The following is a 213870-nucleotide window of genomic DNA, read 5'->3' as shown; positions in this document are numbered from 1 at the left end:
TACTATGAAATCCGTGTATATGACCGCTATCGTAATTACATCACGTCATATTACACCACTACAAGCAATTGGACGTACTCATATTCAATGAATACCAGTGATGGCCTAAGCCGTTACCGTGTGTTTGGGATCATCGCTCATGGTTGGGGTACTGGTATCTATAGTGAAGAAGTTCAGATTGAAGTTAGTAACCCACAGCATCCACAGTTGTTTGGTATCAATTTGAAGAGTGGTTATGATTCCGTGTTCATTGACTGGACAGAATCAAACGTACCTGATTATGCGGGGGTAGTTCTTCAAATCGCACTTGATGAGGGCTTTAGCTCAGGTTCTAAGTACTTTAGCAGTGCTAACCGCTATTCAGCATCGTTTGGTATTGAAGATGGCTCATGGTTCGCACGTGTGGCAGCCTATGACGTGTTCGGACAGGATGAATTGGTATGGTCGCCTACTATCGGTTTTAACCAAAACACGAAAGTACCGTACAGTAAATTGAACGAAGACGTTATTGATAGCCTACTTAACAGTGATACGGCTACTGGCATTGTTGAGAAACAGATCGTAGACGAACTTGGTTCACGCTGGCAGCTACAGGTATCAAACAACGGTAACGTAACGGGCATTGCCTTAGCAGCAGATGAAAAAACATCGGTGTTTACCGTCATGGCGGATCGCTTTAGCATCATCAGTACAGACAGTGCCAAGCTATCAGACAGGGTATATCCGTTTGTGGTTCAGGGTGGTAAGACTTATATCAACTCAGCGGTGATAGCATCAGCGAGCATCAATGAGGCTATGATAAATAACCTTTCCGTTTCCCGTGCGAAAATTCAGGATGCCGCAATAGACAATACGAAAATCGCCAATGCCGCAATCCGTAACGCCCACATTATGGACGGCGTGATCGACTCAGCGAAGATTAGCCAGCAGATACAATCCAGTAATTGGGATGGTGTGAATGGTTGGGCTATCAATAAAAATGGTAATGCCTGGTTTGGTAACGTATCTGTACGTGGAAATATACAGGCAACATCTGGTGTACTGAATAACGTTACTATCAATGAAAACTGTAACATTCTTGGTACTCTAAGTGCCGCACGTATCGTTGGTGATATTTGCCGTCCACAATCAACTGGTATCAACCCTGTACCGTTTATCTTTGGCTCTAAGACTGTATCAGGTGGGCAGGCCGCATTAAATCCAGTAGCTAACCAACACTATATAGCATTGCGTATACGTGGTGAAGATTTTCCACGTTATTTTGATAGTGATTTATCAATTGGTTTAACCTCATATGAACGTCAATACTTCTATATTCGTATGGGTGGTGATGGAATCGGTTTAACTAATCTCTATTATTATGATGCTGGTAACGGTGGTAGTTCTACATCTTTCAGATTGAATTCTATATATGTTCCGCCTGTAGGTCGTGGAAACTGGAATTATATCTATGTGATGTGTACAACTTCACGTAGTGGTATTGCTTCACTTAATGTTCCTGCTAACTGGTCATCATTCTTATATCGTGCTGGTGATCAGCCTTTATATAATGCGTAATAAATACTATTACCAAAATATAAAATAGGGAAGTACTAAATGGGTATGGGAACAATTCTTGCTTTGGTTATTAGTGGTTTAGTGCTGATATATACTATTTTCCGTGACAATACAAAAGATACTAATGACTTACTAAGTCGTGTATCTGATATTGAAACTACCATTGCGGTACAAGATAGTAACATTACACGTCTAAGCGACGAACAAGACAAGATGAAAGAAACCTTGCGAAATCTTGAAATTCAAATTCACGAATTGGATATCAAACTTGAAAGGATTATTACTATTCTTGAACAATCAAAGCAGTAACAAAAAAAAGGGATAGTATCAATTACGGTACTATCCCTTTTTCTTATTTGTTGGTTAATTGTGCGATCATCGCATTAACTCTATTTGGTGTCTGACGATACCATAAACTATCTTTCGCTTGTTTAATTGCTTCGGGGTAGTTGGCATCACGTAGTGCCTCAATCATCTTTTTAAACTTCATCGTTCCAGATAGGCCAAGTTGAAAAATCATGATGATCATGAAGTCTTGCCAATCTTTAGGCATGGTTAGGTTTAGTTTACTTAGCTGGCTTGTTGCTATGGCTATATCTTTATCAAGTAGTCGAAGTGCTTCAATCTCAGTAATACCGTTAGTGAAGTTTTCATTTGGTAGTACTTTATGCCCGAATCCTACAGTTAAGAATCCTTCTGTATCTTTATACGGGTAGTACTTGTCATTGCGAAAGTATCCCATACGTGTTTGATATGCTCGTGAACCCTCATATTCTATTAATCGTGTTTTTAAATCCATCTTCATAAATACCTTTAGTTAATTTTAAAAAGGTATTTACTAATGGCAGGACGCATTAATAAGAATTGGGAAATGTTCGATAAAGACCAATGGAATATTTCAGACGTAACAGACGGCAACTATACATCTTTTGTTTACATCATAGAGTTTCCAGAAACAGGTGAATTCTATTATGGAAAGAAAATGATTTATCAAAAAGTTAAAAGCATAGATAAACTAAAAGTTAATTCTGTAGAATCTAACTGGAAAAACTACACAGGTAGTAGTAAGACAGTGAATGCTATGATTGATGCTGGCATGGATTATACAAAGAAGATTTTGTATTGTGTTAAATCAGACGCAGAAGCAAGCATTATTGAAACGGCGTTGATTTCGTACTTTGGTTTACATCCAGACAACCTAAACAAAGCAATTCTATGCAAAGCACGTTTACCAAAGAACAGACGTGATTTATTCAATGTATTACAAGATTTAGTAGCGATGTTGGGGAATAGGTAATATGGCATGGAAGGGTGGCAATAGTCCTAATGATATGAAGCGATTCATAAACAAGAACAGCCCAAAGATAGGACAAGAATTTAAAAAAGAATTAAGTAGCCGTATGCGTATAGTTACACAGCACATTCAAAGAAAAATTGATAATGATGTAGCGGGTGGTGGTGTCGCGTTTACTGGAAAGAGTATGTACTTTAACTTTAGAAAGATAAGTGAGTTCAAGTCAGTTAACCAGATCATCCTACTACCTAATCAAGCATCATATCTAAAGTACGTTCTTGATCCGGCATATAAGAATGTTAATGAAGGGAAGATCATACCGTATCAGAATGCTAAGTTAACTAAGCAAGGTAACATTACACAACTACGTTCAAGAACCAAGAGTGATAAATACAAAAAGGTGAAGAGTAGGAACGGTAACACGTACTTAATCGACACTACCAAGAAATCCTCTAAACGTAATCCTAAACTGGCACGTGAACAAAGGGTGATTGGTTATTATGGTTCCGTTGGTAGAAAACCATTGTTTGATTTCTATGATGAAACCGAGAAGCAAGTAATAGAACAATTAAGAACATTACGCGGTACGTTTGATTACCGTTGGAGGAAGTAAGATGGATAACTTAGAAAATTTCCCATGTTATGATCATTCTGTACTAACAGATTTTTCTTTTCAGACAATCCAACCAGTAAGTGTAACATTACCATATGATAAAGCACTATCTGGTAGTAAGCTCATAAAAAAGAAAGTAGATAAAACAAAAGGTGATTTAGTCGTATATAGTTTTCATCATCATACAACACCTAAAGTAAATGAGGATGATGTATTGATGGTTGAACTAATGAAAGAACAAGTAGAAGTAAAGGTACTATTATCTTACAACCACATCTTTAAAGGTCATCGCGTAGTTTCTTGTGTTTGCCAAATACAAGGATAACATATGTTAAGTATTATCATTGACCTTATCAAAAGCGGTATAAGTCTTATCAGTAAGAACAAAACCGAAGTTGCTAAGTCAAAAGACGAACTTGAAACAGAAAAAACAAGTGAAGCACAGGAAACAAACCGTGAAGAGATCAAGGCTGGAAAAGGCTGGAGATCATTTTTAGGTTATGCGTGTACTGGTATTCTTGTTTATAACTATATCTTAGTACCTATCTTAGATTACTTTGGTATCGTTTTATTCTCATTCCCACTATCTGACATTATCAGAATCATCATTTTGTTACTTAGTGGTAACTAATTAGAAAGCCCTTTATGGGGCTTTTTTTTAAATTAAGTGGAGTAAAATTCATAATGATTACAATCTAATTATTAAACATTGATAGTCGGTAATGCTTTTGATATGTATATTGCCATTTTTCAGTATGTCTCTTGATAACACATAGACTATGCTGATAATCTAAAAAAGTACAAATGAGCTTCGAGGCTATTATGAAAAATGAAAATGATGTATCCAAAGAAGAGATATTAAGTACAATAGTGGCACAAGCAAAAGAGTACGCAGCGATCGACTTTGAACAACTTGAAAGAGATGGTGTCATTAAAAAAGTTAGGGGAGGTTATCTGGTTGTCAAGCATAGTAAACTACCTGATGCGGCTAGAAAGTTAATGAAATCACTTAAGTCTACGAAAGATGGTGTACAAATGATTATCAGTAAGCCTCCAAAGTCTTTTCTTGATTTAGGGAAGTGATTATGTAGGCCTCTTAACCGAGGCCATTTTCATTTGGGAGTATTTATATTAATCATGACGTTTTGCTGATTAGCATAAAGTTTTATATCGTTATCATGAAAAGCTATCGTCAATTCTAAACTTTCTGTTTCTTTTAAATTTAATGACTGCCTGATTTCTTTCTGATTGGTTTGGACTATCTCAGAGTAATAGTCTACCATTCTTTGAATATACATTAATCTACTTACGTCATGGAAACTATCACCATTAGTCATAGTTCCAAATAGTTGATAAACAGTTCCATCTTCCATTTGCATAGCATAGTTACAATGAGCATTTCGTAATGCCATGCGTTGTTTAGTATCTAAATTATGTCCTGTGATACCTTTCACTCTAAAGTGCTCTATAGATTCAGGAAGATACTTATGAATTTTTTTTATCAGATTTTCATTTACCCAAACATCAGAATATCCTCTTCCATGAGGCATAATGTCTATGAAAATGACGGCGTTTTCAAAAAACATACAAAATAAAACAGGACCTGTTCGCTTAAAGAATCCATTTTTAAAAGGTTCTTCAAAAAAATGTATGTGATGAATATTCCAAGAGTTTAATAGTAGGTCGTTGTAAATATATTTTGTTGTACTCAATGAAAGATGCGGATTTATTGTTAACCCAAGGGTAAGTTTCCTCTTGATGGATTCATATGCCTTTTCTGTTCCTTCAGGTACTTGAATTCCTGGTAGTTCGATTACTAATCTTCTTTTATCGCTTGGTATTCTTCTTTGTAAGGCGAAAACAGCTTTTAAATTTTCAATTGTTGTTAAGCTATCATCATATTGAAAACTAAACTGAGCTAACTGTTCATCAATATAAGTTCTCATTCCATTTTCAGGTGTGAATTTTATCATATCGAACATCTCTGTTTCAGTTTCACGCTGTAATTTTTTCTACTGAAAAGTACTGGTTTACTACATCAGCAATTCCATTTTCCGTATTGTTACCTATTACTAAATCAGCACACGCTTTCACTTCATCAACAGCGTTACCCATAGCAACACCCAAGCCAGCAGTCTCCAACATACTTAGATCGTTGAAATTATCGCCAAAGGCTATTACCTGGCTCATAGATAAACCTTGTGATTCTACCCATTGTGCCAGGCGTTTACCCTTACTGTTTCCGGCTTGTGCTATGTCTACTTGGTCGTGCCAAGACCATTCACAAGCAAGGCCAAGCTCACGCTCTACGATCTGACCAAAGCGATGTAGTTTTTCAGTATCAGAATCAGTAAGGGCGAATTTCCATATAGCATCAACATTTTGAGAGGCTTCACTCAGAGAGGGTACTTGTTTGAATACTGGACGTTGTGACTCTGGAAGAGATTTAGCCCAATTTTCTGTACGGATAATATGCCCCGTTGGATTTTGATAAAACATGGCATCATCGGCATACATCAGACTATGAACATTGTAACTATCAAGTAGGTTTACTAATTGAGTAGCTTGTTCTGGTTGTAATGGGTCTGAGGCAATAACTCTTTTTTCGGCGTAATCGTACAATAAAGCACCGTTACAACATATAGCTGGTGTATTCAGTGCTAATGCCTGATAAAAAGGATGGATGGCTACAAAGTGCCGTCCGGTAACTATGACAACCTTTGCCCCTGATTTACGGGCATTCTGTAGGGCAGTTAATGAGGCTGGTAAAATAGTTTTTTCTGGCGTCAATAAAGTGCCGTCCAGATCAAGGGCGATTACCTGATAGTCCATGTAGTGATTCACCTGATTTTGGTATGTAGTTTTTCCGATAGTACACCGCTTTGCGGCTACGACGAAACAAGGTGAAGAGAGTCTTGTTGAGCACTGGAACAACGTTGGATACTGGCGTATTGCCCTGGATTGGTGAAAATGTTGTAATAAGCGTCACACACTCAAATAAGTGCCATTACAACAAATTGCAGGTGTATCTAACGCCAGTGCCTGATAAAAAGGGTGAATGGCTACGTGATGTCGACCCGTTACGATAAGGAGTTGATATCCCGCTTCCTGCGCGCGTTTAAGCGCTTCAAGGGAGGAGGGGAGAAGGGTTTTTTGCGGCGTCAGTAAGGTACCGTCTAAATCCAGAGCAATCACACGCGAGGTCATCTGTTTTCCCGGGTTAATATTGAATTTACGTTTTGATGGGATGGTACACCGAGAGGCGAATGCTTCAAAATTCCTGTCGACAATTCAGCATTCACCGTCAAAAGTTAATTACTTTCATGCGCAGTGAGGAGTGAATATTCATGAAACAAACCGTTTATACCGCCAGTCCTGAAAGCCAGCAGATCCACGTCTGGCGCTTAAATACCGAAGGGACACTCACGCTGGTTCAGGTTGTTGATGTGCCAGGCCAGGTACAGCCGATGGTCATCAGCCCGGATAAACGTTTCTTGTACGTGGGTGTGCGCCCGGAGTTTCGCGTGCTGGCCTATCGCATCTCTCCGGACGACGGCGCGCTGACTTACACTGCCGAAGCGCCGCTGCCGGGCAGTCCAACCCATATCTCAACCGATCGTAAAGGCAACTTTGTCTTCAGCGGCTCGTATAATGCGGGCTGCGTCAGCGTAACGCGTCTGGAAGATGGCATTCCGGTCGAAACCGTGGATGTGGTGGAAGGGCTGGAAGGCTGCCACTCGGCGAATATCTCTCCGGATAACCGCACGCTGTGGGTGCCTGCCCTGAAGCAGGATCGTATCTGCCTGTTCACCCTGAGCGACGATGGTCACCTCGTGGCGCAGAATCCAGCTGAAGTCACGACGGTAGAAGGCGCGGGCCCGCGTCATATGGTCTTCCATCCGAACCAGCAGTACGCCTATGTGGTCAACGAACTGAACAGCTCCGTGGACGTATGGGAGCTGAAAGATCCAAACGGTCAGATTGAGTGCGTGCAGACGCTGGACATGATGCCGTCTGATTTCTCCGACACCCGCTGGGCGGCGGATATTCACATTACGCCAAATGGCCGTCATCTGTACGCCTGTGACCGCACCTCCAGCCTGATCACCGTGTTTAGCGTTTCCGAAGACGGCAGCGTGCTGGCGATTGAAGGCTTCCAGCCGACGGAAACCCAGCCGCGCGGCTTTAATATCGATCACAGCGGCAAATACCTGATTGCGGCGGGGCAGAAATCCCACCACATCGCGCTGTATGAAATTAAAGGCGAGCAGGGGCTGCTGGAAGAGAAAGGGCGCTACGCCGTAGGCCAGGGGCCGATGTGGGTGGTGGTTAACGCTCACTAAGCGGCTTAAAACAAAAAACCTCGCGAATGCGAGGTTTTTTTATGCCCGTTGGCAGTGCGTTTACCGGGCTTACATAACCTGTAGGCCGGGTAAGGCAAAGCCGCCACCCGGCAAAAGGACAGCTTACTGCTTCGGCTCAGCAACCACTTTGCTACCCAGACCGCGGTTGTTGTACTCCCACATGCGGTTGAAGTTAGCGTCGTTCAGGTTGCGCTGCACGTTCCCTTTATCGTCCACCGCACCGGTATTGCCGGAGAACGGACGTTTAGAGATCGCCGCATCCGCCCACGGCTTCGCCATGTTGAAGCCTTCGTTGATCACGCTGTCGCGGATCACCACCTGACCGTTGGTCGCTGCGTCCACGTCCAGGGAGCGTCCCAGCTGCGCCACGCCGTCACCGGCAGCGTTAAAGCGGCTGTTCACGGCCAGGAAGCCGAAGAAGAGGTTCGACGGGGTTGCCGGAGCAAACACGTAACCTTCCTGCTGGGTACGTGAGTTCACCACGCGGAAATCGGTGTTATCAAATACCACCGCGCCGCGGCCGGAGACCAGATCCACGTCACCTTCAACGTAGCTGTTGGTTACCAGCGTACGGGTCAGACGGTTATTCTGCAGGGTGTTCTGCACGCCGCTGTTGGTCACGAAGAAGGTGTTCTGACGACCCAGAATGTTCACGTTGTTAATCTGAACCTTATCGCCATCGCTGCGCAGCGCGACCGCCTGGTGGTTACCGGCGTCAACGCTGTCGCCCAGGGTATTCTGGATGGTCAGGTTCTGCAGCTGCAGACCGTTATTCTGAGACCAGAATACCGCTGAGCACATCACGCCAACGGTGGCGGAATGCTTGCTCTGGCAGTTATCAAACATGTACCACGCCGGTTTGCCCGGCATATATTTACCGGCCGGGTTCACCAGGTGACGCCAGGTGTTGCTGTCGATTTCAGAATCAATCGCCAGGCCAATTTTTACGTCGATTGCTTTTTCGCCCAGACCGTAAAGCGTAATGCTGCCCGGTGCCGCCGGAACATAGACGGTGCCTTCATATTCGCCTGGCAGGATCGCGATGTACTGGCGAGACGCGCTGTGTTTAGTGATGGCAGCATCTACCGCAGCCTGAATAGAGGTATGTGTTACGCCCTGCGCACCTGCCGGGCCAACCACGAAGTCAGGCTGTTTCGGCAGGTTAATCGAAGACGGGGTCCACGGCGCAGCGTTAGGATCCATCGACGAGAAGTAGTGCGCACGGTCGAAGTTCTTCGCTTCATCAGCGGACAAAATCGGGCGGGAGGCGGTACCGGGCGCGACCTGCTCAGAAGGGCGCTGATCCGGTGGGGTTGAACTGCATGCGGATAAGGTCACGCCAAAGGCGAGCGCTAACGCCAGACGGGAAATCCTGGAAATGTTCAAGGTGAAGCTCCTGGGTATGCAAGTCTTTACGGGATAGACGAAATAGCCTGCTTTTTTATACTAAGTTGAGCGAAACGGGAAGATAAAAAGGGTAAAAGTTGCATTTTTAGCCCTGGAGCGGCGGGTAAGTGATCACAAATAAATAACATTTTCCGCAAAGTCGGTTGACAGCAGACAACAGATGAAAATAAATGTCTATACAACCCATGACAAGTGGAAAGCCCATGCAGCAGATTCATCCTGACGATGTGATATGGCGAAATGCGCGACTGGCTACGATGGCGCCGGACGTCCGTGCGCCCTATGGACTGAAAGATCAACACGCCCTGGTTATACGGGGTCAAACTATCCTGGCCGTGATACCTGAATCTGACATTCCGGCCGGACACACTCACTGTGTCGATCTTCAGGGTCGTCTGGTCACCCCGGGCCTGATTGACTGCCATACCCACCTGGTGTTTGGCGGCGATCGCGCGGCGGAGTGGGAGAAGCGTCTGAACGGTGTCTCTTATCAAACCATCAGCGCCCAAGGGGGCGGGATTAACGCGACCGTGACGGCGACGCGCAGCAGTTCACCCGAAACCCTGCTTAATCTGGCACAGCAGCGGCTTCAGCGTCTGATAAATGAAGGCGTCACCACGGTTGAAATCAAATCGGGATACGGCCTCAACGCCGAGGCCGAAGAGAAAATGCTGCAGGTCGCACGCCAGCTGAGCCTCAATAATCCGATCGATATCAGCCCAACGCTGCTGGCGGCCCATGCCGTTCCGCCGGAATACCGACAGGATCCGGATGCCTACCTCACGCTGGTCTGCGAGCAAATATTGCCCACGCTGTGGCAAAAAGAGTTGTTTGAAGCGGTCGACGTGTTCTGTGAAAACGTCGGCTTTACCCCGTCGCAAACCGAGCGCCTCTTCAAGGCGGCGACCGCGCTCGGTATTCCGGTGAAAGGGCACGTCGAGCAGCTGTCGAATCAGGGCGGTGCGGCGCTGGTCAGCCGGTATAAAGGACTCTCCGCCGATCATATCGAATATCTTGACGACGCAGGCGTTCAGGCGATGGCGCAAAGCGGCACGGTTGCGGTCCTGTTGCCGGGCGCGTTCTATTTTCTGCAGGAGCGCCAGCGTCCACCGGTTGAACAGCTCAGAAAACACGGCGTGCCAATGGCGGTCGCCACCGACTATAACCCCGGCACCAGCCCGTTTGCCAGCCTGCACCTGGCGATGAACATGGCCTGCGTCCAGTTTGGCCTGACGCCCGAGGAAGCCTGGGCTGGCGTCACGCGCCATGCCGCGCAGGCGCTGGGCCGCGGGGAAACCCACGGACAGCTACGAGCCGGGTTTGTCGCTGATTTTATCGTCTGGGATGCGCACCATCCGGTAGAGATGGTCTACGAGCCGGGACGCAATCCGCTGTATCAACGTATTTTCCGTGGGGAGGCAGTATGAGGTTATGGCGGCCCGTCGCCGAAACGGTCTGGCAGGGGCGCGACGACAGCGCCGAGGCCAGCAACGCAACGCGCATTTTCCAGACGATACGGCAGCAGGGGACGTTCACGCCGCTGGCATCCGGCATTGCGCTGATAGGCTTTGAATGTGATGCAGGGGTAAAACGTAATCAGGGCAGGCCCGGCGCCGTGCAGGCGCCTGATGTGCTGCGTAAGGCGCTGGCAAATATGGCAAGCCATCCGGGACACGAGCGGCTGGCGGATATGGGGTCGGTTTACGTTGAAGGTGACGACCTGGAAGCGGCACAGCAGGCGTTAAGCGGTGCCGTGACAGCCTGCCAGCGCTCCGGGATGCGCACGCTGGTCTTTGGCGGCGGACACGAAACCGCGTGGGCGCACGGTCGCGGCGTGCTGGACGCCTTCCCGAACGAGCGGGTAGTCATTATCAACCTGGATGCCCATCTCGATCTGCGCAAGGCCGACCGGGCGACGTCCGGCACGCCGTTTCGCCAGCTGGCGCACTACTGCGATGAGCGCGGGCGGGCATTTCAGTACGCCTGCTTTGGCATGAGCCGGGCGGCGAACACGCAGGCGCTGTGGGATGAGGCTGAACGCCTGAACGTCACGCTGGTGGAGGATCTCCATTTCAGGCGCGATGCGCTATCCGCGCTGGAAAAGGTGCTGGTCCAGGCCGATCGCGTCTACCTTACAATCGATCTGGACGTCCTGCCCGCCAGCGAAATGCCTGCCGTTTCCGCTCCGGCTGCGTTAGGCATACCGGCTCTGGATCTCCTCCCCGTCATCGAACAAATCTGCCGTAGCGGTAAGCTACAGGCCGCCGATCTGGTAGAGTTTAACCCGCAGTTCGATCGGGACGGGCAGGGCGCAAAGCTTGCCGCCCGTCTGGCCTGGCAAATTGCTCACTGGTGGGCATAACACTATTCAAGGAGTCACGATGTTTTCACGCTCACCCCTGCCGCCGTCGAGCCCTCCCGCGCCTTTCTACGAAAAGGTGAAGCAGGCGATCAGCGAAAAAATCGCCACCGGCGTCTGGCGGCCGCACGACCGCATTCCCTCGGAGGCCGATCTGGTGGCGCAGTTTGGCTTTAGCCGGATGACCGTCAACCGGGCGCTGCGCGAGCTGACCGACGAAGGGCTTCTGGTGCGCCTGCAGGGCGTCGGGACGTTTGTGGCGGAGCCGAAAGGGCAGTCCGCCCTGTTTGAAATCCGCAGTATTGCGGACGAGATTGCCGCGCGTAATCATCAGCACCGCTGTGAGGTGCTGGTGCTCGAAGAGACCCAGGCCAGCGCCGAGCAGGCGGTAGAGCTGAACGTCAAAGAAGGCAGCCGCATCTTCCACTCCGTGATGGTGCATTTCGAAAACGACGTTCCGGTGCAGATTGAGGATCGCTGCGTGAACGCCGAACGGATACCGGACTATCTGAACCAGGATTACACCCAGACCACGCCGCATGCCTATCTCTCGCTCGTCGCACCGCTGACGGAAGGGGAGCACATTGTGGAAGCCGTGCGCGCCACGCCGCAGGAGTGCGAACGGCTGCGCATTAAAGAGCACGACCCGTGCCTGCTGATCCGCCGTCGAACCTGGTCCTCGTCGCACATCGTGTCACATGCCCGGCTGCTTTTCCCGGGGAACCGTTACCGGCTGCAGGGCCACTTTATGTCATAAGTTTTATAAGCGTGATCGCTAACGCAATATAACAAAATTGTATCTTTTTTGTTAAATCTGACCTTGTGTGTGCTTGTCTATACAAGTATATCTAAATGCATCATCTGTCCCGTATAGGAGCACACAATGTCGTCAGGTAAATACCGCCAGCAGGACGTCCGCGCCGCGCGCGGCACCACCCTTACTGCCAAAAGCTGGCTCACCGAAGCCCCGCTGCGCATGTTGATGAACAACCTTGATCCTGAGGTGGCGGAAAACCCCCACGAGCTGGTGGTCTACGGCGGCATTGGCCGCGCCGCGCGCAACTGGGAATGCTATGACGCCATTGTTAAGGCACTGACCGAACTCGAAAACGACGAAACCCTGCTGGTGCAGTCCGGCAAGCCGGTTGGCGTGTTTAAAACCCACAAAAATGCCCCGCGCGTGCTGATCGCCAACTCTAACCTCGTGCCGCACTGGGCCACCTGGGAACACTTCAACGAACTCGACGCGAAAGGGCTGGCGATGTATGGCCAGATGACCGCCGGGAGCTGGATCTACATCGGCAGTCAGGGGATCGTGCAGGGCACCTACGAAACCTTCGTGGAGGCCGGTCGCCAGCACTACAACGGCTCGCTGAAAGGCCGCTGGGTATTGACCGCCGGTCTTGGCGGGATGGGCGGCGCGCAGCCGCTGGCCGCCACGCTGGCCGGCGCGTGCTCGCTGAACATTGAGTGCCAGCAGAGCCGCATTGATTTCCGACTGCGCACCCGTTACGTCGACGAACAGGCCGAGAATCTCGATGACGCGCTGGCGCGCATTAAAAAGTACACGTCCGAAGGCAAAGCGGTGTCGATTGCCCTGTGCGGCAACGCGGCGGACATTCTTCCTGAACTCGTCGCCCGCGGCGTGCGACCGGATCTGGTCACCGACCAGACCAGCGCCCACGATCCGCTGCACGGCTACCTGCCAAAAGGCTGGTCGTGGGAAGACTATCAGCAAAAAGCGGAGGCCGACCCGGAAGGCACGGTGCTTGCCGCGAAACGCTCCATGGCGGAACACGTCTCTGCGATGCTGGCCTTCAGCCAGATGGGCATTCCGACCTTTGACTACGGCAACAACATTCGCCAGATGGCGAAAGAGATGGGCGTGAGTAACGCCTTCGACTTCCCCGGCTTCGTCCCGGCCTATATCCGCCCGCTGTTCTGCCGCGGCATCGGACCGTTCCGCTGGGTTGCCCTGTCCGGCGACCCGGAGGACATCTACAAGACCGACGCCAAAGTGAAGGAGATCGTCGCCGATGACGAACACCTGCACCACTGGCTGGACATGGCCCGCGAGCGCATTAACTTCCAGGGCCTGCCGGCGCGTATCTGCTGGGTAGGGCTGGAGTGGCGTCAAAAACTGGGCCTCGCCTTCAACGAAATGGTGCGCAGCGGTGAAGTTTCCGCGCCGATCGTCATCGGCCGAGACCACCTGGACTCCGGCTCCGTCGCCAGCCCGAACCGCGAAACCGAAGCCATGCGCGACGGCTCGGACGCGGTCTCCGACTGGCCATTGCTGAACGCCCTGCTCAACACTGCCAGCGGCGCGACCTGGGTGTCGCTGCACCACGGCGGCGGCGTGGGAATGGGCTTCTCCCAGCATTCCGGGATGGTCATCGTCTGCGACGGTACCGATGAAGCCGCCGCGCGTATCGCTCGCGTGCTCCACAACGACCCGGCCACCGGCGTGATGCGTCACGCGGATGCGGGTTACGAGATTGCCATTGACTGTGCCAAAGAGCAGGGACTTAACCTGCCGATGATCCCTGCCACACAAGGAAAGCATGAATGAACGCGTTAACACTCACTCCCGGCTCACTGACGCTCAAGCAGCTGCGTAACGTCTGGCGTCAGCCGGTCACCCTGTCGCTTGATGAAAGCGCCCACGCCGCCATTAACGACAGCGTGGCCTGCGTTGAAGCCATCGTTGCCGAAGGGCGCACGGCTTACGGGATTAATACCGGCTTTGGGCTGCTGGCGCAGACCCGCATCGCGACGCACGATCTGGAAAACCTGCAGCGTTCGCTGGTGCTGTCGCACGCGGCGGGCGTGGGTCAGCCGCTTGACGATGAGATTGTCCGTCTGATGATGGTGCTCAAAATCAACAGCCTGGCGCGCGGTTTCTCCGGCATTCGCCTGAGCGTGATTCAGGCGCTGATGGCGCTGGTTAATGCGGAGGTCTATCCGTGGATCCCGGCGAAGGGCTCCGTCGGTGCCTCCGGCGATCTCGCGCCGCTGGCGCACATGTCGCTGCTGCTGCTGGGCGAAGGCAAAGCGCGCTGGCAGGGCGAGTGGCTGCCTGCGAAAGAGGCGCTGAAAAAAGCCGGCTTAACGCCGATCACGCTGGCGGCGAAAGAGGGGCTGGCGTTGCTGAACGGTACCCAGGCATCGACCGCCTTCGCGCTGCGCGGCCTGTTTGAAGCGGAAGATCTGTTTGCCTCGGCGGTGGTGTGCGGTGCGCTGACCACCGAAGCGGTGCTGGGCTCGCGTCGCCCGTTCGATGCCCGCATCCACGAGGTGCGCGGTCAGCGGGGACAGATTGATGCCGCCGCGATGTACCGTCACGTGCTTACCGACACCAGCGAGATCGCGGAGTCACACCACAACTGTGAGAAGGTGCAGGATCCGTATTCCCTGCGCTGCCAGCCGCAGGTGATGGGCGCGTGCCTGACGCAGCTGCGCCAGGCGGCGGAGGTGCTGCTGGTGGAGGCCAACGCGGTGTCCGATAACCCGCTGGTGTTCGCCCAGGAAAACGAGGTGGTCTCCGGCGGTAATTTCCACGCCGAGCCGGTGGCAATGGCGGCGGATAATATCGCGCTGGCGATTGCCGAAGTCGGCGCGTTGTCCGAGCGCCGCATCGCGCTGATGATGGATAAACACATGTCCCAGCTGCCACCGTTCCTGGTGCGTAACGGCGGGGTCAACTCGGGCTTTATGATTGCTCAGGTGACGGCCGCAGCGCTGGCAAGCGAGAACAAAGCCCTGTCGCACCCGCACAGCGTGGACAGCCTGCCAACGTCTGCAAACCAGGAAGATCACGTTTCGATGGCACCAGCTGCCGGGCGTCGTCTCTGGGAAATGGCCTCCAACACCCGCGGCGTGCTGGCGGTGGAATGGCTGGCGGCAAGTCAGGGTATCGATCTGCGTGAAGGGCTTAAATCCAGCCCGCTGCTGGAGCAGGCGCGTCATGCGCTGCGCGAGCACGTCACGCATTACGATGATGACCGCTTCTTTGCCCCGGATATTGATAAGGCGATGCAGCTTCTGGAAGAAGGGCGGCTGGTGGGGCTGCTACCTTCGGTGCTGTGATTTTTTTGCCCGGTGGCGCTGCGCTTACCGGGCCTACGAGTGCGAAATCCAGGCCGGGTAAGGCGTAGCCGCCACCCGGCTTTTTTTACGAATACATCGCCGTTATCGACGCGCTCCCCAGGGAATGGAAATGCACGTTAAACCCGACCATCGCGCCGCTCGCCCCTTCATCAACCTCAATCTTCTCCACGTCCAGCGCGTGCACCGTGAAGATATAGCGGTGGGTTTCCCCTTTTGGTGGCGCCGCGCCGCCGTAGCCCGCTTTACCGAAGTCAGTACGCGTCTGAATGGCACCTTCAGGCAGGGCAACCAGGCCTGAACCGGAACCCTGCGGCAGCACGCGCGTGTCGGCAGGCAGGTTCGCCACGATCCAGTGCCACCATCCGGAACCGGTTGGCGCATCCGGGTCATAGCATGTCACGACAAAGCTTTTGGTGCCTGCCGGAACCTCGTCCCACGCCAGGTGCGGGGAGATGTTATCGCCCTGATACCCCATGCCGTTGAAAACGTGCCGTTCCGGCAGCTTTTCGCCGTCGCGCAGATCTTTACTGATGATTTTCATACGGTTTACCCTCGTTGATCGCTCGTTCAGCAAGTGTAATGCATTGGGTTAAATCGTGAAATGCGCGGGAATGTTAACGGCTGTTACAACCGCGTCGGTTAATTTTCGAAGCTGCTCTGGCGTGATGCTGTACGGCGGCATCAGATAGATAAGCTTGCCGAAAGGCCGGACCCACACGCCCTGGTCCACGAAGAAGCGCTGCAGCGCGGCCATATTCACCGGATGGGTGGTTTCAATCACCCCGATGGCGCCCAGCACGCGCACGTCCGCCACGAAATTCGCGCCCGAGGCGGCGCTCAGCTCCGATTTCAGCTGCGCTTCTATCGCCGCAACCTGCGTCTGCCACTCGCCGCTCTCCAGAATCGCAAGGCTTTCACTCGCCACGGCGCAGGCCAGCGGGTTACCCATAAACGTCGGGCCGTGCATAAAGCAGCCGGCTTCACCGTCGCTGATGGTGTCGGCCACTTGGCGGGTCGTGAGCGTGGCGGAGAGCGTCATGGTGCCGCCCGTCAGCGCTTTACCGAGGCACAGAATATCCGGCGCAATGCCCGCATGTTCGCAGGCAAACAGCTTGCCGGTGCGGCCAAAGCCGGTGGCGATCTCATCGGCAATCAGCAGAATGCCCTCGCGGTCGCACATCCTGCGAATACGCTTCAGCCATTCCGGGTGGTACATCCGCATCCCGCCCGCGCCCTGCACGATCGGTTCAAGAATGACGGCGGCAATCTCATGACGATGTGCCGCCATCAGTCGGGCGAAGCCGACCATGTCCATCTCGTTCCACTCGCCGTCGAAGCGGCTCTGCGGCGCAGGGGCGAACAGGTTTTCCGGCAGATACCCCTTCCACAGGCTGTGCATGGAGTTGTCCGGATCGCACACCGACATCGCCCCGAAGGTATCCCCGTGATAGCCGTTGCGGAAGGTGAGGAACCGCTGGCGCGTTTCGCCCTTTGCATGCCAGTACTGCAGCGCCATTTTCATCGCCACTTCCACCGCCACGGAGCCGGAATCCGCCAGGAACACGCACTCCAGCGAGTCAGGCGTCATCGCCACCAGACGGCGGCATAAATCCACCGCGGGCTGGTGGGTGATCCCGCCAAACATCACGTGCGACATCTGGTCAATCTGCGCCTTCATCGCCGCGTTCAGGCGCGGGTGGTTATACCCGTGAATCGCCGCCCACCAGGAGGACATCCCGTCAACCAGCCGCTCGCCGCTGGCGAGGTGCAGCTCGCAGCCGTGGGCGGAGGCCACCGGATAGACGGGAAGGGGGCGGGTGGTGGAGGTGTAAGGGTGCCAGATATGCTGCTTGTCGAAGGCGAGATCGTCCTGGGTCATAATCGACTTGTAAACCATTTTGAAAAGTTTTAGGTTTACGAGTATAAACCGAACCGAAAATTAACAAAACCCTTTGGAGAAGCCCGATGGCTCACCACGCACGCTGGACGATGTCGCAAGTTACTGAATTATTTAACAAACCTTTCCTTGAGCTGATGTTCGAAGCCCAACAGGTGCATCGTCAGCACTTCGATCCCCGCCATGTTCAGGTCAGCACGCTGCTGTCGATCAAGACCGGCGCCTGCCCCGAAGACTGCAAATACTGCCCGCAGAGCGCGCGCTACAAAACCGGTCTGGAGTCAGAGCGCCTGATGGAGGTCGAGCAGGTTCTCGACTCCGCGCGCAAGGCCAAAAATGCCGGTTCAACCCGCTTCTGCATGGGCGCGGCGTGGAAGAACCCGCACGATCGCGACATGCCGTATCTGGAGCAGATGGTGAAGGGCGTGAAGGAGATGGGCCTCGAAGCTTGCATGACCCTCGGCACGCTCAACGAAGAGCAGGCGCAGCGCCTCTCGGCCGCGGGGCTGGATTACTACAACCACAACCTCGACACCTCGCCGGAATTTTACGGCAATATCATCACCACGCGTACCTACCAGGAGCGTCTGGATACGCTGGATAAAGTGCGTGACGCGGGGATCAAGGTCTGCTCCGGCGGCATCGTGGGCTTAGGCGAAACGGTGAAAGACCGCGCGGGCCTGCTGCTGCAGCTGGCGAACCTGCCGACCCCGCCGGAAAGCGTGCCGATCAACATGCTGGTGAAGGTCAAGGGCACGCCGCTGGCGGATAACGAGGACGTGGATGCGTTTGATTTTATCCGCACCATCGCGGTGGCGCGCATCATGATGCCAACGTCTTACGTTCGCCTCTCAGCGGGCCGCGAGCAGATGAACGAGCAGACCCAGGCGATGTGCTTTATGGCCGGCGCCAACTCCATCTTCTACGGCTGCAAGCTGCTGACCACGCCGAACCCGGAAGAGGACAAAGATGTTCAGCTGTTCCGCAAGCTGGGGCTGAACCCGCACCAGACCGAGGTGCTGACGGGCGATAACGAGCAACAGCAGCAGCTGGAGCAGCAGATTTTCAACGCCGACACCGACCAGTTCTACAACGCGGCAGCCGTATGACCTGGCAGGCACGTATCAACTCTGCGCTCGACGACCGTCGGGCGGCAGAGGCATTCCGCGTTCGCAAGGTGGTGGAAAACGGCGCGGGCCGTTTTCTTACCCGTGAAGGCCAGCAGTTCTGCAATTTCTCCAGCAACGACTATCTCGGGCTGAGCCAGCATCCGGCCATTATCCGCGCCTGGCAGCAGGGCGCGGAGCGGTTTGGCGTGGGCAGCGGCGGATCGGGACACGTCAGCGGATACACCACGGCGCATCAGGCGCTGGAAGAGGCGCTTGCCGACTGGCTGGGCTACCCGGGCGCGCTGCTGTTTATCTCCGGCTTTGCCGCCAACCAGGCGGTCATCACGGCCTTGATGGGCAAGGACGATCGCATTGTCGCCGATCGCTTAAGCCACGCCTCCCTGCTGGAGGCGGCAAATTTAAGCCCGGCGCAGCTGCGGCGTTTTGCCCATAACGATGCGGGGCAGCTTGCTGCGCTGCTGGATAAACCCTGCGACGGACAACAGCTGGCGGTCACGGAAGGGGTGTTCAGCATGGACGGCGACAGCGCGCCGCTTGCCGCGCTGCACGAGGCCGCAAAGCGGCAAAACGCCTGGCTGCTGGTGGACGATGCCCACGGCACTGGCGTGATGGGCGACGAAGGGCGCGGGAGCGCATACCAGCAAAACGTGAAGCCGGAACTGCTGATTGTCACCTTCGGCAAAGGCTTTGGCGTCAGCGGCGCCGCCGTGCTGTGCAGCGAATCCGTCGCCGACTATCTGCTGCAGTTTGCCCGCCACCTGATTTACAGCACCAGCATGCCTCCGGCGCAGGCCGTAGCGCTGTCAGCGTCGCTGGCGGTGATACGCAGCGCAGAAGGAGATGAGCGTCGCCAGCGGCTGGCAGAGCATATTGCGCGCTTCCGTCAGGGACTCGCGGCGCTGCCTTTCCACAGTCCCGATTCGCAGAGCGCTATCCAGCCGGTGATTGTCGGTGAAAACGGCCGCGCGCTGGCACTGGCACAGGCGCTGCGCCAGCGGGGCATGTGGGTCACGGCCATCCGCCCGCCCACCGTCCCACCGGGCACGGCGCGGCTGCGCTTAACCCTGACGGCGGCGCATGAAGCACAGGATATTGAGACGTTGCTGGAGGCGCTCCATGATGCCGGTGAATAAGCAGGCCATCGCGGCCGCATTTGGCCGCGCCGCGCAGAGCTATTCGCAGCATGATGAGCTGCAGCGTTTGAGCGCGCAGGGGCTTCTGGCCGCCCTTGGCGAGAACGTTTTTCCACAGGTGCTGGACGCTGGCTGTGGTCCCGGCAGCAACAGCCGCTACTGGCGCGGGGCGGGAAGCCAGGTGACGGCTATCGATCTCTCAGCCCGGATGCTGGAAGAGGCACGCCAGCGGCAGGCGGCAGATCGTTATCTGCTGGCCGATATCGAGGCGATCCCGCTGGCGGACGCGCAGTTCGATCTGGTCTGGAGCCATCTGGCGGTTCAGTGGTGCAGCAGCCTGCCGCAGGCTCTGCGCGAGCTTTATCGCGTGGCGCGGCCTGGCGGGAAGGTGGCCTTTACCACCTTGCTGGAAAGTTCGCTGCCGGAGCTGAATCAGGCCTGGAAAGCGGTGGATGAACAGCCGCACGCTAACCGGTTTTTATCGCATGAGCAGGTGACGCAGGCGCTGGCAGGCTGGCGCTATCGCAGCACGGTGCAGACCATCACGCTCAATTTTAGCGATGCGTTCAGCGCCATGCGTTCGCTGAAGGGCATCGGCGCCACGCACCTGCATACCGGACGCGAGAAAAAACCGCTTACCCGGGGGCAGCTGCAGCGCCTTGAGCTGGCCTGGCCGCAGCAGCGGGGGCATTTCCCGCTCTCCTATCAACTTTTTCATGGGGTTATCGAACGTGACTGAACGTTATTTTGTCACCGGCACGGACACAGAAGTGGGCAAAACGGTTGCCAGCACGGCATTGCTGCAGGCGGCACGGCTGCTCGGGAAAAACACCGCCGGGTATAAGCCCGTGGCGTCCGGCAGCGAGATGACGGCGGAAGGGTTACGCAACACCGACGCGCTCGCGCTCCAGCGTAACAGCACGCGTGAACTCGCCTATTCTGCAGTGAATCCGTACACCTTTGCCGAACCGACCTCGCCGCACATTGTCAGCGCTGATGAAGGCCGTCCGATTGATTTCGCCGTGCTGTCCGCCGGATTGCGGACGCTGGAAAGACAGGCCGACTGGGTGCTGGTGGAAGGGGCCGGCGGCTGGTTTACGCCGCTTTCAGACACGCAGACGTTTGCTGACTGGGTGCAGGCCGAGCAGCTTCCGGTCATTCTTGTCGTCGGCGTCAAGCTGGGCTGCATCAATCACGCCATGTTGACCGCACAGGCCGTACAGCAGGCCGGGCTGCGTCTTGCGGGCTGGATAGCCAACGACGTGGTTGCGCCGGGTAAACGCCATCAGGCGTATCTGGCGACGCTCAGGCGCGTCCTTCCCGCGCCGTGCCTCGGGGAAATTCCCTGGCTGGCTGACGGCGCGGAAAATGCCGAAATCGGACGTTATCTCGATCTCAGCGTTTTGCTTCCCGCGACATCCAGTGAGCGATAAGCTCGTCATCCAGTTCGTTAACGTGGCCCTGCGCCACGTTACGCCCGCGATAGAGCAGACAGAAACGGTCCGCCACCCGGCGGATAAACGACAGCTGCTGCTCCGCTAACAGCACCGTCATCCCTAACTCCCGGTTTAAGCGCCCCAGCAGCTGCACCAGCTTCTGGGCAACGCTGTGCCCCGCGCCGTGCAGCGGTTCATCCAGGATCAGCAGGTGAGGGCGGTTCACCAGCGCATTAGCCAGCGCCAGCTGATACTGGTCGTCCGGAGAGAGCGCGTTGGCGCGGGTTCGTCGCAAGGCATAGAGCGCCGGGAACAGGTCGTAAACGTCATTTTTCGCCTCCGGGTTCGGTTTCCCCGTCGCCCGCATGGCGATATGCAGGTTCTCCTCAATCGTGAGCTGGGAGAAGATCCGCCTGTCCTGCGAGACATAGCCTATTCCCGGCCCGGAACGCTGTTCTGGCGGCGGGTTGAGCAAATCGCGCGGCGGCGCGCCTGCCTCATACCAGATGATGCTGCCGCTTTCGACGGGCACTTTCCCGGCGATGCAATTCATGAGGGTGGTTTTCCCCATCCCCGGCAGGCCAACGACGCCTGTACACATCCCTTGCGGAAAATCTAAATCCACATTCCATAGCGTATGTTGACTTCCGTAAAACTGATTCACTGCACGCAGGCTCAACATCTTTCTCTCCTTAAAAATGTGTGTAGGTGTGGCTCGTTGTTAAACTGCAAAACCCCTGCCATAAAGCGGAAAGTGATTAAAAAAGCGTCTTTTTTAGGAATAAGTCACAGAAGCGCGGGGGATAAAAAGGGGGATTGCACATCGACGGTGCCGACGGTGTTGAGTTGTGGTGCAGAGCCAGAAATGATGGAAATGTGAGCAAGATCTCGTCAGTTGGTTATGAATGACGCGACTGTTAATCAGCAAAAAAGAGCTATAAAAATTTTTTGCTGCCGCCTCGTGGGAAAATCCGGGAATTTGCAGAGCGCCAGTCTGTATGGGCTGGAAGCAGTTATCCACTATTCCTGTGGATAACCATGTGCATTAGAGTTAGAAAACACGCGATAAGCGAGAGAAGACGCGGCTTACGCCCAAATTGACGCGAAACGCGGCTTTAGAAAATATCGTTTATTTTTTAATTGGTTAGATAAAATCAATTCCCGTCATGAAAGTGTCACCCGTTGCCATAAAACTATCATTACCTGGCTTGACAAATGTTAAAAAAGAAAAAGTTCTGGGGATAACCTGACCTGACTGGTGTTTTATGTTGCCACTGTCCAAATTTTGGCCGCTATCGCGCTAATCATTCAGGCGCTATGCTAAATATCCTGACATGCTACTGGTTTTTCATCCAGTGTTTTTTACTGGCATTCCTGGCAACAAGGAGTAAAATTATTCACCTGCCGCTTATAACGTCATCAGGTTGTCGCCCATGAGTAAACCGTTCAAATTGAATTCTGCTTTCCGTCCGTCTGGCGATCAGCCTGAAGCGATCCGTCGTCTGGAAGAGGGGCTGGAAGATGGGCTGGCGCACCAGACGCTGCTCGGGGTTACCGGCTCGGGTAAAACCTTTACCATTGCCAACGTGATTGCGGATCTCCAGCGCCCTACGATGGTGCTGGCGCCCAACAAAACCCTGGCGGCGCAGCTTTACGGCGAGATGAAAGAGTTCTTCCCGGAAAACGCCGTTGAGTATTTCGTCTCCTACTACGATTACTACCAGCCAGAAGCCTATGTGCCGAGCTCTGATACCTTCATCGAGAAAGATGCGTCGGTGAACGAACACATTGAGCAGATGCGACTGTCGGCCACTAAGGCGCTGCTGGAGCGTCGCGATGTGGTTGTGGTGGCCTCTGTTTCGGCGATTTACGGCCTGGGCGACCCGGATCTCTATCTCAAGATGATGCTGCACCTGACGCAGGGGATGATCATCGACCAGCGCGCGATTTTGCGTCGTCTGGCGGAGCTGCAGTACACCCGCAACGACCAGGCCTTCCAGCGTGGTACGTTCCGCGTGCGCGGCGAAGTGATCGACATCTTCCCGGCGGAATCGGACGATATGGCGCTGCGCGTTGAGCTGTTTGACGAGGAGGTCGAACGCCTGTCGCTCTTCGACCCGCTGACAGGACACGTTGAGTCGGTGATCCAGCGCTTCACCATCTACCCGAAAACGCACTACGTGACGCCGCGCGAGCGTATCGTGCAGGCGATGGAAGAGATCAAAGTGGAGCTGGCCGAGCGCCGCAAAGTGCTGCTGGCGAACAATAAGCTGCTGGAAGAGCAGCGCCTCAGCCAGCGTACTCAGTTCGACCTGGAGATGATGAACGAGCTGGGCTACTGCTCCGGCATCGAAAACTACTCCCGCTTCCTCTCCGGGCGCGGGCCGGGCGAGCCGCCGCCGACGCTGTTTGATTACCTTCCGGCCGACGGTTTGCTGGTGATCGACGAATCCCACGTCACGATCCCGCAGATCGGCGGGATGTACCGCGGCGACCGGGCGCGTAAAGAGACGCTGGTGGAGTACGGATTCCGCCTGCCGTCAGCGCTGGATAACCGTCCGATGAAGTTTGAAGAGTTTGAGGCGCTGGCGCCGCAAACCATCTACGTCTCTGCCACGCCGGGCAACTACGAGCTGGAAAAATCGGGCGATGAGGTGGTTGACCAGGTAGTGCGTCCGACCGGGCTTCTGGACCCGATTATCGAGGTGCGTCCGGTGGCGACGCAGGTAGACGACCTGCTCTCTGAGATCCGCGCCCGTTCCGCCATTAACGAGCGCGTGCTGGTGACCACGCTCACCAAGCGTATGGCGGAAGACCTGACCGAGTATCTCGAAGAGCACGGCGAGAAGGTGCGTTATCTGCACTCGGATATCGATACCGTGGAGCGCATGGAGATTATCCGCGACCTGCGTCTGGGCGAGTTTGACGTGCTGGTAGGGATTAACCTGCTGCGGGAAGGTCTGGATATGCCGGAAGTCTCGCTGGTGGCGATTCTGGACGCGGATAAAGAGGGCTTCCTGCGCTCTGAACGCTCCCTGATCCAGACCATTGGCCGCGCCGCGCGTAACGTCAACGGGAAAGCGATTCTGTACGGCGACAAAATCACCCCGTCAATGGCGAAAGCGATCGGTGAGACGGAGCGCCGCCGCGAGAAGCAGCAGCGCTACAACGAAGAGCACGGCATTACCCCGCAGGGGCTGAACAAGAAGGTGGTGGATATTCTGGCGCTGGGCCAGAACATTGCCAAAACCAAAGCGAAAGGCCGCGGCAAGGCGCGTTCAGTGGTGGAAGAAGATACCGTCGTGCTGACGCCGAAGGCGCTGCAGCAGAAGATCCACGAGCTGGAAGGGCAGATGATGCAGCACGCGCAGAACCTGGAGTTCGAAGAGGCGGCGCAGATCCGCGACCAGCTTCATCAGCTGCGGGATCTGTTTATCGCGGCATCGTGAGTTTTTTGCCCGGTGGCGCTGCGCTTACCGGGCCTACAGGTTTAGCGTCTTTTGTCACCCCGGTAAGCGCAGCGCCACCGGGGTTTTTGTTAACCCAACGCCTGAATCGCTTTCTCCAGCGCCTCGCGCAGCAGGTGGCGGTCGTGACGATATTTAATATCGCTGGCTTCCAGCGGCTCCTGCACCACCACGCGATCGCCAATCCCTGTCACATCCACTTTTGGCCCAACCACGACACCGTCGATAATTTTCTTACCGACGTACTGCTCCATCAGGTCCAGCTTGTCCGCCAGCGACAGGCTCGCCGCTGCCGGGCTCAGCTCACGGCCCAGGTTACCGATATAGACCATCGGCGCCGGGGTGCGGCGCAGCGCCTGCGCCAGCTCTTTCACCAGCAGGATCGGCATCAGGCTGGTGTAAAAGCTGCCCGGGCCGATCAGAATTAAATCCGCATCGCCAATTGCTTCTACGGCTTCACGCGTCGCCGGCACGCTCGGGTAAGTCATCAGCTCTTTGGGCGGCAGCAGAAGCTGGTCAATGTTCACTTCGCCGTATACTTCATGCCCTTCGGCGTCGATGGCCATCAAATCGACCGGTTGTTCAGACATCGGGATCAGAAATGCGTCCACTTTGAGCAGGTTACGGATCAGATTGATGGCTTCAAGAGGCCTTACGCTCAGGTGATCCAGCGCCTTTAACATCAGATTTCCGAGGTTATGTCCGGAAAGTTCGCCATTGCCGCCAAAACGGTACTCAAACATCGCCGATGCGACGCTCGGCTCGGTAATTAACTGGTTCAGGCAGTTGCGCATATCGCCCCAGGCAATACCGCCTTCGGCACGTCTGATCCGCCCGGTTGAGCCGCCGTTATCGGTGGTGGTCACTATCCCTGTCAGCCTTGAGCCGAGTGACGACAAAGAGGACATAACGCGGCCCAGGCCGTGGCCTCCGCCAAGAGCGACCACTCGGTCAAGATCCGCAAAAGTGCGATTGCGCATACGTATTCCTTATCACGTTCGATCGCGTAACAGTAACCTAACTACCCCTAAAAGACGATGCCTCACCCGAAGCAAAATGACGTATATCAATGTGAAAGTGCAGTTTTTAGGTATTCTGTAGCGAAAATGCAGGATTGATTCGCTATATACGCAATTATATAGCGAAAAGCGATAATGGCGCTGTCAGACTTTCCGCGCTACTATCGCCTTAACCACGTTTTCAACACTGAAAACATACACTCTAGCCCTTGTGCCTGTGTCGAAAGATATGGCGCTCTGGCCGTGGCGAATTTGCCACCAGGGTACAGAAAGAAATGACTGTGCCTCCCGTATCTGGAAAGGTGTACATGGCTTCACAACTTACTGATGCTTTCGCGCGTAAGTTTTATTACTTACGTCTGTCGATTACCGATGTGTGCAACTTCCGTTGCACCTACTGCCTGCCCGACGGCTACAAACCGGGCAGCGTCACCAATAACGGCTTTCTCTCCGTGGATGAAGTGCGCCGCGTCACGCGCGCCTTCTCTGAGCTCGGCACCGAAAAAGTGCGTCTGACCGGCGGTGAACCCTCTCTGCGCCGTGATTTCCCGGACATCATTGCTGCCGTGCGTGAAAACGACCGCATTCGCCAGATTGCCGTGACCACCAACGGTTACCGCATGGCGCGCGACGTGGCCACCTGGCGCGATGCGGGCTTAACCGCCATTAACGTCAGCGTGGACAGTCTCGACGCCCGCCAGTTTCACGCCATTACCGGCCAGGATAAATTCCGCCAGGTGATGGACGGCATCGACGCGGCGTTCAGCGCCGGGTTCGAGAAGGTCAAAGTCAATACGGTGCTGATGCGCGACGTCAACCACCATCAGCTGGACACCTTCCTCGCCTGGATCAAATCCCGCCCCATTCAGCTGCGCTTTATCGAGCTGATGGAAACCGGCGAGGGCAGCGAGCTGTTCCGTCGTCATCACATCTCCGGCATGGTCCTACGCGACGCGCTGCTGAAACGCGGCTGGATCCACCAGATCCGCCAGCGCAGCGACGGTCCGGCGCAGGTCTTCTGCCATCCTGATTACGAAGGCGAAATTGGGCTTATCATGCCTTACGAGAAAGACTTCTGCGCCAGCTGCAACCGCCTGCGCGTCTCTTCCGTCGGCAAGCTGCACCTGTGCCTGTTCGGGGACGGCGGCGTGGATCTTCGCGATCTGCTGGCAGACGATGCCCAGCAGGAGGCGCTTGAAGCGCGCATTTCTGAAGCGCTGACGCATAAAAAACAGACCCACTTCCTGCATCAGGGCAATACCGGCATTACTCAGAACCTGTCTTACATCGGCGGGTAATCAGGCTTAAGAAGGAATCAGAAGATGAGTCAGGTAAGCGCAGAATTTATCCCGACACGCATTGCTATCCTTACCGTTTCCGATCGCCGTGGCGAAGAGGATGATACCTCCGGCCACTGGCTGCGCGAGGCGGCCCATGACGCGGGACATCACATCGTCGATAAAGCGATCGTGAAGGAGAACCGCTACGCCATTCGCGCGCAGGTCTCTCAGTGGATCGCCAGCGATGAGGTGCAGGTGGTGCTGATCACCGGCGGCACCGGCTTTACCGCAGGCGATCAGGCCCCCGAAGCGCTGATCCCGCTGTTCGATCGCGAGGTGGAAGGCTTCGGCGAGGTGTTCCGCATGCTCTCCTTTGAAGAGATTGGCACCTCCACGCTCCAGTCGCGCGCCGTTGCCGGGGTGGCGAACAACACCCTGATTTTCGCCATGCCGGGCTCGACCAAAGCCTGCCGCACCGCGTGGGAAAACATCATCGCCCCGCAGCTGGATGCCCGTACCCGTCCGTGTAATTTCCATCCCCATTTAAAGAAATAAGCTATGTCACAACTGACCCACATTAACGCCGCTGGCGAAGCGCATATGGTGGACGTCTCTGCCAAAGCGGAAACGGTGCGCGAAGCGCGCGCCGAAGCGTTCGTCACCATGCTGCCGGAAACGCTGGCGATGATCATCGACGGCAGCCATCACAAGGGTGATGTCTTTGCCACCGCCCGCATCGCCGGTATTCAGGCCGCCAAGCGCACCTGGGACTTAATTCCGCTGTGCCATCCGCTGATGCTGAGCAAGGTGGAGGTAAACCTGCAGGCGCAGCCGGAGCAGAGCCGCGTGCGCATTGAATCGCTGTGCCGCTTAACCGGCAAAACCGGCGTGGAGATGGAGGCGCTGACGGCAGCGTCCGTGGCCGCGCTGACCATCTACGACATGTGCAAAGCGGTGCAGAAAGACATGGTGATTGGCCCGGTTCGCCTGCTGGCAAAAAGCGGCGGCAAATCCGGAGATTTTAAGGTGGACAGCCATGATTAAGGTGCTCTTTTTTGCGCAGGTGCGCGAGCTGGTGAATACCGACAGCCTGACGCTGGATGCGTCTTTTGACAACGTTGCGGCCCTGCGCGCGCATCTGGCGGCACAGAGCGACCGCTGGGCGCTGGCGCTCGACGAAGGCAAGCTGCTGGCCGCCGTTAACCAGACGCTGGTGGAGTTCACTCATCCGCTGAAGGAAGGCGATGAAGTGGCCTTCTTCCCGCCGGTCACAGGGGGCTAATATGAGTGAAACCCGCATTCTGGTTGGCCCTGAGCGCTTTAACGTAGGGACAGAATACAGCTGGCTGGCGGAACGCGACGAAGACGGTGCCGTCGTGACCTTTACCGGCAAAGTGCGCAATCACAACCTCGGTGACAGCGTGAAGGCGCTGACGCTGGAGCACTATCCCGGCATGACGGAGAAATCGCTGGCGGAGATAGTGGACGAGGCGCGAGGCCGCTGGCCGCTCGGACGCGTCACGGTGATTCACCGCATCGGCGAGATGTGGCCCGGCGAGGAGATTGTCTTTGTCGGGGTGACCAGCGCGCACCGCGGCAGCGCGTTTGCGGCAGGGGAGTTCATTATGGATTACCTCAAAACCAAAGCGCCGTTCTGGAAGCGCGAAGCCACGCCGGAAGGGGACCGCTGGGTGGAATCTCGCGACAGCGATAAACAGGCCGCCAGCCGTTGGTAGTCGGTTTACGTGGATGTGTTACTCTTAACGAGTGTGTCTACTTAATCTTAATCAGGAGTGAATCATGGACCGATTTCCGCGTTCCGATTCAATAGTGCAGCAGACCCGTAGCGGCCTGCAGACGTATATGGCTCAGGTGTACGGCTGGATGACGGTTGGCCTGCTGCTTACCGCGTTTATCGCGTGGTATGCGGCGAATACGCCGGAGCTGATGATGTTTATTTTCTCCAGCAAAATCACCTTCTTTGGGCTGATTATTGCGCAGCTGGCGCTGGTGTTTGTGCTTTCGGGTCTGGTGCACAAGCTAAGTGCCGGCATGGCAACGACCCTGTTTATGCTCTATTCGGCGCTAACGGGGCTGACGCTTTCCAGTATTTTCATCGTTTACACCTACTCATCCATCGCCAGCACCTTCGTGGTCACCGGCGGGATGTTTGGTGCGATGAGCCTGTACGGCTACACCACGAAGCGCGATCTGAGCGGTTTCGGCAGCATGCTGTTTATGGGGCTGATCGGGATTGTGCTGGCGTCACTGGTGAACCTGTGGCTGAAGAGCGACGCGCTGATGTGGGCCGTGACCTACATCGGGGTGGTGGTCTTTGTTGGCTTGACCGCCTACGACACCCAGAAGCTGAAAAACATCGGCGAGCAGATCGACGTGCGCGACAGTTCAAACCTGCGCAAATACGCGATTCTGGGCGCGCTGACGCTCTATCTGGACTTCATCAACCTGTTCCTGATGCTGCTGCGGATTTTAGGCAACCGTCGCTAAGGTTGCTTTGCCGGGTGGCGGCTTCGCCTTACCCGTCCTGCGAATCGCGAACCGTAGGTCGGGTAAGGCGAAGCCGCCACCCGACTTATTCACTTCGCCAGCATCCTCTCATTCTTCGCCCGCAGCTTTTTCGCCCGACTTTCCAGCACCAGATAGCAGATCGTTGCCAGCGCCAGCGGCAGGAAGTAATACAGCATCCTGTACGCCAGCAGGGCGGCGATAATCGTTCCCTGAGAAACATGCTCCCCGGCCAGCAGGGCAATAAACACCGCCTCCAGCACGCCGATCCCCGCCGGAATGTGCACAATCACCCCGGCAATGCTGCTCACCAGCAGCACGCCCAGCACGAAGAAGTAATTGACGTCCTCGCCAATCAGCAGCCAGATAATCGCCCCCATGGCCATCCAGTTGGCGCTGGAGACCGCCATCTGCAGCACCGCAAACTTCCACGAGGGCAGGACCAGCTTTTGCCCTTTGATGGTCATATGGCGGCGCTTTGCAAACGCGCAGGCCCAGAGATAAACGGCGATAATCAGCAGCAGCACGATGCCCAGAATGCGCAGCGTGGCCTCGTCGATATACCAGTGCGCGGGCAGCTGCACGACGCCGATGGTGAAGATCACCCCGCCGAGCAGGATATAGCCCAGCCAGTTGGTGGTAATGCTCAGGGAAAAAATGCGCGTGATGGTCCCGCCCGGCAGGCCGAGCCGCGAGTAGAGGCGATAGCGCATGCCAATCCCCCCGACCCAGGTGCTCAGCGTCAGGTTAAAGGCGTAGCAGATAAACGACACCAGCATCACCTGACGTTTGGCCAGCTTGTGGCCGCAGTAGGCCCGACCCAGCAGATCATAGCAGCCGTACATCAGGTAGCTCACGATAACCAGCCCCGTCGCGCCCAGCAGCACCATCCGGTTATAGTTGCGGATGACCTTCCACACCTCTTCCCAGTCCACTTTCTGCGCGTAGACCACCAGCAGCACCGCGACGGCAATAAAGAATACCCAGGTGAGGATCTTTTTTGCCAGACGCCAGCGTGGATGCGATTTTGACATCAGGGTTTGCCTCCGTCTTCCGCTTCAATGCGGTCCTGGGTTTCCATTTCGGGTTGTACCGGCGGGTCCACCTGCGCCAGCTTCGGCGTATGCGCCGGCAGCCAGCCGACCATCGCCGGGAAATGCCGCAGGAAGTGGAACACCACCACGCTGATGCCCAGGTTCCACCAGGTGCGTTTGGGAACCATAGACTCATCCACGCGCACGCAGTCGTTAACGATCAACGCCTGCAGGTTATCCCGCAGGGTCTGGTTAAACTGGCGGTCGTGAATGATCAGGTTGGCTTCAAGGTTAAGCGACAGGCTCAGCGGATCGAGGTTGCTGGAGCCTACGGTGGCCCAGTGATCGTCCATCAGCGCGACTTTGCCGTGCAGCGGCCGACGGCGGTATTCGTAGATCTGGACGCCGCCCTTCACCAGGTAGTTGTACAGCAGCCGCGCCCCGACTTTGACGATCGGCATATCCGGCTCGCCCTGCACAATCAGCTTCACGCGCACGCCGCGTCGGGCGGCATTGCGCATGGCATGCAGCAGGCGATAGCCCGGGAAGAAGTAGGCGTTGGCGATGATCACTTCGCGCTTCGCGTTAGCGAGCATCTTGAGATAGTGACGTTCAATGTCGTCCCGGTGCTCGCCGTTGTCGCGCCAGACGAAAAGCGCCTGCGCTTCGCCAGGCATCCGGTTCTCTTCCGGGCGATGGCGGCGTCGCCACCAGCGGCGTACGGCCTCTTTCCCCGGCAGGTTCTCCAGCTCAAACAGCAAGATGTCCTGCACCACCGGGCCTTCAATGCGAATGGCGTAATCCTGCTTCGCTTCCGGGCCGTAGTCGGACATATGTTCCGCCGAGTAGTTAATGCCGCCGACAAACGCTACCGTCTCATCCACCACCACAATTTTGCGGTGCATTCGGCGGAAAAGGTTGGTCCGCATGCCGAACAGGCGAGGGCCGGGATCGTAGTAGCGGAATACCACGCCTGCGGCGGTCAGTTCATTGACGAACGCATCGCTGAGGTCCGGCGAGCCGTAGCCATCCAGCAGAACTTCAATTTTGACGCCGCGCTGTGCGGCGCGCAGGAGCACGCTGTGCAGCTGCTTGCCGACGTTGTCTTCGAACCAGATAAAGGTTTCGAGGATCACTTTCTGCTGGGCGTTATCAATTGCCTTAAACACGGCCGGGTAATACTCGTCCCCGTTGACCAGCAGCGTGATCCGGTTGCCTTCCTGCCAGGAACATTTCATAAGTGGATCTCCGCGCTGAGCGGGGCATGGTCGGAAAGATGCCGCCAGTTGAGAAGCGCCAGGGCGGTCGGGCTGCTGGCGTGGGCATTTTTAACGTAGATGCGGTCAAGCCGCAGCAGCGGGAAACGGACCGGGAACGTGCGCGCAGGCCTGCCGTTCGCCCGGGTGAAGATCTCCTCCAGCCCGGCATCCACCTTCAACGGATGGTTTGCCCGCTGGCGCCAGTCGTTGAAATCGCCTGCCACGACAACAGGTTCACCGTCAGGCAGCGCGTTGGCCCATTCGGCCAGCATTTTCAGCTGCGCCTGACGATGGGCTTCGCGCAGGCCCAGATGAACGCAGCCGACGTGGATGGGCAGCTCAAGGTCGGGCGGGGTAATGCGGCAGTAGAGCAGGCCGCGTTTTTCGCTCTCCCCGACGGAAACGTCGCGGTTTTCATAATGTTCAATGGGATAACGCGACAGCACCGCGTTGCCGTGATGACCTTCAGGATAGACCGCGTTGCGGCCGTAGGCGTAATCGCTCCACATGGTGTCGGCCAGAAATTCATAGTGCGGCGTGTCGGGCCAGTTCTCAAAGTGAAGCGGATGTACTTCGTGTGCGCCCATCACCTCCTGCAGGCAGACAATATCCGCGCTGACGGTGCGCACCGCGTCGCGCAGCTCCGGTAAAATGAAGCGGCGGTTAAATGCTGTGAAGCCCTTATGAATGTTTATCGTCAGCACTTTAAGCGAGAAATGCTGCATTTTTTTCGTCATAAGCTCCTTCCTGAGTGACTATCCCGATGAAAATAAAGTGTAGTCGTCGTCACAAAAAGATGCGGCGTTACGGAATTTTCCGTAAAGTGCGATAGTCTGATTAAGCAGAGAAAAATCCTTCAGGAGAGAAGCCATGAAGTGGCAACAACGTGTTCGTGTCGCAACTGGCCTGAGTTGCTGGCAGATAATGTTGCATTTACTGGTCGTGGCCGTACTGGTTATGGGCTGGATGAGCGGCACGCTGGTACGTGTTGGCCTGGGGCTATGCGTCCTTTACGGCGTCACCGTGCTGTCGATGCTGTTCTTGCAGCGCCACCATGACGCGCGCTGGCGCGAGGTGGGTGACGTGCTCGAAGAGCTCACCACCACCTGGTACTTTGGTGCGGCGATGATTGTTCTGTGGCTGCTGTCACGCGTGCTGCAAAACAACCTGCTGCTGGCCCTGGCGGGTCTGGCAATCCTCGCAGGGCCTGCGGTGGTCTCGTTGCTGACCAAAGAGAAAAAGCTACGCGATGTTGCGTCTAAACATCGCATAGGCCACTGAGCCTGTCGTGGCCGCGATGACCAGTAGCGGCCACAAACTTCCCCAGACAATATCCAGACTCGCATCCTTCAGATAGATTTGCTTGGTGATATCCGTAAAGTGCCTTATCGGGTTTATCCACGTCAGATCCTGGAGCCACACCGGCATATTCTCAACCGGCGAGACGTACCCGGAGAGCAGGATCGCGGGCATCATAAAGACGAATACCCCGATAAACGCCTGCTGCTGCGTCGAGCAGAGTGCGGAAATCAGCAGCCCAAACCCCACCAGCGACAGCCCGTAAATCACCATCGTGAAGTAAAACAGCGCCAGCGATCCGGCGAACGGGATCTGGTAAGCCCATATTCCCACGCCCAGCACGATGGTGGCCTGAAAGGTCGCGACAATCAGCGCCGGCACCGCTTTGCCGACGAAAATTTGCCAGGTGGCGAGCGGAGAGACCAGCAGCTGATCCAGCGTGCCCTGTTCGCGCTCGCGGGCGACGGAGAGAGAGGTCACAATCATCACCCCGATGGTGGTGATCATGGCGATCAGCGACGGCACCACAAACCACTTGTAGTCCAGATTCGGGTTATACCAGTTGCGCACCACCAGTTCGCTGTTGTTGGGCTTCGGTTTGCCGTCCATCAGCTCCTGCTGGTAATCCTTCACCACCTGCTGGAGGTAGTTGGCTGCGATCTGGGCGCTGTTGGAGTTACGCCCGTCGAGGATCAGCTGCATCGGCGCGGTCTGGAAGGTATCCAGATTGCGGGAGAAATCCGCCGGGAAGCGCACCAGCAGCAGCGCTTTTTGCGTGTCGATGGTGGGCTGAATGTCCTGCGGGCTTTTCAGCAGCAGGATGTGGGTAAAGGCCTTCGCACGCGCAAAGCGCTGCGTTAGCTCGACGGAATGTTTGCCGTTGTCTTCGTTGTAAATAGCAATGGTGGCGTTGGTCACCTCAAGGGTGGCGGCAAACGGGAACAGTAAAACCTGGATCAGCACCGGCAACACCAGAATGGCGCGGGTTTGCGGCTCGCGCAGCAGGGATTGCAGCTCTTTGCGGATCAGTGTCCATAAACGGTGAAACATGCGCGCTCCTTAATCTAACCGCCGTTTGGTTTTCATCCACGTCAACCCGATAAACATCACCGCCGACGCCATTAAAAACAGCGTGTTGATAATCAGCACTACCGGAATATTCCCCGCCAGGAACAGGCTTTGCAGCGTGCTCACGAAGTAGCGCGCCGGAATCATGTAGGTCACGGCGCGGATGACGGCAGGCATGCTGTCTATCTGGAAGATAAACCCTGAGAGCATTATCGACGGCAGGAAAGCGGCGTTCAGCGCCACCTGCGCGGCGTTAAACTGGTTGCGGGTGATGGTGGAGATGAGCAGCCCCATCCCCAGCGTGCTGAGTAAAAACAGGCTGGTGATAAAGAACAGCACGATCAGCGAGCCGCGATACGGCACGCCGAGGATAAAGACGGACACCAGCATGCAGAGCAGCATCGCCAGCATGCCTAGGAAGTAGTAGGGAATAAGCTTGCACAGCAGCAGCTCGACGCGCGTCACTTCGGTGGAAAGCAGCGCCTCCATGGTGCCGCGCTCCCACTCGCGGGCGATGACCAGCGAGGTCAGAATCGCGCCGATCACCGTCATAATAATCGTTACCGCGCCCGGAATAATAAAGTGCTGGCTGATGGCGGCGGGGTTAAACCAGTAGCGCGTCTGCACGTCGATAAGCGGCTTAAATTCTTCACCCCGGTCTTCGGCGCGCTGCATCTGCCAGAGCTGCCAGATCCCCTCCGCGTAGCCCTGCACGAAGTTCGCGGTGTTTGGCTCGCTGCCGTCGGTGATGACCTGGATCGGCGCATCGGTATTTGCCCGCGCCATGTTGGCGGCAAAATCCACCGGAATGACGATAAGACCGCGAATCTTCCCGGCCTGCATCTTCTGGATCAGCTCCTGGCGGTTGTCGCTGATGGTGGCATCAATGTAGGGCGAACCGGTCATGGCGTGGGTAAAGTCCAGCGCCTCTTCGCTCTGCTGTTCGAGTAAAATCCCGACCCGCAGCTTGCTGGAGTCCAGGTTAATGCCGTAGCCAAAGATAAACAGCAGCAGCAGGGGGATCACCACCGCAATCAGCCAGCTGCTGGGATCGCGCACGATCTGCCGCGTCTCTTTAACGCACAGCGCGCGCACCCGGCGCCAGGAAAGGGCGTTACTGCGCATGGGCATTCTCCTTATCCCAGTCGTGGATGAGGGTGATAAACGCCTGCTCCATGGTCGGGTCCGGCACCGCGTCGTCGGCGGCCTGGTTTTTCAGGTCGTCCGGCGTGCCGTGGGCAATCAGCTTGCCGCGATACACCAGCCCGATGCGGTCGCAGTACTCCGCCTCGTCCATAAAGTGGGTGGTCACCATGACGGTTACCCCTTTTTCCACCATGCTGTTGATATGCAGCCAGAACTCGCGACGGGTGAGAGGATCAACGCCGGAGGTCGGCTCGTCCAGAAACAGAATATCCGGCTCGTGCATCAGCGAGCAGGCCAGCGCCAGCCGCTGCTTAAAGCCGAGCGGCAGTTCGTCGGTGGCGTGGGAAGCAATCGTCGTTAACCCGAAGGCGTCGCTCATGCGGCGAATTTTCTCGTTCTGCGCACGCCCGCGCAGGCCGTACACACCGGAGAAAAAGCGCAGATTCTGCTCGACCGTCAGGTTGCCGTACAGGGAGAATTTCTGCGCCATATAGCCCAGGTGCTGGCGCGCCTTGCCGGAGCTGACCTTCAGATCCATATCCAACACCAGCGCTTTGCCGGACGTCGGCACCAGCAGGCCGCACATCATCTTAAAGGTGGTGGATTTTCCCGCGCCGTTTGGTCCGAGCAGGCCAAAAATCTCGCCGCGCTTCACGGCAAAATTCACGTTGTCAGTGGCGGCGAAATCCCCGAACTTTTTGGTGAGGGATTTGGCTTCGATCACCGTTTCGCCTGGCGTACCTTCCACCGTGTGCAGGATCGCCCCAAGCGGCGACTCGGAGGTCCCCGCGCCGCCCAGCAGGTCGATGAACGCATCTTCAAAACGCGGCGCCGTCTCTTCTATCTCAATCGTCGGCATCCCAGGCGCCCGGCGAATATCGTCGACGGTGGCCTCTTTTTTGAGGATGACCCGCACCGAGCGGCCCTGAATCATCCCGTCGCTGACCTGCGGCAGCCTGAGCACCCGCTGCAGCAGCGAGCGGTTGGACGCCTGCGGGCTGTGCAGCAGGAAGCTGCGCCCGGCCATGCTCTGCGTCAGCGTCGTCGGCTCGCCCTGATAGAGCAGCTCGCCTTCGTTCATCAGCAGCACGTCCCGGCACTGCTCCGCTTCGTCGAGGTAGGAGGTGCTCCAGAGGATTAGCATCCCGTCGCCCGCCAGCTCGTGCACCATCTGCCACAGTTCTCGTCGCGATATCGGGTCGACGCCGACGCCGGGCTCGTCCAGCAGCAGCACCTTCGGCTCGCCCACCAGCGTGCAGGCCAGCCCCAGCTTCTGCTTCATCCCGCCGGAGAGCTTGCCCGCCAGCCGGTCGGTGAACGGGCCGAGCGAGGTAAATTCCAGCAGGCGGGCGAAGGTTTTCTCCCGGGTTTCTCCGGTGACGCTGCGCAGGTCGGCGTACAGGTTCAGGTTTTCCATCACCGTCAGGTCTTCATACAGGCCAAACTTCTGCGGCATATAGCCGAGCATGGCGTGGAGCGGGCCGTCGTCTTTTATCGGATCCAGGCCCAGCACGCGGGCCGATCCTTCATCCGGCTTCAGCAACCCCGCCAGCATCCGCATCAGCGTGGTTTTCCCCGCGCCGTCCGGACCGACCAGCCCGGTCACGTAGCCTTTCCGTATGGTGCAGTTCAGCGGCGCGACCGCAGGCTTATCCATCCCCTTAAAGCGTTTAACCAGACTGTTGAGCTGAATAACCGCGTCATTCATGTCGTTCCCCGCTGTTCACTTTTACGGTGACGGGCATGCCCTGGCGCAGGGCGTCGTCCGCATCGGTCACGATGATGCGCAGGCGATACACCAGGTCGGTACGCAGGTCCGGCGTTTCAACCGTTTTCGGCGTGAATTCGGCGGTAGGGGAGACAAAGCCCACCTTGCCGTGATACGGCTTGTCCGGGCGACCGTCGGTATAGAGCAGCAGCTCGCGGCCCGGCTGCATCTGGCCGAGATTGGGCTCATCAATGTAGGCGCGCACCCACACCGGACGGGTGAGCGACAGGGTTAAAACGGTGCTTCCGGCGCTGAGCATGCTGCCTGGCTCGACGGCGCGGGTCATCAGCGTGCCGTCAGACGGTGCGATGAGCGTGGTGTCGTGCAGATCCAGCTCTGCCTGCGCCAGCTGCGCCTGCGCCTGTTCAAGGCTGGCTTTTGCCTGGGCGATATCCTGCGGACGGTTACCGGTGTGGTACTGGCTTAATTTATCCTGCGCGGACTTCAGGGTTGCCTGCGCCTGGTCGCGGGACGAGCGCGCATTTTCCAGGTCATTCGCGGAAATGGTGCGGCTTTTCCACAGCCCCTGCTGGCGAGCGTAGAAGTTCTGCGCGTAGTCATAGGCCGCCTGTGCCTGTTTGACGGCGGCAGCGGCCTGGGCGATCTCTTCGTCGCGATAGCCGGCCAGCATCAGGTCATACTGCGCCTGCGCAACGGAGACGCCCGCTTTGGCCTGCAGCAGCGCGTTCTCATAGGGCGCTTTGTCCAGCATCCCCAGCGTCTGCCCGCTTTTAATGGCATCGCCTTCGTCCACGTTCAGCGAGGCGAGACGTCCGCCTACGCGGAAGCTCATGTTCACCGTGCGAATATCCACGTTACCGTACAGCGTCAGGCCTTTATCCTGATGGCTCTGATACCACAGCCATCCACCGACGCCCGCGGCAAGCAACACAACGACCACCAGAATGATGGCGACAGGTTTTTTCATGACTTCAGGCTCCTTTGCGTTAAGCCTTGCAGGATCAGATCGAGATGACAGGCGATCACCTCACCGATCTGCGCGGCTTTATCCTCATCAAATTGTGTCCAGCCGGTGCGTAACAGGATGGTTTCCCGGCCCAGACGGAAGGCAAGGATTTCACCCAGCAGGGCGTGGGTATGCAAAATTGTCTCGGTATCGTTGGCATCCCGCCCGGTATAGGCGGCGATCAGCCGGGTCAGGTGGGTATGCATCGGGGCAATGACCCGATCGTGTACCCGCTGATAGGCGGCAGTGGGGGAGAGCTGCTCGCGGGAGATAAACTTGCTCAGGTTAAGCGTATCGTCGTGCGTCAGCACGCGGATCATGTTGTGGCAGGCACTCAGGATCAGCTGGCGGATGGCCTCGCGATCGGGCGACGGCTGACCGAGCAGCGCGGTGGCCTCCTCGACGTGCGGGTGAAACTGCGTGCCGATAAAATCGGCGATCCACTCGGCGCAGGCGAGATATAAATCCTCTTTTGAGCCAAAATAGTAGGTAATCGCCGCAATGTTCTGCCCCGCCAGCGCGGCGATATCTCGGGTGGTCGCGTGCAGCCCGTACTCACCAAACTGCGCCAGCGCGGCGGCAATAAGCTGGTTTCTGGCCTGTTCACCTTTGGTTGTTGTGGGTGTTGTATTCATGGCGGCATTAAAAATTAATCAATCGATTGATTAAGATTATGCCTGATTCGCATCCCCGTCGAGGGAACGCGGAGGGATATTTTATGCGCCACGTCACAAAAGCTGCTACACTCCGCCCCTTCGCGACATTGTGGTTTTTGTCCTCTCAATTGTTATATCTCCCTGAAAACTACACCTGTGATGGTCGGGGCGGTTCGGAGTTTTTATGTCTTTTGATTCCCTTGGCCTGAACCCGGAAATTCTGCGCGCGATCGCAGAGCAGGGCTACGTTGAGCCAACCCCAATCCAGCAACAGGCTATTCCTGCCGTTCTTCAGGGCCGTGACCTGATGGCCAGCGCCCAGACCGGCACCGGTAAAACCGCGGGCTTTACGCTGCCGCTGTTAGAACTGCTGGTAAAAAATCAGCCGCACGCCAAAGGCCGTCGTCCGGTTCGTGCGCTGATCCTCACCCCAACCCGCGAGCTGGCCGCGCAGATTGGCGAGAACGTGCGTGACTACAGCCGCTATCTCAACATTCGCTCGCTGGTGGTGTTCGGCGGGGTCAGCATCAACCCGCAGATGATGAAGCTGCGCGGCGGCGTGGACGTGCTGGTGGCAACGCCGGGCCGTCTGCTGGATCTGGAACACCAGAACGCGGTGAAGCTGGATAACATCGAAATTCTGGTACTGGACGAAGCCGACCGCATGCTCGACATGGGCTTTATTCACGACATTCGTCGCGTGCTGGCCAAGCTGCCGCCGCGTCGTCAGAATCTGCTCTTCTCCGCGACCTTCTCCGACGAGATCAAGGCGCTGGCGGAAAAGCTGCTGCATAACCCGCTGGAAGTGGAAGTGGCGCGCCGCAACACCGCCTCTGAGCAGGTGACGCAGCACGTTCACTTTGTGGATAAAAAGCGCAAGCGGGAACTGCTCTCCCAGATGATCGGCCAGGGTAACTGGCAGCAGGTGCTGGTCTTTACCCGCACCAAGCACGGCGCGAACCACCTGGCGGAACAGCTGAACAAAGACGGCATCCGCAGTGCGGCGATCCACGGCAACAAGAGCCAGGGGGCGCGTACCCGTGCGCTGGCGGACTTCAAGTCTGGCGACATCCGCGTGCTGGTGGCGACCGACATCGCCGCCCGTGGCCTCGACATTGAAGAGCTGCCGCACGTGGTGAACTACGAGCTGCCAAACGTGCCGGAAGACTACGTGCACCGTATCGGCCGTACCGGTCGTGCGGCGGCCACCGGTGAAGCGCTCTCTCTGGTGTGCGTGGACGAGCACAAGCTCCTGCGCGACATCGAACGCCTGCTGAAGAAAGAGATCCCGCGCATCGAAACCCCGGGCTATGAAGTGGATCCGTCGATCAAAGCCGAGCCGATTCAGAACGGTCGTCAGGGCGGTCGCGGTCAGGGCGGCGGTGGTCGCGGCCAGCAGCCGCGTCGTGCCGAAGGTGGCGCGCCGAAGACAGCGGGCAAACCGCCGCGTCGTAGCAACGACAGCAAACCGGCCGGTGACAATCCGTGGCGCAGCGGCGAAGGCAAGCCGGCAGGGGAAGGGCAGCGCCGACGCCGCCCGCGCAAGCCTGCTAACCCGCAGTAATCTGGAAGCCCGGTCGTAAAGCCGGGCTTTTCTTTTTGCGGCAGCGAAGAGAAAGTGCCACAATAGTGGCTGTTTATACAGTATTTCAGGTTTTCCAATGGCTTTAACCGCGGCGCTGAAAGCGCAAATAGGCGCCTGGTATAAGGCGCTACAGCAGCAGATCCCCGATTTTATCCCCCGAGCGCCGCAGCGGCAGATGATTGCCGACGTGGCAAAAACGCTCGCCGGGGACGACGGGCGACATCTGGCGATTGAAGCCCCGACCGGCGTCGGGAAAACCCTGTCGTATCTCATTCCCGGCATCGCCATCGCGCGGGAGGAGGACAAAACGCTGGTGGTCAGCACCGCCAACGTGGCCTTGCAGGACCAGATCTTCAGCAAAGATTTGCCCCTGCTGCGCAAAATCATCCCCGACCTGCGGTTTACGGCCGCCTTTGGCCGCGGGCGCTACGTCTGCCCGCGTAACCTGGCAGGGCTTGCCAGCAGCGAGGCGTCGCAACAGGATCTGCTGGCGTTCCTCGACGACGATCTCACGCCCAACAACAAAGCCGAGCAGGAGCTCTGCGCAACGCTGAAAGGCGATCTTGATGGCTATAAATGGGACGGCCTGCGCGATCACACCGATAAAGCCATCAGCGACGATCTGTGGCGCAGGCTCAGCACCGACAAGGCCAGCTGTCTGAACCGCAACTGTCACTACTACCGCGAATGCCCGTTCTTCGTCGCGCGGCGCGAAATTCAGGAAGCCGAAGTGGTGGTGGCTAACCACGCGCTGGTGATGGCGGCGCTGGAGAGCGAAGCGGTGCTGCCGGAGCCGAAAAACCTGCTGCTGGTGCTCGACGAAGGCCACCATCTGCCCGACGTGGCGCGCGACGCGCTGGAGATGAGCGCAGAAATTACCGCGCCCTGGTTCCGCCTGCAGCTGGATCTCTTCTGCAAGCTTGTCGCCACCTGCATGGAGCAGTTCCGGCCGAAAACCACGCCGCCGCTGGCGGTGCCGGAGCGTCTAAGCGATCACTGCGAAGAGGTTTACAGCCTTATCTCGTCTCTGAACAACATCCTGAATCTTTATCTTCCCGCAGCCCAGGAGGCGGAACACCGCTTTGCGATGGGCGAACTGCCGGACGAGGTGATGGAGATTTGCCAGCAGCTGGCGAAGCATCTTGAAAAGCTGCGCGGGCTGGCGGAGATGTTCTTAAACGATCTCAGCGAGAAAACCGGCACCCATGACGTTGTTCGCCTGCACCGCATTCTGCTGCAAATGAACCGTGCGCTCGGCATGTTCGAAGCCCAGAGCAAGCTCTGGCGGCTGGCCTCGATGGCGCAGGCGTCGGGCGCGCCGGTCACCAAATGGGCCACGCGTGAAGTGCGCGACGGCCAGGTCCACCTGTTTTTCCACTGCGTGGGCATCCGCGTGGCCGATCAGCTGGAAAAGCTCATCTGGCGCAGCGTGCCGCACGTGGTCGTGACCTCCGCCACGCTGCGCTCCCTGAACAGCTTCTCGCGGCTGCAGGAGATGAGCGGCCTGAAAGAGAAAGCGGGCGATCGTTTTGTCGCGCTGGATTCGCCGTTTAACCACTGCGAGCAGGGGAAGCTGGTGATCCCGCGCATGAAGTATGAGCCGCTGATCGACAACGAAGAGCAGCACATTGCTGAAATGGCGGCCTACTTCCGCGAACAGGTTGAGAGCAGAAAGTACCCCGGTATGCTGGTGCTGTTTGCCAGCGGACGGGCGATGCAGCGTTTTCTGGAACATGTGACCGACCTGCGCCTGCTTCTGCTGGTCCAGGGCGACCAGCCCCGTTACCGGCTGGTGGAAACCCATCGAAAGCGCATCGATAACGGCGAGCGCAGCGTGCTGGTGGGATTGCAGTCCTTCGCGGAAGGTCTGGATTTGAAGGGCGATTACCTGACGCAGGTGCATATTCATAAAATTGCCTTCCCGCCCATCGACAGCCCGGTCGTTATCACCGAGGGCGAGTGGCTGAAGAGCCTCAACCGTTATCCGTTTGAGGTGCAGAGTTTACCTGCGGCGTCGTTTAATCTTATTCAGCAGGTCGGGCGTCTGATCCGTAGCCACGGCTGCTGGGGGGAGGTGGTGATTTATGACAAGCGTCTGCTCACTAAAAATTACGGCCAACGGTTGTTAAACGCGCTGCCGATCTTTCCGATTGAACAGCCAGAGGTCCCCGAGGTAAAAAAACGCCCGGCAACACTGACCGCCGGGCGCAGGAAAAGCATCCGTGCTAAGGGGCGCGGTCCTACTGGTAAGTGAAGGTCACCTGCACCACGCTGCTGAACGTCCCCGCGCTCACCGGCATGGAGGTGGCGTAGTAGCGTGCGGCGAGTGGGAAGGTGGCCGTGTGATCGTTTTGATTAATCACCGCGTTAAAGCTCGCCTGCGGAGCGATGAGAATATTGTCCTGCCGGTCTGCCAGCTCCAGCGCCAGCCCCTTTGCGCTGCCGATATTGGCGAATTTAGTGGGGTGCGTGCTGTCCGCCTGACCGTAGAAATAGGCGGTGGCAAGCGCGAGGCTTGGCGGGCAGTGGGATACTGACAGGGAAAAGTCTTTCCACTCGCCGGTATCGCCCACGTCTTTAAAATCACCGGATGCCGCCTGACCTAAATCCACCGTCAGGTTCCGGCTGGCGCTGTCGATGATGCAGGTATTGGCGTAAATGTTGCCCGTCATCTGGATCTGAATATCCTCGGCGTGTGCCTGGGCGATCAGCCCCAGCGCCAGAAACGCAATTATCTTCTTCATGTCAGTTACTTATAAGCAAGCGTGATGGTGGCAACGGTGTTGGCCGGACCGGGAGTGACCACGTCGCTGACCTGCTCGTAGCGCACCTCAAACGGTATGGTCAGCGTTTCGTTGGCAATGGCTTCGCTTCGGGTGTTAACGTAGGTATCAAAGGTGGCGATATTGTCGTCGAACAGCATTCGGACACCGACGCCCGTCGCGACGCCGGTCTGCTGCGTGAGTTTCAGCACCCCTTCGAAGGCCGTTTCATAGCCGTTTGAGCTGGTAATTTTCACTTCAGGCTGTACGGTGCTGTTGCAGTTCACCGTGACGTCAAAGTTTCGTGCCGGGGAAGAGAGCATCCCCACGCTGATAAAATCGCTGACCGGGAAATCCCCCAGATTGACCGTCAGGTTTTTTGGCAGGACGGAGCAGGTGACCTCTTTCAGAATAACGTTGCCAGCATAGGAGATGGTGTTGGGATCGCCCAGCCCTTCGTGGTGATAAACCCCGATCCCAAAACGGGTCTGACTTTGATTCAGAGTGCCTGACGCTACGGTATCGCTGGTTTTGACCAACTCCAGCGTAACGTCGAAATTAAAGGTCTGTTTGCCATCGCTGGAAACATAACCCAACGGCGTTCCTGTGGAAATGCAGTTAACGCCTCCGGCTCCGCTGATGCGCTGCCCCTGATCGTTCATCAGCGCCACACCGATCCCAGGAACGCCCGAATCGTAGACACCTTTCAGGCCTGGAATCTCAGACCCTGTGCCGTAGTAACAAGAGACAATTTCCAGCCCCTTATCTTCCGCATTGTCACAATTACCGGCGATATGGGCGATTTGCTCTGTACCCGGGATCGTTTCGCCAACGGCCAGCGTCGTGGGAACGGAGATAGAGGCCACGTTGATCATTTTCGGCAGATCTGGCGTAGTACAGGTCGCCTTCGCATGTGGCATAAATAACGCGGCGGTTCCCAGAACCAGTAAGAAAAAGCACTGTTTAATCATTTGCATAATCGTTAGCCTGAACGGTGGATCAGTGACACTGCGCGGCAGCGTTAATGATGCTGGTTTTCTCTTTCTCATCCGTTAGCGCATAGTCAGCGACGCAGTGCTCGTTCGCCCCCTGTCCCCAGGAAACGTAGAGATGCCCTTGCTGCGGCAGACCAGAGAGGTAGGTCTGGCCGTCATTCCCGACAATAAATTCGCTGTCCTTATCCTCGGTGGTGACCGTTGCGCCGAAGGGCAGCGGTTTACCCTTTTGCGTAAGCGTCATCAGGACGCGGTTACCCACGCGGGTGTTAAAGCTGGCGCGCACCACGGCCCCGCGGGTTGGCGTCACGATCTGCGCCGCGTGGGTGACGTCGGCGTTGTCCGGTAGCGTTTCGGTATCCAGCGCGATGGTGTTGTGGCGATACGCGGTAACAAACGGCACGACGGTGTAGCCGCGGAAGTCGGTCTCGACGCCCGTCTGGTTCGTGATATGGGTTCCGTGCGTGCCCGGCGCTTTCACCAGCGCGATGGTGTCACCGAGCGGCTGGCTCAGGGTTATTCCGTTCGCATGGGCAACCACGCCGCCCTGCAAACCGACGTTCACGGTCTGCTGATATTTATCCTGACTGACGCCTGCGCTCACTTCACCATAGGTCGCTTTATAATCGGCGTTGATGCTGGTGGAGTTACCGCTGCCGGTGCTGCTCAGCCCTTCCTGGATGTTCCAGTTCAGGTTGTCCTCTTTCAGCGCCGTGCCGTTCAGGCCGATGTTCTGCGTCGTGCCGTCTTTGGTGTTGTTCAGGTTGTAGGTGGCCCAGGTGTTATGCATCCAGCGGTCCAGCGGCACCGAGACGCTCAGCGAGAACTGGTTGTCGTTTGTCACCTCGTTACCGTCTTCATCGCTGTCCTGGGTGTTTTTGTTCATGCTGTAGCTGAGGCTGTAGCTCACCCCGTGCCAGCTATTGTTGTAGCTGACGCTCATCGAGGTCATGTTCTGACTCTGACTCCAGTACGTCTCTTTCACCATGCTCAGGGTGACGGATCCCCAGCCTTCCGGCAGCGTCTGGTCGATGGTGGCTTCGGTGCGGGCGCGGCGCTGCTGCGGTGCAGACCAGTCGTCGGAGCGGGTATATGACTCCATGGTGTCTTCAAGGGTGTAAAACCCTTTGCTGTTGTAGCGGTAGCCGGCCAGGGAGAAGTTGGTGCCTGACCGGGCGATGTCTTTGCTATAGCGCACGCGCCACGACTGGCCTTTGCTGGCCTGCTGTTTTTTCAACAGAGCCTTCGCGCGGGTCACGTCAATGGAGAAGGCGCCTAAATCGCCCATGTTTTTCCCGACGCCAGCCGCCTGAGACTGGTAATGGCTGCTCTGCTGCACGCCACCGTAGGCGGTGAAACCGTAGGGTAAACCGTAGATGGCGCTGCCCTGGGCAAACGGGGTCTTCTCGACGTCGTTGTCATAAGAACGGTAGCGTCCGGCAGTCACGCTGTAGCGCAGATTTTTTTCACGCTGCAATACCGGCACGGAGGCAAACGGCACGACGAAATGGCTTTCGCTGCCATCGGTCTCTTTCACGGTGACCTGAAGATCGCCGCTGCTGCCGGTGGGGTAGAGATCGTTAATTTCGAACGCGCCGGGGGCGACCGTGTTCTGATAAATGATGTAACCGTTCTGGCGTACCACCACCTGCGCGTTACTGTGGGCGGTGCCGCGAATAATGGGGGCGTAGCCTTTTTCACTGTCCGGCAGCATGTCGTTATCGGATTTCAGCTCCACGCCGGTGTAGGGTACGCTGTCAAAAACGTCGGAAGGCGAGGAACTCTGGCCGACGGTGAGGTCGCTTTTCATCGCCACAATATCGCGTTGCGCGTAGGTATATACGGAGGTGAATTTTTGGTCCTCCTCGTTACCCGTGGTGCTGCGATTCCAGGTGGAATAGTTGCGAATGCGCCATGCGCCAATGTTCAAACCCGGACGCAGGTTAACGTACTGGCTGCTGTTATCCTGTTCACCCGGCTGGCGCGCATGGCTTTGGCTGGCATTTGCACTGTAGTTAAGCAGGCCCGCGTTAATTCCTTCGTCAAACTCTTTTGGGTCAATGTAGCCGCGAGGCACCTGACCGAGCGCCGACTGGGGAATGCTCAGCAGCAGTTGCTGGTTGCGAACGCGGAAGGTCGCGGATGCCGCAGGGATGGCGTGTAAATCGGCGCACTGGCCTTTGGCTTTCAGCTGCGGATATTTTTGGGTTTTGATCCCGAGGCTTTTTAAATCGTCCACGGTAAAGCAAGGTTGCAGCGTGCTGTTGCCCTGATCGTCTTTCTGCAGCGTAAAGGTGACATCGCGGGTATCAATTTTATTATTATTGATAAACACCGTAACCTGATATTTACCCGGCGCCTGGCCTGGGCCTTTTTCATAGACGGATAAATCGGTTTTTCCCTGCTGGGGATTATCAATATCCAGCAGGGCAGGGTTAAAATAATCATCAGCCATAACCTGATGCGCAAAGATCGCCATTACCAGGCCAAAAAGAATGACCAGCAATGACGAAAATCGGCAGGTGAACGGCTTTTTATGGCTGTACATGATTATTTTATTACCGGGGAAAAGTATTAATGAACGGATTTCGACCAGGTATGGCTGATGCTGCCGTAATCAGTAATAATGGAATACGTCACGTTCGAGCCTCTGACATTACCCGGTATGGCAAAATGCGTTTCTGTTTTTGGAACGGCCCAGGTCGCTTTCGTCACTTTCTGACCATTCAGGGTGACCGCCTGGAAATTCATATAAAACGGCGTGGGGTTATTCACCACCAGCTCGTTACCTTCGCGACGCCATTCAAGCTTATCGGCCACGTCTTCTGGTCTGCCTTTTACCGCAGACGGGCGATACAGCAATTTAATACGGGTGTTAATCGCAATTTGCAGCGTATTCACGCCTTCCACCTGCTTTGAGGAAGGGATCGCTTTAATATTCAACCAGTACAGGGATTCCCTGTCTTCAGGCAAATTTCCGCCCGTACGTACCACGCGCAGAACGTTATCTTCTTTCGCATCCAGACGGAAAAGCGGCGGGGTGATGAGGAACGGGGCTTTGGCCAGGTTTTTACCGCCGGAATCAACCCAGGACTGCACCAGATAATCCGTCGCATCTGGATTTGAAAGACCAAGAGATGATTCCTTTTTATCTCCCTGGTAGACCAGACGGGTGCCATTAATAATGACGCCCGCATGTGCAGTGGCGGCTACCAGTAAAAGCGTGCTCAGTAAATAACCGTGGCGCATACAGATTTCTCAATAAATAGATGAGATATTAATGCCCGCAAAAGCATTAATATCTCAGGATTGATAAGATCAGTTATAAATAACGGTGAAGGTCGATACAGAGTTAGCAGGGCCTGCGGTGATCGCAGCGCCGGTTTGGATATAACGGGCACCAAATTCCAGATCGTTAACCGCCGTACCGGAGGTTAATTGATACTGCTGCGATGGCGTATACAGGCTGACAGGCTGCTCTGAGGCATCAACCAGCTGAATTGCCACACCGGTCGCCGCATCGCTATCTGGCGTTAAGGCCAGCGTAGCGTTGTTATTCGCATCTGGCGTACCGCCGAAATTAATGGCTGCGGAGGTGACCGTGTCAGGACAATTCGTTAACTGAATATCAAACTTCGTTAATGTGCTGGTAGAGCCAGCACCGGTAAATACCGTTTTAGACACTTTTCCCAGCTGAACATTTAATGGATTACTTAATCCATTCACGACCTGACAAGCAGAATCGATAATTTCACCGGTGAAATTGATCTGACCTTCACCGTTTGTTGCCGCAAACGTGGATGCAGAACATCCCACCGCTGCGGCGATGATTAAACCTAAAGCAACCTTGTTCATAACAAATCCTGATATGTTTCTGGTGAGAGCGTTGCCTGGACGTTTTCACCGTTGACCCTTAATGACTTTCCGCTGGTTATTTAAACAAATAATGATGCATTAAGAATCTTCTGCAGGAATCACAAATAATTGAAATAATGCTTGAGTTTCATTTTTATCCTTAAAAACAGAACGTTGATGATGTAGAAAAAAACTAACGTCCGAACGTTTAACAGGGCTATATTGTTACCAGAAGGATATTTTCAGGAGAGATGTCGTGGATTATCGCAAGATTATCAAAGAGGTAGGCAGGGGCAAAAACCACGCCCGCGATCTGGACCATGAAACTGCTCGCGCCCTGTATACCCGAATGCTCGATGGCGAGGTACCTGACCTGGAGATGGGCGGCATCCTGATTGCGCTGCGTATCAAAGGCGAAGGCGAAGCGGAGATGCGCGGTTTTTACGAGGCGATGCAGGCGCAAACGCTGCGCCTGACGCCGCCGGTGGCAAAACCGATGCCGATTGTCATCCCGAGCTATAACGGCGCGCGCAAGCAGGCAAACCTCACTCCGCTGCTGGCGATCTTATTGCATAAGCTGGGGTTCCCGGTGGTGGTTCACGGGGTCAGCGAAGATCCCACCCGCGTGTTGACGGAGACCATTTTCGGCATGTTGGGGATTGAGCCAACGCGTCATGCAGGACAGGCGCAGGCGAAGCTGGATGGCCATCAGCCGGTTTACATCCCCGTCGGAGCCCTGTGCCCGCCGCTGGAAAAGCAGCTGGATATGCGCTGGCGGATGGGCGTGCGCAACAGCGCCCACACCCTGGCGAAGCTGGCGACGCCGTTTGCAGAAGATGCCGCATTGCGCCTTTCCAGCGTATCGCACCCGGAATACGTGGGGCGTGTCGGGAAATTTTTTGAGGAGATTGGCGGCAGGGCGCTGCTGATGCACGGTACAGAAGGTGAGGTGTATGCCAATCCACTCCGCTGCCCTCAGCTGATGCTGATCGATTCTGCCGGTACGCGCGCTGTTCTGGCGCGCGGGGAAGAGAATACGGACGTCATTCTCCCTGAAGCGAAAGACCCGCACACCACCGCGCACTGGATTGAACAGTGCCTCGCCGGAAACGTGCCTGTGCCGCAGTCCATTAAGCTGCAGATGGCCTGCTGCCTGCTGGCAACCGGGGAAGTTGATACGGTCGAGGCCGGTCTCAAACGCGTGGACGCGGCGTTTTAGGCAAAAAAAAGCCCGTCCAGTGGCGGACGGGCAAGCAAGGGTAACAAACAACAGGGTCAATGAGGGTTGGAGCAGCTCACCAGAGGGTTTGGCGAGGGGACAGCATTCATTCAGGCGATTATTTGTAGATAACCGCGGTACCGCTCAGCTTGTTATTGCCGTTAGCGGAGGTAATGGTGTATCCGCTTGCACCGGCAGCAGCCGCTTTCTCAGCCAGTTTGGCTTCCAGACCGTCCAGGGTGGTCGCGCCATCAGCACTCACCACACCGACTTTGTTCATGTTCTTTGCCTGAGCAGAAGAGACTGGCTCTACGGCGAAAGCGCCGAAAGACAGAGCGGACAGGGCAACAGCAGCTACAGCATATTTGATGGTTTTCATAAGTAATCTCTCGCAGGTGTTTCTGTTAAGGGGACGATGTTCCGTCGATGTGATGAGTATCACGTTTTTTCTTGAGAGATAAAATCGAAGAGAATTGACGTGGTCAATCAAAAAAATTGAATGACAAATAACTTATTGATTACTAATAAATTCAAAGTGGCGCTTTACACTTCTTGTGGATGCGCTTTACAGAACAAAAATGAAGGGCACATTTTGCTACGCGGTTCGCTAAAAATCGTGAGCGTAAAGGTAAGCGCCCCGGCGGTTAACTTAGGTAAAGGAAAGTCAACGTAACTGGCTGTCTTTCGAACCTCTGCGATTATAACCTGAATGTGAAGCATTTTTTGAATCTTTATTCTGCTGGCAGGTAATGCATAACCTTACCCCTGGAATGGCTTTTCGCCGCGCCTCCGGGATCGGTTCTCCACACTCTTCGCACTCCTCCAGGCTTTCGCCGCGCGGGATTTCACCGCGAGCGCGCGCAACCGCATCTTCAATCGTACTGTTGATCTGTTCGTTTACGGCGTCATCATTCGCCCAACCGGAAGCCATAGCATCCTCCTGAAATGGTGTTATGCCCTGCTTTTAATATGGGGTTAAAAAATGAACAATCAAGGCGAGGAAGAGAGCAAACTGCATCTGGCAGGCAGATGCAGTCATGGGGTGGGGCAGATTATTTATAGATGGTCGCTGTGCCGTACATATGGTTATCTCCGCCAGCGGAATTCACCACGAAGCCTTTTGCACCTTCCTGGCGGGCTTTTTCCGCCAGTTTATTCTGCAGATCGTCCAGGTTACTTGCGCGGCTTACGGAGACGGTGCCTGCAGGCTGAAGCTGGCTGGTGTCGGTACTCTGGGTCAGCGACTGAACGGCCATCGCAGAAAATGACGCGGTCGTCAGGGCGGCGGCGATAACAACAAGGGTCAGGTACTTTTTCATAATCACATCCTCATGAGGAAACAACAGGTGATTCTCCTTAAGTTTAGAAGCCTGACGAGTGTGACTTAGCGCAAATATTTGATGATGATCTGCTTATTTTTTGAACGATAAAAATTGACATTGCGCTGACAGATCATAGACATAAAGGTGTTTGATTTATGGCGCCTTTTTAAGCGCCGCAGAGAAAGATTTACCGTTGGGCCAGCAAAGGGTATCTTACGCCGCTGTTTAAAGGAGAACGCCATGACTTCCCAAAAGCCGGGATTGCACCCACGAAACCGCCACCGCAGCCGCTACGACATGAATGCGTTATGCCTGAGCTGCCCGCCGTTAAAGGACTACATTGTCCAGACCCCCGCGGGTGAACCTTCGGTCAACTTTGCTGATCCCCAGGCGGTTAAAATGTTGAACAAAGCGCTGCTCGCACATTACTACGGTGTGGCGAACTGGGATATTCCGGAAGGCTTTCTCTGCCCACCCGTTCCGGGCCGCGCGGATTACCTTCATCACCTTGCCGATCTTCTGGCTGAAGACCGTGATGGCATTATTCCTCACCAGGCGACCGTGCTGGATATCGGCACCGGGGCGAACCTGATTTACCCGCTGATCGGCGCGCATGAGTATCACTGGCGCTTTACCGGAAGCGAAATCGGTGCCGAGGCCTTCGCCAGCGCCCAGGCGATTATCAACGCGAACCCGGGATTAAGCCGCGCCATTCGCCTGCGTCGTCAGAAAGAGGCCGCCTCAATCTTCAACGGCATTATTCATAAAAATGAAACCTATGACGCCACGATGTGCAACCCGCCGTTCCACGATTCGGCGGCAGCGGCCCGCGCGGGCAGCGAGCGCAAGCGCCGCAACCTGGGTCAGGCTGAAGACGCCGCGCTGAACTTCGGCGGTCAGCAGCAGGAGCTGTGGTGTGAAGGCGGCGAGGTGGCCTTTATCCTGCGCATGATTGCGGAAAGCAAACAGTTTGGCCGTCAGGTGAAGTGGTTTACGACGCTGGTTTCCCGCGGAGATAACCTGCCGCCACTTTACCGCGCGCTCACCGAAGCGGGCGCGGTGAAAGTAGTGAAAAAAGAGATGGCGCAGGGCCAGAAGCAAAGCCGCTTTATCGCCTGGTCATTTATGGACGATAACAAACGCCGCAAATAGCGCTGCGTCGCAGGCCGGGTCAGGCGAAGCCGCCACCCGGCAATCCGGCTACAGCGTCGGCTCCTGCGGAGGGAGCGGCGCTGCGGGCGGCGGCAGGACCTGATACGTCTGTACCGGCATCCGCACGTTCGCCAGATCGAAGTGCTTTTTCACCATGCTGTCGAGCGCAAAGCGCACCGTCCACTGCTTCAGCGGCTGGGTGGTGAACGACACGCGCAGGGTAAAGGCCGTGTTCGTCAGTCCGACGATACCGGCAAATGACGGCTCGCCAATCACCAGCCCGCGAATATCTTCCATCTGCATCAGCTCTTCTACCGCATCACGCAGCGCCTGCTTCGCTTTATCGGCATCCTCATGACGATCCACATCGTAGTTCGCCACCACGGAACCAATGCCGCGCACAAAGTTGGCAAAGGTGGTGATCGAAGACCAGGGAATGATGTGGTACGCCCCGGTATCCTGACGCACGCCCACCGAGCGAATCGACATCCGCTCCACCGTGCCGGTCAGCGGCCCGATGGTCACCAGATCGCCCGTGTTCATCCCGTTCTCAAACTGGATAAAGATGCCGGTAATAATATCCTTCACCAGCGTTTGCGACCCGAAGGAGATCGCCAGCCCCAGGGCACCTGCACCGGCCAGCAGCGGGGCGATATTCACCCCGATTTCTGACAGCACAATCATGATGGTGATGGTACTGATGATGACCGCCAGCGCGTTGCGGAACAGCGTCAGCAATGTGCGGGCCCGCGCGCTGGGCAGGGGCCTGCCGTGTATATCCGACACCAGACGGTTCTCGATGAGGCTCGCCAGCAGCGTCCAGCCGACGGCAGAGAAGAACAAAATCAGCGCGATGCGAATCAGAATGTCGACCGTTTTTTCACCTGCGCCGTTGTGCAGCCAGTTCCAGAAATCAAACAGGCTCCACGCGTTAAGGAGCAGCATGATCGCCACGCAGACGGTGAGAATGCGCGCCACCTTGAGGGATACCGACATCCAGCCGTTCACCCGTTTTTGCAGTTCCGGGTAGTTACGCTGTACCTGCGGCGACAGGGTGATGGTTTTCGAGATCCAGCGCGACAGCAGCCCCGAGACAAATGCCGCGATGCCGATAATGGCCAGGCTTTTGAATGTTGCCCCCATCATAAATTTCAGGCTGTTTCCCGGGTCGAACAGCGAGAAGAAGCACAATACGATGAAGTAGGCGCTTGCCAGCCAGTGCCACACCAGGGCGAATGCGCGAATAAACAGGCTGAAGAACGAGAGGGAACGATCGGCCAGATGCAGCAGGCTCTCGGTAATGGTCTTTTTATTGTGGAAGATAAGGTACAGCGACCAGACGGTAATGCAGAGCATGATAATGACGTTTGCCAGCGCGCCAAACTGGACGTTCACCTGGTTGGAGATGATCGGCACGGCAACCAGCAGACCGTAGCCAATCAGCCCGCTGAGCACGCTCAGGCGCAGCGCCCAGTATGTCGCGCTCTCGTCCCGAATGGAGAAGGGACGCAGCGCCGGCACGTGAGGGCAAAAGAGTAACCGCAGCAGCGCCTTGAAGAACTCAATCAGGGCAAAGGCATTCAGGAAAAGCGACTGCTGGAAGGCGATGGTTTTGTTGCCCGCGTTCAGCCTGTCGGCCAGCATCTGGCCTAAGAACAGCGTCAGCGCCAGCAGCAGTAAATCGATGATAAAGGCTGAGGCGATCATCAGCGGCAGGTGCAGCCAGCTGCTTTTCTGCTGATTCTTTCTGCGTCCCCATTGCCCCATTTTGCGGTACAGCGGCCACGCGCACAGGCGCACCAGCCAGTAAAAAAGGAAGACTGCACCGGCCAGCATCAGGAACTGCATGGCGGCGGCGGTAAACGTTTGTGGGTTAAACGGCTTATGCGGTGAGCCAATCAGGTTGCGGTAGAGCTGAGCAAAGCGCGAGGAGAGCGCTTCCCCATAGTGGCGGCTCACGTCGGTGACATTTTCCAGCACCGTTTTTTGCTCCTCCACCTGCGGAGGGGTGAGTGTCGGAACGGTTTCCTGGGGCGGCGTGGCGGCGGCTTTGCGCAACTGCTCGATTAATTCCTTTCGGGAGGTGTCGTTCTCAAGAACGTCGGCAAGCGCGCCGTAAGCCGCTTTCTTCTGTTCAACATCCGGTTCCGGAGGGGGCGTACTTTGCTGGCTGGCGGTTGTTCCGGTGGTCACACCGGGGATCGCGACGGCGAACGATGGCGCACTAAACAGGCTAATCAACAGCAACAGGATCCACGGCACGGCGTCCTCCGGTGAAAATGTCGAACAAAATGATAAGTATAGAAGTCGGGACGCGGAGGGGGATTTTTGGGAACAATCTGGCGTAAAAAAGCCGGGCAGGCCCGGCTTAGCGTAACGCGAGGGATCAGGAGACGTGCTGCAGGAACTCCTGCAAACGCGGGCTCGGCGGGTTCGCAATCAATTCCTGCGGGTTACCGTCTTCCGCGATACGGCCTTTATCAATAAAGATCAGGCGGGATGCCACTTTCTCCGCGAAGCCGATTTCGTGGGTCACGATAACCATCGTCATCCCTTCTTCCGCCAGATCCTGCATGACCTTCAGCACCTCGTGACGCAGCTCCGGGTCGAGTGCGGACGTAGGCTCATCAAACAGCATCAGCTTCGGCTTGACCGCCAGCGCACGGGCAATCGCCACGCGCTGCTGTTGACCACCGGACAGCTCGGAAGGGTAATGATGGGCGCGTTCTGCGAGGCCGACTTTCGCCAGCAGATCTTTGGCCAGCGCTTCTGCCGCCGCTTTGTTGGCACCGCGCACGCGCAGCGGGCCAAACATCACGTTCTCCAGCGCCGTCAGGTGCGGGAACAGGTAGAACTGCTGGAACACCATGCCCGCTTCCTGACGAATCAGACGGTCATCCACTTTCGGGTCATTCACCTTCAGACCGTCGACAATCAGGTCGCCGCTGGTGATCTCTTCCAGCTTGTTGATGCAGCGCAGCAGGGTCGACTTACCGGAGCCGGATGGCCCGATAATGACCACCACTTCGCCCTGCTGGATGTTCAGATCGATATTGTGCAGCACCTGGGTTGGGCCAAAGTGCTTGGAAACGTTTTTAAATTCAATCACAGGATTTTCATCCTTCTTTCAAGACGACGCAGAACGAAGCTCAGAACCAGAGTAATGATCAGGTAGACAACGGCCACCGCACTCCAGATTTCCAGCGCGCGGAAGTTGCCAGCAATGATCTCCTGCCCCTGACGGGTCAGTTCGGCCACGCCGATAACAATGAACAGCGACGTATCTTTAATGCTGATGATCCACTGGTTGCCCAGCGGTGGCAGCATGCGACGCAGCGCCAGCGGCAGAATAACGTGGCGGATCGTTTCGCGACGTGAAAGGCCTAATGCCAGACCGGCTTCACTGAACCCTTTATGAATCGACAGCACCGCACCGCGGGTAATTTCCGCAATGTAGGCGCCCGAGTTGATCATAATGGTGACGACGGCGGCGCTGAACGGGTCGATACGCAGGTCGGTGAATGCCATAGGCAGGGCGAAGTAGATGAACATGACCTGCACGACAATGGGGGTGCCGCGGATCACTTCGATGAAAACCAGTGCGATGTGGTTTGCAATCCAGCCACCGTAGGTGCGGGCGAAACCGGCGACAAGACCGATAATCAACCCGCCAACCAGACCCAGGACCGAAATCCACAGGGTCATTTTAGCGCCTTCAAGCAAGAGTGGAATGGCAGGCCAGATGGCGCTCCAGTCAAACTGCATGATGTATTCCTGTATACCGTGGTGAAAAACGAAAAACGTAGGCCCGGTAAGCGGCAGCGCCACCGGGCGTTACAAACCTGAATTCAGGTGAAATTATTTAGGCTCGGTACCGAACCATTTTTTGTAGATTTCGTTATAGGTGCCGTTCTCTTTCAGCGTTTTCAGCGCGCCGTTAACTTTCGTGCGCAGGTCGTCGCTGCCTTTCGGGAAGGCGATACCGTACTGCTGAGCTTCCAGAGATTCGCCCACAGATTTGAACTTGCCGTTGCCCGCGGTTTTGATGAAATACAGGATGTTTGGCGTGTCGTGCAGCACTGCGTCAGCGCGGCCGGTACCCAGTTCCATGTACGCATTGTCGATGTTCGGGAACTGGCGCAGGTCTTTGGTTTTGATATTCGCTTTCGCGTAATCAACTGACCCGGTGCCGCTCTTCACTGCCACCACTTTGCCGTCGAGATCTTTCACGCTTTTTACGTCGTTATTATCGGCTTTGACCATCACCAGCAGGCCGCTTTTGTAGTAGCCGTCAGAGAAGTCGATCGCTTTTTTACGCTCGTCGGTAATGGTGATACCCGCCAGCGCCAGATCAACGTTCTTGGTTTGCAGTGCCGGGATGATGCCGCTGAAGTCCATCGGCTTCAGGGTGTAATCCAGCTTGAGTTCTTTTGCGACTGCGGCCCACAGATCCACATCAAAACCAACGTATTTATCACCCTGTTTGAATTCAAACGGAACGAACGCCGTGTCGGTCGCCACAACCAGTTTGTCGGCAGCCTGAGAGGACACCGCAAAAGCGAGGGTAAGTGCAGCCAGTGAAACTTTTAATACAGACTTCATAGCATTTCCTTTTATATCCACGGGGCGATCCCCTGCGAGAACAGGTGGCACAATGAAAAAATCGTGCCAACTTTACAAGCTGTTGTTTTGCAAAGGGGATGATGTCATGCATTGCACAATAAATGGGGCAATGAGGTTTTATTGCACCAAAGTGGAGCACTGTTTTGGTGCGCCTCGTTTGGCTCAACTGACGGGGAGATATTTAGCGTAAATTCTGACGAAAAAACAATCTTCCGTTAACGGTTGTGTGAGGTGATTATTACAATTTCTTCACTTTTGCACGTTCTCAGGCAAAAAACGTGCACCATAGATGTGCAAAACCCTCACCGGCAGGCGAGGGTTTGATAGAAAATTCGTATGAATTATTCGATGTTAGATTCGATGAACCACAGGAACTGATCCAGATCGCGGGACGCGGCGGTGAAGATATCTGCGGTATCTTCGTCTTTCGCTTCGCTAATCGCTTTGCGCACATCGTTCGCCACAATCGCGTAGCGGTCCGCCAGCTCTTTCAGGTGATCCTGAACGGTATGGATATCCAGCGGATAGCTTTTCAGCGGGGTTTTGCTGTTGATCACCTGTGTGGTACCCAGCGCCACGCCGCCTAACTGAACGGCACGTTCAGCCATCGTATCGAGGTGGGTAACCAGTGCTGTGCGGAAGCCATCCAGCATTTCATGAACGGCAATAAAGTTTGCACCGCGCATATTCCAGTGGGCCTGTTTGGTGATCAGCGAAAGATCGATGAACTGGATCACCTGGCGATTCAGCAACTCAATGGTCGCTTTTTTGTCGCTGTCCGATACATCGTTACGGGTATAAAGCAGATTAGACGCTTTCGTTTTCACCAGTTTAGCGGTACTCATAATCTCATATCCTCTTGATGTTTATGTCCCAGGTAATTACGGAACTAAGTATAGCACCGGATTTTTTCTCTGCGGTTTGGCTGTGCCTATCGGTTTAATAGCGAGAAGGAGGTTGAGAATTTAATCTATTGAAAATGTTGAGTAATTTTTAAATTGATACAGATCAATCTTAATTGCTGAATGAGGAAGTCAGCGCAGAGGGATATTTAGCTGGCAGAAATCAGAGTGTAAGAAATTATAACGACTGTCTTTTTGGCCTTTATTCTGCATGGCGTGGAAGCCATGCAGAATATATGGCCTTAGTTGATATCCACTTTCTCAACTTTAGGTTCGGGGCGCATGGTGAGCGTCGATCCCATTGATGCCGCGATAATCGAGCAGAGCGCCAGCGTCTGGGTCAATGTCAGGGTTTCACCGAGAAACACCATCCCGGAAATGGCTGCAAGCGCAGGCTCCATGCTCATCAGGGTGCCAAATATGCGCGTCGGCAGACGCGTAAGGGCAATCATCTCCAGAGAGTAGGGGAGTGCGGTAGAGAGAATCGCAACCGCCAGCCCGATGGGCATGACGGACCATTGCCAGATCGATTCTGTCGCCTGCGCCATGCCGATGGGCACAAACACGATGGCCGCAATCAGGGAACCCAGCGCCACCGTTGCCGGTCCGTGCTCTTCCCCTGCGCGCTGGCCGGTGAGGATATAGACAGCCCAGCAGGCACCTGCGCCCAGCGCCAGCGCTGCGCCCGTCAGGTCAATCTCAGAAACACTCTGGCCCAGCGGCAGCAGGAACCATAAGCCCAGTACGGCCAACACAACCCAGATAAAATCGACCGGACGTCGGGAGGAGAACAGCGCCACCGCCAGCGGGCCGGTAAACTCCAGCGCGACGGCAATACCCAGCGGTATCGTCTGGATGGAGAGGTAGAACAGGTAGTTCATCGCCCCCAGGGAGAGTCCATAAAACAGCAGCGGTAAACGCTGCTCCTTTTTAAAGCGCAGTCGCCACGGTTTAAAAATGACCACCAGTATCGCCGTGCCCAGAACAATACGCAGGGCGGTCACCCCGGGCGCGCCAACCAGTGGAAAAAGCGATTTTGCCAGCGAGGCGCCGCTTTGAATGGACAACATGGCAATGAGTATGACTGCAACCGGCAACCAGACCGACGACGTGCGGGATAACCCAGGCATCCTTTCTCCTGTCAGCTTATGTCAAATGAGGTAAAGGTTGCAGTGTAAAGGAAATATGCGGCGACGGTTGAGGCGCTGTTGAAAAAAAAGCAGGTGAAATCCGTAAAATGGATAAGCGCTGGTGGATTTATCGCCTGTCAGATTAGGAATAATCTGGATGAATGTAACGGCGCAGACGCGCACTATGCGCATTTAGTAGTGAAAATTGCATGTGATTTGAAAGAGATAGCTTACGCTGGAAACGTTCTGTTACAGGAAAGGTTTCATTAGACATCACGAATCACAAAGAGTTTCGCAAATTTTTTTGATATATTTAAAACTTACGGACTTACTTGGATCACATTTGAGGTGGTTATGAAAAAAATTGCATGTCTTTCAGCACTGGCCGCTGTACTGGCTGTTTCCGCAGGTACCGCTGTAGCTGCTACTTCTACTGTTACTGGTGGTTACGCTCAGAGCGACTATCAGGGCGTGATGAACAAAGCTAACGGTTTCAACCTGAAGTATCGTTACGAGCAGGATAACAACCCACTGGGCGTGATCGGTTCTTTCACCTACACCGAGAAAGATCGTTCTGAAAACGGCGCATACAACAAAGGCCAGTACTACGGTATCACTGCTGGTCCAGCTTACCGTCTGAACGACTGGGCAAGCATCTACGGTGTTGTAGGTGTTGGCTACGGTAAATTCCAGCAGACCGAAAACGAAGGTCTGAACCGCACTGCAAGCAACAGCGACTACGGCTTCTCCTATGGCGCAGGCCTGCAGTTCAACCCAATCCAGGACGTTGCTCTGGACTTCTCCTATGAGCAGAGCCGTATCCGCAACGTTGACGTTGGCACCTGGATCGCGGGCGTAGGTTACCGCTTCTAATCACTTCGGTGATTAAATAAAAAATCCGCCCACTGTGGCGGATTTTTTTTGTCGAAGATAAAAGCAAAACGGCAACCTGAGGTTGCCGTTTTTAGTGTTTGCTCCCTCTCCCCGTGGGAGAGGGCCAGGGTGAGGGCATCGGTCCGCACGAGACGGCAATTACTTATTCTTAATATCAAAAATATCCGTACCCAGATGGTTGTAGTCAACTTTCTGTAACTTGAAGTTGGTAACGTACACTGGGGGAGCTTTCTTGTTAGAGACAAACGGGTAAGCGTTTTTTATCTGCCCGGCGGTAATCCCCGTCCACTGCGAGAAAAACTGCAGGAAATCATTTGCTGAACGGCGTGCTTTAATGACGCGATGCGTTTTATCGTCACTCGACAGCACCATAAACGGCACCTGGAAGTTCTGCTGGAACTTGTCATCGTGCGCCAGATACTGCACCTCTTTACCGCGCTCTTTAAACGCCAGCCCGTGATCCGAGAAATAGACCATGGAGAAGCTGTCGCCCGTATTGCGCAGCTGATCGTACAGCTTGCTCAGCAGGTCGTCGGTTTGCGTCATGGTGTAGAGATAGCAGGAGGTCTCTTTGGACTGCACAAACTCCGCGTACTTTCCGCCTGTCCGATCGCAGGCCTGTGGGTGCGACCCCATGAGGTGCAGGACGATCAGCTGCGGCTGGGTGCGCGGGGTGGCGAAGACCTGCGCCGTCATTTTCAGCAGCGCTTCGTCTTTAGTGTTTTTGTCAGCTTCAAAGTCGCCATTTTTCAGGAACTGCACTTCGTCAGCCCGTTTGGCGATGCTGGCAATCGCCGTATCGTATTCGCCAATTTGCCCCTGATTAGAGAACCACCACGTCTGAAAACCCGCGCGGTTTGCCAGGGTGACGAAGTTATCCTGATACTGCGGTTTGCCATCCACCACCCGGTTAAGGGTCAGACCGAGTGATTTCTGCGTCGAGCCGCTGGCCGCGACATAATCGGTAAACAGGGTGCCTTTGACCGAACTGGCAAACGGGGTGTTATCCCAGTGGCCGCCAAACGCGCCCATTGCATCGCGACGCGCGCTTTCACCAATCACCACCACATAGGTGTGATATTTCGGCTTCACGGCCAGCACGTTCCAGGTATCTTTCATATTGGAAAGCTCAGCCATGCGGGCCTGTTCGTCGAGAACCTCTTTGTTATTTACAACGACGTCTTTCACGAAGCGGAAAACCGGGTAGCCGATATTGGTGAGCCTTAGCTTACCGTCCCAGGGAATGTTCTGGATGGGGGCGACAAACGCCACGGCAATGCTGAACACCAGACAGAGTATTTCGATCTTACCCCAGGATTTTTTCTCGCCCGGCTGACGACGAATGGCGATAACGCCCAATGCGAAGATAAAGAGCCCGACCACGTAGCTGTACCACGGGAAGATCGTCAGGATCTCCGTCGACTCTTCCATATTGGTCGAGTGCAGCGCCAGAAGGGTATTAAAGTTTGGTGAGCCGTACGCCTGACCAAACGGGAAATAGAGTGCCGCAACCAGCGAACAGATGCCGATTAACGCTTTTTGCGCGCGCGGGGCGGCGCGCCATAGCACATGCAGAATGCAGGTGAAGGCCACCGCGTAGAGCAGACTAAAGGGATAACCCAGCGCAAAGTTAATCAGTAATGACTGCAAAAAGTAAAAACCCGTCCACGGGCTTAAGGCCCGGCTGCGGGTCACAACGGTATCTATCAGGGTTACATTCATAGGTCACTATCATGGATGAAAACGCCATGTGCTCACCCTGGCGTCAAGGGTCATAACCTGCCTGACAGTGCGTGGAGAGGGAATGAGGGTCCGCTTCAGCGAGCCGCAAATTGTGCAGGGCTGCAAGAAGATAGTGCGAGCGCTAAATAATATCAACAGTTGCTAAGCAGATGTTTTGCGAAGGGGATTGCAAATCCGTAAAAAAGATCGGGAATAAGGCGGCTGGGAGCAAGTTTAGAGCGAGATTGTGACGGGAAAATGAAGCGGCGTACCGCAACGCCGCTTAGTGGGAAGGTTTATCATCCTGATGCGGTTTGCCGTTAAACATATCGCACAGCATGTTCAGCAGCATTAAGCGCACTTTAAAGGGGGAGTGGGTAAACACGGTCATGCACCTCTTGAATTCGTTCATAAGACCTCCTGATTTTTGATCCCTTCGATCCGTGAAGGGTGACTGCATTACATACAGATATAGCACAGGCTATATTGTATAGCTATGGCTATTTCGTTAATTTTTTGTGCTTGTGGAGGGATGGTTTACAATGTGCGCTCTCGATACCGGGCGCTGGAAGCGTCACCCCACTGAGGAAGTACAATGAACCGTCGCGCAGGTAAGCCAACCATTAAAAAAACGACGCAACTGGTGAATGTTGAAGAGCATGTCGAAGGTTTTCGCCAGGTCCGTGAAGCGCACCGGCGTGAACTGATTGATGATTATGTTGAACTCATTTCCGATCTGATTCGTGAGGTCGGGGAAGCGCGTCAGGTCGATATGGCCGCCAGGCTGGGGGTGTCGCAGCCAACTGTCGCAAAAATGTTAAAACGTCTCGCCTCCGTGGGCCTAATTGAAATGATCCCCTGGCGCGGGGTCTTTCTGACGCCGGAAGGGGAGAAACTCGCGCAGGAGAGCCGCGAGCGCCACCAGCTTGTCGAGAATTTTTTACTGGTGCTGGGCGTCAGCCCGGAGATTGCCCGCCGGGATGCGGAAGGCATGGAACACCACGTCAGCGAAGAGACGCTGGTGAAGTTTCGCGAATTTACCCTTAAATATGGTCCCTCCGCTGAATGAAAATCCCTGGACTGCAGCCCCTGGCACGCGATCGTTTCTTCCATCTCTTATTACTCATTGGCGCAGGGTTAAGCCTCTTTGTGCCGTTTGCGCCGCAGGCCTGGCCCGCTGCCATTGACTGGCGCACCATCATTACCTTGAGCGGCCTGATGATGCTCACCAAAGGGGTTGAGCTGAGCGGCTATTTTGACGTTCTGGGCCGTAAAATGGTGCGCCGCTTTGCCACCGAGCGCAGGTTGTCCCTGTTTATGGTGTTTTCCGCCGCGGTGCTGTCGACGTTTCTGACCAACGACGTGGCGCTGTTTATCATCGTGCCCCTCACCCTCACGCTGCGTAAGCTTTGCGAGATCCCGGTCAGCAGGCTGATCATCTTCGAAGCGCTCGCCGTTAACGCCGGTTCTCTGTTAACGCCCATCGGTAACCCGCAAAATATCCTCCTCTGGGGCCGTTCCGGGCTGTCGTTCGCCGCTTTTACCTGGCAGATGGCGCCGCTGGCGCTGGTGATGATGCTGTCGCTGCTGGCGGTCTGCTGGTTTGCGTTTCCGGATAAAAAACTGCAGTACCACAGCGGCACCACGGGCCCGCAGTGGCAGCCGCGTCTGGTCTGGAGCTGTCTCGGGTTATATATCGTCTTTCTGTTCGCGCTGGAGCTGAAGTATGAGGTGGCGGGCGTGTTGCTTGTCGCCGCGGGCTTTGTCGTCCTCGCGCGACGCGTGCTGGTCAGCGTGGACTGGACGCTGCTGCTGGTCTTTATGGTGATGTTTATTGATGTGCATCTGCTTATTCAGCTTCCGGTGCTGCAAAACGTGCTCCACAGCGTCAGCACGCTGTCTCAGCCGGGACTGTGGCTGACGGCGATTGGCCTGTCGCAGTTTATCAGCAACGTGCCTTCCACCATTCTGCTGCTCAACTATGTTCCGCCGGACACGCTGCTGGCCTGGGCGGTGAATATCGGCGGGTTTGGGCTGCTGCCCGGCTCGCTGGCCAACCTGATTGCCCTGCGCATGGCCAACGATCGCCGCATCTGGTGGCGCTTCCATCTCTGGTCAATCCCGATGCTGGTTTGGGCCGCGGCGATCGGTTTCGGAATATTCCTTCTCATATAGTGCGCAATTTGTCAGTTTTTCCTGGCAAACGTATAGCAACGTCCTAGCTTTAGTGAACGGCATAGTGTGATGCCGCTCACTGACAGGACCGTTGCTGAACTATGGCTGAAGATCAAACTCCACCTGCTGACGAGCAGGAAAAAAATAATAATGAGCGTAAGCGCCCGGGCAAAAAACCGTTAATTATCCTCGGCATTGTCGTGGTGGTGATGGTCGTCGTGGCGCTGGTCTGGTGGTTTTTAACCCGTAACGAAGAGACGACCGACGACGCCTTTACCGACGGCGACGTGGTGACGATTGCCCCGAAAACGGCAGGCTACGTCACCGAGCTGCGGGTGCGCGATAACCAGCGCGTGAAAAAGGGCGATCTGCTGGTGGTTATCGATCCGCGTGATACCACCGCGCAGCGCGATCAGGCCCAGGCCCAGCTTGGGCTGGCCATCGCGCAGCTGCATCAGGCTCAGGCGCAGCTCGCACTCTCCAAAGTGCAGTATCCCGCCCAGCGTGACGAAGCCAAAGCGCAGGTGTTAAAAGCGCAGGCCGATCTGGCGAACGCGCAGGCGGAGTACCGTCGCCAGCGCGGCGTCGACCCGCGGGCAACCACCCAGCAAAGCATTGATTCCGCGAATGCGCAACTGCGCAGCGCCCAGGCGGGGCTGGCCAGCGCCCAGGCGCAGCTGGAAGTGGCAGAGCAGGTACAGCTGCAAATCCGCCAGCAGGAAACCAACGTTGAAGCGCGCGAGCGTCAGGTCGAACAGGCCAAAGCGCAGCTGGAAACGGCCAATCTGAACCTCTCTTACACCGAAGTCCGCGCCCCGTTCGACGGTTTTGTCACCAAACGCAACGTGCAGCCCGGTACGCTGGTGCAGGCGGGAACGGCGCTGTTCTCGCTGGTTTCGCCGAACGTGTGGGTGGTGGCGAACTTCAAAGAGTCCCAGCTTGAGCGCATGAAGCCCGGCGATAAGGTCACCGTGTCGGTCGACGCGTGGCCGGATATGGCGCTTGAGGGCCACGTTGACAGTATCCAGCAGGGCAGCGGCTCGCGCTTCTCCGCCTTCCCGGCTGAAAATGCCACCGGTAACTTTGTCAAAATTGTGCAGCGCGTGCCGGTGAAAATCGTGATTGATAAGGGGCTCGATCCGAACAAACCGCTGCCGCTGGGGCTGTCGGTCGCGCCGAAGGTGACGGTGGAATGACGGATCACAGCCACGACAGCTGGAAGCCCGCCAGCAATCCGTGGGCGGTGGCGATTGTCGTCACCCTGGCGGTGTTTATGGAAATTCTGGACACCACCATCGTGAACGTGGCGCTGCCCCACGTTGCAGGTTCGCTCTCGTCCAGCTATGACGAATCCACCTGGGTGTTAACCAGCTACCTGGTCGCGAACGGCATCGTGCTGCCCATCTCGGCGTTTCTGAGCCGGGTGTTTGGCCGCAAGCAGTTCTTCCTGATCTGCATCGTCATGTTCACCGTCTGCTCGTTCCTCTGCGGCATCGCCACCGAGCTGTGGCAGATCATCCTGTTCCGCGTGATGCAGGGCTTTTTTGGCGGCGGGCTGCAGCCCACGCAGCAGTCGGTACTGCTCGACTACTTCAAGCCGGAGGACAGGGGCAAAGCGTTCGGCCTTTCCTCCATCGCGATTATCGTTGCACCGGTCCTCGGCCCGACGCTGGGGGGCTGGATCACCGACAACTACTCCTGGCGCTGGGTGTTCTTCATCAATATCCCGGTGGGGATTGTGACGGTGCTGGCGATCTACCAGTTGCTGGAAGATCCGCCGTGGGAGAGCAAGTCTAAAGAGAAGCTGACCATCGACTGGACGGGGATCGGCCTGATCGCCTTAGGGCTTGGCTGCCTGCAGGTGATGCTTGACCGGGGAGAAGATGAGGACTGGTTCTACTCGAACTTTATCCGTACCTTCGCGGTGTTAACGCTAATCGGCATTATCGGTGCCATTTACTGGCTGGTGTATGCCAAAAAACCGGTGGTGGATCTGCACTGCATGAAGGACCGCAACTTTGCGATTTCCAGCCTGCTGATGGCGGGGATGGCGATGATTTTGTACGGCAGTTCCGTGGTGATCCCCCAGCTGGCGCAGCAGGATTTAGGCTATACCGCCACCTGGTCCGGGCTGGTGCTGTCGCCGGGGGCGGTGCTGATTGTATTAACGATCCCGCTGGTGCTGAAGCTGATGCCGGTGGTGCAGACGCGCTGGATTATCGCCTTTGGCTTTACCTGCCTGGCGGTGTCGTTCTTCTGGTCGCGCACGCTGACCCCGGATATCGACTTTGAAACCCTGGTGCTGTTCCGCAGCGCCCAGTCGCTGGGGCTGGGGTTCCTGTTTGTGCCCCTGACCACCATTGCCTTTATTTCGATTCCAAGACGGCTGAATGCCGACGCGGCGGCGCTGTTCACTATGTTCCGTAACGTCGCGGGCTCGGTCGGGATCTCGCTGTCGACGGCGGCCATCACCGAACGGTCTCAGGCGCATAGCGCGCACCTTGCGTACCACGCCTCGCCGTTTAACGAACAGTTTCAGCAGGCAATACGCGAAAGCGCCCAGGCGATCCAGAACTTCACGACCCAGGTGGGCGATCCCACCGGGATTGCCACCGGACGCCTGTACCAGACCATGATCGAGCAGTCGCGCTTTTTGGCCTACATCGACGTCTTCACCCTTCTGAGCGCGGTGGCCTTGTTACTGATTCCGTTTTGTTTGTTGCTCTCGCCGGTTAAGAGCGAGGGGAGTGCAGGAGCACATTGATGATACACAGACGTTTACACCCCCTGATGATAATGATGCTGCTGGCAGGCTGCGCCGTCGGGCCGGACTATCAGCCGCCCGCGCCGCCTGCCGTGACGCACTGGAACGATAAGGGCGACAGCGGGGTAAAATCGCAGACGACCTCCGCCGCGACCAATCCGCGCTGGTGGAAGACCTTCGGCTCGCCGCAGCTCGACAGCCTGGTTGAGCGCGCCATCGCCGGAAACCTGACGCTGCAGCAGACGGTGCTGCGCATCGCCGGCGCGCGCGAGCAGATTAACCAGGCGGGCGGGGCGTTTTACCCGTCGGTGAACGGCAATCTGCAGGCGACGCGCCAGCAGCTCGGGCTGGAAGGGGAGCTGAAATCCCACGGCGTGTATGACCAGCTGGATAATGTCGATCCTGAGCTGCGGGGTGCGTTAGGCCCCCTGACGCAGCCGATCAACCTCTACCAGGGCAGCTTCGACGCCCAGTGGGAAATTGACCTCTGGGGCAAGGTGCGCCGACAGGTGGAAGCCGCCGAAGCGCAGCAGAAAGCGGCTATCGAGCAGCGTAACGACGCGCTGGTGTCGCTGGAGGCGGAAGTGGCGCGCGCGTGGCTCCAGCTGCGCGGGGCGCAGAGTATTATCGCCACGCTGAACACCCAGATTAAAAGCGCGCAGCAGACGCTGGATCTGACCGAGAGCCGCCAGCGCGGCGGGCTGTCGCCGCAGATGGACGTGGAGAATGCGCGGGCACAGCTGGGTAACCTGGAGGCGCAGCTGCCGCAGTACCAGGCGCAGGCGCGGCAGGCGATGAATGGCCTGGCGATCCTCCTTGGCAAGCCGCCGGGTGCGCTCGATGCGGAGTTACAAAGCGTGCAGCCGATGCCCGCATTGCCGGATATCGTACAAACCGGCATTCCGTCTACGCTCGCGCGACGCCGTCCGGACGTGCGCGAAGCGGAGGCGAATCTTCATGCCGCCACGGCGCAGATTGGCGTGTCGGTGGCCCAGCTGTTCCCGAGTTTTACCCTCTCCGGGCAGTTTGGCCTGCGCAACAGTGAAACCAACTGGCTGACCGACTGGAGCAGCCACTTCTACAGCTTTGGTCCGCAGGTCTCCATTCCGATTTTCCAGGGCGGTCGACTGGTTTCCAGCGTGAAGGTGGCGCGCGCGCAGCAGGGGGCCGCGGTGCTGGACTATCGGCAGACGGTGCTCACCGCGCTCGGCGATGTCGAAAATGCGCTGGTGAGCTATCGCACCGACCAGCAGCGTGAAGCGGGCCTGGCGAAAACCATTGATGCCCTGCAAAACGCCTTTGACCTGGCGAGCGACAGCTATCGGCAGGGGATCGCCAGCTTTATCGACGTGCTGGACGCCCAGCGGCAGCTGGCGCAGGCCGAGCAGCAGCGTGCGCAGGCGCAGGTGCAAAGCGCGCTCGATCTGGTGGCGCTCTACAAGGCGCTCGGCGGCGGCTGGGAACCGTATCAGCAGGTGCAGCTGCCGGACTACAGCGTCTTTGGCGACGCCCCGCGCGGATAAATTTTCAGAGGATTGGGCAAGAAACGGACAGGAACGCCACATTCGCGATGGCAGAGGGGCGGGTATAACTAACAGACACCCAATCGACATGCGAGGAAAGCGTTATGCGTTATCAAAAACTGGGCAATACCGGACTGTTCGTTTCTGAACTCTGCCTCGGCACCATGACCTTCGGCGGTGAAGGCGGCATGTGGGGCAAGATTGGTCAGCTCCAGCAAAGCGAAGCAGAACAGCTGGTGGGCCGCGCGCTGGATGCCGGGATAAACTTTATCGACACCGCGGATGTTTATTCGGAAGGGCGTTCGGAGGCGATCCTCGGCCAGGCGCTGAAAAACCTGAACGTTCCGCGCGAGAACGTGGTCGTCGCCACCAAAGTGTTCGGCGAAACCGGAACGGCAGGAGTGAACTCGCGCGGCAGCTCGCGCTATCACATCATCAGCAGCGTGAAGGAGAGCCTGCGCCGCCTGCAGCTCGATCATATCGATCTCTATCAGCTGCACGGCTTCGACCCGGCTACGCCGATTGAAGAGACGCTGTATGCGCTGGATAACCTGGTGCAGCACGGCCACGTGCGCTATATCGGCGTCTCGAACTGGGCGGCGTGGCAGATTGCCAAAGCGCTGGGCATTTCCGAGCGCCTCGGGCTGGCGCGCTTCGCATCCCTTCAGGCGTATTACACCATCGCCGGACGCGATCTTGAGCGCGAGCTGGTCCCCATGATGCAGAGCGAAGGCGTCGGGCTGATGGTCTGGAGCCCGCTGGCGGGCGGCCTGCTGAGCGGAAAATATGGCCGCGACGGGCAGAGCGAAGCCGGTAGCCGCCGTCTGGAGTTTGACTTCCCGCCGGTGAACAAAGAGCGCGCCTTTGACTGCGTGGACGTGATGCGCGTGATTGCCGAAAGCAAGGGCGTCTCCGTCGCGCAAATCGCGCTGGCGTGGCTGCTGCACCAGAAGGCGGTGACCAGCGTCATCATTGGCGCGAAGCGCGTTGAGCAGCTGGACGACAACATTGCCGCCACCGGGATCCGCTTAAGCGAAGACGAGCTCAAACAGCTGGATGCGGTGAGCGCGCTGCCGCGCGAGTATCCGGGCTGGATGCTGGAGCGGCAGGGGGAGTATCGCCGTAATCAGCTCGCGCAACAGTAACTCTCCGCATCAGGTAATTTTTAAATTTGTTTGCCCATCGGTACAGAAATCGGCAAAAGCGGCTTATTTCACTGAGCACGCTTTTGCCGATTCAACGATGGGCTGTGGCGGGAATCAGCAACCGTCTTTGCAGGTTGCCGCTGGGTTTTGCTCAAGGATTCTTACCAGCAGGGCTCGGGGTTCTCTCACGACATCTGTTCCAACTGACAGTACTTTGCCGTCCCGCTCTGCTGAATACTTCGCGACAACATCACCGAATGCATTTCGCTGCAGGGCGACCTCTTGTCCTGCTTTGACCGTGTCGCCGGGTTTAACGAAAACTTCCGCAAACCCACCCGTGGTTGCTCGTATTGAACTGATCGCATTACCAATATACGTTTTATTGCTGCTGGCGGTTGCGCCGATTTTGCCTTCAATCACCTTGTAATGAATCAGTACATTGAGGGCACCCTCTACACCCCTGGCAATCATATCCTGCTGGTAAATCCTCGGCTCTCCCGTCTCGGCCGTTATCGCCGGGATACCATTTTGAATAAAGGTGGTTTCCATTGAGCCGGCTTCGCCGGGATCTTTCTTAATTTGATCGGCCGGAAAAAGTTCTGCAATCGTCCGGGCATCCGCATTGCGGTAGTCGGCATAAATGAACAGCGGATAAGCCGTTCCGGTAGACTGGGTGTGATAGTCAATCGCCAGGTCGACATTTCCCTTGTAAACCTTATTCCACATCATCCATGCCTGACGCTCGGCAGGGTTACCCGTTTCTTTTCCTGGATGCACGCGGTTGTAGTCGATCGTCTCGCCCCCATCGGTTGAAACGGACCATGTCCGGGAGACCCTTTCAAGTCCAGAACGGTTTGGACCTATAATGCCAATAACGCTGCCGTTCATTTTTGCGGGGTCCAGTTGTTCCATCACTTTTTGTACGATGCGCACTCCGTTTAGCTCATCCCCGTGGACGCCCGCCTGCAGCAGAACGTTCTTCCCGTCCGTTTTCCCTTTTGCCACCATGATGGGGACATACCAGCGCTGTCCTGTTCCTGTCTCAACCCCCTCGAACATGAAGCGATGTTGTCCTGCTGTCAGGTCTGATACATCCAGAGTCGAGATAACCGGCACTCCTTGCACCTTATCACCCGTATACACCGTTGCCGCGTGAGTCATTGAGCATGGCAACGCTAAGCTGAGAGCGAATGCGATACGGCTAGTAGATATCTTCATGAGCGTCATTTTCCATTTGATAGGGTTGAGATTTTTATTTTTCGGCCTGGGCCGTGGTTCGTGCTCATTAAGTTAATAGTGATTTTATGAGGCCAGCCAGCGGCACGATCGGGAAATGTGATTTTGCATAGGCTAACGCACCGGCCTCAATAACAGGGTTTGCGCGATTCATTTTTCCTGCCCGGCGTCTTCTTTCCAACCTACCTCACAAAAAACGATCCTCCGCTTTGATCGACATGCCATCTTCGCCTATATGACTAGTCATGAAATTTTAAATGACTAGTCATATAGGGAGGAAACATGAGCAATCAGCTGACGGCCAACTTTTTATGGGGCAACTCGGTATCGAGCATGCAGACGGAAGGGGCCTGGAACGAGGGCGGGAAGGGGATGTCGGTGTACGACATTCGCGAAGCTGGGGAGAACATCTCCGACTGGAAAGTCGCGACCGACTCCTACCATCGCTACCGGGAAGATTTCGACCTGATGCAGGATCTGGGCATGAGCTGCTATCGCTTCCAGATCTCCTGGAGCCGCGTCTGTCCGCAGGGTGACGGCGCGTTCAACGACGAGGGCATCGCGTTTTACGACCGCTTTATTGACGATCTCATCGCCCGCGGTATTGAGCCGATGATCTGCCTTTACCACTTCGATATGCCGCTGGCGCTGGCGCAGGAGTACAACGGCTTCAATGACCGCCGCGTAATGGACGCCTTTATCCGCTACGGTAAAAAGATGATCGACTGCTTTGGCGACCGCGTGAAGTACTGGCTGACCTTCAACGAGCAGAACATCTTCCATATGCCGGAAGCATTCCGCATTTCTGGCTACATGAAAGGCGATCAAACCCTGCGCGAGCTGTACGAGCTGCAGCACCATACCATGGTGGCGCACATGGCGCTGACCGAGTATCTGCACCAGACGAAACCGGGCCAGCTGATGGGCGGCATGCTGGCGCACCAGCTGGTTTACCCGGCCACCTGCAAACCGCGCGATATCTTCTGCGCCCAGCAGTATGACGAGTTCCTCAACCAGAACCTGCTGCGCGTCTTTGCCGGGCAGGGCTACAGCCCGGCGGTGATGGCGGTGGTTGAGCAGGAAGGCTTTGGTGATATCTACCGTGCCGAAGATTTAGCGCTGCTGGCGCGCACCAGAAACGACTATATGGCCTTCAGCTACTACGCCAGCAAAACGCTGGACAGCGATGCGATCCCGGAAGGCACGCCGGTCAACTATTACCTGCTGCACGGCGAGAAAAATAACCCCTACCTGAAAGCCACCGAGTGGAACTGGCAGATCGACCCGCTCGGTTTTCGCACCATCATTACCCGCTACGCCAACGACTGGCGCATGCCGGTGTTCCCGATTGAAAACGGCATTGGCGTGATTGAGTCCTGGGATGGCGTCAACCCCATCGAGGATACCTACCGCATCGACTATCACCGGGCGCACATCGAGGCGATGAAAGCGGCGATCTTCGAGGATGGGGCAGAGGTCATGGGCTACCTCGGCTGGGGGTTAATCGACATTCTCAGCTCCCAGGGCGACATGCGTAAGCGCTACGGCGTGGTCTACGTCAACCGGGAAAACCACGACCTGAAAGACCTCAGGCGCGTGCCGAAGAAGAGCTACGCGTGGTTAAAACAGGTTATCCATACCAACGGACGCGAGATGTAAGCCGTACGCTGCCGGGCCGTTTTTGTGACTGATTGATGGGAACACTCCGCTATGTCTGAAACAAAAATCACACCGCACATGCAGTCCTTTGTCGATAAGTTTGTCGAGTTCTCGGCGCGCCTGGCAAACCAAGTGCACCTGCGCTCCCTGCGCGACGCCTTCGCCACGGTGATGCCGATTTTCATCCTCGCCGGCCTGGCGGTGCTGGTGAACAACGTGGTGTTCCCGTGGATTTTTCACGGCGATACGCTGGCACACTTCAAAGTGTGGGGCGAGGCGATTATCAACGGCACGCTTAACATCGCCGCGCTGCTGCTGGCCCCGATGATCGCCTGGTCACTGGCGCGCAACAAAGATTTCGACAACCCGGTTTCGGCAGTGGTTATCGCCGTCAGCAGTTTTATCATCATGATGCCGATGCGCTTACAGGTTACGCCCGTTGGCAGCGACGCCGCGGTGAACGTCACGCAGGTGCTGACCTTCGCCAATATCGGCTCCACCGGGATTTTCGCCGGGGTGCTGATTGGGCTGCTCTCAACGGAAGTGTTTATCGCGATTTCGCGCCTGAAGGCGCTGCACATATCGCTCGGGGAAAATGTGCCCCCAGCGGTCAGCAAATCCTTTACCGCGCTGATCCCGACGATCCTCACGCTCTCCCTGTTCGCGGTGCTGGCGGCCGTGCTGGCAAACGTGCTGCACACGGATCTGATCCATCTCATTACGACCTTTATCCAGCAGCCGCTGCGGCTGATCAACACCAGCCTGCCGGGGACGATTTTCATCTACAGCTTCGGCAACTTTCTGTTCACGCTCGGTATCCATCAGTCGGTGGTCAACAGCGTGGTGCTGGAGCCGTTTCTGCTGATCAACACCAACGAGAACATGCTGGCCTTCGCCAACGGCCAGCCCATTCCGCACATCATCAACAACATCTTCGTGCCGACGTTTGGCATGGTGGGCGGAACCGGCAGCACGATCTCGCTGCTGATCGCCATCTTTATCTTCTCCCGACAGCAGTCGGCGAAGCAGGTAGCGCGTCTGTCGCTGGCGCCGGGCTTATTCAACATCAACGAGCCGGTGATCTTCGGCCTGCCGATTGTCTTTAACCTGCCGCTAATGATCCCGTTTGTGCTGTTGCCCGCCATCGGCATTTACTTCGCCTGGCTTTGTACCACGCTGGGATTCATGTCGCGCTGCGTGGTGATGATCCCGTGGACCACGCCGCCGATTCTCAGCGCCTGGCTGGCGACGGCAGGGGACTGGCGGGCGGTGGTGGTGCAGTTGGCAATCATTGTATTTGGTGTATTCTTCTACCTGCCTTTCCTCAAGATTGCCGAGCGAGTGGCGTTGAAAAACAGCGGGATAGAAAACTAACTGTAAGGAAGGACGATGGCGGCGAAGTACATCACCATAGCGCGGGAAATCAAGAAACGCATTATCAGCCAGCAGTACGCCGCCAATGAACCGCTCCCGGACCAGTTTGCGCTGGCGGCGGAGTTCTGCACCAGCCGGATGACCATCCAGCAGGCGATGCGCCAGCTGATCGTCGAAGGGCTGGTCTACACCCGTCAGGGGCAAGGGACGTTCATCCGCAAAAACTTCCTCCAGCTCTCGCAGTGGGATCTCTCCGGCAGCGACTATTTCGGTGCCACCAAAACCTGGGAACATCTGGGCACGGTTACCAGCCAGGTGGTGCATTTTGAACTGCGCTTCCCGAACGAAAAAGAGCAGGCGTCGCTGATGATTAACGCCGATGCGCCCGTCTATGACTTTATTCGTCTGCGTTTATTAAACGGCGAACCCATGTCGCTGGATTCCACGGTGATGCCGATGAATCTGGTGCCGGGCCTGACGAAAAGCCATCTTGAAGGTTCGGTGTTCCAGTACGTGCAGGAGACCCTGGGGCTGAAAATTATGGGGTCATATCGGGTGGTGCGGGCGCTTAAGCCCAGCGCGCTGGACAGGGAGCATCTGGTCTGCGAGCAGACCGATCCGGTGCTGGAAGTGGAGCAGGTGATTTATCTGGAGGACGGCACCGCGCTGGAGTATGCCCACTGCCACTATCGGTACGACCACGGCGGGATTGTTATCGTGAATAACGGATAAAAAAAGCGGGCCTTGAAGCCCGCTTTTTTAATGCGCGTGATTAATTCAGACGCACCGGCATACCAGAACGGTTCTGAATCGCCTGGTCGACGATGGTGGTTTCCACGTCAGGCTGAGAGGTCACGGACTGCACCGCGCTGTTCAGCGTAATCGGCACGATCTCGTTGTTGTTGATCTGATCTTCGCTGGTGGACAGCGGGTTGTGCACTTCGATGTAGCGGCTGCCGTCTGGCTCAGACGTTGCTTTCACCGGTTCGTTGATGAACTGCACGCGCGTACCGACCGGCACGTTTTCGAACAGGAACTTGATGTCGTCGTTACGCAGACGCACGCAGCCGTGGCTTACGCGCAGACCGATACCGAAGTTGGCGTTGGTGCCGTGAATCGCATACAGACGACCAATGTACAGAGCATACAGACCCATCGGGTTATCCGGGCCGGCTGGCACAACGGCTGGCAGCGGTTCGCCCGCAGCGATGTATTCCGCGTGCATTTTGGCGGTAGGGGTCCAGGTTGGGCCCGCTTTCTTACGTTCAACTTTGGTGGTCCAGTTCAGCGGGGTGTCTTTGCCCAGCTGGCCGATACCGATTGGCAGCACGATAACGGTGTTGGTGCCTTTCGGGTAGTAATACAGACGCATTTCGGCGCTGTTGATCACGATACCTTCATGAACGGTATCCGGCAGGATCAGCTGCTGAGGAATATTCAGCACGGTACCTGCTTTTGGCAGATACGGGTCAACGCCCGGGTTCGCTTCCAGCATGTTAGACAGGCCCAGCTGGTACTGTGCGGCGAAATACTCCAGCGGCTGAGAGTTACCCTCAGGCACCGTCACCACCTGGTTTTGACCCACCAGACGGCTTCCGTCGGTCGGCAGGGGATACGTCACCGCAGACGCGGTCTTACAAAAACCTACTACGGCTAACGCCGCCGCAAAAAGCGTTGTTAATTTCATGTTCATGTTGTGCGAGGTATCTAAGCCATTCTGGCGATGAGTTGATAAGTCTGAATCTGTGATGGGAGCGCATTATATGTGCATTCCCGCTAACAGGGAATTCAGATGTGTACGAAATCACATTTTTTTCGATTTTGTCAAAGTTTAGTGGATTGCCGCAACACGGGATCTCAATTCGGAATTGTGGCATAATGCCGTGTTTATCACACTTTTCGCAGGAATCTCCCCGTGTTAGTTACCAGCAACGTCACTATGCAGTTTGGCAGTAAGCCGCTGTTCGAAAACATTTCCGTCAAATTTGGCGGCGGCAACCGTTACGGCCTGATTGGCGCCAACGGTAGCGGAAAATCCACCTTCATGAAGATCCTCGGCGGCGATCTGGAGCCGACCCTCGGCAACGTCTCGCTCGATCCGAACGAGCGTATCGGTAAGCTGCGTCAGGATCAGTTCGCCTTCGAAGAGTTCACCGTGCTGGACACCGTGATCATGGGGCACGCGGAGCTGTGGGAAGTGAAGCAGGAGCGCGATCGCATCTACGCGCTGGCCGAAATGAGCGAAGAAGACGGCTATAAAGTGGCCGATCTGGAAACGCAGTACGGCGAGATGGACGGTTACTCTGCGGAAGCGCGTGCGGGCGAGCTGCTGCTGGGCGTCGGCATTCCGGTCGAACAGCATTACGGCCCGATGAGCGAAGTTGCGCCAGGCTGGAAGCTGCGTGTGCTGCTGGCTCAGGCGCTGTTCTCTAACCCGGACATCCTGCTGCTCGACGAACCAACGAACAACCTGGACATCGACACCATCCGCTGGCTGGAGCAGACGCTCAACGACCGCGACAGCACCATGATCATCATCTCGCACGACCGTCACTTCCTGAACATGGTCTGTACGCACATGGCGGATCTGGACTACGGCGAGCTGCGCGTCTATCCGGGCAACTATGACGAGTACATGACCGCCGCCACCCAGGCGCGCGAGCGTCTGCTGGCGGACAACGCCAAGAAGAAAGCGCAGATTGCGGACCTGCAGTCCTTCGTTAGCCGCTTCAGCGCTAACGCCTCTAAGTCGCGTCAGGCGACCTCGCGCGCGCGTCAGATCGACAAAATCAAGCTGGAAGAGGTTAAAGCCTCGAGCCGTCAGAACCCGTTCATCCGCTTCGAGCAGGACAAGAAGCTGTTCCGTAACGCGCTGGAAGTGGAGGCCCTTACCAAAGGCTTCGATGAAGGCCCGCTGTTTAAAAACTTCAACCTGCTGCTGGAAGTGGGCGAGAAGATTGCCATTCTGGGCGCCAACGGCGTGGGTAAATCCACCATGCTGAAAACCCTGGTCGGCGAACTGCAGCCGGACAACGGCACCGTGAAATGGTCCGAGAACGCGCAGATTGGCTACTACGCGCAGGATCATGAGTATGAATTCGAAAATGACCTGACCGTCTTCGACTGGATGAGCCAGTGGAAGCAGGAAGGCGACGACGAGCAGGCGGTGCGCAGCATCCTGGGCCGTCTGCTGTTCAGCCAGGACGACATCAAAAAGCCGGCTAAAGTGCTCTCCGGTGGCGAGAAAGGCCGCATGCTGTTCGGCAAGCTGATGATGGAAAAACCAAACATCCTGGTGATGGACGAACCGACTAACCACCTGGACATGGAATCGATCGAATCCCTGAACATGGCGCTGGAGATGTATCAGGGCACCCTGATCTTCGTCTCTCACGACCGTGAGTTCGTCAGCTCGCTGGCAACCCGCGTGATCGAGATTACGCCAGAGCGCGTGGTGGACTTCACCGGTAACTACGAAGATTACCTGCGCAGCAAAGGTATCGACGGCTAAAAAAAAGCCCGGTGGCGCTTCGCTTACCGGGCCTACGGGTGACTTTGTAGGCCGGGTAAGGCGAAGCCGCCACCCGGCAATGTTCAGAGCACCCACTCACTCCTTTCAACCCCGTTCACCCGCAGCGTACGTTTTTCCCCCGCCGGTAATGACACCTTCAGCGCCTTCCACGCCGGACGATAATCCCCCCGCGCGTTCACCTTCAGGTTGATGGTTGCGCCATCGCACACCATCTCCCATTCCACCCACAGCGCATTGCCGTTCAGGTAGCCCCAGCTTTCACCGTCGTCTTCAAACAGCAGCCCCGAGGTTGTGCCCACGCCTTTCACCGGGAACAGCTTCAGCTCGCGGGTCGTATCTTTTTCGGCACTCACATGCGTGATGCGCTCGCTGAGCGGCAGAGCGGCCCCGGCGCGCACCAGCAGCGGCAGTTTTTCCAGCGGCGCATCGAGGACGATGGATTGCCCGCCTGCATACCACGCGTGGGTGTAAAAATCGTACCAGCCCGTTTCGTTATCCGGCAGCCAGACGCGGCGCTCGCGCTGCCCGGCTTCGACGACGCTGGCGACCAGCAGGTCGCGGCCCAGCAGGAAGTCGTCGCACTCTTTGAAGGTTTGCGCATCGTGCTCGTGGTCGAGGAAGGTCGGGCGCAGCATCGGCTCGTCGTCGGCGTGCGCCTGCCAGAGCAGGGTGTAGAGATACGGCAGCAGGCGGTAGCGCAGCTCAATCGCGCCGCGAATGGCAGGCGTGACGCCCGGATACATCCACGGCTCGTTCACCGTGTGGTCATCGTTCCACGAGTGAATGGTAAAGCGCGGGTGCATCACGCCGTTCTGCACCCAGCGCACGAACAGCTCGGCGTCCGGCTTGTCGCCGGAGAAACCGCCGACGTCGTGCCCGACGTTGAACAGCCCGGACAGGCTCATGCCCAGCCCCATGCGGATGTTATAGCGCAGGGTGTCCCAGTTGGTGCGGTTGTCGCCGCTCCAGGTCTGGACGTAGCGCTGCATCCCGGCGCAGCCGGAGCGGGAGATCAGATACGGACGCTTTTCCGGCGCATAGCGCTGCTGCGCTTCCAGCGAGGCGCGCATCATCAGCAGCGGCATCACCGGGCGAATATGCTTGATGGCGATCTCCTTGCCGAAGCCAAAGCAGCGGGCTTCCCCGTCCCACACTTCATATTCGTTATTGTCGTTCCAGGTGGAGTCGATGCCCATCTCCAGCAGCTGCGTGGTGACGCCGTTCTGCCACCACTGCACCGTTTGCGGGTTGGTAAAGTCGAGGTGTGAGCCTTCGTCATCCCAGAAGCTGGAACGTTCGGGTGCATCGGTTTCTGAATCGCGAATGAACAGACCGCGTTCCGCCACTTCGCTGTAGCGCGGATGGTCCTGCAACAGGCACGGCTTGATGTTTGCCGCAAGCTTCAGTCCCGCGTCGTGGAAGGCCTGGCTCATCACCTTCGGCTGCGGCACCTTGTCATAGTTCCAGTTGAAGACGTAGCGCTTGCCGTTGATGGAGGTATAGCCGGAGGAGAGCTGGAACGAGTCGCACGGAATGGCGTGCTCTTCGCACAGGCGAATAAAGTTCATCAGCTGATTCTGCGCGTCCGGCGCGTCGGTGTAGTGCATGGTTGAGCCGCTGTAGCCCAGGCTCCATTTCGGTCCGAACAGCGTTCTTCCGGTCAGGCGAACAAAGGCTTTAGTGACGTCCAGCACGCGTCTGCCGGTAAAGAGGTAGTAATCGATATCGCCCGCTTCCGCCTGCCAGCGGCGATAGGCGGTGTGGTAGTTATCGATCTCGTTACCCAGATCCAGCCAGCAGCTGCTCAGGTTGTCGTAGAACAGGCCGTAGCTCACGTCGTCGCGGCGGGTGAGGGTGAACGGAATGTGCTTGTACAGCGGATCGGTGCTGGCGGCGTTGTATCCCATCGCGTCGAGGTTACGCATCTCGTAGCGTTTACCGTTGCGCTGCAGATCGCCCGCTTTCTCGCCCAGGCCGTAGAAACGCTCGTCCTTGCGGCGGCTGAGGTAGTGCGCCACGCCGTCGCCGTGGGCGTTCAGCAGGTAGGCGCTGGTGGGACGGTCGTTGACCAGCGGCTGCCACTCGCCCGCGTCATTGCGGTAGTGCCACTCCAGCCACAGCGGCTGGTGGACCGTCACGCGCAGCTGCTCGGTTGCTACCGTTAACGTGTCCTCCTGCTGCGTCAGCGTCCAGGCGGGGCAGGAGAAGCCGCTGATATCGTCGCGACGGCGACCTTCCCACGGCACGTCTTTTTCCGGTGCGATGCTCCAGGTGCGGTCCAGCGCCAGCTCGCCCTTGCGTTTGATCAGCACGCGGAACAGGTTCTCTTCCAGCACATACAGGCACAGGCGGTGCTGGCTATCGACCAGCAGTTCCAGATGGTTTGCCGACTGCGTATCAAGGGTCCAGTTTTTCAGGGTTTTCATATGCAATACATCCACTATCAGGCGCGCTTCGCGCGACGTTCAGCAATAAATGCTACCAGGAAGAGAGCGCCAATCAGGTCAAAGAAGCCCATGGCGATAAAGAGCGGGTTAAAGCCGATTTTGTCGGCGGTCACACCGATTAACAGCGAGAACAGGAAGCTGGCGATCCACGCCGCCGAGCCGCGCATGCCGTTGACGGTCGCCATCTGGCCTTTGTCGAACGACTCCACGACCAGGGCGCTGAGCATGCAGGAGATGATCTGGTGCCCGAAGCCGCCGATGGAGATCAGCACGATGGTGATATACGGGTCGCGGGTAATGGCCACGATGGCCAGCGAGATCATCAGGAACGCGCCGGTGACGGAGCTGGCGACAACCGAGTTCACGCGGGAGCAGCCGAACAGGCGGGTGTACAGACGCGTCAGGTAGCCGCTTGCCACGCTGCCGAGGTCGGCGGCGAGGAACGGCAGCCAGGCAAACATCGCAATCTGCTTCAGGTCCATGCCGTGCTCTTTGGCAAGGTACAGCGGCACCCAGAAGCTCAGCACCGCCCAGGCGGGTTCTGCCATAAAGGCCGGAATGGCGATACCGTAGAAACGTTTGTTTTTTGAAACGGTTTTCAGCGCGGTCAGGAAAGGCAGTTTGACCGGCGCCGGTTCGTTATCCTGCTTGATAAACGCCAGCTCGTCCTTGCTCAGGTTCGGGTGCTGCTCGGGGTTGTGGTAGAACGCCCACCAGAGGATCACCCACAGCAGCGCCAGCACGCCGGTAAACATAAACGCCCCCTGCCAGCCGAACGAGGCGTGAGCAAAGTAGATGATAGGGGGAGCCAGCATTGCGCCGATGGAGAAGCCCACGCCCGCCCAGCCGGCGGCAACGGGACGCTCTGATTTCGGGAACCATTCGCCGATTGTTTTGGCGTTCGCCGGGGTGGCGGCGGCCTCAGAAGCCCCCATAAAGAAGCGCAGTATGGCCAGGTGCAGCCAGCTTCCGGCGCCCGCGTGGAAAATACACATCAGCGCCCAGATCCCGGCGCAGACCATAAAGCCAATCTTCAGGCCGATAACGTCAATCAGCCAGCCGCACAGGGGCTGGAAAATGGTGTAGGCGATCTGAAACGCGCCGACGATCCAGGAGTATTGCTCGGTGGTGATCCCGAGGCTCTCTTTAAGCTCCGGAGCGAGAATACCTAAGGAATTTCGGGTGATGTAGTTAACGGTGACGCCCAGCAAAAACAGCACCAGCACGTACCAGCGCAGGTTCTTGATGACGCGACGGGTTTTGCTTGTCGCAATGGTGTTATTGATGTCCTGACTCATTTTACTCTCCACAAGACGGACGGTAAGGGGACGGAGGTTCAGGTGTCACACAGATTGTTATGCCTTTGATTTCTATCCGCTTATAATGCTTAAGTTGCTATACAACTAGTATGGAAGCTGTGTGACAAGTTCACCTTAAGGAAGAAAATGAGTGGGCAAAAGTGGATTTTGTGCAAAATTTCTCATAACCGACGAAAACACTCTGGCATGATGGCATTCATGCCAGTTATTTCCTGACAAACACGCTATGAAAATTTTTTCATTTCGCAAATGGAGCCAGATCACAAAATGGACAAAAGGCTAAAAATCACCGAAATCGCGGCCCGCACGCAGCTCTCCATCAGCACCGTGTCGCGGGTGCTGGCGGGGAAAGCGAATACCAGCGAAAAAGCGCGTGCAAAGGTGCTGGCGTGCGCGCGCGAGCTGGGGGTAATGGACGGCATGGCGGCAGGGCGTCTGCTGCTTAACAGCCTGGTGGTTTTTGCCCCGCAGCGCGCCTTCGACGAGCGGTCCGACATCTTTTACTACCGCGTGATCCAGAGCGTGAGCAAAGGGCTTGCCTCCCACGAGGTCCGGTTGCGCTACTGCGCGCTGGAGGAGAACGACAGCGACGCCCAGCTGTTTCTGGCGCGGATGAACGAGCCGGATACGCAGGCGGCCATTCTTCTCGGTATTGACGATCCGCATATCCACGATCTGGCAGTGGACGTGGGCAAACCCTGCATGCTGATTAACTGCCGCGACCGGCACATGCGCCTGCCTGCCGTTGCGCCGGATCACCGCGCCATCGGCGAGCGGGCGGCGGAGTACCTGTTCGAGATGGGACACCGCGAGGTGATGAACGTGCTGTGCCTGCGTCGCTACACGATGGAGCTGCGCCTGTCGGGGATCCGCGACGCGTGGCAGTCCCACAACCTGGCGTTCAACGACAAGCGCGATCTGCTGGTGGTGCCGAGCTTCAGCGCCAGAGAGACGGAGCAGCTGGTGAGCGATTGGCTAAATCAGCAGCAGGGAAAAGACCTGCCGACGGCGTTCCTGGTTGGCGGCGACTTTATGGCGGCGGGCACCATCAGCGCATTACAAAACCACGGCCTGCGCGTGCCGCAGGACGTTTCTGTGATGAGCATCGACGGCTTTAACCTGGCGGCGATTCAGGATGTTCCATTAACGGCCGTGCATGTTCCCCGCGATGAGCTGGGAACGGAAGCGGTACACATGCTCCAGCAGCGGCTCATGCGCCTGGACGCGCCGGTAGGCACATTGCTGCTGAACGGCACGCTGGCCGTGCGAGAATCGGTACGGCGGATACGTCAGGGGAAACGACGCACCGCCGTGGAGCGGGAAGGGCTGTACGACAGCTAGACCATGCCCAGCGCGCGTTTGCCGTGGATGTTGAGATCGTTCACGGTAAAGCGGTCCTGCCAGGTTTTTTCATAATCCTCGCGCGGGAAGTCTCCCGGCGACGCGCCGGTCTCCAGCGCTTCCTTGACCTTCTTCGCGTAGGCGAGGTTCTTCTCGCACATCGGTGCGGCGGGGATGTACATCACGTTGCCCCAGCCCTGCTGATCTTCCACCGGCGCGACGGAGTGGATCACATCGCAGTGCCACCACACCGAATCACCCGCCTCCAGCGCAGGAATGCTGGTCAGCGCCTCGATAAGCAGCGGGTGCCACTTCTCGGAAACCGGCAGCACGCGCCCCGGCGCCACGCCGCACAACTCGTCCTCCGGCACGTCGTCCAGCAGCGGACGCAGCAGAATGTACGCCATTGCTTCCGGGATCGGCACCACGTGCAGCAGCCCCTGGCCGGGGATCATGTCCGACAGCGCCGTCCAGCCCTGGAAGGTGCGGAACACCGAGCATTTGGTGGTGTTATCGACGGTATACTCTTCCACTTCGGTACGGTGCGCGGCGTTCCACGGATCGTATTTCTCGACGTTGCCGTCAAACACGCGGGCGAAAACCTGCTGGTAAGCCGGCAGCAGCCAGCGCTCCAGCGCGCCGGAGTCGGTATGCGCGCCCAGCCCTTTCGAGGTGGTTCCCGGCGGACGGCGGCGGATACGATCCGGGTAAATCACGCTCACGTCCGGGTCGAACCACTGCTTGCCGTTGCTCTCGAACGTCCATAAGCGGTTCAGGAACGACTGCACCTGCGCCATTTCTTCGCTCTGGCGCGCCTGCATTTGCGCCTGCGACCAGTAGATCGGGTAAATCTCCGGACGGGAGGCGGTCAGGGTGCCGAAGAAGTTATCGCCTGGCCCTTTGTACACCTCGTCAAACTTGTTCAGATCGAGGTAGTCGAGCATCGACTGATCCCACGCCAGCGCCTGCTCGCGCGGGAAGTGACCTTTAATCACCGCGCAGCCGCGACGCTTAACGGCCTCGCGCTGTGCGTCGGTAATCGTGCTGTTTTTCACATCGTTAAACGGAATCACCGGCCAGACGGATTCACCTTTATTTTTAAGGGCGTTAATTTCCGCCACGCGGGTGGCAATGCTGTCGCTGAGCTTGTCGAACACCGCCTGCACGTCGCCGATCTGCGCGCGTAACTCACGTTTCAACTGACGGATTGCCGCTTTGTGATCCGCCGGCAAGGTTTCACTGGTAAAGGTCATAACTGCCTCGCATCTTTCATTCGAAAGTAAAAGTGTCTACAAGTGATACTTTAAGTTAAAAATAAGTTAATGCAAGTTTAAAAACTTGACCTGCGCCACAGGACGGGAAAATGAGTGAGGGTGCCGGAGCAGGGCTCCGGCGAGAAGAGGATCAGGCGTCGAACGGGGAATGGTTGTCGAGCACGGCCTGAATGACGTTCAGCGCGCCGTGATGGTTGTTGTCATCGGTGCTGTAGCGGCTGATTTCTTTGATGCTCTCTGCCGCGTTGCCCATCGCAAAGGAATATTTCACCAGCTTCAGCATCTCGGCATCGTTTCCGCTGTCGCCAATCGCCACGCACTCTTGCGGAGAAATTTTCCAGCGCTTCAGCAGACGGCTGATGCCGTTCGCTTTGTGCAGGCCGGGGATAATCAAATCGACAAAGCCAAAGCCGCTGGTGACCGGCTTCATGATGCCGTCCAGGGAGACGTGGAGTTTATCCACCAGATTAGGAATGTCGCTGTCCGGCAGGTTCAGGGAGAACTTAAACAGCACGTCGTCAATGTCGCGGTAATCGCTGATGCGCTTTAAGCGGTGGTAGTGCTTTGACATTAGCGCCACGAACGCGTCCGGCGCTTTATCGCTGACGTAGGCGCTCTCCAGCCCGCAGGCCACGAAGTTCAGCCCTTTGTCTTTCAGCAGTTCGCCAATCACGATCTGCGACTCATGGCGGGTCAGCTCGCCGTGAAAAATCTGCTCGCCGCGATCGAACACCAGCGCGCCGTTTTCCGCCACGAAAGAGATCCGATCTTTAAGCTCCGGAAAGAAGGAGATGAGCTGGTAATACTGGTTGCCGCTGGCGACAACAAATTCAATGTCGCGGGCTTTAAGCTGTTCAAACTGTGCCTGGAAGCGGTCACGATCGTACTGCTTGGCATCATCAAGGAAAGTTCCGTCCATATCGGTGACGATAACTTTAACGGTCATACTGTGCTCCTGGGTCACTGCGTTTTGAAACATTCTAATAACAAGGTGACGAGGAGCACAAATTTAATTTCGAATGAAAGTCAGAAAGCCGGGTGGCGGCTTCGCCTTACCCGGCCTACGGGGAGACTCTGTAGGCCCGGTAAGCGCAGCGCCACCGGGCGTTTTCTTACAGCGTATGCTCAGTACGGGCGATAATATCGTCCTGCGCATCCGGCGACAGGGCGGTGAAGAACGCCGAGTAACCCGCGACGCGCACTACCAGGTCGCGGTACTGGTCCGGGTGTTTCTTCGCCTCCAGCAGCGTTTCGCGCGAGACGATGTTGTACTGAATATGCCAGCCCTTATGCACCTCGAAGAAGGTGCGCAGCAGCACCATCAGCTTCTGGCGATCGCTGTCGTTTTCCAGCGTCGACGAGTTCAGCTTCTGGTTCAGCAGCACGCCGCCGAGAATCGCTTCCGTCGGCAGTTTGCCCACCGAGCCAATTACCGCCGTCGGGCCGAGGTGGTCCGTACCCGAAGCCGGGCTGGCCCCTTCCGCCAGAGGGGTATGCGCCTTACGTCCGTCCGGTGTCGCCATCGTCGCCGCGCCAAACGGCACGTTCGCGGAGATGGAAGAGGTGCCCGCGTAATAGTTACCGCCAATCGGGCCGCGGCCGTAGCGCGGGTTATGGTACTGCTTCAGCTCCTCAATATAGGTCTGATAGGCGCGGGTCAGCAGCATATCCACGCTGTCGTCGTCGTTGCCGTACTTCGGCGCGCCGTTGATCAGGCGCTGACGCAGCTGCTCGTGGGTCAGGCCATCGAAATCATCGGCCAGCGCCGCCGCCAGCTGCTGCTGACCGATAGTGCCCTGTTCGAACACCAGCTTCTTCACCGCCGCCAGGCTGTTGCCGAGGTTGGCGATGCCCACCTGCAGGCCGGACACCCAGTCATACTTCGCGCCGCCCTGCTTGATGCTTTTCGCGCGCTCGATGCAGTCGTCCACCAGCGCCGAGCAGAGAATATCGTGGACGTTCTCCTCCAGCATAGTGTCCACGACGTACTCAATCTCGATGGATTTGCGGGTGTAGTAGCGGATCTGGCTATCCCAGGCTGCCATCACTTCGTCGAAGTTGTCGAAGTTACCGGCGGAGAGGGCTTTTTCCTGCGGCAGGAACACCTTGCCGCTGGTGGCGTCGCGGCCGCCTTCCAGCGCGGCGAGCATCACGCGGGCGAAGTTGATAAAGCTCATGCCGGTGCAGCGGTAGCCCCACTTGCCGCCCACCGCGGTTTCGATGCAGCCGATGGCCGCGTAGTCGTAGGCGTCGTCACGCTCAACGCCGAGCTTGATGAATTCCGGAATGACGATTTCATCGTTGTTGAACGCTGGCATCCCGAAGCCGCAGCGGATCACCTGCACGCAGGCGTCGAGGAAGTCGTTGCTCATGCCCGCGTGATAGCGCACGCTCAGGTTCGGCTGGGTGGAGCGCAGGCGACCGCAGGATTCCAGAATCGCGTACGAGAGCGGGTTCACCGCGTCCATCGGCTCACCGTTAACCAGCTTCTGGCCGCCGATGGTGACGTTCTGGTACAGCGGGCTACCGGCGGAAGCCTTCGAGTGCGAGCCGGAGCGGATCTTGTTCACTTCCAGCAGTTTCAGCCAGCAGCTGTGCAGCAGCTCGATGGCGTGCTCGCGGTCCAGGCTCTGATTCAGCTCCACGTCGCGGCGGTAGTACGGATAGAGATACTGGTCCATACGCGCGAAGGAGACGGAGTGGCCGTTGGACTCAATCTGCAGGATCAGCTGAATGAAGTAGCACAGCTGCAGCGCCTGCCAGAAGGTTTTTGGCGGCTCGTGGGCGATTACGTCACAGTTTTCCGCCATTGCCAGCAGCTCGTCGCGGCGGCTTACGCGGGTTTCGGTCGCGGCCATTTCGCGCGCCAGGTCGGCAAAGCGTTTGATGTGCAGGCTCACCGCTTCCAGCACGATATCGATCGCCTTCAGGAACTGGTCGCCGTGCAGGTCTTCCAGCACCGTCAGGTTGATGCGCGAGCGGCGCTCGGCCACTTTGGCGCGCAGGCCGTCAAGACCTTTCTCCAGCACCAGAGGGAAGTTCACCGCCAGGTGCGCGTCGCCGGAGGTCATGTTACCTTCGGCTTTGATGATGCCGGTTTCCAGCAGGCCTTTCTGCTCGTCGGTGAACATGCCGTAGCAGCGGTCCTGCACCGTCTGGCCGCGCCACCACGGGCAGATTTCATGCAGCACGCGCTTGTTCTCTTCACTCACCGCAAAGCCCGCGCCCGGACGGTCCGCCAGGTCGTCAATCTCTTTCTCAATCCAGGAGACGGTGTATTCCGGGAAGATCGGCGCGGCGCGCACTTCGCTGGCCTGGTTCCCGATGATCAGCTCGTCGTGCTTGATCCAGATGGTACGCTTGGCCAGGTGATGCGCCAGCGCCAGAGCGCGGCGCACCGGGATCGGCTTGTCCATGTGCTGCTGGTACATTTCGGTGTAATGCTGGGCGCGCTCGGTACAGACCGGCGGCTTCACGATATGCACCAGGGCCGTTTTGTGCGCCTTAATGCGCTCGCTGAGGGTGTTGAGATTCAGGGTGGTCATAGGTTTATCCTCGTAAGGTCGCGGTTAACCCTTTCTGGCAGGCGTACTGCTGCGCGAAGTCCAGCAGGGCAGGGTTATCCAGCGGTTTGTCAGGGGCAGAGTAGGGTTGGCCGAGCAGGGTGTATTTGTTCATGCCCAGCGTGTGATACGGCAGAAAATGAATATCGTCGACGCCGAGTTCATCGGCAGCGAAGTTGGTAATGGCGGTGATGGAGGCTTCATCCGCGTTAAAGCCCTGGATCAGCGGCACGCGGATGGTGATCGTTTTCCCGGCGGCGGCCAGGCGTTTCAGGTTGTCCAGGATGCGCTTAGCCGAACCGTCCGTCCACTGCTTGAAAACGTCACCGTCGACATGCTTCAGGTCGGCGAGGAACAGATCGACGTACGGTAATGACGGCTCGATATAGTGCCACGGCACGTGAAGGCAGGTTTCGACGGCGGTGTGGATACCCTGGTCGTGGCTGGCTTTAAACAGCGCGTGCGCCAGCTCCGGGTTCATAAACGGTTCGCCGCCGGAGAGGGTGATCCCGCCGCCGCTGCGGTCGTAAAAGGGTTTATCGCGCAGTACGGTCGCCATGATCTCCTCGACCTGCTTTTCTTCGCCGCAAACGGTCAGCGCCTGCGTCGGGCAGCAGTCGGTGAGGGCATCAAGCGTCTCTTCACTCAGCTTTTCGCGGTGGATGACCAAGCCATTCAGCGCGCGTTCGATACAGCCCGGTGCCGCCTGCTGGCACAGGTCGCAGCCGTCCAGGCACAAACGCGCATCAAACAGCACGTCCCGGCTGCGGGAGCGGCTTTCCGGGTTCTGGCACCAGCGACAGCCCAGCGAGCAGCCTTTCAGGAACACCACGGTACGAATTCCGGGGCCGTCGTGGGTAGAGTAACGCTGAATATTGAAGATCATGTTTTTCGCCTCTCATCTTGCATATGAAGATTAAATTACTTTCGAATGAAAGTTATCTTGATGCAGGTCAACTCTTGAGCAGGTTTTGTCGTGATAGGGTAAGTGCAGGCTAATTTTGAGGGTGACATCATGGAACTTTATCTCGACACATCTGACGTTGCGGCAGTCAAAAAGCTGGCGCGTATCTTCCCGCTGGCGGGCGTGACCACCAACCCAAGCATCGTTGCGGCCGGTAAAACGCCGCTCGACGAACTGCTGCCCGCGCTGCACGACGCGCTGGGCGGCAAGGGCCGTCTGTTCGCACAGGTGATGGCGACCACCGCCGAAGGGATGGTGGAAGACGCGCGTAAGCTGCGCGCCATCATTAACGATCTGGTGGTGAAAGTGCCGGTGACCGCAGAAGGGCTTGCGGCGATCAAGATGCTGAAGGCGGAAGGGATCCCTACCCTGGGCACGGCGGTCTACGGTGCCGCGCAGGGGATGCTCTCCGCGTTGGCGGGGGCGGAGTATGTGGCCCCTTACGTTAACCGCGTGGACGCGCAGGGCGGGGACGGGATTCAGACCGTAATTGAGCTGCAACAGCTGCTGACGCTGCACGCGCCGCAGTCAAAGGTGCTGGCCGCGAGCTTTAAAACCCCGCGTCAGGCGCTGGACTGCCTGCTGGCAGGCTGCGAGTCCATCACGCTGCCGCTGGACGTGGCGCAGCAGTTTATTACCTCTCCGGCGGTAGACGCAGCGATTGTGAAGTTTGAGCAGGACTGGCAGGGGGCGTTTGGACGGACGTCCATCTGACGCGGCTGCCGGGTGGCGCTGACGCTTACCCGGCCTACGTTCGAGCCGTTGTAGGTCGGGTAAGGCGACGCCGCCGCCCGACTTTTTACTGACTACACACCTCACACCCCGGGTTACGCATCAGCTTCATCTCGCGGAACTGGCAGGTCATCGCGTCATACATCACGATTTTCCCCGCGGCGGGCGTGCCGTAATTCGTCAGCACCTTGATCGCTTCCATTGCCTGCAGTGAACCAATCACGCCGACGAGCGGCGCCATCACGCCCGCCTCAACGCAGGTCAGCGCATTCTCGCCAAACAGACGGCTCAGGCAGCGGTAGCAGGGTTCACCCTCGGCGTACGTGAAGACGCTGATTTGCCCCTCCATGCGGATCGCCGCGCCTGAGACCAGCGGGGTTTTGTGAGCAAAACAGCCCGCGTTGAGCTGATTACGGACGGTGACGTTATCAGTGCAGTCCAGGACCAGATCGTGCCGGGCAATCTGCGCGGAGAGCGCGTCGTCATCCAGCATTGCGTCAATCAGCGTGAACTGAACGTGGGGGTTGATGCGCGCCAGCGCCGCTCTGGCGGATTCCACTTTCGGCTGGCCCACCGTCGCGTCGCTGTGCAGCGTCTGGCGCTGCAGGTTGGACACCGACACGGTATCGAAATCCAGCAGCGTCATGCTTCCTACGCCCGCCGCGGCAAGGTACTGCGCGGCGGCGCAGCCCAGCCCGCCCAGCCCGACGACCAGCACGCTGGCCGCCTTGAGCGCTTCCTGACCTTCGAAATCAAACCCGCGCAGCACAATCTGGCGGTTGTAGCGCATCATCTCCTGATCGCTCAGCTCCACCGTCATGTCAGCCTCCGAACAGGTGGTTAAAGCGCTCGACCTCAACCCATTCGCCGGCTTCCACGTTGCCGCGCTCGCGCTCCAGCACGATGAAGCAGTTGCCCAGACTGAAGGAGCTGAAAATGTGCGAACCCTGATGTCCGGTGGTGCTCACTTCGAGCTCGCCGTCCGCGCCGCGCGCCAGAATGCCGCGCTGGAAATCGAGACGGCCCGGTGATTTTTTTAACCGCGTGGCGGCACGCACGCGCACGCGTTCCGGCAGCGGGCTGGCCTTGTTGCCGGAAAGCTTCGCCAGCAGCGGGATCGCCAGCTGGTAGAAGGTCAGCGCGGCGGAGACCGGGTTGCCCGGCAGGCCGCAGAACCAGCTGTGTGGAAGCTTGCCAAACGCGAACGGCTTGCCCGGCTTGATCGCCAGCTTCCAGAAGGCGATTTCGCCCAGCTCTTCAAGCAGGGTTTTGGTGTAATCCGCTTCGCCCACGGAGACGCCGCCGGAGCTGATGACCACGTCGGCGGATTTATCCGCCTCGATAAACGCCGCGCGCAGTTTTTCCGGATCGTCTGGAATAATGCCGAGGTTAATCACCTCGCAGCCCAGCTGCTCCAGCATCAGGTGTACCGCCAGGCGGTTGGTGTCGTAAATCTGGCCGTCCTGCAGCGGCTGGCCCGGAAGCTGCAGTTCGTCGCCGGTGGAGAAAACGGCGACGCGCACTTTGCGGATAACGTCAACTTCCGCGATGCCGAGCGAGGCCAGCACCGGCAGCTCCGCCACCGTCAGCCTTTGCCCGGCGGCAAAAACGGTCGCGCCGAGGGTGATGTCTTCGCCCGTGCGGCGGATGTTCTGGCCCGCTTTGACGCTGGCGGTAAAACGCACGCCGTCGTCGGTCTGTTCGGTCTCTTCCTGCATGACGACAGCGTCGCAGCCAGCCGGAACCGGCGCACCGGTCATGATGCGCACGCAGGTGCCCGCAGGCCATTCCCCGCTAAACGGCTGACCCGCAAAGGCTTTACCCGCCACCGGCAGGGCGTTACCCGTCTGGAGATCCGCCAGGCGTACCGCGTAACCGTCCATCGCGGAGTTATCAAACCCCGGCACGTTGAGCGGGGAGACGATATCGCGTGCGGCAATACGGCCAAAACAGCGCACGAGGGGCAGCGTCTCAACGTCATGCAGCGGGGAAACTCGGTCAAGCATCTGCGTGAGTGCCGTCTCAAGCGGCATCAGTCCGGCGGTAAAATCCATGGTGGGCTCCTGCGGAGTAACAACGAAAGCGTCCATTATGGCAGAAAAGTGCGGCTAACTGTATGACCGGAGGGTGTACGCTTTACATCACTGTTACGTCTTTCTATATTCAAAAATCATCTGAAGTTTCGTCGACGATAATGATATTTATAGAAAAAGCCGCAAAACAGGCTAACGGGTGATGCGAATGGTTAAGGCGGTAATCGCAATTCATGGCGGGGCCGGGGCAATCACCCGTGCACAGCTCACTCCTGAGCAGGAAAAGCGCTACATCGACGCGCTGTACGCCATTGTCGAAACGGGCCAGAAAATGCTGGAAGCGGGCGAGAGCGCGCTGGACGTGGTCACCGAGGCGGTACGCCTGCTGGAGGAGTGCCCGTTATTTAATGCGGGGATAGGTTCGGTCTTTACCCGGGATGAAACCCACGAGCTGGATGCCTGCGTCATGGACGGTATCTCCCTGAAAGCGGGGGCCGTGGCAGGCGTCAGCCACCTGCGTAACCCGGTGCTGGCCGCGCGTCTGGTGATGGAAGAGAGCCCGCACGTGCTGCTGACGGGCGCGGGGGCGGAGAGGTTTGCCTTCGAACACGGAATGGCGCCGGTATCGCCCGATCTGTTTTCCACAGAGGCGCGCTATCAGCAGCTGCTGGACGCCCGTTCGGCGGGTATGACGCAGCTTGACCATACTGCGCCGCTGGATGAGCGCAGCAAAATGGGCACGGTCGGCGCGGTGGCGCTCGACAAAGCGGGCAACCTCGCGGCGGCAACCTCCACGGGCGGGATGACCAACAAGCTCCCCGGACGCGTGGGCGACAGCCCGCTGCCGGGCGCCGGCTGCTATGCCAATAACGCGACGGCGGCGGTGTCGTGTACCGGCACCGGGGAAGTCTTTATTCGCGCCCTCGCGGCCTACGACATTACCGCGCTGATGGATTACGGCGGCTTAAGCCTCAGCGAAGCCTGCGAGCGCGTAGTGATGGAGAAATTACCTGCCCTGGGCGGCGTCGGCGGGCTGATTGCGGTGGATCGCGAGGGCAACGTGGCCCTGCCGTTCAACAGCGAAGGCATGTACCGCGCCTGGGGCTATGCCGGTGATGAGCCGAGCACGGGGATCTATCGTGAATAAGGGGGCAGCGCGTGCCGCACAGTGAAGAGCTGGACAACCGCGAAGTGCTGGCTGTCCATCAGCTGAATATTGCGTTTCAGGAAGAGCGGCAGTTCATCCCCGCAGTACAGAATTTATCGTTCACGCTCAGGCGCGGCGAGACGCTGGCGATTGTTGGCGAATCCGGCTCCGGGAAATCGGTCACCGCGCTGGCGCTGATGCGCCTGCTGGAACAGACGGGCGGGCAAATCAGCAGCGAGAAAATGCTGCTGCGCCGCCGTAACCGTCAGGTCATTGATTTAAACGAGCTGAGCGGCGCGCAGATGCAGGGCGTGCGCGGGGCGGATATCGCGATGATCTTCCAGGAGCCAATGACCTCGCTCAACCCGGTTTTCCCGATCGGGGAGCAAATTGCCGAGTCCATCCGGCTGCATCAGGGTCTGAGCGGCGATGAGGCGCTGAAAGAGGCCCGACGGATGCTGGAGCTGGTGCGCATTCCGGAGGCGCAGGCCATCCTGAGCCGCTATCCGCATCAGCTTTCCGGCGGCATGCGACAGCGGGTGATGATTGCCATGGCGCTCTCCTGCCGTCCGGCGGTACTGATCGCCGATGAACCGACGACGGCGCTGGACGTGACGATTCAGGCGCAGATCCTGCAGCTCATCAAGGTGTTGCAGCAGGAGATGGAGATGGGGGTGATTTTCATCACCCACGATATGGGCGTGGTCGCCGATATCGCCGATCGGGTGCTGGTGATGCACAAGGGCAGCGCGGTGGAAACCGGCCCGGTCGAGCAGATTTTTCACGCGCCCGCGCATCCTTACACCAAAGCGCTGCTGGCGGCGGTTCCGCGCCTGGGGGCGATGAACGGCAGCGATCTGCCGCGTCGTTTTCCGTTGATTTCCCTGGAGGCGTCTGAGCCGCAGGAGGAGGAACGCGAGCAGGACACCGTGGTGCCGGGCAAGCCCATTCTGGAAGTGCGCAATCTGGTCACGCGTTTTCCGCTGCGCAGCGGCGTACTGAACCGCGTAAAGCGCGAAGTGCACGCGGTGGAAAACGTCAGCTTCGACCTCTGGCCGGGCGAAACGCTGGCGCTGGTAGGGGAGTCCGGCTGCGGTAAATCGACGACCGGGCGCGCGTTGCTCCGTCTGGTGGATGCGCAGGAGGGCAGCATTACCTTTAACGGCGAGCGCATTGATACCCTTCCGGACAGCAGGCTGCAGGCGGTGCGGCGGGATATTCAGTTTATTTTTCAGGATCCGTATGCCTCTCTCGATCCGCGACATACGGTGGGGTATTCGATCATGGAGCCGCTGCGGGTGCATGACCTGCTTGACGGCGAGGCGGCGCAGCGTCGCGTGGCCTGGCTGCTGGAGCGCGTTGGCCTGAAGCCTGAACACGCCTGGCGTTATCCGCACGAGTTTTCCGGCGGGCAGCGGCAGCGTATCTGCATCGCCCGCGCGCTGGCGCTGAACCCAAAAGTGGTGATTGCGGATGAATCCGTCTCGGCGCTGGATGTCTCTATTCGGGCGCAAATCATCAATCTGCTGCTGGATTTACAGCGGGATATGGGGATCGCTTTCCTGTTTATCTCGCACGACATGGCGGTGGTTGAGCGCATCAGCCATCGCGTGGCGGTGATGTTTATGGGGCAAATCGTGGAAATCGGGCCGCGAAGGGCGGTATTTGAGAACCCGCAGCACCCGTACACCCGCAAGCTCATCGCGGCGGTCCCGGTCGCCGATCCGGCGCATCGTCACGGCCAGCGCGTGCTGCTGCAGGATGAGATGCCGAGCAACATTCGTAAACGCGGCGAGGCCGTGGAGCGCGTGACGCTGCGTGAGGTCGGTCCGGGTCATTTCGTGGCTCCCCCGCGTCAGGACAATGCCTTTTCGCGGTTATAACTTTCAACAGGCAGGAGAACATAATGGTTACATTTGTAGCGCGTAGATGGTTGTTAGCCGCGAGCGTGACGGCAGCCCTGGCCGCTGCCCCCGCGTTCGCTGCCAAAGATGTGGTGGTCGCCGTCGGCTCTAACTTCACCACGTTGGATCCGTATGACGCTAACGACACGCTCTCCCAGGCGGTGGCGAAATCGTTCTACCAGGGCCTGTTTGGCCTGGATAAAGAGATGAAGCTTAAAAACGTGCTGGCGGAGGGGTACACCGTTTCGGATGACGGGCTGGTGTACACCATTAAGCTCAAAACCGGGGTGAAGTTCCAGGACGGCACCGACTTTAATGCCGACGCGGTGAAGGTAAACCTCGATCGCGCCAGCAATCCTGAGAACAGCCTCAAGCGTTACAACCTCTATAAAAACATCGCCAAAACCGAGGTGGTCGACCCGGCGACGGTAAAAATCACCCTGAAAGAGCCGTTCTCCGCGTTTATCAATATTCTGGCGCATCCGGCGACGGCGATGATTTCCCCTGCCGCGCTGAAGAAATACGGCAAGGAGATCGGCTTCCACCCGGTGGGTACCGGTCCGTACGAGCTGGTCACCTGGAATCAGACCGATTTTGTGAAGGTGAAGAAATACGCGGGATACTGGCAGAAAGGGCTGCCGAAGCTGGACACCATCACCTGGCGTCCGGTAGTGGATAACAACACCCGTGCGGCGATGCTGCAAACCGGCGAGGCGCAGTTTGCCTTCCCGGTCCCGTACGAGCAGGCCGCCATTCTGGAGAAAAACAGCAAGCTGGAGCTGGTCGCCAGCCCGTCGATCATGCAGCGCTACATCAGCATGAACGTCACGCAAAAGCCGTTCGATAATCCGAAGGTGCGCGAAGCCATTAACTATGCCATTAACCGCCAGGCGCTGGTGAAGGTCGCTTTTGCGGGCTATGCCACCCCGGCCACCGGCGTGCTGCCGCCGGCTATCGCGTATGCGCAAAGCTATCAGCCGTGGCCGTACGATCCGGCCAAAGCGCGCGAGCTGCTGAAGGAGGCGGGCTATCCGAACGGCTTTAGCACCACGCTGTGGTCGTCGCATAACCACAGTACCGCCCAGAAGGTGCTGCAGTTTACCCAGCAGCAGCTGGCGCAGGTGGGGATTAAGGCGCAGGTTACCGCCATGGATGCCGGACAGCGTGCGGCAGAGGTCGAGGGGAAAGGGCAGAAAGAGAGCGGGGTGAGGATGTTCTACACCGGCTGGTCGGCCTCGACCGGTGAAGCCGACTGGGCGCTGTCGCCGCTGTTTGCCTCGCAGAACTGGCCGCCAACCCTGTTCAATACCGCGTTCTACAGCAACCCGCAGGTGGACAAAGACCTGGCCGACGCGCTGAAAACCACCAAACCGGAGGAGAAGGCACGTCTCTACAAGGATGCGCAGGACATCATCTGGAAAGAGTCGCCGTGGGTGCCGCTGGTGGTGGAGAAACTGGTGTCAGCCCATAACAAAGCGTTGACCGGGTTCTATATCATGCCGGATACGGGCTTTAGCTTTGACGATGCGGATTTAAAATAACGCCCATGCTGAACTATGTTTGTAAACGCCTGCTGGGGCTTATCCCGACGCTGCTGATTGTGGCGGTGCTGGTGTTTTTGTTTGTCCATATGCTGCCGGGCGATCCGGCGCGTCTGGTTGCCGGGCCCGAAGCGGATGCCACGGTCATTGAGCTGGTGCGTAAACAGCTTGGTCTTGACCAGCCGCTGTATATGCAGTTTCTGCACTATATTGGCAACGTTCTGCAGGGTGACTTTGGTATCTCGATGGTGTCGCGTCGTCCGGTGTCGGAGGAGATCGCCAGCCGCTTTATGCCCACGTTCTGGTTAACGATAGCCAGCATGAGCTGGGCGGTGGTGTTCGGACTTGGCGCCGGGATTGTGGCGGCCGTCTGGCGCAACCGCTGGCCGGACAAGCTCGGCATGGCGCTGGCGGTGACCGGCATCTCCTTCCCGGCGTTCGCGCTGGGGATGCTGCTGATGCAGATCTTCTCCGTTGAGCTGGGCTGGCTGCCCACCGTCGGGGCCGATACCTGGAAGCATTACATTCTGCCCTCGATGACGCTGGGGGCTGCCGTGTCGGCGGTGATGGCCCGCTTTACCCGCGCCTCGTTCGTTGACGTGCTGAGCGAAGATTATATTCGCACCGCGCGGGCGAAAGGGGTCAGCGAGAAGTGGGTCATTCTCAAGCACGGGTTCCGCAATGCGATGATCCCGGTCGTGACGATGATGGGGCTGCAGTTTGGCTTCCTGCTGGGCGGCTCTATCGTGGTGGAAAAGGTCTTCAACTGGCCCGGGCTGGGACGTCTGCTGGTCGATTCCGTCGAGATGCGCGACTATCCGGTGATTCAGGCGGAAGTCCTGCTTTTCTCGCTGGAGTTTATTCTTATCAACCTCGTGGTGGACGTGCTCTACGCCGCCATTAACCCGTCCATCAGGTATAAGTAAGATGCGATTGTTGAACTGGCGGCGTCAGGCCGTATTAAACGCCATGCCGGGGCTAAAACCGGACCACATCCGCACCCCGTGGTCTGAATTCTGGCGGCGTTTCCGCCGCCAGCCGGTCGCGATGACCGCGGGGCTGTTCGTGCTGCTGCTGATTGTGGTGGCGATCGTGGCGCCGTGGGTGGCGCCGTTTGATGCGGAAAACTATTTTGACTACGACCGCCTGAACGACGGGCCCTCAATGCTCCACTGGTTCGGCGTGGACTCTCTCGGGCGGGATATCTTTAGCCGGGTGCTGGTGGGGGCGCAGATTTCGCTCGCCGCCGGGGTGTTTGCGGTGCTGATCGGCGCGACCATTGGGATCGTGCTGGGGCTGGTCGCCGGCTATTACGAAGGCTGGTGGGACCGCATCATCATGCGCATCTGCGACGTGCTGTTTGCCTTCCCCGGCATTCTGCTGGCGATTGCCGTGGTGGCGATCATGGGCAGCGGCATGGCCAACGTCATCATTGCGGTCGCGGTGTTTTCGATTCCGGCCTTTGCCCGCCTGGTGCGCGGCAACACGCTGGTGCTGAAACAGCAGACCTTTATCGAGTCGGCCCGCAGTATGGGGGCCAGCGACGCCACCATTCTCTTCAGCCATATTCTGCCGGGGACGGTGTCGTCCATCGTGGTCTACTTCACCATGCGTATCGGCGTGTCGATTATCTCGGCGGCCAGCCTGTCGTTTCTGGGGCTGGGGGCACAGCCTCCGACGCCGGAGTGGGGCGCGATGCTGAACGAGGCGAGGGCCGATATGGTGATTGCGCCGCACGTGGCGATCTTCCCGAGTCTGGCGATTTTCCTGACCGTGCTGGCGTTTAACCTGCTGGGGGATGGGCTGCGCGACGCGCTCGATCCGAGGATAAAGGGGTAGTGCAGTGAAATGTGCCGGGTGGCGGCTACGCCTTACCCGGCCTACAAAAGCGGAGTGGGGAGATTAAACCCGGCTACCCCACAGGTCATACTCATCCGCGTTTTCAACCTTCACGCGAATAATATCACCCGGCTTAACGTTGGTTTCGCCATTCAGGTACACCGCACCGTCGATTTCAGGGGCGTCCGCCATGCTGCGGCCAATCGCGCCTTCTTCGTCCACCTCGTCGATGATAACCATGATCTCGCGGCCCACTTTTTCCTGCAGACGCTCGGCAGAAATCTGCTGCTGAAGCTGCATGAAGCGGTTCCAGCGCTCCTCTTTCACCTCTTCCGGCACCTGGTCCGCCAGCTCGTTGGCGGTTGCGCCTTCTACCGGGCTGTACTTGAAGCAGCCGACGCGGTCCAGACGCGCTTCTTTCAGGAAGTCGAGCAGCATCTGGAAATCTTCTTCGGTTTCACCCGGGAAGCCAACGATAAAGGTGGAGCGCAGGGTCAGATCCGGGCAGATCTCACGCCACTGCTTGATGCGCGCCAGCTGACGGTCAACGGAGCCAGGACGTTTCATCAGCTTCAGGATACGCGGGCTGGCATGCTGCAGCGGGATGTCCAGGTACGGCAGAATTTTGCCTTCCGCCATCAGTGGGATCACGTCGTCAACGTGCGGGTACGGGTAAACGTAGTGCAGACGCGTCCAGATACCGAGTTTGGACAGCTGCTCGCACAGGCCGACCATGCTGGTTTTCACCGGCTCGCCGTTGTGGAAGCCGGAGCGGTGCTTCACGTCCACGCCATAGGCAGAGGTATCCTGGGAGATGACCAGCAGCTCCTTCACGCCAGCATCGGCCAGACGTTTGGCTTCCGCCAGCACTTCGCCGATTGGACGGCTCACCAGATCGCCACGCATGGACGGGATGATGCAGAAGGTGCAGCGGTGGTTGCAGCCTTCGGAAATTTTCAGGTACGCGTAGTGGCGCGGCGTCAGCTTCACGCCCTGTTCCGGCACCAGGCTCAGGAACGGGTTGTGCTTGGGTTTTGGCACGTAGTGATGAACATGTTGCAGCACCTGCTCGTAGCTGTGCGGGCCGGTAATCTCCAGCACCTTCGGGTGCACTTCGCGGATCTGGTCTTCTTTCGCGCCCAGACAGCCGGTCACGATCACTTTGCCGTTTTCGGTCAGCGCTTCACCGATGGCTTCCAGTGACTCCTGGACCGCGCTGTCGATAAACCCGCAGGTGTTAACGATCACCATATCGGCGTTGTCGTAGCTTGGCACCACGTCATAGCCCTCGGTGCGCAGTTCGGTCAGGATGCGTTCTGAATCCACCAGGTTTTTCGGGCAGCCCAGGGAGACGAAGCCGATTTTCGGCTGGTGCGTAACATTGCTCATAGGTTAAAAATTCATCAATTATGGAGTTATCAGGGCGGGATTTTACAGCGTATCGCGGGGGATTTATACACTCTTTGCAAGGCGGATGCGCCGGGCAGAGGTTGTAACATTGTAAATAATGTTAATCAGTTAATAAAAATTGATCCCAGGCATTAAACTGTACAAAAAATGTACTTATCCTGACTATGCACAATGGCTGACAGAGGAGGAAAGAGCATGACCGTTGACAGACTAAAACGCGATCTGCTGAACAAGCTGATCAACGCCCGAATCGACCTGGCCGCGTACCTGCAGTTGAGGAAGGCAAAAGGGTATATGTCAGTCAGCGAAAGCGAACATCTGCGTGATAACCTGTTTGAACTTTGCAATTTCATGCGTGAAAAAGCACCGGCCCTGCAGGCGAACTACGGCGAAAGTGAAGAAGTCGCGCTGCGCCGCGCCGCCGAGGTGCTCTCCATTGCAGGGGTGTGTCTGATGAACGGACGCCACGACTGCCCGAATTTTATCGCCGTAAACGCGGAGAAGCTTGAAAACTGCCTGACAACGCTCTCTCTATGCATCATGTGCCTGAACGAGCACAAACAGCTTGAACAGCACTGATCCCGGGGGAGGCAACTCCCCCTTCTGCTTAAGCTTTTGTAAAAGTGGTAACGCGCCCGGACGCAGTGGCTAATCTTTAAGCCATATGCCGATAAAGGAGCGCGTTATGCCTCGATCCTCGCTGATTTCCCTGCCTGCGTTATTTATTCCGTTTTCACTTCTAGCTGCGCCAGAGGCGGTGAAGGTCGAGGTGCTGCAAAACAGACTCGATCACCCCTGGTCCCTGGCGTTCCTGCCGGATAATAACGGGTTGCTGGTGACCCTGAAGGGCGGCCAGCTCAAACGCTGGCAGGCCGGAAAAGGGCTCTCCGATCCGATTGTCGGCGTACCGAAGGTCTGGGCAAACGGCCAGGGAGGATTGCTGGATGTGGTGCTGGCGCCGGATTTTGAAACGTCGCGCCGCGTCTGGCTGAGCTACGCCGAGGCCGGGCATGACGGCAAAGCCGGAACGGCGGTGGGCTTTGGTCGCCTGAGCGACGACTATTCCCGCATCGAGGGACTCCAGGTGGCGTTCCGCCAGATGCCGAAACTCTCAACCGGTAACCATTTCGGCGGACGGCTGGTGTTCGACGGCAAAGGCTCCCTCTTTATCGGACTCGGCGAGAATAACCAGCGTCCCACGGCGCAGGATCTGAATAAATTGCAGGGCAAAGTGGTGCGCCTCACCGAAGACGGAAAAGTCCCGCCGGATAACCCCTTTGTGAATACCCCCGGTGCGCGACCTGAAATCTGGTCTTACGGCATCCGCAACCCGCAGGGGATGGCGATGAACCCCTGGAGCGACACGCTGTGGCTGAACGAGCACGGCCCGCGCGGCGGGGATGAGATCAATATCCCGGAGAAGGGTAAGAACTACGGCTGGCCGCTGGCAACGCACGGCATTAACTACAGCGGTCTGAAAATCCCGGAAGCCAAAGGCGAGCACGTTGAGGGCACCGAGAAGCCGCTGTTCGTCTGGAAAGTCTCACCCGCGGTAAGCGGCATGGCGTTCTACAACAGCGACGTCTTCCCGCAGTGGAAAAACAAGCTGTTTATCGGCGCGCTGAAGGAGAAGGACGTGATCGTGCTGAGCGTGGAGGGTAACAAGGTGACAGAGGACGGGCGCATTCTGGGCGACCGGGATCAGCGTATTCGCGATGTGAGGGTGGGCCCGGATGGGTATCTGTATGTCCTGACCGACGAGACGGACGGGCAGCTGTTGAAAGTCAGCCCGTCCGGCGCGTAATCAGGTAACCGGGATCATCACGACGTTACGGTACGCCGGGCGATCGCTCAGCTGTTTAAGCCAGCGCTCCAGGTGCGGGCGCGGCGTCCACTTCAGGCCCATGTTGGTCAGGTTCCAGACGAATGGCGCCACGGCGATATCGCCGATGCCGAACGCCTCGCCGGAGAACCAGGCGTGCTTCGCCAGCTCGTCATCCATCATCGCAAACAGATTTTCGCAGGCATCCTGCGCAGCGTGAATCGCGGGATAATCGCGTTCCGCTTCCGGCGTGCGGATAAGCCCCATCAGGATCACGCGGTGGGTCGGGGACAGCGTCTGGTTCGCCCAGTCCATCCATTTTTCGCCCTGGGCGCGGCGGGCCGGGTTTTCTACCCACAGGCGGCCCTGACCGTACTGGGCGGCGAGGTAACGCACAATCGTGTTGGACTCCCAAAGCGTCGCGTCCGTTTCATCATCGCGCAGCAGCGGCACCAGGCCATTCGGGTTCATGGCCAGATAGTCGGCCTCCTTGTTCACGCCGAACGCCATGCCTGCCATGATTTGATTGAACGGTAAATCCAGCTCTTCCAGCGTCCAGAGCACTTTCTTAACGTTGGTCGAATTATTCCTGCCCCACAGCGTAATCATATTTACTCCCGATGAGATGTGAATCCGAATCAGCTTTTCGCCATGGTGAGATAAACCTAACAATTACGCAACAGAAGACAAAAAAATCGCCTTAATCAAAGCGTATCTGAATGTTATTGCATAAACTTTAATAACTTTACCCTCGTTGGGTTTCTTTAACGGTTTTAGTGCGCTATTACTCATCGCTTCTTGCGACACGGTGATGTGACGTAATTTTTGAATGGACACTCGGGTGGCATTTATGACGCGTAAAATGACTTCTCTGCGCAGCCTGGCGGCAGGCTCTGCGCTCCTTTTCCTGTTTGCACCAACGCTCTACGCAGCTGAACAGGCTGCGCCCGAAGCGCCGCCTGTGGATGCGCGCGCCTGGATCCTGATGGACTACGCCAGCGGTAAAGTGCTGGCGGAAGGGAATGCGGATGAGAAACTCGATCCGGCAAGCCTGACCAAAATCATGACCAGCTATGTGGTAGGCCAGGCGCTGAAAGCGGGCAAGATCAAGCTGGACGATATGGTGACCATCGGGAAAGACGCCTGGGCGACCGGCAACCCGGCCCTGCGCGGATCTTCCGTGATGTTCCTGAAGCCAGGGGATCAGGTCTCCGTTTCCGATCTGAATAAAGGGGTGATTATTCAGTCGGGAAATGATGCGTGCATCGCGCTGGCCGACTACGTTGCCGGCAGCCAGGATTCTTTCATTGGCTTGATGAATGGTTACGCGCAGAAGCTGGGCTTAACCAACACCACGTTCAAAACGGTTCACGGCCTGGATGCGCCGGGCCAGTTCAGCACCGCGCGCGACATGGCGCTGCTGGGGAAAGCGCTGATCCACGACGTACCGGATGAATACGCCATCCACAAAGAGAAAGAGTTTACCTTCAACAAAATTCGCCAGCAGAACCGCAACCGCCTGCTGTGGAGCAGCAACGTCAACGTGGACGGGATGAAAACCGGCACCACGGCGGGTGCAGGCTATAACCTGGTGGCCTCCGCGACCCAGGGCGACATGCGCCTGATTTCGGTAGTGCTGGGCACCAAAACCGACCGCATTCGTTTTAACGAATCAGAAAAACTGCTGACCTGGGGCTTCCGCTTTTATGAAACCGTGACGCCGATTAAACCGGATGCCACGTTCGTCAGCCAGCGCGTCTGGTTTGGTGACAAGAGCGAGGTAAACCTGGGCGCCGGTGAGGCGGGCTCGGTAACCATTCCGCGCGGCCAGCTGAAGAACCTGAAGGCCAGCTACACTCTGACCGACCCGCAGCTCACCGCCCCGCTGAAAAAAGGCCAGGTGGTTGGGACGATTGATTTCCAGCTTAACGGTAAGTCGATTGAACAGCGTCCGCTGATTGTGATGGAAGCAGTGGAAGAGGGCGGCTTCTTCAGCCGGATGTGGGATTTCGTGATGATGGAATTCCACGGGTGGTTTGGCAGCTGGTTTAGCTAAGTTTTTTGCCGGGTGGCGCTGCGCTTACCCGGCCTACGTTCGAGCCGTTGTAGGCCGGGTAAGGCGAAGCCGCCACCCGGCATAACCTCAATACATCAACTTCACCTGCTGCGCTTTCGCGTGGGCCACAATCTCGTCGTCCGGGCGGCAATCGCTGACGATGGCATCGAACTGCGCCAGCTCGCCCATTCTTGCCGGACGCACCTTACCAAACTTACTGTGATCGACCACCAGCACATGGTACTGCGCGGCGCTCAACGCCCAGTGCTTGACCGGTAATTCTTCCAGATTAAAGCAGGTTGCCCCCTGACGCACATTGACGCCCGCGGCAGAATAAAACGCGATATCCGGACAGAGATTGCTGAGCGTGTCCTGCAGGTTGAGCGGCTTAAAGATCGCGTTGCTGGCGTGAAACTCACCGCCGCAGAGGATCACCCGGCACTCGGGTTTCTCCTGAAGCGCCAGAAAGGTGTTCAGGGAATAACAGACGGCGGTAAACGGAATGCTGCTGTCGATGGCTTCGATAATCCACGGCGTGGTGGTACCGCAGTCAAAAAACAGCGTCTGGTGCGGCTGTACCAGGGAAGCCGCAAGCCGCGCGGCTTTGCGTTTCTCTTCCACCAGGCGCGTCTTCTGGTCGCTGATCAGATAATGGCTGGCGCTACGCGGCTCAAGCACAATGTATCCGCCCAGCAGCACGACGGGCGCGCTCTCGCTGTTCAGATCCCGACGAATGGTCATCTCCGAGACGCCGAGGAGGTTGGCGGCTTCCTTAAGATGCAGCTTATCGCTGCGCTTCAGCGCCTGTAGCAGCTGAGCAATGCGGTCATCGCGACGTGTTTCCATAGTTCCTCGGCATAAAAAAATGAACCCCCGCAGGGCGGGGGTTCAAGTGTAACCTGTCAGGTCGGGGTTAGTCACGTATCCAGCCTTTGCGGATCGGGATGGCGAAAATGGCGCGATAGAGTGAAGAAAGCGCACGGTAGAGCGCTTCCCCGATGAGGCTCCACAGGATAGCCGCGCTCACGCAGCCAATCAGCCCCACAAGGAAGCCACCCACCATATCCAGCGGCCAGTGGACGCCCAGATACACGCGAGACCAGGCGATGGCCACCGCGACCACCATCAGCACCGCACCCGACCACAGGCGATGCCAGAACAGGAAGGCCAGTGCGAAGGTGAAGATCACCGTACCGTGATCGCTCGGGAAAGAGTCATCCGGCGCATGGTGCAGGAAGGTATAGCCGACGTGATCGACAAACGGACGATCGTGCGGGAACGCATGGCCCAGAATGTAACTCGCCAGGACGCTTACGCCGAGAGCCATCGCCACTTTGATTACAAGCTTGCGCTGCGCTTTCACCTGGCTACGAGGTCCCCACAGCCAGAGGATGGCTGCCAGCGCGGGCACGATACTGATCAGATCTTTTGCCAAAAAGGTGGCGAAGTCGATCATCCACTCGGGCGAGGCCGGGGTGGCGTTGATCAGATAAAACAGCTGATAATTCAGATTCTCTAGCATAGCGTTATCACTCTTTAGCAAACCGGGTGGAAACCAGCCCGTAGACTGCCACCTGGGAAAACCAGACCCACCACCCGGCCCACAGGTTGTGAGAGAAAAAATGCGCCCCGCGCATGACCTGACCGAAGCCCATCGCCAGACCAAGCAAAATGCCGAGAACGACAAAGCTCCAGGCCAGACGCGGCCGCTCGCGCCAGAAGGCAAAAAACAGTCCCATCACCATAAAGCCGCTGGAAGAATGGCCGCCGGGGAAGCAGCGCCCCGGGCCGCTGTCCGCCGGGACGGCGCTGAACAGGGGATAGGACATCGCCTTACCGCCATATTCCACCAGGTCCCACGGGCAGCTGTGATGGCTCATGCTTTTCAGCACGCCCACGACCAGCGCGCCAAGCCCCATCAGCAGCGCCGCCGTAACCAGCCTCGCGTTACGCTTGTACGCGCCGTAAAACAGCGCCACGGCGCCTAAAGCGATGGCAATGTACTTCGCCAGACGATGGTTGAGCAGATCCAGCAGGTGGTCTTTCTGCAGCGGGAAGCTCTGCGTCGCCGCGTCATACCAGAAGCCGGTGATCCATCTGTCGAGCGCTTCATTGCGCGATAGCCACGTAAACACCACGGCAAGGACTATCAGTATGAAAAGCTGATAACCATAAAAGCGGGACGGTAAGCGGTAAAGGCGTTTTGTCTTATTTTTCTGTAACTTAGACAATTCTGAACGGCTGGAGGTGAGTGACATAATTTGGGGTCGTTGACGAGTAATGGGGCTATCATAAATCTGTCAAATTAAGGAAACCTTAAACGAAGACGATATGTGCTTTATTTCTGTTTATCCTCGATAAATCACTATCTCGGGCTGCGGCATTTCATTACACTCGTCGCGATTTTGTCATTATAAAGAGATTGCATGTTAAACCGTTCTTCTTCAGGTTCACGTCTGGGTCGTCAGGCGTTGCTTTTCCCCCTGTGTCTGGTGCTCTACGAATTTTCTACCTATATCGGCAACGATATGATCCAGCCCGGTATGCTGGCCGTGGTGGCGCAGTACAACGCCGGAATTGAGTGGGTACCGACCTCCATGACCGCCTATCTGGCCGGCGGCATGTTTTTGCAGTGGCTGTTAGGCCCGCTGTCGGATCGTATTGGCCGTCGCCCGGTGATGCTGACGGGCGTGGTGTGGTTCATCGTCACCTGCCTTGCCACGCTGCTGGCGCAAAATATTGAACAATTTACTCTGCTGCGTTTCCTGCAGGGGGTGAGCCTGTGCTTTATCGGCGCCGTGGGGTATGCGGCCATTCAGGAGTCGTTTGAAGAGGCGGTGTGTATCAAAATCACCGCGCTGATGGCGAACGTGGCGCTGATCGCTCCCTTACTCGGGCCGCTGGTGGGCGCCGCATGGGTGCATATGGCCCCCTGGGAAGGGATGTTTGTGCTGTTTGCCGTTCTCGCCGCCATCGCGTTCTTTGGCCTGCACCGTGCGATGCCGGAAACCGCCACCCGCATCGGCGAGAAGCTTTCGCTGAAAGAGCTGGGTCGGGATTACAAAGAGGTGCTGAAAAACGGCCGCTTTGTAGCGGGCGCGCTGGCGACCGGGTTCGTTAGCCTGCCGCTGCTGGCGTGGATTGCCCAGTCTCCGGTCATTATCATCAGCGGCGAAAAGCTCAGCAGCTACGAGTACGGCCTGCTGCAGGTGCCGATCTTTGGCGCGCTGATTATCGGTAACCTGGTGCTGGCGCGTCTGACGTCACGCCGCACCGTGCGTTCGCTGATTATCATGGGCGGCTGGCCGATTGCGGCAGGGCTGATTCTGGCGGCGGTGGCAACCGTCGCGTCATCTCACGCTTATTTGTGGATGACGGCGGGGCTGAGTATCTACGCCTTCGGGATTGGCGTGGCGAACGCCGGGCTGGTGCGCCTGACGCTGTTTGCCAGCGAGATGAGTAAGGGCACGGTCTCCGCGGCGATGGGGATGCTACAGATGCTGATTTTTACCGTCGGTATCGAGGTGAGCAAGCATGCCTACGCGATGGGCGGTAACGGGCTGTTCAGCCTGTTTAACCTCGCCAATGGCGTGCTGTGGGTTGGCCTGATGGTGGTATTCCTGAAAGACAAGCGCGTCGGAAACGCTCTGCAACCTTAATTCTTATGCCCTCTCCCTGTGGGAGAGGGCTAGGGTGAGGGCACCAGACCGCACGCGGTCAATTAAACGGTGCCTCCCCGTTCAACACCTTCTCAATCACATCCAGCACGCCTTCCTCGTTATTGTGCGGCGCTTCAAAGCGCGCTGCCGCTTTGATATGCGGTCTGGCATTCGCCATCGCAAAGCTGAACCCGGACTGGCGCAGCATCTCCACGTCGTTGCCGCTGTCGCCGAAGGCCACCACGTCGCTGTTCTCTATGCCCCAGCGCTGTTGCAGGATCCGCAGGCCGTTGGCCTTATGCACGCCGGGGATAATGAGGTCGATACTGCCGTGACCGGTGGTGACGGGCACCATGATGTCGCTGAGCTTTTCATGCAGCAGCGCCTGGATACGCGGAATTTCATCATCGGACACGTTGAGTCCGAACTTGAAGAAAATATCGTTCAGGTTGTCGAAATCGCTGACCATTTCCAGACGGTGATAGTACTTCGCCGCGATGGCCTTAAAGCCCTCGTCATAGCACTTGAGAGTGTAGGCGCTGCTCTTCCCGCAGGCGATAATCTCAATGCCCGGCACGTCGTTTAAGACGCTCGCGACGGTCTCGAAATGGGCTTTCGACAGTTCACCGTTAAAGACGTCTTCACCCTCACTCACGACCCAGCCGCCGTTTTCGGCGACGAATGAAATTTCATGCGCAATCTCCGGGAAAAAGGAGATGAGCTGGTAGTACTGGTTGCCGCTGGCGACCACGAAACGAATGCCTTGCGCCTTCATGCGCGCGTACTGCGCCAGAAAGCGCGGACGATTGTAGGTCTTGGCATCGCTCAGGAATGTGCCATCCATGTCGACGGCGATCAGTTTAACGCTCATATCCCTTCTCCAGTGTCGTTTGATTCGTTTCCGGCTTTGCCACCGCGCGCGCCACCAGCGCCGCGATGATGACCAACCCTAACACCACCAGCATGGCGCTGCGCAGCCCGTAGTGCTCCCCGAGGAAGCCGAGCAGCGGCGGCCCGACCAGGAAGGCGAGATAGCCCGTGGTTGCCACCACGCTGACGCGCGTCGGGGCATCCGGGCCGGTATCGCTGGCGGCAGAGATGGTCAGCGGGAAGCCGAGGGACGCGCCCAGCCCCCAGAGGATCACCGAGACGCCGGCAATCCAGTCCACATCCACAAAGATGATCATCGCGATACCCAGCCCGCCGAGCAGGGCGCTGGCGCGCACTACCGCCACGCGGCTGTAGCGGTCGATAAACCAGCCGCCGGTGAAGCGCCCGACGGTCATCCCCAGCGTAAACCCGGCGTAAATCAGCGAGCCGGAGGTCGGGCTAAAGCCGTGACCGTCCACCATCAGCAGCGGCAGCCAGTCGTTGGCGGACCCCTCCGCGAACGCCATCGCCAGCACCACCACGCCGATCAGCATCAGCTGGAAATCGCGGTAGAAGGGCAGCCCTTTTTCGGCTGAGTGCTGTTCGTCAGCGGAGTTTTTACCGGTGCCGTCCGGGATGGCCCGGATGCCGGTCAGAATGGGAATGATGCACACCAGCGCCGCCAGCAGAATATGCAGATTCGCGCTCACGCCAGTGGCCGTCAGCGCCATCCCCACGCCCGCACCGGCCAGCGTGCCGAGGCTATAGAAGCCGTGCATCATTGGCAGCACGGTTTTGTTCATCTCGCGTTCGACCGCTGCCCCTTCCACATTTATCGCCACTTCCGCCGAACCAAAGCTGCCGCCAAATACCGTCAGCCCGAGGGCAAACAGCACCGGTGAGGCAAACCACAGCGCCGCGCTCAGCACGATCATCCCGAACACCGCGAAGCACATGGTGGTGCGGATCACCGCTCGCGTACCGAAGCGCTTTACCAGCCACGCGGAGCAGAGAATGCCGCTCATGGAGCCTATCGACAGGCCGAACAGCACGATGCCCATTTCCGCGGTAGAGACGGACAAAATATCGCGAATGGCGGGGGTGCGCGTGGCCCAGGAGGCCATCAGCAGGCCGGGAATGAAGAAGAACATAAACAGCGCCCACAGGCGGAGCTGCAGGGCTTTGCGGGGAGAGGTCAGCGTCATCGGGATAGCACCAGAAGTACAACAATAGCGACAACACTAGCAAGTTTGTGTACATTTGTACACAAACCAGGTGAGGAATTGATGAGCAGACCACCCAACGATCCGCATCGCCGGGAGAAGATCCTGCAGGCGACGCTCGACACCATTGCTGAACACGGTATTCACGCCGTCACGCACCGTAAAATCGCCACCTGCGCGGGCGTGCCGCTGGGGTCGATGACCTACTATTTCGACGGCATGGAGCCGCTGCTGGAGGAGGCCTTCACGTGGTTTACCCGCCAGATGTCGCAGCAGTACCGGGATTTCTTCGCGGGCGTCACCGGGCCGGAAATGGCGTGCGAATCTATCACCACGCTGATCCACAGCTCGCAGGTGACCACGCCGCACAACATGGCGCTGATGTATCAGCTTTACGCCTTTATGCACCGCAGCGCGGCGCTGAAAACGGTGATGCAGGACTGGATGAAGATGAGCCAGACCACGCTGGAGCAGTGGTTCGACCCGGTCACCACCCGCGCGCTGGACGCGTTTATCGAAGGGATGACGCTGCACTATGTCACCGACCGGGCGCCGTTAAGCCGGGAGGAGATTCGGGCGATGGTGGGGAGGATTGCGGGCATTACACCGTTAAATAAAGAAAATTAGTTCATATTTTTCAATGTATTACGATTTTTCTCCATATTGACAATTCGGACCTAACACGTGACTATCCACCGCGGTGGTTATTTACTGTTCAGTGGTTGAGGTTGGCGTTGGGTGAAAAAGTAAGTACCTGGTTCGTGCAGGTCAGTCTGGCAAAAAAGAGAGCGTTGTTAGTACTGTTGATTTTGGTTCAGGCGAGTCTGCTGATTGGGCATCTGCTCTACCAGCGCGGCTATGTGGAGGATAACGCTGCACGTATCCTTCGCAATACGGCCATACTCCAGTCCCAGCAGTTTGAAACCAGCCTTAACGCGATGCGCTACCAGATGCGCTTTATCGGGAATGCCTTTCTGCTCAACCATACGGTCACGCCTGAAAACGCGCAGCCATTCCTGCAAGGGGAGCTCAAGCGCGCCTGGCTGGATGGCGTTGTCGTCTTTGATGAAGACGGTGATTTTCTCAGCAGCCGCGCGCTATTTCCTTTTGAGCGCGCTCTGGACGCCTCTACGCTTGCGCAGGCCAGCTTTCGGCAGCACCCTCTGTTTACTGATTTTCGCCGGGATGAAGTTACCGAAAGTTTGTTTTACTGGCAGAGCAACGGCACGGATAAAAACATGTTGGGCTTCGTGATGTTCCGTGCAGTGCGCGACGCACATGGTCGCTTTCTTGGTGGTGCGTTGGGTTTCTTCAATGGTAACACCATGAACGATATGTTTCGCAAAATGGAAGCGCAGGGCTTCGATTTAGGTCAGGGTGGGGCGATGGCGGTCCTTGATCGTGACAATGCGGTGCAGCTTGCCCGTATGGGGGCGAATGACGGTTCGCAATTGAACACCTCCGACCCGCGCCTCGCGAAGCTGCTGGAATACGCAAGCGATACCGCACAGGTCCAACGATATACCTCTCCGATTGATGGCGTTGAACGTATGGGAGTATTTCTTAACCTCAACGAACGCAAATGGGTGCTGGCCGTCGGGCTGGCCAGAAAAGACGTGCTGCACGGCTGGTATTATCAGGCTCTGTGGACGGTGCTGGCGATTCTGGTTATCTCCATTACGCAGTGGTTTCTGATGCATTACATTCACGTCAACGCCCTGCAGCGGGCGCGTTTCCAGCAGGAGGCGCGGCTCGATCCGCTCACCGGGCTGGCAAACCGTCGCCAGTTTGATGAGTGGTCTTTGCGGGCCTGCAATCTTGCCCGTCGGCATCAGCAACCCCTGTGCCTGATGAGCATGGATCTGGATTTCTTCAAGCGTATTAACGACACCTGGGGCCATGACGGCGGCGATGCGGTGCTGAAGCATATTGGCAACGCGCTTCCGGCACTGGTGAGAGGCAGCGACATTGTCGCCCGCTTCGGCGGGGAAGAGTTTGTCGTGGCAATGCCGCAGACCTCTCTGGAGACGGCCGCTGAGATCGCCGAGCGCGTACGGATGAGCCTTGCCAGCCAGAACGTCGACTTCAACGGGCAGACGATCCGCTTCACCGCCAGCATGGGGCTCGTATGCATGACGCCGGATGAACTGGAGATTGAACATGGCGTGCAGTCAGCCCTGGCGCGAGCCGATCGTGAGCTTTATCGTGCAAAACGTGAGGGGCGCAACCGGGTCTGCGTGGCGAGCTAGCGGGCGGTTGTTTTCTCCAGGCGTTCAGGGCCCGCCGGGCGCTGGCCCTGTCGTCCACCTGAGGATGGATTATTTTTTCAGGATATTCTTCCCGCTGGCGTCCACCACCGCTTCGCCATCCTCTTTCGTAAACGCCCCTTTTTGCGCGTCCGGCAGAATGTCGAGGACGACTTCAGACGGGCGGCACAGGCGGGTGCCCAGCGGCGTCACCACGATCGGACGGTTAATCAGGATCGGGTGTTGCAGCATAAAATCGATAAGCTGGTCGTCGGTGAACTTATCGTCGGCAAGGCCGAGCTGTTCATAGGGCTCCACGTTTTTACGCAGCAAATCGCGCACCGAAATGCCCATATCGGCAATCAGGGCGGTCAGCGTATCGCGCGACGGCGGGGTTTCCAGATAGAGAATAATCTCTGGCTCCGCGCCGCTGTTGCGGATCATCTCCAGCGTGTTGCGCGAGGTGCCGCAGGCGGGGTTGTGATAAATGGTGATGTGGCTCATATCAGTGGCTCATTACAGTGTAAAGGAGAGACGAAGCGCCAGTGCGGCGAGCGTCACAAACAGGACCGGCAGCGTCATGATGATGCCCGTCCGGAAATAGCCGCCCCAGGTAATCGTCATGTTTTTCTGCGCCAGCACGTGAAGCCAGAGCAGGGTGGCGAGACTACCAATAGGCGTGATTTTTGGCCCCAGATCGCAGCCAATCACGTTGGCGTAAATCATCGCGTCCTTTATCAACCCTGTTGCCGTGCTGCCGTCAATGGAGAGCGCGCCAATCAGCACCGTGGGCATATTGTTCATTATGGATGACAGGAACGCGGTGATGAACCCGGTTCCCAGCGTGGTGGCCCACAGCCCGTGTCCGGCCAGGCTATTCAGTACGCCTGTGAGAGAGTCCGTCAGCCCGGCATTACGCAGGCCATACACCACCAGATACATCCCCAGCGAGAAGATGACGATCTGCCACGGCGCGCCGCGCAGCACTTTTCCGGTATTTATCGCATGTCCGCGTTTTGCGACAGCGAATAAAATCAGCGCGCCGACGGTCGCAATGGCGCTGACCGGAATGCCGAGAGGTTCAAGTACGAAGAAACCGACGAGCAGAAGGAGGAGGACGATCCAGCCCGTTCTGAACGTCGGAAGGTCGTGAATGGCCCGCGCAGGCTCCTGGAGTTTCGCCAGGTCATATTCTGGAGGAATTTCCTTGCGAAAGAACAGGTGCAGCATGACCAGCGTTGCGGCAATCGCGGCGATATCCACCGGGATCATCACCGAAGCGTACTCGCTGAACCCCAGCGCGAAGAAGTCTGCCGAGACGATGTTGACCAGGTTGGAGACAATCAGCGGCAGGCTGGCGGTATCGGCGATAAAACCTGCCGCCATCACAAACGCCAGCGTGGCCTGTTTGCTGAACCCCAGCGCCAGCAGCATGGCGATGACGATAGGCGTGAGGATCAGCGCCGCGCCGTCATTAGCAAACAGCGCTGCGACGGCTGCGCCCAGCAGGATAATCCAGGTAAACAGCAATCGCCCTCGACCTTTCCCCCAGCGAGCGACGTGCAGCGCTGCCCACTCGAAAAAGCCGGACTCATCCAGCAGCAGACTAATAATGATAACGGCGATAAACGTTGCCGTGGCGTTCCAGACGATATTCCAGACTACCGGAATATCGTTAATGTGAATCACGCCGCTGGCCAGCGCCAGCACGGCGCCAATAGTCGCGCTCCAGCCGATACTCAGTCCTTTGGGCTGCCAGATGACCAGCACCAGCGTAAACAGAAAAATTGCCCCTGCCAGAAACATCGCTTACTCCGTTATATCTGTTTTTGTGAATGTGTTTTGATTAGCACGAACCCGGAAGCCGGTTTTTCAGCTTCATACGCGTCTCTTCCCGCAGGCAGTTCCAACTGGTGTCGATAACGGCTGCCGCCCATGCAGGCATGTTGGGAGAGAGACGGTAATGGACCCACTTACCCTCGCGACGGTCGATCACCAGCCCGGACTCGCGCAGCAGCGCCATGTGGCGGGAGACTTTAGGCTGAGATTCGGCGGTGGCGGCGCAGAGATCGCAGACGCACAGCTCGCCCGCTTCGCGGAGCAGCATGACGATGGCGAGCCGCGTTTCGTCGGAGAGGGTTTTGAAGAGGTGGAGTGGGTGGAGCATGGGTGTTCCTGCAGGTGTGATTTTTATATACGTTTAATCATATATATTTTGGTGGCGGGCGAGAAGAAAATATTAGAAGGTGGGGAATTTCAGGCAACAAAAAACCCATCAACCTTGAACCAAAACGGCGGGGTTGATGGGCTCCACAAATTGGGGACATCAAAGAAAAGCAGTGGCACTAGTTATGACTGCCCCCTGATAAAAAAGTTCTGCGCGTAACGAAAATATTTTCCGCCACGCGCATTCTTAGGAGTTATCCGAGCCCCGGCCAGATGATGATGATCAGCGTACCCGCCAGCGTGAGCAGTACGTTAGCGATAGCATAGGTGCCTGCATAGCCCAGCGCCGGAATGTTGCTGCGCGCGGTGTCGCTGATGATTTCCATAGCAGGCGCACAGGTACGCGCCCCCATCATCGCCCCGAAGAGCAGGGCGCGGTTCATGCGCAGCACGTAGGCGCCGAACAGGAAGCAGATCACCACCGGCACCAGGCTGACGATAAGTCCGGAAACCAACATCTGCCAGCCAACGGCACCCAGGCTGTGGCCAATGCCGCTGCCCGCGCTTAAGCCCACGCCCGCCATAAAGACCATCAGACCGAACTCTTTCACCATGTTCAGCGCGCCCTGCGGAATGTAACCGAAGGTCGGGTGGTTCGCTCGCAGGAAGCCCAGCATGATCCCGGCGAACAGCAGCCCGGCGGCGTTACCGATGCCGAAGCTAAAGTTGCTGAACTGGAAGGTGATCATCCCGATCATCAGGCCAACGATAAAGAAGGCGCAGAAGGCCAGCAGGTCGGTGACCTGGCTGTGAATGGAGATAAAGCCGATGCGGTCGGCCACGGTTTTCACGCGGCGGGCGTCGCCGCTGACCTGCAGCACGTCGCCTTTGTTGAGCACCACGTTGTCGTCGATCGGCATCTCAATCTGGCTGCGGATCACGCGGTTGAGGAAGCAGCCGTGGTCGGTCAGCTTCAGCTGCGCCAGGCGGCGGCCCACGGCGTTATGGTTTTTCACCACGATCTCTTCGGTGACGATGCGCATGTCGAGCAGGTCGCGGTCGAACACCTCTTTGCCGTTACGGAAGCTCGGGTCGAGACGGGCGTGGGCGTCCGGGTAACCGACCAGCGCGATGTCGTCGCCCATCTGCAGCACCGCGTCGCCGTCCGGGTTCGCCAGAATGCCGTTGCGGCGGATACGTTCGATGTAGCAGCCCGTCTGGCGGTAAATCCCCAGTTCGCGCAGGTTTTTGCCGTCAGCCCACGCCACCAGCTCCGGCCCGACGCGGTAGGCGCGGATCACCGGGAGATAAACTTTACGTTTGGAGTCGGTATCCAGACCGCGCTCGCGGGCGATTTGCTGGGCGCTGGTCTGCAAATCCTGATGCTGTAGTTTTGGCAGGTAGCGTGCGCCAACGATCAGGCTTACCAGACCAATCAGATAGGTCAGGGCATAGCCCAGGCTCAGGTGGTCGAGGGCGGTGGAGAGCTGTTCCCCGGCCATACCGGAGTGGCGCAGGGTATCACCGGCACCCACCAGCACCGGAGTGGAGGTCATCGAGCCTGCCAGCATACCGGCCGTTAGCCCGATATCCCAGCCAAACAGTTTACCCAGCCCTAACGCGATCAGCAGCGCGCTGCCGACCATCACCAGCGCCAGCATCAGATAATTTTTGCCGTCGCGGAAGAAAATAGAAAAAAAGTTCGGCCCCGCTTCCACGCCAACACAAAAAATAAACAGCATAAAACCTAAGTTGAGCGCGTCCGTGTTAATGCTGAAGTGCTGCTGCCCTAATAATAAGGAGACGACTAAAACGCCAATGGAATTACCGAGTTGAACCGAACCCAGGCGCAATTTACCCAGGCAAAGGCCCAGCGCCAGTACCACAAATAATAACAGGATGTAATTCCCATTTAACAAGTCTGCGACGTTTATATTCACGGAGGCTAACTTCTTGTTTACCAGTAAGTTGTTGAATGAAAAGACTTTTTGGGCTACTGTTTTTTGGGTCAGGGAAAAGCGTTAACGCTCCCTGTTTCCTGCTTTATTCCCTAAAACATTAGCTGGCGTGTAGTTTAATCGCATTAGCTACTGACAGCTACTGATTATCGCATCACCCTGTGCGTACTTTGGCAAGGATTGCCGCACTGCTTTATCTGACTGGGCGTCTACCCGACGAAAGTGTATTTGATAGAGATAAGTCAGGAGGATAGGTTGAATATGAAACGAAACTGGGCGGGGGTGATCAGCTGCTTTTTGCTGTTCACGGTCGTATGCATGTCGCTTGCTTTTAACGTGAAAGGGGCATTCAGGGCGTCGGGTCATCCGGAGCTCGGGTTGCTCTTTTTTACCCTGCCGGGGGCAGCTGCCAGTTTTCTCTCCCGTAAAGGGGAGGTGGTGAAGCCACTGCTGGGCGCCATGCTGGCCGCGCCGCTCTGTTTGCTGATGATGCGCTTGCTGTATATCTCTACGCGAAGTTTCTGGCAGGAGCTGGCGTGGTTGATGAGCGCTGTTTTCTGGTGCGCCCTTGGCGCGCTCTGCTACTTATTTGTGCGCAGTCTGCTTCATAACCGACGGCACCACAAATAAAAACGCCCTCTCGGTGAGGGCGTCCTTTCATTTTATTACTGGGCAGCAAACAGGCCCAGGTGCTCTTTGGCGTAAGCTTCAAAGTCGGTGCAGCCGCCAATGTGTTTCTGATCGAGGAAGATCTGCGGTACGGTTTCAACCGGCTTACCGACAGTTTTTTCCAGATCGGCTTTGGTGATGCCTTCCGCGTGGATGTCCACATAGCGGAAGTTGAAGTCATCGCGCTCTTCGGTCAGTTTCTCAGCCAGCTCTTTCGCGCGCACACAGTAAGGGCACCCTGGACGACCAAAAATAACTGCAAACATTTCTCTCTCCTCAAAAAAACAAGCCTGACGGCGAATGACACGTATAGTGCCCCATAACCTGTCGTCATTAAAGAAGGTTTCGCCTGTCGTTATAATATCTATGAGCTATGTTTCGCCAATTACACCACGCATATCATTGCCTATACTGGCTGCCATACGGTTTAAGCAAGACAAAGAGAGACAAGATGACGCCAACCATAGACCTGCTCCTTTCCCATCGTTCCATTCGCCACTTCACCGATGAGCCGATTACCGATGCGCAGCGCGAAGCGATTATTAACAGCGCAAGGGCGACCTCCAGCTCCAGCTTCCTGCAGTGCAGCTCCATTATCCGCATTACCGACCCGGCGATGCGTGAACAGCTGGTGACGCTGACCGGCGGGCAGAAGCATGTGGCTCAGGCAGCCGAGTTCTGGGTATTCTGCGCCGACTTTAACCGCCACCTGCAGATCTGCCCTGAGGCCGAGCTGGGCCTGGCCGAACAGCTGCTGCTGGGCGTGGTGGATACCGCGCTGATGGCGCAAAACGCCTTTACGGCGGCGGAGTCGCTGGGGTTAGGCGGTGTCTATATCGGCGGGCTGCGTAATAACATTCAAAGCGTGACCGACCTGCTGAAGCTGCCAAAACACGTGCTGCCGCTGTTTGGCCTGTGCCTCGGCTGGCCGGCGGACAACCCGGATCTGAAGCCGCGCATTCCTGCTGCGATGCTGGTGCATGAAAACCATTACCAGCCGGTCGATCAGGACGTCCTGAATCACTACGACGAAGAGCTGGCGAACTACTACATGACGCGCGGCAGCAATAACCGTCGCGACACCTGGACGGACCATATTCGCCGCACCATCATTAAAGAAAATCGCCCGTTTATTCTTGATTACCTGCACAAACAGGGCTGGGCGACGCGATAGTCCATTTATCCTGCGCCTGCCTGCGTATATGATACGCAGGCTTTTTCCATGTCTTCAGAGAGGTGCAGGGTGAAAATTGCCATATTGTCCCGGGATGGAACGCTCTATTCATGTAAGCGCCTGCGAGAAGCGGCGGCGAAACGCGGGCATCAGGTTGAAATCCTCGACCCGATGTCCTGCTATATGAACATCGATCCGGCCGCCTCGTCGATTCACTACAAAGGCCGCAAGCTGCCGCACTTTGATGCGGTGATCCCCCGCATCGGCTCCCAGATTACCTATTACGGCACCGCCGCGCTGCGCCAGTTCGAGATGCTGGGCAGCTACCCGCTCAACGAATCCGTCGCCATTTCCCGCGCCCGCGACAAGCTGCGCTCGCTGCAGCTTCTTGCCCGTCAGGGGATCGATCTTCCCGTCACCGGGATTGCCCATTCCCCGGACGACACCAGCGATCTGATCGACATGGTGGGCGGCGCGCCTTTGGTGATCAAGCTGGTGGAAGGCACGCAGGGCATTGGCGTGGTGCTGGCGGAGACCCGTCAGGCGGCGGAGAGCGTGATTGATGCCTTCCGGGGCCTCAATGCCCACATTCTGGTGCAGGAGTATATCGAAGAGGCGAAAGGGCGCGATATTCGCTGTTTTGTGGTGGGTAACGAGGTCGTAGCGGCTATCGAGCGGCAGGCCAAAGAGGGCGATTTCCGCTCTAACCTTCACCGCGGCGGCATTGCCAGAATCGCCGATATCAGCGATCGCGAACGGGAAATTGCCGTGAAAGCGGCGCAAACCCTGGGGCTGGACGTGGCGGGTGTAGACCTGCTGCGCGCGACGCGCGGGCCGCTGGTCATGGAGGTGAACGCCTCGCCGGGGCTGGAAGGTGTGGAAAAAACCACAGGGGTCGATATTGCGGGTAAAATGATCTTATGGATCGAGCGTCATGCGACGCCGGGCTACTGTCTGAAAACGGGTGGTTAAATGGATTACCGCGCGCTTTTTAAGTACCCTATGCGAAGTTTTTATTAAAGAGGCTGCATCGCGATGGATTTACAGGTCGTACCTACACTGGATACGTTACGTCAATGGCTTGATGATGCCGGAATTACGTTCTTCGAATGTGATTCCTGCCAGGCGCTGCATCTGCCTCATATGCAGAATTTCGACGGCATTTTCGATGCCAAAATCGATCTGATTAACGACGTGATCCTTTTCTCCGCGCTGGCCGAAGTGAAGCCCTCCGCGCTGCTGGCGCTGGCTTCCGACCTGTCGGCAATCAATGCCAGTTCTTTGACGGTGAAGGCATTTCTCGACATACAGGATGATAATCTGCCAAAACTGGTCGTTTGCCAGTCTTTATTCTCCGGGGCAGGGCTGTCGTTCAAGCAGTTCGCCTGGTTTATGCGCTTGAGCGAAGAGCAAATTTCCATGGTTATGATGGAAGCCAATGCACACCATCTGCTGTATAGCGCGGAAGATGATGCAGAGAATAATGATGCATCTCCCAATTTTCTTCACTAAGCCTGTCTGACTTTTGCGCAGTCGCTGCCATAGCGGCTGCAGAAGGCCATTTTTTCTGCTGCTTTTAACCTTTGTTTAAAGAATTATTCACCTCCCTGAAGGCCGTTTCGGCTTATCACGTAGACTTAACCTGCATAAAAAATTGATAAAAGGCGTTTTTTCGTCTGGGCTATAGCCGGGGACACGGGCTACAGTTATTCTTGCGATGCTTAAAAAAGCGAGCGGAAGCTGCCGGGTAAAGAGGTTTCTTTTTATTTTGAGCAGAGCGACAAACTATGCATGATTTTTGCATATATCCTGATTGCACAGTTTTAGTTCGTTTGTTAACGAGCTTTCAGAAGGAATAACACTATGATCGCCTTGAATAAAAAATGGTTATCGGGTCTGGTTGCGGGTGCTCTGATGGCCGTCTCTGCCGGCACGCTCGCTGCGGAACAAAAAACGCTGCACGTTTATAACTGGTCTGACTATATTGCGCCGGACACGGTGGCAAATTTTGAAAAAGAGACCGGCATTAAGGTGGTTTACGACGTTTTCGATTCCAACGAAGTGCTGGAAGGAAAGCTGATGGCGGGCAGCACCGGGTTTGACCTCGTGGTGCCTTCCGCAAGCTTCCTGGAGCGCCAGCTGACGGCAGGCGTCTTCCAGCCGCTGGATAAGAGCAAATTACCGAACTGGAAAAATCTCGATCCGGAAGTGCTGAAGCTGGTGGCTAAGCACGACCCGGACAACAAATACGCGATGCCTTACCTGTGGGCGACCACCGGTATCGGCTACAACGTGGATAAAGTCAAAGCCGCGCTGGGCCCTGACGTGAAGCTGGACAGCTGGGACGTGGTGCTGAAGCCGGAAAACCTTGAGAAGCTGAAAAGCTGCGGCGTCTCCTTCCTCGATGCCCCGGAAGAGATTTTCGCGACCGTGCTGAACTACCTGGGCAAAGATCCGAACAGCAATAAGGCCGATGATTACACCGGCCCGGCGACCGATCTGCTGCTGAAGCTGCGTCCAAACATTCGTTACTTCCACTCGTCCCAGTACATTAACGACCTGGCGAACGGCGACATCTGCGTCGCGATCGGCTGGGCAGGGGACGTATGGCAGGCGGCAAACCGCGCGAAAGAGGCGAAAAACGGCGTGAACGTCTCCTACTTCATTCCGAAAGAGGGGGCGCTGGCCTTCTTCGACGTCTTCGCGATGCCGGCTGACGCCAAAAACAAAGACGAAGCGTATCAGTTCCTCAACTACCTGATGCGTCCTGAGGTTATCGCCCACATCAGCGACCACGTTTACTACGCGAACGGTAACAAGGCCTCCGTGCCGCTGGTGAGCGAAGAGATCCGTAATAACCCGGCTATCTATCCGCCAGCGGATGTGTTCGCCAAGCTCTTCACCCTGAAAGTCCAGGATCCAAAAATTGACCGCGTGCGTACCCGCGCGTGGACCAAGGTGAAAAGCGGTAAATAACCCTTTGTCACAGGCCGGGCAAGCGAAGCGCCCCCGGCAACAGGCGCACCGTTCTGGTGCGCCTGCACCATGATTTGATCTCTACCGGAGAACACCCCGTGAATGACGCGATCCCCCGCCCGCAGGCGAAAGTCCGTAAAGCGCTGACCCCGCTGCTTGAAATTCGTAACCTCACCAAATCTTTCGATGGCCAGCATGCCGTGGACGACGTCAGCCTGACGATCTATAAAGGCGAAATTTTTGCCCTTCTGGGGGCCTCTGGCTGTGGTAAATCGACCCTGCTGCGTATGCTGGCCGGTTTTGAACAGCCCACCGCCGGGCAGATCGTGCTCGACGGCGTGGACCTCTCCAGCGTGCCGCCGTATCAGCGCCCGATCAACATGATGTTCCAGTCCTACGCGCTGTTCCCGCATATGACGGTGGAGCAGAACATCGCCTTTGGCCTGAAGCAGGATAAGCTGCCGAAGGCTGAAATTACCGCGCGCGTGGCCGAGATGCTGAGCCTGGTGCACATGCAGGAGTTCGCCAAGCGTAAGCCGCACCAGCTCTCCGGCGGCCAGCGCCAGCGCGTGGCCCTGGCCCGCAGCCTGGCAAAACGCCCGAAACTGCTGCTGCTTGATGAGCCGATGGGCGCGCTGGATAAAAAGCTGCGCGACCGTATGCAGCTTGAAGTGGTCGATATCCTCGAGCGCGTGGGCGTGACCTGCGTGATGGTCACCCACGACCAGGAAGAGGCCATGACCATGGCCGGACGTATCGCCATCATGAACCGCGGGAAGTTCGTTCAGATTGGCGAGCCGGAAGAGATTTATGAGCATCCGACCACCCGCTACAGCGCGGAGTTCATCGGCTCGGTTAACGTCTTCGAGGGGCTGCTGAAAGATCGTCAGGAAGACGGTCTGGTCATCGAATCGCCGGGGCTGCAGCATCCGCTTAAGGTCGATCCGGATAACTCGGTGGTGGATAACGTGCCGGTTTACGTCGCGCTGCGTCCGGAGAAGATCATGCTCTGTGAGGATCCGCCTGCCGATGGCTATAACTTTGCCGTGGGCGAAGTGGTGCACATTGCCTATCTGGGCGATCTCTCCATCTACCACGTGCGCCTGAAAAGCGGGCAGATGCTCAGCGCACAGTTACAAAACGAACATCGCTACCGCAAGGGGCAGCCGACCTGGGGCGACGAAGTGCGCCTGTGTTGGGATGCAGACAGTTGCGTTGTGCTGACGGTATAAGGAGCGGCCAATGAGTACACTTGAACCTCCAGCCCGCGTCGAAAAGCCGGGCGGCTTTGCCCACTGGCTGACGCGCATGCAGATGAAGCACGGCCGCAAGCTGGTGATCGCCATGCCATACGTGTGGCTGATCCTGCTGTTCCTGCTGCCGTTCCTGATTGTTTTCAAGATAAGCCTGGCGGAAATGGCGCGGGCGATCCCGCCTTACACCAACCTGTTGGACTGGGCCGACGGGCAGCTGACGCTGACCTTAAACCTGGGTAACTTCCTGCAGCTCACCGACGACCCGCTCTATTTCGAAGCCTATCTGCAGTCGCTGCAGGTGGCGGCGATCTCGACGCTCTGCTGTCTGGTGATGGGCTATCCGCTGGCGTGGGCGGTGGCGCACAGCAAGCCGTCGACGCGAAACATCCTGCTGCTGCTGGTGATCCTGCCGTCGTGGACCTCGTTCCTGATCCGCGTTTACGCGTGGATGGGGATCCTGAAAAACAACGGCGTGCTGAACAATTTTCTGATGTGGTTAGGCGTTATCGATCAGCCGCTGACGATCCTGCACACCAACCTCGCGGTCTATATTGGCATTGTGTACGCCTATCTGCCGTTTATGGTGCTGCCGATCTACACGGCGCTGACGCGTATCGACTACTCGCTGGTGGAAGCGTCGCTCGATCTCGGTGCCCGTCCGTTAAAAACCTTCTTCAGCGTCATTGTCCCGCTGACCAAAGGCGGCATTATCGCCGGGTCGATGCTGGTCTTTATCCCGGCGGTGGGGGAGTTTGTGATCCCGGAACTGCTCGGCGGGCCAGACAGCATCATGATTGGCCGCGTGCTGTGGCAGGAGTTCTTCAATAACCGCGACTGGCCGGTGGCGTCGGCGGTGGCGATTATCATGCTGCTGCTGCTGATCGTGCCGATCATGTGGTTCCACAAGCATCAGCAGAAACAGATGGGAGATCGCGGATGAACAACTTACCGGTAGTGCGCTCCCCGTGGCGAATTGCGATCCTGGTCATCGGCTTTACCTTCCTGTATGCGCCGATGCTGATGCTGGTGATCTACTCGTTTAACAGCTCCAAACTGGTGACGGTCTGGGCCGGCTGGTCGACGCGCTGGTACAGCGAGCTGTTCCACGATGATGCGATGATGAGCGCGGTGGGGCTGAGCCTGACCATTGCGGCGCTGGCGGCGACCATGGCGTCCGTGCTGGGCACGATCGCCGCGCTGGTGATGGTGCGCTTCGGGCGTTTTCGCGGTTCGAACGGCTTCGCCTTTATGATCACCGCCCCGCTGGTTATGCCGGATGTGATCACCGGTCTCGCGCTGCTGCTGCTGTTCGTGGCCCTGGCGCACGCCATCGGCTGGCCGGCGGATCGCGGGATGCTCACCATCTGGCTGGCGCACGTCACCTTCTGTACTGCCTATGTCGCGGTGGTGATCGCCTCGCGCCTGCGCGAGCTGGATCGCTCCATTGAAGAGGCGGCGATGGATCTCGGCGCGACGCCGCTGAAGGTCTTTTTCATCATCACGCTGCCGATGATTATGCCGGCGGTGATCTCTGGCTGGCTGCTGGCGTTTACCCTGTCGCTCGACGATCTGGTGATCGCCAGCTTTGTTTCCGGCCCGGGGGCGACGACGCTGCCGATGCTGGTCTTCTCCAGCGTGCGCATGGGGGTCAACCCGGAGATCAACGCCCTGGCCTCTATCATCCTCGGCGTGGTCGGAATTGTCGGATTTATCGCCTGGTATTTGATGGCGCGCGCGGAAAAACAGCGCGTGCGCGATATCCAGCGTGCAAGACGCGGCTGAAGGATTTAAAATTTCCAGTGATGTGCCGCGCATGACGCGGCACTGTTTTTCAGGGAAGTAAAACATTGGGATTATTAAAAAAATCACGTATTACGCACGCGCGTCCTAACGTACCTGCACTGGTTCAGGTGGCGGCGCTCGCCATTATTATGATCCGCTGCCTGGACGTGCTGATGATTTTAAACACCCTGGGCGTGCGCGGCATCGGTGAATTCATTCACCGCAGCGTGCAGACGTGGAATCTGACGCTGGTCTTTTTGAGCAGCCTGGTGCTGGTGTTTATCGAGATTTACTGCGCGTTTTCGCTGGTCAAAGGGCGCAACTGGGCGCGCTGGGTCTATCTGCTGACGCAGATTACCGCGGCGAGCTATCTGTGGGCCGCCTCGCTGGGCTACGGCTACCCGGAGCTGTTCAGCATTGCCGGTGAATCCAAACGTGAGATCCTGCGCGCGCTGTTTATGCAAAAGCTGCCGGATATGCTGGTGCTCTGTCTCCTCTTCGTTCCGGCCTCCAGTCGGCGGTTCTTCCGCCTGCAATAATGTGTATAATCGCAGCCCTCGTAATTCTTAAGGTTTTGATATGCAGTGCGCACTCTATGACGCCGGACGCTGCCGCTCCTGTCAGTGGATAGAACAGCCGGTCTCTCAACAACTCACCGCCAAAATGGCCGACCTGCAACAGCTGCTGGCAGCACACGCGGTGGGCGAGTGGTGCGCACCCGTCAGCGGCCCGGAACAGGGTTTTCGCAACAAAGCCAAAATGGTGGTCAGCGGCAGCGTAGAAAAACCGCTGCTGGGAATGCTGCACCGCGACGGCACGCCGGAAGACTTAACCGACTGCCCGCTGTATCCCGACTCCTTTGCACCGGTCTTTGCCGCACTCAAGCCGTTTATTGCCCGGGCAGGGTTAACGCCCTATAACGTGGCCCGCAAGCGCGGCGAGCTGAAGTACCTTCTGCTGACCGAAAGCCAGATCGACGGCGGCATGATGCTGCGCTTCGTGCTGCGCTCTGAAACCAAGCTTGAGCAGCTGCGCGCGGCCCTGCCTTGGCTGCAGGCGCAGCTTCCGCAGCTGAAGGTCATTACGGCGAACATTCAGCCGGTGCATATGGCGATTATGGAAGGGGAGGAAGAGATTTTCTTCACCGACCAGCACGCGCTGGCGGAGCGCTTCAACGGCGTGCCGCTGTGGATCCGCCCGCAAAGCTTCTTCCAGACCAATCCGGTCGTGGCAAGCCGCCTGTACGCCACCGCCCGCGACTGGGTGCGTGTGTTGAACGTTCACCACATGTGGGATCTGTTCTGCGGCGTGGGCGGGTTTGGCCTGCACTGCGCCACGCCGGAGATGCAGCTCACCGGCATTGAGATCTCTGCCGAAGCGATTGCCTGCGCGAAGCAGTCTGCCTCTGAGCTGGGGTTAACGAATCTGCGCTTCCAGGCGCTCGACTCCACGCAGTTCGCCACCGGCCAGGGCAACGTGCCGGAACTGGTGCTGGTTAACCCGCCGCGCCGCGGCATCGGGAATGCGCTGTGCGACTACCTGAGCCAGATGGCGCCGGAATACATCATCTATTCCAGCTGCAACGCGCAGACCATGGCGAAAGACATCGCTCAACTGCCGGGCTATCGCGTTGAACGTGTTCAGCTTTTTGATATGTTCCCGCATACCGCGCATTATGAAGTGCTGACGTTGTTAACCCGTAGGCCGGGTAAGGCGTAGCCGCCACCCGGCATGACCCCCGCACAATGTTCAACAAAATGTGAACTCTTCATCCCGGCGAAATCAGGTAAGCTTACGTCATAAGACATGAATATAGGCTTACCCATGAAGCAGATCCTGCTGGTAGAAGACGACCACGATATCGCGGCGCTTCTGCGACTCAATTTAGAAGACGAAGGCTACGCCATCACCCACGAGCCCGACGGGGGCAACGCCTTACAGCGTCTTGACGCCCAGACGTGGGATGCGGTGATCCTCGACCTGATGCTGCCCAACGTTGACGGTCTGGAGATTTGCCGCCGCATCCGTCAGATGACGCGCTACCTGCCGGTGATCATCATCAGCGCCCGCAGCAGCGAAACCGACCGCATTACCGGGCTGGAAACCGGCGCCGATGACTATCTGGCAAAACCGTTCTCCGTGCAGGAGCTGATTGCGCGGATCAAAGCGCTGTTTCGTCGCCAGCAGGCGATGGGGCAGGCGCAAGCTGACGGACATATTCAGGCGCACGGGCTGACCATCGATCCGCTGGCGCGCAGCGTGCTGCTTCACGGCCAGGTGGTGGACCTCACCCCGCGCGAGTTCGAGCTGCTCTACTTCTTTGCCCGTCATCCCGGCGAGGTGTTCTCCCGCCTGGCGCTGCTGGAGCAGGTCTGGGGCTACCAGCACGAAGGCTACGAGCATACCGTCAACACCCATATCAACCGCCTGCGCATCAAGATAGAGAAGGACGCCGCCGAGCCGGAGATCATTCGCACCGTCTGGGGCAAGGGCTACAAATTTGCGGAGCCGCAGCATGATGCGTCGCTTTAGCCTGAGCCAGCGCCTGACGCTGCTCTTCATCCTGCTGATGATGCTCTGCGCCGCCGTCGCCTGCGCGGTACAGCTCTACAGCAGCATGCAGTACGGTAATGCGATGGTGCAGCGGTTATCGGGCGGGCTGGCGCAGCAGATCGTCCAGCGCGAACCGATTCTGGACGCGCAGGGCAGGGTCGACCGCAGCGCGCTGAAACCGCTGTTTGGCCGGCTGATGACCTTTAATCCGAGCGTTGAGCTCTACGTTGTCTCCCCGGACGGCGATATCCTCGCCGACGCTGCCCCGCCGGGCCATATTCAGCGGCAAAAAATCGACCTGGCGCCGGTGCAGAGTTTCCTGAGCGGCACGGCCATGCCGGTATTGGGCGACGATCCGCGCAGTCAAAATCAAAAAGTCTTTAGCGCCACGCCGCTGCGGCAGGACGGCGAGCTAAAAGGCTATCTGTACATTATTTTGCAGGGCGAGGAGTCAAACGCCCTGGCGGAAATGGCCTGGCACAAGACGCTGTGGAGTACCGTCCTGTGGTCGCTGCTGTGGGTCGCGCTGTTTGGGCTGCTGGCAGGGCTGCTGGTCTGGTACTGGGTCACGCGTCCGGTCAAACAGCTGACGGTGGAGGTCGCCGGGCTGGAGCAGGACAGCATAAGCGCCATCAGGCTGCTGGCGGGACAGACGCCGGACGCGGCGGCAAAAGATGAAGTGGCGATCCTGCGCAACAGCTTTATCGAGCTGGCGCGCAAAATCACCCAACAGTGGGATCGGCTGGCCGACAGCGATCGTCAGCGTCGTGAGTTTATCGCCAATATTTCGCACGATCTCCGCACGCCGCTCACCTCGCTGCTGGGCTATCTCGAAACCCTGTCGCTCAAATCCGCCACCCTGACGCCGCAGGAGCATCAGCAGTATCTCGCCACCGCGCTGCGTCAGGGACAAAAGGTCCGTCATCTTTCGCAGCAGCTGTTTGAGCTGGCGCGCCTTGAGCACGGCGGCATCAAACCCCAGCGCGAGCGGTTCGCAATGGCGGAGCTGATTTCCGACGTGGCGCAGAAGTTTGAGCTCACCGCCCGCACGCGCGAGGTCAATCTGCATATTGACGTGCCGGGGCCGCTGCCGATGGTAAACGCCGATGTGTCGATGATTGAACGCGTGGTGACCAACCTGCTGGATAACGCGATGCGCCATACGCCTGGCGGCGGGGAAATTCGTCTGGCGGTGTGGCAGGAGAATGAACAGCTGCAGGTCGAAGTGGCTGACAGCGGAACGGGCGTGGATGCCTCGCTGCGCGACGATCTGTTCCAGCGGCCGTCGGCGTTGAATACCCAGGCGTCGAGAGAGAATCGCGGCGGGTTAGGGCTGCTGATTGTGAAACGGATGCTGGAGCTGCACGGCGGCGGGATCAGGCTGATGGAGTCGGTGAGCGGGGCGCGGTTCAGGTTCTTTGTGCCGCTGTGAGAGAGTGCCGGGTGGCGCTGCGCTTACCCGGCCTACAACTCCCCCCGTAGGCCGGGTAAGGCGAAGCCGCCACCCGGCAAAAAAATCTTACTGCGGGAACCACTGCTCGCTGATTTTCTGATACGTCCCGTCCGCTTTAATCGCTTTCAGCGCGCCGTTCAGTTTTTCCAGCAGGGCTTTGTTATCCGGACGTACCGCGATGCCGAGGCCCGTGCCGAAGTACTGCGGATCGGTCACTTTTTCCGTTGCGGTGCCCAGCTGCGGGTTGGTTTTCAGCCATTCGTTCACCACGGCGGTATCGCCGAAGACGCCGTCGATACGGCCATTTTTCAGGTCGATAATCGCATTCTGGTAGCTGTCATAGGCCACGGTCTTCACTTCAGGATGTTTGTCCTGCAGGTATTTCTGGTGCGTGGTGCCGTTTTCCATCCCGATGCGTTTGCCTTTCAGCTCGTCGAAGGATTTGTACGCCCCTTTCTTCGCAATCACCACCGCCGAGTTGGCGTAGTACGGGTCGGTGAACGCGACCTGCTTGCTGCGCTCAGGCGTGATGTCCATCCCGGAGATCACCGCGTCGTATTTTTTGAACTTCAGCGACGGGATCAGGCTGTCAAAAGCATGGTTAGTAAAGGTGCAGTCGGCCTGCATCTGTTTGCACAGCGCTTTCGCCAGATCGATATCAAAACCGACGATCTGGTTGCTGGCATCCAGCGATTCAAACGGCGGATAGGTGGCGGAGACGCCGAAATTGATTTTATCCGCAGCGGATGCGCCAGCGGCGAAGGTGGCGAGTAATGCAGCCAGAACTAACTTTTTCATTGTAATGCTCCCGTCTGTCTTATTGATGCGCCGTGTCTGCGGCCTGGATGTACAATGCCAGTTAATGAATTTATATGCAATAAAAATGATTAAGTATTGTGTTGAGCGCGAAAAAAAGCGGATAACCCATCAGGTTACCCGCTCCATGAATACCTTTTTATGCACTTGCGTGGTTAATTCCTGCGCTCAAACGCCAGCGCTTTACGCTCAATAAGGCGCATCATCAGCGTCAGCAGACCGTTCACCACCAGATAGACCACGCCCGCCGCACCGAACACCATCACGTCATAGGTGCGTCCATAGAGCAGCTGTCCGTGACCCATCACCTCCATCAGGGTGATGGTATAGGCCAGCGAGGTACTCTTGAACACCAGCACCACTTCGTTGGAGTAGGAGGAGAGCGCGCGCTTAAAGGCGTACGGCAGCAGGATCGCCAGCGTGTCCTTCTTGCTCATGCCCAGCGCCCCGCAGGACTGCCACTGGCCTTCCGGAATGGCGCGGATCGCACCAAAGAACAGCTGGGTGGTATAGGCCGCGCTGTTCAGCGAAAGGGCAATCAGGGCACACAGCCATGGCTCAGAGAGCAGATGCCAGATAACCGGATATTCCTGCAGCGACGGGAACTGGCCCGGGCCGTAGTAAATCAGGAAGATCTGCACCAGCAGCGGCGTACCGGTAAACAGGGTGATGTACCCGCGCACAATCCACACCAGCACCGGCGTTTTCAGCGTCAGGATGATGGTGAAGATGAGCGCCAGGATCAGCGCCACGATAATGGACGCCACGGTCAGCGTCAGGCTGGTGTGCAGCCCTTTCATCAACTCGGGAAAGTATTCAAGCATCAGCCTGGTCTCCGTTCAAAGCGCGTCGCTCGCAGGTCAATACGCTTGAGGATGTACTGACTGAGCAACGTGATCACCAGGTAGATTGCCGCCGCCACAATGTACCAGGTAAACGGCTCCTGGGTACGGGTGGCGATGCTTTTGGTTTGCAGCATCAAATCGTTAACGCTTATCAGGCTCACCAGCGCGGTATCTTTCAGCAGCACCAGCCACTGGTTGCCGAGGCCCGGCAGGGCATGACGCCACATCTGCGGCATCACCAGACGGAAGAAGATGGCGGATTTCGACAACCCTAACGCCTGACCTGACTCCCACTGTCCCTGCGGCACGGCCTTCAGCGCACCGCGCAGGGTTTGCGACGCGTACGCGGAGTAGAGCAGGGAGAGCGCAATGACGCCGCACAGGAACGGGCTGACGTCGAAGTTGTCGATCTGCATCTGCACCGGGATCTGCGCAAAGCCGAGATTAATCGTGAAGCCGTCCGACAGCGTGAGCAGCAGCTGCGAGGAACCGAAATAGATGAACAGGACCACCAGAATTTCCGGTAGCCCACGCAGCACGGTGACCAGCGCGGAGCCTGTCCAGGCGACGGGGAACCATTTCGCGGATTCCCACACCGCAAAGAACATCGCCAGCACCAGGCCGATAATCAGTGCGCAAACGGCAAGGCCGACGGCCATCCCGGCGGCGCTTGCTAAAGGAAAAATTTCATTCATCAGGAATTACTTCTGGAACCATTTTTTGTAGATGGTTTCGTAGGTGCCGTCTTTCTTCACTTTTTCCAGCGCAGCGTTGAATTTCTGCTGCAGCTCAGTGTTGCCCTGACGAACGGCAATCCCCAGACCGGTACCGAAGTAATCCTTATCGGTCACTTTGTCGCCCACTGGCGCCAGCTTGTCGTTGGCTTTCAGCCACTCGGTCACGACAGCGGTATCGCCAAATACGCCGTCGATACGGCCATTCTGCAGATCCAGCTTCGCGTTCTGGTAGCTGTCATACGGCACGGTGGTGATTTCCGGATGCTTATCCATGATGAATTTCTGGTGCGTGGTACCGTTCTGCACGCCGACTTTCTTACCTTTCAGCTGATCGACAGAGGTGAATTTGCCTTTCTGACCAATGAACAGGGCAGAGTTATCGTAGTAAGGGGTGGTGAACAGCACCTGCTTTTCACGCTCAGGGGTGATGTCCATACCGGCCATTACGGCGTCGATACGGCGGAACTTCAGGCTTGGGATCAGGCTGTCGAACGCCTGGTTGCTGAAGGTGCAGGTCGCATCGATCTCTTTACACAGGGCGTTAGCCAGGTCCACGTCGAAGCCAACAATTTTGTTGTTCGCATCGATGGACTCAAACGGAGGGTAAGAGGCTTCCGTGGCGAAACGAATGGTCTGAGCTGCGGTAGCGGAAAGGGTAACGCCAGCAAGCAGCACGGCAAGTAATACTTTTTTCATTATATTTCCCCTGACACAATCAATGAGATAAATAGTTTTTGAAGGCATCGGTTTGCGGGTTAGCGAAGCAGCTCGCATCACCTTGCTCAACGATATACCCGTTTTCCATGTACACCACACGGCTGGCGGTTTTACGCGCCACTTCCACTTCGTGGGTAACGATAACCTGCGTAATGTTGGTTTCCGCCAGCTCGCGAATAATGCTGACGATCTGAGCGGTGATTTCCGGGTCCAGCGCGGCCGTTGGTTCATCAAACAGCAGTACCGCAGGCTCCATCATCAGCGCACGGGCAATGGCCACGCGCTGCTGCTGACCACCGGACAGGTGCAGCGGGTAGCGGTCGCTGTAGGGCTTGAGGCGCAGACGCTCCAGCAGCTTTTCGGCACGCGCGATGGCCTGATCTTTGCTTAACCCCAGCACGCGGCACGGGGCTTCAATCAGGTTTTGCAGCACCGTCAGGTGCGGCCAGAGATTGTATTGCTGGAAGACCATGCCGACGTTTTGACGCAGCTCGCGAATCGCTTTATCAGACGGCGTCTTTGCGAAATCAAAATGGTTACCGGCAATTGCCAGCGTACCTGAACGAGGCATTTCAAGCAGATTAAGGACGCGCAGAAGGGAACTTTTGCCTGCACCGCTTGGGCCAAGCAAAACCAGCGTTTCGCCTTCCGGGCAGTTCAGCGTGATGTCAAACAGCGCCTGGTGTGCGCCGTAGAAGCAGTTAATGCCGTTTAGTTTAATACTCATCGGTGCAGTCTTTACTCATCCAGGCAATCTATAGCAATTGAGGCCGCAGATAGTACCGTTGACAGAATAGTTATGCAATATTTCTGCGTTAAAAGTTAAATATAACCCGTATTTCCTCTTAAACATAGCACAAAATAGCGAAGGGCAAAGGCGGCGAGTATAAATGTCGGCATTCCGCGAGAAATGCCGGACATTTTACGGGGGTAACATTTTTATCACTGATGAATCAGCGGTTCTCAATCGACTGGCGCAGCGTGCCGGCCGGGGCATGCACGCTGCCGCCCACGTAGCGTACGTCGTCCACCGCCCAGCACTGGCCTTCACGGATCATCAGCACTTCGTCCTGCCAGGTTTGGCTGCCCTGCGTCAGCTTCACGCGCAGCGGAATATTACGGGCATCCGTGTTCGGAATGGTGGACGCGCTGGCCACTTCTGCGCTGTCCGGCAGCGTGGTGCGGCTGGAGAACGGGTCGGATTTCAGCAGCGCGTTGTGCTGCGGATCGCGGGTGGCATCGTTAAGCAGTTTTGCCAGACCATCGCTCAGATACGGGCGCAGGCCGGTGAGGTCGTTGCTGCGGTGCTGAATGCGGTAATCATAGAACTGCTGCGCCACGGTGTCCGGGCCGCCCTCAATGCAGGGGCCGCTGCGGGTACCGATATCCTTAAAGGCTGGCGTGACCGTGGTGGTACAGGCGCTGAGCACCAGCGCGCAGGGCACGAAAAGTGTTAAAGCTGAATAGCGCATGTTGATTTCCTTATTTATTAACTATCCTTTCAATCATAGCGTAACGAACCGATAATGCTGTGCCTAAGGCATTGAACGCTAAAGAAGGAGAGAAACCATGCAGTTTTCAACAACGCCAACCCTGGAAGGACAGACAATAACCGAGTACTGCGGCGTGGTCACCGGCGAAGCGATTCTCGGCGCCAATATCTTCCGTGACTTTTTTGCCGGTATCCGCGATATCGTGGGTGGCCGCTCTGGCGCATACGAAAAAGAGCTGCGCAAAGCACGCGAAATCGCCTTTAAAGAGCTCGGCGAGCAGGCGGAAGCCCTCGGCGCGGATGCGGTCGTGGGAATCGATATTGACTACGAAACGGTCGGGAAAGACGGCAGCATGCTGATGGTGAGCGTAAGCGGTACGGCGGTGAAAACCCTGCGATGAGGCGTGCGTTTGCCACGCTCCTGCTGGCGCTGCTGCTGGCAGGGTGCGTTACGGAAAAGGGGATTATCGATAAAGGTGCCTACGAGCTGGATACACGTCATCAGGCGCAGGCGGCTTACCCGCGCATCAAGGTGCTGGTGATCCACTACACCGCGGATGATTTTGACAGCTCGCTGGCCACGCTGACGGATAAAAACGTTAGCTCTCACTATTTGATCCCCGCCAACCCCCCGGCGCCGGACGGCAAGCCGCGCATCTGGCAGCTGGTTCCCGAGAGCGAGCTGGCCTGGCATGCGGGTATCAGCTTCTGGCGCGGCACCAACCGGATTAATGATACGTCCGTGGGGATTGAGCTCGAGAACCGCGGCTGGCAAACGCGTGGCGGCGTGAAAACCTTTACCCCGTTTGCGCCTGCGCAGATTGCAGCGCTGATCCCGCTTGCCAGGGACATTATTGCCCGCTATGACATTCAGCCGCAGAACGTGGTTGCCCATGCCGACATTGCCCCGCAGCGTAAAGACGATCCCGGCCCGCTGTTTCCGTGGCAGCAGCTGGCGCAGCAGGGGATAGGAGCCTGGCCCGATCCCGCGCGCGTGGCGTTCTATCTTAACGGGCGGCCGCGCTATCAGGAGGTCGAGCGCGGTGCGCTGCTTGACGTGCTGAAACGCTATGGCTACGAGGTGCCGGACAACGCCACGGAACAGCAGCAGAAGAGGGTGATCAGCGCGTTTCAGATGCACTTCCGCCCCGCGCTGTGGAACGGCGTGGCTGACGTAGAAACTCTGGCCATCGCCGAGGCGCTTTTAGAGAAGTACGGGCAAGGGTAGTCCTCAGGGCTGCCCCTGACCAGGCCGTATTACCTTAGTTTTCTTGAGATTAATCTTAAGTACATTCTCAATTCATTTTTAGTTAATTGACTTAAAAGTACCCTCATTTAAGATAGACGTATAGCTTGCTAAGTATTTATAAAAAATAACACCTGCATAGTGATTTTTATTATCACTTCTCCTTGAAGTTTTTTATCAGGATTATACGAATAGTTTCGGTGGTTCCACCGTGGCCATTTTTTATCTAAAATTTACATCTTAATTCGGGTATAACAATGTTAAGCATTTACGGCAGAAAATTACGTCCTCATCATGAAATAGAAAAAATCATTTCCGCAACGGAAGGATTTGAAGAAAAATCGTTAAAGAAATGGCAAAAAATTTCCACCGTCGATAATGAATTTATTCATATTATCGTCAGCGGTGAAGTGGAATTCCGCCGCGAATCCGACGAGCTCTGCTTGTTCACCCTGCAGGGGCAGTGCATTTTTGGACTCTCTTCCATTTTTTATCATTCGTCCCATATGTATGGCCTGGTCCGCTCGAATACCGTGGTGCGCTCGATTCCGAAAAGCGTTTTCTCTCAACTGATGACCGAGAAAGGCTTGTGGCCTGAACTCACCAAGGTGCTGGCCTGGTATATCTGTCTCCTGAGCAAGCGCGATGACGTGCTGGTTGCCCGCAGCGCCTATTCTGTCGTGCGCGAATTTTTGCTGGAAATTAATGAACTGATTGTACATCATCAACGCGATATTAATGTTTATGATTATATTCAGGAATACACCAGCCTGGCACGCAGTACGATTATAAAAATCCTCTCCGATCTGAAAAAAGGTCAATACATTGTGGTGGAAAAGGGTCGACTCCTTAATATCACCAACCTGCCTGAAAAATATTAACTATTCCAGCCGGTCTCCCTTTTTACTTAATGGAGACCGGGCACTTTCTTTATGTAATGCGTCCGCCTGAGTATTATCCTGCGTTTCGTCAACCGGCGGTGCGGGTATTTTCCCTTGCGAATAATCCTGCTCTTGTTCTTTTAACGCCTGCTTAAACAGTTCGGTTAATGATGCGTCGTCACCCTCCGTGCGGGGGGAGACGGCATCGTCGTGCGCTTCCGTTCCGGGGAGGGTATCCCGCGAGGTATCGTGCGGCACCGTGCCGTCAGGCATCTGCTGCCAGTCGGCGTCGTCGCTGTTAATCGGCAGATCCTGCATGGCAGGAACGTCGGCCTGCACCGGGACGGGTTTCGGGTGCGGATGCGGGAACGGCTTGCTCACGTACACGTAGTGCATATCGGAAAGCTGCGTCTCGGGCTTCGCCACGTTCACTTTTTTTACCGGCTCCGGCGCAGGGTGGCGCAGTTGCCAGTATACGTGGGCGTACAGCCCCGCCATCAGCATGACGCAGAGGCTTACTATTCCTAAAAAGGCGTTAGAAGCGATTTTTCTCAGGCGGGGAATGCGGTACGAAAACCAGACCGCCTCCCCGGAAACGTAGCTGCGCTGAGCCGCAAGACAGATGGTAGACATTAGGAATGCTTCTCCTGCGTTTTCGCGTCCGGTGCGGCATGGGGGGGCTGAAGCAGCACGCTCGGCGTGGTGTTTGTGTCGCGCATCAACTGCATCAGCGTCTCTTCACCCGGGATACCGTCGACGCGCAGATGCATTTTTTGCTGGAACTCGCGGGTACGTTTCATCATCTCCGTCGTCCAGGTTTGAGCGTGGGTTTCCGGCTCGGCAAGGGCCTGGCTCAGCTGCTGATCCAGCCACCCCATGTCCTTCGCATCGCTGGCGGCGCTGATGGCGTCTTTGCCTTCCGGCGTCAGGCGGTGCAGCTGGGTATAATTGCCGGTGGCATGCTGGTTAAACCAGTGACGGCTTACCTGCCAGGTGCGGTTATTCATCAGCAGGTCGAGTGAGTTATCCCCGACGCGGGCGACCACGGCATAGTTAAGGTGGTTGCCGGTTTTCAGTTCACTCACCCACGGATACCCTTCCTGTGCCAGCGCGTCCGGTGAGGCATTTCCCTGCTTACACATCAGGTTCACCTTCGCGGCGTTCTGGCACAGGGCATCGTCCGCCGAGGCGTCATACCCCCACATCAGATAGAGCTGATGCATCGCATCAGGCTGATTAACCACCTCGTTGTCGATAGCCGGCACCACCGGCGCCTGCTCGATGGGCGTCTGCTGTTTCCAGCTCGCGGGCACCGGCAGTTGAATCGGAAGTCTTGCTCCGATCGAGGAGGTCAAATACCAGCCGCAGGCAGCGAACAGCACGGAGGCGAACAGCCCCACGGTAGCCAGGCGCATACCGTGTTTTTTCGCAGGCAGGATCTCACCGGCCGCCAGGCGCAGATGACGCGGGCTAACCTGTTCTGCACGTTCGGTCCAGGCGGCGAGCATCGACAGGTGCGCCAGCTCGTTCAGCTTGCTGATATTCCCTTTGGTCAGCGCATGCATTTTACGCACGCGCGCCGGGGTCAACGGTGAGTGCTCACACCCGTGCGTTTCACACTGCGCCTGAACGTAGCTGAGAAACTCCCGGCAGGTAAGGGGTCGCAGGGTGTGGCAGGTATGCGCATATTCACGCAGTTCAGACTGCTGCATCAGAACGGCTTCCCGATCCGCTGCACCCATCAATACGACGGACAGACGAAACTCCAGCTCCTGCGCGCGCGTCAGCAGCAGAGCCAGCACCTCCCGACAGGTCTCTTTCATGGCATCGGTATGGCTAATCACCAGCACTTTCGTCCTGCTTTTCCCCCCCTGCCACTGGTGCAGGATGGCATCCACCGCCTGAAGCCGGTTTTTGCTCTCTTTCGTTCCCGGGTTGAGTTTATACAGCAGGCTACTGGCACTCAGTTTTGGAAACGCGTTGATGGCAATAACGTCAGGGGTTGCGGATTTCAGGGCGTCGCTGAACTGGCCCAGCAGCGGGGCATCGTCTGCAAAGAGCCCAATAATCCCCGCCTGTTGGGTTTTCTCTTTCAGCAGGTTGAAAATATCCTGGTGATACGGCACGAAGAAATCGCCCGAGGCGCGGGTAATTTTTCGAAAAGGCGGGTGATTAAATTTAAAATGACTCTGATACATAACGACTTACCGTCTCTGGGCATGAATAGCAATGGTCCAGAAAAGTACGGCAAGGGTGCGTCATGGTCAATTCACGGGCAGGGTAAAAATAACCTGCCGGCTTCCTCTAACACTGGTTTTTTTGACGGTCAATCTTTTTCTTTATCAAAGTTAACGGCGAAGCAGGTGGTCGATTGTCAGGCCGCTAATTACTATTTATGTCACATATTGGCGCAGCATGACGCTGCTTATTTCCGCTTTGCTAAAGGCCAGATGAATAATGAGGCTCTCACTTTTTTCACGGTGGATAACGCCCTGTATTATGTTTGTATTGCTGATTTTTTGCGGTCAGCAAGGCTACGTCATTTTTAAAGATTATAAAAAAGTGACGAATAAACTCGCAAACGCAGCGGCGAAACCGAAAAAAAAACGTCAGGAAGAAAAGACATTTTCACTTTTCACCGCCGCCGTGCGTCAGGACAACCTGCCAGCGGCCGTGAAAGCACCGCTCGCTGCCGAAATTGAGGGGATCGTCCGCAGCGACGATGCCTGGTTGTCCTTCGCCGTGATCAAAACGCCGGGTGGTCAAAAGAGCTATCGCGAAGGCGAAGCGCTGACCGGTTTTAACGATGCCTTTATTCAGGAAATAAACAAAGACAATGTGGTGGTTAATTACGAAGGTGCTACGCAGGTACTGGCGTTAAATAAACCTGACTATTTTAAGGGCGGCGTTGACAGCGGCCCGGTAACCCAATCGACGAAAGATGCTGGTGCTGAAAGCGTGCATCTGGATGATTATCTGGTGTTAAAGCCACTTATCGAAAAGGGCCAGCTGGAAGGCTACAACATTAATCCAAGGAATGCCTCTGGCTTCTACAGTCATGCCGGTCTGGAAAAAGGTGATGTGGCGGTAAAAGTCAATTCTGTCGATATGACCGATGCAGAAAAGGCAAAAGATATTATTGCCAACTGGTCGAAAATGAAAGAAGCGGAGGTCGTCGTCAGACGTCACGCTCACCTTGAAAATATTCGGGTCAATGTTCTAAACAATTAACAAGTGTACAGACATGAAGAAATTTCCTTGGGCGTGCGTGGCGCTGACCGCATTGTCGTTATATTCCAGTTCGCTGCTCGCAGCTAACTTTAGCGCCAGCTTTAAAAACACCGATATCCGCGAATTTATTGATACGGTAGGCCGCAATCTGAACAAAACCATTCTGGTCGACCCGTCCGTTCAGGGCACGGTGTCGGTCAGAACCTATAACGTGTTGACGGAAGACGAATATTACCAGTTTTTCCTGAGCGTGCTGGACCTGTACGGCCTGTCGGTGATCCCGATGGATAACGGCATGGTTAAAGTGGTGCGCTCGAGCATTGCCCGCACCGCCGGTGCGCCGCTGGCCGACGGTAAAAATCCGGGCAAAGGCGACGAGATCATCACCCGCGTCGTGCGCATGGAAAACGTGCCTGTTCGCGAGCTGGCGCCGCTGCTGCGTCAGCTCAACGATGCCACCGGCATCGGTAACGTGGTCCACTTTGAGCCGTCCAACGTCCTGCTGCTAACCGGTAAAGCCTCGGTGGTGAACCGCCTGGTGGATCTGGTTCAGCGCGTGGACAAAGACGGTATTCAGCGTCGTGAAAGCGTGCCGCTGCGCTTTGCGTCCGCCAAAGAGCTCTCGGAGATGTTGAATAACCTCAACAACGAAGAGCAGAAAGGGCAGAACGCGCCGCAGCTGGCGACCAAAGTGGTGGCCGATGACGAAACCAACAGCCTGGTGATCAGCGGTTCGGAAGATGCGCGCGCGCGGACCCGCTCCCTGATCCATCAGCTGGATCGCGAGCAGAACAACGAGGGGAATACCCGCGTCTTCTATCTCAAGTATGCCAGCGCCACCAAGGTGGTGCCGGTACTCACCGGCATCGGCGAGCAGCTGAAGGACAAGGCCGGCGCGCCGAAGTCGAAAACCGCGCCAGCGTCCAGCGATCTGAACATTACCGCCGACGAAGCAACCAACTCGCTGGTGATTACCGCCCAGCCTAACGTGATGAACTCCCTTGAGAAGGTGATCGACAAGCTGGACATCCGTCGTCCGCAGGTGCTGGTGGAAGCCATCATCGCGGAAGTGCAGGACGGGAACGGCCTGGATCTTGGCGTGCAGTGGACCAGCAAGCACGGCGGCGTGCAGTTCGGCTCCACCGGCCTGCCAATCAGCCAGATTAAAAATGGCACCATGAAAGGGGCGAGCTTCACTGGCCTGGCGACCGGCTTCTTTAACGGTGATTTTGGTGCGCTGGTGACTGCGCTTTCCACCGACGGCAAAAATGACATCCTCTCCACGCCAAGCGTGGTCACGCTGGATAACAAAGAAGCGTCGTTCAACGTGGGCCAGGATGTGCCGGTACTTTCCGGTTCGCAAACCACCAGCGGCGACAACGTCTTTAACTCCGTTGAGCGTAAGACGGTCGGTACCAAGCTGAAAATTGTGCCGCAGATTAACGATGGCGACATGATCCATCTGAAGATTGAGCAGGAAGTCTCCAGCGTCGACAACAGCGCGACGGAAGACTCCAGCCTCGGCCCAACCTTCAATACGCGCACGATCAATAACGAAGTGATGGTCCACAGTGGCCAGACGGTGGTGCTTGGCGGTCTGATGGAAAATGTGACCAAACAGTCCGTGTCCAAAGTGCCGCTGCTCGGCGATATCCCGCTGGTCGGTCAGCTGTTCCGCTACACCTCCCAGGATACCTCCAAGCGCAACCTGATGGTGTTCATTCATACCACCGTTCTGCGTGACGACGACAACTACAGCGCGGCCTCGAAAGAGAAATATGACCAGATCCGGGTGCGCCAGATGCAGCGCGTGGAAGAGAAAAAGCTCGGTATTGTTGAGCCGAGCGACAATGCCGTCCTGCCCGCGTTTCCTTCATCAAGCCCTCACGCCGCACCGGTGAAAACCCGCGCGACACGCAATCCGTTTAAAGAGTAAGGCGGAGGGGCAACGTGGACGAACTGAGTAAAACACTGTGTAGCAGCAGCTACGCAAAAGATAACGGCGTTCTGCTTTACAACAATGACGTCTATATCCGTGAGGACACCCCGGCGTTAGCACTGCTGGAAGTGCGCCGGGTGTTGGGCCGCGCGTTCGTCCCGGTTACTGTGACGCCGGAAGCGTTTGACGAGATGCTGGCCAAAATCTGGCAGCAGAGCAGCGGCGTTTCACAGCAGCTGGTGGACGACATGGATGCGGATATCGACCTGATGGCGTTAACCGAGGAGATCCCGGATAACGAAGATCTGCTTGATAACGACGAAAACTCGCCGGTGATCCGCCTGATCAACGCCATTCTCGGCGAGGCGGTTAAGGACGGCGCGTCGGATATCCATATCGAAACCTTCGAGCGCACGCTGAGCATTCGCTTCCGCGTTGACGGCGTGCTGCGCCCGGTGCTGCAACCGGCGCGTAAGCTCGCCCCGCTGCTGGTGTCGCGTATCAAGGTGATGTCGAAACTCGACATTGCCGAAAAACGTCTGCCGCAGGATGGCCGTATCTCACTGCGCATTGGCCGCAAGGCGATCGACGTGCGCGTCTCGACCATTCCGTCCCAGTACGGCGAGCGCGTGGTCATGCGCCTGCTCGATAAAAGCAATCTCAAGCCCGACATCAACAAGCTGGGCCTGATCGATGAAGAGCTGGAGAAGTTAAAAGGGCTGATTGAGCGCCCGCACGGCATTATCCTGGTCACCGGGCCGACAGGCTCCGGTAAAAGTACCACCCTGTACGCCATTCTTTCGGCGCTGAACGGCCACGAACGCAACATCCTGACCGTGGAAGACCCGATCGAATATGAGCTGGAAGGGGTGGGGCAGACGCAGGTTAACCCGCGCGTGGACATGACCTTTGCCCGCGGGCTGCGCGCTATTCTGCGTCAGGACCCGGACGTGGTGATGATCGGGGAAATTCGTGACGGTGAAACCGCGCAAATTGCGGTACAGGCGTCGCTCACCGGTCACCTGGTCATGTCTACGCTGCACACCAACAGCGCCGCCGGGGCGATTACGCGTCTGCGGGACATGGGGCTGGAGTCCTTTTTAATCGGTTCATCGTTGCTCGGTGTCATTGCCCAGCGTCTGGTGCGTCGGCTGTGTACGCACTGCCGGACCACCAGTCCGCTGGATGCCAATGAAAAAGCGCTGTTCAGCTTTATGGACGCGCCGCCAAAAGCCATTTATCGCGCGGTGGGCTGTGAACACTGCCGCCAGAGCGGCTATCAGGGCCGTGCCGGTATTCACGAGTTCCTGGTGGTGGACAGCGCCATGCGCCGCGCCATTCATGAAGATAAAGACGAAATGTCCATCGAGACGCAGCTCTTTAAGCAGGCTTACAGCCTGCGCGAAAACGGGCTGCTGAAGGTGATTAGTGGCGTCACCTCGCTGGAAGAGGTGATGCGTGTGACCGCCGAGCGCGGGGGGGATGCGTAATGGCCTTCTACGCCTGGACGGCGACGGATGTCGCAGGTAAAACCCAGCGCGGCACGCTGCAGGCCGAGGGGCAAAAGCAGGTTCGCCAGATGTTGCGCGAGCAAAAGCTGATGCCCGTCAGCATCAGCGAAACCCGTGAAGCGGCGTCTGCCGGAAAAGCAAAAACCGGAGCTAGGCTCTCCACGCCGGTGCTGTCGATGTTTACCCGTCAGTTATCCACGCTGGTCAACGCCGCACTGCCGCTCGAGAGCGCGCTGAAGGCGATCTCGAAGCAAACGGAAGACAACAAGCTGGCGGCAATGGTGGTGGAGATCCGCGAGAAGGTGGTGGAAGGTCACACCCTGTTCGACGCCTTCAGCCAGTTCCCGCGCACCTTTGACAAGCTCTACTGCACGCTGGTGATGGCCGGTGAAAAAACCGGCCACCTGGGCGACGTGCTGGAGAAGCTGGCGGAGTACAACGAGCAGCGCCAGAAGATGAAGAGCAAGCTGACGCAGGCGATGGTCTACCCGATTACCCTCACCGTGGTCGCCATCGCGGTCATCAGCATTCTGCTGGTGGCGGTGGTGCCGCAGGTGATCGAGCAGTTCACCCACATGAAGCAGCAGCTGCCGATCACCACCCGCACGCTGATTGCGGTGAGCGATTTCCTGCAGGCGTACGGGATCTACATCGTGGGGATCCTCGGCGGCGGATTTGTTGGTTTTAAGGCCTGGCTTAGAAACGCCAAAAACCGTTTTCGCTGGCACAGCTGGCTGGTGAACGGCTCGCCGATTAAAAAGCTGGTGTGCGCGATTAACAGCGCCCGCTATATCCGCACGCTCAGCATCCTGCAGGCGAGCAGCGTGCCGCTGCTTGAAGGGATGTATATCGCGATGGACGGTATCGAAAACCTCTACGCCCGGCAGGTGCTGGAGCAGGCGGCGGATACCGTGCGTCAGGGGGCCTCGCTCTATGCCGCGCTTGAGCAGGCGAAATTATTCCCGCCCACCATGCTGTACATGATTGCCTCCGGCGAAGAGAGCGGCGAGTTAGGCAACTTAATGGACCGCGCGGCGGAAAACCAGGAGTCGGCGCTACAGCATCGTATTACGTTAACGCTCTCGGTATTTGAACCGGCGCTGGTGGTCTCCATGGCGACGATTGTTTTATTCATCGTGCTGTCAATATTACAGCCGCTTCTGCAACTTAATAATATGGTAGGTTAAATCATGGCTATAAAAACAAAACGTCTGGCTCGCCAGGCGGGGTTCACCTTGCTCGAATTAATGGTGGTGATCGTTATTCTCGGCGTTTTAGCGAGTATGGTGGTGCCCAATTTAATGGGTAACAAAGAAAAAGCGGACGCGCAAAAGGCGACCAGCGATATTGTTGCGCTCGAAGGCTCGCTGGATATGTATAAGCTTGATAACCACCGCTACCCAACGACCGAGCAGGGTCTGCAGGCGCTGGTGACCAAGCCTGAGATCGCGCCTATTCCCAACGGCTACCGCGCCGACGGCTATATTCGCCGCCTGCCGCAGGATCCGTGGGGCAACGATTATCTGCTCGTCAGCCCGGGTGAACACGGCGCCGTAGACGTCTTCTCTGCCGGTCCTGATGGCGAAGCCAACACCGCAGACGATATTACGAACTGGTCTCTGGATAAGAAAGAGAAATAATGAAGAATCAACGCGGCTTTACGTTGCTGGAAATTATTCTGGCGCTGGTGATATTTGCCAGTTGCGCCATGATGGTTGTCTCAACAATACCCTCACGCAGCGGTGCGGATATATTTGGTCAGCAATTAAAAGCCCTCGTTGATTATGGTTCAGACCGCGCGGTCATGGACGGAAATATTGTCGGGCTGGTGATCGCTACCGATAAATATCAGCTGGTCACGCTCGACGATAAAAACGGCGAACGTCACTGGGTGCCGTTATCCGCAGGCCGTATTACCACGAAAGGCGATTTCCCGGAAGAGATGCACGTGTCGCTCTCGCCTCAGCGTCTGGCGGCTAACGTCGAGGCCGACCCCCAGATCCTCTTTCTGCCGGACGGTGAGATTGGCCGTTTTACGCTGACGCTGCAAAGTTACGACAAACAGCATCACTTCCGCGTGGTGTCGCAGGGCGCGGCCCCGGTTTCGGTAGAGAACGATGACTAAAGGCAAGGTTAAGCAGAACGGGATGACGCTCCTGGAGGTGATGGTGGCGCTGGTCATTTTCTCCACCGCCGCGCTGGCGCTGATGAATTCTGTCTCCCTGAACGTGCGCTTCACCCACGGGCTGGCCGAAACGCTGCAGGCCAGCTGGGTTGCAGAAAATCAGCTGGCTGAAGCCCAGCTTAGCAAAACCGATTTTCCCGATGCCGAGGAGCAGGGGACGGAAATCATGGGGGGGCGCAGCTGGTACTGGCATAAGCAGCGGGTGAAAACCGCCAATAGCGGTTGGGCCAATGCCATCCGCGTTTACGCCGAAGGCGATAAAAGCCAGCCGGTCATTTCGCTTCAGATCATTGGGCCGGGAGAAGAGAGCAAGTGAAGACGAGCCGACGCCAGCGCGGTTTTACCCTGCTGGAGATCATGATTGCGCTGACCATTTTTGCGGTCATCAGCACCCTGGCCTGGCAAATTCTCGACGGCGCGATGCGCACCAGTTCGGCAACCGATACCCGCGCGGCGAAGCTTAATCAGCTTCAGCGTGCCTGGAGCCTGATGGAGCGCGATTTTTTCCAGCTGCAGGCGCGGGCGCCGCGCAACGCGCCGGATCTGTTTTTACAGGATGGCGATGCCGTGGAATTTACCACGCTGAACGGCGTGAGTGGCACGGTCCAGCTGGAGCGCGTGCGCTGGCGGCTGGAAGAAGGGCGTCTGTATCGCGACGTCTGGCCGGTGATTGACAGCCCGGCGGACGTCAAACCCGATGAAGTGCCTATCGTCAGCGAGGTGAAAGCGATGCAGTGGCGGTTTTATCACCAGGGCTGGCAAAAAAGCTGGGGTGACTCTGCCCATCTGCCAGACGGCGTGGAGCTTACGCTGACCATGGAAAATGGCGACACCTGGCGCTGGGTGTTTACCACGCCGGGAGAGATACCAGAAGCGGTGGCACCGGCGGCAGAAAACGCGCCTGCCCCGCAAAATGCGCCTGCGCCGGACGTGAAGCCATGAGCCGGGTCCATCAGCAACGCGGTGTTGCCCTGCTGGTTGTGCTGATCCTGCTGGTCATGATGTCGGCCCTGGCGGCCAAAATCAGCCAGCAGTTCTGCCGTAATTTGCAGAAAACCCACTATCAGGTGAGCCAGCAGCAGCTGCGCTGGGCAATGCAGGCGCAGGAAAAAGTGGTGAAAGACCGGTTGCAGAACGACGCCAGCGGCGAGAGCAAACCGCTCGACCCGGCGGGCGACTGGCACCAGCCGCTGGAGACGCAGGGTGAAGACTATACGGTGGTCAGCCAGGTCGACGACGCGCAGGACTGCTTCAACGTCAATAACCTGCTGGCCGCAGACAAAGTGGCTCAGGATCAAAATGCGTCAAACGTGCCGGAAAAGCCGCGAAAAGAGAAGATTGTCGAGCAGATCCTGACGGACGGCGGCATCAGCCAGACGGCGGCGGAAGAAATTTATCAGCAGCTGGTGGATTATCTCGACGGCGACGCCACGACGGTGAAAGAGGGCGCGGAGATGGACGCCTGGTCTGGCGTAGTGCCGGCGCGTCAGCCTGCGAATCAGATGATGCGCACCCTTGCCGAGATCAAGCTGCTGCCGGCGTTTCCTGCGGCAGCGTACCCGAAGGTGAGCAAGCTCTTATGCGCGCTGCCGGACTCGGCCAGCAAGGTGGATGTCAATACTCTGACGCCGGAGCAGGCGCCCTTACTGGCAGCCCTGTTCCCGGGAAAACTCACCGCGGACGATGCCGTACGCCTGATTGAGTCGCGGCCGGAAACCGGCTGGGAAAGTATGGACGTCTTCAGCAAGGCGCTGGAACAGGCCTTCCCGCAGTTGAAGGACGAGTTGCCGCAGGTGGCCGGGCTGCTCTCCATCAACAGCCGGTATTTTCGCGTCAACTACACCGGCAATACCGATGAGTTAACGCTTCGCGTGGTGAGCCAGCTTCAGGTGAATAACGAAGCCGGTGAAATTGTGACGTGGCAACGTCGTTACCGAATGATTGAATAAGAAAAGTAGAACGCTATGAAACAGGTCCTTTTTGTTCGTCCCGACAGCCGTGAGGACGGGAAAATCATGTGGTGTGAGTCGGGAAGCGAACAGGTTACAACCCTGGACACCCCGCAGGCGCTGCATACCCTTGCCGACCATCCTCTTGCTGCGCGCGTGTGTCTGCTGCTGCCCGCCAGTGAGATGATCTTCCGCCACTTTACGCTGCCGAAGAAAATGGCGTCGCAGGCGACCGCCTTCTCGTGGATGGCGGAGGAGACTCTGATTGGTGAGGTGGACGATCTCCACTGGACGGTGCTGAACAAAAAAGGCGCCGAGGTGGACGCCGTGGCGATAGATTCCGCCCGCCTGCAGCAGTGGCTGACCCGCTTTCACGAGGCGGGCCTGAAGGTCATTCAGGTCCTGCCTGACGCCTGGCTGCTGCCGGTCACGGCGGGTGGAAGCACGCTGGTTGCGCGGGAAGAGAACTACTGGTTGCGCTTGTCGCCGCATATCGCCTGTAACGTTGAGGTTGGCCTGTTGCCGCTGCTGATGCAAAAAGCCGGAGAGGGCGAGGTCCGCTGCTACGGGGACATCCCGCCGGGCATTGAGGTTGACGAACAGCTGGCGGCAGAACATCCGCTGGTGCTGATCCAGCCGCAGTGGCGGGCGTGCCGCGTCAACGTGCTGCACGGTGCGTTCAGCGCGAAAGCGACCAGCGCGAGGGCGGCGAAAGGGATGAAGGCCGCCGTCGCGGTGATGGGGCTTCTCTCTCTGGGCCTGCTGCTCGGCCCCCGCATCACCCTGGCGTGGATGCTGGCAGATCGGGAAAATCAGGTGCAGCAGGAGATGGTCGAGCTTTATCAACACCATTTTCCGAGTATGCGTCACCAGACCAACCTTAAGTACCATTTTGGGCAGAACATCAAGAAGCAGCCCAAAGGCATTTTTTTGCAGATGGACGAACTGGAAAAGATCCGTCAGTCCGTTCCGTCGATGGAAATTACGCTGTTTGAATATGACGACACGCAGGGAGCCCTGACATTAAGCGTGAGTGCGCAAAACGCGCAGGCATTACAGGAATTCATTCATCAGGCCAGCACGAATTTTGATTTTACGTTACAGCCTATTTCAAAGGACGCGCCGTATACGGCCATGATTACAGGGAAATATAAATGAAAGCGCGAATTGCACAGTTTACATCTCGTTATCAACAATACAGCACCAGAGAAAAATTCATTTTAAAAATAGCGGCGGGAGCTTTATGCAGCGCCGTCATCTATTACGCAGGGATAATTCCTCTGGATAACATGATAAAAAATAGCCAGGCAACGCTGGCGCGACAAATTGAAACGGTAAACTGGATGAAAACAGAAATTGATAAAAATCATCTGCCGGTGCTACAGGTGAAAACCGATAATCCACGCAGCGTGGTGGAGAATAGCGCGCATGAAATCAACCTGACGCTGACCGATATTCGTCAGGACGGTCAGACTCTGGCCTTTGTCGTGAACCGGGTCAACGTGTATGAATTAAAAAACTGGCTGCGGGAGATGAACCTCGCGTCAGGCGTCAGGCTGGAGAAAATGAACCTCACGCCCGTGGATCATCTGAGCGACGTGAAGGCCGAAATCCAGCTGACCTGGAAAAAAGTGGCATGAACGGGCTGATACTCGTCCGGGAGAGTTATCCCGTCGGGTTTGCCGCGATGAGCGGCGTGTTCGGCGCGATCCTGGGGAGCTTTCTCGGCGTTGTGGTGGATCGCGTGCCGGGGATGGTGCTAGAGGAGGAGAGCCGCAGCAACCTGCTTTTCCCGGCGTCACACTGTCCCGTCTGCCAGCATGCTCTGCGCGCATGGGAGAACATCCCGCTGCTGAGCTGGCTGGCGCTGCGGGGACGCTGTCGTTGCTGCAAGTCGCCGATTCCGCTGCGGTTATTTTTACTCGAGCTGTTGACGGCGGTGTTCTTTGGCCTCACCGCCCGCTGGATACCGGACTTAGCATCCCTTTTCTCGCTGTGGGTGCTGGCGGCCTTTCTGCTGCCGCTGGCGATGATTGACGGACAGCACCAACTGCTGCCCGACTGCCTGACGCAGCCGCTGCTCTGGGCCGGGCTGCTGTTCCACGCCTTCAGCCACGGGCTGCTCCTGCGGGATGCGCTGCTGGGCGCGGTGGCAGGCTATCTTTCGCTCTGGCTGGTGTACTGGGCGTTTCGTCTGCTTACCCGTCGGGAAGGGCTGGGCTACGGCGATTTCAAGCTGCTGGCGGCGCTGGGCGCCTGGTGCGGCTGGCAGTCACTGCCTGCGATTGAATTAATTGCCGCATTAAGTGGCATAGTGGGCTATTTGCTATTAAATAAATCGAATAAAAATAACCTAACCATCGCTTTCGGACCTTATCTGGCTTTTGCTGGAATAGCGCTCTATACCTGCCAGCTATTTGTGAATACCTATTAAATAACCGGGTCAAGTTTTTTTATCAATATTTTCGACGAGGAAAGAGAAGGACGACCTTTTATCCTCAGTGTATCGTAAAAGGCATAAGCTACACGGATTTTTAGCTTGTATCTTTTAATGGAGGAATACAACGCGTCTTTAAGGTTTGGATAACGGCTGTCTGCGTATTTAAAAACGCACTATGTGAATATCATTCCATGTTCTAAAGGAAGACATGGATCAATTTCGTTTACGAATAAATTTATCAGGAAAGAAAAATGAAATTTATTAAGCCTAAATATCTGGCGCTCTTTATTGCAGCGGCAACCGGTTCTGCATTCGCTGCTGCGCCAGGTGCACCGACCATCGGCTCCGGCAATGATAAATTTGCGCTGGTCGAGGTGGATCAGGCCGCGCAGGATTACAACAGCCTCGTCAAGGTACATAACGACGGCGTGGATGTGAAAGTCGAGTGGAACGTGTGGAGCGGCGACGCGCCAACGTCTGCCAAAGTGCTGCTGGATGGTAAAACCGTGTGGACCGGCGCAGCTGGTGCAAGCGGCTCAGCCACCTTTAAAGTGAAAAAGGGCGGACGTTATCAGGAGCAGGTGGAAGTCTGTAATGCCAGCGGCTGTACCAAAAGCGCCAGCAAGCTGATCATCGTGGCGGACACCGACGGCAGCCATCTGCTGCCGCTGAACGCGCCGCTGCAGGAGAACAACAAAACGTTCGCCAAACATACTGATAAAGTGGTTGCGGCGTATTTCCCTGAATGGGGCGTTTACGATCGTAACTTCCCGGTTGATAAAATCCCGGCAGCGAACCTTAACCACATCCTCTATGGCTTTATTCCAATCTGTGGCGGCGACGGCATCAACGATGGCCTGAAAACCGTTGAAGGCGGTAACAGCTTCTCCGTACTGCAGCGCGACTGCGCGGGCCGTCCGGACTATACCGTCGCCATTCACGATCCGTGGGCTGCGCTGCAAAAACCGCAGTCTGGCGTCTCCAACTGGGACGACCCGTACAAAGGTAACTTTGGCCAGCTGATGGCGCTGAAAAAAGCGCATCCGGACCTAAAAGTGCTGCCATCCATCGGTGGCTGGACGCTGTCCGATCCGTTCTTCCACATGGGCGACCCGGCAATCCGTGCCCGCTTCGTCTCCTCTGTGAAAGATTTCCTGCAGACCTGGAAGTTCTTTGACGGTGTGGATATCGACTGGGAATTCCCTGGCGGCGGCGGCGTGAGCGAACACCTGGGTAACCCGCAGCAGGATAAAGCGACGTATACCGCCCTGATGCATGACCTGCGCACCATGCTGAACGAGCTGTCTGCACAGACTGGCCGTACCTATGAACTGACCAGCGCCATCGGTGCGGGCCGCGATAAGATCGAAGACGTGGATTACACCGCTGCTCAGCAGTACCTCGACCACATCTTCCTGATGAGCTATGACTTCTACGGCGGCTGGAGCAACACCGAGCTGGGCCACCAGGCCGCACTGCGCGCACCGTCATGGCGTCCGGACACGAACTACACCACCGAGAACGGCGTGGACGCGCTGCTTGCTCAGGGCGTACAGCCAGGCAAGATCGTGGTGGGTGCGGGCATGTATGGCCGCGGCTGGACTGGCGTGCATGGCTACACCGGTGACAATCCATTCACGGGTACCGCAACCGGTATGGTGAAAGGTACCTGGGAACCTGGCGTGGTCGACTACCGTCAGATCGTTAACGAGTACAAAGGCAAGCCTGGCTGGGAATATGGTTACGACGCGAATGCTGAAGCGCCATATGTCTTCAATAAGTCTACCGGCGACCTGATCACCTATGAAGATGCACGCTCTACCGCCGCTAAAGGCAAGTATGTGCTGTCGAAAAACCTGGGCGGACTCTTTGCCTGGTCTATTGACTCTGATACCGGCGACATCCTGAACGCGATGAACGAAAGTCTGCTGGGCGGTTCTACCCCGGTCGATCCGGTCGTCACCAACCATGCGCCAATCGCGTCTTCTGCGGATCAGAACGTCTCTGGCCCGGCAACCGTCACGCTTGATGGTTCTGCTTCCAGCGATCCAGACGGCGATGCGATTACCTACAAATGGACCCAGGTTTCTGGCCCATCTGTAACTCTCTCCAACAGCACCAAAGCGAAAGCAACCTTCAACGTTGCGGCAGCGACCAGCGATCAGACCATGGTGTTCCGCCTGACGGTTACGGATGCTAAAGGCCTGAGCAACGCCATTGATGTGCAGGTTGTGAATAAAGCGCCAAAAGCTAACCAGGCGCCAGTCGTGAACGCAATGGAGGCAGTGACGCTGCAGGCAGGAGAAACCTATGCTCTGCACGCGCAGGCTGTGGATCCAGACGGTGATGCGATGACCTTCTCCTGGAGCGTGCCAGCGGATATGCATGCAACCGGTACCGATACCGCGAACGTGACGATTACTGCACCAGACGTTGCCACCACGTCTACCTATACGCTGAGCGTAGTTGTAGGCGACGGCAAAACCAGCGTGCAGTCTAACGTGCAGGTAACCGTGAATCCGAAACCGGCTGACGTTACACCACCGTCTGATGAGGTTACACCTCCGTCTGATGACGTAACGCCACCCTCTGATGAAGTTACGCCTCCGTCTGATGACGTGACCCCGCCATCTGACGAAGGGGCTGCAACCGGTAGCTGCGATGCGCCTGTCGATGCTAACGCCAGCAAATATGCCGCGTGGGATGCCAGCAAAATCTACAACAGTGGCGATACCGTGAGCTTCGACCATCTGGTGTGGAAAGCGAAGTACTGGACGCAAGGCAACCAGCCTGGCTTCGGTGTGGATGCCTGGGAGCTGGTCAGCAACGTGAAGATGAACTGGCGTTCTGACCTGGTTTATAACGGCGGTGAAACCACAACCTACCAGGGCAACGTTTACCGTGCCAAATGGTGGACCCGCGGTGACAACCCGGCTAACAGCGATGTATGGGTGAAAGAAGGTCCTTCAACAGACTGCAAATAACCTTCTGAACCGTGGATTGCGGGAATGATATCAACCCGCAATAGTTGGTCACACCCCACTTCGGGTGTGACCAACACTTCAGCATTATCGCTAATGATGAGCGGAAAGAGGTTCAGTATTTAAAAAGCAGGTGCTCATGAAACGCGTGATTATATTTTTACTGCTGTTTAGTCAAAGCGTATTCGCGAACTGTTGGGATAACGCCGGACATTATTATCATGTCGATCCGTGGTTATTGTATGCAATTGCCAAAGTCGAATCCGGAATGAATCCCCACGCGGTAGGCTGGAACCACGACGGCACGCGTGACGTCGGGTTGATGCAGATTAACAGCTCACACTTCAGTGAGTTAGAACGTCAGGGTATTGATGAAAATCAGCTTATTAATGAGCCCTGTACCTCCATTATGGTCGGCGCCTCCATCCTGTCCGGGATGATAAACGTGTATGGCTATAACTGGGAAGCGGTGGGCGCGTATAACGCCGGATTGAAAAAAGAAAATTATCCGCAGCGCATGCGTTATGCCCATAAAGTGTGGGCGAAGTATCAGCAAATAAAATCGGGTAAATAACCGTAGCATTATTTTTATTTTTTGAAGAATTCCTTTCGGTGTTCTTCAGAAAATGAAAAAGAACCACACTCTCTGGCTTATTTATTAAGGGAGTAATACATAAGCCGGGAATGTACTCACCCTAGTTGCTTAAATACAGGATTATTTGAAATGACGAAAAGGACATTACTGAGCGTTCTCGTGGCGGGGGCATGTATTGCACCCTTTATGGCCCAGGCTGCATCACTGCAGGCGGCCAGCAGTGAGCCGTACACCATGAAAGCCAGCGATCTGGCGAAAAAGGAAAAAGAGCTGACCAATTTCCCGCTGATGGTTTCGGTGAAGGATACCATTGCGACCCTGGACAATAGCCTCGTAGAGCAGATTGAGCCAGGTCGTGCCTCGAACCCTGACAACGTCAAGCGCGTTGAAGGGATCGTGAAGGCCAGCGACTGGGAATATCTCTTCCCGCTGCGCGCTCAGTCTTATACCTACAGTAACTTCCTGAAGGCTGTTGGTAAATTCCCGGCACTGTGTAAGACCTATAACGATGGTCGCGACAGCGACGCCATCTGCCGCAAAGAGCTGGCGACCATGTTCGCCCACTTTGCGCAGGAAACCGGCGGCCATGAGAGCTGGCGTCCGGAAGCCGAGTGGCGTCAGGCCCTGGTTCACGTCCGTGAAATGGGCTGGACCGAAGGCCAGAAAGGCGGCTATAACGGCGAATGTAACCCAGACATCTGGCAGGGGCAGACCTGGCCATGCGGTAAAGACAAAGACGGCGACTTCGTAAGCTACTTTGGCCGCGGCGCGAAGCAGCTGTCTTACAACTATAACTACGGTCCGTTCTCTGAAGCGATGTTTGGCACCGTCCGCACCCTGCTCGACAAGCCTGAGCTGGTGGCGGATACCTGGCTGAACCTGGCGAGTGCGATCTTCTTCTTCGCCTATCCGCAGCCGCCAAAACCAAGCATGCTGCAGGTTATCGACGGCACCTGGCAGCCAAACGATCACGATAAAGCCAACGGTCTGGTTCCGGGCTTCGGCGTGACCACCCAGATCATCAACGGTGGCGTAGAGTGCGGCGGCCCAACCGAGATTGCCCAGTCTGAAAACCGCATCAAGTACTACAAAGAGTTCGCGAACTACCTGAAAGTGCCTGTTCCGGCGAATGAAGTGCTGGGCTGCGCCAACATGAAGCAGTTCGATGAAGGCGGCGCCGGCGCGCTGAAGATCTACTGGGAGCAGGACTGGGGGTGGAGCCCGGATACGCCGGACGGTAAGACCTACTCCTGCCAGCTGGTGGGGTACCAGACGCCGTTCAGCGCGTTCAAAGAGGGTGACTACACCAACTGCGTTAAGAAGTTCTATAACGTGAACATCATTAACGACGACGGCTCAGCCGTGACCCCAGGGGAAGACAAAACCCCGGCTGACACCACGCCGCCAGCGGATACGACGCCAGCGGAAGATACCACCCCTGTTGAACCGGCTACCGTGAATCACGCCCCTGTGGCGCAGATTGCGGGCCCAATCGGGGCGGTTGAAGCGGGTGCGCAGGTTTCCCTGAGCGCGGAAGGCTCCACTGACGCCGACGGTAACAAGTTGACCTACACCTGGCGTTCCCAGGATGGCCAGACCGTGACCGGTCAGGACAAAGCGGTGGTGACCTTCAAGGCGCCAGAGTCGGCAACGGCTCAGCAGTACGAAATCGGCCTGACCGTCAGCGATGGTGAACTGACCAGCACCACGTCCTACCTGCTGAATGTGAAAGCGAAAGCCGAGTCTAAGGACGAAGGCACTTCCGGCTCTTACGCCGCCTGGAGCGCGAACAGCAAGTACAACGCAGGTGATATCGTGAACAACCACGGTAAACTGTTCCAGTGCAAACCGTTCCCGTACAGCGGCTGGTGTAACAATGCCCCGGCATACTACGAACCCGGCGCTGGCCTGGCGTGGGCTGATGCCTGGACGGCTCTGTAAAAGCAATCGGCAACCTTCGGGTTGCCGTTTTCGTATTTGCACCCTCTGTCTTTTACCGGGTGGCGCTGCGCTTACCCGGCCTACATGAGGCTAAGGGGCGAGGGGTCAGTACGGAGCCGTTGTAGGCCCGGTAAGGCGAAGCCGCCACCGGGCAAAAAGGCTAGCGATGCAGCTTCCCGTGATCCCGCAGCCACGCCGCCGTGCGCATAATCCCTTCATCCAGCGTCACAACCGGTTTATACCCCAGCTCATTCTCCGCCCGCGAAATATCCAGCGTGAAGTCAAAGTTGAGTTTAGAGACGCCGTAATGCGTCAGCGCAGGCTCTTTGGCTGTTTTACTGCCAAAGCGCTCCATGCTGCGGGCAATCATATCCAGCATTGGGTAGGGCACGGAACGGATACGGCAGTTGATCTGCAGCTCGTCGATCAGCCGCTGCACAATGCTGCGCAGCGTGCAGGGTTCGCCGTTAGTGATGTTGTAGGCGCGACCGGAGATCAGCTTATCGCAGTCCGGCTGGCTGGCCAGCCACATGGCGTGAACGGCGTTTTCGTAGTAGGTCATATCCACAAGGGCATCGCCGCCGCGCGGCAGCAGCACGCTGCCGTAATGGTGCATCATCTGCGCCAGACGCGGAATAAATACCTTATCGTGCGGCCCGAACAGGCTCTGCGGACGCAGGACCGTAAAGCGGGTGTGCGGGTTTGACTGCGCCAGCAGGTCGATGACCTCTTCGCTGGCCGCCTTGCTGCGGGCGAACTCGCATGCAAAGCGAGCAGGGCGGAAATCTTCCTGCACGTCACGATGGTGGTGATAGTCGAAATAGAGTGACGGGGAGGAGATATGAATAAAGTTACGCACGCCCCAGGCAACGGCCCATTCCCCCAGACGGCGGGTGGCCCGCACGTTGGCGAGATCGAAGGCTTCCTGGGTCCCCCACGGGGAGGTAAAACTGGAGCAGTGCCATAGCGTGTCGATACCGGCGAGCATCACCTTCGCCTGCGAGGAGACCAGCTCCGTCAGGTCGGCATGGACGAACTCTGCGCCCATTTTTTGCAGCAGCTTACCCATCGCTTCGTTGCGACCGGTAGCCCTGACGCTAATGCCCTTGTTGCGCAGAAATTCGACCGCATTTCGGCCTAAGCCGCTGGTCGCCCCGGTAACCAGTACCTTCATAGCTATCCACTGTGTTGAAAAGAATTTCGTGCGCATTCTTTCGTGAATTACGGCGCTATGCAATGGGAAAGGTGAAAGAAAGAGAGTTTTATTTAGATCTTTTCCGTCTTTTGTTCTGCCCGTTGCGCAATGCGTTTCGCCATTCCCCGGAAGATAAACAGGTGGGCAGGGATCATCAACAGCCAGTAGAACAGACCCGGCATTCCGTGCGGATGCCACCAGGCGCGCACGTCCAGTTCACGATGATCGCCTTTGTCTTTCAGGGTAAAGCAGAGTCGGCCCAGCCCCGGGGCTTTCATGCCGAACAACAGCGCCAGCTGTTTTTCCGGTTCGACGATGATCACCTTCCAGCTGTCGACCGCGTCGCCCACCTCAAGATACGGGCGTGCCGGGCGGCCTTTCGCCAGCCGGTGGCCCACTAGCAGGTCCATCGCCCCGCGCGTTTGCCAGAGGAGATTACCGAAGAAATACCGTTCTTTGCCGCCAATCTGGTTCACCACCTCCCAGAGCGCGGCCAGGCTCGCGGAGGTTTTCACCGTGCAGCCCGCCTGTTTCGGGTAATAACCATACTCAGGCCGCCAGCGGGCAAAGGCCTGGGCGTCGTAGCCCCAGTCGCTGGAGTTCACCAGCTGTTCTTCTTCCTTGAGCGTATTGCGCACGGCATCGTCAAAGCGGATCAGATCCTGAGGAATCAAGGCGCGCAGCGCGCGATCGTCGGCCAGCAGATCGTGCTTCAGCCCCTGGATCAGCGCTTTGGCGGTCGTCGGCGGCACCGAGGTGATGACATTCAAAAACCACACCGAAATCCAGCGCGTCGGGAAGGGAATGGGGATCAGCCAGCGGTGGCGGCCGCTGACGCGCATGAAATGTTCGAACTGCGCCTGATAGCTCAATACTTCAGGACCAGCGGCTTCCAGCACGCGGTGTTGCTCCGCCGGGTGATCCAGCAGGGCCACCAGATAATGCAGGAGGTTCTCCAGCGCAATCGGCGTGGTGCGCGAACGGACCCAGCGCGGCGGCGTGAGCACCGGCAGGTTGTAGACCATATCGCGCATCACTTCGAAGGCGGCAGAGCCGGCGCCGACGATGATCCCGGCGCGAAGTTCGGTGACGGGGATATTGGCCCCCCGCAGGATGTCCGCCGTCAGCTGGCGGGCGCGCAGGTGATCGGACTGCTCGCGTTCAGGTGCCTGAAGTGAACTGAGAAAAATCACCTGCTTCACCGGGGTTTGCAGCAGGGCATCGCGGACGTTCATCGCTACCTGGCGCTCGTGGGCGATAAAATCTCCGCCTTCACCCATGCTGTGCACCAGGTAGTAAAGCGTGTCGACCCCTTCCAGCAGCGCGGGAAGCGCCTTTGGCCAGTTGAGGTCAACGTTGTGACAGGTAACGCCCGGCAAACCGAGTTTTTGCAGGCGTTCGGTATTGCGTGCCGCAGCCAGCACCTGGTGCCCCTGCTGGCTTAACGCCGCGGTGAGATGCTGACCGATATACCCGCTGGCGCCGAGCACCAGAATGCGTTGCGGCACGTGATGCTCCTTATCGCTGTAAAAACGCCTGCCAGTGTTTTACCACGTCGGCCAGCTGCTCGCGGTTGACGTCGAGATGCATGACCAGACGCACCACAGGTGAGGCGTTGATCAGCACGCCACGTGCTTTCATGAACTCGCCAAGCGCAGCGGCGCGATCGTCGCCCACGCGGACGAACAGCATGTTGGTGTCGTGGCGCATCACGTCGGCGCCAATTTCACGCAGCTCGGCCGCCATCCACGCGGCGTTGTCGTGATCGTCCTTCAGGCGCGCCACATTGTTTTTCAGGGCATACAGCCCGGCAGCCGCCAGAATACCCGCCTGACGCATGCCGCCGCCGGTCATTTTGCGCCAGCGGTTGGCGCGCTTGATGTAGTCCGCGTTGCCGACAAGCAGGGAACCCACTGGGGTGCCCAGCCCTTTAGAGAGGCAGATGGTGAACGAGTCGCAATATTGCGTAATTTCTTTCAGCGCGCAGCCGTACGCCACCACGGCGTTGAAGATGCGCGCGCCATCCACGTGCAGACCGAGCCCGCGCTCGCGGGTAAACTCCCACGCCGCCTTCAGGTATTCGCGCGGCAGGACCTTGCCGTTGTGGGTGTTTTCGAGGCTGAGCAGACGGGTGCGGGCAAAATGAATATCATCGGCTTTGATTTTCGCCGCGACTTTATCAAGGGGCAAGGTGCCGTCCGGCGCAGCGTCGATCGGCTGCGGCTGAATGCTGCCGAGCACCGCGGCACCGCCCGCTTCGTAGAGATAGTTATGCGCGCCCTGGCCGACGATATACTCTTCACCGCGCTCGCAGTGGCTGAGCAGCGCCACCAGGTTGGCCTGCGTGCCGGTGGGCAGGAACAGGGCGGCCTCTTTTCCGCTCAGCTCTGCGGCATAGCGCTGCAGTTCGTTGACCGTCGGGTCATCGCCGTAGACGTCGTCCCCGACCGGGGCGGCCATCATCTCTTCGAGCATGGCGCGGCTCGGGCGGGTAACGGTATCACTGCGTAAATCAATCATGGCATGTCCTTATATTTAAAAAGGCGATGCCAGATGTTTTACCTGAGCCAGTTGGTTTTTGCCAGTTCGATCACCTCGTCACCGCGCCCGCTGATGATCGCGCGCAGCATGTACAGGCTAAAGCCCTTGGCCTGCTCCAGCTTGATCTGTGGCGGGATGGCCAGCTCCTCTTTGGCGACGACCACATCCACCAGCACCGGACCGTCGATGGAGAAGGCGCGCTGCAGGGCTTCATCCACCTCGGAGGCATTCTCCACGCGGATGCCGGTGATGCCGCAGGCCTCGGCGATGCGGGCAAAGTTGGTGTCGTGCAGCTCGGTGCCGTCCGTCAGATAGCCGCCTGCCTTCATCTCCATCGCCACGAAGCCCAGCACGCTGTTGTTGAAGACCACGATTTTCAGCGGAAGCTTCATCTGCACCACCGACAGGAAATCACCCATCAGCATGCTGAACCCGCCGTCGCCGCACATCGCCACCACCTGACGCTCCGGCGCTGTCGCTTTTGCGCCCAGCGCCTGCGGCATGGCGTTAGCCATCGAGCCGTGGTTGAACGAGCCGAGCAGTCGGCGTTTGCCGTTCATTTTCAGGTAGCGTGCCGCCCAGACGGTTGGCGTGCCTACGTCGCAGGTAAAAATGGCATCGTCGTCCGCGAAATGGCTGATCTGCTGCGCCAGATACTGCGGGTGAATGGCTTTGTCGCTCGGTTTGGCGAGGTCGTCCAGACCCTTGCGGGCATCGCGATAGTCGCTCAATGCTTTTTCAAGGAATTTGCGGTCCGTTTTCTCTTCCAGCAGCGGCAGCAGGGCGACAAGGGTGGATTTGATGTCGCCCACCAGCGCCATATCGACCTTGCTGTGCGCGCCGATGCTGGCCGGGTTGATATCAATCTGAATGATTTTGGCATCCGTCGGGTAAAACGCGCGGTACGGGAACTGGGTGCCGAGCAGGATCAGCGTGTCGGCGTTCATCATGGTGTGGAAGCCACTGGAAAAACCGATCAGACCGGTCATCCCCACATCGTAAGGGTTGTCGTATTCGACGTGCTCTTTGCCGCGCAGGGCGTGGACGATCGGGGCTTTCAGCTTTCCGGCAAATTCCAGCAGCTCTTTATGCGCGCCCGCACAGCCGCTGCCGCACATCAGGGCGATATTGCTGGCGTAACGCAGCAGTTGCGCCAGCTTTTTCAGCTCCTCCTCGGCTGGCGTCACCACCGGCTGGGGGGCATGGTACCAGTGGGTGCTGGCTCCTTCCGGCGCGGCCTTGAGCGCCACGTCGCCCGGGATAACGACCACGGACACGCCGCGATTCAGCACGGCCTTGCGCATGGCGATCGCCAGAACCTGCGGGATCTGCTCCGGGGATGAAACCAGTTCGCAATAGTGGCTGCATTCACGGAACAGCTCCTGCGGATGCGTCTCCTGAAAATAGCCGCTGCCGATTTCGGAAGAGGGGATGTGGGCGGCAATCGCCAGCACCGGAACGTGGTTACGGTGACAGTCGAAAAGGCCGTTGATCAGGTGCAGGTTACCCGGCCCGCAGGATCCGGCGCAGACGGCCAGCTCACCCGTAAGCTGTGCTTCAGCGCCTGCGGCGAACGCGGCAACCTCTTCATGGCGGGTCGGCATCCATTCAATGGTCTTCATCTTGTTGAGGCTGTCGCTGAGTCCGTTGAGGGAATCGCCGGTGACGCCCCAGATACGTTTTACGCCAGCCTGTTCGAGCGTTTTCGCTATATATGCAGCCACGGTTTGTTTCATGGTTGTCCGTCTCCTTTTTGTGATAACGCTTACAAGCTTAGAAGAAAGTCTCCGTATTGCCCGTCACATCCCCCCAATTAAAAGGTGCTTTTCACGCGTAACGCTTCGGCATAATCTGGTGATACCTCAGTGAAAACAGGAATCATTTCAAATGGTTAAATCATTGTTAATTGCTGTTAATGAAAAGCTATCGTGCGACGATCTTGGCAAACTCTTGTTACGACTTGCCGTCGGCGGGCTGATGCTCTTTCACGGTTTGCATAAGCTGTTTGGTGGGGTGGGCTTTATCAGCGGCATGCTGGTGGAGAAAGGGCTGCCGGGGTTTATTGCCTACGGCGTGTTGATTGGCGAAGTGGTGGCGCCGATCCTGATTATTGTCGGGCTCTTTACGCGCCCGGCCGCGCTGGTGCTGGCGTTTACGATGATCGTGGCGTGGCTGATGGTGGGATTAGATGAGACATTCGCGCTCGACAAGGTCGGGGCATGGGCGATTGAAAGCCTGGTGTACTTCTTTATCGGCTCGCTGGCGGTGGCGTTTTTAGGGGCAGGGCGGTTTGCGCTGGGGAAAGCACCTGCGTGGCGGTAGGGGTTGGAATCTGTTCCGAGGGAAGGGGTCTACGGACCCTTTTTTATTGGTAAGTTTTAAGTTGTTGATTTCAAAACGGTGAATTGTTGGTGATGAAAAAAGGGTTTACGGAGAATTTTAGGGGGATTTCTTTATATCACAAGAAGATAGGTGTAGATTGTTCCAGGTTCACTGCCGTACAGGCAGCTTAGAAAATGTTTATAAGCGCCAGAAACAGCATATGCCGGTTCACTGCCGTACAGGCAGCTTAGAAAACCGGCGCGGAGACGGCCACTACAGCAGCAGAGTTCACTGCCGTACAGGCAGCTTAGAAAGCACTTCAGCCGGGTAAGCGTCGGTGGTTAGGGTCCAATGCCGAACAGGCAGTAGGCACAACGTAGGCCGGGTAAACGCAGTGCCACCCGGCAAAAAAGCCCGGTGGCGCTGACGCTTACCGGGCCTACGAACGAACGTTTATTGTTTATGCGAGGACCAGATCGCCCTGCGGATGGCACGAGCACGCCAGCACGTAACCCTCGGCAATTTCCGCGTCGGACAGCGTCATGGTGCTGGTGACGGTGTACTCCCCGGAAACCACCTTTGTTTTACAGCAGCCGCACACCCCGGCACGGCAGGCCGCCGCCACCGGTACGTTGTTGCTTTCCAGCGCCTCCAGCAGCGTCGTGCCCACGCGGCCAAAGAAGGTCTGCGCAGGCTGCAGTTTGGTGAACTGAATCCCGCTGGTTGCCGCTTCCGCCACCGGCGTGAAGAACTGCTCTTTGAAGAAACGGGTCACGCCGAGCGCTTTCACGTCTTCTTCCACGATAGCCATGTACGGCGCCGGGCCGCAGGTCATCACGGTGCGGTTCGCGATATCCGGCACGCTTTGCAGCAGCTCGCGGCTCAGGCGACCGGGCACAAAACCGTGCGTTGCGTTGTGCTCAGCCACCAGCGTCACCGGATAATCACGCCACTCCTCGGCAAAAATGACATCGTCCGGAGAGCGCACGCTGAAGATCACCTGCACGTCGGCCTGCGGGCGGTTTTTTGCCAGCCAGCGGCGCATTGACATGATCGGCGTCACGCCACAGCCCGCCGCCAGCAGCAGGAATTTATCGTCCGCTTTGTCGTCACAGGTGAATTCACCCTGCGCGTCGGAGAGCCAGATATAATCCCCGCGCTTCACGTCACGGGTCAGCCACTGCGAGCCCGCGCCGTCATCAATGCGGCGGACGGTGAGCGTGATGTATTCGCTCACGCCCGGCGTGGAGGAGAGGGTGTAGGCGCGCAGGGTGTCTGCCGAATGGCGAACGCTAACCAGCGCATACTGACCGGCTCGGTACGGATAGTAGTCGTGGCACAGCAGCGACAGCGTCCACACATCCGGCGTCTCCTGATGGATGTGATGCACCTGCATCCGCCACGGGCAGTGTGAGGTTGGCATGGTCATGAATTACTCCTTACGCGCTCAGCAGCTGCTTCATATCGTCTTCAACGTTGGTCACGGAACGCAGGCCGAATTTCTCGTTCAGCACGGCCAGCAGGTCCGGCGTCAGGAAGCCTGGCGCTGTCGGGCCGGTCACGATGTTGGTCACGCCCAGAGAGAGCAGAGTGAGCAGGATGACAATCGCTTTCTGCTCAAACCAGGAGAGCACCAGGGAGAGCGGCAGATCGTTGACGCCGCAGCCCAGTTTTTCCGCCAGGGTAACGGCAAGAATGATGGCCGAGTAAGCATCGTTACACTGGCCCGCATCGATCAGGCGCGGCAGGCCTTCGATGTTGCCGAAGTCCAGCTTGTTGAAGCGGTATTTACCGCACGCCAGGGTCAGGATCAGGCAGTCTTCCGGCACGCGGGTGGCGAAATCGGTGAAGTAGTTACGCTCGCCGCGCGCGCCGTCGCAGCCGCCGACGAGGAAGATGTGGCGCAGCTTTTCACGGCTGACGAGATCGATCAGCGAGTCAGCGGCGCCGAGCAGGGTTTCACGACCGAAGCCGACGGTGATCAGATGCGGGATCTCGCTGTACGGGAAACCTGCCATCTGCTGCGCTTGCGCTATCACCGGTCCGAAATCGTCACCTTCAAGATGGCTCACGCCCGGCCAACCGACGATGCTGCGGGTCCAGATGCGGTCGTCATACGCGCCCACGGTCGGGTCGATGATGCAGTTAGAGGTCATCACGATAGGTCCGGGGAAGCGGGCAAATTCCACCTGCTGGTTCTGCCAGCCGCTGCCGTAGTTACCGATCAGGTGCTTGAATTTACGCAGCTCCGGATAGCCGTGCGCTGGCAGCATTTCACCGTGGGTATAGACATTAACGCCGGTGCCTTCGGTCTGCTTCAGCAGGTTGTAGAGATCTTTCAGATCATGACCGGAAATCAGGATGCATTTGCCCTCGGTCGCTTTGACGTTGACCTGCGTCGGCGTCGGGTGGCCGTAGGTGCCGGTTTCACCCGCGTCCAGAATGCTCATCACGCGGAAGTTCATCTGGCCGATTTCCATTGAGCATTCCAGCAGCGCGTTCATATCGGCAGGCCAGGTGCCCAGCCACGCCATGATTTTATGGTACTGGGCGTAGATGTCGTTATCGTACTGACCGAGCACGTGCGCGTGTTCCATATAGGCCGCAGCGCCTTTCAGGCCGTACAGGCACAGCAGGCGCAGGCCGAGAATGTTGTCGCCAATCGCTGCTTTGTCTTTGTTTGGGGTGAATTCTGCCGCCTGACGCTGTAGCTCGCCCAGATCGTCGCTCACCAGCTGAAGGTCAGACATCGGGTTTTCCACGCGGGCGTTAGCATCCGCCTTCATGCACTGCGCCTTCAGCGCTTCACGCAGGGCAATGGCTTCGCGGGCATAGCCAACAATGCGCGGAGAGTCGAAGTTAACGTTGGTCAGCGTGGAGAAGAAGGCGCGCGGGGCGAAGCTGTCGACGTAGTGGTCGATGATGCCGTATTCGCGGGCTTTGTACGCCCATGCGGAAAGGCCTTGCAGGGCGGCAATCAGCAGGTCCTGCAGGTCAGATGTTTCTGCGGTTTTGCCGCACATACCCTGTGCGTAAGAGCAGCCATTGCCTGCCGGGGTACGGATGGTTTGTTCACATTGCACACAAAACATAATCACACCTGTTAAAGTTATATTTGATATACATGTTTAAGGTTATGCCTGTGCCAGAACGGAGAAAAGGGCTTTCTGCTACAAAATAGAGGGAGATTGATTTAGCGCAATTTTGGCGGCAGGCACCCTACCGCCAAAGAGGTATCAGGCCGAGAAGACGGCCATCAGAACCGGAACCAGCAGGCTTAAAATAAAGCCGTGAACGATGGCGGCGGGCACCATCTCCAGTCCACCAGATCGTTGCAATACTGGCAGGGTAAAGTCCATCGACGTCGCGCCGCACAGGCCCAGCGCGGTAGAGCGGCTGCGGCGAACCAGCCCCGGGATCAGCATAATGGCGAGCAGCTCGCGCGCCAGATCGTTAAAGAAGGCGGCACTGCCGATGACCGGGCCAAAGGATTCGGTCAGCAGGATACCGGAGAGGGAATACCAGCCAAAGCCTGACGCCATCGCCAGACCGGTTTTCAGCGGCAGATCGAGAATAAAGGCGTTAATGACGCCCGCCACCATGGAACTGGCGACCACAATGACCGCAACCATCATTCCCCGACGGTTTAAAACAATTTGCTTCAGCGTCATGCCATTATTTCGCAGCTGGATACCGATCAGGAACAGCAGGAAAATTAGCGTATATTCACTGGCCTCTGTCGCGTGCTGTAAAAATGCCCAGCCGGTCAGCCCAAGAAGAAAACCGAGCACCACGACGCCGCACAGTTTTAATGATTCCAGCGCCATCGCAATTCGGGAAGGCAGTTTTTCCTGATGATGATGGTTTTTCCACGGAATGGTGCGCTCAAGCCAGAATAATGCGGCGATATTACACAGCAAAATAACCACCACGGTGACCACAGAATAATGCAGGATGGAAAGCAGATTCGACGCCAGATTATCCAGGAAGGCCAGGCTGATCCCCATAAAGAAAAGAATGACGTAAACAATCCAGCTGAGAAAACGGTTGATAAGCCGTAATGCGGATTCTCTGTGCAGCGGGATGAGATAGCCCGCAATCAGGGGCAGCAGAATAATGAGGAGTCCTGAAAACATGAACAGCCGGTCCTTTTGAGTATCTGTTGAGCGCCAGAGACACTACCCAATAAAGACTGTTCAGTAAAGCGGCAATAAAAAAGCCGGGTGGCGGCTGCGCCTTACCCGGCCTACAAGTGCACACTCGCGTGGGTCGGGTAAGCGTTAGCGCCACCCGACACCGCGCGCAATTAATCGCGTTTTTCCAACAGCGTGCGGTACAGCACGCCACCCAGGATACCGCCGATAATCGGCATCACCCAGAACAGCCAGAGCTGCTCAAGCGCCCAGCCGCCCTGGAAGATGGCGACGGCGGTGCTGCGTGCCGGGTTAACGGAGGTGTTGGTAACCGGAATGGAGATCAGGTGGATAAGCGTCAGTGCCAGACCAATGGCAATCGGCGCGAAACCGGCTGGCGCGTGTTTGTCGGTTGCGCCGTGGATCACCAGCAGGAAACCTGCGGTCAGCACAATTTCAATCACGATGGCAGACAGCATGGAATAACCGCCCGGAGAATGCTCGCCGAAGCCGTTAGAGGCGAAGCCGCTGGCCGCCGCGTCGAAGCCAGCTTTACCGCTGGCAATGACGTACAGAACGCCCGCTGCGATAATACCGCCCACCACCTGAGCGACAATATAACCAATTACCTCTTTCGCCGGAAAACGACCGCCGGCCCATAAACCTAATGTCACTGCCGGGTTAAAATGACCGCCGGAAATATGCCCCACGGCAAAGGCCATGGTTAATACGGTTAAACCAAATGCCAGCGCGACGCCGACAAAACCGATACCTAATTCCGGGAATGCTGCTGCCAGAACGGCGCTACCGCAGCCACCAAATACCAGCCAGAATGTACCAAAGCATTCTGCTGCCAATTTTCTAAACATAACCACCTCAAATAATTTTCCGCACGCTTTCCCGCGCGCGGGATATATCGCCATAAAGGGATGACGACTCAAAGAGTCCGTATTTTAGAAACCAATAACACCCCTTCGCCACTTAAATAAATTCGATTAATTTGATTTAAGGCAATGTGATGTCAATCCTTGTTCAAATCAGCGGTAAATAGAGCATAGACCAATTCTTGTCAGGGTGAATGTTGTGCTGTCGTGACAGGGCGCCTCCCGCTATACTGCTGATAACTTAAAGGAAAAAGTGAACATTGCGCGGGGGATTTATGCTTCTCGAACGTGTGGAAATTGTCGGGTTTCGCGGTATTAACCGCCTGTCGCTGCAGCTGGAACAGAACAACGTCCTGATCGGCGAGAACGCCTGGGGTAAGTCCAGCCTGCTGGATGCGCTGACGTTACTGCTTTCGCCCGAAGACGATCTTTATCACTTCGTTCGCGACGATTTCTGGTTCCCCCCCGGCGACGTGACGGGGCGCGAGAAGCACCTGCATATCATCCTGACGTTCCGCGAGTCCGAGCCCGGACGTCATCGCGTGCGTCGCTTCCGCCCGCTGTCACCCTGCTGGGTACCGTGCGATGACGGTTTCCACCGGATATTCTACCGGCTGGAAGGGGAGATGGCGGAAAACGAGGGCGTGTTGACCCTGCGTGATTTTCTTGATGAGAAGGCCAGCCCGATCCCGCTGGACAATATCGACGATCTGGCCCGCCACCTGATCCGCCTGACGCCGGTGCTGCGCCTGCGCGACGCGCGTTTTATGCGGCGTATCCGTAACGGTACCGTACCGAATATGCCGGAAGTGGAAGTCACCGCCCGCGAGCTGGATTTTCTGGCGAGAGAGCTGGTGTCGCGTCCGCAGAATCTGACCGACGGTCAAATTCGTCAGGGGTTGTCCGCAATGGTACAGCTGCTGGAGCACTATTTTTCCGAGCAGGGAACGTCGGAGTCGCGCCACCGCCTCATGCGCCGCCGCTCTCATGACGAACAGCGCAGCTGGCGCTACCTCGATATCATTAACCGGATGATCGACCGGCCCGGCGGTCGTACCCATCGGGTGATTTTGCTGGGGCTGTTTTCAACGCTTCTGCAGGCCAAAGGCACCGTGCGTCTTGACCGGGACGCCCGGCCGCTGCTGCTGGTGGAAGACCCGGAAACGCGCCTGCATCCCATCATGCTCTCCGTGGCATGGCATCTGCTGAACCTGCTGCCGCTCCAGCGCGTTACGACCACCAATTCCGGTGAATTATTATCGCTGACGCCGGTCGAGCACGTCTGTCGTCTGGTGCGTGAATCTTCCCGCGTCTCCGCCTTCCGCTTAGGCCCGGGGGGATTGAACGCGGAAGACGGGCGGCGCATCGCGTTTCATATTCGCTTTAACCGCGCGTCGTCGCTCTTTGCCCGCTGCTGGCTGCTGGTGGAAGGAGAGACGGAAACCTGGGTCATCAACGAACTGGCGCGCCAGTGCGGCCACCATTTTGATGCGGAAGGCATCAAGGTGATTGAATTTGCCCAGTCGGGACTCAAGCCGCTGATAAAATTTGCCCGCCGGATGGGGATCGAGTGGCACGTTCTGGTCGACGGTGATGAGGCGGGCAAAAAATATGCCTCGACCGTGCGTAGCCTGCTGAATAACGAGCGCGAGGAAGAGCGCGACCATTTAACCATGCTGCCCGCGATGGACATGGAGCACTTTATGTATCGTCAGGGGTTCGACGACGTATTCCACCGAATTGCCATGGTGCCGGTCGATGTCCCGATGAACATGCGGCGCGTGATCGCCAAAGCTATTCATCGTTCTTCAAAACCGGATTTAGCCATTGAAGTGGCGACGGAAGCGGGGAGACGGGGCGTGGAGGCGGTGCCGACCCTGCTGCGGAAGATGTTTTCCCGCGTGCTGTGGCTGGCACGCGGGAGAGCGGATTAACGTTGAGTCGCCTGGTTCACCTGCTGAATCAGGCTGTCCAGCAGCGCGTAGCGGCGGCGATATTCGGAGCGTTTTTTGCTCGCAATCTCTTCCATCGGTTTACGCGGCATGACGAGTGGCAGCATGAAGTTGCCGCTATCCTGCTTTTCGCCGCCGATGGAGATCCAGAAACTGTCGTAATCGGCCAACAGTTTCCCCTCTTTTTTCTTGCGGTAGCGCCAGCTGCGATAAATATGGGTGTCGTTACTGACGGCGACAATCTGTTCTACCGGGAAGGCGGTGCCGAGAGTCATGGCAGCTTCGACCAGCAGACGTTTTGGGAACAGACCATGGCAGGCCTTCGTCGCACCCTGGATCAGCTCATGGGGAACGTGGGCTTTTGCGCCCTGCAGGCCGCCGATAAACAGCGTCGATTTTCCCTCAAGCTGGCACAGGGTGAAGGTCATCTCGGCCAGCACCGTATTCTGATGGTCGCAGAAGGCGAGGGTGGCTTCCCCTTCTTTATCCAGAAACGCATCGGCGCACAGGCGGACGGTAAATTGCTCTTCATCTTTACCGGTTAAGGTGAGCAGCGTGAAGCCCTTTTTCGACAGATAGCCCGAGAGCAGCGATGCCGGCATATGGCGGCTCATCGTTTGATAGTGCCAGTTAAGGGACTCAAGGGCCTGCTGGCGATCCATATTCACCGTCAGCCAGGGGCGATGCAGACGGCACGGCAGTCCTGGCTGCACCTGCAGCATTTGCATCAGGCTCGGCTGTTTTGCAAGGCTCGTCAACAGGCGAGCGGTACTTACAGGCGTCGCCAGCGAACGTAGCATGAATTTACGTCGATAGGCGGGGTTTTGCCACGCCAGCCCTGGCGTGAGCTTACCGGAAGCCAGATGACTGAAGAGCTGCCAACCCGATGCAGGCTGTGGCAGGTTTGAAAAAGGTGTATCGACGATGGAAGACATGTTAGATCCTGCTTCTTGATGAAGATCTCCATTTCAGCAGGCGAACGTTCAACGTCTCGTAAACAAATTGTGACGATTTCGGAGAACAGGGGTTTCGTTGAGGAGTCGTTTAGATAGAATCAGCATTTATCATTGCCAGAACATTTATTTGGAATATTTATGAACCTCAAGGGAAAACGCAGAACGCTGTTTCTGCTGCTGGCGGTCGTGGTGTTAGCCGGCGGGTACTGGCTATGGCAGGTGCTGAATGCGCCGGTGCCGCAGTATCAGACGCTGATTGTTCGTCCGGGCGAACTGCAACAAAACGTCCTCGCGACGGGCAAACTTGATGCCCTGCGCAAGGTTGACGTCGGCGCGCAGGTCAGCGGTCAGCTGAAAACGCTGTCGGTTGAGATTGGCGATAAGGTAAAAAAAGGCCAGCTGCTCGGCGTGATCGATCCTGAACAGGCCGAGAACCAGATCCGCGAGGTGGAAGCCACGCTGATGGAGCTGCGCGCGCAGCGTGCGCAGGCGCAGGCAGAGCGTAACCTGGCCCAGGTGACGCTGACCCGTCAGCAGGCGCTGGCCAAAACCCAGGCGATCTCGAAGCAGGATTTAGATACGGCCACCACGGAACTGGCGGTGAAGCAGGCGCAGATTGGCACGATTGACGCGCAAATCAAACGCAACCAGGCCTCGCTGGATACGGCGAAAACCAACCTCGACTACACCAAAATCGTTGCGCCGATGGCCGGGGAAGTGACGCAAATTACCACGCTGCAGGGGCAGACGGTGATTGCCGCGCAGCAGGCGCCCAACATTCTGACGCTGGCGGACATGAGCACCATGCTGGTCAAAGCTCAGGTCTCGGAGGCGGACGTTATCCATCTCAGACCGGGGCAGAATGCCTGGTTTACGGTGCTGGGCGATCCGCAGACGCGCTACGAAGGCGTGCTGAAAGACATTCTCCCGACGCCGGAAAAGGTTAACGACGCCATCTTCTACTATGCCCGTTTTGAAGTGCCGAACCCGCAGGGCGTGCTGCGTCTCGACATGACCGCGCAGGTGCATATCCAGCTGACCGGCGTGAAGAACGTGCTGACCATTCCCCTCTCCGCGCTGGGTGAGTCCGCCGGTGATAGCCGCTATAAAGTGAAAGTGCTGCGCAACGGCGAAACGCGCGAGCGCGAAGTGGTGATTGGCGCGCGCAACGACACCGACGTGGTGGTGGTGAAAGGGCTGGAAGAGGGTGAGGAGGTTATCATCAGCGAAAGCCTGCCCGGAGCCGCGAAATGACGGCATTGCTTGAGCTGAAAGACATTCGCCGCAGCTATCCGTCGGGCGATGGCCCGGTGGAGGTGCTAAAAGGCATCTCCCTTCGGGTGGAGGCGGGCGAGATGGTGGCGATTGTCGGGGCATCGGGCTCCGGTAAATCGACGCTGATGAACATTCTCGGCTGCCTGGATAAACCCACCAGCGGCACGTACCGCGTGGCCGGGACGGACGTCTCAACGCTGGACGGCGACGCGCTGGCGAAGCTGCGTCGGGAGCACTTCGGCTTTATCTTCCAGCGTTACCATCTGCTTTCTCACCTCAATGCCGCGCAGAACGTGGAAGTTCCGGCGGTCTATGCGGGCGTCGAGCGGAAAAAACGCCTCGAGCGCGCGCAGATGCTGCTGACGCGCCTGGGGCTGGCGGAGCGGGTGGAGTATCAGCCCTCGCAGCTGTCCGGCGGCCAGCAGCAGCGCGTGAGTATTGCCCGTGCCCTGATGAACGGTGGGCAGGTGATCCTCGCGGATGAGCCAACCGGCGCGCTCGACAGCCATTCCGGCGAAGAGGTGATGGCGATCCTGCACCAGCTTCGCGATCAGGGGCATACGGTCATTATCGTGACCCACGATCCGCAGGTGGCGGCGCAGGCGGAGCGAATCATTGAGATCCACGACGGCGAGCTGGTCAGCAACCCGCCGCCGCGTGAGTACAGGGCTGCGGCACCGAAAGAAGTGCTTCCGGCATCAACCGGATGGGGGCAATTTTCCAGCGGCTTTCGTGAAGCATTGACCATGGCCTGGCTGGCGATGGCGGCCAATAAAATGCGTACCCTGCTGACCATGCTCGGCATTATCATCGGTATCGCCTCGGTGGTGTCGATTGTGGTGGTGGGCGATGCGGCCAAGCAGCTGGTGCTGGCCGATATCCGCGCAATCGGGACCAACACCATTGACGTCTATCCCGGCAAAGACTTTGGTGACGACGAGCCTCAGTATCAGCAGGCGCTGAAATACGACGATCTGGCGGCCATTCAGAAGCAGCCGTGGGTCAACTCCGCCACGCCTGCGGTGTCGCAAAACCTGCGCCTGCGCGTGGGCAATGTTGACGTGGCGGCCAGCGCGAACGGCGTCAGCGGGGATTATTTCAACGTCTACGGTATGACCTTCAGCGAAGGCGCTACCTTTAACGCCGAACAGCTGGCGGGCAGGGCGCAGGTGGTGGTGCTGGACGCAAACTCGCGCAGGCAGCTTTTCCCCAATAAAGCTAACGTGGTGGGCGAAGTGATCCTGGTCGGCAACATGCCTGCCACGGTCATCGGCGTGGCGGAAGAGAAGCAGTCGATGTTTGGCAGCAGCAAGATCCTGCGCGTCTGGCTGCCGTACACCACCATCTCCGGGCGGATTATGGGCCAGTCCTGGCTCAACTCCATCACCGTGCGCGTGAAGGAGGGCTACGACAGCGCCATGGCCGAACAGCAGCTTGAGCGGCTGCTCACCCTGCGCCACGGGAAGAAAGATTTCTTCACCTGGAATATGGACGGCCTCTTGAAAACGGCAGAAAAGACCACACGTACTCTTCAGCTGTTCCTCACGCTGGTGGCGGTGATTTCGCTGGTCGTCGGCGGTATCGGGGTGATGAACATCATGCTGGTGTCGGTAACCGAGCGTACCCGGGAGATTGGCATCCGCATGGCGGTCGGGGCCAGAGCCAGCGACGTGCTGCAGCAGTTTTTGATTGAAGCCGTGCTGGTGTGTCTGGTCGGCGGTGCGATGGGGATTGCGCTCTCGATGATGATCGCCTTCGCGCTCCAGCTCTTTTTACCCGGCTGGGAGATTGGCTTCTCGCCGGTGGCCATTATTACCGCATTCTTGTGTTCAACCTTTACCGGCATTTTGTTTGGCTGGTTGCCCGCCCGCAACGCGGCGCGGCTGGATCCGGTGGATGCGCTGGCTCGGGAATAACCCGAAAATAAAAATGCCAGCCGATCGGGCTGGCATTTTGACTGCGGGATGTACACAATAAAACAGAGAGCTATGCAACCGTCTCTGCTTCAATGGGGACGATAAGGCTTGCATGATTGCCTTTTGGTCCCTGGTGGACATCGAACCGGACGGACTGCCCGGCTTTGAGCGTTCTGTAACCATCCATCTGAATGGTGGAATAGTGAGCGAAGATATCCTCGCCGCCGCCTTCGGGGCAGATGAAGCCAAACCCTTTGGCGTTGTTGAACCACTTAACAGTACCCATTTCCATGCTTCGACATCCTTCGTAAATCTTATAAGTTAAGATGGAATGAACCGGTGGTGGAGTGGGGGCTGTTCAAAACCTCGCCATCTCACGCTTGTACAATTTAGAGAAACGAAAGACGTCGTCAAGCGTTTGGCACTGGAGATGGGACAATAATCAACCAAAGTTTGAAGCAGTTAACGCTATTGCAACAGTTTGTGACAGACATCGCGGATGACAGTAATAGATGATTGTTATCTAACATCTGAGGTAGATTCAAAGTGGTTATGCAAAATGGGTAAGACCAACGACTGGCTGGATTTTGACCAGCTGGCGGAAGACAAAGTGCGTGACGCGCTAAAACCGCCATCTATGTATAAAGTTATGTTAATGAACGATGATTACACGCCGATGGAATTTGTTATTGACGTGCTACAAAAGTTCTTTTCTTATGATGTAGAACGTGCAACGCAACTGATGCTTACCGTTCACTATCGTGGCAAAGCTATCTGCGGCATCTTCACAGCCGAAGTGGCGGAAACCAAAGTGGCGATGGTGAACGACTATGCGAGGGAGAACGAGCATCCGTTGCTGTGTACGCTGGAAAAGGCCTGATAAGGCATAAAATTGGGGGAGGTGCCTATGCTCAATCAAGAACTGGAACTCAGTTTAAACATGGCTTTCGCCAGAGCGCGTGAGCACCGACATGAGTTTATGACCGTCGAGCATTTACTGCTCGCACTGCTTAGCAACCCATCTGCCCGCGAAGCGCTGGAAGCCTGCTCCGTGGATCTGGTGGCGCTACGTCAGGAACTCGAAGCCTTCATCGAACAAACCACACCGGTGCTGCCTGCCAGTGAAGAAGAGCGCGACACGCAGCCGACGCTCAGCTTCCAGCGCGTGCTGCAGCGCGCGGTATTCCACGTCCAGTCTTCCGGACGTAGTGAAGTGACTGGCGCAAACGTCTTAGTCGCCATCTTCAGCGAGCAGGAGTCACAGGCTGCCTATCTGCTGCGCAAACACGAAGTCAGCCGCCTCGATGTGGTTAACTTTATCTCTCACGGAACGCGCAAAGACGAGCCTAACCAGGCATCGGATTCCAGCAATCAGGTCAATAACAATGAAGAGCAAGCAGGCGGGGAGGATCGTATGGAAAACTTCACCACCAACCTTAACCAGCTTGCTCGCGTTGGCGGTATCGACCCGCTGATTGGTCGCGATAAAGAGCTGGAGCGCGCGATCCAGGTGCTGTGCCGTCGCCGCAAGAACAACCCGCTGCTGGTGGGGGAATCTGGCGTGGGTAAAACCGCGATTGCCGAAGGCCTTGCCTGGCGCATTGTGCAGGGCGACGTACCGGAAGTGATTGCCGACTGCACCATCTACTCGCTGGACATCGGCTCGCTGCTGGCGGGCACCAAATACCGTGGTGATTTTGAAAAACGCTTCAAGGCGCTGTTAAAACAGCTGGAGCAGGACACCAACAGCATCCTGTTTATCGATGAAATCCACACCATCATCGGCGCAGGGGCGGCCTCCGGTGGCCAGGTGGATGCGGCTAACCTGATCAAACCGCTGCTCTCCAGCGGCAAGATCCGCGTGATTGGCTCCACCACCTACCAGGAGTTCAGCAACATCTTTGAGAAAGATCGCGCGCTGGCGCGCCGCTTCCAGAAGATCGACGTGACCGAACCGTCCGTCGAGGAAACGGTGCAGATCATCAACGGCCTGAAGCCGAAGTATGAAGCGCACCACGACGTGCGTTACACCGCGAAAGCGGTGCGTGCGGCGGTGGAGTTGGCGGTGAAATACATCAACGACCGTCATCTGCCGGATAAGGCGATTGACGTGATTGATGAGGCCGGGGCCCGTGCGCGCCTGATGCCGGCCAGCAAGCGTAAGAAAACCGTTAACGTGGCGGATATTGAGTCCGTGGTGGCCCGCATCGCGCGTATCCCTGAGAAGAGCGTCTCTCAGAGCGACCGCGACACGCTGCGTACCCTTGGCAATCGCCTGAAAATGCTGGTCTTTGGTCAGGATAAAGCCATTGAGGCCTTAACCGAAGCGATCAAGATGGCCCGCGCAGGACTGGGGCATGAGCACAAGCCTGTCGGTTCCTTCCTGTTTGCCGGCCCGACCGGCGTGGGGAAAACCGAGGTAACGGTTCAGCTCTCTAAAGCACTGGGCATTGAGCTGCTGCGCTTTGATATGTCCGAGTATATGGAGCGTCACACCGTCAGCCGTTTGATTGGTGCGCCTCCGGGCTACGTGGGCTTTGACCAGGGCGGCCTGCTCACCGACGCGGTGATCAAGCATCCGCACGCGGTACTGCTGCTCGATGAAATCGAGAAAGCGCACCCGGACGTGTTCAACATCCTGCTGCAGGTGATGGACAACGGGACGCTGACCGACAACAACGGGCGCAAGGCGGACTTCCGTAACGTGGTGCTGGTGATGACCACCAACGCCGGGGTACGTGAAACCGAGCGTAAATCCATCGGCCTGATCCACCAGGACAACAGCACCGATGCGATGGAGGAGATCAAGAAGATCTTCACGCCGGAGTTCCGTAACCGTCTGGACAACATTATCTGGTTCGATCACCTCTCTACCGAGGTGATCCATCAGGTCGTGGACAAGTTCATCGTCGAGTTGCAGGTTCAGCTGGATCAGAAAGGCGTGTCGCTGGAAGTAAGCCAGGAGGCCCGCAACTGGCTGGCCGAGAAAGGCTACGACCGTGCGATGGGGGCCCGTCCGATGGCGCGCGTGATTCAGGACAACCTGAAGAAACCGCTGGCGAACGAGCTGCTGTTTGGCTCGCTGGTGGACGGCGGCCAGGTGACCGTGGCGCTGGATCAGGCGAAGAACGAACTGACGTACGATTTCCAGAGTGCAGCGAAGCACAAGCCGGAAGCGGCTCACTGATTTCTTACGTAGGTCTTAAAAACCGGGCAATAGCCCGGTTTTTTTATGCCTGCCTTTCGCCCTCTCCCTGTGGAAGAGGGCTGGGATGAGGCCACCAGGTTGCCAAAAAATACATCCCCCGGCATAGCCAAATTAAAGCCACAAATAAAAAAGGCCGGGTTTAACCCGACCTTTTAAATATTCATCTGCCATTACAGGCGAAAACAATTAGCGACTACGGAAGACAATGCGGCCTTTGCTCAGGTCGTACGGGGTCAGTTCAACAGTCACTTTGTCGCCCGTCAAAATGCGGATGTAGTTTTTGCGCATTTTACCGGAGATGTGCGCAGTTACCACGTGACCGTTTTCCAGCTCTACGCGAAACATGGTATTAGGTAACGTATCAAGTACGGTACCCTGCATTTCAATATTGTCTTCTTTGGCCATCTAATCCTCTGGGGTATCACTACCAAGTTTTGAACCGGCAAGATAATGCCGAAATTCATCAATTAAGTAAAGAATTGCGCGTTTGAAACGCAGCAAAACAGTTTCGGCGCATTGCCCAAGCGTCACGGTACAACCGAACGGAAAGCGCATTCGTAAAGGGGATACAACAGGATAAACGTCAGGACGTTATCTGAAGCGAAGGTCCCAAACGGCGGCGGGGCAACAGGCAGAAGCTACTCTGCGGCGTAATTATAACACCCTCACAAAAAATATGCGGAAAACATTTAGGCATTGGGCATAAAGAGCGTTCTCGGTATCCAGAAGTCGCGCGGGAGCTTTTCCTGACGACTGGCATCCAGATGCTCGATGTACTGGCGTCGCGGTATCTCAACGGCGCCGAGGGAAGCCGTGTGCTCATTGAGCACCTGACAATCGATCAGGCGTCCGCCGCGCTGGGCAAATGCCTGGCAGAAGACCAGCAGCGCTGTTTTCGAGGCGTTAACCGCGCGGGAGAACATCGACTCACCGCAAAACAGCGTCCCCTGCGCCACGCCATACATGCCGCCGACCAGTGCTCCGCCGTCCCACACCTCAATGGAGTGCGCGTAGCCAAGCTCGTGAAGCTGGTGGTAAGCGGTAATGATATCGCGGGTTATCCATGTTCCCTCAAACCGGTCTTCGGCACAGCCTTCAATGACCTGACCAAAGGCGTGGTTCAGGGTGACGCGGTACGGTGATTTTGCATGGAAACGCTTCATGCTGCGGCTCAGGTGAAACTGCTCTGGCCACAGCACGGCACGCGGATCGGGAGACCACCATAAAATCGGGTCGCCGGGAGAAAACCAGGGGAAGATGCCGCGCTGGTACGCCATCAACAGCCGCGCAGGGCTGAGGTCACCACCAAGGGCCAGCAGCCCATTGGGTTCACGCAGCGCCCCTTCTGGAGAAGGGAACGCGATGTTATGACGAGAAAGCTGGACCAGGCGCATGACAGCAAAACTCCAGTACGCGAGTGAGGACGCTACAAATATAGTCTACAGACGCTGTTTAAACTGGAAGTAGCGACCCTGTTTCGCCAACAGCTCTGCGTGACTACCTTGCTCAATAATGTGTCCGTTGTCCATCACAATTATCCGATCAAAACTCGCCAGTCCGCGCAGGCGGTGCGTAACCATCAGGACGGTTTTACCGGTCATGACATTGGCCAGCAAATCAAGGATTTGGCTCTCGGTCGTGGCATCCAGCCCTTCGGTAGGTTCGTCAAGTAGCATCAGCGGCGCATCGTGCAGCAGCGCGCGCGCAATCGCCAGACGGCGCAGCTCTCCGCCGGAAAGCTGACGACCGCCTTCACCGAGCCAGCTGTTCAGTCCATCGCCCTCAAGCAGCTTATGCAGACCGACCTGTTCCAGCACGGCGCGAAGCACATCATCAGAGGCCTCTGGCGCAGCCAGCAGCAGGTTATCGCGCAGGGTGGCGCTAAACAGATGCACCCGCTGCGGAACGACGCTGACGGTTTTGCGCAGGGCCTGCTCGCTGAAATCGGTCAGCAACGTATTATTAAAACGAATCTGACCGCGCTGCGGGTCCCAGGCGCGGGTCAACAGCTGCAGCAGCGTCGATTTACCGCAGCCGGTACGGCCGAGGATCGCAATCCGCTGGCCGGCATTCACAGAAAGGGTGATACCGTCCAGCGCGTTCTGCGCCTGTTTGTCATAGCTGAAGGTAACATCTTCAAGCGTCAGCGCAACCTGCTCAGGGACAGCGGTCTGCCCGGCACTGAACGTGACTTCAGGCTCCTGCTCGGCAATCTGGGTGATGCGCAGGGCAGAGGCGATGACCTGCCCCAGATGCTGGAAGGCGCCCGTCACCGGAGCCAGCGCTTCAAACGCGGCCAGCGCACAGAAAACGAAAAGGGCAATAAGCGGACCCGGCTGTGTGTTTCCCCCAATATCGCCGGAAGCCAGCCACAGCATGGCAATCACCGCCACGCCGCCGATCAGCATCATCAGCGCCTGAGAGAAGGCCGTCAGTTCCGACTGACGGCGCTGGGCCTCATGCCAGTTCAACTCCGTACTTTCCATCCGCGCGCGGTAGCGCTTGCTGGCACCAAAAATGGTCAGCTCTGCCTGCCCCTGAAGCCAGGCGGTCAGCTGCTGGCGGTAGTCCCCGCGCAGGCGCGTCAGGTTTTCCCCGGTGGATTTCCCGGCGCGGTAAAACAGCGGCGGCAGAACGATAAGCGTCAGCAGCATGATCCCGCCCAGCGTCAGCGCAACGGGAACATCCAGAACAGACAGCCCCAGCGTGACCACCACAATCACCACAAACGCGCCCACGATCGGGGAAATCACGCGCAGGTAAAGGTGATCCAGCGTGTCAACGTCCGCCACCACGCGGTTAAGCAATTCGCCCTGACGAAAACGCGCCAGCCCGGCAGGGGAGAGGGGCAGCAGTTTGCTAAAGGTATAGATACGCAGGTGCTGCAGCACGCGGAAAGTGGCGTCGTGGCTGACCAGCCGTTCGAAATAGCGTCCGGCAGTACGGGTGATGGCGGTACCGCGAACCCCGGCGGCCGGAAGCATATAGTTGAAGCTGTATAATCCGGCGAACCCCGCGACGGCCGAGGCCGACAGGAACCAGCCGGAAAGCGTGAGCAGGCCGATGCTGGCGAGCAGCGTGACAATCGCCAGCACAATCCCCAGCGTCAGCATCCATTTGTGGCGTTTATAGAGCGCAAGATAAGGCAGCAGAGCGCGCATCAGATATCCTCCTGACGGTTCGCCAGCAGGGTCGCAAATGGCCCCTGGGCGGCAACGAGAGAGGCGTAGTCGCCTTGCTCAACAATACGGCCGTTTTCCATGACCCAGATCTGGTCCCAGTCGGCAATCCCTTCCAGCTGGTGGGTGACCATCAGGGTGGTTTGCTGCAGGGAGGCGGCGTTAAGCGCTTCCATTACGCGCTGCTCGCTGTGTGCGTCAAGGCTGGCTGCGGGCTCGTCCAGCAGCATAAGCTGGCATGGGTTAAGCAGCGCGCGGGCAACGGCCACACGCTGCGCCTGCCCGACCGACAGCCCGGCGGACTGGTCGCCGACTACGGTATCCACCCCTTGCGGCAGCAGCGGCAGAAATTCGCTGACCCAGGCGCGGTCGAGAACCGATTGCAGCTCATCTTCACGCGCGTCCGGGCGCGCCAGAAGCACGTTTTCGCGCAGCGTCGCGGCGGGAAGCTGCGGGTTTTGGCCTACCCAGCTGAGCTGTTTACGCCAGGCGTCAGGATCGAGGTTACGCAGTTCGGTTTTGTTGATCCGCAGTGAACCCGTGTAGGCCATAAATCCGGACAACGCGTTCAGCAGAGAACTTTTCCCGGAACCGCTGATGCCGACAAGCACCACGCGTTGTCCGGCAGGTAAGGTAAAGTTCAGCGGACCGGCGAGCACTTTGCCTTCGGGCGACAGAATGGAAAAGCCCTGCGCTTCAATGGTCACCGGATCTTTAGCATTCAGCGTGACGTCACCGCGCTCCGGGTGGGCCAGCGGCGTTTCCAGGAACGTTTTCAGGCTATCGGCGGCGCCAACCGCCTGGGCTTTGGCGTGATAGAAGGTCCCCAGATCGCGAAGCGGCTGGAAAAACTCCGGCGCCAGGATCAGCGCCAGGAAACCGGCGGAAAGGGTCACCGCCGTGCCGTAATGGCCGAAATCCAGCGCGCCGAGGTAGGAGAAGCCGAAGTAGACCGCCACGAGGGCAATCGACAGTGAGGTGAAGAATTCCAGTACGCCGGAGGACAGGAAGGCGAGGCGTAACACTTCCATGGTGCGCTGACGGAAGTCCTGCGACGCCAGGCGAATATTTTCGGTTTCTGTTTCACCGCGGCCAAAAATGCGTAACGTCTCCATGCCGCGAAGGCGATCGAGGAAATGACCGCTCAAGCGACCCAATGCCAGGAAGTTTCGGCGGTTGGCATCCGCAGCTCCCATGCCGACCAGCGCCATAAACAGCGGGATCAGCGGGGCGGTGCCCAGCAGAATCAGCGCCGCCATCCAGTTCACCGGGAAGATGGCGATCACGATCAGCAGCGGAACGAAGACGGCAAGGGCCATCTGCGGCAGATAGCGCGCGTAGTAGTCATGCATATCGTCAATCTGCTCAAGGATCAGCGTCGCCCAGCTACCGGCCGGTTTACCCTGGATCCACGCGGGCCCGGCTTCCTGAAGCCTGTCGAGCACCTGACGGCGGATCTCGTAGCGGATGTGCTGTCCGGCGTGAAAACCGACACGCTCACGTAGCCACACCACCCAGGCGCGCAGGATAAAAATCAGGATCAGGACAATAAAGGGCAGCAGGAGCGCTTCGCGTGGAATGTTCTCCATGATCATGTGATTAAGAATGCGGGCCAGCAGCCATGCCTGGGCAACAATCAACAGACCGCTGACGAAACCCAAAAGACGGGAAATCGTAAGCCAGCGGCGGGAAAGAACGCTTTGCTGTTTCAGCCAGCGTGTTAACTCTTGTTGACGGGTTTTTTCCATTGCGTACTTTGCAGGTGACGTTATTAGAAGTTGGGCAGCGCAATGTTACAACGGGGAGACAATAAAGGCGACTTATCGTCGCCTTTATTTACGTTTGTTACTGACTTGTAAAGATTATTTACCTTGTTCAGCCAGTCCATCGAGGTAGCGTTCAGCGTCCAGCGCGGCCATACAGCCGGTGCCCGCAGAGGTGATCGCCTGACGATAAATATGGTCCATCACGTCGCCAGCCGCGAATACGCCCGGGATGCTGGTTTGAGTCGCATTACCGTGAATGCCGGACTGCACTTTGATGTAGCCGTTTTCCAGCTCCAGCTGGCCTTCGAAGATCGCGGTGTTCGGGCTGTGGCCGATAGCCACGAACAGACCCGCCACTTCCAGCGTTTCGACGTTATCGGTGTTCTGGGTATCACGGATACGCAGACCGGCAACGCCCATCTGGTCGCCCGTCACCTCTTCCAGGGTGCGGTTGGTGTGCAGCACGATGTTGCCGCTTGCCACTTTATCCATCAGGCGTTTGATCAGGATCTTCTCCGCGCGGAAGGTCTCGCGACGGTGGATCAGGTGCACTTCAGAGGCAATGTTGGCCAGATACAGCGCCTCTTCCACGGCAGTGTTGCCGCCGCCGATAACCGCGACTTTCTGGTTGCGATAGAAGAAACCGTCGCAGGTGGCGCAGGCAGAAACCCCGCGGCCTTTAAACGCTTCTTCGGATGGCAGACCGAGATAACGGGCAGAGGCGCCGGTAGCGATGATCAGCGCGTCACAGGTGTATTCACCGCTGTCACCCGTCAGGCGGAACGGACGGTTCTGCAGGTCGACCTTGTTGATGTGATCGAACAGAATTTCGGTTTCGAATTTAGCGGCATGCTCGTGCATGCGCTCCATCAGCAGCGGCCCGGTCAGGTCGTTCGGGTCCCCTGGCCAGTTTTCCACTTCGGTGGTGGTGGTCAGCTGACCGCCTTTTTCCATACCGGTGATGAGTACCGGGTGCAGGTTAGCGCGTGCAGCGTAGACCGCCGCGGTATATCCCGCAGGTCCAGAACCAAGGATTAGCAGCTTACTGTGTTTGGCCGTGCCCATGAGATCCCCATTGTTGTTGGCAGACATTTGGCTGGATTGTAGGGAATTTGTTGCCGTAAAAAAAGAGCGCAGCAATTTTGATATCAATCTGTGTAATAGCCGTGGACGATGAATCGCGCGCGATAACATCACGTTTTCTTAAGAAAACCGGTCGTTTATAAGGCAATAAAATGAGGATTAATACCCTGTCGTAATGAATATCCGGCATGTTGTACTAAAAAACGATGTTTTGCTTTGACAATCCCCTGCGCTTTTGCGAAAACATTCAAGGAAGAAAAAAAACCGCGTTAACCGTATGCCGCATAGGCATGCACGTAAATGCCATTTTTACCGGGTCAGTGAAATCTACGCATGGCGTGGACAGACGCCATACGTGATGTCGGTGACAGCCTTCGGGCAACGGTCTTCTTACCAACAGAACCCGAATCCGCATCGCGTCTAATACAAAACCAGGCGATGTGATGACTAACGGGTACAGGCTCTGAACAGTGATGTGCACAGGGTCCAGGCAGGAGTAGGGAAGGAATACAGAGAGACAATAATAATGGTAGATAGCAAGAAGCGCCCTGGCAAAGATCTCGACCGTATCGATCGTAACATTCTGAATGAATTGCAAAAGGATGGGCGTATTTCCAACGTCGAGCTTTCAAAACGTGTGGGACTTTCCCCGACGCCGTGCCTTGAGCGTGTGCGCCGACTGGAAAGACAGGGTTTTATTCAGGGCTATACGGCTCTGCTGAACCCGCATTATCTGGATGCCTCACTTCTGGTATTTGTTGAGATTACTCTGAATCGTGGTGCGCCGGATGTATTTGAGCAATTTAACGCCGCTGTACAAAAACTTGAAGAAATTCAAGAGTGTCATCTGGTGTCCGGTGATTTCGACTACCTGTTGAAAACCCGTGTGCCTGATATGTCCGCCTACCGTAAGCTGCTGGGGGAAACCCTGTTGCGTCTGCCGGGCGTGAACGACACCCGTACTTATGTGGTAATGGAAGAGGTCAAACAGAGCAATCGTCTGGTTATTAAGACGCGCTAACACGGAACAGGTGCAAAATCAGCGTAGTTTGATTACACTCCTGTTAATCCATACAGCAACAGTGCCGGGGAGTCCCGGCGCTGTTGTCCGTTTTAGCAAACAGGCAGGATATGCCTGATACCTGGAGAGCCTTTCTTGAGCCAGGAATACACTGAAGACAAAGAAGTCACACTATCGAAGCTAAGCAGCGGACGTCGTCTCCTCGAGGCTTTGCTGATTGTTATTGCCCTTTTTGCCGTCTGGCTGATGGCAGCCTTACTCAGTTTCAACCCCTCTGATCCCAGCTGGTCACAAACTGCATGGCATGAGCCTATCCATAATTTAGGCGGTGTCCCCGGTGCCTGGCTTGCGGACACGCTGTTTTTCATTTTCGGTGTGATGGCCTACACCCTTCCCGTCATTATCATTGGCGGATGCTGGTTTGCGTGGCGTCATCGTCAGAACGATGATTACATCGACTATTTCGCCGTCTCGCTGCGCCTGATTGGCGCGCTGGCGCTGATTCTCACTTCCTGCGGGCTGGCAGCGATCAATGCGGATGATATCTGGTACTTCGCCTCTGGCGGGGTAATCGGCAGCTTATTAAGTTCCGCGCTTCAGCCGATGCTGCACAGCAGCGGCGGCACGCTGGCGCTGCTGTGCATCTGGGCCGCCGGGCTGACGCTGTTTACCGGCTGGTCTTGGGTGAGCATTGCCGAGAAAATTGGCAGCTTTATCCTCACCATTCTGACCTTCGCCAGTAACCGTACCCGTCGTGACGATACGTGGGTGGATGAAGACGAATACGAAGATGAAGAGGAAGACGATGCGCCTGTGCAGCGTCGCGAGTCTCGTCGTGCCCGAATTCTGCGCGGTGCGCTGGCGCGTCGCCAGCGTGTTGCTGAGAAATTTGCCAACCCGCTGGGCCGTAAAACCGATGCGGCGCTCTTCTCCGGTAAACGCATGGATGAAGACGAGCAGGTTGAGTACCGTGCCGCAGAGACCGCCGTCGATCCTGATGATGTGCTTTTTTCCGGTAGCCGTGCCACGCCGGGTGACTTCGACGAATACGATCCACTGTTGAACGGCCACTCGGTTACCGAGCCGGTTGCGGCTGCCGCCGCCGCGACGACCGCTGCGCAGGCGTATGCCGCGCCTGTCGACGCCGTGATGCCATCCGCGCCGGTCCCGCCGCCGGAATCCGTTATTCAGCAACCTCAGGTTGACTGGCAGACTGCGCCGGGTGTTCATACGCCGGAGCCCGTTATTGCGCCTGAACCTGAAAGCTACATCCCCGTGCAGCAGGAACAGTGGCAGCAGCCTTATCAGCCGCCGCAGCCTGAGTATGCACCGCAGCAATATCAGCAGCCAGTGTCCCAGCCTTATCAGGAGTACGTGCCTGAACCCGTTGAACCTGTGCAGCCTTACGTTGCACCGCAGCCTGAACCTGAGCCTGAAATCGTGGAAGAGGTGAAGCCTGCGCGTCCACCGCTGTACTATTTCGAAGAAGTCGAAGAGCGCCGTGCGCGTGAACGCGAACAGCTGGCCGCCTGGTATCAGCCTGTGCCTGAACCGGTGCAGGAGCCGGTTACGAAGGCGCCTTCTGTTCCGCCGGTCGACCCGACGCCTGCTGTAGCACCCGTAGCGGAAGGCGTTAAGCAGGCTACTGCGGCCGCAGCAGCGGCGGCACCGGTCTTTAGCCTGGCAACAGGGGGCGCACCGCGTCCTCAGGTGAAAGAGGGGATTGGTCCGCAACTGCCTCGTCCTAACCGCGTCCGCGTGCCAACCCGCCGTGAGCTTGCTTCTTATGGCATCAAGCTGCCTTCCCAGCGCATGGCTGAAGAAAAAGCGCGCGAGTCTGAGTACGACGATGATGCTGATGAAATGCAGCAGGACGAGCTGGCCCGCCAGTTCGCTGCGCAGCAGAATCAGCGCTACGGTCAAGACTATCAGCACGACGAACCTGCGCTGGAAGACGAAGATGATGCGGCAGAAGCCGAATTAGCGCGCCAGTTTGCGGCAACGCAGCAGCAGCGTTACTCCGGTGAACAGCCGGCAGGGGCAAATCCATTCTCGCTGTCGGACTTTGAATTCTCGCCGATGAAAGATCTGGTGGATGATGGCCCAAGCGAGCCTTTATTTACCCCGAGCGTGATGCCGGAAGCTGAGCCTGTGCGCCAGCCGTCACCATCGACCTACACACAGCAACCTGTTCAACAGCCGTATGTGCAACCACAGCAGCCGCAGCAACAGCAGTTCCAGCAGCCTGCGCCACAGCCGCAGGAGAGCCTGATTCACCCGCTGCTGATGCGTAACGGTGACAGCCGTCCGCTGCAGCGTCCAAGCACGCCGCTGCCGTCGCTGGATCTGCTGACGCCGCCGCCAGCTGAAGTCGAGCCGGTTGATACGTTTGCGCTGGAGCAGATGGCCCGTCTGGTTGAAGCCCGTCTGGCTGACTTCCGTATCAAGGCGGACGTGGTGAACTACTCGCCGGGTCCGGTGATCACCCGTTTTGAACTGAACCTGGCGCCGGGCGTAAAAGCCGCGCGTATTTCCAACCTGTCCCGCGACCTGGCGCGTTCGCTGTCAACCGTTGCGGTGCGCGTGGTGGAAGTGATACCGGGCAAACCGTACGTTGGTCTTGAGCTGCCGAACAAGAAACGTCAGACCGTCTACCTGCGTGAAGTGCTGGATAACACCAAGTTCCGTGATAACCCATCCCCACTGACCGTGGTGCTGGGTAAAGATATCGCTGGCGATCCGGTGGTGGCAGACCTCGCAAAAATGCCTCACCTGCTGGTCGCGGGTACCACCGGTTCCGGTAAGTCCGTCGGTGTGAACGCCATGATCCTCAGCATGCTCTATAAAGCGCAGCCGGAAGATGTGCGTTTCATCATGATCGACCCGAAAATGCTCGAACTGTCGGTCTATGAAGGTATTCCACATCTGCTGACTGAAGTGGTCACCGACATGAAAGACGCCGCCAACGCCCTGCGCTGGAGCGTGAATGAGATGGAACGCCGCTACAAGCTGATGTCTGCGCTGGGCGTGCGTAACCTGGCCGGCTATAACGAGAAAATCGCCGAAGCGGCGCGCATGGGCCGTCCGATTCCGGATCCGTACTGGAAGCCGGGTGACAGCATGGATGCCCAGCATCCGGTGCTGGAAAAACTGCCTTATATCGTGGTGCTGGTCGACGAATTCGCTGACCTGATGATGACCGTCGGTAAGAAAGTGGAAGAGCTGATTGCCCGTCTGGCGCAGAAAGCGCGTGCGGCCGGTATTCACCTTGTGCTGGCGACCCAGCGTCCTTCCGTGGACGTTATTACCGGTCTGATTAAAGCGAACATTCCGACGCGTATCGCCTTTACCGTATCCAGTAAAATTGACTCCCGTACCATTCTTGACCAGGGCGGCGCAGAGTCGCTGCTGGGAATGGGTGACATGCTCTATTCCGGGCCGAACTCCACCTCTCCGGTGCGTGTTCACGGCGCGTTCGTGCGCGACCAGGAAGTGCACGCGGTCGTGCAGGACTGGAAAGCGCGCGGTCGTCCGCAATACGTTGATGGCATCACCAGCGATACGGAAAGCGAAGGCGGCGGCGGTGGCTTTGACGGCGGTGAAGAGCTGGATCCGTTATTCGATCAGGCGGTAAATTTCGTTACCGAAAAACGTAAAGCGTCTATCTCTGGCGTACAGCGTCAGTTCCGCATCGGCTATAACCGCGCTGCGCGCATCATCGAGCAGATGGAAGCGCAGGGCATTGTGAGCGAGCAGGGGCATAACGGTAACCGCGAGGTGCTGGCTCCGCCACCGTTTGATTAACCTTCCGCGATTGCAAAGAAGGGTAAATCAGCCAAAATTAAGCATTTTCTTCTGTCGCCTGCCTCCGGGCAGGTCCAGAATAGAAGACGGAAACCCCATTTCGGGAAGACGTATTTTAAGGAATAACAATGAAAAAAATCGCCATCGCCTGTGCATTACTCACCAGTTTTGTCGCCAGCAGCGTCTGGGCTGATGCAGCCAGCGACCTTAAAAGCCGACTGGATAAAGTAAGCAGCTTCCACGCCAGCTTCACGCAGAAAGTGACGGACGGCAGCGGCAACGCGGTGCAGGAAGGTCAGGGGGACTTGTGGGTAAAACGGCCAAATCTGTTTAACTGGCACATGACCCAGCCGGATGAGAGCATCCTGGTGTCTGACGGTAAAACCTTATGGTTCTACAACCCGTTCGTTGAGCAGGCCACTGCGACCTGGCTGAAAGATGCCACCAGCAATACGCCATTTATGCTGATTGCCCGTAACCAGGCCAGCGACTGGCAGCAGTACAATATTAAACAGACGGGTGACGAGTTTGTCCTGACGCCGAAAGGCAGCAACGGCAACCTGAAGCAGTTCACCATCAATGTCAGCACCAACGGTACCATTAATCAGTTCGGCGCGGTTGAGCAGGACGATCAGCGCAGCAGCTATCAGCTCAAATCTCAGCAGAACGGCGCCGTTGATGCATCGAAGTTCACCTTTACCCCGCCGAAGGGCGTAACGGTGGACGACCAACGCAATAAGTAAGAGGCGTGAGTGGGCAATCTGTCGCTCGATTTTTCAGATAACGCGTTTCAACCTCTGGCCGCCCGTATGCGGCCAGAAAATTTAGCGCAGTACATCGGTCAGCAGCACCTGCTGGCTGCCGGGAAGCCTTTGCCGCGCGCCATTGAGGCGGGGCATTTGCACTCCATGATCCTCTGGGGCCCCCCAGGCACCGGCAAGACTACGCTTGCAGAAGTGATTGCCCGTTATGCCAACGCGGACGTTGAGCGTATCTCAGCGGTGACGTCCGGCGTGAAGGAGATCCGTGAGGCTATCGAGCGTGCGCGTCAGAACCGCAACGCCGGACGCCGCACCATTCTTTTTGTCGACGAAGTCCATCGCTTCAACAAGAGCCAGCAGGATGCCTTCCTGCCGCATATTGAAGACGGCACGATCTTCTTCATTGGGGCGACCACCGAAAACCCGTCGTTTGAGCTGAACTCGGCGCTGCTTTCCCGTGCGCGCGTTTACCTGCTCAAATCGCTGACGACCGAGGATATCGAAAAGGTTCTCACTCAGGCGATGGACGACAAATCGCGCGGCTACGGCGGACAGGATATCGTTCTGCCTGACGAGACGCGTCGTGCGATTGCCGAGTTGGTCAACGGCGATGCGCGTCGGGCGCTGAACACGCTGGAGATGATGGCCGACATGGCCGAGGTCGACGACGCCGGGAAGCGGGTGCTGAAGCCGGAACTGCTCACCGAAATTGCCGGGGAACGCAGCGCGCGGTTCGATAATAAAGGCGACCGTTTTTACGATCTCATTTCGGCCCTGCATAAGTCCGTGCGCGGCAGCGCGCCGGATGCGGCGCTGTACTGGTATGCGCGTATTATTACTGCGGGTGGCGATCCGCTATACGTCGCGCGCCGCTGTCTGGCGATTGCGTCAGAAGATGTCGGCAATGCCGACCCGCGTGCCATGCAGGTCGCGCTGTCGGCCTGGGACTGTTTCACCCGGGTTGGACCCGCAGAAGGTGAGCGCGCCATTGCGCAGGCGATTGTTTATCTGGCCTGTGCGCCGAAAAGCAATGCCGTCTATACCGCGTTTAAGGCCGCGATGTCTGACGCACGCGAACGCCCGGACTACGATGTACCGGTTCATCTGCGTAATGCGCCGACCAAACTGATGAAAGAGATGGGGTATGGGCAGGAATACCGCTACGCTCATGATGAACCCAATGCCTACGCTGCCGGGGAGGAATATTTCCCGCAGGAGATGGCACAAACGCGCTATTATCACCCCACAAACAGAGGTCTTGAAGGCAAGATTGGTGAAAAGCTCACCTGGCTCGCCGGACAGGATCAAAATAGCCCTATAAAACGCTACCGTTAGTTCAATCGTTGCGGTAATGTTGGCAATTGTATCCTTGTGGCCGCAGGCTGTGGTCACATTTCCTATTTTAATTCGATAAGCACAGGATAAGCATGCTCGATCCCAATCTGCTGCGTAATGAGCCAGACGCAGTCGCTGAAAAACTGGCACGCCGGGGCTTTAAGCTGGATGTAGATAAGCTGCGCGCTCTTGAAGAGCGTCGTAAAGTACTGCAGGTACAAACTGAAAATCTGCAGGCAGAGCGTAACTCTCGATCGAAATCCATCGGCCAGGCGAAAGCGCGCGGGGAAGATATTGAGCCATTACGCCTGGAAGTGAACAAGCTGGGTGAAGAACTGGATCAGGCGAAAGCTGAACTGGATGTTCTTCAGGCCGAAATTCGTGATATTGCCCTGGCTATCCCGAATATTCCTGACGACAGCGTGCCTGTCGGTAAAGATGAAAACGACAACGTTGAAGTGAAACGCTGGGGTACGCCTCGTGAGTTTGACTTCGAGGTGCGCGACCACGTGACGCTGGGCGAAATGCACGCGGGCCTGGATTTTGCGGCAGCGGTTAAGCTGACCGGTTCTCGCTTCGTGGTGATGAAAGGCCAGATTGCCCATCTGCACCGCGCGCTGGCGCAGTTCATGCTGGATCTGCACACCGAGCAGCATGGCTACAGCGAAACCTATGTGCCGTATCTGGTCAACCACGATACGCTGTACGGTACGGGCCAGCTGCCGAAATTTGCCGGCGACCTGTTCCATACCCGTCCGCTGGACGAGGAAGCAGACAGCAGCAACTACGCGCTGATCCCAACCGCGGAAGTGCCGCTGACTAACCTCGTGCGTGATGAGATCATCGACGAAGACGACCTGCCAATCAAACTGACGGCGCACTCTCCGTGCTTCCGTTCTGAAGCAGGATCTTACGGTCGCGACACGCGCGGTCTGATCCGTATGCACCAGTTCGACAAAGTTGAGATGGTGCAGATCGTCCGTCCTGAAGAATCCATGGACGCGCTGGAAGAGATGACCGGCCACGCTGAAAAAGTGCTGGAGCTGCTGGGTCTGCCATACCGTCGTATGGCGCTGTGCACCGGTGATATGGGCTTTGGTGCCTGCAAAACCTTCGATCTGGAAGTGTGGGTACCTGCGCAGAATACTTACCGTGAAATCTCCTCTTGCTCTAACGTCTGGGATTTCCAGGCGCGCCGCATGCAGGCACGTTGCCGCAGCAAATCTGATAAGAAAACCCGTCTGGTGCATACCCTGAACGGTTCTGGCCTGGCTGTGGGCCGTACCCTGGTTGCCGTGCTGGAAAACTATCAGCAGGCAGACGGTCGTATCGAGATCCCTGAAGTGCTGCGTCCATACATGAAAGGCCAGCAGTACATCGGCTAATAATTTGTCTTAAAACAAAAAAGCGCCTCAGGGCGCTTTTTTTATGCCTTTGGTTTGATACGACGCAATAACCTCTCCCTCTAAAGTAGTAATACTCCTTCGAATGAAAGTCAGCATAAAAAGCTGATAACGATAATATTCGTTATATATAAAACTACATAGCGGTTTGCGCCGCCTCTCTTTTCTTTGTGAGCAACCAAAGTGAGTCTCTATGAAAATCAACGCGCCTGAAGCATTAATGGCTGCCGAGGTCACTCGCCGTGGGTTGATGAAAACCACGGCAATAGGCGGCCTGGCAGTAGCCAGTAGTGCCTTCACGCTCCCTTTTACCCGACTGGCGTCGGCGGCAGATGCTCTGTCTCCGGCCACTTCGCCGGAAAAAGTGGTGTGGAGTGCCTGTACCGTTAACTGCGGTAGCCGTTGTCCGCTGCGTATGCATGTGGTGGATGGCGAAATTAAATATGTCGAAACCGACAATACCGGGGACGATAACTACGAAGGGTTACATCAGGTTCGTGCGTGTTTGCGTGGTCGCTCCATGCGTCGCCGCGTCTATAATCCGGACCGCCTGAAATATCCGATGAAGCGTGTCGGTAAGCGTGGGGAAGGTAAGTTCGAGCGGATTAGCTGGGATGAAGCCTACGATATCATCGCCACCAATATGCAGCGCCTTATTAAAGAGTACGGCAACGAATCCATCTACCTGAACTACGGTACCGGGACGCTCGGCGGCACGCTGACCCGTTCCTGGCCGCCGGGAAAAACGCTGGTGGCGCGCCTGATGAACTGCTGCGGCGGTTATCTTAATCACTATGGCGACTACTCCTCGGCGCAGATCGCGGCGGGTCTGAACTACACCTACGGCGGCTGGGCGGACGGCAACAGCCCGTCAGATATCGAAAACAGTAAGCTGGTCGTGCTGTTCGGTAACAACCCGGGTGAAACCCGCATGAGCGGTGGTGGAGTAACCTACTACCTCGAACAGGCTCGCGCCAAATCCAATGCCCGCATGATCATCATCGATCCGCGCTATACCGACACCGGTGCCGGACGTGAAGACGAGTGGATCCCCATCCGTCCCGGGACCGATGCGGCCCTGGTCTCAGCGCTGGCGTGGGTGATGATCACCGAAAACCTCGTCGATCAGCCTTTCCTGGATAAATACTGCGTCGGCTATGACGAGAAAACCCTGCCCGCCAGCGCACCTGCTAACGGTCATTACAAGGCGTATATTCTAGGACAGGGCAGCGACGGCGTGGCAAAAACGCCGGAGTGGGCCTCCACCATCACCGGCATCCCGGCAGAGCGTATCATCCAGCTGGCGCGTGAGATTGGCTCAGCCAAACCAGCCTACATTAGCCAGGGCTGGGGTCCGCAGCGTCATGCGAACGGTGAAATTGCGACCCGTGCCATTTCCATGCTCTCCATTCTGACCGGCAACGTCGGCATTCACGGCGGTAATACCGGCGCGCGTGAAGGCTCATATGAAGTGCCGTTTGAACGTATGCCAACGCTGGATAACCCGGTTCAGACCAGCATCTCCATGTTTATGTGGACCGATGCGATTGAACGTGGCCCGGAAATGACCGCCCTGCGCGACGGCGTGCGCGGTAAGGACAAGCTGGACGTGCCGATCAAGATGATCTGGAACTATGCCGGCAACTGTCTCATCAACCAGCACTCTGAAATCAACCGCACCCATGAAATCCTGCAGGACGACAAGAAGTGCGAGATGATTGTGGTGATCGACTGCCACATGACCTCCTCGGCAAAATATGCCGATATCCTGCTGCCGGACTGCACCGCCTCTGAGCAGATGGATTTCGCGCTGGACGCCTCCTGCGGCAACATGTCCTACGTGATCTTTACCGACCAGGCGATTAAACCGCGCTTCGAGTGCAAAACCATTTATGAGATGACCTCTGAGCTGGCGAAACGTCTAGGCGTTGAGCAGCATTTCACCGAGGGGCGTACTCAGGAAGGGTGGATGCGCCATCTGCATGAACTCTCCCGTAAGGCAATTCCTGACCTCCCTGACTTTGATACCTTCCGCAAGCAGGGGATGTACAAACAGCGCGATCCGGAAGGACACCACGTGGCGTACAAAGCGTTCCGTGAAGATCCGCAGGCGAACCCGCTGACCACGCCGTCGGGCAAAATCGAAATCTATTCCGAAGCGCTGGCAAACATCGCCTCCACCTGGGAGCTGCCGGAAGGGGATGTTATCGATCCGCTGCCGATCTACACGCCGGGCTTTGAAAACTATAACGATCCGCTGACGGCGAAATTCCCGCTGCAGCTGACCGGCTTCCACTATAAAGCGCGTGTTCACTCTACCTACGGTAACGTCGACGTGCTGAAGGCCGCCTGCCGCCAGGAGATGTGGATTAACCCGATGGACGCGAAAGCGCGCGGCATCAGCAATGGCGATCGCGTGCGCATCTTCAACGGTCGCGGCGAGGTGCATATTGAAGCCAAAGTCACCCCGCGCATGATGCCCGGCGTGGTGGCGTTAGGGGAAGGGGCCTGGTACAGCCCGGATGCCAACCGCATCGACCAGGCAGGCAGTATTAACGTACTGACCACACAGCGTCCGTCGCCGCTGGCGAAGGGTAACCCATCCCACACTAACCTTGTCCAGGTTGAAAAGGTTTAAGGAGTAACCGATGACAACTCAGTATGGATTTTTTATTGATTCCAGCCGTTGTACCGGGTGCAAAACCTGCGAGCTGGCCTGCAAAGATTACAAAGACCTGACGCCGGAGGTGAGCTTCCGTCGCATCTACGAATACGCCGGGGGCGACTGGCAGGAAGATAACGGCGTCTGGCATCAGAACGTCTTTGCGTATTACCTGTCAATTGCCTGTAACCACTGTGAAGATCCCGCTTGTACAAAAGTCTGCCCGAGCGGGGCGATGCACAAGCGCGAAGACGGTTTTGTGGTGGTGGATGAAGATGTCTGCATTGGCTGTCGTTACTGCCATATGGCCTGTCCGTACGGCGCGCCGCAGTACAACGCCGCTAAAGGCCACATGACCAAATGCGACGGCTGCCACACCCGCGTAGCGGATGGCAAAAAGCCGATTTGCGTCGAGTCCTGTCCGCTGCGCGCGCTGGACTTCGGCCCGATTGAAGAGCTGCGTCAAAAACACGGTCAGCTTGCCGCCGTGGCACCGCTGCCGTCTGCGCACTTCACGAAGCCGAGTATTGTGATTAAACCTAACGCCAACAGCCGTCCTACAGGTGACACCACCGGCTACCTGGCAAATCCGAAGGAGGTGTGAGATGGGAAGTGGATGGCATGAATGGCCGCTGATGATCTTCACGGTCTTTGGTCAGTGCGTAGCGGGCGGCTTCATTGTGCTCGCGCTGGCGTTATTGAAAGGTCAGCTCAATGCTGAACAGCAGCAGCGTTTAGTGTTGAGCATGTTTGGCCTGTGGGTGCTAATGGGGATCGGCTTTATCGCCTCTACGCTGCACCTGGGTTCGCCGATGCGCGCGTTTAACTCTCTGAACCGCGTGGGGGCCTCATCACTGAGTAACGAGATTGCCAGTGGCGCAATTTTCTTTGCCGTCGGTGGGCTGGGCTGGCTGCTGGCCGCTATGAAGAAGTTGCCTGCGGGTCTGCGAAGCCTGTGGCTGATTGTGACCATGGTGCTGGGCGTGGTGTTCGTGTGGATGATGGTGCGTGTCTATAACACCATCGATACCGTCCCCACCTGGTACAGCGTCTGGACGCCAATGAGCTTCTTCCTGACGATGTTTATTGGCGGGCCGCTGCTGGGCTACCTGCTGCTGCGCGTGGCGGGTGTCGACGGATGGGCAATGCGTCTGCTGCCCGCTGTTTCGCTGCTGGCGCTGGTAGTGAGTGCGATGGTCGCCCTGATGCAGGGTTCTGAACTGGCAACCATTCACAGCTCTATTCAGCAGGCCTCTGCCCTGGTGCCGGACTACGGTGCGCTGATGGCCTGGCGTATCGTTCTGCTGGTCGCCGCGCTGGTATTCTGGATTGCCCCTCAGCTCAAAGGTTATCAGCCGGCGCTGCCGCTGCTATCACTGGCTTTTGTGCTGGTACTGGCGGGTGAACTGATTGGTCGCGGCGTGTTCTACGGGTTGCATATGACCGTTGGTATGGCTGTCGCCAGTTAACGTTGCATTTGGTTATATCAAGCCGGGCCAGAGTGCCCGGCTTTTTCTTTTTTCGATCATGAAATTTTTCGACTGTCGTTTTGTTTTAATTTTGCCCATTAATAAATGAAAACAGAGACATAATTAATATCTATAGCAGGCGTGGCATTAGCAGGATAAGTTTTTTAAATCGACAGGGAACATATTGTGCGAGGCGGCTAAATCAGTGGATTGACTTTGTTTTTGCCAGTGGCATGATGCGCACGAAATCTGAACTTCCTCGCGGTTTTTAATCCATGACCACCTATACCCGGCCAGTGCTGCTGTTGCTCTGTGGCCTGCTTTTGTTGACCCTGGCGATCGCAGTGTTAAATACGCTCGTCCCGCTGTGGCTCGCCCATGAAAACTTACCGACCTGGCAGGTGGGTATGGTCAGCTCATCCTTTTTTACCGGGAACCTGCTGGGTACGCTGGTGACCGGGAGCCTGATCAAGCGCTTTGGCTTTAACCGCAGCTATTATCTGGCCTCGCTGATTTTCGCCGCCGGATGTGCGGGGCTGGGCCTGATGGTCGGCTTCTGGAGCTGGATGGCATGGCGCTTTATCGCCGGTGTAGGCTGCGCGATGATTTGGGTGGTCGTTGAAAGTGCGCTGATGTGCAGCGGCACCTCCCGCAACCGCGGACGCCTGCTGGCTGCCTACATGATGGTTTACTATGTCGGCACCGTGCTGGGACAACTGATGGTGAGCAAGCTGCCAACCGACCTGATGAGCGTTCTGCCGTGGGTAACGGGCATGGTGCTGGCCGCAATCCTGCCGCTGCTCTTTACCCGCATTGTGAACCAGAACAGTGAACACCAGGAAGCAACCCACGTCTGGCCCATGCTGAGGCTGCGTCAGGCGCGTCTGGGCGTTAACGGCTGCATTATCTCGGGGATTGTACTGGGCTCGCTTTATGGCCTGATGCCGCTTTATCTGAACCATCAGGGCGTCAGCGACTCAGGAATTGGCTTCTGGATGGCGGTGATGGTGAGTGCGGGTATTGTTGGACAATGGCCAATTGGCCGTCTGGCTGATCGCTTTGGCCGTCTGCTGGTGCTGCGCGTTCAGGTCTTCGTGGTGATCATGGGATGCCTCGCTATGCTCAGCAATGCCGCGATGGCACCCGCGCTGTTTATTCTTGGGGCGGCAGGTTTCACGCTTTATCCGGTCGCGATGGCGTGGGCCTGTGAGAAAGTTGAGCATCACCAGCTCGTGGCAATGAACCAGGCGCTTTTACTGAGCTATACCATTGGCAGCTTATTAGGGCCGACGTTTACCGCGATGCTGATGCAAAATTATTCCGACAATTTACTGTTTATCATGATCGCCAGCGTGTCGTTTATTTATCTCTTAATGCTGCTGCGTAAAGCGGGCGAACATCCAACGCCGGTGGCACACGCCTGATTAAATAAAAGCCTGTCATCGACAGGCTTTTTTGTCCCTGTCACATATAAGACTTTTACGTATTGTTTGTTTTTCCCGCCTGGCGATAATTCAAATGAGTTCTACCACAAAAAGGCAACAATCATGTCTATACGTCGTTTTTCCACTACCGCACTTGCCGTAGTGTTGTCTTTAACGTTTGCAACGGCTCCGGTCATGGCTAATCCTGGCAACGGGAACGGCGGTGGTCACGGAAACGGTGGCGGACAAGGTAATGGCGGCAATCATGGTAACGGGAATTCTGGTAACTCCGGTAACCATGGTAATAAGCAAAATAGCGGACAGGATAACCCTGGAAAATCGGATAAGAACTTCAAAAACAGCAAAGATGTCGGTAATGACGTTGATGCTCGCGTGAGCTTCGATCATGTCCGTCATCTGGCCGTGAATTACGGCTTAACGGGCTATAAGTCACTGCCCCCGGGGATCGCAAAAAACCTGGCGCGCGGTAAACCACTGCCTCCGGGTATTGCGAAGAAGGCCGTTCCGGCCTCAATGCTGGACCAGCTTCCTTCCTATCCCGGCTACGAATGGCGCGTAGTGGGTGACGACCTGGTCTTAATTGCGCTGAGTACTGCGATTGTGACTTCCGTTATTAACGGCGTCTTTAAATAGAATAAAAAAGGCCCGGTTCTCACCGGGCCTTTTCTTTAATACATCACTTTGTGACCGTACTGTTCAAGAATACCTTTGACGCGTTCCATCGTCTCTTTTTTCGGCGGCTTCACGCCATCAAGCTTGTACTCTTCACCCATGGCCACCCATTTATGTTTACCCAGCTCATGATAGGGCAGAAGCTCGATTTTCTCGACGTTGCCCATGTCGCGGGTAAATTCTCCCAGGCGGTGCGCGGAGTCGTCGTCATCTGACCAGCCAGGAACAACCACGTAGCGGATCCAGGTTTTGATGCCCTTGTCGGCAATGTATTTGGCAAACTCCAGCGTGCGGTGGTTGGAGACGCCCACCAGATTCTGGTGGATCTCATCATTCATCTGTTTGAGATCGAGCATCACCAGATCGGTCACTTCGAGCAGTTCATCAATCACCGGATCGTAGCGACGTACAAAGCCGTTGGTGTCGAGGCAGGTATGAATGCCTTCTTTATGGCAGGCGCGGAACCAGTCGCGGACAAACTCAGCCTGAAGAATGGCTTCACCGCCGGACGCGGTCACACCGCCGCCGGAGGCGTTCATAAAGTGGCGATAGGTCACCACCTCTTTCATCAGATCGTCGACGGTGACTTCTTTACCGCCGTGCGTGTCCCAGGTGTCGCGGTTATGGCAGTACAGGCAGCGCATCAGGCAGCCCTGGAAAAAGGTGATAAAGCGGATACCCGGGCCATCGACGGTGCCACAGGATTCAAAGGAGTGAATACGACCAATAGTTGACATTGCGGTGATATCTCCATCATCGGCCCGTCCGGGGCCTGTGTATGCACAGCTCAAAGCCGGCTGTGTTAAGTCTGTTTTGGCTGTTATCCATTCAGTATAGATAGCGGACAAAAGAGACTGAGGTGGAGAGGGTGCTAAAAAGGCCCCACTGACGTGGAGCCTTTATTGTACGCTTGTTAACGCGTGATTTCAGTCAATTCCACTTACATGGACTGAGTGAAAGTACGGGTGATAACGTCCTGCTGCTGTTCTTTCGTCAGGGAGTTAAAACGTACTGCGTAGCCAGATACGCGGATGGTCAGCTGAGGATATTTCTCAGGATGTTCCATCGCGTCGAGCAGCATTTCACGGTTCATGACGTTCACGTTCAGGTGCTGACCACCTTCGATGGACGCTTCGTGGTGGAAGTAACCATCCATCAGACCCGCGAGGTTAGTTTTACGCACTTCGTCGTCTTTACCCAGCGCATTTGGCACGATAGAGAAGGTATAAGAGATACCATCTTTCGCGTAAGCAAACGGCAGTTTAGCGACAGAAGTCAGAGAGGCAACCGCACCTTTCTGGTCACGACCGTGCATTGGGTTTGCACCTGGGCCGAATGGCGCGCCAGCACGACGACCGTCTGGGGTGTTACCGGTTTTCTTACCATACACAACGTTAGAGGTGATGGTCAGAACAGACTGAGTCGGGATAGCGTTACGGTAGGTAGTCAGTTTCTGAATTTTCTTCATGAAACGTTCTACCAGGTCAACCGCCATGTCATCAACGCGAGAATCGTTGTTACCAAACTGCGGATATTCGCCTTCGATTTCGAAGTCGATAGCCAGACCGTCTTCGTCACGAATTGGTTTAACTTTCGCATATTTGATTGCAGACAGGGAGTCAGCAGCAACGGACAGACCTGCGATGCCACACGCCATGGTGCGGATAACGTCACGGTCGTGCAGCGCCATCAGAGAAGCTTCGTAGCTGTACTTGTCGTGCATGTAGTGGATAACGTTCAGCGCAGTGACGTACTGTTTCGCCAGCCAGTCCATGAAGTGATCCATGCGCTCCATGACTTCGTCATAGTTCAGCACATCGCCTTTGATCGGCTCAGACTTAGGACCAACCTGCATTTTCAGTTTTTCATCAACGCCGCCGTTGATTGCGTACAGCATGGTTTTCGCCAGGTTTGCACGCGCACCGAAGAACTGCATTTGCTTACCAACAACCATTGGGCTTACGCAGCAAGCGATAGCGTAATCGTCGTTGTTGAAGTCCGGACGCATCAGGTCATCGTTCTCGTACTGCAGAGAAGAGGTGTCGATGGACACTTTAGCGGCGAATTTCTTGAAGTTCAGAGGCAGTTTTTCAGACCACAGAACGGTGATGTTCGGCTCCGGAGAAGGACCCATGGTGTACAGGGTGTTCAGGAAGCGGAAGCTGTTTTTGGTCACCAGAGTACGGCCGTCAACGCCCATACCGCCGATGGATTCAGTTGCCCAGATTGGGTCACCGGAGAACAGCTCATCGTATTCAGGGGTACGCAGGAAGCGAACCATACGCAGTTTCATGACCAGGTGGTCAATCATTTCCTGAGCGTCTTGCTCGGTGATTTTGCCTGCTTTCAGGTCACGTTCGATATAGGCATCCAGGAAGGTGGATACGCGACCGAAGGACATTGCTGCGCCGTTCTGAGATTTAACTGCGGCCAGGTAGCCGAAGTAGGTCCACTGGATAGCTTCCTGAGCGTTGGTAGCAGGACCAGAGATATCGCAGCCGTATTTAGCCGCCATCTCTTTGATCTGACCCAGCGCGCGGTGCTGTTCAGCGATTTCTTCACGCAGACGGATAGTCGCTTCCAGGTTTACGCCGTTTTCCAGATCGGACTGCAGGGAAACAAACTGCGCGTACTTGTCTTTCATCAGGAAGTCGATACCGTACAGCGCAACGCGACGGTAGTCACCGATGATACGGCCACGGCCATATGCATCTGGCAGACCAGTCAGAACGCCAGATTTACGGCAGTTCAGAATGTCTTTGGTGTAAACATCGAATACGCCCTGGTTGTGGGTTTTGCGGTATTCGGTGAAGATTTTTTTCAGCATTGGGTCCAGCTCGCGGTTATACGCTTTGCAGGAACCTTCAACCATTTTAATACCACCGAACGGGATGATTGCGCGTTTCAGTGGTGCTTCAGTCTGCAGACCAACGATTTTCTCAAGGGCTTTGTTGATATAGCCAGCATCGTGAGAAGTGATGGTGGAAGCAACGGAGGTGTCAAAATCAACTGGCGCGTGAGTGCGGTTTTCCAGTTTAACGCCTTCCATTACGCTGTCCCACAGCTTGGTGGTCGCGTCAGTTGCGCCAGCCAGGAAGGATTCGTCACCTTCATACGGGGTATAGTTTTTCTGAATGAAGTCACGTACGTTTACTTCATTCTGCCAGTCACCTTTCGCAAAACCTTCCCAGGCTGTGGCTAACTTTTCATTAAGCTCGGACATGTAACACCTACCTTCTTAAGTGGATTTTTTATTTACTGCCTGAGAAAACCATCAATGATGATCGTCGCCACGCAGGTAAATGACCCAGTATGTCAACCCAACTAACAGACCCCCACCGATAATGTTCCCGATAGTGACAGGGATCAGGTTATCAGTAATGAAATTCATAATAGTCAGGTGAGAGAAACTTTCCGGGGATGAACCAACTGCGGTCCAGAACTCCGGGCTCGCAAAGTCGCGGATAACAATGCCCATTGGGATCATGAACATATTCGCGATACTGTGCTCAAAGCCGCTGGCAACGAACATCGCAACCGGCAGAACCATAATTAAGGCTTTGTCCATCAGGCTACGACCCGAGTAGCTCATCCATACAGCCAGGCAGACCATCAGGTTAGCGAGGATGCCGAGAGCAACGGCTTCGATAAATGTGTGGTGCATTTTGTGGTCGGCAGTTTGCAGGACGTTAAGGCCCCAGCCACCGTTGGCGGTCATGTACTCGCCAGAAAGCCACATCAACAAAACAAAGAGCAGACAGCCAACCAGGTTACCCACGTAAACATTAAGCCAGTTACGTGCCAGCTGACCCCAGGTAATTCTTCCGCTCGCCTTTGCCACGACAATCAGCACCGTTGAGGTGAAGAGGTCGGCGCCGCAAATAACGCAAAGAATCAGACCCAGTGAGAAACAAATGCCGCCAATCAGTTTGGCCATGCCGAAAGGCATTCCGGCAGTACCGGTAGTGGCGGTGATGTAGAAGACGAAAGCGATAGAGATGAACACACCAGCCGTGATCGCCAGATAGAACGTCTTCATCGGGTGTTTCGTTGCTTTATAGACACCTGCTTCTTCGGCAACTTTGGCCATCGCAGCAGGGAGTAAAAGATCAAAAGGGTTGTCAGCTTTCACACTAACTCTCTCTTTATTAAGTCGGCGACGAGATACTAACAAAGCATTATAGAAGAGAAATTGATATAGATCATATCTCGCCTGGCTTATAGGCCCGCAATGTGTATGGATTTACAGCAAATGCGGAGTAAGTATTTGATTATCCGTATAAAAATAAATTTTAAAAGTTATGAAAAGAGTTGAATTTTTTCGTTCGGCCACCTCTTTATCAGTTAATTAATATGGAGTATTAACCATAAAAAGTAACAGTAAAGCCCAGATCAATATTATTATATTTACCCGTGTTTAACTTTATTATTACAATCAACAATCATTGCCGAAGGAAATAAAAAAAGGGGCAATGAAATTGCCCCGTAATATAGCCCAGACGATTGAATACGCCTACTGCTGGTAATGTTATGTGCGCTTATTTTGACCAGTAAGCGGCTTTTGCTTTCTGCAGCTTTTCGTAGGCCTTCAGCAGCGACTGATGCGCCGGGAAGGCTTTCAGATCGCTATCAACAGCCTGCAGGCCATAGAACGGCGCTTCGCCGCTCAGGGCTGCGCTGGCTGCTTCAACGGCCTCAGCGCCGTACATTCGCACGAAAGCATTCAGATATTGCAGCGGTTCGCGATCCTCTTCCTGTGCAAGCAGCAGCAGGGTTTGCAGGCAGCGGTAATAGTTGGTGCGCTCGGCAGAGAAGACCGACTGGTTGAACTCCATGGTCCACTCGGTCCAGGCCAGGGCCTGATCCAGATCGCCGCCCGCCAGGGCCAGCATCGCTTTCAACTCACCGATGCGCAGGGTGTACCAGCCGTTGTCTTTACCGGTCGCCAGGCCCAGGAGTTCGCGTACGCGGGTGAAATCATCGTGGCCTTCTTCGTCCAACTGGGCGATCAGGTTCAGATAATCTTCTTTCTCCCATTCGCTGCCCGGCAGAGCCAGCAGCGTTTCGCGCAGATGCGCGCCCATGCTGTTGTTTGCCAGCCACAGGTCTTCCGCCGGATAGATATCAGACATGCCAGGCACGATGATGCGGCACGCGTAAACGCCAAGATGCTCGTAGTCGGCAATGTACACTTCCTGGTCTTCCGCGTTAAAGATCGCCATCAGCGTCGCGAACTCTTCTTCCGTGGTACCGGCAAAGCTCCAGTCCACGAACGGATAGTCCGCGTCCTGCTTGAACATATCCCAGGAAATTAAGCCGCTGGAATCGATGAAGTGGGTTTCGAGGTTGGTATGCTCGGCCACTTCTTCATCGTCAAACGTTGGCGGCGTAAACACGTCGAGATCTTTCAGGCTACGGCCCTGCAGCAGTTCGGTAACGGTACGCTCCAGCGCCACGCCGAAGTCCGGGTGCGCGCCGAAGGAGGCGAAGCAGGTGCCGTTGGTCGGGTTAAACAGCACGACGCAGATTACCGGATACTTGCCGCCCAGCGAGCCGTCATATGCAAAGATTGGGAAACCCTCTGCTTCCAGCTTGGCGATGGATTCCACCACGCCCGGGTAGCGTGCCAGCACCTCTGCCGGAATTTCAGGCAGGCTGATGGATTCGGCAATAATGCGGTTTTTGATATGACGCTCGAAGACTTCAGACAGCCCCTGCACGCGCGCTTCATTGCGGGTGTTACCGGCGGACATGCCGTTAGACACATACAGGTTGCCGACGATGTTCATCGGAATATAGACGGTCTGCTCGTCAGACTGACGGGTAAACGGCAGGGCGCAAATACCGCGATCGTCGTTACCGGACTGCAGATCTATCAGCATGCTGGCGGTCAGTTCGTTTTCCGGATCGTAGAAGGCACGCAGGCGCGCGTCGAGAATTCCTTCCGGCAGTTCATCGTCTTCGGTCAGCGGGAACCATTTTTCGTTCGGATAGTGAACGAACGGGCCGTTGGCGATGGTTTCGCCCAGCCAGAAGTCAGCAAAGAAATAGTTGGTGGACAGACGCTCAAAATACTCACCCAGCGCGGAGGCCAGTGCCGCTTTTTTTGTCGCGCCTTTACCGTTGGTAAAGCACAGGGCACAGTCTTTATCGCGAATATGCACAGACCAGACATGCGGCACCGGATTGAGCCAGGAGGCTTCTTCGATGTTAAAACCCAGGTCGGTCAGTTTCTGCTGGAAGCGAGCGATGGAATCTTCCAGAGCGGCGTCTTTGCCGGGGATAAACGTTTGAGTCATGGTGTTCACTTTTATCGTACGTAAAGCGCGCAATGATACGGGTTTTGCGTGACGGGTGCTATCTCCGGCGAAAATAAAAGACTGGGCTATGCTTATTGTCAGTAACTCACTGTTAAGGCATAGAAAAATGAAAGCATTCGATCTCCAGCGGATGGCGTTTGATAAAGTCCCCCCTGAATTTTTAGGCGAAGTGGCGCTGCGTAGTCTGTATACCTTCGTTCTGGTCTTCCTGTTTCTTAAAATCACCGGTCGTCGCGGCGTGCGGCAGATGTCGCTTTTTGAAGTGTTGATCATCCTGACGCTGGGTTCCGCGGCGGGGGATGTCGCCTTCTATGATGATGTGCCGATGGTGCCGGTCTTCATCGTTTTTGTCTCCCTGGCGCTGCTTTATCGCCTTGTCATGTGGCTAATGTCGAAAAGTGAAAAGCTGGAAGATCTGCTTGAAGGGAAGCCGGTCGTTATCGTCGAGAACGGCCAGCTGGCCTGGGAAAACGTTCAGAGCGCCAATATGACCGAGTTTGAGTTTTTTATGGAGCTACGCCTCAACAGCGTGGAACAGCTCGGGCAGGTGCGTCTGGCGATCATGGAGACCAACGGGCAGATCAGCGTCTATTACTATTCTGACGACGAGGTGAGGCCGGGACTGTGTATCCTGCCGGATATGCTCATTGAGCGTTTCAGAACGGTACCGGAATCCGGCGAGTATGCCTGCGTGAGATGTAGCCATGTGGTCGCGATGCAGCCGGGGGATCGTCAATTATGCCCCCGCTGTGCAAATCCGGAATGGACGAAGGTTAGCCGGGCTAAACGCATCACCTGACAGCCATTTTGTCGGTTTTGTCCTGGCGAGGCGGCAGATTGTTTTGTGTGACGCGGGGCACATTTCACGGGTCATAAGTTTTAGACATTGCGGCGCGTGTCACTGAATGATAAAACCGATATCCACAGTTATAACTTATGGCTTTTAGCGTGGTGAGGGGAAATGGCTCAAGTCTTTAATTTCAGTTCAGGTCCGGCAATGTTACCGGCAGACGTGCTTAAACAGGCTCAACAGGAACTTTGTGACTGGAACGGTCTGGGAACGTCGGTGATGGAAATCAGCCACCGGGGTAAAGAGTTTATTCAGGTGGCGGAAGAGGCAGAAAAGGATTTTCGCGATCTGCTGAATATTCCCTCGAACTACAAAGTATTGTTCTGTCACGGCGGCGGGCGCGGCCAGTTTGCAGGCGTACCGCTAAACATCCTGGGCGATAAAACGACGGCAGACTACGTTGACGCAGGCTACTGGGCGGCCAGTGCGGTGAAAGAAGCGCACAAATACTGCACGCCGAATGTGATTGACGCCAAAGTGACCGTTGACGGCCTGCGCGCCGTGAAGCCAATGAGCGAATGGCAGCTTTCTGATAACGCAGCGTATTTGCACTATTGCCCGAACGAAACCATTGACGGGATTGCCATCGACGAGACGCCGAACTTCGGTAAAGACGTCGTGGTTGCCGCTGACTTCTCCTCCACCATTCTGTCTGCACCAATTGACGTCAGCCGTTATGGCGTGATCTACGCGGGCGCGCAGAAAAATATCGGCCCTGCGGGCCTGACGATTGTTATCGTGCGTGAAGACCTGCTGGGTAAAGCGCATACATCGTGCCCGTCCATTCTTGATTACACCGTGCTGAACGACAACGATTCTATGTTCAACACCCCACCGACGTTTGCCTGGTACCTCTCCGGCCTGGTCTTCAAATGGCTGAAGCAAAACGGCGGCGTGGCGCAGATGGACAAAGTGAATCAGCAGAAAGCCGAACTGCTGTATGGCGTCATCGACAAGAGCGATTTCTACCGCAACGACGTGGCGAAAGCTAACCGTTCCCGCATGAACGTGCCGTTCCAGCTGGCGGACAGCAACCTGGATAAAGTGTTCCTGGAAGAGTCCTTCGCGGCCGGCCTGCACGCGCTGAAAGGTCACCGTGTCGTGGGCGGCATGCGTGCCTCCATCTATAACGCGATGCCGCTGGAAGGCGTTAAAGCGCTGACCGATTTCATGATCGACTTCGAACGTCGCCACGGTTAATTGCGCTGTTTTCACCCCCGTAGCCCTGCTGCGGGGTTTTTATTATGTTGAGTTGAGAGTTAAGTTTTCATGGAATCCCTGACGTTACAACCTATCGCGCGGGTAGATGGCACCATTAATCTGCCTGGTTCAAAAAGTGTCTCGAACCGCGCTCTGCTGCTGGCAGCACTGGCAAACGGCACCACCGTCCTTACAAACCTGCTGGACAGCGATGACGTGCGCCATATGCTCAATGCGCTGAAAGCGTTGGGCGTTCATTACACTCTCTCCGACGATCGTACCCGCTGCGAAGTGACCGGCAACGGCGGCGCGCTGCAGACGGGTGAAGAGCTTGAGCTGTTTCTGGGCAACGCGGGTACCGCGATGCGTCCGCTGGCGGCGGCCCTGTGTCTGGGGCGCAACAACATTGTGCTGACCGGCGAGCCGCGCATGAAAGAGCGTCCGATTGGCCATCTGGTGGATGCCCTGCGTCAGGGCGGCGCGCAGGTCGAGTATCTGGAGCAGGAAAATTATCCGCCACTGCGTCTGCGCGGGGGCTTTACCGGCGGTCACGTTGAGGTTGACGGCAGCGTCTCCAGCCAGTTCCTGACCGCACTGCTGATGACCGCGCCGCTGGCGCCGCAGGATACGGTTATCACGATTAAAGGTGAGCTGGTCTCCAAACCGTATATTGATATCACGCTGCACCTGATGAAAACCTTCGGCGTTGAGGTGGAAAACCAGTCTTATCAGCGTTTTGTCGTGCGTGGGGCGCAGCAGTACCAGTCTCCGGGCAGCTATCTTGTTGAAGGCGACGCCTCGTCGGCATCTTACTTCCTGGCTGCAGGCGCGATCAAAGGCGGTACCGTGAAGGTGACCGGTATTGGTCGCAACAGCGTGCAGGGTGACATTCGTTTTGCGGACGTGCTGGAAAAAATGGGCGCGATTGTGACCTGGGGTGATGACTTCATCTCCTGTACCCACGGCGAGCTGAAGGCCATCGACATGGACATGAACCATATTCCGGATGCGGCGATGACCATTGCCACGGCGGCGCTGTTTGCAAAAGGCACCACCACGCTGCGTAACATCTACAACTGGCGCGTAAAAGAGACTGACCGTCTGTTTGCGATGGCGACCGAACTGCGTAAGGTCGGTGCTGAGGTGGAAGAGGGCGAAGACTACATTCGCGTCACGCCTCCTGCAAAACTGCAGGTTGCCGAGATCGGCACCTACAACGATCACCGTATGGCGATGTGCTTCTCGCTGGTGGCACTGTCCGACAAGCCTGTGACCATTCTCGATCCGAAATGTACGGCGAAAACGTTCCCGGACTACTTTGAACAGCTGGCACGCATTAGCACGCTGGCCTGATGACGCTTGCCGCATCACCTGATGCGGCATTTCCTTACGCTTCCTGACGAACACTTCCGTTCATTTCTTCTACACTCTGCTTCAATCAATCCGTAATTTGCACGCAAAGGTAACAGTTGCGCACGTTGACGCGTATAATGCGCGGCGTTCATGTAAACGGTATGCCTTATTTAAGGAGAAAAAGATGACGGCAATTGCCCCGGTAATCACCATTGATGGGCCGAGTGGCGCAGGGAAAGGGACTCTGTGCAAAGCGATGGCGGAAGCATTGCAATGGCATCTTTTAGATTCGGGAGCAATCTATCGCGTGCTGGCTCTGGCTGCGCTGCATCACCATGTGGACGTGGCGTCAGAAGAAGCGCTGGTTCCGCTGGCTGCGCATCTTGATGTGCGTTTCGTGTCGACCAATGGCAACCTGGAAGTCATCCTTGAAGGGGAAGACGTGAGCGGGGAAATCCGTACTCAGGAAGTGGCGAATGCGGCCTCTCAGGTAGCGGCCTTCCCGCGCGTTCGTGAGGCGCTGTTACGTCGTCAGCGCGCGTTCCGTGAAGCACCGGGTTTGATCGCGGACGGACGCGATATGGGAACCGTGGTATTCCCTGATGCACCTGTGAAAATTTTCCTTGACGCCTCTTCGGAAGAACGCGCTCAACGCCGCATGCTTCAGTTGCAGGAAAAGGGGTTTAGTGTTAACTTTGATCGCCTTTTATCCGAGATAAAAGAGCGCGATGACCGCGATCGTAACCGCGCCGTCGCCCCACTTGTTCCAGCAGAAGATGCATTAGTTCTGGATTCAACCAGTTTAACTATTGAGCAAGTGATTGAAAAAGCGCTACAATATGCGCGCCAAAAACTGGCACTCGCGTAATCGCGACCGATTTAGCAGTACCCCCGCTGCAATGGATTGACGGCGGGTATGTGAAACAACCCCATCCGGCACGGAGCCAGGTGGACGTTAATATTAACCTGAAGATTAAACATGACTGAATCTTTTGCTCAACTGTTTGAAGAATCCTTAAAAGAAATCGAAACCCGCCCGGGTTCCATCGTTCGCGGTGTTGTTGTTGCTATCGACAAAGACGTAGTACTGGTTGACGCCGGTCTGAAATCTGAGTCCGCCATTCCGGCAGAGCAGTTCAAAAACGCCCAGGGCGAGCTGGAAATCCAGGTTGGCGACGAAGTTGACGTTGCTCTGGACGCAGTAGAAGACGGCTTCGGTGAAACCCTGCTTTCTCGTGAGAAAGCGAAACGTCACGAAGCATGGATCACGCTGGAAAAAGCTTACGAAGAAGCTGAAACTGTGGTCGGTGTTATCAACGGCAAAGTTAAAGGTGGCTTCACTGTTGAGCTGAATGGTATTCGTGCGTTCCTGCCAGGTTCTCTGGTAGACGTTCGTCCAGTTCGTGACACCCTGCACCTGGAAGGCAAAGAGCTTGAGTTCAAAGTAATCAAGCTGGACCAGAAGCGTAACAACGTTGTTGTTTCCCGTCGTGCCGTTATCGAATCCGAAAACAGCGCAGAACGCGATCAGCTGCTGGAAAACCTGCAGGAAGGCATGGAAGTCAAAGGTATCGTTAAGAACCTCACTGACTACGGCGCATTCGTTGACCTGGGCGGCGTTGATGGCCTGCTGCACATCACCGACATGGCGTGGAAACGCGTTAAGCACCCAAGCGAAATCGTGAACGTGGGCGACGAAATCACTGTTAAAGTGCTGAAGTTCGACCGCGAGCGTACTCGTGTATCCCTCGGCCTGAAACAGCTGGGCGAAGATCCATGGGTAGCTATCGCTAAGCGTTACCCAGAAGGGACTAAACTGACTGGTCGCGTAACCAACCTGACTGACTACGGCTGCTTCGTTGAAATCGAAGAAGGCGTTGAAGGTCTGGTGCACGTTTCCGAAATGGACTGGACCAACAAAAACATCCACCCATCCAAAGTTGTTAACGTTGGTGATGTAGTGGAAGTGATGGTTCTGGATATCGACGAAGAACGTCGTCGTATCTCCCTGGGCCTGAAGCAGTGCAAAAACAACCCATGGCAGCAGTTCGCGGAAACCCACAACAAGGGCGACCGTGTTGAAGGTAAAATCAAGTCTATCACTGACTTCGGTATCTTCATTGGCCTGGACGGCGGCATCGATGGCCTGGTTCACCTGTCTGACATCTCCTGGAACGTTGCAGGCGAAGAAGCAGTTCGTGAATACAAAAAAGGCGACGAAATCGCTGCAGTTGTTCTGCAGGTTGACGCAGAGCGTGAGCGTATCTCCCTGGGCGTTAAACAGCTCGCAGAAGATCCGTTCAACAACTGGGTTGCACTGAACAAGAAAGGCGCAATCGTAAACGGTAAAGTCACTGCAGTTGACGCGAAAGGCGCAACCGTAGAACTGGCTGACGGCGTTGAAGGTTACCTGCGCGCTTCTGAAGCTTCCCGTGACCGCGTTGAAGATGCCACTCTGGTTCTGAACGTAGGCGACGACGTTGAAGCTAAGTTCACCGGTGTTGACCGTAAGAACCGTGCAATCAGCCTGTCTGTTCGTGCTAAAGACGAAGCTGATGAGAAAGATGCAATCGCAACTGTTAACAAACAGGAAGATGCAAACTTCTCTAACAACGCAATGGCTGAAGCTTTCAAAGCAGCTAAAGGCGAGTAATATCAGGTTCTCAGCATCATTTGCGCTGTAACGCATTTACAGCGCGAAGGATGAGGAGCAAACTTGACAGATTACAGGATTCGTCCTGTAATCAATAACAAAGGGCGGCTACGGCCGCCCTTGTTTAATGAGCTGTTCAGCTAATTGGTTTGAAAGGAACCGGAGGAATCATGACCAAGTCAGAATTGATTGAAAGACTTGCCAGTCAGCAACCGCATATCCCTGCCAAGGCAGTGGAAGATGCCGTAAAAGAGATGCTGGAGCATATGGCCTCCACTCTTGCCCAGGGCGAGCGCATTGAAATCCGCGGTTTCGGTAGTTTTTCTCTGCACTATCGTGCTCCACGTACCGGGCGTAACCCGAAAACTGGTGATAAAGTCGAGCTGGAAGGTAAGTACGTTCCACACTTTAAGCCGGGTAAAGAACTGCGCGATCGCGCCAATATTTACGGCAACTGAGTTTAGCCAGCCGGTTAAACTGGGTTCGAAAGAAAGCACCTGCGGGTGCTTTTTTTGTACCCGTCGCTTTCTTTCTGAAGGTGCCCCGCATTTTCCGTTTCGTTTTCTGCAACCCGTCAAATACCTTGCTGCGCTTGCCGTAAATCGTATTCTCCACGCCTGACGACACGCTCAACCTGCCTGCATACTGCCACCCTGAAACAGGGAGGTGGCAATGGGAATTTCTGCGCTTAGCGTCTGCGCCATTTTGGCGATCGTCCCGTTACTTTGGTTACCTGAACTGCCTTCCCCCTACACCGTGTGGGCAATGTTGGCTGGCGGGATAGTGCTAGCGGTATGGCAAAACAGTCGACTGAGGTATGCGGGTATGACGCTGTTATTTTGTGCCTGGGGCATTTTGGCCGCGCAGGAGAGCGTCTGGCCGATGCAGCATTTAACAACGGGGGCCGTGCAGGCTGAAATAGAGCTCACCGCGACCGACGGCGCCACTCAGCATCAGGGAAGCATTCTAAGCGTCAATGGCAAGCGCTGGTGGGCCTCTACCGGCGTAACGCTGTATGGCAATTATCTGCCGCAAAAGGCGTGTGCAGGGCAGCGCTGGAGCGTGACGCTCAGGCTCAGGCCTGCACACGGCGAACTCAACGACGGCGGTTATGATTCTCAGCGCAGCGCTTTTGCCCGACATCAAACGCTGAGCGGGCGCTTCACCCGTGCGGAGATCGTCGACGGGCGCTGCAGCCTGCGGGCGCAATATCTGATGTCGCTGCAAAACCGACTTTCAGCTTACCGATGGGGAGCGGTTATCCTGGGACTGGGAATGGGTGAACGTCTGGATGTGCCCCGGGAAATAAAAGATCTCATGCGGGAAACCGGCACGCTGCATCTGATGGCGATTTCGGGTCTGCATATCGCGCTGGCAGCCTCTCTCGTCTGGTTACTTGCACGTGGACTCCAGTTCTTATTATCCAGCCACCGCGTCCACTGGCAAATGCCTCTCCTTGCCGGGTTGTTCTTTGCTGCTTTCTACGCCTGGCTTACCGGTTTGCAACCGCCTGCGCTGAGGACGATCATCGCCCTTGCGGTGCTTGCTCTGTTGCGGATTACTGGCCGTCAATGGTCTCCCTGGCAGGTTTGGAGCTGCTGCATCGCGGCGATACTGATTAACGATCCCCTGGCCGTACTTTCGCAGAGTCTGGCTCTGTCAGCCTTTGCCGTCGCCGCGCTGATTTTCTGGTTTCAGTGGCTGCCTCTTCCCGACTGGAATTGGACACGACGGATGCGGCCGCTACTGAACCTGATTTATCTGCAGGTCGGGATGTTGCTGCTGCTCATGCCGTTACAGGTTCTGATTTTCCATGGCTTCAGCCTCTCATCCCTGGTCGCGAATCTCTTTGCCGTGCCCCTGGTAACGTTTGTCTCCGTCCCGCTGATCCTGCTCGGTATGCTGCTCCATTTGCTACCGCTGGCTGCGGTAGAAAGTGCCATCTGGTTTGCCGCCGATAAGTCGCTTGCGGGACTCTTCTGGCTACTGATGCGCCTGCCTGATGGCTGGCAGAATGTCGACCAGCGCTGGCAAGCCCTGGCATTACTGCCGTGGTTGAGTATTATTGCCTGGCGTTTTCGTGCCTGGAAAACCGTTCCTGCCGTTTGTCTTGCAGGCAGTGTCCTGCTGACATTTCCCCTCTGGCGAGCGGAAAAAAGCGAGAGCTGGACGCTGCATATGCTGGACGTGGGGCAGGGGCTGTCCATGGTCATTGAAAGGCAGGGAAAAGCCATTCTTTATGATACCGGGCTCGCCTGGCCGGACGGAGACAGCGCGCAGCGGTTAATTATTCCCTGGCTTCGCTGGCATCACCTACGGCCAGAAGGAGTGATTCTCAGTCATGAACACCTCGACCATGCAGGAGGCCTCGCGTCGTTGCAAAAAGCATGGCCGGATATATGGGTAAGAAGTCCGTTACGCAGGACGGGGCACCGCCCTTGTTTTCGTGGGCAAAAATGGGAATGGCAGGGATTAACCTTCACCGTCCACTGGCCTCCTGAAAATTACCCGGCCCAGGGGAATAACCATTCCTGTGTGGTAAAGGTGGACGATGGGGAGCAAAGCGTTCTGCTAACAGGGGACATTGAAGTGCAGGCGGAACAGGCTATGCTTAGCCATTACTGGCGTCATCTGAGGGCCACGCTCATACAGGTCCCCCATCATGGCAGCAATACCTCGTCTTCATTGCCGCTGGTACAGCGGGTGGAAGGACAAATCGCCCTGGATTCTGCGGCCCGCTATAACGCATGGCACTTCCCGTCGGCAAAAGTCGTTCGACGTTATCGAAAAGAGGGGTATATCTGGCACGATACCCCTCATTCAGGACAAATATCGGTGACATTCTCGCAACATCACTGGCAAATCCGGCGCTTGCGAGAGCAAATTTTACCACGTTGGTATCATCAGTGGTTTGGCGCGCCCGTCGATAACGGGTAGAATATGCGGCTATTTCAACAATGCTGGTTTTTTGAATGCATAACGACAAAGATCTCTCCACGTGGCAAACGTTCCGCCGACTCTGGCCGATGATTGCCCCTTTTAAAGCAGGCTTGATCGTGGCGGGTGTAGCGTTAATCCTCAACGCAGCCAGCGATACCTTTATGCTATCGCTTCTCAAACCGTTACTGGACGACGGTTTTGGTAAAACGGATCGCTCAGTGCTGCTATGGATGCCTCTGGTGGTTATCGGACTGATGATCTTACGCGGTATCACCAGCTATATCTCCAGCTACTGCATTTCCTGGGTATCCGGGAAAGTGGTGATGACCATGCGCCGTCGGCTGTTCAGTCACATGATGGGCATGCCGGTTGCGTTCTTTGACAAGCAGTCAACCGGGACGCTGCTGTCGCGGATCACCTACGACTCCGAGCAGGTTGCCTCTTCCTCTTCCAGCGCGCTGATTACCGTTGTGCGCGAGGGCGCGTCGATTATCGGCCTGTTCGTGATGATGTTCTACTACAGCTGGCAGCTGTCGCTCATCCTTATCGTTCTGGCACCTGTGGTTTCTATTGCTATCCGCGTGGTCTCAAAGCGCTTCCGTAATATCAGCAAGAATATGCAGAATACGATGGGGCAGGTGACTACCAGCGCAGAGCAGATGCTTAAAGGGCATAAAGAAGTGCTGATTTTTGGTGGTCAGGACGTTGAAACGAAACGCTTTGATAAAGTGAGCAACAAAATGCGTCTGCAGGGGATGAAAATGGTCTCGGCCTCTTCTATCTCCGACCCGATTATTCAGCTGATTGCCTCACTGGCGCTGGCGTTCGTTCTGTATGCGGCAAGCTTCCCGAGCGTCATGGAGACGCTGACGGCGGGTACCATCACCGTGGTCTTCTCCTCAATGATCGCCCTGATGCGTCCGCTGAAATCACTGACAAACGTCAACGCCCAGTTCCAGCGTGGGATGGCGGCCTGTCAGACCCTGTTCAGCATTCTGGATTCCGAGCAGGAAAAAGATGAAGGCAAACGCGTCATTGAGCGCGCGAACGGTGACGTTGAGTTCCGCAATGTGACCTTTACCTATCCTGGCCGCGAAACACCGGCTCTGCGCAATATCAACCTGACCATTCCGGCGGGGAAAACCGTTGCGCTGGTAGGCCGTTCCGGCTCGGGTAAATCGACCATTGCCAGCCTGATCACCCGTTTCTACGACATTGACGAAGGTGAAATTCTGTTAGACGGTCACGATCTGCGGGAGTATACCCTGCAGTCGCTCCGTAACCAGGTGGCGCTGGTCTCCCAGAACGTGCACCTGTTCAACGATACCGTGGCAAACAATATTGCTTATGCACGCACTGAAGAGTACAGCCGCGAGCAGATTGAGAACGCCGCACGTATGGCCTACGCGATGGACTTTATCAACAAGATGGATAACGGTCTGGATACCATCATCGGCGAGAACGGTGTACTGCTCTCCGGTGGGCAGCGTCAGCGTATCGCCATTGCCCGAGCGCTGCTGCGCGACAGCCCGATCCTAATCCTGGACGAAGCGACCTCTGCGCTGGATACGGAATCTGAACGCGCGATTCAGTCGGCGCTGGATGAGCTGCAAAAGAACCGCACCTCGCTGGTGATTGCGCACCGTCTGTCGACTATCGAGCAGGCTGATGAAATCGTCGTGGTTGAGGATGGGGTCATTGTTGAACGCGGAAGCCATGCTGTTCTGCTGGAACACCGCGGCGTTTACGCTCAGCTTCATAAGATGCAGTTCGGCGAATGATTGCACGCATCTGGTCCGGTGAATCCCCGCTGTGGCTGCTGCTTTTGCCGCTCTCCTGGCTCTACGGCCTGGTGAGCGGCATTATCCGTCTGCTTTATCGTCTTGGGGTGAAGCGGGCCTGGCGCGCGCCGGTGCCCGTTGTGGTCGTCGGTAATCTTACGGCGGGCGGCAACGGCAAAACGCCGGTGGTGATCTGGCTGGTGGAGCAGTTGCAAAAGCGCGGTATACGCCCGGGCGTGGTATCGCGGGGATATGGTGGTAAAGCGGCGCATTACCCGCTGTTGCTGACGGCGGAAACCACGACGGCTGAAGCGGGTGATGAACCGGTATTGATTTTCCAGCGTACTGGCGCCCCTGTTGCGGTCTCCCCGGTGCGCAGCGATGCCGTCCGGGCCCTGCTTGCCGAACATGCGGTACAGATCATTATCACTGACGATGGTCTGCAGCATTATGCCCTGGCGCGAGATAAAGAGATTGTGGTCATCGACGGGGTTCGCCGTTTTGGGAACGGCTGGTGGTTACCTGCCGGACCCATGCGCGAACGCGCTTCGCGTCTGACGTCCGTGGATGCGGTGATCGTGAACGGTGGTGAGGCGAAAACGGGTGAAATCCCGATGCACCTGCAGCCGGGTCTGGCAATCAACCTGGTGACGGGTGAACGCCGGTCGGTTTCAGAGCTTCCTTCACTGGTAGCGATGGCGGGCATTGGTCATCCGCCGCGCTTCTTCGCGACGCTGGAACAGTGTGGTGCCCGGCTGGAAAAACGCGTTCCGCTGGCCGACCATCAGGCGCTGGTGGAAGGGCAGGTCGCTGCCCTGACCGTACCCGGGCAGTCGCTGATCATGACCGAAAAAGATGCGGTGAAATGCCGTGCCTTTGCGAAAGATAACTGGTGGTATCTGCCGGTTGACGCCGAACTCAGCGGTGAGCAGCCGGAACATTTGCTCAAGGAACTGATTGCGTTGGTGCACTAAAGGCTTACGCGGTTCTGGTGGCGCTTTGACTGACAGGAAAACGCATGTCTTTACCGCAACTCTCGCTCTCAGCCGCACGTAATCTCCACCTTGCCGCGCAGGGGCTGCTCAAAAAGCCCCGCCGTCGCGCGCAGCCTGCCGATATTCTCTCTACCGTACAGCGCATGTCGCTACTCCAGATCGACACCATTAATATTGTGGCACGTAGCCCTTACCTGGTGCTGTTCAGCCGCCTGGGGAGCTATCCTTCTCAGTGGCTGGATGAGGCGCTCAGCAAGGGGGAGTTGATGGAGTACTGGGCGCACGAAGCCTGCTTCCTTCCCCGCAGCGATTTTGCCCTTGTGCGTAACCGTATGCTTGCGCCGGAAAAGATGGGCTGGAAATACCGGCAGGCGTGGATGCAGGAACATGCGGCTGAAATAGAGCAGCTCATCGCGCATATTCAGGAAAACGGTCCTGTACGCTCCGCCGATTTTGAACACCCGCGCAAAGGTACAAGCGGCTGGTGGGAGTGGAAGCCGCACAAGCGTCATCTCGAAGGCCTGTTTACCTCAGGCAAAGTCATGGTGATTGAGCGGCGTAATTTTCAGCGCGTCTACGACCTCACGCATCGCGTGATGCCCCACTGGGACGACGAGCGCGACCTGCTTACCCAGGAGGCGGCCGAGGCCATTATGTTAGAAAACAGCGCCCGTAGTCTGGGGATTTTTCGCTCGCAATGGCTGGCAGATTATTATCGCCTGCGCCAGCCCGCGCTGAAACCGCTGCTGGACATGTGGCAACGCGAACAGCGCGTCATTCCCGTTACCGTGGAAACGCTGGGCGAAATGTGGCTACATGCGGATCTCCTCCCGCTATTGCCTCAGGCCCTGGAGGGGAAACTGCAGGCGACCCACAGCGCGGTATTGTCGCCTTTCGACCCGGTCGTCTGGGACAGAAAACGCGCCGAGCAGCTCTTTGATTTCAGCTACCGGCTGGAATGTTATACCCCGGCCCCAAAGCGCCAGTATGGCTACTTTGTTTTACCGCTCCTGCATAAGGGGCAACTGGTCGGGCGCATGGATGCCAAAATGCACCGCAAGACCGGCACGCTTGAAATCATGGCGCTTTATTTGCAAGAGGGCGTCAGGGTGACGGCCAGCCTGGAAAAAGGGTTAACGTCCGCCATTAGCGAATTCGCGCGCTGGCAGGGGGCCGACGACGTGACGCTGGGCCGGGTACCTGACGGATTGTTTACATCCTGTCGAAGTGGCTGGGAAACAGGCACGCCCTGAAAAAGGAATGTGTTAAGCTTTAGCGATTACCCATACGGAGGAACTATGGATCACCGTTTACTTGAAATTATTGCCTGCCCGGTATGCAACGGCAAACTCTACTACAGCCAGGACAAACAAGAGCTCATTTGCAAGCTGGACAGCCTGGCTTTCCCGCTGCGCGACGGTATTCCTGTATTGCTGGAAAACGAAGCCCGTTCCCTGGTGGCAGAAGAGAGCAAACCATGAGTTTTGTTGTCATAATTCCTGCGCGTTATGCCTCAACGCGTCTGCCGGGTAAGCCGCTGGTGGATATCAACGGCAAGCCGATGATTGTGCATGTCCTTGAGCGTGCGCGTGAATCCGGTGCTGACCGCGTGATTGTTGCCACCGATCATCCGGATGTCGCTCGTGCGGTTGAGGCGGCAGGCGGTGAGGTATGCATGACCCGCGCCGATCACCAGTCCGGCACCGAGCGTCTGGCGGAAGTGGTTGAGAAATGCGGTTTCAGTGATGATACGGTTATCGTAAACGTGCAGGGTGACGAGCCGATGATCCCCGCTGTCATTATCCGTCAGGTGGCCGAAAACCTGGCGCAGCGTCAGGTCGGAATGGCCACGCTGGCGGTACCCATTCATCATGCAGAAGAAGCTTTCAACCCGAATGCGGTGAAGGTCGTCATGGATGCGGAAGGCTATGCGCTCTATTTCTCCCGCGCCACGATCCCGTGGGATCGCGATCGCTTTGCGCTTTCTAAAGAGACCATCGGTGATACCTTCCTGCGTCATATTGGGATCTACGGCTATCGCGCCGGCTTTATTCGCCGCTATGTGGCCTGGGCCCCGAGTCCGCTGGAGCATATCGAAATGCTGGAGCAGCTCCGCGTGCTCTGGTACGGCGAGAAAATTCACGTTGCCGTTGCTGAGGAAGTCCCCGGCACGGGCGTAGACACCCCTGAAGATCTTGAGCGCGTTCGCGCTGAATTGCGTTAATCTTACCGGCATCTCTCCGTTGGGAGAGATGCACTCTCCGGTTTATTTTTCACTTTCTTTTTCCTGATTGATCTCTTCCGGGTGACATCTTCATTAAGGACGCTCATTATAAAAGCAGTAGTCTTAATGGGGGTAATCTCATATGGAACAGCTGCGTGCCGAACTTAGCCATCTGCTGGGTGAAAAGTTAAGCCGGGTCGAATGCGTGAGTGAAAAAGCCGATACCGCGCTCTGGTCGTTGTACGACAGTGAGGGTAACCCAATGCCGCTGATGGCACGGAGTTTCACGTCACCCGGCGTTGCCAGGCAGCTTGCATGGAAAATGTCGATGCTGGCGCGGGAGGGAACCGTGCGTATGCCAACGGTGTACGGCGTGATGACCCATGAGGAACACCCCGGCCCGGACGTACTGCTGATTGAACGTTTACGTGGTGTACCCGTTGAAGCGCCCGCGCGAACGCCGGAACGCTGGGAACAGCTAAAAGACCAGATTGTCGAGGCGCTGCTGGCGTGGCACCGTCAGGATAGCCGCGGACTTGTCGGGCCGGTCGACAGCACTCAGGAAAATCTCTGGCCGCTGTGGTATCGCCAGCGGGTTGAAGTGCTGTGGGGAACGCTTAACCAGTTCAACAATACCGGTTTAACCATGCAGGACAAACGTATTCTCTTTCGCACCCGGGAGTGTTTACCGGCGCTGTTCGAAGGTTTTAACGATAACTGCGTGCTGATCCACGGTAACTTCACCCTGCGCAGTATGCTGAAAGACCCCCGCAGCGATCAGCTCCTGGCGATGGTGGGGCCGGGGATCATGCTCTGGGCTCCGCGTGAATATGAGCTGTTCAGGCTCAGCGACAGCGGGGCGGCGGAAGGTTTGCTGTGGCATTACCTTCAACGCGCCCCCGTTGCGGAAGCGTTTCTCTGGCGGCGCTGGCTCTACCTGCTCTGGGACGAAGTTGCGCAGCTGGTTAACACCGGACGCTTTAATCGCGCAAACTTCGATCTGGCGACTAAATCACTCTTGCCCTGGCTCGCCTGAGGAACCTTTCAGCCACTGCCAGAGGCGTCCGAGCGTCTCATAACCGACGCGATCGCTATGCATCAGCCACATAGGGGACGGGATTACCCGCTCCCACGGATTAAGCGGCGCGTCGATGGCCATCTGGTTCGCCGGTGCGGGAAGCGGGTGCAGGCCCTGTTTTTCAAAGAAAATCATCGCGCGCGGCAGGTGCGAGGCGGAGGTCACCAGTAAGAACGGGGCATCGCCAATCGCCTGCTTCACTGCGGCAGCTTCTTCTTCAGTATCTTTCGGGCTGTCCAGCGTGATGATTGAG

Annotated in this window: 195 protein-coding genes, 2 pseudogenes and 1 riboswitch (1 of these 198 cut by a window edge); of the genes and pseudogenes, 113 read left to right on the top strand and 84 right to left on the bottom strand. The window is 56.8% G+C overall.

Annotated features, from left to right (window positions below; translation table 11 throughout):
- Together N6P30_RS06050 and N6P30_RS06045 are read left to right on the top strand one after the other, a co-directional pair.
- Positions 1 to 1557, top strand: a 1557-nt coding sequence (locus N6P30_RS06050) for a phage tail tip protein (RefSeq protein ID WP_260629933.1), incomplete at its 5' end; no start/stop codon positions are given.
- A gap of 39 nt (positions 1558 to 1596) precedes the next feature.
- Positions 1597 to 1866 (top strand): hypothetical protein, encoded by a 270-nt coding sequence (locus tag N6P30_RS06045; RefSeq protein WP_023292983.1) that lies wholly within the window; start codon positions 1597 to 1599, stop codon positions 1864 to 1866.
- 43 nt (positions 1867 to 1909) lie between these two features.
- Here N6P30_RS06045 and N6P30_RS06040 read toward each other — a convergent pair whose 3' ends face one another.
- Entirely contained in the window at positions 1910 to 2362 is a 453-nt protein-coding gene (locus N6P30_RS06040; RefSeq protein ID WP_023292982.1) for a glycoside hydrolase family protein, read from the bottom strand.
- Positions 2363 to 2398: 36 nt separating this feature from the next.
- Between N6P30_RS06040 and N6P30_RS06035 the strand changes: the two genes are divergently transcribed.
- From N6P30_RS06035 to N6P30_RS06015, 5 genes are all read left to right on the top strand, one after another.
- Positions 2399 to 2854 (top strand): hypothetical protein, encoded by a 456-nt coding sequence (locus N6P30_RS06035; protein WP_023292981.1) that lies wholly within the window; start codon positions 2399 to 2401, stop codon positions 2852 to 2854.
- A gap of 1 nt (position 2855) precedes the next feature.
- On the top strand, positions 2856 to 3464 hold the full coding sequence (locus tag N6P30_RS06030; RefSeq protein ID WP_023292980.1) for a hypothetical protein: 609 nt from the start codon (positions 2856 to 2858) through the stop codon (positions 3462 to 3464).
- A 1-nt stretch (position 3465) separates the two neighbouring features.
- Positions 3466 to 3789 carry a hypothetical protein gene (locus N6P30_RS06025; RefSeq protein WP_049222753.1) on the top strand — a complete coding sequence of 108 codons (324 nt, stop codon included), beginning with the start codon at positions 3466 to 3468 and terminating at the stop codon, positions 3787 to 3789.
- Positions 3790 to 3792: 3 nt separating this feature from the next.
- A complete protein-coding gene (locus tag N6P30_RS06020; protein ID WP_023292979.1) occupies positions 3793 to 4095 on the top strand; it encodes a hypothetical protein in 303 nt (100 codons plus the stop codon).
- A 191-nt stretch (positions 4096 to 4286) separates the two neighbouring features.
- Positions 4287 to 4547, top strand: a complete 261-nt coding sequence (locus tag N6P30_RS06015; protein ID WP_023292978.1) for a hypothetical protein — start codon at positions 4287 to 4289, stop codon at positions 4545 to 4547.
- A 29-nt stretch (positions 4548 to 4576) separates the two neighbouring features.
- Here the strand turns inward: N6P30_RS06015 and N6P30_RS06010 are convergent, their stop codons facing one another.
- The 3 genes and pseudogenes from N6P30_RS06010 to N6P30_RS06000 form a co-directional block, all read right to left on the bottom strand.
- Positions 4577 to 5437, bottom strand: coding sequence for a hypothetical protein (locus N6P30_RS06010; protein WP_154827287.1), 861 nt, complete (start codon positions 5435 to 5437; stop codon positions 4577 to 4579).
- 22 nt (positions 5438 to 5459) lie between these two features.
- Positions 5460 to 6296, bottom strand: coding sequence for a pyridoxal phosphatase (locus N6P30_RS06005; protein ID WP_023292976.1), 837 nt, complete (start codon positions 6294 to 6296; stop codon positions 5460 to 5462).
- A gap of 162 nt (positions 6297 to 6458) precedes the next feature.
- Positions 6459 to 6671, bottom strand: a pseudogene (locus N6P30_RS06000) (HAD-IIB family hydrolase); the annotation flags it as partial.
- A gap of 140 nt (positions 6672 to 6811) precedes the next feature.
- On the opposite strand from N6P30_RS06000, the gene pgl reads away from it, so the two are divergent.
- A complete protein-coding gene (gene pgl / locus N6P30_RS05995) occupies positions 6812 to 7807 on the top strand; it encodes a 6-phosphogluconolactonase (protein WP_023292974.1) in 996 nt (331 codons plus the stop codon).
- 123 nt (positions 7808 to 7930) lie between these two features.
- Here pgl and N6P30_RS05990 read toward each other — a convergent pair whose 3' ends face one another.
- Positions 7931 to 9214: a putative acyl-CoA thioester hydrolase gene (locus tag N6P30_RS05990; RefSeq protein ID WP_023292973.1), complete on the bottom strand. Its 1284-nt coding sequence runs from the start codon at positions 9212 to 9214 to the stop codon at positions 7931 to 7933.
- 224 nt (positions 9215 to 9438) lie between these two features.
- Here N6P30_RS05990 and hutI point away from each other — a divergent pair, with 224 nt between their 5' ends.
- From hutI to hutH, 5 genes are all read left to right on the top strand, one after another.
- Positions 9439 to 10662 (top strand): imidazolonepropionase, encoded by a 1224-nt coding sequence (hutI, locus tag N6P30_RS05985; protein ID WP_023292972.1) that lies wholly within the window; start codon positions 9439 to 9441, stop codon positions 10660 to 10662.
- Complete coding sequence (hutG, locus tag N6P30_RS05980; RefSeq protein ID WP_023292971.1) at positions 10659 to 11597, top strand: formimidoylglutamase; 939 nt, start codon at positions 10659 to 10661, stop codon at positions 11595 to 11597. The genes hutI and hutG overlap by 4 nt, the downstream gene beginning before the upstream one ends.
- Positions 11598 to 11616: 19 nt before the next feature.
- Complete coding sequence (locus tag N6P30_RS05975; RefSeq protein WP_023292970.1) at positions 11617 to 12351, top strand: histidine utilization repressor; 735 nt, start codon at positions 11617 to 11619, stop codon at positions 12349 to 12351.
- Positions 12352 to 12477: 126 nt separating this feature from the next.
- Complete coding sequence (gene hutU / locus N6P30_RS05970) at positions 12478 to 14166, top strand: urocanate hydratase (protein WP_023292969.1); 1689 nt, start codon at positions 12478 to 12480, stop codon at positions 14164 to 14166.
- Positions 14163 to 15683, top strand: a complete 1521-nt coding sequence (gene hutH / locus N6P30_RS05965; protein WP_008501129.1) for a histidine ammonia-lyase — start codon at positions 14163 to 14165, stop codon at positions 15681 to 15683. The genes hutU and hutH overlap by 4 nt, the downstream gene beginning before the upstream one ends.
- Positions 15684 to 15768: 85 nt before the next feature.
- Here the strand turns inward: hutH and N6P30_RS05960 are convergent, their stop codons facing one another.
- The gene (locus tag N6P30_RS05960) at positions 15769 to 16245 is read right to left on the bottom strand and encodes a kinase inhibitor (RefSeq protein WP_010428810.1); all 477 of its coding nucleotides are present in this window, start codon (positions 16243 to 16245) and stop codon (positions 15769 to 15771) included.
- 48 nt (positions 16246 to 16293) lie between these two features.
- On the bottom strand, positions 16294 to 17583 hold the full coding sequence (bioA, locus tag N6P30_RS05955) for an adenosylmethionine--8-amino-7-oxononanoate transaminase (RefSeq protein WP_072207089.1): 1290 nt from the start codon (positions 17581 to 17583) through the stop codon (positions 16294 to 16296).
- Positions 17584 to 17669: 86 nt separating this feature from the next.
- Between bioA and bioB the strand changes: the two genes are divergently transcribed.
- The 4 genes from bioB to bioD are packed head-to-tail and all read left to right on the top strand — an operon-like array spanning position 17670 to position 21297.
- On the top strand, positions 17670 to 18710 hold the full coding sequence (gene bioB / locus N6P30_RS05950; protein ID WP_008501133.1) for a biotin synthase BioB: 1041 nt from the start codon (positions 17670 to 17672) through the stop codon (positions 18708 to 18710).
- A complete protein-coding gene (gene bioF / locus N6P30_RS05945; protein ID WP_023292967.1) occupies positions 18707 to 19864 on the top strand; it encodes an 8-amino-7-oxononanoate synthase in 1158 nt (385 codons plus the stop codon). Before bioB ends, bioF begins: the two co-directional genes overlap by 4 nt.
- Positions 19848 to 20603: a malonyl-ACP O-methyltransferase BioC gene (bioC, locus tag N6P30_RS05940; protein ID WP_023292966.1), complete on the top strand. Its 756-nt coding sequence runs from the start codon at positions 19848 to 19850 to the stop codon at positions 20601 to 20603. The genes bioF and bioC overlap by 17 nt, the downstream gene beginning before the upstream one ends.
- Positions 20596 to 21297 carry a dethiobiotin synthase gene (gene bioD / locus N6P30_RS05935; protein ID WP_072207090.1) on the top strand — a complete coding sequence of 234 codons (702 nt, stop codon included), beginning with the start codon at positions 20596 to 20598 and terminating at the stop codon, positions 21295 to 21297. The genes bioC and bioD overlap by 8 nt, the downstream gene beginning before the upstream one ends.
- Here the strand turns inward: bioD and N6P30_RS05930 are convergent.
- A complete protein-coding gene (locus N6P30_RS05930; RefSeq protein ID WP_023292964.1) occupies positions 21260 to 21982 on the bottom strand; it encodes an ABC transporter ATP-binding protein in 723 nt (240 codons plus the stop codon). The genes bioD and N6P30_RS05930 overlap by 38 nt on opposite strands.
- Before the next feature lie 751 nt (positions 21983 to 22733).
- On the opposite strand from N6P30_RS05930, the gene uvrB reads away from it, so the two are divergent.
- Positions 22734 to 24749, top strand: coding sequence for an excinuclease ABC subunit UvrB (gene uvrB, locus N6P30_RS05925; RefSeq protein ID WP_008501138.1), 2016 nt, complete (start codon positions 22734 to 22736; stop codon positions 24747 to 24749).
- Positions 24750 to 24838: 89 nt separating this feature from the next.
- On the opposite strand, the gene yvcK is transcribed toward uvrB, so the two are convergent.
- Positions 24839 to 25747, bottom strand: a complete 909-nt coding sequence (yvcK, locus tag N6P30_RS05920; RefSeq protein ID WP_008501139.1) for a uridine diphosphate-N-acetylglucosamine-binding protein YvcK — start codon at positions 25745 to 25747, stop codon at positions 24839 to 24841.
- 225 nt (positions 25748 to 25972) lie between these two features.
- Positions 25973 to 26107, top strand: a riboswitch (molybdenum cofactor riboswitch).
- Here yvcK and moaA point away from each other — a divergent pair.
- From moaA to N6P30_RS05890, 6 genes are all read left to right on the top strand, one after another.
- Entirely contained in the window at positions 26095 to 27084 is a 990-nt protein-coding gene (gene moaA / locus N6P30_RS05915) for a GTP 3',8-cyclase MoaA (RefSeq protein WP_008501140.1), read from the top strand. (Overlaps the previous riboswitch by 13 nt.)
- 24 nt (positions 27085 to 27108) lie before the next feature.
- Positions 27109 to 27621, top strand: coding sequence for a molybdenum cofactor biosynthesis protein B (gene moaB / locus N6P30_RS05910; protein ID WP_023292963.1), 513 nt, complete (start codon positions 27109 to 27111; stop codon positions 27619 to 27621).
- Positions 27622 to 27624: 3 nt separating this feature from the next.
- Positions 27625 to 28110 (top strand): cyclic pyranopterin monophosphate synthase MoaC, encoded by a 486-nt coding sequence (gene moaC, locus N6P30_RS05905; protein WP_023292962.1) that lies wholly within the window; start codon positions 27625 to 27627, stop codon positions 28108 to 28110.
- On the top strand, positions 28103 to 28348 hold the full coding sequence (gene moaD, locus N6P30_RS05900) for a molybdopterin synthase sulfur carrier subunit (RefSeq protein WP_023292961.1): 246 nt from the start codon (positions 28103 to 28105) through the stop codon (positions 28346 to 28348). The genes moaC and moaD overlap by 8 nt, the downstream gene beginning before the upstream one ends.
- A 1-nt stretch (position 28349) precedes the next feature.
- Positions 28350 to 28802: a molybdopterin synthase catalytic subunit MoaE gene (gene moaE, locus N6P30_RS05895; protein ID WP_021240989.1), complete on the top strand. Its 453-nt coding sequence runs from the start codon at positions 28350 to 28352 to the stop codon at positions 28800 to 28802.
- Positions 28803 to 28866: 64 nt separating this feature from the next.
- Positions 28867 to 29574: a Bax inhibitor-1 family protein gene (locus tag N6P30_RS05890; RefSeq protein WP_023292959.1), complete on the top strand. Its 708-nt coding sequence runs from the start codon at positions 28867 to 28869 to the stop codon at positions 29572 to 29574.
- An 89-nt stretch (positions 29575 to 29663) separates the two neighbouring features.
- Here N6P30_RS05890 and N6P30_RS05885 read toward each other — a convergent pair whose 3' ends face one another.
- Genes N6P30_RS05885 through N6P30_RS05875 form a run of 3 tightly spaced genes read right to left on the bottom strand, consistent with a single transcriptional unit; the run spans position 29664 to position 32622 of the window.
- Positions 29664 to 30626: a YbhN family protein gene (locus N6P30_RS05885; protein ID WP_023292958.1), complete on the bottom strand. Its 963-nt coding sequence runs from the start codon at positions 30624 to 30626 to the stop codon at positions 29664 to 29666.
- The gene (gene clsB, locus N6P30_RS05880; RefSeq protein ID WP_023292957.1) at positions 30626 to 31864 is read right to left on the bottom strand and encodes a cardiolipin synthase ClsB; all 1239 of its coding nucleotides are present in this window, start codon (positions 31862 to 31864) and stop codon (positions 30626 to 30628) included. Before clsB ends, N6P30_RS05885 begins: the two co-directional genes overlap by 1 nt.
- Entirely contained in the window at positions 31861 to 32622 is a 762-nt protein-coding gene (locus N6P30_RS05875) for an endonuclease/exonuclease/phosphatase family protein (protein ID WP_008501148.1), read from the bottom strand. The genes clsB and N6P30_RS05875 overlap by 4 nt, the downstream gene beginning before the upstream one ends.
- Positions 32623 to 32755: 133 nt before the next feature.
- On the opposite strand from N6P30_RS05875, the gene N6P30_RS05870 reads away from it, so the two are divergent.
- Positions 32756 to 33166, top strand: a complete 411-nt coding sequence (locus tag N6P30_RS05870) for a YbhQ family protein (protein ID WP_008501149.1) — start codon at positions 32756 to 32758, stop codon at positions 33164 to 33166.
- Here the strand turns inward: N6P30_RS05870 and N6P30_RS05865 are convergent.
- Genes N6P30_RS05865 through cecR form a run of 5 tightly spaced genes read right to left on the bottom strand, consistent with a single transcriptional unit; the run spans position 33128 to position 38768 of the window.
- Complete coding sequence (locus N6P30_RS05865) at positions 33128 to 34234, bottom strand: ABC transporter permease (RefSeq protein ID WP_008501150.1); 1107 nt, start codon at positions 34232 to 34234, stop codon at positions 33128 to 33130. The two genes, N6P30_RS05870 and N6P30_RS05865, sit on opposite strands and share 39 nt — an antisense overlap.
- A 9-nt stretch (positions 34235 to 34243) precedes the next feature.
- A complete protein-coding gene (locus tag N6P30_RS05860; protein WP_023292956.1) occupies positions 34244 to 35377 on the bottom strand; it encodes an ABC transporter permease in 1134 nt (377 codons plus the stop codon).
- A complete protein-coding gene (locus N6P30_RS05855) occupies positions 35367 to 37106 on the bottom strand; it encodes an ATP-binding cassette domain-containing protein (RefSeq protein ID WP_008501152.1) in 1740 nt (579 codons plus the stop codon). The genes N6P30_RS05860 and N6P30_RS05855 overlap by 11 nt, the downstream gene beginning before the upstream one ends.
- Positions 37099 to 38094: a secretion protein HlyD gene (gene hlyD / locus N6P30_RS05850; RefSeq protein ID WP_008501153.1), complete on the bottom strand. Its 996-nt coding sequence runs from the start codon at positions 38092 to 38094 to the stop codon at positions 37099 to 37101. The genes N6P30_RS05855 and hlyD overlap by 8 nt, the downstream gene beginning before the upstream one ends.
- Positions 38091 to 38768 (bottom strand): transcriptional regulator CecR, encoded by a 678-nt coding sequence (cecR, locus tag N6P30_RS05845; protein WP_023292955.1) that lies wholly within the window; start codon positions 38766 to 38768, stop codon positions 38091 to 38093. The genes hlyD and cecR overlap by 4 nt, the downstream gene beginning before the upstream one ends.
- Before the next feature lie 205 nt (positions 38769 to 38973).
- Between cecR and rhlE the strand changes: the two genes are divergently transcribed.
- Positions 38974 to 40353 carry an ATP-dependent RNA helicase RhlE gene (gene rhlE / locus N6P30_RS05840; RefSeq protein WP_023292954.1) on the top strand — a complete coding sequence of 460 codons (1380 nt, stop codon included), beginning with the start codon at positions 38974 to 38976 and terminating at the stop codon, positions 40351 to 40353.
- A 97-nt stretch (positions 40354 to 40450) separates the two neighbouring features.
- Positions 40451 to 42628 carry an ATP-dependent DNA helicase DinG gene (dinG, locus tag N6P30_RS05835; protein ID WP_023292953.1) on the top strand — a complete coding sequence of 726 codons (2178 nt, stop codon included), beginning with the start codon at positions 40451 to 40453 and terminating at the stop codon, positions 42626 to 42628.
- Here the strand turns inward: dinG and N6P30_RS05830 are convergent.
- From N6P30_RS05830 to N6P30_RS05810, 5 genes are all read right to left on the bottom strand, one after another.
- Entirely contained in the window at positions 42615 to 43118 is a 504-nt protein-coding gene (locus tag N6P30_RS05830; RefSeq protein WP_008501157.1) for a fimbrial protein, read from the bottom strand. The two genes, dinG and N6P30_RS05830, sit on opposite strands and share 14 nt — an antisense overlap.
- Before the next feature lie 5 nt (positions 43119 to 43123).
- Positions 43124 to 44113 carry a fimbrial protein gene (locus tag N6P30_RS05825; protein ID WP_023292952.1) on the bottom strand — a complete coding sequence of 330 codons (990 nt, stop codon included), beginning with the start codon at positions 44111 to 44113 and terminating at the stop codon, positions 43124 to 43126.
- A gap of 22 nt (positions 44114 to 44135) precedes the next feature.
- Positions 44136 to 46679 carry a fimbria/pilus outer membrane usher protein gene (locus tag N6P30_RS05820; protein WP_023292951.1) on the bottom strand — a complete coding sequence of 848 codons (2544 nt, stop codon included), beginning with the start codon at positions 46677 to 46679 and terminating at the stop codon, positions 44136 to 44138.
- A 26-nt stretch (positions 46680 to 46705) separates the two neighbouring features.
- Positions 46706 to 47380 carry a molecular chaperone gene (locus tag N6P30_RS05815; RefSeq protein ID WP_008501161.1) on the bottom strand — a complete coding sequence of 225 codons (675 nt, stop codon included), beginning with the start codon at positions 47378 to 47380 and terminating at the stop codon, positions 46706 to 46708.
- Between the two features lie 69 nt (positions 47381 to 47449).
- Positions 47450 to 47986 (bottom strand): fimbrial protein, encoded by a 537-nt coding sequence (locus N6P30_RS05810; RefSeq protein WP_021240980.1) that lies wholly within the window; start codon positions 47984 to 47986, stop codon positions 47450 to 47452.
- Between the two features lie 256 nt (positions 47987 to 48242).
- Between N6P30_RS05810 and ybiB the strand changes: the two genes are divergently transcribed.
- Positions 48243 to 49205, top strand: a complete 963-nt coding sequence (gene ybiB, locus N6P30_RS05805; RefSeq protein WP_008501163.1) for a DNA-binding protein YbiB — start codon at positions 48243 to 48245, stop codon at positions 49203 to 49205.
- A 118-nt stretch (positions 49206 to 49323) separates the two neighbouring features.
- Here ybiB and ybiJ read toward each other — a convergent pair whose 3' ends face one another.
- The 3 genes from ybiJ to mcbA all read right to left on the bottom strand — a co-directional run bounded on the left by ybiJ (position 49324) and on the right by mcbA (position 50524).
- Positions 49324 to 49584, bottom strand: coding sequence for a DUF1471 family protein YbiJ (ybiJ, locus tag N6P30_RS05800; RefSeq protein WP_023292950.1), 261 nt, complete (start codon positions 49582 to 49584; stop codon positions 49324 to 49326).
- Positions 49585 to 49869: 285 nt separating this feature from the next.
- Positions 49870 to 50136: a DksA/TraR family C4-type zinc finger protein gene (locus tag N6P30_RS05795; RefSeq protein ID WP_023292949.1), complete on the bottom strand. Its 267-nt coding sequence runs from the start codon at positions 50134 to 50136 to the stop codon at positions 49870 to 49872.
- Between the two features lie 121 nt (positions 50137 to 50257).
- Positions 50258 to 50524: a DUF1471 family periplasmic protein McbA gene (mcbA, locus tag N6P30_RS05790; protein WP_021240977.1), complete on the bottom strand. Its 267-nt coding sequence runs from the start codon at positions 50522 to 50524 to the stop codon at positions 50258 to 50260.
- Between the two features lie 243 nt (positions 50525 to 50767).
- Between mcbA and rlmF the strand changes: the two genes are divergently transcribed.
- Positions 50768 to 51679, top strand: a complete 912-nt coding sequence (gene rlmF / locus N6P30_RS05785; protein ID WP_023292947.1) for a 23S rRNA (adenine(1618)-N(6))-methyltransferase RlmF — start codon at positions 50768 to 50770, stop codon at positions 51677 to 51679.
- Positions 51680 to 51727: 48 nt separating this feature from the next.
- On the opposite strand, the gene ybiO is transcribed toward rlmF, so the two are convergent.
- The 6 genes from ybiO to rhtA form a co-directional block, all read right to left on the bottom strand.
- Positions 51728 to 53941, bottom strand: coding sequence for a mechanosensitive channel protein (gene ybiO, locus N6P30_RS05780; protein WP_023292946.1), 2214 nt, complete (start codon positions 53939 to 53941; stop codon positions 51728 to 51730).
- A gap of 124 nt (positions 53942 to 54065) precedes the next feature.
- Positions 54066 to 54788, bottom strand: coding sequence for a glutamine ABC transporter ATP-binding protein GlnQ (gene glnQ / locus N6P30_RS05775; protein WP_023292945.1), 723 nt, complete (start codon positions 54786 to 54788; stop codon positions 54066 to 54068).
- Positions 54785 to 55444, bottom strand: a complete 660-nt coding sequence (gene glnP / locus N6P30_RS05770) for a glutamine ABC transporter permease GlnP (protein WP_003858462.1) — start codon at positions 55442 to 55444, stop codon at positions 54785 to 54787. Before glnP ends, glnQ begins: the two co-directional genes overlap by 4 nt.
- A gap of 93 nt (positions 55445 to 55537) precedes the next feature.
- Positions 55538 to 56281 (bottom strand): glutamine ABC transporter substrate-binding protein GlnH, encoded by a 744-nt coding sequence (glnH, locus tag N6P30_RS05765; protein WP_008501170.1) that lies wholly within the window; start codon positions 56279 to 56281, stop codon positions 55538 to 55540.
- Positions 56282 to 56643: 362 nt separating this feature from the next.
- A complete protein-coding gene (gene dps, locus N6P30_RS05760; RefSeq protein WP_008501171.1) occupies positions 56644 to 57147 on the bottom strand; it encodes a DNA starvation/stationary phase protection protein Dps in 504 nt (167 codons plus the stop codon).
- 299 nt (positions 57148 to 57446) lie between these two features.
- Complete coding sequence (gene rhtA, locus N6P30_RS05755; protein WP_008501172.1) at positions 57447 to 58334, bottom strand: threonine/homoserine exporter RhtA; 888 nt, start codon at positions 58332 to 58334, stop codon at positions 57447 to 57449.
- A 354-nt stretch (positions 58335 to 58688) separates the two neighbouring features.
- On the opposite strand from rhtA, the gene ompX reads away from it, so the two are divergent.
- Positions 58689 to 59207, top strand: a complete 519-nt coding sequence (ompX, locus tag N6P30_RS05750; protein ID WP_008501173.1) for an outer membrane protein OmpX — start codon at positions 58689 to 58691, stop codon at positions 59205 to 59207.
- 159 nt (positions 59208 to 59366) lie between these two features.
- On the opposite strand, the gene N6P30_RS05745 is transcribed toward ompX, so the two are convergent.
- Together N6P30_RS05745 and mntS are read right to left on the bottom strand one after the other, a co-directional pair.
- A complete protein-coding gene (locus N6P30_RS05745) occupies positions 59367 to 60950 on the bottom strand; it encodes a phosphoethanolamine transferase (RefSeq protein ID WP_023292944.1) in 1584 nt (527 codons plus the stop codon).
- Between the two features lie 283 nt (positions 60951 to 61233).
- A complete protein-coding gene (gene mntS / locus N6P30_RS05740; RefSeq protein WP_008501175.1) occupies positions 61234 to 61362 on the bottom strand; it encodes a manganase accumulation protein MntS in 129 nt (42 codons plus the stop codon).
- 183 nt (positions 61363 to 61545) lie between these two features.
- Between mntS and mntR the strand changes: the two genes are divergently transcribed.
- From mntR to N6P30_RS05710, 6 genes are all read left to right on the top strand, one after another.
- A complete protein-coding gene (gene mntR / locus N6P30_RS05735; RefSeq protein WP_008501176.1) occupies positions 61546 to 62019 on the top strand; it encodes a manganese-binding transcriptional regulator MntR in 474 nt (157 codons plus the stop codon).
- Positions 62016 to 63125: an anion transporter gene (locus N6P30_RS05730; protein WP_023292943.1), complete on the top strand. Its 1110-nt coding sequence runs from the start codon at positions 62016 to 62018 to the stop codon at positions 63123 to 63125. The genes mntR and N6P30_RS05730 overlap by 4 nt, the downstream gene beginning before the upstream one ends.
- Positions 63126 to 63226: 101 nt before the next feature.
- Positions 63227 to 64321 carry an HlyD family secretion protein gene (locus N6P30_RS05725; RefSeq protein ID WP_023292942.1) on the top strand — a complete coding sequence of 365 codons (1095 nt, stop codon included), beginning with the start codon at positions 63227 to 63229 and terminating at the stop codon, positions 64319 to 64321.
- Positions 64318 to 65889, top strand: coding sequence for a DHA2 family efflux MFS transporter permease subunit (locus N6P30_RS05720; protein WP_008501179.1), 1572 nt, complete (start codon positions 64318 to 64320; stop codon positions 65887 to 65889). Before N6P30_RS05725 ends, N6P30_RS05720 begins: the two co-directional genes overlap by 4 nt.
- A complete protein-coding gene (locus N6P30_RS05715; protein ID WP_023292941.1) occupies positions 65889 to 67412 on the top strand; it encodes an efflux transporter outer membrane subunit in 1524 nt (507 codons plus the stop codon). Before N6P30_RS05720 ends, N6P30_RS05715 begins: the two co-directional genes overlap by 1 nt.
- Before the next feature lie 104 nt (positions 67413 to 67516).
- The gene (locus N6P30_RS05710) at positions 67517 to 68557 is read left to right on the top strand and encodes an aldo/keto reductase (protein WP_023292940.1); all 1041 of its coding nucleotides are present in this window, start codon (positions 67517 to 67519) and stop codon (positions 68555 to 68557) included.
- 114 nt (positions 68558 to 68671) lie between these two features.
- Here N6P30_RS05710 and N6P30_RS05705 read toward each other — a convergent pair whose 3' ends face one another.
- Positions 68672 to 69775: a succinylglutamate desuccinylase/aspartoacylase family protein gene (locus N6P30_RS05705; RefSeq protein ID WP_008501182.1), complete on the bottom strand. Its 1104-nt coding sequence runs from the start codon at positions 69773 to 69775 to the stop codon at positions 68672 to 68674.
- A gap of 300 nt (positions 69776 to 70075) precedes the next feature.
- On the opposite strand from N6P30_RS05705, the gene N6P30_RS05700 reads away from it, so the two are divergent.
- Genes N6P30_RS05700 through N6P30_RS05690 form a run of 3 tightly spaced genes read left to right on the top strand, consistent with a single transcriptional unit; the run spans position 70076 to position 73558 of the window.
- Positions 70076 to 71452, top strand: a complete 1377-nt coding sequence (locus N6P30_RS05700) for a glycoside hydrolase family 1 protein (RefSeq protein ID WP_023292938.1) — start codon at positions 70076 to 70078, stop codon at positions 71450 to 71452.
- Between the two features lie 51 nt (positions 71453 to 71503).
- Positions 71504 to 72826, top strand: coding sequence for a PTS sugar transporter subunit IIC (locus tag N6P30_RS05695; RefSeq protein ID WP_023292937.1), 1323 nt, complete (start codon positions 71504 to 71506; stop codon positions 72824 to 72826).
- A gap of 15 nt (positions 72827 to 72841) precedes the next feature.
- The gene (locus tag N6P30_RS05690; protein WP_023292936.1) at positions 72842 to 73558 is read left to right on the top strand and encodes a GntR family transcriptional regulator; all 717 of its coding nucleotides are present in this window, start codon (positions 72842 to 72844) and stop codon (positions 73556 to 73558) included.
- Positions 73559 to 73598: 40 nt separating this feature from the next.
- Here the strand turns inward: N6P30_RS05690 and ldtB are convergent, their stop codons facing one another.
- Entirely contained in the window at positions 73599 to 74519 is a 921-nt protein-coding gene (ldtB, locus tag N6P30_RS05685; RefSeq protein ID WP_008501186.1) for a L,D-transpeptidase, read from the bottom strand.
- 222 nt (positions 74520 to 74741) lie between these two features.
- On the opposite strand from ldtB, the gene N6P30_RS05680 reads away from it, so the two are divergent.
- Positions 74742 to 76337: an ABC-F family ATPase gene (locus tag N6P30_RS05680; protein WP_008501187.1), complete on the top strand. Its 1596-nt coding sequence runs from the start codon at positions 74742 to 74744 to the stop codon at positions 76335 to 76337.
- An 83-nt stretch (positions 76338 to 76420) separates the two neighbouring features.
- Here the strand turns inward: N6P30_RS05680 and N6P30_RS05675 are convergent, their stop codons facing one another.
- Entirely contained in the window at positions 76421 to 78784 is a 2364-nt protein-coding gene (locus N6P30_RS05675; RefSeq protein WP_023292934.1) for a TIM-barrel domain-containing protein, read from the bottom strand.
- Positions 78785 to 78801: 17 nt separating this feature from the next.
- Positions 78802 to 80103, bottom strand: a complete 1302-nt coding sequence (locus N6P30_RS05670) for an MFS transporter (protein ID WP_008501189.1) — start codon at positions 80101 to 80103, stop codon at positions 78802 to 78804.
- 288 nt (positions 80104 to 80391) lie between these two features.
- Between N6P30_RS05670 and N6P30_RS05665 the strand changes: the two genes are divergently transcribed.
- Complete coding sequence (locus N6P30_RS05665) at positions 80392 to 81465, top strand: LacI family DNA-binding transcriptional regulator (RefSeq protein ID WP_023292933.1); 1074 nt, start codon at positions 80392 to 80394, stop codon at positions 81463 to 81465.
- Here N6P30_RS05665 and N6P30_RS05660 read toward each other — a convergent pair.
- The 4 genes from N6P30_RS05660 to N6P30_RS05645 form a co-directional block, all read right to left on the bottom strand.
- Positions 81462 to 82718 carry a DUF1479 domain-containing protein gene (locus N6P30_RS05660; RefSeq protein ID WP_023292932.1) on the bottom strand — a complete coding sequence of 419 codons (1257 nt, stop codon included), beginning with the start codon at positions 82716 to 82718 and terminating at the stop codon, positions 81462 to 81464. The genes N6P30_RS05665 and N6P30_RS05660 overlap by 4 nt on opposite strands.
- Positions 82719 to 82869: 151 nt before the next feature.
- Positions 82870 to 83685 carry a Cof-type HAD-IIB family hydrolase gene (locus N6P30_RS05655; RefSeq protein WP_008501192.1) on the bottom strand — a complete coding sequence of 272 codons (816 nt, stop codon included), beginning with the start codon at positions 83683 to 83685 and terminating at the stop codon, positions 82870 to 82872.
- Positions 83686 to 83851: 166 nt separating this feature from the next.
- Positions 83852 to 86284 carry a formate C-acetyltransferase/glycerol dehydratase family glycyl radical enzyme gene (locus N6P30_RS05650; protein ID WP_023292931.1) on the bottom strand — a complete coding sequence of 811 codons (2433 nt, stop codon included), beginning with the start codon at positions 86282 to 86284 and terminating at the stop codon, positions 83852 to 83854.
- Positions 86285 to 86288: 4 nt separating this feature from the next.
- The gene (locus N6P30_RS05645; RefSeq protein WP_023292930.1) at positions 86289 to 87188 is read right to left on the bottom strand and encodes a glycyl-radical enzyme activating protein; all 900 of its coding nucleotides are present in this window, start codon (positions 87186 to 87188) and stop codon (positions 86289 to 86291) included.
- A 129-nt stretch (positions 87189 to 87317) separates the two neighbouring features.
- On the opposite strand from N6P30_RS05645, the gene fsa reads away from it, so the two are divergent.
- Positions 87318 to 87980 carry a fructose-6-phosphate aldolase gene (gene fsa / locus N6P30_RS05640; RefSeq protein ID WP_008501195.1) on the top strand — a complete coding sequence of 221 codons (663 nt, stop codon included), beginning with the start codon at positions 87318 to 87320 and terminating at the stop codon, positions 87978 to 87980.
- Positions 87981 to 88065: 85 nt separating this feature from the next.
- Here fsa and moeB read toward each other — a convergent pair whose 3' ends face one another.
- Positions 88066 to 88818 carry a molybdopterin-synthase adenylyltransferase MoeB gene (gene moeB / locus N6P30_RS05635; protein WP_008501196.1) on the bottom strand — a complete coding sequence of 251 codons (753 nt, stop codon included), beginning with the start codon at positions 88816 to 88818 and terminating at the stop codon, positions 88066 to 88068.
- A 1-nt stretch (position 88819) separates the two neighbouring features.
- Entirely contained in the window at positions 88820 to 90052 is a 1233-nt protein-coding gene (moeA, locus tag N6P30_RS05630; RefSeq protein ID WP_008501197.1) for a molybdopterin molybdotransferase MoeA, read from the bottom strand.
- Positions 90053 to 90239: 187 nt separating this feature from the next.
- On the opposite strand from moeA, the gene iaaA reads away from it, so the two are divergent.
- Genes iaaA through gsiD form a run of 5 tightly spaced genes read left to right on the top strand, consistent with a single transcriptional unit; the run spans position 90240 to position 96462 of the window.
- The gene (gene iaaA / locus N6P30_RS05625; RefSeq protein ID WP_032622895.1) at positions 90240 to 91178 is read left to right on the top strand and encodes a beta-aspartyl-peptidase; all 939 of its coding nucleotides are present in this window, start codon (positions 90240 to 90242) and stop codon (positions 91176 to 91178) included.
- 11 nt (positions 91179 to 91189) lie between these two features.
- Entirely contained in the window at positions 91190 to 93061 is a 1872-nt protein-coding gene (gene gsiA, locus N6P30_RS05620) for a glutathione ABC transporter ATP-binding protein GsiA (protein ID WP_023292929.1), read from the top strand.
- A gap of 23 nt (positions 93062 to 93084) precedes the next feature.
- On the top strand, positions 93085 to 94623 hold the full coding sequence (gene gsiB, locus N6P30_RS05615) for a glutathione ABC transporter substrate-binding protein GsiB (protein WP_023292928.1): 1539 nt from the start codon (positions 93085 to 93087) through the stop codon (positions 94621 to 94623).
- A 5-nt stretch (positions 94624 to 94628) separates the two neighbouring features.
- Positions 94629 to 95549, top strand: coding sequence for a glutathione ABC transporter permease GsiC (gene gsiC / locus N6P30_RS05610; RefSeq protein WP_023292927.1), 921 nt, complete (start codon positions 94629 to 94631; stop codon positions 95547 to 95549).
- A 1-nt stretch (position 95550) separates the two neighbouring features.
- Entirely contained in the window at positions 95551 to 96462 is a 912-nt protein-coding gene (gsiD, locus tag N6P30_RS05605; RefSeq protein ID WP_023292926.1) for a glutathione ABC transporter permease GsiD, read from the top strand.
- A gap of 63 nt (positions 96463 to 96525) precedes the next feature.
- On the opposite strand, the gene rimO is transcribed toward gsiD, so the two are convergent.
- Entirely contained in the window at positions 96526 to 97851 is a 1326-nt protein-coding gene (rimO, locus tag N6P30_RS05600; RefSeq protein WP_008501203.1) for a 30S ribosomal protein S12 methylthiotransferase RimO, read from the bottom strand.
- A 216-nt stretch (positions 97852 to 98067) separates the two neighbouring features.
- Between rimO and bssR the strand changes: the two genes are divergently transcribed.
- Both bssR and N6P30_RS05590 read left to right on the top strand, forming a co-directional pair.
- Complete coding sequence (bssR, locus tag N6P30_RS05595; RefSeq protein WP_021240947.1) at positions 98068 to 98451, top strand: biofilm formation regulator BssR; 384 nt, start codon at positions 98068 to 98070, stop codon at positions 98449 to 98451.
- 106 nt (positions 98452 to 98557) lie between these two features.
- A complete protein-coding gene (locus N6P30_RS05590; protein WP_023292925.1) occupies positions 98558 to 99676 on the top strand; it encodes a PQQ-dependent sugar dehydrogenase in 1119 nt (372 codons plus the stop codon).
- Here the strand turns inward: N6P30_RS05590 and N6P30_RS05585 are convergent, their stop codons facing one another.
- Positions 99677 to 100303, bottom strand: coding sequence for a glutathione S-transferase family protein (locus N6P30_RS05585; RefSeq protein WP_023292924.1), 627 nt, complete (start codon positions 100301 to 100303; stop codon positions 99677 to 99679).
- Positions 100304 to 100544: 241 nt separating this feature from the next.
- Between N6P30_RS05585 and dacC the strand changes: the two genes are divergently transcribed.
- Positions 100545 to 101750, top strand: coding sequence for a serine-type D-Ala-D-Ala carboxypeptidase (dacC, locus tag N6P30_RS05580; RefSeq protein WP_023292923.1), 1206 nt, complete (start codon positions 100545 to 100547; stop codon positions 101748 to 101750).
- Positions 101751 to 101837: 87 nt separating this feature from the next.
- Here the strand turns inward: dacC and deoR are convergent, their stop codons facing one another.
- From deoR to N6P30_RS05565, 3 genes are all read right to left on the bottom strand, one after another.
- Positions 101838 to 102596 carry a DNA-binding transcriptional repressor DeoR gene (deoR, locus tag N6P30_RS05575; protein ID WP_023292922.1) on the bottom strand — a complete coding sequence of 253 codons (759 nt, stop codon included), beginning with the start codon at positions 102594 to 102596 and terminating at the stop codon, positions 101838 to 101840.
- Between the two features lie 67 nt (positions 102597 to 102663).
- Positions 102664 to 103272 (bottom strand): undecaprenyl-diphosphate phosphatase, encoded by a 609-nt coding sequence (gene ybjG, locus N6P30_RS05570; protein WP_021240944.1) that lies wholly within the window; start codon positions 103270 to 103272, stop codon positions 102664 to 102666.
- Positions 103273 to 103279: 7 nt separating this feature from the next.
- A complete protein-coding gene (locus N6P30_RS05565) occupies positions 103280 to 104008 on the bottom strand; it encodes a phosphatase PAP2 family protein (RefSeq protein WP_260629932.1) in 729 nt (242 codons plus the stop codon).
- Positions 104009 to 104176: 168 nt separating this feature from the next.
- Between N6P30_RS05565 and N6P30_RS05560 the strand changes: the two genes are divergently transcribed.
- Positions 104177 to 105409 (top strand): MFS transporter, encoded by a 1233-nt coding sequence (locus N6P30_RS05560; protein ID WP_021240942.1) that lies wholly within the window; start codon positions 104177 to 104179, stop codon positions 105407 to 105409.
- A 58-nt stretch (positions 105410 to 105467) separates the two neighbouring features.
- Here the strand turns inward: N6P30_RS05560 and N6P30_RS05555 are convergent, their stop codons facing one another.
- Positions 105468 to 106280: a Cof-type HAD-IIB family hydrolase gene (locus N6P30_RS05555; protein WP_021240941.1), complete on the bottom strand. Its 813-nt coding sequence runs from the start codon at positions 106278 to 106280 to the stop codon at positions 105468 to 105470.
- A complete protein-coding gene (locus N6P30_RS05550) occupies positions 106270 to 107484 on the bottom strand; it encodes an MFS transporter (protein WP_023292921.1) in 1215 nt (404 codons plus the stop codon). The genes N6P30_RS05555 and N6P30_RS05550 overlap by 11 nt, the downstream gene beginning before the upstream one ends.
- Positions 107485 to 107565: 81 nt before the next feature.
- On the opposite strand from N6P30_RS05550, the gene N6P30_RS05545 reads away from it, so the two are divergent.
- Both N6P30_RS05545 and N6P30_RS05540 read left to right on the top strand, forming a co-directional pair.
- Positions 107566 to 108129, top strand: coding sequence for a TetR/AcrR family transcriptional regulator (locus tag N6P30_RS05545; RefSeq protein WP_021240939.1), 564 nt, complete (start codon positions 107566 to 107568; stop codon positions 108127 to 108129).
- Positions 108130 to 108293: 164 nt separating this feature from the next.
- On the top strand, positions 108294 to 109751 hold the full coding sequence (locus N6P30_RS05540; RefSeq protein WP_225828725.1) for a GGDEF domain-containing protein: 1458 nt from the start codon (positions 108294 to 108296) through the stop codon (positions 109749 to 109751).
- Between the two features lie 69 nt (positions 109752 to 109820).
- Here the strand turns inward: N6P30_RS05540 and arsC are convergent, their stop codons facing one another.
- From arsC to N6P30_RS05520, 4 genes are all read right to left on the bottom strand, one after another.
- Positions 109821 to 110252: a glutaredoxin-dependent arsenate reductase gene (gene arsC / locus N6P30_RS05535; RefSeq protein WP_021240937.1), complete on the bottom strand. Its 432-nt coding sequence runs from the start codon at positions 110250 to 110252 to the stop codon at positions 109821 to 109823.
- A 12-nt stretch (positions 110253 to 110264) separates the two neighbouring features.
- Positions 110265 to 111554, bottom strand: a complete 1290-nt coding sequence (locus N6P30_RS05530; protein WP_021240936.1) for an arsenic transporter — start codon at positions 111552 to 111554, stop codon at positions 110265 to 110267.
- A 40-nt stretch (positions 111555 to 111594) separates the two neighbouring features.
- On the bottom strand, positions 111595 to 111915 hold the full coding sequence (locus N6P30_RS05525; RefSeq protein WP_008503437.1) for a metalloregulator ArsR/SmtB family transcription factor: 321 nt from the start codon (positions 111913 to 111915) through the stop codon (positions 111595 to 111597).
- Positions 111916 to 112168: 253 nt separating this feature from the next.
- Complete coding sequence (locus tag N6P30_RS05520; RefSeq protein WP_008503440.1) at positions 112169 to 113854, bottom strand: aspartate:alanine antiporter; 1686 nt, start codon at positions 113852 to 113854, stop codon at positions 112169 to 112171.
- A gap of 273 nt (positions 113855 to 114127) precedes the next feature.
- Between N6P30_RS05520 and N6P30_RS05515 the strand changes: the two genes are divergently transcribed.
- Positions 114128 to 114502, top strand: coding sequence for an inner membrane protein YbjM (locus N6P30_RS05515; RefSeq protein WP_025912901.1), 375 nt, complete (start codon positions 114128 to 114130; stop codon positions 114500 to 114502).
- 35 nt (positions 114503 to 114537) lie between these two features.
- On the opposite strand, the gene N6P30_RS05510 is transcribed toward N6P30_RS05515, so the two are convergent.
- On the bottom strand, positions 114538 to 114807 hold the full coding sequence (locus N6P30_RS05510; RefSeq protein WP_006809455.1) for a GrxA family glutaredoxin: 270 nt from the start codon (positions 114805 to 114807) through the stop codon (positions 114538 to 114540).
- Positions 114808 to 114992: 185 nt separating this feature from the next.
- Between N6P30_RS05510 and nfsA the strand changes: the two genes are divergently transcribed.
- The 11 genes from nfsA to N6P30_RS05455 all read left to right on the top strand — a co-directional run bounded on the left by nfsA (position 114993) and on the right by N6P30_RS05455 (position 125714).
- Positions 114993 to 115715, top strand: coding sequence for a nitroreductase NfsA (gene nfsA, locus N6P30_RS05505; protein ID WP_008503442.1), 723 nt, complete (start codon positions 114993 to 114995; stop codon positions 115713 to 115715).
- A gap of 69 nt (positions 115716 to 115784) precedes the next feature.
- Positions 115785 to 116687 (top strand): 30S ribosomal protein S6--L-glutamate ligase, encoded by a 903-nt coding sequence (rimK, locus tag N6P30_RS05500; RefSeq protein WP_021240931.1) that lies wholly within the window; start codon positions 115785 to 115787, stop codon positions 116685 to 116687.
- Between the two features lie 63 nt (positions 116688 to 116750).
- Positions 116751 to 117227, top strand: a complete 477-nt coding sequence (locus N6P30_RS05495) for a YbjN domain-containing protein (protein WP_003858385.1) — start codon at positions 116751 to 116753, stop codon at positions 117225 to 117227.
- A gap of 351 nt (positions 117228 to 117578) precedes the next feature.
- Positions 117579 to 118691: a spermidine/putrescine ABC transporter substrate-binding protein PotF gene (gene potF / locus N6P30_RS05490; protein ID WP_008503444.1), complete on the top strand. Its 1113-nt coding sequence runs from the start codon at positions 117579 to 117581 to the stop codon at positions 118689 to 118691.
- Positions 118692 to 118789: 98 nt separating this feature from the next.
- Positions 118790 to 119923, top strand: a complete 1134-nt coding sequence (potG, locus tag N6P30_RS05485) for a putrescine ABC transporter ATP-binding subunit PotG (protein WP_021240929.1) — start codon at positions 118790 to 118792, stop codon at positions 119921 to 119923.
- Between the two features lie 10 nt (positions 119924 to 119933).
- Positions 119934 to 120887 (top strand): putrescine ABC transporter permease PotH, encoded by a 954-nt coding sequence (potH, locus tag N6P30_RS05480; RefSeq protein WP_008503446.1) that lies wholly within the window; start codon positions 119934 to 119936, stop codon positions 120885 to 120887.
- Positions 120884 to 121729: a putrescine ABC transporter permease PotI gene (gene potI / locus N6P30_RS05475; protein WP_008503447.1), complete on the top strand. Its 846-nt coding sequence runs from the start codon at positions 120884 to 120886 to the stop codon at positions 121727 to 121729. The genes potH and potI overlap by 4 nt, the downstream gene beginning before the upstream one ends.
- A 65-nt stretch (positions 121730 to 121794) precedes the next feature.
- A complete protein-coding gene (locus N6P30_RS05470) occupies positions 121795 to 122268 on the top strand; it encodes a YbjO family protein (RefSeq protein ID WP_021240927.1) in 474 nt (157 codons plus the stop codon).
- A 40-nt stretch (positions 122269 to 122308) separates the two neighbouring features.
- Positions 122309 to 123448, top strand: a complete 1140-nt coding sequence (gene rlmC, locus N6P30_RS05465) for a 23S rRNA (uracil(747)-C(5))-methyltransferase RlmC (RefSeq protein ID WP_023292918.1) — start codon at positions 122309 to 122311, stop codon at positions 123446 to 123448.
- 105 nt (positions 123449 to 123553) lie between these two features.
- Positions 123554 to 124261: a response regulator transcription factor gene (locus N6P30_RS05460; protein WP_008503450.1), complete on the top strand. Its 708-nt coding sequence runs from the start codon at positions 123554 to 123556 to the stop codon at positions 124259 to 124261.
- Complete coding sequence (locus tag N6P30_RS05455; RefSeq protein WP_023292917.1) at positions 124245 to 125714, top strand: ATP-binding protein; 1470 nt, start codon at positions 124245 to 124247, stop codon at positions 125712 to 125714. Before N6P30_RS05460 ends, N6P30_RS05455 begins: the two co-directional genes overlap by 17 nt.
- Before the next feature lie 87 nt (positions 125715 to 125801).
- Here the strand turns inward: N6P30_RS05455 and artJ are convergent, their stop codons facing one another.
- From artJ to N6P30_RS05425, 6 genes are all read right to left on the bottom strand, one after another.
- Positions 125802 to 126533 (bottom strand): arginine ABC transporter substrate-binding protein ArtJ, encoded by a 732-nt coding sequence (artJ, locus tag N6P30_RS05450; RefSeq protein ID WP_015571008.1) that lies wholly within the window; start codon positions 126531 to 126533, stop codon positions 125802 to 125804.
- 173 nt (positions 126534 to 126706) lie between these two features.
- Positions 126707 to 127375 carry an arginine ABC transporter permease ArtM gene (gene artM / locus N6P30_RS05445; protein ID WP_008500034.1) on the bottom strand — a complete coding sequence of 223 codons (669 nt, stop codon included), beginning with the start codon at positions 127373 to 127375 and terminating at the stop codon, positions 126707 to 126709.
- Positions 127375 to 128091 carry an arginine ABC transporter permease ArtQ gene (gene artQ, locus N6P30_RS05440; protein ID WP_023292916.1) on the bottom strand — a complete coding sequence of 239 codons (717 nt, stop codon included), beginning with the start codon at positions 128089 to 128091 and terminating at the stop codon, positions 127375 to 127377. The genes artM and artQ overlap by 1 nt, the downstream gene beginning before the upstream one ends.
- Positions 128092 to 128097: 6 nt before the next feature.
- Positions 128098 to 128829, bottom strand: coding sequence for an arginine ABC transporter substrate-binding protein ArtI (gene artI, locus N6P30_RS05435; RefSeq protein ID WP_008500032.1), 732 nt, complete (start codon positions 128827 to 128829; stop codon positions 128098 to 128100).
- A 19-nt stretch (positions 128830 to 128848) separates the two neighbouring features.
- Positions 128849 to 129577, bottom strand: a complete 729-nt coding sequence (gene artP, locus N6P30_RS05430; RefSeq protein ID WP_008500030.1) for an arginine ABC transporter ATP-binding protein ArtP — start codon at positions 129575 to 129577, stop codon at positions 128849 to 128851.
- A gap of 226 nt (positions 129578 to 129803) precedes the next feature.
- Positions 129804 to 130322 carry a lipoprotein gene (locus N6P30_RS05425; protein WP_023292915.1) on the bottom strand — a complete coding sequence of 173 codons (519 nt, stop codon included), beginning with the start codon at positions 130320 to 130322 and terminating at the stop codon, positions 129804 to 129806.
- 97 nt (positions 130323 to 130419) lie between these two features.
- Here N6P30_RS05425 and N6P30_RS05420 point away from each other — a divergent pair, with 97 nt between their 5' ends.
- From N6P30_RS05420 to N6P30_RS05410, 3 genes are all read left to right on the top strand, one after another.
- Complete coding sequence (locus tag N6P30_RS05420) at positions 130420 to 130743, top strand: heavy metal-binding domain-containing protein (protein WP_008500028.1); 324 nt, start codon at positions 130420 to 130422, stop codon at positions 130741 to 130743.
- A complete protein-coding gene (locus tag N6P30_RS05415) occupies positions 130740 to 131570 on the top strand; it encodes an N-acetylmuramoyl-L-alanine amidase (protein ID WP_008500027.1) in 831 nt (276 codons plus the stop codon). Before N6P30_RS05420 ends, N6P30_RS05415 begins: the two co-directional genes overlap by 4 nt.
- 275 nt (positions 131571 to 131845) lie before the next feature.
- Positions 131846 to 132469 carry a helix-turn-helix domain-containing protein gene (locus N6P30_RS05410; protein ID WP_023292914.1) on the top strand — a complete coding sequence of 208 codons (624 nt, stop codon included), beginning with the start codon at positions 131846 to 131848 and terminating at the stop codon, positions 132467 to 132469.
- Here the strand turns inward: N6P30_RS05410 and N6P30_RS05405 are convergent, their stop codons facing one another.
- Positions 132470 to 133102, bottom strand: a complete 633-nt coding sequence (locus tag N6P30_RS05405) for a hypothetical protein (protein ID WP_032676816.1) — start codon at positions 133100 to 133102, stop codon at positions 132470 to 132472.
- A complete protein-coding gene (locus N6P30_RS05400; RefSeq protein WP_058673254.1) occupies positions 133102 to 134667 on the bottom strand; it encodes an ExeA family protein in 1566 nt (521 codons plus the stop codon). The genes N6P30_RS05405 and N6P30_RS05400 overlap by 1 nt, the downstream gene beginning before the upstream one ends.
- 21 nt (positions 134668 to 134688) lie before the next feature.
- Here N6P30_RS05400 and N6P30_RS05395 point away from each other — a divergent pair, with 21 nt between their 5' ends.
- The 16 genes from N6P30_RS05395 to N6P30_RS05320 all read left to right on the top strand — a co-directional run bounded on the left by N6P30_RS05395 (position 134689) and on the right by N6P30_RS05320 (position 151241).
- Positions 134689 to 135018, top strand: a complete 330-nt coding sequence (locus tag N6P30_RS05395; RefSeq protein WP_154827288.1) for a hypothetical protein — start codon at positions 134689 to 134691, stop codon at positions 135016 to 135018.
- Positions 134969 to 135700 (top strand): type II secretion system protein GspC, encoded by a 732-nt coding sequence (gspC, locus tag N6P30_RS05390; RefSeq protein WP_023292912.1) that lies wholly within the window; start codon positions 134969 to 134971, stop codon positions 135698 to 135700. Before N6P30_RS05395 ends, gspC begins: the two co-directional genes overlap by 50 nt.
- 13 nt (positions 135701 to 135713) lie before the next feature.
- A complete protein-coding gene (gene gspD, locus N6P30_RS05385; protein WP_058673255.1) occupies positions 135714 to 137636 on the top strand; it encodes a type II secretion system secretin GspD in 1923 nt (640 codons plus the stop codon).
- A gap of 14 nt (positions 137637 to 137650) precedes the next feature.
- On the top strand, positions 137651 to 139129 hold the full coding sequence (gene gspE / locus N6P30_RS05380; protein WP_008500020.1) for a type II secretion system ATPase GspE: 1479 nt from the start codon (positions 137651 to 137653) through the stop codon (positions 139127 to 139129).
- Positions 139129 to 140337, top strand: coding sequence for a type II secretion system inner membrane protein GspF (gene gspF / locus N6P30_RS05375; protein ID WP_023292910.1), 1209 nt, complete (start codon positions 139129 to 139131; stop codon positions 140335 to 140337). Before gspE ends, gspF begins: the two co-directional genes overlap by 1 nt.
- 3 nt (positions 140338 to 140340) lie before the next feature.
- Positions 140341 to 140790, top strand: a complete 450-nt coding sequence (gspG, locus tag N6P30_RS05370) for a type II secretion system major pseudopilin GspG (protein WP_008500018.1) — start codon at positions 140341 to 140343, stop codon at positions 140788 to 140790.
- Positions 140790 to 141275 (top strand): type II secretion system minor pseudopilin GspH, encoded by a 486-nt coding sequence (gene gspH, locus N6P30_RS05365; RefSeq protein ID WP_008500017.1) that lies wholly within the window; start codon positions 140790 to 140792, stop codon positions 141273 to 141275. Before gspG ends, gspH begins: the two co-directional genes overlap by 1 nt.
- Complete coding sequence (gene gspI / locus N6P30_RS05360) at positions 141268 to 141651, top strand: type II secretion system minor pseudopilin GspI (protein WP_023292909.1); 384 nt, start codon at positions 141268 to 141270, stop codon at positions 141649 to 141651. The genes gspH and gspI overlap by 8 nt, the downstream gene beginning before the upstream one ends.
- Complete coding sequence (gene gspJ, locus N6P30_RS05355; protein ID WP_023292908.1) at positions 141648 to 142277, top strand: type II secretion system minor pseudopilin GspJ; 630 nt, start codon at positions 141648 to 141650, stop codon at positions 142275 to 142277. The genes gspI and gspJ overlap by 4 nt, the downstream gene beginning before the upstream one ends.
- Positions 142274 to 143284, top strand: a complete 1011-nt coding sequence (gene gspK, locus N6P30_RS05350; RefSeq protein WP_023292907.1) for a type II secretion system minor pseudopilin GspK — start codon at positions 142274 to 142276, stop codon at positions 143282 to 143284. Before gspJ ends, gspK begins: the two co-directional genes overlap by 4 nt.
- 15 nt (positions 143285 to 143299) lie before the next feature.
- Positions 143300 to 144442 carry a type II secretion system protein GspL gene (gspL, locus tag N6P30_RS05345; protein WP_032663882.1) on the top strand — a complete coding sequence of 381 codons (1143 nt, stop codon included), beginning with the start codon at positions 143300 to 143302 and terminating at the stop codon, positions 144440 to 144442.
- Positions 144439 to 144924 carry a type II secretion system protein GspM gene (gene gspM, locus N6P30_RS05340; protein ID WP_021240906.1) on the top strand — a complete coding sequence of 162 codons (486 nt, stop codon included), beginning with the start codon at positions 144439 to 144441 and terminating at the stop codon, positions 144922 to 144924. Before gspL ends, gspM begins: the two co-directional genes overlap by 4 nt.
- Positions 144921 to 145718, top strand: coding sequence for a prepilin peptidase (locus tag N6P30_RS05335; protein ID WP_023292905.1), 798 nt, complete (start codon positions 144921 to 144923; stop codon positions 145716 to 145718). Before gspM ends, N6P30_RS05335 begins: the two co-directional genes overlap by 4 nt.
- Before the next feature lie 257 nt (positions 145719 to 145975).
- Positions 145976 to 148708, top strand: coding sequence for a glycosyl hydrolase family 18 protein (locus N6P30_RS05330; protein ID WP_023292904.1), 2733 nt, complete (start codon positions 145976 to 145978; stop codon positions 148706 to 148708).
- Positions 148709 to 148844: 136 nt separating this feature from the next.
- Complete coding sequence (iagB, locus tag N6P30_RS05325) at positions 148845 to 149279, top strand: type III secretion system invasion protein IagB (RefSeq protein WP_008500008.1); 435 nt, start codon at positions 148845 to 148847, stop codon at positions 149277 to 149279.
- A 150-nt stretch (positions 149280 to 149429) separates the two neighbouring features.
- Positions 149430 to 151241: a chitinase gene (locus N6P30_RS05320; protein WP_008500007.1), complete on the top strand. Its 1812-nt coding sequence runs from the start codon at positions 149430 to 149432 to the stop codon at positions 151239 to 151241.
- A gap of 160 nt (positions 151242 to 151401) precedes the next feature.
- On the opposite strand, the gene N6P30_RS05315 is transcribed toward N6P30_RS05320, so the two are convergent.
- The 4 genes from N6P30_RS05315 to poxB all read right to left on the bottom strand — a co-directional run bounded on the left by N6P30_RS05315 (position 151402) and on the right by poxB (position 156713).
- Entirely contained in the window at positions 151402 to 152415 is a 1014-nt protein-coding gene (locus N6P30_RS05315) for an NAD-dependent epimerase/dehydratase family protein (protein WP_008500006.1), read from the bottom strand.
- Between the two features lie 92 nt (positions 152416 to 152507).
- The gene (locus N6P30_RS05310; RefSeq protein ID WP_023292903.1) at positions 152508 to 153944 is read right to left on the bottom strand and encodes an SDR family oxidoreductase; all 1437 of its coding nucleotides are present in this window, start codon (positions 153942 to 153944) and stop codon (positions 152508 to 152510) included.
- A 10-nt stretch (positions 153945 to 153954) separates the two neighbouring features.
- A complete protein-coding gene (ltaE, locus tag N6P30_RS05305) occupies positions 153955 to 154956 on the bottom strand; it encodes a low-specificity L-threonine aldolase (RefSeq protein ID WP_023292902.1) in 1002 nt (333 codons plus the stop codon).
- Positions 154957 to 154994: 38 nt separating this feature from the next.
- The gene (gene poxB / locus N6P30_RS05300) at positions 154995 to 156713 is read right to left on the bottom strand and encodes a ubiquinone-dependent pyruvate dehydrogenase (protein ID WP_023292901.1); all 1719 of its coding nucleotides are present in this window, start codon (positions 156711 to 156713) and stop codon (positions 154995 to 154997) included.
- A 151-nt stretch (positions 156714 to 156864) separates the two neighbouring features.
- Here poxB and N6P30_RS05295 point away from each other — a divergent pair, with 151 nt between their 5' ends.
- Positions 156865 to 157299: a DoxX family protein gene (locus N6P30_RS05295; protein ID WP_008500002.1), complete on the top strand. Its 435-nt coding sequence runs from the start codon at positions 156865 to 156867 to the stop codon at positions 157297 to 157299.
- A 460-nt stretch (positions 157300 to 157759) separates the two neighbouring features.
- On the opposite strand, the gene hcr is transcribed toward N6P30_RS05295, so the two are convergent.
- The 4 genes from hcr to aqpZ form a co-directional block, all read right to left on the bottom strand.
- On the bottom strand, positions 157760 to 158728 hold the full coding sequence (hcr, locus tag N6P30_RS05290; RefSeq protein WP_023292900.1) for an NADH oxidoreductase: 969 nt from the start codon (positions 158726 to 158728) through the stop codon (positions 157760 to 157762).
- A gap of 10 nt (positions 158729 to 158738) precedes the next feature.
- Positions 158739 to 160391: a hydroxylamine reductase gene (gene hcp / locus N6P30_RS05285; protein ID WP_023292899.1), complete on the bottom strand. Its 1653-nt coding sequence runs from the start codon at positions 160389 to 160391 to the stop codon at positions 158739 to 158741.
- Between the two features lie 144 nt (positions 160392 to 160535).
- Positions 160536 to 161435, bottom strand: a complete 900-nt coding sequence (locus N6P30_RS05280) for a lysine exporter LysO family protein (RefSeq protein ID WP_023292898.1) — start codon at positions 161433 to 161435, stop codon at positions 160536 to 160538.
- A gap of 170 nt (positions 161436 to 161605) precedes the next feature.
- Positions 161606 to 162301: an aquaporin Z gene (gene aqpZ, locus N6P30_RS05275; protein WP_008499998.1), complete on the bottom strand. Its 696-nt coding sequence runs from the start codon at positions 162299 to 162301 to the stop codon at positions 161606 to 161608.
- Between the two features lie 290 nt (positions 162302 to 162591).
- Between aqpZ and N6P30_RS05270 the strand changes: the two genes are divergently transcribed.
- Complete coding sequence (locus N6P30_RS05270) at positions 162592 to 164250, top strand: ATP-dependent endonuclease (RefSeq protein ID WP_021240893.1); 1659 nt, start codon at positions 162592 to 162594, stop codon at positions 164248 to 164250.
- Here N6P30_RS05270 and N6P30_RS05265 read toward each other — a convergent pair.
- The gene (locus N6P30_RS05265) at positions 164247 to 165203 is read right to left on the bottom strand and encodes a VirK/YbjX family protein (protein WP_023292896.1); all 957 of its coding nucleotides are present in this window, start codon (positions 165201 to 165203) and stop codon (positions 164247 to 164249) included. The two genes, N6P30_RS05270 and N6P30_RS05265, sit on opposite strands and share 4 nt — an antisense overlap.
- A gap of 159 nt (positions 165204 to 165362) precedes the next feature.
- On the opposite strand from N6P30_RS05265, the gene macA reads away from it, so the two are divergent.
- The gene (gene macA / locus N6P30_RS05260; RefSeq protein ID WP_023292895.1) at positions 165363 to 166478 is read left to right on the top strand and encodes a macrolide transporter subunit MacA; all 1116 of its coding nucleotides are present in this window, start codon (positions 165363 to 165365) and stop codon (positions 166476 to 166478) included.
- Positions 166475 to 168415: a macrolide ABC transporter ATP-binding protein/permease MacB gene (gene macB / locus N6P30_RS05255; protein WP_023292894.1), complete on the top strand. Its 1941-nt coding sequence runs from the start codon at positions 166475 to 166477 to the stop codon at positions 168413 to 168415. Before macA ends, macB begins: the two co-directional genes overlap by 4 nt.
- A gap of 70 nt (positions 168416 to 168485) precedes the next feature.
- Here macB and cspD read toward each other — a convergent pair whose 3' ends face one another.
- Positions 168486 to 168707 carry a cold shock-like protein CspD gene (cspD, locus tag N6P30_RS05250; protein ID WP_008499993.1) on the bottom strand — a complete coding sequence of 74 codons (222 nt, stop codon included), beginning with the start codon at positions 168705 to 168707 and terminating at the stop codon, positions 168486 to 168488.
- Positions 168708 to 168974: 267 nt separating this feature from the next.
- Here cspD and clpS point away from each other — a divergent pair, with 267 nt between their 5' ends.
- Together clpS and clpA are read left to right on the top strand one after the other, a co-directional pair.
- Entirely contained in the window at positions 168975 to 169295 is a 321-nt protein-coding gene (gene clpS, locus N6P30_RS05245) for an ATP-dependent Clp protease adapter ClpS (RefSeq protein WP_006174393.1), read from the top strand.
- 27 nt (positions 169296 to 169322) lie between these two features.
- Positions 169323 to 171602, top strand: a complete 2280-nt coding sequence (gene clpA, locus N6P30_RS05240; protein WP_014831269.1) for an ATP-dependent Clp protease ATP-binding subunit ClpA — start codon at positions 169323 to 169325, stop codon at positions 171600 to 171602.
- A gap of 207 nt (positions 171603 to 171809) precedes the next feature.
- Here the strand turns inward: clpA and infA are convergent, their stop codons facing one another.
- The 6 genes and pseudogenes from infA to trxB all read right to left on the bottom strand — a co-directional run bounded on the left by infA (position 171810) and on the right by trxB (position 177633).
- Positions 171810 to 172028 (bottom strand): translation initiation factor IF-1, encoded by a 219-nt coding sequence (gene infA / locus N6P30_RS05235; RefSeq protein ID WP_002211347.1) that lies wholly within the window; start codon positions 172026 to 172028, stop codon positions 171810 to 171812.
- Positions 171956 to 172129, bottom strand: a pseudogene (locus N6P30_RS24620) (hypothetical protein); the annotation flags it as partial. The pseudogene N6P30_RS24620 and the gene infA, both read right to left, overlap by 73 nt.
- Positions 172130 to 172312: 183 nt before the next feature.
- Positions 172313 to 173017, bottom strand: coding sequence for a leucyl/phenylalanyl-tRNA--protein transferase (gene aat, locus N6P30_RS05230; RefSeq protein WP_008499991.1), 705 nt, complete (start codon positions 173015 to 173017; stop codon positions 172313 to 172315).
- Positions 173018 to 173062: 45 nt separating this feature from the next.
- Complete coding sequence (gene cydC, locus N6P30_RS05225; protein ID WP_023292893.1) at positions 173063 to 174784, bottom strand: heme ABC transporter ATP-binding protein/permease CydC; 1722 nt, start codon at positions 174782 to 174784, stop codon at positions 173063 to 173065.
- Positions 174784 to 176550, bottom strand: coding sequence for a heme ABC transporter permease/ATP-binding protein CydD (gene cydD / locus N6P30_RS05220; RefSeq protein ID WP_023292892.1), 1767 nt, complete (start codon positions 176548 to 176550; stop codon positions 174784 to 174786). Before cydD ends, cydC begins: the two co-directional genes overlap by 1 nt.
- Positions 176551 to 176664: 114 nt before the next feature.
- Positions 176665 to 177633: a thioredoxin-disulfide reductase gene (trxB, locus tag N6P30_RS05215; protein ID WP_021240886.1), complete on the bottom strand. Its 969-nt coding sequence runs from the start codon at positions 177631 to 177633 to the stop codon at positions 176665 to 176667.
- 544 nt (positions 177634 to 178177) lie between these two features.
- Here trxB and lrp point away from each other — a divergent pair.
- From lrp to N6P30_RS05165, 10 genes are all read left to right on the top strand, one after another.
- A complete protein-coding gene (gene lrp / locus N6P30_RS05210; protein ID WP_000228469.1) occupies positions 178178 to 178672 on the top strand; it encodes a leucine-responsive transcriptional regulator Lrp in 495 nt (164 codons plus the stop codon).
- A gap of 135 nt (positions 178673 to 178807) precedes the next feature.
- A complete protein-coding gene (locus tag N6P30_RS05205; protein ID WP_023292891.1) occupies positions 178808 to 182476 on the top strand; it encodes a DNA translocase FtsK 4TM domain-containing protein in 3669 nt (1222 codons plus the stop codon).
- Positions 182477 to 182604: 128 nt separating this feature from the next.
- Positions 182605 to 183219 carry an outer membrane lipoprotein chaperone LolA gene (gene lolA / locus N6P30_RS05200; RefSeq protein WP_021240884.1) on the top strand — a complete coding sequence of 205 codons (615 nt, stop codon included), beginning with the start codon at positions 182605 to 182607 and terminating at the stop codon, positions 183217 to 183219.
- 9 nt (positions 183220 to 183228) lie between these two features.
- Positions 183229 to 184572 (top strand): replication-associated recombination protein RarA, encoded by a 1344-nt coding sequence (rarA, locus tag N6P30_RS05195; RefSeq protein ID WP_008499984.1) that lies wholly within the window; start codon positions 183229 to 183231, stop codon positions 184570 to 184572.
- A 92-nt stretch (positions 184573 to 184664) separates the two neighbouring features.
- Positions 184665 to 185957, top strand: a complete 1293-nt coding sequence (serS, locus tag N6P30_RS05190) for a serine--tRNA ligase (protein ID WP_008499983.1) — start codon at positions 184665 to 184667, stop codon at positions 185955 to 185957.
- A 211-nt stretch (positions 185958 to 186168) separates the two neighbouring features.
- On the top strand, positions 186169 to 188613 hold the full coding sequence (gene dmsA / locus N6P30_RS05185; RefSeq protein ID WP_023292890.1) for a dimethylsulfoxide reductase subunit A: 2445 nt from the start codon (positions 186169 to 186171) through the stop codon (positions 188611 to 188613).
- Positions 188614 to 188623: 10 nt separating this feature from the next.
- Positions 188624 to 189241 carry a DMSO/selenate family reductase complex B subunit gene (locus N6P30_RS05180; protein WP_023292889.1) on the top strand — a complete coding sequence of 206 codons (618 nt, stop codon included), beginning with the start codon at positions 188624 to 188626 and terminating at the stop codon, positions 189239 to 189241.
- 1 nt (position 189242) lies between these two features.
- On the top strand, positions 189243 to 190106 hold the full coding sequence (locus tag N6P30_RS05175; protein ID WP_023292888.1) for a dimethyl sulfoxide reductase anchor subunit family protein: 864 nt from the start codon (positions 189243 to 189245) through the stop codon (positions 190104 to 190106).
- A 275-nt stretch (positions 190107 to 190381) separates the two neighbouring features.
- Positions 190382 to 191530, top strand: a complete 1149-nt coding sequence (locus tag N6P30_RS05170) for an MFS transporter (RefSeq protein WP_008499979.1) — start codon at positions 190382 to 190384, stop codon at positions 191528 to 191530.
- Positions 191531 to 191653: 123 nt separating this feature from the next.
- The gene (locus N6P30_RS05165; RefSeq protein ID WP_023292887.1) at positions 191654 to 192184 is read left to right on the top strand and encodes an anti-virulence regulator CigR family protein; all 531 of its coding nucleotides are present in this window, start codon (positions 191654 to 191656) and stop codon (positions 192182 to 192184) included.
- Between the two features lie 35 nt (positions 192185 to 192219).
- Here the strand turns inward: N6P30_RS05165 and pflA are convergent, their stop codons facing one another.
- From pflA to ycaO, 4 genes are all read right to left on the bottom strand, one after another.
- Positions 192220 to 192960: a pyruvate formate lyase 1-activating protein gene (gene pflA / locus N6P30_RS05160; RefSeq protein ID WP_008499976.1), complete on the bottom strand. Its 741-nt coding sequence runs from the start codon at positions 192958 to 192960 to the stop codon at positions 192220 to 192222.
- Between the two features lie 203 nt (positions 192961 to 193163).
- Complete coding sequence (gene pflB, locus N6P30_RS05155; RefSeq protein ID WP_008499975.1) at positions 193164 to 195446, bottom strand: formate C-acetyltransferase; 2283 nt, start codon at positions 195444 to 195446, stop codon at positions 193164 to 193166.
- 51 nt (positions 195447 to 195497) lie between these two features.
- The gene (focA, locus tag N6P30_RS05150; protein WP_008499974.1) at positions 195498 to 196355 is read right to left on the bottom strand and encodes a formate transporter FocA; all 858 of its coding nucleotides are present in this window, start codon (positions 196353 to 196355) and stop codon (positions 195498 to 195500) included.
- Between the two features lie 406 nt (positions 196356 to 196761).
- Complete coding sequence (ycaO, locus tag N6P30_RS05145; protein WP_023292885.1) at positions 196762 to 198522, bottom strand: 30S ribosomal protein S12 methylthiotransferase accessory factor YcaO; 1761 nt, start codon at positions 198520 to 198522, stop codon at positions 196762 to 196764.
- Positions 198523 to 198649: 127 nt separating this feature from the next.
- On the opposite strand from ycaO, the gene N6P30_RS05140 reads away from it, so the two are divergent.
- The 13 genes from N6P30_RS05140 (at position 198650) to N6P30_RS05080 (ending at position 213575) form a co-directional block, all read left to right on the top strand.
- Positions 198650 to 199342, top strand: coding sequence for a DUF421 domain-containing protein (locus tag N6P30_RS05140; RefSeq protein WP_023292884.1), 693 nt, complete (start codon positions 198650 to 198652; stop codon positions 199340 to 199342).
- A gap of 162 nt (positions 199343 to 199504) precedes the next feature.
- Entirely contained in the window at positions 199505 to 200593 is a 1089-nt protein-coding gene (gene serC, locus N6P30_RS05135; RefSeq protein WP_021240877.1) for a 3-phosphoserine/phosphohydroxythreonine transaminase, read from the top strand.
- Positions 200594 to 200662: 69 nt separating this feature from the next.
- Complete coding sequence (aroA, locus tag N6P30_RS05130; protein WP_023292882.1) at positions 200663 to 201946, top strand: 3-phosphoshikimate 1-carboxyvinyltransferase; 1284 nt, start codon at positions 200663 to 200665, stop codon at positions 201944 to 201946.
- Between the two features lie 184 nt (positions 201947 to 202130).
- A complete protein-coding gene (gene cmk / locus N6P30_RS05125) occupies positions 202131 to 202814 on the top strand; it encodes a (d)CMP kinase (protein ID WP_008499967.1) in 684 nt (227 codons plus the stop codon).
- Positions 202815 to 202925: 111 nt separating this feature from the next.
- Positions 202926 to 204599: a 30S ribosomal protein S1 gene (gene rpsA, locus N6P30_RS05120; RefSeq protein WP_008499966.1), complete on the top strand. Its 1674-nt coding sequence runs from the start codon at positions 202926 to 202928 to the stop codon at positions 204597 to 204599.
- Between the two features lie 170 nt (positions 204600 to 204769).
- The gene (ihfB, locus tag N6P30_RS05115) at positions 204770 to 205057 is read left to right on the top strand and encodes an integration host factor subunit beta (RefSeq protein WP_008499965.1); all 288 of its coding nucleotides are present in this window, start codon (positions 204770 to 204772) and stop codon (positions 205055 to 205057) included.
- A 214-nt stretch (positions 205058 to 205271) separates the two neighbouring features.
- A complete protein-coding gene (locus tag N6P30_RS05110; RefSeq protein ID WP_023292881.1) occupies positions 205272 to 207536 on the top strand; it encodes a ComEC family protein in 2265 nt (754 codons plus the stop codon).
- Between the two features lie 35 nt (positions 207537 to 207571).
- Positions 207572 to 209320 (top strand): lipid A ABC transporter ATP-binding protein/permease MsbA, encoded by a 1749-nt coding sequence (msbA, locus tag N6P30_RS05105; RefSeq protein WP_023292880.1) that lies wholly within the window; start codon positions 207572 to 207574, stop codon positions 209318 to 209320.
- Positions 209317 to 210294, top strand: coding sequence for a tetraacyldisaccharide 4'-kinase (gene lpxK, locus N6P30_RS05100; RefSeq protein WP_008499962.1), 978 nt, complete (start codon positions 209317 to 209319; stop codon positions 210292 to 210294). The genes msbA and lpxK overlap by 4 nt, the downstream gene beginning before the upstream one ends.
- Before the next feature lie 44 nt (positions 210295 to 210338).
- Positions 210339 to 211568 carry a winged helix-turn-helix domain-containing protein gene (locus N6P30_RS05095; RefSeq protein WP_023292879.1) on the top strand — a complete coding sequence of 410 codons (1230 nt, stop codon included), beginning with the start codon at positions 210339 to 210341 and terminating at the stop codon, positions 211566 to 211568.
- A gap of 45 nt (positions 211569 to 211613) precedes the next feature.
- Positions 211614 to 211796, top strand: a complete 183-nt coding sequence (gene ycaR, locus N6P30_RS05090; protein WP_006174474.1) for a protein YcaR — start codon at positions 211614 to 211616, stop codon at positions 211794 to 211796.
- Positions 211793 to 212539 carry a 3-deoxy-manno-octulosonate cytidylyltransferase gene (gene kdsB, locus N6P30_RS05085; RefSeq protein ID WP_008499959.1) on the top strand — a complete coding sequence of 249 codons (747 nt, stop codon included), beginning with the start codon at positions 211793 to 211795 and terminating at the stop codon, positions 212537 to 212539. The genes ycaR and kdsB overlap by 4 nt, the downstream gene beginning before the upstream one ends.
- Positions 212540 to 212681: 142 nt before the next feature.
- On the top strand, positions 212682 to 213575 hold the full coding sequence (locus N6P30_RS05080) for a YcbJ family phosphotransferase (RefSeq protein WP_008499958.1): 894 nt from the start codon (positions 212682 to 212684) through the stop codon (positions 213573 to 213575).
- On the opposite strand, the gene elyC is transcribed toward N6P30_RS05080, so the two are convergent.
- On the bottom strand, positions 213552 to 213870 hold the 3' portion of the coding sequence (gene elyC / locus N6P30_RS05075) for an envelope biogenesis factor ElyC (protein ID WP_023292878.1). 461 nt of this gene lie beyond the right edge of the window; the window shows 319 of its 780 coding nt (coding positions 462-780); the start codon falls outside the window, past its right edge; the stop codon is at positions 213552 to 213554. The two genes, N6P30_RS05080 and elyC, sit on opposite strands and share 24 nt — an antisense overlap.

Origin of the sequence: Enterobacter sp. PL1 (assembly GCF_945957325.1) — a bacterium.
Lineage (GTDB): Bacteria > Pseudomonadota > Gammaproteobacteria > Enterobacterales > Enterobacteriaceae > Enterobacter > Enterobacter roggenkampii.
The sequence above is the reverse complement of the archived record's forward strand: the minus strand, read 5'-3'. Positions and strand labels throughout refer to the sequence as shown.

Coding starts and splice junctions, on each gene's coding strand:
- N6P30_RS06045 (WP_023292983.1), top strand. CDS start 1,597: ATGGGTATGGGAACAATTCTTGCTTTGGTTATTAGTGGTTTAGTGCTG.
- N6P30_RS06040 (WP_023292982.1), bottom strand. CDS start 2,362: ATGAAGATGGATTTAAAAACACGATTAATAGAATATGAGGGTTCACGA.
- N6P30_RS06035 (WP_023292981.1), top strand. CDS start 2,399: ATGGCAGGACGCATTAATAAGAATTGGGAAATGTTCGATAAAGACCAA.
- N6P30_RS06030 (WP_023292980.1), top strand. CDS start 2,856: ATGGCATGGAAGGGTGGCAATAGTCCTAATGATATGAAGCGATTCATA.
- N6P30_RS06025 (WP_049222753.1), top strand. CDS start 3,466: ATGGATAACTTAGAAAATTTCCCATGTTATGATCATTCTGTACTAACA.
- N6P30_RS06020 (WP_023292979.1), top strand. CDS start 3,793: ATGTTAAGTATTATCATTGACCTTATCAAAAGCGGTATAAGTCTTATC.
- N6P30_RS06015 (WP_023292978.1), top strand. CDS start 4,287: ATGAAAAATGAAAATGATGTATCCAAAGAAGAGATATTAAGTACAATA.
- N6P30_RS06010 (WP_154827287.1), bottom strand. CDS start 5,437: ATGATAAAATTCACACCTGAAAATGGAATGAGAACTTATATTGATGAA.
- N6P30_RS06005 (WP_023292976.1), bottom strand. CDS start 6,296: ATGGACTATCAGGTAATCGCCCTTGATCTGGACGGCACTTTATTGACG.
- pgl (WP_023292974.1), top strand. CDS start 6,812: ATGAAACAAACCGTTTATACCGCCAGTCCTGAAAGCCAGCAGATCCAC.
- hutI (WP_023292972.1), top strand. CDS start 9,439: ATGCAGCAGATTCATCCTGACGATGTGATATGGCGAAATGCGCGACTG.
- hutG (WP_023292971.1), top strand. CDS start 10,659: ATGAGGTTATGGCGGCCCGTCGCCGAAACGGTCTGGCAGGGGCGCGAC.
- N6P30_RS05975 (WP_023292970.1), top strand. CDS start 11,617: ATGTTTTCACGCTCACCCCTGCCGCCGTCGAGCCCTCCCGCGCCTTTC.
- hutU (WP_023292969.1), top strand. CDS start 12,478: ATGTCGTCAGGTAAATACCGCCAGCAGGACGTCCGCGCCGCGCGCGGC.
- hutH (WP_008501129.1), top strand. CDS start 14,163: ATGAACGCGTTAACACTCACTCCCGGCTCACTGACGCTCAAGCAGCTG.
- N6P30_RS05960 (WP_010428810.1), bottom strand. CDS start 16,245: ATGAAAATCATCAGTAAAGATCTGCGCGACGGCGAAAAGCTGCCGGAA.
- bioA (WP_072207089.1), bottom strand. CDS start 17,583: ATGACCCAGGACGATCTCGCCTTCGACAAGCAGCATATCTGGCACCCT.
- bioB (WP_008501133.1), top strand. CDS start 17,670: ATGGCTCACCACGCACGCTGGACGATGTCGCAAGTTACTGAATTATTT.
- bioF (WP_023292967.1), top strand. CDS start 18,707: ATGACCTGGCAGGCACGTATCAACTCTGCGCTCGACGACCGTCGGGCG.
- bioC (WP_023292966.1), top strand. CDS start 19,848: ATGATGCCGGTGAATAAGCAGGCCATCGCGGCCGCATTTGGCCGCGCC.
- N6P30_RS05930 (WP_023292964.1), bottom strand. CDS start 21,982: ATGTTGAGCCTGCGTGCAGTGAATCAGTTTTACGGAAGTCAACATACG.
- uvrB (WP_008501138.1), top strand. CDS start 22,734: ATGAGTAAACCGTTCAAATTGAATTCTGCTTTCCGTCCGTCTGGCGAT.
- yvcK (WP_008501139.1), bottom strand. CDS start 25,747: ATGCGCAATCGCACTTTTGCGGATCTTGACCGAGTGGTCGCTCTTGGC.
- moaA (WP_008501140.1), top strand. CDS start 26,095: ATGGCTTCACAACTTACTGATGCTTTCGCGCGTAAGTTTTATTACTTA.
- moaB (WP_023292963.1), top strand. CDS start 27,109: ATGAGTCAGGTAAGCGCAGAATTTATCCCGACACGCATTGCTATCCTT.
- moaC (WP_023292962.1), top strand. CDS start 27,625: ATGTCACAACTGACCCACATTAACGCCGCTGGCGAAGCGCATATGGTG.
- moaD (WP_023292961.1), top strand. CDS start 28,103: ATGATTAAGGTGCTCTTTTTTGCGCAGGTGCGCGAGCTGGTGAATACC.
- moaE (WP_021240989.1), top strand. CDS start 28,350: ATGAGTGAAACCCGCATTCTGGTTGGCCCTGAGCGCTTTAACGTAGGG.
- N6P30_RS05890 (WP_023292959.1), top strand. CDS start 28,867: ATGGACCGATTTCCGCGTTCCGATTCAATAGTGCAGCAGACCCGTAGC.
- N6P30_RS05885 (WP_023292958.1), bottom strand. CDS start 30,626: ATGTCAAAATCGCATCCACGCTGGCGTCTGGCAAAAAAGATCCTCACC.
- clsB (WP_023292957.1), bottom strand. CDS start 31,864: ATGAAATGTTCCTGGCAGGAAGGCAACCGGATCACGCTGCTGGTCAAC.
- N6P30_RS05875 (WP_008501148.1), bottom strand. CDS start 32,622: ATGACGAAAAAAATGCAGCATTTCTCGCTTAAAGTGCTGACGATAAAC.
- N6P30_RS05870 (WP_008501149.1), top strand. CDS start 32,756: ATGAAGTGGCAACAACGTGTTCGTGTCGCAACTGGCCTGAGTTGCTGG.
- N6P30_RS05865 (WP_008501150.1), bottom strand. CDS start 34,234: ATGTTTCACCGTTTATGGACACTGATCCGCAAAGAGCTGCAATCCCTG.
- N6P30_RS05860 (WP_023292956.1), bottom strand. CDS start 35,377: ATGCGCAGTAACGCCCTTTCCTGGCGCCGGGTGCGCGCGCTGTGCGTT.
- N6P30_RS05855 (WP_008501152.1), bottom strand. CDS start 37,106: ATGAATGACGCGGTTATTCAGCTCAACAGTCTGGTTAAACGCTTTAAG.
- hlyD (WP_008501153.1), bottom strand. CDS start 38,094: ATGAAAAAACCTGTCGCCATCATTCTGGTGGTCGTTGTGTTGCTTGCC.
- cecR (WP_023292955.1), bottom strand. CDS start 38,768: ATGAATACAACACCCACAACAACCAAAGGTGAACAGGCCAGAAACCAG.
- rhlE (WP_023292954.1), top strand. CDS start 38,974: ATGTCTTTTGATTCCCTTGGCCTGAACCCGGAAATTCTGCGCGCGATC.
- dinG (WP_023292953.1), top strand. CDS start 40,451: ATGGCTTTAACCGCGGCGCTGAAAGCGCAAATAGGCGCCTGGTATAAG.
- N6P30_RS05830 (WP_008501157.1), bottom strand. CDS start 43,118: ATGAAGAAGATAATTGCGTTTCTGGCGCTGGGGCTGATCGCCCAGGCA.
- N6P30_RS05825 (WP_023292952.1), bottom strand. CDS start 44,113: ATGCAAATGATTAAACAGTGCTTTTTCTTACTGGTTCTGGGAACCGCC.
- N6P30_RS05820 (WP_023292951.1), bottom strand. CDS start 46,679: ATGTACAGCCATAAAAAGCCGTTCACCTGCCGATTTTCGTCATTGCTG.
- N6P30_RS05815 (WP_008501161.1), bottom strand. CDS start 47,380: ATGCGCCACGGTTATTTACTGAGCACGCTTTTACTGGTAGCCGCCACT.
- N6P30_RS05810 (WP_021240980.1), bottom strand. CDS start 47,986: ATGAACAAGGTTGCTTTAGGTTTAATCATCGCCGCAGCGGTGGGATGT.
- ybiJ (WP_023292950.1), bottom strand. CDS start 49,584: ATGAAAACCATCAAATATGCTGTAGCTGCTGTTGCCCTGTCCGCTCTG.
- N6P30_RS05795 (WP_023292949.1), bottom strand. CDS start 50,136: ATGGCTTCCGGTTGGGCGAATGATGACGCCGTAAACGAACAGATCAAC.
- mcbA (WP_021240977.1), bottom strand. CDS start 50,524: ATGAAAAAGTACCTGACCCTTGTTGTTATCGCCGCCGCCCTGACGACC.
- rlmF (WP_023292947.1), top strand. CDS start 50,768: ATGACTTCCCAAAAGCCGGGATTGCACCCACGAAACCGCCACCGCAGC.
- glnP (WP_003858462.1), bottom strand. CDS start 55,444: ATGCAGTTTGACTGGAGCGCCATCTGGCCTGCCATTCCACTCTTGCTT.
- glnH (WP_008501170.1), bottom strand. CDS start 56,281: ATGAAGTCTGTATTAAAAGTTTCACTGGCTGCACTTACCCTCGCTTTT.
- dps (WP_008501171.1), bottom strand. CDS start 57,147: ATGAGTACCGCTAAACTGGTGAAAACGAAAGCGTCTAATCTGCTTTAT.
- rhtA (WP_008501172.1), bottom strand. CDS start 58,334: ATGCCTGGGTTATCCCGCACGTCGTCGGTCTGGTTGCCGGTTGCAGTC.
- ompX (WP_008501173.1), top strand. CDS start 58,689: ATGAAAAAAATTGCATGTCTTTCAGCACTGGCCGCTGTACTGGCTGTT.
- N6P30_RS05745 (WP_023292944.1), bottom strand. CDS start 60,950: ATGAATGTAACCCTGATAGATACCGTTGTGACCCGCAGCCGGGCCTTA.
- mntS (WP_008501175.1), bottom strand. CDS start 61,362: ATGAACGAATTCAAGAGGTGCATGACCGTGTTTACCCACTCCCCCTTT.
- mntR (WP_008501176.1), top strand. CDS start 61,546: ATGAACCGTCGCGCAGGTAAGCCAACCATTAAAAAAACGACGCAACTG.
- N6P30_RS05730 (WP_023292943.1), top strand. CDS start 62,016: ATGAAAATCCCTGGACTGCAGCCCCTGGCACGCGATCGTTTCTTCCAT.
- N6P30_RS05725 (WP_023292942.1), top strand. CDS start 63,227: ATGGCTGAAGATCAAACTCCACCTGCTGACGAGCAGGAAAAAAATAAT.
- N6P30_RS05720 (WP_008501179.1), top strand. CDS start 64,318: ATGACGGATCACAGCCACGACAGCTGGAAGCCCGCCAGCAATCCGTGG.
- N6P30_RS05715 (WP_023292941.1), top strand. CDS start 65,889: ATGATACACAGACGTTTACACCCCCTGATGATAATGATGCTGCTGGCA.
- N6P30_RS05710 (WP_023292940.1), top strand. CDS start 67,517: ATGCGTTATCAAAAACTGGGCAATACCGGACTGTTCGTTTCTGAACTC.
- N6P30_RS05705 (WP_008501182.1), bottom strand. CDS start 69,775: ATGAAGATATCTACTAGCCGTATCGCATTCGCTCTCAGCTTAGCGTTG.
- N6P30_RS05700 (WP_023292938.1), top strand. CDS start 70,076: ATGAGCAATCAGCTGACGGCCAACTTTTTATGGGGCAACTCGGTATCG.
- N6P30_RS05695 (WP_023292937.1), top strand. CDS start 71,504: ATGTCTGAAACAAAAATCACACCGCACATGCAGTCCTTTGTCGATAAG.
- N6P30_RS05690 (WP_023292936.1), top strand. CDS start 72,842: ATGGCGGCGAAGTACATCACCATAGCGCGGGAAATCAAGAAACGCATT.
- ldtB (WP_008501186.1), bottom strand. CDS start 74,519: ATGAACATGAAATTAACAACGCTTTTTGCGGCGGCGTTAGCCGTAGTA.
- N6P30_RS05675 (WP_023292934.1), bottom strand. CDS start 78,784: ATGAAAACCCTGAAAAACTGGACCCTTGATACGCAGTCGGCAAACCAT.
- N6P30_RS05670 (WP_008501189.1), bottom strand. CDS start 80,103: ATGAGTCAGGACATCAATAACACCATTGCGACAAGCAAAACCCGTCGC.
- N6P30_RS05665 (WP_023292933.1), top strand. CDS start 80,392: ATGGACAAAAGGCTAAAAATCACCGAAATCGCGGCCCGCACGCAGCTC.
- N6P30_RS05660 (WP_023292932.1), bottom strand. CDS start 82,718: ATGACCTTTACCAGTGAAACCTTGCCGGCGGATCACAAAGCGGCAATC.
- N6P30_RS05655 (WP_008501192.1), bottom strand. CDS start 83,685: ATGACCGTTAAAGTTATCGTCACCGATATGGACGGAACTTTCCTTGAT.
- N6P30_RS05650 (WP_023292931.1), bottom strand. CDS start 86,284: ATGACCACCCTGAATCTCAACACCCTCAGCGAGCGCATTAAGGCGCAC.
- N6P30_RS05645 (WP_023292930.1), bottom strand. CDS start 87,188: ATGATCTTCAATATTCAGCGTTACTCTACCCACGACGGCCCCGGAATT.
- fsa (WP_008501195.1), top strand. CDS start 87,318: ATGGAACTTTATCTCGACACATCTGACGTTGCGGCAGTCAAAAAGCTG.
- moeB (WP_008501196.1), bottom strand. CDS start 88,818: ATGACGGTGGAGCTGAGCGATCAGGAGATGATGCGCTACAACCGCCAG.
- moeA (WP_008501197.1), bottom strand. CDS start 90,052: ATGGATTTTACCGCCGGACTGATGCCGCTTGAGACGGCACTCACGCAG.
- iaaA (WP_032622895.1), top strand. CDS start 90,240: ATGGTTAAGGCGGTAATCGCAATTCATGGCGGGGCCGGGGCAATCACC.
- gsiB (WP_023292928.1), top strand. CDS start 93,085: ATGGTTACATTTGTAGCGCGTAGATGGTTGTTAGCCGCGAGCGTGACG.
- gsiC (WP_023292927.1), top strand. CDS start 94,629: ATGCTGAACTATGTTTGTAAACGCCTGCTGGGGCTTATCCCGACGCTG.
- gsiD (WP_023292926.1), top strand. CDS start 95,551: ATGCGATTGTTGAACTGGCGGCGTCAGGCCGTATTAAACGCCATGCCG.
- rimO (WP_008501203.1), bottom strand. CDS start 97,851: ATGAGCAATGTTACGCACCAGCCGAAAATCGGCTTCGTCTCCCTGGGC.
- bssR (WP_021240947.1), top strand. CDS start 98,068: ATGACCGTTGACAGACTAAAACGCGATCTGCTGAACAAGCTGATCAAC.
- N6P30_RS05590 (WP_023292925.1), top strand. CDS start 98,558: ATGCCTCGATCCTCGCTGATTTCCCTGCCTGCGTTATTTATTCCGTTT.
- N6P30_RS05585 (WP_023292924.1), bottom strand. CDS start 100,303: ATGATTACGCTGTGGGGCAGGAATAATTCGACCAACGTTAAGAAAGTG.
- dacC (WP_023292923.1), top strand. CDS start 100,545: ATGACGCGTAAAATGACTTCTCTGCGCAGCCTGGCGGCAGGCTCTGCG.
- deoR (WP_023292922.1), bottom strand. CDS start 102,596: ATGGAAACACGTCGCGATGACCGCATTGCTCAGCTGCTACAGGCGCTG.
- ybjG (WP_021240944.1), bottom strand. CDS start 103,272: ATGCTAGAGAATCTGAATTATCAGCTGTTTTATCTGATCAACGCCACC.
- N6P30_RS05565 (WP_260629932.1), bottom strand. CDS start 104,008: ATGTCACTCACCTCCAGCCGTTCAGAATTGTCTAAGTTACAGAAAAAT.
- N6P30_RS05560 (WP_021240942.1), top strand. CDS start 104,177: ATGTTAAACCGTTCTTCTTCAGGTTCACGTCTGGGTCGTCAGGCGTTG.
- N6P30_RS05555 (WP_021240941.1), bottom strand. CDS start 106,280: ATGAGCGTTAAACTGATCGCCGTCGACATGGATGGCACATTCCTGAGC.
- N6P30_RS05550 (WP_023292921.1), bottom strand. CDS start 107,484: ATGACGCTGACCTCTCCCCGCAAAGCCCTGCAGCTCCGCCTGTGGGCG.
- N6P30_RS05545 (WP_021240939.1), top strand. CDS start 107,566: ATGAGCAGACCACCCAACGATCCGCATCGCCGGGAGAAGATCCTGCAG.
- arsC (WP_021240937.1), bottom strand. CDS start 110,252: ATGAGCCACATCACCATTTATCACAACCCCGCCTGCGGCACCTCGCGC.
- N6P30_RS05530 (WP_021240936.1), bottom strand. CDS start 111,554: ATGTTTCTGGCAGGGGCAATTTTTCTGTTTACGCTGGTGCTGGTCATC.
- N6P30_RS05525 (WP_008503437.1), bottom strand. CDS start 111,915: ATGCTCCACCCACTCCACCTCTTCAAAACCCTCTCCGACGAAACGCGG.
- N6P30_RS05510 (WP_006809455.1), bottom strand. CDS start 114,807: ATGTTTGCAGTTATTTTTGGTCGTCCAGGGTGCCCTTACTGTGTGCGC.
- nfsA (WP_008503442.1), top strand. CDS start 114,993: ATGACGCCAACCATAGACCTGCTCCTTTCCCATCGTTCCATTCGCCAC.
- N6P30_RS05495 (WP_003858385.1), top strand. CDS start 116,751: ATGGATTTACAGGTCGTACCTACACTGGATACGTTACGTCAATGGCTT.
- potF (WP_008503444.1), top strand. CDS start 117,579: ATGATCGCCTTGAATAAAAAATGGTTATCGGGTCTGGTTGCGGGTGCT.
- potH (WP_008503446.1), top strand. CDS start 119,934: ATGAGTACACTTGAACCTCCAGCCCGCGTCGAAAAGCCGGGCGGCTTT.
- potI (WP_008503447.1), top strand. CDS start 120,884: ATGAACAACTTACCGGTAGTGCGCTCCCCGTGGCGAATTGCGATCCTG.
- rlmC (WP_023292918.1), top strand. CDS start 122,309: ATGCAGTGCGCACTCTATGACGCCGGACGCTGCCGCTCCTGTCAGTGG.
- N6P30_RS05460 (WP_008503450.1), top strand. CDS start 123,554: ATGAAGCAGATCCTGCTGGTAGAAGACGACCACGATATCGCGGCGCTT.
- N6P30_RS05455 (WP_023292917.1), top strand. CDS start 124,245: ATGATGCGTCGCTTTAGCCTGAGCCAGCGCCTGACGCTGCTCTTCATC.
- artJ (WP_015571008.1), bottom strand. CDS start 126,533: ATGAAAAAGTTAGTTCTGGCTGCATTACTCGCCACCTTCGCCGCTGGC.
- artM (WP_008500034.1), bottom strand. CDS start 127,375: ATGCTTGAATACTTTCCCGAGTTGATGAAAGGGCTGCACACCAGCCTG.
- artQ (WP_023292916.1), bottom strand. CDS start 128,091: ATGAATGAAATTTTTCCTTTAGCAAGCGCCGCCGGGATGGCCGTCGGC.
- artI (WP_008500032.1), bottom strand. CDS start 128,829: ATGAAAAAAGTATTACTTGCCGTGCTGCTTGCTGGCGTTACCCTTTCC.
- artP (WP_008500030.1), bottom strand. CDS start 129,577: ATGAGTATTAAACTAAACGGCATTAACTGCTTCTACGGCGCACACCAG.
- N6P30_RS05425 (WP_023292915.1), bottom strand. CDS start 130,322: ATGCGCTATTCAGCTTTAACACTTTTCGTGCCCTGCGCGCTGGTGCTC.
- N6P30_RS05420 (WP_008500028.1), top strand. CDS start 130,420: ATGCAGTTTTCAACAACGCCAACCCTGGAAGGACAGACAATAACCGAG.
- N6P30_RS05415 (WP_008500027.1), top strand. CDS start 130,740: ATGAGGCGTGCGTTTGCCACGCTCCTGCTGGCGCTGCTGCTGGCAGGG.
- N6P30_RS05410 (WP_023292914.1), top strand. CDS start 131,846: ATGTTAAGCATTTACGGCAGAAAATTACGTCCTCATCATGAAATAGAA.
- N6P30_RS05405 (WP_032676816.1), bottom strand. CDS start 133,102: ATGTCTACCATCTGTCTTGCGGCTCAGCGCAGCTACGTTTCCGGGGAG.
- N6P30_RS05400 (WP_058673254.1), bottom strand. CDS start 134,667: ATGTATCAGAGTCATTTTAAATTTAATCACCCGCCTTTTCGAAAAATT.
- N6P30_RS05395 (WP_154827288.1), top strand. CDS start 134,689: ATGAATAGCAATGGTCCAGAAAAGTACGGCAAGGGTGCGTCATGGTCA.
- gspC (WP_023292912.1), top strand. CDS start 134,969: ATGTTTGTATTGCTGATTTTTTGCGGTCAGCAAGGCTACGTCATTTTT.
- gspD (WP_058673255.1), top strand. CDS start 135,714: ATGAAGAAATTTCCTTGGGCGTGCGTGGCGCTGACCGCATTGTCGTTA.
- gspF (WP_023292910.1), top strand. CDS start 139,129: ATGGCCTTCTACGCCTGGACGGCGACGGATGTCGCAGGTAAAACCCAG.
- gspG (WP_008500018.1), top strand. CDS start 140,341: ATGGCTATAAAAACAAAACGTCTGGCTCGCCAGGCGGGGTTCACCTTG.
- gspH (WP_008500017.1), top strand. CDS start 140,790: ATGAAGAATCAACGCGGCTTTACGTTGCTGGAAATTATTCTGGCGCTG.
- gspI (WP_023292909.1), top strand. CDS start 141,268: ATGACTAAAGGCAAGGTTAAGCAGAACGGGATGACGCTCCTGGAGGTG.
- gspK (WP_023292907.1), top strand. CDS start 142,274: ATGAGCCGGGTCCATCAGCAACGCGGTGTTGCCCTGCTGGTTGTGCTG.
- gspL (WP_032663882.1), top strand. CDS start 143,300: ATGAAACAGGTCCTTTTTGTTCGTCCCGACAGCCGTGAGGACGGGAAA.
- gspM (WP_021240906.1), top strand. CDS start 144,439: ATGAAAGCGCGAATTGCACAGTTTACATCTCGTTATCAACAATACAGC.
- N6P30_RS05335 (WP_023292905.1), top strand. CDS start 144,921: ATGAACGGGCTGATACTCGTCCGGGAGAGTTATCCCGTCGGGTTTGCC.
- N6P30_RS05330 (WP_023292904.1), top strand. CDS start 145,976: ATGAAATTTATTAAGCCTAAATATCTGGCGCTCTTTATTGCAGCGGCA.
- iagB (WP_008500008.1), top strand. CDS start 148,845: ATGAAACGCGTGATTATATTTTTACTGCTGTTTAGTCAAAGCGTATTC.
- N6P30_RS05320 (WP_008500007.1), top strand. CDS start 149,430: ATGACGAAAAGGACATTACTGAGCGTTCTCGTGGCGGGGGCATGTATT.
- N6P30_RS05315 (WP_008500006.1), bottom strand. CDS start 152,415: ATGAAGGTACTGGTTACCGGGGCGACCAGCGGCTTAGGCCGAAATGCG.
- ltaE (WP_023292902.1), bottom strand. CDS start 154,956: ATGATTGATTTACGCAGTGATACCGTTACCCGCCCGAGCCGCGCCATG.
- poxB (WP_023292901.1), bottom strand. CDS start 156,713: ATGAAACAAACCGTGGCTGCATATATAGCGAAAACGCTCGAACAGGCT.
- N6P30_RS05295 (WP_008500002.1), top strand. CDS start 156,865: ATGGTTAAATCATTGTTAATTGCTGTTAATGAAAAGCTATCGTGCGAC.
- hcr (WP_023292900.1), bottom strand. CDS start 158,728: ATGACCATGCCAACCTCACACTGCCCGTGGCGGATGCAGGTGCATCAC.
- hcp (WP_023292899.1), bottom strand. CDS start 160,391: ATGTTTTGTGTGCAATGTGAACAAACCATCCGTACCCCGGCAGGCAAT.
- N6P30_RS05280 (WP_023292898.1), bottom strand. CDS start 161,435: ATGTTTTCAGGACTCCTCATTATTCTGCTGCCCCTGATTGCGGGCTAT.
- aqpZ (WP_008499998.1), bottom strand. CDS start 162,301: ATGTTTAGAAAATTGGCAGCAGAATGCTTTGGTACATTCTGGCTGGTA.
- N6P30_RS05270 (WP_021240893.1), top strand. CDS start 162,592: ATGCTTCTCGAACGTGTGGAAATTGTCGGGTTTCGCGGTATTAACCGC.
- N6P30_RS05265 (WP_023292896.1), bottom strand. CDS start 165,203: ATGTCTTCCATCGTCGATACACCTTTTTCAAACCTGCCACAGCCTGCA.
- macA (WP_023292895.1), top strand. CDS start 165,363: ATGAACCTCAAGGGAAAACGCAGAACGCTGTTTCTGCTGCTGGCGGTC.
- macB (WP_023292894.1), top strand. CDS start 166,475: ATGACGGCATTGCTTGAGCTGAAAGACATTCGCCGCAGCTATCCGTCG.
- cspD (WP_008499993.1), bottom strand. CDS start 168,707: ATGGAAATGGGTACTGTTAAGTGGTTCAACAACGCCAAAGGGTTTGGC.
- clpS (WP_006174393.1), top strand. CDS start 168,975: ATGGGTAAGACCAACGACTGGCTGGATTTTGACCAGCTGGCGGAAGAC.
- clpA (WP_014831269.1), top strand. CDS start 169,323: ATGCTCAATCAAGAACTGGAACTCAGTTTAAACATGGCTTTCGCCAGA.
- infA (WP_002211347.1), bottom strand. CDS start 172,028: ATGGCCAAAGAAGACAATATTGAAATGCAGGGTACCGTACTTGATACG.
- aat (WP_008499991.1), bottom strand. CDS start 173,017: ATGCGCCTGGTCCAGCTTTCTCGTCATAACATCGCGTTCCCTTCTCCA.
- cydC (WP_023292893.1), bottom strand. CDS start 174,784: ATGCGCGCTCTGCTGCCTTATCTTGCGCTCTATAAACGCCACAAATGG.
- cydD (WP_023292892.1), bottom strand. CDS start 176,550: ATGGAAAAAACCCGTCAACAAGAGTTAACACGCTGGCTGAAACAGCAA.
- trxB (WP_021240886.1), bottom strand. CDS start 177,633: ATGGGCACGGCCAAACACAGTAAGCTGCTAATCCTTGGTTCTGGACCT.
- lrp (WP_000228469.1), top strand. CDS start 178,178: ATGGTAGATAGCAAGAAGCGCCCTGGCAAAGATCTCGACCGTATCGAT.
- lolA (WP_021240884.1), top strand. CDS start 182,605: ATGAAAAAAATCGCCATCGCCTGTGCATTACTCACCAGTTTTGTCGCC.
- serS (WP_008499983.1), top strand. CDS start 184,665: ATGCTCGATCCCAATCTGCTGCGTAATGAGCCAGACGCAGTCGCTGAA.
- dmsA (WP_023292890.1), top strand. CDS start 186,169: ATGAAAATCAACGCGCCTGAAGCATTAATGGCTGCCGAGGTCACTCGC.
- N6P30_RS05180 (WP_023292889.1), top strand. CDS start 188,624: ATGACAACTCAGTATGGATTTTTTATTGATTCCAGCCGTTGTACCGGG.
- N6P30_RS05175 (WP_023292888.1), top strand. CDS start 189,243: ATGGGAAGTGGATGGCATGAATGGCCGCTGATGATCTTCACGGTCTTT.
- N6P30_RS05170 (WP_008499979.1), top strand. CDS start 190,382: ATGACCACCTATACCCGGCCAGTGCTGCTGTTGCTCTGTGGCCTGCTT.
- N6P30_RS05165 (WP_023292887.1), top strand. CDS start 191,654: ATGTCTATACGTCGTTTTTCCACTACCGCACTTGCCGTAGTGTTGTCT.
- pflA (WP_008499976.1), bottom strand. CDS start 192,960: ATGTCAACTATTGGTCGTATTCACTCCTTTGAATCCTGTGGCACCGTC.
- pflB (WP_008499975.1), bottom strand. CDS start 195,446: ATGTCCGAGCTTAATGAAAAGTTAGCCACAGCCTGGGAAGGTTTTGCG.
- ycaO (WP_023292885.1), bottom strand. CDS start 198,522: ATGACTCAAACGTTTATCCCCGGCAAAGACGCCGCTCTGGAAGATTCC.
- N6P30_RS05140 (WP_023292884.1), top strand. CDS start 198,650: ATGAAAGCATTCGATCTCCAGCGGATGGCGTTTGATAAAGTCCCCCCT.
- serC (WP_021240877.1), top strand. CDS start 199,505: ATGGCTCAAGTCTTTAATTTCAGTTCAGGTCCGGCAATGTTACCGGCA.
- aroA (WP_023292882.1), top strand. CDS start 200,663: ATGGAATCCCTGACGTTACAACCTATCGCGCGGGTAGATGGCACCATT.
- cmk (WP_008499967.1), top strand. CDS start 202,131: ATGACGGCAATTGCCCCGGTAATCACCATTGATGGGCCGAGTGGCGCA.
- rpsA (WP_008499966.1), top strand. CDS start 202,926: ATGACTGAATCTTTTGCTCAACTGTTTGAAGAATCCTTAAAAGAAATC.
- ihfB (WP_008499965.1), top strand. CDS start 204,770: ATGACCAAGTCAGAATTGATTGAAAGACTTGCCAGTCAGCAACCGCAT.
- N6P30_RS05110 (WP_023292881.1), top strand. CDS start 205,272: ATGGGAATTTCTGCGCTTAGCGTCTGCGCCATTTTGGCGATCGTCCCG.
- msbA (WP_023292880.1), top strand. CDS start 207,572: ATGCATAACGACAAAGATCTCTCCACGTGGCAAACGTTCCGCCGACTC.
- lpxK (WP_008499962.1), top strand. CDS start 209,317: ATGATTGCACGCATCTGGTCCGGTGAATCCCCGCTGTGGCTGCTGCTT.
- N6P30_RS05095 (WP_023292879.1), top strand. CDS start 210,339: ATGTCTTTACCGCAACTCTCGCTCTCAGCCGCACGTAATCTCCACCTT.
- ycaR (WP_006174474.1), top strand. CDS start 211,614: ATGGATCACCGTTTACTTGAAATTATTGCCTGCCCGGTATGCAACGGC.
- kdsB (WP_008499959.1), top strand. CDS start 211,793: ATGAGTTTTGTTGTCATAATTCCTGCGCGTTATGCCTCAACGCGTCTG.
- N6P30_RS05080 (WP_008499958.1), top strand. CDS start 212,682: ATGGAACAGCTGCGTGCCGAACTTAGCCATCTGCTGGGTGAAAAGTTA.